The sequence below is a fragment of the Streptomyces sp. NPDC031132 genome (genome assembly GCF_055570595.1).
The window spans coordinates 125,236-315,194 of record NZ_JBVIGX010000008.1; the positions used below are offsets into that span (position 1 = coordinate 125,236).

The window sequence follows — 189,959 nt, forward strand, 5'->3', positions numbered from 1 at the left end:
GGACGATAGAGAATCCAGACCCCCCTCCCCCCCCCCCCCCCCCCCCGTTCCCCCCCCCCCCCCCCCCCCCCCCCCCCCCCACCCCCCCCCCCCCCCCCCCCCCCCCCCCCCCCCCCCCCCCCCTCGGCGCCGTCAGCTGCTGTAGACGCCGACCTCGTGCAGGGAGTACCCCCACTGCGTGCCGCGCCCCGCCCCGTGGACGCGGACGTAGCGGGCGGAGACGCCGGCGAACTGCGCCGTGTCCAGGCCGCCGTCACCGGAAGCCGTGGACCACACCGTCTGCCAGTTCACGTCGTCCGTGGAGACCTCGATCCGGTACGACTTCCCGTACGCGCGCTCCCAGTCGAGGGTGACGCGCTTGACGAGGCCGGGGGATCCGAGGTCGATCCGGAGCCACTGGTCGTCGTTCCAGTCGCTCGCCCAGCGGGTGCTCGTGTTGCCGTCCACGGCCCGGCCGGGCGCATAGCTGACGAACGGGTTCCACTCGGCGGAGCTGGCCGAGGCGGGTGCGCCCGCGGCGAGGTTCACGCCGGCCTTGTGCTGCTCGGAGGCCCCCCAGGTGCGCAGGTAGGACTCGGCGCCCTTGAAGAGGTCGTCCACGACCCCCTGGCCGCCGACGAGCCGGATGTCCTCGATCCAGTCGGGGACCAGGCCGTAGTGCGCGGCGCCGTCGGTGTTCAGGTCCCAGGTGCGCCGCCCGGTGGTCTGCTTGTCGATGACGGAGCCGCCGTCGGTGCTGCGGAACGGGTACTTCACCGGGTTCGGGGTGTCGGCGCCGCGCGGGCCCGGCCAGCCGCCGACCCCGTTCATGTCCGTGCCGTACCCGTAGCCCACGTGGTACTTGTCGCGCAGCGCGTCCGTGCGCGCGGCCTCGGCGCTGAACCCCTCGGCGCCGTTCATGTACTGGGCCGCGAACCCGCCGAGCTTGTAGAGGCGCTCGGTCCAGCCCAGGTCCATCCAGCTGTGCGAGGAGATCACGCCCGGGTAGGACTCGGACTCGAGGATGTCGAAGGCCCGGCCCGCGGCCTTGACGCTCATGTGGTCGACCTCGAGCATCATCTTGCGTTTCATCATGCCGCGCACGGCGTACTCGCCGAGGTCGGTGAGCCCGCGGGTGTTGCACTGCGCGTCGGCCGCGTACGAGGGGACCGACACGCCCGCCGGCAGCTCCTTCTGCGCCGAAGGCGCCGGGGCCAGGCCGATCGGGTTGTCGTGCTGCGGGCCGGTGCACTGCTCGGTCTTCCAGAAGGTGCCGGTCGACAGGAACTGCCCCACGTTGATCGCCGTGCCCAGGGCGCCCCCGTCGAAGCGGACCCCGCACAGGGCGTTGTCGAACTTGTGGCAGAGGAACATGCTGCGGACGCCGATCCGGTGCAGTTCGTCGAGGCCGCGGTCGATGTCCTCCTTGCTGCACTGGGAGATGTCCAGGATCTGCTTGCAGCCGAACGGCTCGGAGGTCTCCACGCCCAGGACCACGGCCAGCTTGCCCTGCTTGATGACGTCGCGGGCCTGCGCGGAGTCCGTGACGATCCGGAACCAGCCCTTGCCCGGGCCGCCGTACATCTTGTCGATGTAGGCCTGCATGTCGTACGTCTTCTGCGCCTCGAGGCGGATGGCGGTCATCTCGTCGCAGCTGCGGTCCTTGAAGAAGTAGACCGAGCAGATCACCCCGTTGGTGACGAGGTCGTTGACGAGTACGCGCTGGCCGCCGCGCCAGGCCCGCTCGATCCAGGCGTAGTAGTTCTGCTGGTGGGTGAGCGAGTCGTGGGCGGGCCAGTCCTTGAACGTCGGCCAGCCGTTGGGGTCGTGCTTGCCGTCCCCGCCCTTGGTGATGAAGTCGAACACCGCGAGGGTGCCGTCGGGGTAGTGCTCCGGGCAGTCCTTGAGCGCCTCGGCGACCCCCTGGTCGGAGAACGCCTTGCCGCAGATGAGCCGGCCGCCGAAGCCCTCGTTGGACATGATGTGGTCGTGGGCGTCGACGAAGCCCCGCACCTGTCCCTGGGCGTCGGTGCCCTTGAAGGGCTCGCCGGTCACGTTGATCTGGGAGTCGGGCACGGGCCGCGCGCCGGGGTTCCACCAGCCGGGATCGCCCTCGGCGGCGGCGCCGGGTGCCGGGCCGAGGGCCATGGCCACCATGGCGAAGAGCAGGGCGAGCAGCGCGAGGGGCCTGCGCCTGGTGCGGGGGGCTCGGGTCATGGTCATCACTCACGTCATCGGGAGGCGGATGGCGCGGTCGAGGACGCAGACCGTCTGAGGGAGCCGGCTGATTGTCATGTCCCGCGCAGGCAGTGTGACGAGAATGGCTACCGGCGGTAACAGAGTCAAGAGTCCGGGACGGATGACCTGATCGAATGTCAGGTGTGGTGCGAGGCGCCCGGGAGGGGATCGGGGATGGCGCAACCCGCCGCGGCCACCGCCCTGGCGGCAGCCGTGCGCGGGCGCCGGAACCCCGGCGCCCGCCACGGATGCGCGGGACTATTCGGCGCCCTCGCCGAGGACCGCCGCGATGCCCTGCGCGAGGCAGGGGATCCGGTGGGCCGGGATCCCCGCGATGTTGATCCGCCCCGCGGTCGTCCCGTAGATCGCGAACCCGCTGCGCAGCCGGAGCATCTGACGCGCGGTGAGCGGCAGCATCGAGAACATGCCCTTCTGCCGCGCCAGCACATCGGCCTGCGCGTCCCAGCCCAGCGCGGACAGCTCGGAGGCCAGACCCTTCCGGTTGTCCTCGATCCGGGTCCGCATCCCGTCCAGCTCCGCGCGCCACAGAGCCCGCAGCCCGTCGTCCTCGAGGATCGCCGTCACCACCGCGGCGCCGTGCTCCGGAGGCATCGAGTAGAGGGTGCGCGCCGCGTTCTGCAGCGCCGTCTCCACGTGCCGCAGCGACTGGCGCGATGAGCCGAGCACGACCGCACAGCCGGTCCTGTCGCTGTAGAGCCCGAAGTTCTTCGAACAGCTGATGGCGACCAGCATCTCCGGCACCCGCTCCGCGAGCAGCCGCGTGGCGGCCAGATCGGCCTCCAGTCCGTCGCCGAGCCCGTGGTACGCGAGGTCCACGAACGGCACCCAGCCGGCCCGCGCGGCCAGCTCGGCCACGGCCTCCCAGTCCTGCGCGGACGGGTCGACCCCGGTGGGGTTGTGGCAGCAGCCCTGGAGCAGGACGACGTCGTCGCGCCGCGCCTCCCCGAGGTCGCGCAGCATGCCCGCCGTGTCGAAGCGGCCCTCGGCATCGACCCAGCCGTACGTCCGCACGGTCAGCCCGGCGGCCTCGAGGATGGGCCGGTGGTTGACGTACGCGGGATCACTGATCCAGACCGTCGTGCCCGGCCGGGTGCGGCAGATGAGATCGGCCAGCAGCCGCAGCGCGCCGCTGCCCGCGACCGTCTGGACGGCCACGGCCCGCTCGGCCGCCGCGCCGGAGCCCAGGACCAGCGACAGCATCGCCCGGTTGAAGCCGGCGTTGCCGGAGAGCCCCCGGTACTCCTTGGACGCGGAGTGCTCCGCCAGGCGTATCTCGGCCTCGCGGACGGCCGCCATGACCGGGGTGCCGCCCGTCTGGTCGCGGTAGACGCCGAGGACGAGGTTCAGCCGCTCGGGCCGCGCGTCGGCGCCGTACGCCTCGGTCAGGTCCCACAGCGGGTCGACGGGCGGCGGCAGGAGGAGCTCAAGCATGGACGGGAACCTCGGGCTCGGGGCGGGTACGGGTACGCGGGCGCCGGTTGGCGAGGGCCACGCCCGCGGTGATGAGGGGGACGCCGACGAGCACGGCCAGGGTCGGCGACTCGTCGAGCAGGGGAATGGCGAGCAGGACCACGGCGACCGGGCTGAGGCTGCCCACGGTGGAGCTGCGCTCCGCGCCGAGGCTGCGGATGGCGAAGGCGTACAGCAGGCCGGCGCACAGGCCGACGCCCAGCCCCTGCACCACCAGGAACAGGGCGATGTCGCTCCCGGCCGCCGAAGCCAGGCCGGTCGGCAGCACCCCGGTCAGGACCAGCAGGGCCATCACCGCGAACGAGGGCAGGCACAGCAGGCCGATCGATCCGACGGGATCGAGGTCCACCTCCTTCAGCCCGACCGTGTACAGGGCCCACAGTCCGCTGGCGACGAGCAGGATCCCGGCGCCGGCCAGCACCTGCGTGTTCAGCGGGACGACGTGGCGCCAGACCAGCGCGACCACGCCGACCGCGATCAGCCCGAGCCCGGCCGCCTGCGTGCCCCGGGGCGCGCCGCGGCCGCCGGCGACCATGAGCGCGGAGACGAACAGCGGGACCATCCCGGGGACGATCGAGCCGACGAACGCCGCCGAGGTCAGGGAGCCGCCGTACATCGCGGCCAGGAAGAACGGCACTCCCGCACCGCAGGCGATCTTGAGCGCGGCGGCCGGGCGCACGGCGGCGATCCGCCGGCGCCGCCGCCACAGTGCGGGCGCCAGGACGAGCAGCGGAACGCCGAAGCGCAGCAGGGCCGCGTCGGCGGGCAGCAGGGAGGAGGCGCTCAGGGCCCGGGCGCTGAGAGCGAAGGCCGCCCAGATCAGCACGGTCACCACCAGGGCCAGGGTGCCCCGGGCCTGCGGGGAGAGCCCGGAGCGGCCTGTGGACCGGGCCGGTGGGGGCGCCGTCGCGGGCGCGGCGTTCGTGGTGACCAAGGGGGTTCCTCCAGCCTCAGGGGGCCGGATCCGGCCATGGAGCAACGCTAGATCCTTTGCCGGGGCAGCCGATTGCCAGTTCTGCCTCCCAGGCATACGTTTGAGGCAGAATCTGCCAAGGAGTGGTGATGGACGCAGTCGATCTGCAGATCGTCCGTGAGTTGCAGGCCGACGGACGGCTGTCCAACCAGGACCTCGCCGACCGGGTCCGGCTGTCCCCTTCGCCCTGCCTGCGCCGGGTGCGGCGCCTGGAGGAGGCCGGCCTGATCCGCGGCTACACGGCCATGGTCGACCAGGTCGCCTTCGGCCTGCCGATCACCGTCTTCGTCCGGATACGCCTTGACCGGCACACGAAGGAGGCGGTCAGGGTCTTCGAGGAGCACGTCGCGGTCATCGAGCACATCCAGGACTGCTACCTGATGGCCGGAAGCAGCGACTACCTGCTCCGCGTGGTCATCGAGAGCCTGGAGGCGTACGAGGCCCTGGTGCGCCACCGGATCCATGCCATCCCCGGCATCGCGTCGATCGAGTCGAGCTTCGCGTTCGGCAGCGTGAAACAGTCCCGGGTCTACCCGAGCCCCACGTGACGCGCGGACGCCGGAGAGGCTGTGGGCCTCTCCGGCGTCCGCGGGGGTGGGGGCGATTTCCTGCCCTCAATTGGCGAGCTTCTGCTTCAGGTTTTCCTTGAGCTGCAGCTTGATGTTCTGCTTGTTCACCTGGCCGCCCGTGCCGGTGCCGTCGCCGCCCACGGCGGTGGCGTCGCCGGTGTTGACCGCGTCGGCGCTGGCGTTGCCGCCGCGGGCGTCGCCGGTGGTGACCTCGCAGCCGCCCTCGCAGTTGCCGACGCCGGAGTTGGCACTGCCGCCGGTGGCGGTTCCGCCGACCGTGGTGTTCTCGGCGTTGGCGTCGCCGCCGGTACCGATGCCGTCGGCGCTGTCGTCCTGGAGGAGGCTGACGGCCTGCTGCGGGGCGGCGACGGGTGCGGCCATGGCGGTCGCCGGCAGTGCGATGCCACCCCCGACCAGCGCGAGGGAAGCTCCGGCCAGAACGATGCGACGGGTCGTGAAAAGCTCGAACATGGTAATTCTCCATTCGGAATAAGAAAGGGCTGGTAAACCGTCTCCGGGAGTTCCCGGTGAGGGCGTACTTCAAATAAACCCGACGGGAGAACACCCGTCACGCCACTCGAACACGTGGCTTGACGCCGAGAGTCGATCTTGGTAGACCGGGCGCTCGGGTGGATCGCTGGATAGAATTTCCGTAGGAAAGAGCGGCCCGTCGCTTCGGCGAGCCGTCGCCAGGTCGGCCGGGTGAGGGTGGTGCCTGATGGGCACGGCATCGGACTTGAGCCTCTATGCGGGCCGCCCCTCCGGCCTGATCGGGAAGCAGATCGCGGGTTACCGCGTCGAGCGGATGATCGGCCGCGGCGGCATGGCCGTCGTCTACTGCGCGCGGGACCTGAACCTGGACCGCATGGTGGCGCTCAAGCTGATCGCCCCGGAACGTGCCCGCGACGAGACGTTCCGGCGCCGCTTCACCCGGGAGTCGCGTGTCGCCGCTTCGATCGACCACCCGCACATCGTGCCGATCTTCGAAGCCGGTGAGACCGACGGCGTCCTGTACCTCGCCATGCGCTACGTCTCCGGCCTGGACCTGCGGGCCATGCTGGACCGGGACGGTCCGCTCCCCGTCGCGACCGCCGTGCGCATCGCGGCGCAGGTGGCCTCGGCCCTCGATGCGGCCCATGAGCACGATCTGGTGCACCGGGACGTCAAGCCCGGCAACATCCTGATCGCCCCGGGCACCGACAGCGACCACCCCGAGCACGTCTATCTCACGGACTTCGGACTGACGAAGAACGCGCGGTCGGCCACCGGAATCACCACCACGGGCGAGTTCCTCGGCACGCTCGGCTACATGGCCCCGGAGCAGATCTCCGGCCGGTCGCTGGACGGCAGGTGCGATCTCTACAGCCTCGCGTGCGTCGTGTACGAGACCCTCGCGGGCGGACCGCCCTTCGAGCGCGACGAGGATGCGGCGCTGCTGTGGGCGCACCAGTACGACCCCCCGCCTCCGCTGACGGAGCGGCGGCCGGGAATGCCGCCCGCCGCCGACGACGTCCTGGCCAAGGCCCTGGCGAAGATCCCCGAGGACCGCTACGACTCCTGCCTGGAATTCGTCGCGGCCCTGCGCGTCGCCACCGCGACCGGTGTCCCCCAGCTCGCCGATCGGCCGCCCGAGGGCGGAACGCAGCGGACCGGACCCGAACCGGAGGATCCGGTGAAGGCACCGGATCCTCCGGCCTGGGCCCGGCCGGTCTTCGCGCGCCCGTCGGGCGCCCTCTAGGTCATTGCGCTCGGTACGAGCGGCTGGCGGTCGGGGGTCACAGCCCCATGGAGATGGCCAGTCGGGTGAGCTCGGCGGTGCTGTTGATGCCCAGCTTGGCGCGGATGCGGCGCAGGTAGGCGTCGACGGTGTGCTTGGAGAGTCCCATGTGGCGGGCCGTCTGCAGGTAGGTGCGGCCGGCGGCGATGTGTCCCAGTGCCTCCTGCTCGCGCGGGGCGAGGGCGGTGGTCTCGGTCTGGGGGGTGGTGAGGGTGAGGCTCATGGGATTTCCCTCCGACGGATCGGATCGGTCATCTCTGCTCGCGCCCTCGGAAGCAGGTGGACATGTAGTCGAATGTCCGGTTTGTCCTGCTTAAAATCCTGCGCCCGCACCTTCACGACGGTGTCCGTCGACTGTCACAGGCGTGTGACAGGGACCGTCTTCCCGTACGTCCGCGCCCGCCCGCACCACCCCGCCGTGCTCGCCGGCCTCAGAACCCGATGAGGGACTGCTCGGCCCAGATGGTCTTGCCGATCGGGGCGTGCCGGGTGCCCCAGCGCTGGGCGAGCTGGGCGACCAGCAGCAGGCCCCGCCCCCCCTCGTCGAAGGTCCGGGCACGCCGCATGTGCGGGGCCGTACTGCTCGTGTCGGAGACCTCGCAGATCAGGGTGCTGTTCTCGTGGATCAGCCGCAGCTGGATGGGCGGCTCGCCGTAGCGGATGGCATTGGTGACCAGCTCGCTGACCAGGAGCTCGGTGACGAACGCGGCCTCCTCGAGCCCCCAAGCCGCCAGCTGGTCGGTGGTGCTGCGGCGGGCCTGGGCGACCACGGCCGGGTCGGGGGACAGGTCCCAGACGACGACCTTGTCGGAATGCAGTGCCCGGGTCCGGGCGACGAGCAGGGCGACGTCGTCATCGGGACGGTGGGTCAGCAGGGCGGTCAGTACGCGGTCGCACACCGTTTCCAGCGTGGTGGCGGGACGGGTGAGGGCCGCGAACATGTTGTCCAGGGCCTCGTCGATGTCGTGCTCACGGGCTTGCAGCAAGCCGTCGGTGTACAGGGCGAGGATGCTGCCCTCGGGAAGCTCGACCTCGACCGTCTCGAAGGGCAGGCCTCCCAGACCCAGCGGCGGGCCGGCCGGGACGTCGAGGAGGTAGACGGAGCCTTCCGGGGAGACCACGGCGGGCGGGGGGTGGCCGGCCCGGGCGACGGTGCAGCGGCAGGTGACCGGGTCGTAGACCACGTACAGGCAGGTGGTGCCGATGCCCCCCGCGGCTTCCCCGACGCCGCCCCCGTCGGCCTCGTCGGCGGACAGGTGGATGATGAGGTCGTCGAGGTGGGTGAGCAGCTCGTCGGGCGGCAGGTCGACGTCGGCCAGGGTACGGACCGCGGTGCGCAGCCGGCCCATGGTGGCGGCGGCGCGGATGCCGTGGCCGACGACATCGCCCACGACCAGCGCCACCCGTGCACCGGACAGCTGGATCACGTCGAACCAGTCGCCGCCCAAGCCGGCCGCGGTACCCGCGGGCAGGTAGCGGGAGGCGATCTCCAGCGCCGCCTGGGTGGGCAGCGTGTGCGGCAGCAGGCTGCGCTGCAGCGTCATCGTGGTGGTGTGCTCCCGGGAGGACCCGCGCGCGTCGTGGATGCTGACGGCCGCCCTGGTCGCGAGCTCCTCGGCCAACCGCAGGTCCTCCGGCAGGAACGGCTCACCGCGCCGGTGACGGCCGAAGACGGCCACGCCGAGCGTGACGCCGCCGGCTCGCAGCGGGACCACCATCACGGAGTGGGTCCCGTACTCGCTGACCCACGCGGCGGCCCTCTCGTCCTCGGCCACCCATTGGGCCAGGACCGGGTCGGTCGGCCCGTACACGGCGCCGCGCCCTGTGGCCAGACACTCGGCGGGCGGCGACAGCGACGGGTAGCTGGTCGCCTCGCCGACCGCGACACGGGACTCCGGGTTTCCTTCGAGGACCGACCGCACAGCGGTACGGCACACGGTGACCGGCCCCGAGGCGGGGCCGGCGGCCGGCTCGTCACCCTGCGGGGGAGGGTCCAGCAGGTCGACGAACGCGAAATCGGCCAGCCGGGGGACGGCCACGTCGGCCACCTCCTGCGCGGTGCGGGCGGTGTCCTGGGCGGTGCCGATGCGGGCGTCCGCAACGTCCGGCACCAGGATCCGCTGCCGGTCGCCCTCGCTCGTGGTCCTCTCGTGCGCGGCCAAGGACACGGCACGCACCCGCCCGTCCGGGTCGCACAACGGGGCGAGCGAGGTCGCCCAGCCGTGCTCCGGGCCGGTGCCCATGGAACGGATGAAGGTGTCCAGGTACTGCGCCTCACCGGTCTCCAGGACGAGGCGCATCCTCGCCTCGGTCTCGTCGCTCACGGGATCGGGCGCGATTTCCGGCAGCCGCAGCCCGCGCATCTCGGCTTCCGTGAGGGACAGCGTGTGCTCCATGCCGGCGTTCGCCCGGACCAGCCGCAGGTCCGCACCGAAGATGGCCAGGAAACAGGGGGACTGGGTGAACGCCCATTCCTTCAGCGGTTCGCCCCAGGGCGTGCCGGGCCCGCTCGGAACGGCGGACACCACGAGCCACCGGGCGGTCGCGTCGGTGGACGTCAGGCGGTGCGCGAGGAGTGCCAGTTCCATCCGCCGGCCGTCCCGGTGGCGCACCGCCACGGTGCCGCTCCACCGCTCCTGGCCGGCCGGGAACCGGGCCGCATCGGCTCCGAGGTCGTCGGCGAGCAGTTCTGCAGCGGGCACCCCCACGACCTCGGACGGGGCGTAGCCCAGCAGCCGACGGGCATCGTCACTCCACTCCGTCACGATGCCCTGCTCGCTGATGGTGGCCGTGGCCGTGTATGCCGACTCGAGGGAGGCGTTCGTTTCCTCCGGCCGCTCACCAGGAAAGCTGGGAAGTTGCTCCATCGCCGCTCATCTCGCCCTCGCTAGTTCCTCTGCCGCAGTCCACGGCAACCCCTGCACGGCCAGGCGCTCCACTGACAAGCATCATCCGGCAGGGCAAGGAGCACCAACGCAGTGCTGCCAAGGGGGGCGCTCAGCCGGCCGGCCCCGAGGAGAGGGCCGCAGGGACGCTCGGTGACGGGGCGGGGTGCGCGAGGACGAGGGCGAGGACCGCATCGCCCGCCTGCCACACCATCGCGCGGCGCCGTCCGCCGAGTACGGGAGGCCGAAGGCCGAGGATCCGGACGCGGCGCGGAGCGTCGCCGAAGATGCCGCTCCGGTCGGCCTTGACCGCGGCTTCCTTCAGCGCCCAGGCGCCTGCCACGACATCAGGCCGGTCCGTACCGATGAGGACGAGCTCCGCCGGGGAGAAGGCGTGGTCCCCGACACGGCGGACCGCGGCCGCCGATTCCGTCCCGCACAGGTCGACCCCGACCGGTTGCGGTGCGAGGGCCGCGGCGACGTACCGGGCGGTGTGGCTGATGGAGAGGTCCAGCGTCGGCACCGGGCTGCCGCCGACGGCGACGTACGGACTGCCGTCGTCCCGCGGAAGGATCTCCACGTCGTCCGCCGCCGCGCCGACGGCTTCGCCGACCAGGCGCTTGGCGAGCACACGGCCGGCCACCCACTCGGCCTGCCGCCACACCGGCAGCGCCTGGACCACGCGCCGTTCGGCCGGTGAGAGGTGGGCCGGGAGGAGCGGTGGGACGGGCGCCGCCCGCCCCGGGCCGGGGCGGTGGGCCACGACGAGCCCGGCTCCGCCCCATCGGTGGACGTGGCCCGGCGTGATGGCCGGGAAGGTGGTGTACATGGCAGCGGGGTCAGGCGGCCACGGCCTGGTCCAGGTTCCGCAGCTCGTACTCCAGCGCGGTCACGGCGTGACGGATCTGGTCGGAGGTGTGGTCACAGGTGACGAAGAAGCGCAGCCGGGCCATTTCCTCGGGTACGGCCGGGTAGAGGATGGGATTGACGCTGATGCCCTGCTGGAACAGGGCCTCGGCGAGCCGCAGGGTCTTCATCGAGTCCCCGACGATGCACGGGACCACCGGGGTGTCCTGACTGTCCCCGACGTCGATGCCCGCATCGCGCGCGAGGCGGACGAACAGCGCGGCGTTCTCCGCAAGCCGCGATACGCGCTGCGGCTCGGCACGCAGCAGCCGCAGGGCGGTCAGCGACGCGGCGGTGTCGGCCGGGGTCATACCGGCGCTGTAGACGAAACCCGGAACGGTGTAGCGCAGGTACTCGACGACCGCGCGGCTCCCGGCGACGTAGCCGCCGCTGCTCGCCAGCGCCTTGGACAGCGTGCCCGACCACAGGTCGACGTCCGAGCGGTCGGTGCCGCAGTACTCGCCGATGCCCCGCCCGGTCGCGCCGATCGTCCCGATGCTGTGCGCCTCGTCGATCATCAGCAGCGCGCCGTGCCGGCGCTTGACCTCGACGAGGGCGGGCAGGTCGGCGATGTCGCCGTCCATGCTGTACACGCCCTCGATGACGACGAGGACCCGCCGGTACTGGTGGCGGACCTGGCCGAGGATGGCGTCGAGGGCGGCTGCGTCGTCGTGCGGGAACGGCCGCCGGGTCGCGCCGGAGAGCTTGCAGCCCTGCAGGATGCTGTCGTGGGCGAGGGAGTCGTGGATGACGAGGTCCCCGGGTCCGACGAGGTGCCCGATCACGGTGACGTTGGTGGCGTGCCCGTTGGCCAGGGTGATCGCGGAATCGCATCCGAGCAGGCCGGCGAGTTCCGTCTCGAGCTCCAGGTGGAGCGGACGGCTGCCGGACAGCAGGCGGCTGGCGGACACCGACGTCCCGCACCGTGCGATCGCCTCCTTGGCCGCCGCGGTCACCTGGGGGTGCGTGGCCATGCCCAGGTAGTTGTAGCTGGAGAACGAGACGAGTTCCCGGCCGTCGACGACGGTCGTGTCCGTGATGCCGCCCTCGTGGACGAGGAAGTACGGATTGGGCAGCCCCGTCCGGGCGAGCGCGGCGAAACGCTCACCGTGGGCGGCGACCTCCGGGAAGCACTCGATGCGCGTCTGCTCCTCGGGCAGCGGGGCGGCAGCCGGTGCAGCCGGTGCAGCCGCGGGCAGGTCGGCGGGCGGCGCGGGCGGGGCTTCGTGGTCCTGGTCGGCGCGCTGTACGGGGGCGGCCGCCGGCGCGGCGTCGGCGGAGCCGCCCGCGATCAGCGCGGCGATCCTCCCGACGGTCGGCCGGTCGGCAGCCGTTTCGTCGAACGTCCACTGCGGCCACTGCCGACGCAGGGAGGTGAACAGATCGGTCAGCATGAGCGAGTCGAAGCCGAGATCGTCGATCAGCAGCCGGTCGTTCCCCAGTTGCCCCACCGGGAACGCACTGATCCGGGCCACGTGCGCGCGCACGGCGTCGGTGACGTCGTCGATGCCCCGGGCCGGCGAAGGCTCTTCGTCGGCGGGGACGGCCGTCGTGGCGGGCACGGGTACGGCCACGGGTACGGGTTCTGCGGTCGCCGGGGCGCTGATCTGTGGCGCGGGGTGCTGCACAGGCAGCGTCCCGGAGAGGCGATCGAGCAGCGTTGCCTGCTGCCGGACCAGCTGGAGCAGTTCGTTCACCGGGTCGTTTCCGGGGTCGTTCACGGAGTCGGTCACGGGGTCGTTGACGGGGGCGTTCACCGAGTTCTCCTGGGGCGGTGCGGGCTGGGGCGGGAGGGTGGCGGCGGGCGTGTCCTGCTGTGCGGCGCGCCGGCCCCGCACCCAGTACGACTGGGTGTCGAGCCCGGCCACCGGCAGATCCAGCAGGCGGCGGGCTTCCCCGGGAACCAGGGCGCGCGGGTCGACCGGGGCGCCCAGGACCGCGAGCCGGGCGAGGGCCCGGACGAAGCCGCGCCCGCCGTCCGGGGCGGCCTCTGCGGCGGGGACGGCGTGGACGTCGTCGTGCCCGGTGAGGTTGCGGCGGACCGAGGTGAGCAGCGAGCTGCCGCCGGTGATCTGGAGGAAGACGCGGGCCCCCTGCTCGTACGCGGTCCGGACGGCATCGCCGAAGCGGACCGGCGCGGAGGCGTGCCGGGACCACAGCTCGCGCAGCCGGTCGCCGTCGGTGCAGACCGCCGCGTCCACGGAGGACACGAACGGCAGGACGGGGCTGCCGAGGGGTCGGTCGGCGAGGTACGCGCCCAAGGCCTCGTCGGCGTCGGCGAACTGCGGGGAGTGGAAGGCCCCCGACACCTCGAGGGGCAGCGTGACGACCCCGGCCTCGGCACACGTGCGCCGCAGGACGGCGAGCCCGCGCAGCGAGCCGCTGACCACGAGCTGCCGCGGCTGGTTGAAGCAGGCGAGCCAGACGTCGTCGATGCCGGCCATGAGCCGGCGGCAGGTCTCCTCGTCGCCCTGTACGGCGAGCATCCCGCCCCGGGAGCCGGTCTCGGCCCGTCGGAGGGCTGCGCCCCGGTGGCCCAGGAGCCGGACGGCGGCCTCGTCGGTGAGGGCTCCGGCCGCCGCGGCCGCGGCGAACTCACCGACGCTGTGGCCCAGGGTGAGGTCCGGCGCGAGGCCGCAGTCGGCGAGGAGGCGGGTGGCGGCGATCTGGACGGTACCGAGCAGCGGCTGGCACACGTCGGTGGCGGCGAGCCGCTGCCTGAGCTCCCGGTCGTCGCCCTCGCCGGCCGAGGCCTCGCCGTACAGCAGCTCGGTGAGGTCGAAGCCGATGTTCCGCCGGGCCACGGCGCCGAGGGCGTCGACCGTGGTCCGGAAGCCGGCGAACCTCTCGTAGAGGTCCTGCATCATGCCCGGCCGCTGACTGCCCTGCCCGGGGAAGAGGAAGGCGATGCGACGCTCGGCGGGCGGCAGGGGAGCGTCGGCGGCGAAGGCGCCGTCGCCGAGGTCGCCCCGGGCGCCGTCGGCGAGCTGCCGGCGGGCCTCGCGCAGCCGCCGGACGAGTTCGTCCGTGTCGGCGGCGACGATCGCGAGCCGGGCGGTCAGCGGCTCACGCGCGCCCAGGGTGTGGGCCACGGCGGCCACCGGCGGGCGGTCCGCCGTGTCGAGTGCGTCGAGAACGTCGCCGATGTGCTGGTCCAGCAGCTCAGGGTTTCCGGCCGAGAGCAGGACGAGCTGGGGTCCGGTGACTTCGGCGGATTCGGCGGGGTGGCCGACGGCAGGTGCGGGCTGCTCCTCCAGAACCACGTGGACGTTCGTGCCACCGAAACCGAACGAGCTGAGGGCGGCGCGCCGCGGGGTGCCCGTGGCCCGAAAGGGCCGTGCGGTGTCGGCGAAGCGCAGGCCCGCGGAGGCGATGCCCAGGTCCGGATGGGGGGTGATCTCCGGCTGCGGCACGATCGTGCGGTGGTGGACGACCAGGGCCGTCTTGATCAGCCCCGCGATGCCCGCCGCGGACAGCGAGTGCCCGATGAGGGCCTTGCCCGCCCCGAGGTAGCACAGCGCGGGGTCGTCGTCGGGGAACTCGGTGCGCAGTCGGCGCAGCGCCTCCACCTCGGCACGGTCACCGATGGCGGTGCCGGTGCCGTGGGCCTCGATGAATCCCACGGACGAGGGGGCGACCCCGGCGTCGTCGTAGGCCCGGCGCATGGCGCGCAGCTGGCCTTCGGGAGTGGGGGTCAGCGGTCCGGGAGACGCGCCGTCGTTGGCCGAGCCGATGCCCTTGATCACCGCGTAGACGCGGTCGCCGTCGGCGAGGGCGTCCGCGAGCGGCCGTATGACGACGGCGCCGGAGCCCTCGCCGAGGACGAACCCGTCGGCCGCCTCGTCGAACGGGCGGCACACGCCGGTCGCGGACAGTGCGCGGAGCTTGGAGAAGCCGACCAGGCTGTCGGGCGTGAGGTTGAGGTACACGCCGCCGACGACGGCGATGCGGCAGGCGCCCCGGCTCAGCTGCGCGATCGCCTGGTCGAGGGCCACCAGTGAGCCGGAGCAGGCGGCGTCGACGGCGAAGCTGGGGCCGCCGAGGTCGAACTGCCGGCTGACCGTGCCCGCCGCCATGTTGAGGAGGCTCCCGGGCAGCGTGAAGCTCTGGACGGTGCCGAGCTGTGCTGCCTGTTCCCTGGCGGCGTCGAGGCCGCCGGGGTGGTCGGCTGCGGGCGACTCGTCGGCCAGGGCGAGGACCCGGAGGGGGGCCGCCATGAGGTCCTTGTAGTCGGACACCGATATGCCGAGGAAGACGCCGGTGTTCTCGCGGTCGAAGTCGCCACGGCCCAGCCCGGCGTCGTCGAGGGCCTCGCGGGCGACGTCGAGCATCAGCCGGTGCTGCGGGTCCATGGCCCGGGCGCGTGCGGGGGGCACTCCGTAGTGCGCTGCGGCGAACTGGTCCACGGCATCCAGGAACGCGACCTGGTCGGTGTACGCGGCATGGGGGGCCGAGGTGTTGTCGGGCTCGTGGAAGGTGCCGTGGTTCCAGCGGTCCGCCGGGACGGCGGAGAACTGGCGTTCCCCACTCAGCAGGAGCTTCCAGTAGGCGCGGATGTCGGGGGCGCCGGGGAAGCGGCAGCCGAGTCCGGTGATGGCGATGTCGGTCATGACGGGTCTTCTTCCATTTCGTGGTGCCCCGGGCGGACGGCGACCAAGGCGGTGGGGACGGGCTCTGCACCGTGGGAGTCAGCGGTGCGAGGTGGTGGGGGCAGGAGGGGCGGCACGGACGGAGGGGCATCCCTGCCGGCCGGGCCCGGCCGGGGAACGGACGCCGGATGCGGCACCTTGCGCCCGAGCGGCCAGGGCGCCCACCAGTTCAGGCCGCCCGCCAGGCGCATGAGCGCCGGCACGAGGACGCCCCGCACGAGCGTGGCGTCGAGGAGGACGCCGAGCCCTGCGCCGATTCCGAAGAACTGCAGGAGCGAGACCTGGGAGGTGCCGAAGCTCAGGAGCGTGAACGCGAGGAGGGAACCGGCGGTCGTGACGATGCCGCCCGTGTGGGCTATGCCCGTGACGATCGAGCCGACGTTGTCCTGCCCGGCCTCGTGAGCCTCCTTGATGCGCGCGAGGACGAACACCTCGTAGTCCACCGAGAGCCCGAAGACGATGCAGAACAGCAGCACCGGCATGGTCGTGCTGAGGGGTCCGGGCGTGAAGTGGAGCAGGTGCTGCAGATGGCCCGTCTGGAAGACCCACACCATCGCGCCGAGTACGGCCGCGAGGCTCAGGGCGTTCAGCGCGATGGCCTTCAGCGGCAGCAGCAGGCTGCGGGTGAAGCCGAGCAGCAGCACGAACGTGGTGAGGGTGATCAGGGAGAGCGCCAGCGGAAGCCGGTCTCCCACGGTGGCCTTGGCGTCGACCAGGACCGCGCTCGGTCCGCCGACGAGGACGTCGGTGCCCGCCGGGGCGGGAGTCGCGCGGACGGCGTGCACGAGCTGCTGGGCTGCGCGCGACTGGGGGTCCGCCTGCGGCACCACGGAGATCCGGGCCGGACCGTCGCCGGCGGGCCTGGCCGCGGATCCGGCAGCGCCGGAGACCGCCGCCCTCGCACCGTGCCGGAAGCTGCCTTCGGGCCCCACGACCTGGGCGACCTGCGGGAGCTCGGACAGCCGGCGGGCGTAGTCCTCACGGGCCGGCGGGGTCGCCTCACCCGTCATGACGACCGTGAGCGCACTCGGGCCGTTCGTGTCGAACGCACCGCGCACCAGGTCCCCGGTCTGACGGCTGGACGAGCTCGGGGGCAGCGCCCGCTCGTCAGGGGTGGCGAAACCGGCGTGCGCGAAGGGTGCGGCGAGCGCCACGAGGAGACCGATCACCGGCAGCGCCGCGATCAGCGGGCGGCGTACGACGATCCGCGCTAGCCCCCGCCAGAAGCGTGACTCCGAGCCGGCGTGGGCCCGGCGGCGCCAGGGCACGGCCCAGGCGTTCACCCGCTTTCCGAGCAGCGCGAGCAGGGCCGGCAACACGGTGACGGCGCTCACCGCGGCGATCGCCACCACGGCGATGCCCGCGTAGGCGAAGGAGCGCAGGAAGTACGGCGGGAACACCAGCAGCGTCGCGAGCGCGGCGGAGACCGTGGCGGCACTGAAGAGGATCGTGTGGCCCGCGGTGCGCACGGTCCGTAGGGCGGCGCTGCGCGGACCGTGTCCGTCGGCCAGCTCCTCGCGGAACCGGGAGACGATCAGCAGCCCGTAGTCGATGCCCAGCCCCAGGCCGAGCGCGGTGGTGAGGTTCAGCGCGAACACGGACACGTCGGTGACGGCGCCGAGCACGCTCAGGACCAGCAGCGTCCCGGCGATGGCCAGTACCCCGATCAGCAGGGGCAGAGCCGCGGCGACCACACTTCCGAACACCAGGACCAGCAGGATCAGGGTTCCCGGCAGGACGACGGCCTCGGCCCGCTTCAGGTCGGACTCGGAGAGGTCCTGGAGCTCGGTGTCGATGAGCGCGGGTCCTCCCACGTGCACCGTGAGGGCCGTCGTGGCGGCCGTCGGGGTGGTCAGCTCCTTGCTCAGCTGCCTGACCCGCGTCCCGAGCTGTTCGCCCTCACCGTCCACGTGCGCGACGAGCATGGCCGCGTGTCCGTCCCGGCTGCGCAGCTCCGCCGCGTTGCCGGTCCAGTACGAGGTCACGGCGCTCACGTGCGGTTCTGTACGGAGGCGTCCGGTCAGGGCCTCGCCCGCACTCCGGGCCGCCGGGGCGTCGACGGAACCGCCGCGGGCCTGCGCGACGACGACCAGATTGGGGGACGCCCCCAGGTGCTCGGCCACCACGCGGGTGGCGCGGCTGGATTCCGATCGCGGATCGTCGTACCCCTGCGTCTTCAGCCGGCCGGTCGCCTCTGCACCGAACACGGCGGACAGCAGGAGGAACACGAGCGCGGCAAAGAGGACGAGCCGTGGTCGGCGGGTCACGAAGACCCCTGTGCGACGGGACATGAATGCTGCCTCCGGTCCGGATGGTGTTTCGCTCCTGCTCGTGAGCAGGACGGTCGATTTCCACCGTGCCGGGAGGAGGGAGGGGGCCATAGCCCCGGCTATTCGTCACTTGACAGGAGCCGCTTCGTACGGGGCCGGGAGAGTTCGCACCGGCATGGCGGCGGCCGCCTTCTAGCAAGATCGGTTCTGGGCGTCAAGTCACGTGTTCGAGTGGCGTGACGCAGGTTCTGCCGTCGGGTTTATTTGGAGTACGCCCTCACCGGGGATCTCCCGGGGACGGTTTACCAGCCTTTTCGCATCCCGAATGGAGAATTCTCATGTCTGAGCGTTTTTGGACCCGTCGTATCTTCCTGGCCGGAGCTTCCGTTGCGCTGGTCGGTGGTGGCATCGCCCTGCCGGCGACCGCCATGGCCGCCCCGACCGCCGCCCCGCAGCAGGCCGTCAACCTGCTCCAGGACGACAGCGCCGACGGAATCGGTACCGGCGGCGACGCCAACGCCGAGAACACGACCGTCGGCGGCGAGGCCGAGGGCGGCGCGGCCTCCACCGGCGTCGGCAACTGCAAGGGCAAGTGCGTGATCACCACGGGCAACGCCCGCGGCGGTGACGCCAGCGCCGATGCCGTCAACACCGGCGACGCCACCGCCGTCGGCGGCGACGGCAAGGGCACCGGTGGGCAGGTGAACAAGCAGAACATCAAGCTGCAGGTCAAGGAGAACCTGAAGGCGAAGCTCGGCAAGTGAGGGCGGACCACCGCCCCGATCACGACGGACGCCGGAGAGGCCCACAGCCTCTCCGGCGTCCGTTTCGTTCTTCTCCGGCTCGTCAGCCGTTGCCGCCCGTGGCCGTCGCGTCACCGGTCACGGCCGTTGCGTTGCCGCTGTTGAGGGCGTCGGCGCTGGCGGCGCCACCCGTCGCGGCACCCGTGGTGATGGTGCACCTGCCGATGCAGGTGCCGACCCCGGAGTTGGCGTTGCCGCCGGTGGCGGTGCCGCCGACCGTGGTGTTCGCGGCACTGGCGTTGCCGCTGACGGCGCTGGCGTCACCCCCCGTGCCCTTGTCGCCGTCACCCATGGCCCGCGTGCCCTGCCCGACCGAGTTCATGGCGTTGTACGTGCCGCTCAGGACCTCACCGCTCACGGCGGTGTTGACGCTGTCCTGGCACAGACCGCTGCACACGTTGAACGCGCCGTCACCCACGGCGGTGTTGGTGCTGGTGCCGCAGAGGCCCACGCACTCGTTGAACGCGCCGGCCCCCACGGTGGTGTTGGCGCTGCCGTCGCACAGCCCCCGGCACACGCCGGAGGAACCGTCGCCCACGGCCGTGTTGGTGCTGTCGTGGCAGATGCCCTCACACACGCCGGAGGTGCCGTTGCCTGCGGCGGTGTTGGTGCTGTCGTGGCAGATCCCCCTGCACACGGACGGTGCGCTGTCCGTTGCGGCAGTGGTGATGCCGGCGTAGCCGTACTGGGGGGATGCCGGTGCGGCCATCGCGGTCGCCGGCAGGGCCACGACGCCGGTCAGTGCCACGGAGGCCGCGGCCAGCACGATACGACGGGTCCAGGAACGCTCGTTCATCGGAATTCTCCGGGATTCTTGTGCGAGGTCTTCGCCTGTGGCCAAGCAGGCGGGCGCTGAGGCTGCCGGTCGGATACGCCCGGTGCTGTGCAGACGCCGGGGATCCCTGGGCTTATGCGTGGTTGACGTTAGCGTGTGGATCATGCCGCGAGCAGGATCTGGCGAAGCGCGGCGTGTTCCCGGCGCTGCTCGCTATCAAGATCGGTTCTCGGCGTCAAGTCACGTGTTCGAGTGGCGTGACGCACGCTCTCCCGCAGGGTTTATTTGAAGTGCGCCCTCACCGGGGAACGCCCCGGAGAAAACGAAGCCGGAACACATCACCGGAATTTTCCGCGGGGCGGAATGCGAACCTTTTTTGATACCGAATGGAGAATTCCCATGTCTGAGCGTTTCTGGACCCGTCGTATCGTTCTGGCCGGAGCTTCCGTGGCGCTGATCGGCGGCGGTGTCGCGTTGCCGGCGACCGCGATGGCCGCGCCGACCGCCGCCCCGCAGCAGGCCGTCACGCTGCCCCAGGACAGCGCGGACGGCATCGGCGTCGGCGGCAACGCCAATGCCGAGAACACGACCGTCGGCGGTACCGCCCGGGGCGGCGGCGCCTATGCCGGCGTCGGCAACTGCGAGGGCGGGTGCACGGTCACCACCGGCGTCGCCCGCGGCGGCAACGCCAGCGCAGACGCCGTCAACACCGGCGACGCCACCGCAGTGGGCGGCAACGGCACCGGCACCGGCGGCACCGTCACCACGCAGGACATCAAGCAGGAGGTCCTGCAGAACCTGAAGGCGAAGCTCGCCCACTGAGGGCCGACAGCCCCCGCAGCCCCACACGCGGACGCCGGAGAGGCCCACAGCCCCTCCGGCGTCCGCATGTCCGGTGGCTCAGCCGCCGTCCTGCATGGTCTCCAGGGCCTCCTTGGCCCGCTTCTCCATCTCCTCCGCGGAGATGTCCGCCACGTGCGTGGCGATGTTCCAGCGGTGGCCGAAGGGGTCTTCGAACTGCCCGGTGCGGTCGCCGTAGAACTCGTCCTTGACCGGCGACACCTCCGTGGCGCCGCGGGAGAGGGCCTCGGCGAAGACGGCGTCGACGTCCTCGACGTACACGTGCAGGGTGACGGGCGTGCCGCCCACCGACTTCGGCGAGCGGAATCCGATCTCCGGGTACTCGTCGGCGAGCATGATGACCGAGTTGCCCAGCTCCAGCTCGGCGTGGCCGATCCTGCCGTCGGGCGCCGGCATCCTCATGCGCTCGGTCGCGCCGAGCACGGACACGTAGAAGTCGATCGCGGCTGCGGCTCGGTCGGTACAGAGGTACGGCGTGACCCGCGGGCGTCCCTCGGGAATGGGTTTGACGGCCACCGGGCTCCCGCCCTTCCGAACAGTGGCGATCACCGCCGACCGCCGTCTGCGACCACTGATATCCCTCTCCCGCAGGCCACGCCCCGGCGCCGCGCGGCACCCCCGCACCGGTTGCCCCGAAGGGGTCAGCGGACCGCGACCACCACGTGGCTGTTGCCGAACTGCCAGACGGTGCCGACGTGCTCGAAGCCCGCCTCGCGCAGCAGTGCGAGGTGGTCGGTGAGCGTCAGGTCGTTGCCCTCGCACCGCGGGTGGGTGCGGCGGTCCCGGGTGGCGAGGAGGGGCGTCAGCTCGGGGTCGGCCCGCACTCCCGACCACCACGACTCCCAGTCCTCGTGCGCCAGGGCCTGCTGGCGCTCGGCGCGCCGCCGGCCGATGTCGACGGCGAGCTCGTGGACCTTGGGGGAGTCCGGTTCCAGATGGTCGCCGTTGACGAGGACCCCGCCGGGCCGGATGCACTCCGCCAGCTCCACGTACGTCCGCCGCAAGGTGTCCTCCCCGAGGTAGTGCAGGGCCGTCGTCGAGACGGCGGCGTCCACCGGGCGGTCCAGCGCGAGCCCGTCGAGCCACCCCGGCTCACCGATCGAGGCCTCGGCGAAGCGCAGGGCCGCCCCGTGGTGCGCCCGCCCGAGTTCCAGCAGCAGCGGATCGGCGTCGACGCCCACGACCTCGGCGGCGGGCATGCGCTCCGCCAGACGGGCGGCCAGCGACCCCGGCCCGCATCCCAGGTCGACGAGGAGGGGAGCCGCGCAGCCGGCCGTCACGCGTTCGACCACGTCGGAGATGACGGTGAACCGCTCCTCGCGGTCGACCGCGTAGCGCTGCTGCTGCCGCTCCCAGCGTTCCACCCACCGGCCGGCCGCGATGGTGTGCACGTCCATGTTTCTGTCCGCTCGTGCCTCTGCCGTTCTCACGGCCTTGAACTCCACATGAAAATCATTGCAGACTGGCGAGGGTGGTGAGCAATGCCTCGATCTCCTCGGCCGTGTTGTACACGTGCAGGCTCACCCGCACCGATCCGTCCTTCACCTCGGTGCCCGCCTGACAGTGTCCGTCGGAACGGACCATGAACCCGTGGCTGTAGAGGATGAACCCGAGATCGCGGGATTCGATCCCGCGGTGCCGGAACGCCACGATGCTCCGCCGCCGTTGGACCTCGGAGCCGGCCGCCAGGCTGGAGCGGCAGCCGAGCACCTCGTACGCGTCCAGCCGACTCAGGCCGTCCGTCAGCCGCGCCGCCAGCGCCACCGTCCACGCCTCGATCCGGTCCGTGCCGGCCGCGTCGAGCCAGTCGAGCGCGGCCGTCAGGCTCGCGATGCCGACGGTGTTCGGGGTGCCGGGCCAGCCGCCCGGACGCAACTCCGGCCCGCGTCGGCCACGGGCCCAGACCGCGCCGGTACCCGGCAGCGCCAGCGCCTTGTGCCCGGAGAACACCACGAAGTCCACGTCGAGTCCGGCGACGGAGAAGGGCAGGTGACCGATGCTCTGCGCGGCGTCGAGGCAGATCGGGACGTCCGGCCCGACCGCCCGGCGGATCCGGTGCACGTTCATGTCGGCGCCGTAGACGTGGTGCACATGGGTGGCCGCGACGAAACGGGTGCGGGGGCCCGTCGAGGCGGTGAGTGCCGCCGGATCGTAGTCGCCGGAGCCGTCCTGGTACGGCAGCTCCCGGACCACGATCCGTACGCCCTGCCGGGCCAGCAGCTCCCGTACCTCCAGCCACGGCGACAGGTTCGCCTCGTGGTCGGCGAACGGGACGACGATCTCGTCCCCGTCGGCGAGCCGGCCCGCCAGCCAGTCCAGGGCGACGGTCCGCAGCCCCTCCGAGGCCCCGCTGGTGAAGTGCACCGAAGACCGGTCCGGCTCGGGATCGCCCAGGAACTCCTTGACCCGGGCGCGGGCCCGCTCCACCGCGGCCGTCGTCGCATTGGCCCAGGGGTACGAGCCGCGGCCCGCGTTGGCGTTGGAGGTGGTGAGGTAGTGCTGCACGGCGTCCAGCACGGCCTGCGGCTTCTGCGCGGTCGCCGCACTGTCCAGGTAGGCCAGCCCCGGGTTCGCCATGATGATCGGGAACTGGGCGCGCAGCGGGCGCTGCCAGGAGCGCAGCTCCTCGAGAGGATCGGTGTCGGCACCGGCCATGTCAGTCACGCACCAGCGGCGCGCCCGCGTCCCGCCACGCGATGATCCCTCCCGCGAGGCTGCGTACGTCGGGATGGCCCATCCGGGTCAGGAGGGCGGCGTAGCGCGCCGACTGTTCGCCGACCGGGCACGCCAGGAGGATCGGCTGCCGCTTGCTGAACGGCAGCCCGCCCCGGACGAGTTCGTCGAAGAGCTCGTCGACGATGTTCACCGATCCGTCGATGTGCAGCGCGGCGTAGGCGAACGAGCTGCGCAGGTCGATCACCAGCGGCCGCTCGGCTGCGAGCCACTTCTGCGCCTCGGCCACCTCGATGACCTGCGCCGCCTGCACCTCGGTGTCGGTCAGCGCGGTCACGGAGTTCCGCGCGGGCGGGCGGCCCAGCAGCTCGGGGCGGCGCTGCTTGACGTAGCCGAGATAGCTCTCCACCCGGTCGCAGACGATGAAGACGGCGCTCCTGCGGTCCGTCTCCGTCAACTCCGCGTCGATCGACCTCAGATGGCGGACCGTTCCCTGGTACGCCGCGCCGCCGGTGGGTCCGGCGAGGATCCCGCAGCGCCGGACCAGGGTGAGCATGCCGTCGATGGCGTCGTCGGCGCTGACCGATTCGATCGTGTCGTACGTGGCCGGGTCGAAGAGGCCGACCTCGTGGACCTCGTCGATGTTGCGGATGCCGGGGATGAAGTCCGACTTCTCGCCCACCAGCCCGATCACCCGTACGGCCGGGTCGTGGGCGCGCAAGGCCCGGGCCACGCCCGTGGAGGAACCCGCCGTGCCGACGCAGGCGAGGAACCAGTCCGGGGCCCGGCCGTCCAGATCCGCCACGATCTCCGGCCCCGTACCCGTCTCGTGCGCGTCGGTGTTCAGCGCGTTGAAGTACTGGTCGGTGTGCAGGTGGGCACTGCCGGACTGGTTCAGCCTCTGGTGGAACAGGGTCAGCGGGTCCTCGGTGTCCGTCGGGTCCAGGCACTCGCTGCGGCCCGGCAGCTCCTCGATCTCGGCGCCCAGCAGCAGGAGCAGGTCCTTGACCTCGGGGATGCGCATCCGGTTGGTGACGCTCTTGAACGGCAGCCCGTGCATGCCCGCGATGACGGCCAGCGCCTTGGCCGTGTTGCCGCTGGACAGCTCGACGACCGTCGCGCCGCGCTCCCGGGCGCCGGCCAGGCCGGACCGGGCCATGTTCCAGGCGGCCCGGTCCTTGACGGAGCCGAAGGGGTTGAGCATCTCGAGCTTCGCGTAGAGGTCGATGTGGCGCAGGCCGTGTACGGCCGGATCGATGCGGACCAGCGGGGTGTTGCCGATGGCCCCGGTGATGCTGTCGTACCTCATGCCCGTCCCCCCGAATCGGTGATCGGCCCGTACTCCTCGATCGGCCAGTACTCCTCGTCCAGACACCAGCGCCAGGCGGCTCCTTCCGGTCCCTCCTGCCGGACGGCCACCTTGCGGGCCACCGGCTGCTGTTGTGCGCGGGTGGCACCGAAGTCCATGCAGTACCCGGCGGTGTTGGCGAAGCCGAGCAGGTCTCCCGGCCGCGGCTGCCGCGGCAGGAACACCGTTCTGCGGGTGATCAGGTCGGCTTCCAGGCAGAGGTTGCCCATGAGGTGGACGCCGACCGGCTCCTGCGGGCCCGCGGGTTCGCCGTCGCGGGGCACGAGCACGGGGTCCACCAGGATGCCGTGGTCCTCCAGGCCGACGTCGTTCGCGTTCATGGCGAGGCGAACGAACGCAGGGCCGGCGTCCCGGTGCCGTACCTCCACGACCCGGGCCAGCGACAGCCCGCACTGGTCGGCGAGGGCCCGGCCCGGCTCCGTGTACAGGTCGTACAGGCTCTCCAGCAGCAGGGTGCCCAGGGGCCGGCCCAGGGTGGGAGCGGGCTGGGACAGGAGCGCGTCGAGGTAGCCGGCGCCGGCGACCGGGCGGTGGGCGGGGTACAGGCTCAGCGCGCCGCGGAGCGTACCGCCCTCGGAGTGCAGACCGTAGCCGTGGCCGCCCCAGGTCAGGGGCGGGCGGCGGCCCATCACGGCGGCCGTGAGCTCGCTCGTGTAGCGGTCCCACTGGGCGGCGCGGGCGAGGTAGCTGACGCCGAAGCCGCCGCCGATGTCGACGGCGCGCGGCTGGAAACCCCGTAATCGCAGGTCGTCCATGGCGCGCAGGCAGCCTTCGAGGGCGATGGCCTTCTCGTCCGGGCTCGTGGTGTCGAGGTGGTAGGCGACGCCGACGGGGTCGAGGGAGTCCCGGTGGCGTTCGAGGAGGTCCAGCAGCGGGCCCAGAGCCTTCACGGACGTACCGAACCGGCTCCTGCGCGACAGCATCCTGGGCCCCGAGGTCTCGAACTCGGAGAGGCGCAGCAGGACCCGCGGGCGCGGCAGGTCGTGGCGCCGGACGAAGGCCGCCAAGGCCTCCAGCTCGCCGGGGCCGTCGGCGTTCACGGTGACCCCCGACCGCGCGGCGAGCCAGAGGAAGGCCGGATCCTTGGGGCCGGTCGCCATGATGCGGCCCGCGGTGAAGCCGTCGCCGAGGGCGTGCCGGAGCTCGCCGAGGGAGGCCACGTCCACGGCGGCGTCCGCGGTGGTGAGCCGCCGGACGAGGGACCGGGAACGGTTGGCCTTGTGGGCGAAGAAGACCTGCCCGCCGAGGCGGTGGCGGCGGTAGACGGTTCGGAAGCCCTCGGCGTTCTCCGCCATCTGGTCGGGCAGGAGGAGGTTGAGGGGTGAGCCGAGGGCGTCCACGAGCATGTGCAGGAAGGGGGCCGAACCGAGCAGCGCGCCGAGCCGTGGTGCCAACCGCGGTTCCAGGTACAGGGGGGCCGTGTCCATCGCAGCTGCTCCTCCCGCGCTCCGACCGTACGTCGATTTGTCTCGCGGCCCTGTTCCTGCCCTTCTGATCGGGTTCGGACGCGCGATGGAGGGAGATGGCCGAAACGCGACGGGCGCGCCGGAGCGCTGAGTCGGCTCAGGCGGCTCAGAGGGCTCAGAGGGCGAGGTACATGAGGATCTCGTCGCGGTCGTCGCCGGGTGCGACCCGCAGACCGCCGGGCCAGCGCCCGATCTCGCGCCAGCCCAGACGGCCGTAGAAATCCTCGAGCCCCAGCCCGGCCCGGACGGCGATGTGCAACTGCTCCAGCCCCATCTCCTGCCGGGCGAGATCGCGGACCCGGTGCATCAGCGCCGTACCGATGCCGCGGCCGCGGAAGTCGGGGTGGGTCATGACGTGGTTGACGGCGCCGCAGTGCGCGACGAGGGGATGCGGGTCACGGCGCAGGACCAGCCAGCCGGCGAGCCTCCCGCCGGCCGTGGCGATCAGCATCCGGGCGCGGCGCGGATCGAGCCGGCGGACGAGCAGGTCCAGCGCCGGGTCGGCCTGGCCGGTGCTCACCGGCGGCATGGGGAGCCCCGGGGGAATGACGGCTCCCCCGGCGTTGATCACCCGTACCCAGCAGTCGACGAGCTGGTCCCGCAGTTCGGCAGTCAGTTCCCGGGGGCGGGTGATCTGCGCGAAGTCGAGTGGTTGCTGCGCGGTCATGGAGCGCAGCTTGCCAGAACGGCGCCCCGGCGCCGGAAACGGGCCTGTCGGCTGCACGGCGTGCGCACCCCGGCTTCCCACTCGAGAGGCCTGAGGTATATGTCCTTTTTTGTGCCGTATTTGCGAGTGAAGCAGAACACTCTCCGCAACGTTTTGCGCATGGATCTCGGGTGTCCGGGCAAGCGGCCGGACTGCTGGTGTAACCGGCAGGGGGATTCGAAAGAAGCGAAAGGCCATACGCAACGTGACCGGAGCACAACAGAGCATCCATGTGGGCGGAGAGTGGCGCGCAGCCCTTTCCGGCGCCACCCGCGAGATCATCGACCCCGTCGACGCGACCCCGTTCGCGGTCGTTGCGGAGGGTGGTGTCCAGGACACCGACGACGCCGTGGCGGCGGCACGAGCCGCGTTCGACGACGGTGCCTGGCCGCGTACGCCGGTCGCCGAGCGGGCCGCCCTGCTGCGGCGGGTCGCCACCCTGCTGCAGCGCGACCGCGAGCGGATCGGCGCCCTGGAGAGCCAGGACGCGGGCAAGACGCTGGAGGAGGGCCGCGTCGACGTCGACTGCGTCCGCGACGCGTTCCTCTACTTCGCCGACCTCGTGGAGAACGAGGACGGCGGACGGGTCGTCGACGCCGGTTCGGACGAGATCCGAAGTGTCGTCGTCCACGAGCCGGTCGGCGTCTGCGCCCTGATCACGCCGTGGAACTACCCGCTGCTCCAGGCCAGCTGGAAGATCGCGCCCGCACTCGCCGCCGGCAACACGTTCGTGATCAAGCCCAGTGAGATCACCCCGCTGACCACGGTCGTGCTCGTCGAACTGCTCCTGGAGGCCGGACTTCCGCTCGGCGCGGCCAACGTCGTCACCGGCCCCGGCGGCACCGTCGGCGCCCGGCTCGCCGAGCACCCCGATGTCGACCTCGTCTCGTTCACGGGCGGTCTCGTCAGCGGTACGAAGGTCGCCAGGGCGGCCGCCGACAGCGTGAAGAAGGTCGCCCTCGAACTGGGCGGCAAGAACCCCAACGTCGTGTTCGCCGACGCATGTTCGACGGCCGAGGGGTTCGACACCGCCGTCGACCAGGCGCTCAACGCCGCCTTCATCCACAGCGGCCAGGTCTGCTCGGCCGGCTCCCGCCTCATCGTCGAGGAGCCGCTGCGCGAGCGTTTCGTCGCGGAGCTCGCCCGCCGGGCCGAACTGATCCGTCTCGGACGCGGCACCGATGCGGGCGTCGAGTGCGGTCCGCTCGTTTCCGCGGCCCAGTTGGCGAGGACCGAGGAGTACGTGGCCTCCGCACTCGCCGAGGGCGCGGTCCTGCGTGCGGGCGGCGAGCAGCCGGCCGGTCCCGGCTACTTCTTCCGGCCCACGGTCCTCGACCGGTGCCACCGCGGCATGCGGGTCGTGCGCGAAGAGGTCTTCGGTCCCGTCCTCACCGTGGAGACCTTCCGTACGGAGGAGGAAGCCGTAGCCCTCGCCAACGACACCGAGTACGGCCTCGCCGGAGCGGTGTGGACCTCCGACGGGGACCGTGCCCGACGGGTCGCCGCCCGGCTGCGCCACGGCACCGTCTGGATCAACGACTTCCACCCCTACCTGCCCCAGGCGGAATGGGGCGGCTTCGGGAAGTCCGGCATCGGCCGCGAACTGGGCCCCGGCGGCTTCGCCGAGTACCGCGAGGCCAAGCACATCTACCAGAACCTCGCCCCGCGCCCCGTGCGCTGGTTCGCGGGCACGACGGCGAAGGACCGGGCATGAACGACCACGACGTGTACGACGACCACGTGTACGACTACGTGGTCGTCGGCGGCGGCACCGCGGGTTCGGTGATCGCCTCCCGGCTGACCGAGGACCCGGACGTCAGCGTCGCCGTCATCGAGGGCGGCCCCAGCGACGTCGGCCGCGACGACGTCCTCACCCTGCGCCGCTGGATGGGCCTGCTCGGCGGCGAACTGGACTACGACTACCCCACCACCGAGCAGCCCCGGGGCAACTCGCACATCCGCCACAGCCGTGCGCGGGTGCTGGGCGGCTGTTCCTCGCACAACACCCTCATCGCGTTCAAGCCCCTTCCCTCCGACTGGGACGAGTGGGCGGAAGCCGGCGCCGAAGGGTGGGACGCGGCAGCCATGGACCCCTACTTCGCCCGGCTGCGCAACAACATCGTCCCCGTCGCCGAGGCGGACAGGAACGCGATCGCGCGCGACTTCGTCGACGCGGCCCAGACCGCGCTCGGTGTACCGCGCGTCGAGGGCTTCAACAAGCGCCCCTTCCACGAGGGCGCCGGGTTCTTCGACCTCGCCTACCACCCGGAGGACAACAAGCGCTCCTCCGCCTCGGTCGCCTACCTGCACCCGTTCCTGGACCGGCCGAACCTGCACATCGCCCTGGAGACCTGGGCGTTCCGGCTGGAGCTGGAGGGCACCCGCGCCACCGGCGTGCACATCCGTACCAAGGAGGGCGCGGAGCACGTCGTACGCGCCCGGCGCGAGGTCCTGGTGTGCGCCGGGGCCGTGGACACCCCGCGCCTGCTGCTGCACTCCGGCATCGGGCCGCGCGCCGACCTGGAGAAGCTCGGCATCCCCGTCGTGCACGACCTGCCGGGCGTCGGGGAGAACCTGCTCGACCACCCCGAGTCGGTCATCGTGTGGGAGACGCACGGTCCGATCCCGGAGAACTCCGCGATGGACTCCGACGCCGGACTGTTCGTCCGCCGGGATCCGCAGGCCGAGGGCCCGGACCTGATGTTCCACTTCTACCAGGTCCCCTTCACCGACAATCCGGAGCGCCTGGGCTACGAACGGCCCGCGCACGGCGTGTCGATGACCCCGAACATCCCCAAGCCGCGCAGCCGCGGACGGCTCTACCTGACGAGCGCCGACCCCGAGGACAAGCCCGCGCTCGACTTCCGGTACTTCACCGACGAGGACGACTACGACGGCAGGACCCTCGTCGACGGGATCCGCATCGCCCGCCGGATCGCGGCGAGCGAACCGCTGGCCGGATGGCTCAAGCGCGAGGTGTGCCCGGGCCCCGAGGTGACCTCCGACGAGGAACTCAGCGCGTACGCACGCCACGTCGCGCACACCGTCTACCACCCGGCCGGCACCTGCCGGATGGGGGCCGTGGACGACGAACTCGCCGTCGTCGCGCCCGATCTGAGGATCCGGGGCCTCGACGGCATCCGGATCGCCGACGCGTCCGTTTTCCCCACCATGACCGCCGTCAACCCCATGATCGGCGTGCTCATGGTCGGCGAGAAATGCGCCGACCTGCTGGGAGGAACCACCCGATGAAAACGCCGAACACTGCGCCGCACACCACCACGAAGACCCCGCCCCAGACATCCGCGGAACCCGTCTTCTCCGTACGCAACCTGTGGAAGGTCTTCGGCCCGAAGGCCGACCGCGTGCCCGCCGACAAGGAGCTCGGGGCCCTCGGCGCCGCCGAGCTGCGCGAGCGCACCGGCTGCACCGCCGCCGTCCGCGACGTCTCCTTCGATGTCCGCAAGGGCGAGGTCTTCGTCGTCATGGGCCTGTCGGGCTCGGGCAAGTCGACGCTCGTCCGCTGCCTCACCCGGCTGATCGAGCCGACCTCGGGCACCCTCTCCATCGACGGCGAGGACGTGCTGTCCATGGACACCGCGCGGCTGCGCGAGCTGCGCCGGCACCGGGCGGCGATGGTCTTCCAGCACTTCGGGCTGCTGCCGCACCGAACGGTGCTCGACAACATCGCCTACGGGCTGGAGATCCAGGGCGTGGGACGCGCCGAACGGCGTGAGCGCGCGGCCGAGTTCGTCACCAAGGTCGGCCTGGACGGCATGGAGCACCGCAGGCCGAGCCAGTTGTCCGGCGGCCAGCAGCAGCGCGTCGGCCTGGCCCGCGCCCTCGCCGTGGACCCCGAAGTCCTGCTGTTCGACGAACCGTTCAGCGCGCTGGACCCGCTCATCCGCCGCGACATGCAGGAAGAGGTCGTACGCCTGCACCGGGAGGAGGGACGCACGATGGTCTTCATCACGCACGACCTGAACGAGGCGCTGAAGCTCGGCGACCGCATCGCGCTGATGCGCGACGGCCGGATCGTGCAGCTCGGCTCGCCGGAGGAGATCGTGGGCGCCCCCGCGGACGACTACGTCAGGGACTTCGTCCGGGACGTGCCGCGCGAGCAGGTGCTGACCGTCCGCTCGGCGATGCGCCCCGTGCTCGCCGCCGACTCCGAGGCCGGCCCCGCGCTCGCCCCGGGTGCCACCGTCCACGAGGCCATCGAGGCGGTCGTCCGTACGGGCGAGAACGCGCGGGTCGTCGAGGACGGCAGGTGCCTCGGTGTGGTCGACCACGCGGGACTCCTCGGTGTCGTCGCCGGGGTACCGGCCGCGACCGGGAAGGCGGTGGCCTGATGTATTCCCATACGACCTGGCCGCCGCCGTGCGGCACGACCGGCGCCGGCCCCGTGCCGGCCGACGCCGGGCGGTGGGGCCGATGACCGCCACTGTCACCCCTGCTCCTTCCGGCTCCGCGACCGCCGGCGACGCCGGGCCCGGTGCGCTGCGCGCGCTCGCGCGCCACCGCGGCCGGCTGATCGGCGCCGGCGCGGTCCTCGCGCTCGTCCTCGGTTCCGTACTGCTGGGCGCCGGAAACTGGCCGGCGTCGCTGTCCGTCGACCTGTCGGGACCGCTCAAGCGCACCAGCGACTGGATCATCGACAACCGCGACGGACACCCCCTCTTCCTCTACTTCCTCGGACACGTCAGCAATGGCGTGGTCGTCTCCGTCCGCGCGGTGTACCTGGTGCTGCTCGCCCTCGGCTGGGCCGGCGTCACCGCCGCCGCCGGGCTGCTGGCCTGGCGCGTCGCGGGAGTCCGGCTCGCGCTGACCTCCGTCGCCGCCTTCGCCGTGTGCGGACTGCTCGGCATGTGGGTGCCCACCATGCAGACGCTCGCCCTGATGGTGGTCGCCGTCGCCGCGTCCGTGCTGCTCGGAGGACTCCTCGGACTGGCTGCCGGCCTGTCGGACCGTATGCACCGGATCCTGCGTCCGGTGCTGGACACGATGCAGGTGCTGCCCGCCTTCGCGTACCTCCTGCCCGTCGTCCTGGTCTTCGGCATCGGCGTGCCCGCCGCCGTCCTCGCGACCGTGGTCTACGCGGCCCCGCCCATGGCCCGCCTGACCGCGCTCGGGCTGCGCGGCGCGGACGCCGGCGTCGTGGAGGCCGCCACCTCCCTCGGCGCCACCGGTCGGCAGCGGCTGCTGACGGCCCGGCTGCCGCTGGCCCGCAAGGAGCTGCTGCTCGGCGTCAACCAGTCGATCATGATGGCGCTCGGCATGGCCGTGATCGCGTCCGTCATCGGCGCGGGCGGTCTCGGCGACCGCGTCTACCAGGCGCTGGCCTCCGTCGACGTCGGCGCCGCGCTCGCCGCCGGCGTGCCGATCGTGCTGCTCGCCATCGTCCTGGACCGCGTCACCGCCGCGGCGGGGGAGCGGATCGGCGCGGCTCCGGCCCGCCGGGCCGGGCTCGGCTGGGCCGTCGCCGCCGTGGTGACCGTCGCCGTCGCCGTCGCGGGCCGCCTGTCCGACCGGCTCGCGTGGCCCGACGCGTGGACGCTGCACATCGCCGAGCCCGTCAACGGGGTGGTCGACTGGATGACCGCCCACCTCTACTCCGGCGTCCCCCTCGTCGGCGGCACCGCCGACTGGGCGGGGCACTTCACCACCTGGGTCCTGAACCCCCTGCGCGACGGACTGCAGTGGCTGCCCTGGTGGGCGGTCCTGCTGACCGTCGGCGCCCTCGCCCTGCTCATCGGCACCTGGCGCACCGCCGCGACCGCCGTCCTGGCGATGGCCGCGATCGGCGTGCTCGGTGTCTGGGACCCGGCGCTCGACACGCTGTCCCAGGTCCTGGCGGCCGTCGCCGTGACGCTGCTGCTCGGCTTCGCCCTCGGGGTCGCCGCGGCCCGCAGCACCCGCCTGGGACGCGCGCTGCGTCCCGTCCTCGACGTCTTCCAGACGATGCCGCAGTTCGTGTACCTGATCCCCGTGGTCGCGCTGTTCGGTGTGGGCCGCGCCCCGGCGGTCGCGGCCGCCGTGGTCTACGCGCTGCCCGCCGTCGTACGGATCACGGCCCAGGGCGTGCGCGCGGTGGAACCGGCCGCTCTGGAGGCCTCGCGCTCGCTGGGCGCGACCGGGCGGCAGCAGCTGTTCCAGGTCCAGCTCCCGCTGGCACGGCCCGCGCTGCTGCTGGCCGTCAACCAGGGCGTGGTGCTGGTCCTCGCCGTCGTCGTCATCGGCGGCCTCGTGGGCGGCGGGGCGCTCGGGTACGACGCGGTCTTCGGTCTCGCCCAGGGCGACCTGGCGACCGGTCTGGTCGCCGGCGCGGCCATCGTCTGCCTCGGCCTGATGCTCGACCGCGTCACCCAGCCCACGGAACGCCGCGACCTCGCCGGAAAGGGGGCCTGACATGGCTCGCACACGCATCGCCGCCCTGGCGGCCGCGGCCGCCGTCACCGTCACGGCCCTCACCGGCTGCGGCGCGGCCGACATGACCCGCCAGGCCTCCCCGTACGCCGACGCGAAGGGCTCCCGCACGGTGACGCTGTCCGTGCAGTCGTGGGTGGGCGCGCAGGCCAACGTCGCCGTCGCCCAGTACCTGCTGGAGCACGAGCTCGGCTACCGGGTGGACACCGTCCAGATCGACGAGGTACCCGCCTGGGACGCGCTCAGCCAGGGCCGGGTGGACGCCATCCTGGAGGACTGGGGCCACCCGGAGCAGGAGAAGCGGTACGTCGACGACAAGGGCACGATCGCGCGGGGCGGCGACCTCGGGGTGACCGGGCACATCGGCTGGTTCGTGCCCACGTACTTCGCCGAGGAGCACCCGGACGTCACCGACTGGAAGAACCTGAACAAGTACGCCGACCAGTTCCGTACCGCGGAGAGCGGCGGCAAGGGCCAGCTGCTGGACGGCTCCCCGTCGTACGTGACGAACGACAAGGCACTCGTGAACAACCTGGGCCTCGACTACCAGGTCGTGTTCGCGGGCTCGGAGGCGGCGCAGATCACGCAGATCAGGCAGTTCGCCAAGGAGAAGAAGCCGTTCCTGAGCTACTGGTACAAGCCCCAGTGGCTGTTCGAGAAGGTCCCGATGACGGAGGTGGAGCTGCCCGCCTACCAGGAGGGCTGCGACGCCGACCCGGAGAAGGTGGCCTGCGCGTACCCGCACACGCCGCTGCAGAAGTTCCTCAACGCCCGCTTCGCGGACGGCGGCGGCGACGCCGCAGCGTTCCTGAAGAAGTTCCGGTGGACGACGGAGATGCAGAACGACGTCGCCCTGATGATCGCGGACCAGAAGCTGTCGCCACAGGAAGCGGCGGGCCGCTGGGTGAAGGAGAACGAGGCCACCTGGCGGGCCTGGCTCCCGTCCTGACGCAGGTGCCCGGAGGGGGGATCCCGGCGATCCCCCCTCCGGGCACCTGCCCCGGCTCCTGAGCTCGCTCCCGGGCTCAGGAGCGGACCGGGGCGAGGACCACGAAGTCGGCGTTCGACGGGTCGAGGCAGACGGCGAGGCGGCCGACGCCCTCCGCGTCCTGCGGCCCCATCTGCACGCTGCCGCCGTTCTCGGTGACCTCGGCGACCGCGGCGTCGCAGTCGGCGACGGCGAAGACGGGGTGCCAGTACGGCCGTCCGCGGGTAAGGGTCAGATTCTCCGCGGGCAGCTGCATGAGGCCGCCGTGCATCCGCTCCTCGGGAAGTCCGGCGGGAGTGACGAGGGTGTACGTGCCCCCGCCGCCGGGCAGATCCGTGTCGCTGAACTGCCAGCCGAAGACGCCGCCGTAGAACTCCTTGGCGGCCGCGGCGTCGCTCGTGTACAGCTCGGTCCAGCACAGTGAGCCCGGCTCGTCCACCAGCTCGGCGCCCTTGTTCGTTCCCGGCTCCCAGACGGCGAACTGTCCCCCCAGCGGGTCGCTGTACTGCGCCATCCGGCCCCAGTCGTCGAGACCCCTCGGAGCCACCCGGACCGTGCCGCCGGCGCGCTCCACCGCCTGGGTGGTGGCGTCCGCGTCGGTGACGCGGTAGTAGACCATCCAGGCCGGGCGTGCGCCCTCCTCGGTGAGCTCGCCGAGCCCGGCGACGACCTTGCCGTCCTTCCGGAACATCCCGCCTTCCCCCTCCTCCCCCTCGCCCATGGACTCGTAGTCCCACCCGAGGACGGCGCCGTAGAAGGCCGCGGCCGTCCGGACGTCGGGGGCGCCGAGGTCGAGCCAACAGGGGGAGCCGGGCGCAAAGTCAGTGGTGATCATGCCCATGCCTTTCGGAGGTCCGGTACGACCTCAGGGTGGCATCGGACACCGGCCGTCGCCCGTCGGCGGGCGTGTCACGGGGCCCTGTCCGACGCTGGTGCGGGATGTTCTCCCCGACGGTCGGCGAGTGTGCGGAGGTGCCCCGGTGGCGGTGAATGACGACAAGCGGGTCCAGCCCGAGCCCGGACCCCGGCCGCCGTGGTGGCCGCCGCCGGGGCCGGCGCGTCCGGAGTTCTGGCGCAGCCCGCTGCGGGGGCCGTGGCTGACGGCCGTGTTCGGGCTCGTCCTGCTGGTCGGGGTCACGCTGCTGTTCGTGACGGGCCTGCTGTCGTACGCGGCGTACAACCCGGACCTGGCGGCGGTCAACGACCAGACGCCGGACAAGGGGTGGCTCGGCTTCTACCTCTTCTCGTGGCCGACCTCGCCCTACTGGCTCTACCGGGTCAACCAGGGCGTCCACGTGGTCCTGGGCGTCGTCCTCGTGCCCGTGCTGCTGGCCAAGCTGTGGTCGGTCATCCCCAAACTGTTCGAGTGGCCGCCCGTGCGGTCGGTGAGCCACGGCATCGAGCGCCTGTCCCTGCTCCTGCTGGTGGGCGGCGCCGGCTTCGAGTTCGTCACCGGCATCCTCAACGTGCAGCTGCACTACATCTTCCCGGGCTCCTTCTACGTCCTGCACTTCTACGGGGCGTGGGTGTTCATCGGCGCCTTCGTGGTGCACGTGGCCTCGCGCCTGCCCCGGGCGGTCCGCTCCGTGAGGCGCGGAAGCGCACCGCCGGAGGCCGGTACCGAGGAGGCGGCCGGGCTGGTCTCGCCCCGCCCGGCGGCGCCGACCATCTCCCGCCGGGGCGCCCTGGGCATGGTCGGGCTGGGGTCCCTGGCGCTGTTCGTGGTGACGGCCGGGCAGAGCGTGGGCGGCTGGTGGCGCCGGACAGCCCTGCTCGCCCCGCACGGCCAGGACCCCGGCTCCGGGCCGAACGGCTTCCAGATCAACAAGACCGCGGCCTCCGTCGGCATCCGGACGAGCGACACCGGCCCCGCCTGGCGGCTGACCGTACGCGGGCCGAACCGCCAGGTGGTCCTCACCCGCGAGGGACTGCTGGCCATGGAGCAGCACGAGGCGGCCCTGCCCATCGCCTGCGTGGAGGGCTGGTCGACCCCCGACCAGCTGTGGAGCGGCGTACGGCTCACCGATCTGGCAGCCCTCGTCGGGCTGGGCACGGACACACCACAGGCTCTGGTGGAATCGGTGCAGCGGGGAGGGCCGTTCAGCTCGGTGGTCCTGAGGGACAACCAGGTACGCGATCCGCGCTCCCTCCTGGCCGTTCGCGTCAACGGGGCCGTGCTGTCCGAGGACCACGGCTACCCGGCCCGCGTGATCGTCCCCGGCGCCCCCGGCGTCCACAACACCAAGTGGGTCACCCGCCTCACCTTCGGAGAGCCGGCATGAGCGCCACGACCGCCTTCCGTCGCCGCTACGGAGCCTCCCCGCTCCACCTGATCCTCGTACTGGCCTCCTTCGCCCTCGCCGCGTACGCCGGTGTGCGCATGCTCCAGGGGGACACCCTGGGCGTGGCGCTGTGGTTCGTCGGGGCGGCGCTCCTCCACGACCTCGTGCTGCTCCCCTTGTACGCGGTGACCGACCGGGCCGTGCAGTTGCTGTTCAGGGGCAGGGCGGGCGCGGGGGACGGGGCGCCGAGGCCGAGCGTCAACCACGTACGGGTCCCGGCCTTCCTCTCGGGGCTTCTGCTGCTCGTCTGGTGGCCGCTGATCCTGCGTCGGGTCGGCCACTACACGGCGGCCACGGGACTTCCGGCCGACGTGTTCCTGGGGCGCTGGCTGCTGATCACCGCTGCCCTTTTCGCGGCCTCGGCGGCGACCTTCCTCGTCCGCAGGTGGCACGCATCGGAGCCCCGACGGCGCGCGGCGCGTGCCGGCTCCAGGTAATGCATATCGCCTTGAATTCTCCTTGAGTCGCTCTCGGAATCAAATCCAGAGATACACCGGCGGCGGGATTGGCGGGCAACTGTCCTGCTAAATTGCCGGATTCATGGACTGTTGTTCGTGACACGCATGAACGAATAGGCGAGGCAAAGGAACTGACTCGGCCTCATGCTCCCGTGACCTCATCGACAGTAAGGGAATTACCGTGCCGGCACACCAGAAGCTCTACCTTCGCCCGTCCGTGGTTCCTCAACCCCTGCTGCACCGCTGGTACGCGTGGCCCTATCTCCTGGCGCCCCACACCGGAGCCCTCAACCTGCGGGACCGTCTGCTGCCCATCGTGGACAGCTACTTGAAGGCACCTCACCTCCACGATGCGGTCATCGCGGACCCGCACCGCTACGGCGCGCCCTTCCTCGACCCCGACGGCGCCACCCTCGACGAAGTCCGGGCGGCGCGCGAGACCATGGTCAAGGAAGGCCAGGCCAAGCTCCAGCTGGCCGACGACATAGCCGAGCTCCGTGCCCTGCTGCGGGAGAAGGCTCTCGGCGGGCCGATGGAGCCCCTCTATCCCCTGGTCCCCGCCTCCCTGCGCGGGCGGGTCGAGCTCGTCTACGACACGGCCCACCGGCCCACCTTCCGCTTCTTCGAAGCGCTGATGTACAGCTCGCCCGCGCAGGAGCGCCACGGTCAGTGCGTGTCTCTCACCGCCGCCGCGCCGAGCGCCCAGCCCTTCGTGTACAGCAGCCCCGTCCTGCCGCGCCCCGACCGCCTGGACATCGATCTGCCCTTCGACTCCCCGGTGTGGGACGAACTGTTCGCGGCGCGCCTCGACCCCGTCGACGTCCCTCAGCTCGCGCAGCGCCTCGGGGTCAGCGATGCCGACCTCCCGGCGTTCACCGCGCTGTTCCACGACGCGCCGCCGCCGCAGCACACCCCGCCCGCGCCCGGAGACGTCCGGGTGCGGTACTTCAACCATGCAACCGTGCTGATCGAGACCGGCACCACGTCCGTCCTCCTCGACCCGCTCATCGGCTACACCGGCGACGGCTACGAGCACTACACGCTCGAAGACCTCCCCCGGCACATCGACGCGGTCGTCATCAGCCACTTCCACTCCGACCACTTCTCGCTGGAGACCCTGCTCCAACTCCGCACCCGCATCGGCACGATCGTCGTTCCCCGCGCCTCCGGCGGATCGCTGCCCGATCCCAGCCTCAAGTCGATGCTCCAGGCCCTCGGCTTCTCCAACGTCCAGGAGCTGGCCGAACTCGAAACGCACCGCGTGGCCGACCAGGTCGACGTCACCGCCCTCCCCTTCGTGGGCGAGCACGCCGACCTCGACATCCGCACCAAGATGGTGCCCCTCGTCCAGGCCGGCGGCCGCAGGTTCCTCTTCGCGACCGACATCACGCCGCTCGAGCCCGCGCTGTTCGACAACATCCCCGGCCTCACCGAGACTCCCCTCGACGCGCTCTTCATCGGCCTCGAGTGCGTCGGAGCCCCGCTGAAGTGGCTGTACGGGCCGATGCTGGAAGGGAAGCTCTCCCGCGAGCACAACACCGGGCGCCGGCTCAAGGGCAGCAACGCCGCCCAGGCCGACGAGCTCGCCCAGCAGCTCAACGCCCGCCACGTCTACGCCTACGCCATGGGCCTCGAACCCTGGCTCAAGCACCTCACCGGGTCCGAGTACGACCCCGAGGCCGAACAGGTACAGCAGGCCGGTGTCCTCACCCGGCTGAGCGCCGAACGCGGCATCACCGCCGAGCTGCTGCGCGACCGGGCCGAGCGCGCCTGGCCGGCCGTCGACCCGGCGAAGCCGTAGGCCCGAGCGGCCGCAGCGGCGACCGGCGCACCGTCCTTGCACTCGAGTGTGAATAGAGGGCGCTTCGATCGGCGGCGGCTACGCTTTTCGAATCGTGAATTGGCAATAATCCGGCAGGGGGCGTTTGTTGATGAACCATGGCGATCCGAAGACCTTGACTTTCCTTTTTGAGGAATGCGCCAGAAGGTTGCCGGATCATACGGCTCTGGAATTCGAAGGTGAATTTTTGAGCTACGGCGAGCTGAATCGCCGGGCCAACAGGCTGGCACACCATCTGCGGGACACCGGCGGAGTCCGTCCCGACGACCGGGTGGCGATCCTGGTCCGGCATCCGCCGGACGTGATCATCGCCATGCTCGCCGTCCTCAAGGCCGGCGGTGCCTACGTCCCCCTGGACCCGGACAACCCGCCCGCGGTGACCCAGCGGATCGTCGAGGCCGTGGCACCCAGGGCCATGGTGATCGAGTCGTCGGCGGCCGCCGGCGCGATGTTCTTCAACGGCGAGCTCTTCGTCCTGGACGTCATGGGCGCCGCCCTCGCCACGCCGGACTCCGACCCCGAGCCGGTGGCCACGCAGTCCGACCTCGCGTACGTGGTGTACACATCGGGGACGACCGGGAACCCCAAGGGCGTGGCCGTCGAACACCGTGCGATCGTCAACACCTTGACGTGGCGCAATTCCTATTACGGGTTCGGTCCGGAAGACGTGACTCTGGCCATTCCGCGGCCGTCTTTCGACAGCGCCGTGGTGGACACCTTCTCCACCCTCACCTCCGGGGCGCGTCTGCTCCTGCCGCGCCGGGACCGCATCACCGACCGGCAGTATCTGACCGGCCTGATGGAGCACCGGGACGTCACCCATTTCCTGATCACCCCCATGCTCTACAAGCGCCTCCTGGAAGGCATGGAAGACCGGCGGGTGAAGTCCCTGCGGTGCGTCACGATCGCCGGTGAACGGTTCACGACGAGTCTGACCCAGGAGCATTTCGAGCGTCTTCCGCAGGTGGACCTGTACAACGAGTACGGACCCTCCGAAAACGCGGTCTGCTCCACTGTCCACCGCCTCGCGGCCTCCGACCAGCGCGTGCTCATGGGCAAGCCGATCGAGCACACCGAGGCGTTCGTCCTCGACGAGGACGGCGAGCCCGTGGTACCGGGCGGAATCGGGGAGCTCCACCTGGCCGGGGCGGGCCTGGCCCGGGGCTACCTGGGCGATCCCGAGCTCACTGCGGAGCGGTTCTTCACGCCCACCTCGTCCCCGGCCGCCGGGAAGCGCGTCTACCGCACCGGGGACATCGTCCGGCTGCACGGCAACGGTGACCTCGAATTCATCGAGCGCCGGGACGGCCAGGTGAAGATCCGGGGCCGCCGCGTCGAGTTGGGCCACGTGGCCCAGGTCCTCTCGCAGGACGCCGCGGTCGGCCACGTCCACCTGCTGCGCCACGCCACGGACTCCGATACGCCGCTCCTGATCGCCTTCGTCCAGGGGCCCACCGCCGAGGACGTCGACCGGCTGCGCGCCGTGGCGCAGGAGAACCTGCCGGAGTACATGGTCCCGTCGGCGATCATCCCGGTCGACTCCGTGCCGCTCACCCGCCACGGCAAGGTCGACGACAAGGCCCTGGTGGCCCTGTACGCGGGCGCCGTCGGCCAGGGCGTGGACGGGCCCGAGCCGGCGACGGAGGTCGAGGCCGCGCTCCTCGAGATCTGGCAGGAGCTGTTCGCGCCGCTGCACATCGGCCTGGACGACGACTTCGTGGACCTCGGCGGCGACTCCCTCAGCGTGATGGACCTGCTCTCCCGTGTGGAGACGCGGATCGGGGTCCAGCTCGAGGTCTCGGACCCCTACACGGACCGGACCGTCCGGAGCCTGGCCCTCAACATCGAGAACCGACAGAACGACAAGGTGGGTACAAAGTGAGCAGGCAAATCGGTACTGACTCCGTGTTCGGCGGTGTCGACTACGACGTGGTCATCGCGGGCGGCGGCCTGGCCGGGCTGTGCCTGGCCAAGCAGCTCAAGGACGCGCAGCCCGAGCTGTCGGTCCTCGTCTGCGAGCGCGAGCGCTCACCGATCCCGCTGTCCGCGCACAAGGTCGGCGAGTCCTCGGTCGAGGTGGGCGCGTACTACTTCCACCACGTCCTGGGCCTGTACGACTACCTGGAGGAGAACCACCTCGAGAAGCTGGGGCTCCGGTACTTCTACGGCGGCGGCTCGGGCCTCCACGAGGAAGCCGAGTTCGGCGTCAACCGCTTCCTCCCGGCGAAGTCCTACCAGCTCAACCGCGGCTCCTTCGAGGAGCACCTGCGCGTGGTGGCGACGGCTGCCGGGGCCGAGCTGACGCAGGGCGTCAAGGTGCTCGACATCGAGCTCGGCGAGCAGGACGCCCCGCACCGGGTGACCTACCAGGCCGTCGACGAAGACGGCGCCCAGCCGACCAGCGTCACCTGCCGATGGGTCGTCGACGCCACGGGCCGGCACCGGCTGCTGCAGCGCAAGCTCGACCTCACCAAGCGGTACCCCAAGCCCCACAACTCGGTCTGGTTCCGGCTCGAGGGCCGGCTCGACACCGACGAGGCGGTCGGCGCCGAGCACTCCGGCTGGCACGACCGCATCACCGAACCGCGCTGGCAGTCGACCAACCACTTCATGTTCGAGGGCGGCTGGGTGTGGGCCATCCCGCTGGCCCCCAACCACACCAGCGTCGGCATCGTCGTGTCCGACGACCTCCACCCGGTCACCAAGTTCAACCGGATCGAGAAGGCCATCGACTTCGTCGCCGAGCGCGTTCCGGGCTTCGACCCCGCCGTCCGCGAGCTGCCGGTCCTCGACTTCCGCGTACTGAAGAACTACAGCCACTCCTCGCAGCAGGTCTTCTCGCAGGACCGCTGGGCGTGCGTCGGCGACGCCGCGGTCTTCGCCGACCCCTACTACTCCGTGGGGTCGAACCTGATCGGCTACGCCAACAGCTTCGTGACCGAGATGGTCGGCCGCGACGTGAAGGAGTCCTTCGACGAGGGCTTCGTGCGGTACGCCAACCGCTGGTTCCTCTCGCTCGCCGAGGGCCTCACCCTGAACATCCAGGGCTCCTACGCCTTCCACGACAACGCCGTGATCATGTCGTTGAAGACGATCTGGGACTACTACGTCGGATGGTCCTTCTCCGACCCGCAGTTCTACGGGAAGACCTTCCTGGACGAGTCGGCGAGCACGACGCTCAGCGCGCTCGGCGCGCACGCGGTGGCGACCCAGGGCACCATCATGAACCTCTTCCAGGCCTGGGCGCGCAACTACCGCGGCGTCTTCGCGTTCGACTACATCGACTACTACGACGACGTGCCCACGCTCGCCCGGCTCTTCGAGCAGAACCTGCCGGGTGACGAGATACCCGCCTTCGGCACGGTGCTCACGAGCGTGCGCGACGGTCTGGACCGCATCGAGGAGCTGGCCCACGTCATCTTCTACCTCGCCCTCGAGGACGCGCTTCCCGAGCACCTCGAAGAGATCCGCTCTCGGGGCTGGCTCAACGTCTCGGCGCTGAGCCTGGACCCGGAACGCTGGGAGCAGGACGGGCTGTTCGCTCCCAAGAGCCGGCCGAGGCTGGACGAGGTCAAGGTGCTGGAAGAGGAGATGCGGGCCCTTTACCGCACCTCGGCGCCCGCCGCACGGTAGACCACCGCCCCCACTCACCCGGGGCGGGCTCCCGGGTGAGTGGGCCAGCACCGCCGGCGGCGCTGCTGGAGGCCCAATCCAGCGCCGCTCGAACGGTATTGCGGGCCGTTCGGTGCTGTCGTAGCGTCAAGTGCATTGAATGCCTGGTACATCGGAGTCGGCCGAGGTGGGCGACCTTCATGTCACCACTGCCGTAGCGGGACCCGAAGAGCCGCCCACCCCCCTCCGCCCCTTGTCCAGCAGCCGGTGCAACCCGACTTGCGTGCGCCGGCCGGAAACCTCCCGAAGGGCTCATCGCGTTGCGTCACTCATCGACATCGGCCGATTCGATCTACCCGCGGCCCCTGGAGGCCTACGGATGGTCCCCTGAGCTCGACGACCACTTCGCCTCAGTTGCCGACGCCTCCTGGGTACCCGGCCGGGTCATCCGGGTCGACCGGGGCCGTTGCGACGTCGTGATCGCCGACGGCGACTCCGAGGTGACCGTCGTCCACGCCGACACCGGCCCGGTCGCGGACCCCGACCCGATGAAGATGCCCTGTACGGGCGACTGGGTGGCGGTCCAGGCCGGCGCGGCCGGCACGTACGTCCAGGCGCTGCTGCCGCGTCGTACGGCGATGGTCCGCTCCAGCGCCTCCCAGCGCTCCGAGGGCCAGGTGCTCGCCGCCAACGTCGACACCATCGGCGTCGTCGTGGCCCTGGACACGGAGCCGGACCTCGGCCGGATCGAGCGGTTCCTCGCCCTCGCCTGGGAGAGCGGAGCGCAGCCGGTGATGGTCCTCACCAAGTCCGACCTCGCGCAGGACGCGGACAGCGTCCGTGAGACGGTCGAGCAGGCCTCGCCGGGGGTGGACGTCCTGGTCGTCAGCGCCACCACCGACGACGGCATGGACGTCCTCGCGGCCGTTCTGACGGGGACGAGCGTCCTGGTCGGACAGTCGGGCGCGGGCAAGTCCACCATCGCCAACGTGCTGATGGGACGCTCCGTGATGGAGACCCAGCAGACCAGGAGCGACGGCAAGGGCCGCCACACCACGACGACCCGCGAGCTGATGCCCCTGCCGGGCGGCGGGGTGCTGATCGACACGCCCGGCATTCGCGGCGTGGGCCTGTACGACGCCTCCGACGGCCTGCAGCAGACGTTCTCGGAGATCGAGCAGCTCGCCGAGGAATGCCGGTTCCGGGACTGCGACCACGTCGCGGAACCCGGCTGTGCCGTGCGCGAGGCCATCGAGGACGGCATGCTGCAGCAGCGCCGCCTGGACAGCTACCACAAGCTGCTCCGCGAGAACCAGTGGATCGCCTCGCGGAGCGATGCCCGCCTGCGCCAGGACCGCCTCAAGGCGCTGAAGACGCAGGGCAAGGAAGGCATGGCCAACATGATCGCGAAGCGCGGCTGACGCGAGGCGACGGCCTGGTCGGAGTGCCGGGCGGCCGAGCTGCGGGCCGCCCGGTGTTCCGACCCGACAAGTGCATGGGCACCCTCTGGTGTCAGCGGTGATCCGCGTACCGGCTCGGCCACGGCCCCGGTGCGCGGTCCGTTCGCGTCCCACCTCGGTGACGGGTGTGCCCGCACGTGCCCGATGCGGTGTTCGAACCCCACGGCGGCTCTCACGCTGCGGGGAACGCCGCTTGGCCAACGGGCAGTTGTCTACATTCGTCCCCGAGCAAGGGAAATTTCCATGACACCCGACTCTGTTGTGCCCGCCACCGTGATCCGCCCCCGACGCACGGGCGCCGCGCAGTCAGCGCGGTCCCACGCCAGGCTCGCGCTGACCGCGGCCGCCGTCGACGGCCTGGCCAAGGTCTCCGGCGGCCGCCCCCTGGAGGAACTGGTCGCCCTCACCGCGGCGACGGCAGTGGTGGTCGGCGCGGCGGAGCACACCGACGAGCCGGTCGTGGCCGTGTCCGGGCCGGCCGGGCCGGTGTTGTCCGGGATCGGGCTTGCCGTACCGGCCACCGTCGGCGATCTGGTCAGGGCCGCCGACGCGGCACTGCGGTCGGCGCCCGTGGTGGCCGACGAGGAGGCAGCGCTCGTCGGCGCGTTGCTGGTCGGCTCGGCGAGGGTCGGTGCCGGACCCGCTGCGCGCGCGTCCCGGCCGGACGTCGTCGAGCTGAGACTGACCGAGCCCGGTGCGGACGGCGTACGCGAACTCGTCGCCGAGGCCGGACCGGATCGCGCCGAGGCGTGGTTCCTGGAGGTCCTGCTGCGGTCGGTGTCCCGTGTCCTGGCCGGATTCGTCGATCCGCACGGCCCCTCGGCCGCGCTGCCGTCGGCCGCAGCCGACGATGCGGCGGCGGCCCTTGCGCTCGGCCGACGCGGCTTCGCACCGCAGGGCGTCATCACGACGCTGACGGCGCCGATCGAGGAGACGGTCCGCGCGCACCCCGACCGTACGGCCGTCGTCGCCGGCGCCGAGACCCTCACGTACCGCGAGTTCTGGCAAGCCGCGCAGGCCGTGGCGGCCCGTCTGCACGCAGCGGGCATCGGACGCGGACACCGGGTGGGTGTGCTCACCGGCAAGACGATCCACGCCGTGCCGGCGATCACCGGCACCCTGCTCGCGGGCGCGGCCTACGTGCCGCTCGACCCGAGGTCACCGGCCGCGAGGCTGGCCGAGATCCTCGACGACGCCGCGTGCGCAGCCGTCCTGGCCGCACCCGACCTGCTCACCGGGCTGCCCGTCGGCCTCACCGCCCCGGTGATCGACATCCAGGCCGCGGTCGCCGGCCCCGCCGCCGAGCCGGGGACCGACCTGCCCGGGCCGCTCCCGGACGACCTCGCGTACGTGGTGTACACCTCGGGCTCGACCGGCCGGCCCAAGGGCGTGGAGATCCGGCACCGTGCCATCGCGAGCTACGTCCACTGGAAGCGGCGCAACCACGGGCTGGACCTCGACACCAGGCTGCTGCAGCTGCCCTCGCTGGCCTTCGACAGCTCGATCGCCGACCTGTTCCCGGTGCTGGCCTCCGGCGGGCGCCTCGTCCTCGCGGACACGCACCAGCTGCTGCCGCGTCAGCTGGCCGAGCTGGCGCAGCAGCACCGCATCACCCACCTCACGAACGTCCCGAGCCTCTACCGGGTCCTGCTGGGCGAACTCCCGCGGGCCGCGGCCTCACTGCGCGCCGTCACGGTCGCCGGCGAGGCCACGACGCCCGATCTGGTGCGCCGCCACCACGAGCTGCTGCCCGGAGTCAGGCTGATCAACGAGTACGGCCCGACGGAGAGCTCGGTGGGCGCGACCGCGTTCGACCACGGCACGGACGCCGGCCCCGGCCTCCCGATCGGGTGGCCCATCGCCAACACCGTCGCCACCGTCACCGGCGCCGACGGCCGGGTCCTGCCGATCGGATTCGTCGGCGAGCTCAGGCTGGCCGGACACGGCCTCGCGGACGGATACCGCAACCGGCCGGAGCTGACGGCGGCCGCTTTCGTGGCCGACGCCGAGGCGCCCGGTGGACGGAGCTACCGCACGGGGGACCTCGTCTGGTGGCGTCCGGACGGAATGCTGGAGTTCACCGGGCGGGCCGACGACCAGGTGAAGATACGCGGCCACCGGGTGGAGCCCGGTGAGGTGGAGAGCGTGCTGGGCCTGCTGCCGGGAGTCCGCCAGGCGGCGGTCGTCGTGGTGAGCGGCCCCGACGGCGCCCCGGCGCTGGCGGCCTGGCTGGAAGCCGTGGACACCACGGTGGAGGAGGTCAGGGCGCGGGCCAATGCCGCGCTGCCGCCCGCGATGGTGCCGACCTCCCTCACGCTGATCGACGAGCTGCCCCGGATGGTGAGCGGCAAGATCGACCGGGGCGCCCTGGTGCGTCTCGCCGAGGCCGGCGCCGCCCCGGCACCGGCATCCGCCCCGTCGCAGACGGGCGCGGGAGGCGACGGGGTCGAGGCGAAGGTCGGGGCGATCTTCGAGGAGGTCCTCGCCTCCGGCCCGATCGATCCCGATGCGGACTTCTTCGACGAGGGCGGGCACAGCCTGCTCGCGATCTCGGTCATCGACGCCATCGAGAAGCAGCTGGGCGTGAGCGTCGACATGGGTGACTTCTTCCTCACCCCCACGGTCCGCGAGGTCTCCGCACTGGTACGGCAGGCCATGCAGGACCAGGAGGCGTAGCCGCGCCGACACCACGCACTGTGCCCGGGGCTGGGGAGCCCCGGGCACAATGCGTGGTGTTCCGGCTGTGCCGGCCGTCGGCTAGCCGATCAGGCGGGAGCCGACGGACCGGCGCATGGCACGGGACTTGCGCAGGTCGTGGGTGACGTTGACGCGCTTGAGCCAGCGGTCCGTGCCGTCGTAGCGCGCCTGGAAGGCGCTGCGGCTGTGCACCACCCGGTGGTTGTTCATGAAGACGCAACTGCCCGCCTCCAGCGTGCAGTCGGTCAGGCCGGCGTCGAGCAGCTCCGCCGCCGCCGCGAAGGCCCGTACGGCCTCGACGTCCTCCTCGGGCGCCGACATGTGCGTCGCGTCGAAGCACAGCAGGGGGTTGGACCGGGAGCCGCTCAGCATGGGCACCAGGCCGAGCCCGTCGATGAGGCGCGCGATGTTCTCGAACACCAGCCGGTCCTCGTCGGTGCGCACCGTGTTGTTCTCCGGCAGGTGCGACTTGTCGGGAACGATGCGGAACCGGCTCTGGAACAGGACGTCGAGGACGTCCTGCGGCAGTACCGAGAAGTCCGCCTCCGCCACGGTCACCGGCACGGCGTCCGGGTTGCGCAGCGCCGACAGGATGATGTAGTCGGCGCGGTAGGGGTGGAAGGCGTCCTCGGTGTGCAGGGTCAGCGGTGTCTTGCTGCCCGTGCCGAGCAGCTCGCGCTCATACTGGCGGATCGGGAACACGTCGTTGACCAGGTGCCCGTCCTGCTGGGTGGCCCAGCCGAACGGTTCGCCGAGCAGCGAACCGTAGAGGAGGACGAGGATCTCCTCGGGCAGTTCGCGGTGGATCCGGGTCTCGTCCTTCCAGTGCGCGGGCGTGGGCCCGATGCGCTCGTCGTCCACGAGATGCCCGTTGACGGAGCAGAAACCGCGTGCCTGGTCGAGGGAGAAGGCACGCAGGAAGCGCCGGACCCGGACGGGCAGCCCGGCGGTGAGCAACGGCAGCTCCTGGAGCAGCCGTTCGTCGTCGGCCGCGAGGTACTGGTCGGCCAGACGCAGAGTCAGTTCGGACACCTGCCGGGCCTCGGCCGCGGTCAGCCGCAGCTCCGTCCCGGTCCGGGGCCTGATGGACGTCGTCATGGTTCATCTCCTCATGGGAAGGGCAACAGGTCGGGTCAGTCGTCGAACCGGAAGCCGCCGAAGGCCCGGTGCGTCGGCGCCGCTTCGGGGCCGGGCTCCGCGGGGTCCCGAAGGAGGCGCGCCACTTCGTCACCGAGCCGCCGGGCCATCCGCTCGGCGGTGTCCGCGGCGTAGCGCGCGGTGTCGTACTGGAGCACCAGGCGCATGCCGTCCACGTGCTCGACGAACTGGAACGACAGCTCGAACATGCCGACGCGCAGGGGTATCGGGCCGCCGCGCAAGGCGATCCCGCCCGGCGGACACGGTCCGGTGTCGATGCGGGGGTACAGGGCCACCCACACGTCGAAGAACGGCATCCGTCCGGGGGACCGCGGCGGAGCGAGCGCCGCCACGAGCGTGTCGAAGGACACCTCGCTGTGGTCCACCGCGTCCACCGTGCGCTGCGCGACCTGCTGGACGAGTTCGTCCGCGGAAGTCCCGTCCCGGACCTCCAACCGCAGCGGGACGGTCGCGACGTGGAAGCCGACCGCGTCGTCCGCACCGAGCCGGGCCCGCCGGTCCACGGGGGTGCCCAGACAGATGTCCGTGCTGCCCGTGATCCCGGCGAGGGTACGGGCGACGGCGGCGGCCAGCGGCACGAACGGGCCCGCGTGGTGCCGCCGGCCCAGCTGCGTCAGCTGCCGCAGCACGTCCGGACCGATCTCCTGCACGGCGATGCCGGTGGCGCTGCCGGCCTGCTCCGTCCGCAGACCGCGCACCGGGAGGGGCAGCGGCGCCGGAGGGGGGAGGAGCACGCGACGCCAGTGGTCGAGCGCGGCCTCCTGACCGCTCGAGCGGTGAGCGGGCCGGTCCTCGGGCGGCAGGACGGCGGCCGGGTCCCCGTAGGCCGCCACGAGTTGCGTGGCGAGGATCTCCAGGCTCCGTCCGTCGCACACGAGGTGGTCGGCGAGCAGCAGGAGCGACCAGCGGGCTTCGTCGCGCAGGAACAGGGTGGTCCGGGTGAGCGGGCCGGTCGACGGGTCGAACGGCATGGCGAGGCGCTCGTCGACCAAGGCGTCGAACCGGGTGTCGCCCGCCTCGTGCCCGCGCAGGTCGACGACCTCCAACGGCGGCACCTCGTCGGTGAGCACCGCCCGCGGTTCGCCCTGGGCCTCGACGAAGACGGTCCGCAGCGCCGGGTGGCTCCGCGCCAGGCCGGCGAGCGCGGCCGCCAGCCTGTCGGCGTCCACGGCACCCTCGCCGTCCAGCAGACAGGGCACGGTGTAGGCCCCGGAGTCGCCTTCCCCGCGCTGCCGTTCGAGCCACAGCCAGCGCGTGGCTTCGGCGACTTCGGCTCCGGGCAGCTCGGTGTCGGGCCGGTCTCGCGCGGGGGCCGGCTCGGCCGGTTCCACGGCGCCGGGGGCGAGGCCGGCCAGCCGGGCCGCGAGCAGTTCGGGCGTGGCGGCGTCGAAGACGTCCCGCACGCGGACCCGCACACCGAAGGCCTCTTCCACGGCCACGGCGAGGGTCAGCGCGGACAGGCTGTGCCCGCCGGCGAGGAAGAAGTCGGTGTCCGGCGTGACGTCGTCCAGTTCAAGTGCCGTGGCGAACAGCTCGCACAGCCGCTGCGTCGGGTCGGGTCCGGTCGTGGTCGCCCCGTCCCCGAGCCTGAGGGCGGTGTCAGAAGTCATAGTGGGTGTCGCTCCATTCAGCGCCGGGTGCGGACGGTTCCGGGGTCGGGGTCGGGGGCGCGGCCGGTGACGGGACGCCGGTGGGCGGTGCCCACTGGCCGGTGGCCAGGCCGCGCAGCACCGCGGCGACGTGATCGGCGTAGCCGCCGGCCTCCGCCTCGTCGAGCAGGTTGTCGTCGTAGGTGAGGTCGAGGTGCAGTGCGTCGCCCTTGACGCGTGCGTACAGCCAGAGGTCACTGGTGGCGGGCAGATCGTCCACCAGCAGGTCCTCGACCACATGGCTCTCGGGGCGCAGGCCCGCGTTCTCCCAGCTCACGCCCAGGTCGAGCAGCAGGCTGCGGCCCGGCGCCGCGCGCAGCGCCAGCCGCTGCGCGAGCTCGTCGAACGGCAGCCGCGCGTGCTCGTACGCCTCGACGAGCCCGCTCTGGACCCGGGGCAGCAGCTCGCCCGCGCTCACCGCGTCGTCCAGCGTGACCCGGAGGGGCACCGCGTTGACCAGATAGCCGATCAGCGCGTCGGCCTCGGGCCGGTGGCGCAGTCCCGCGGCGAAACCGACGACGAGGTCGGTGGCCCGGGTGCGCTGGTGCACGGTGAGGGCGAAAGCGGTGACCACCTGCGCGAACGGGGTCCCGGGGGCATCGCGGAGCACGGCCGCGGGAAGGGACCGGCGGACCAGTCCGGTCCGGCCCCGGCGGCTGCGGCGGCGGGCCGGGTCCACGGGATCGGGCCCTTCCGTGACGCCGCGCAGCCGCTCACGCCAGAACTCCACCTCGCGCTCCGCCTCGGGCCCGGCCAGCCACTCCTGCTCCTCGCGGACCCACTCCTGGTAGGTGTAGGGGAGCCGGGGCAGCCGGGGCGGCCGTCCTGCGACGGCCTGCTCGTACGCGGTGAACAGGTCGCGCAGCAGCACGTCGACGCTCGCGCCGTCGTAGATCAGGTGGTGTGCGGTGACGGTGAGCAGATCACCGCCGACGGGCCCTGCGAGCAGCCGCACTTCGAACAGCGGTGCCTTCTCGAGGGTGAAGCCGACCCGTCGGGCGTCGTGCAGTGCGGCCGCGACCTCCGGCCCCGAGGGGTCCGCGCCGGGCAGGTCCACGACGACCAGCGGTGCGCCGTCCGGCAGTCGGTCCAGCACGGTCAGCTCCGCATCCGTTCCCCGGGGCAGGACCTGCGCGCGCAGCATGTCCTGCCGCTCGACGACGGCCTCGAGGGCGCTGCGCAGCGCGCCGGCATCGATCCGGCGGCCCAGCCGTACGAGGTCGGAGATGATGAAGGTGTCCGAGCCCGCCCACCGCGAGGTCAGCCAGACGCGGCGCTGTGCCCGGGACAGCGGCAGGTAACCGCTGTCCGAGGGCGACCCGGCGACCGGGCCCCGCTCCGCTGCGGCCTTCGCCGACTGCCCTTCCAGCGCCTTGGTGAGCGCGGCCACGCTCGGGAAGTCGAAGACGGTGCGCACCTTGACGTGCAGGGCGTGCGCGATGCGCGCGGCGGCCAGACTGTGGCCGCCCAGCTCGAACAGGTTCGCGTCCGGGTCCGTGACGGGACGCTCCAGAACCTGCGTCCACACGTCGGCGACGTGCTGCTCGGCCGGGGTGAACGGCCGGGCGGCAGCGGGCGATTCCGCGGTGGCCAGGACTTCGTCGGGCGCGGGCAGCGCCCGGCGGTCGAGTTTGCCGCCCGCGGCCACCGGGAGGGCGGGCAGATTCACGAAGGCGGCGGGCATCATGTAGGCGGGCAGCCGCTCCGCGAGGTGCCGGCGGAGCGCCGCCGGGTCCGCGTCCCCGACCACGTAGGCGACCAGCCGCGGTTCGGCGCCGGTGGTCGGGAGCACGGCGGCGTTGCGCAGGCCGGGTGCTTCGGCGAGGACCGCGGCCACCTCGTTCGGCTCGACCCGGTTGCCCCGGATCTTGAGCTGGTCGTCGACCCGGCCCAGGTACTCCAGGCGCCCGTCGGGCAGCCGGCGGGCCAGGTCGCCGGTGCGGTACATGCGCTCCCCGGGGCGTACCCGGCTGGTCACGAATCGGGCCGCGGTCAGCTCCGCGTCGCCGAGGTAGCCGCGGGCCAGGCCCGCTCCGCCGATGCAGATTTCGCCCGGAGCACCCAGCGGCACGAGCAGGCCCCGCTCGTCGAGCAGGTCCACCCACTTGCCGGGCAGCGGCCGGCCGATCGAGGCGTCGCCGGAAGCCGTTGCGGACCGCGTGTCCGGCGTGCCGGGGGTCCCTGTGGTGTCCACCGGATCCAGCGTGGTGACCACGCTGTCCTCGGCCGGGCCGTACTCGTTGAACAGCTCGGCGCCGGGAAGGAGTTCGGCATGCCGGGCGACGAGCGCCCGGGTGACCCGCTCCCCGCCGAGCACGACCTTGCGCACCTCGCGGAACGCCGGACCGACCTCGTCGAGCAGCATCTGGTAGAGACTCGGCACGAGCATCACGTGGCGGACCGGGTGCTGCCGCATGACCGCGGCCACGTCCTCCGGCGTGAGCAGTTGCTCCCGGGTGACGATCACCATGGGCGCGCCGGAACCGAGCGCGCCGAACACGTCGGCGATCCCGGCGTCGGCATGGATCGGATCGACCTGGAGGATCGCCCCACCGGCGCCGAGGCCGTAGTGGTCGATCTGGAACCGGACGGAGTTGACGATGCCGCGGTGCTCCACCATGACGCCCTTGGGGGTTCCGGTGGAGCCGGAGGTGTACACCACGTAGGCGAGGTCGGCGGGGCCGGCGGGGTGGAGCGGTCGTGGCTCGGCCCGGACCGCAGCGGCCTCGGGCGCCTCGCCGACGGTCACCGTGGGCAGGCCTTCGGCGACCGTGGTCTGCGTGAAGTCCGCCGAGGTGACGGCAGCGACCGCGCCGCTGTCGCGGAGCACCCGCGCCAGCCGGGCCGGCGACTGCTGCGGATCGAGGGGGAGGAACGCCGAACCGGTCTTGAGGACGGCGAGCAGCGCGACCGGCATCCACTCGGAGCGCTCGCACAGCACCGCGACCAGGCGGTCGGGGCCGGTCGGCGCCACCGCGGCGATCCGGGCGGCCAGCGCATCGGCCCGGCGGTCCAGTGCGCGGTAGGTCAGGACACGGTCGCCGCAGACGACGGCCGGGTCCTCGGGCGCGCGCCGTACCTGTGCGAGGACGAGGTCCAGGAGGGTGCCGGTGCTCTGTGCGGCAGAGGGGCTCTCCCCGGTACCGAGCGCGATGAGCGCGGCGCGCTGTGCATCGGGCAGCAGGGGGACCGTGCCGACCGGAGCCTCGGGGGCCTTGGCCAGAGCGGTCAGGAGGTGGTCCAGCTGGCCGGCGAGCCGGTGCGCCGTCCCCGCGTCCAGCACGTCCTCGCGGTAGGTGATCGCCACCTCGATCGGACGGTCCGGGCCGGGCTCGCCGAAGCTGAAGACGAGGTCGAACCCCTCCGCTCCGCTGTTCAGACGGATGTGCTCGGCCGCGGGGCCCTCCTCGGTGCCCAGCGGGTCCGTACCGGAGACGGCGGCCTCGACCAGCACGTCGAAGAGCGGATTGCGTCCCGCGATCCGTTCGCGCCCCATGGCCTCCACGAGGTCCTCGAAGGGGTACTCCTCATGGGCGCGGACCTCCCGCGCGTGCGCCGCCACCGCCGCGACCACATCGGTGAAACCGAGTTCCGGCCCGATCGCGGTGCGCAGCGCCACGGTGTTGACGAACAGCCCCACCGAGTCGGCCAGTTCGGGACGGTCACGGCCCGAGACGACCGTGCCGAGCACGATGTCGTCCGCTCCGCTCCAGCGCAGCAGAAGGACACGGACGGCGGCCACCATCGCCGTGAACGAGGTGGTGCCGTGCTGTCGGCACAGGTCTTGCACGGACCGGGTCGTGCCTTCGCCGAGCGTCAGCCGGACCGTGCCCGCCGCCGAGCTGCGCTCCGCCGGCCGCTGGCGGTCGAGCGGCAGGTCGACGCGCGGCGCGCCGTCCAGGGTGCGCCGCCAGAACGCGCTGCTCTGCGCGTCGTCCCCGCGGGCGTGCTGATCGAGCGCGTAGGCACCGTACTGCGTGGGCTCCGGTACCTGTTCCCTGCCGTTCAGGAACCGCTGGAGGTCGCGCAGGATCACCGCGAACGACCAGCCGTCGCAGACGCTGTGATGGACGGACAGCAGGAGCGTGCCGCCGGGGCGCCCGTCCTCGACGAGCCAGTGGGCCCGCAGCAGGGGACCCCCGGCCGGGTCGTAGACGTGGCGCTGCTCCGCATCGGCGATGCGCCGCAGCAGGCCGGCGGCGCCCTCGGCGTCCGACCGGTGGACCTGCAGTGCGGGCCGGGACCGCTCCGGATCCAGCACGATCTGGCGCAGGCCGTCGGGGTCGGTGCGGAACACGGTGCGCAGGGCCTGGTGCCTGCGCACCGTCCGCTCCAGGGCGTCCGCCACGTCGGCCGTCTCGGGGGCCCCGGGCAGCCGGAAGGCTTCCACCATGTTGTACGGGCGCACTTCCCCGCCCTCGTACTGCTCGAGGAACCACATCCGGCGCTGGGCGTTGCTCGCGGGGACGGGGTCCGGGGTCTCGGGCCACGGCGCCCGGGCGGCGGGGTCCGGACGCCCGTCGGCCGCGGCGCGGCGCAGCAGTGCGCCGAGCCCCTGGGGAGTGCGGGCGGCGAACACGTCGCGGACGGTGATCACGCCGCCGCCTGCAGCCGCGCCGAGGCGGCCCGCGAGGACGGCGGCGGTGAGGCTGTGGCCGCCCGCCGCGAAGAGGTCCTCGTCCCCGGCGTGCGGCGCGGTGCCGAGCACGTCGGCCCAGATCCGGGCGGCGGTGCGGTCGGCTTCGTCGTCAGGCTGCCAGACCTGCCCGTCCAGGCTCGCCACACGGGCCAGGATGGCCACGCGGTCGATCTTGCCGTGCAGGGTGACGGGCAGTTCGTCGAGTCGCACGATGCGGCCCGGGACCATGTAGCCGGGCAGGCGCTGCGCCAGCCGGCGGCGCACGTCGGCCGGTTCGAGATTCTGATCCGAGGTGTAGACGGCCACGACGGTGGGCGGTCCCGAGGGGGCGGTGAAGGGGAGGACCGTGCCGGCGACGATGCCCGCGACGGAGCTGAGGGACGCCTCCACCTCGCCGAGCTCGACCCGGTTGCCGTGGATCTGGATCTGGTTGTCCCGGCGGCCCAGGAAGACCAGCTCGCCCCGGTGGTTCCAGCGGCCGAAGTCGCCGGTCCGGAACACCCGGACGCCGGGGTGCGCGGGGAGCTCGCAGAACCGCCCCGGGCCGGTCGGTTCGTCATCGGCGTAGCCACGGGCCACGGCGGGGCCGAGTACGTGGATCTCGCCGGGTATGCCGGGCGGTGCGTGGTCCCCGTGGGGGGTGAGCACCAGCACGCCGAAGCCCTCGGAGGGCCTGCCGACCGGGACGGTGGTCAATTCGGGGAAGGCCGATCCGGGGCAGGTGAAGGTGGTCGCCTCGATGGTGGCCTCGGTGGGCCCGTACAGGTTGCCGAAGGTGCCCACGCGCAGTCGGTCCGCCAGCCGGGGCAGGAGTCCCGCGGGGATCTCGTCGCCGCCCAGCAGACAGATGCGGACGTCTTCGGCGGCCCCTGCGGGCAGTCCTTCGGCCATCACGGCGAGCAGGGAGGGGACACAGTTGATGACGTTCACCCGCAGGCTTCGCGTCGCCGCCCAGAACTCCGCGGGCGAGAGCGTCTGGGGCGAGCCCATGACCACCACGCAGCCGCCCGCGGCGAGCGTCGTGAAGATCTGGTACGTCAGGGCGTCGGAGGTCACCGCCGACAGCAGGGCGCACCGGATCTCCTCGTCGAAACCGAGGAGCCGCCCCGAGGTGAGGGTCTTGTGGGCGAGCTGACGGTGGGTGAGCGCCACCGGGCGGGGGAGGCCGGTCGATCCGGAGGTGAAGAAGAGGATGGCTTCGTCGTCGGGATCCGGTGCGGCCGCCGCCCCGGGGCCGTCTGCGGTGGCCAGCGCCTGCGGGGACACCACGGGGATGGCCACCTGCCCGGGCAGTTCGTCCTCTGCGGAGATGACGCAGACGGCCCCGCTCAGGCGCAGCTGACGGGCGACCCGCTCCGGCGGGTGCGACGGGTCGAGGGGCACCATCGAGGCGCCCGCCCGCAACACCGCCAGTACGGCCAGCACGAGTTCGGGGCTCTTCGGCAGCAGCAGCGCGACCCGGTCGCCCCGCTTCACACCGTGGTCGAGGGTGAGCGACCGCGCGGCCCGCGAGGAGCGCAGCGCCAGCTCCCGGTGGCTCCACGCCACGCCGTGGTCGGACACCGCCTCGCGATCCGGGAAGCGGTTCGCGGCGTCGTCGACGATGCCGGTGAGGGTCGCGTCGGCGAAGTCGGCCACGACGGGCAGGCCCGACCACCGCTCCAGTTCGGCGCGCTGTGCGGGACCGAGGACGTCCAGCTCCGTGACCGGCCGCCGGGGGGAGCGGCCGAGTTCGGCGAGGGCGGCCGCCGTGCAGCGAAGAAGGGCTGCCGCGGCCACCGGCAGCTCGCCGTCCGCCTCGGCGGTCAGCGTCAGCCGGCCGCCGGTGCGGCGCAGGGTCAGGCACAGGCCGACCGGCTGCAGCAGCTTGCCGCCCGCCTCCTCGCACACGACGCCGAGTCGGCCGAGCGCACGGCCCACGGGCACTCCGGCGAGCTGCAGGCGCGAGGCGACGGCCTCCCGGTCGGGCCAGGCGAGGGGCAGGGCGGATTCGAGTTCGGCGTGCAGCGCCATCAGGAAGGCCGAGGCCGGTGCCTCGCGGTCGAGGGGTGCGCAGAGCGCGAGCTCCCGTGGCGCCGCGTCCGTGCCGGTCCCTGCGCCCGCCCCGGGCGGCGCGTCGGGCACGGGCACCAGGATCACGTGCCCGGGTTCCTCGTCGAGCGCAGCCAGCGCGAGCCGGGTGGCCGCGACGGTCAGCAGCAGGAGGCCGGTCGCGTCGCCGCCCGTCAGGGCGTCCAGCCGCTCGGTGACTGCGGGTTCCAGGACGCATTCCGGCGTGTCGCCGTCCGGGGACAGGACATCCAGGAAGGGAACTCCGCGGCCGGCCACCAGCCGGGCGAGCCAGGATTCACTCAGGGCATTGTCACTCGGCATTTTGTACGCTCACCCAATACCTTCGATGGTTCCGACGAACATGATGTCCCCTTAAGATCCTGCGCAAGGGAAATAAGCCTTGTCAATCATGAATCCGATGCCCACGGCCGCCCATTGCCCTCTCTTCCGCCTATCGTTATGATTGCCGATCATCGGAGTCCGGCGCCATGGTGCGCTCATCAACCGACGGGATCTCGCATGCTCAAATCACAAAGGCTCGCCACGCTTCCGATCGATTCCTACGACCTGGCCGAGGAACTTTCGGTCATCGATTCAAACGATGCCGGGGGCGAGTACGACGCATTTTCCTTCGGCCATTGGTCGGCGCATGTCCTCGCGAACTCCGGGGGAAGCGCCCAGGACACGGCCTTCCGTCCCTACGAGGGGCAGCTCGCCCTGACTGAGCTGGGCAAGAAGCTTCCCAACATCATGTCGCTCGTCACCGAAAATTTCCCCCTCGAGAGGCTGCAGTGGGTACGCGTATTCGGCCTCAGTGATGGAATTCTCGCGCCCCATGTAGATTTTCTAGAATTCTCCGAGCCGGGTACGAGGCTTCAGATACCCCTGCGCACGGACGAGGATTCCCTGCATTCCGAGAACGACATCGTCTATCACCTCCGGCGTGGCGAGGTGTGGAAAATCCACACCACGGTTCCGCACTCGGCCCGGAGCGTCTCACGACTCCCCAGGCTGTCCCTCTGCCTTGATTTCTCGGATGCCGAGGCTCCCATTGAAATCAAGAACGCCATCCAGTCGGAGCTGCCCGTACGAATCATTTCGCGTCCGCCGGTCTCGGACGCAGACGTGGCCGAGCTGATGTCCTCCGCGGCCGACATGAACGCAACCGACCTGCGCGCCTCCTTCCGGAAGTTCGCCGCGGTCCACTTCACCCGCCAGGCCGATGCGACGGCGGCGTTCGACTGGTTCGTCGAAGCCGCCGTGCGCACCGGGGACGACGCGCTGGTCGAGAAGGCCGAGGCGTTCCGGACGTACTGCATCGAGAAGCGCGGCTACCGCGAGGCGTTCGCCTGGTGAGGCACCAGGGACAGGGGCTGCGCCCCGTCGCCGGGCAGGGCCTTGCGGTCCAGCTTGCCGTTGGGTGAGACGGGCAGGCCGTCCACCAGCCACCAGCGCACCGGCACCATGTAGTCGGGCAGGACCGCAAGCAGCGCCCGGCGCAGTTCCGCGGCCGGCGGCGGATCACCGGTGAGAGCAGCGTGCAGCTCCACCGCCCCGCCGGCCCGCACCACCGCGAACGCCGCGGCGTCCTTGACCCCGGCGAACTCCGCGAGGCGCGCCTCCACCTCCCGGGGTTCCACGGCATTGCCCCGGATCTTGATCAGGTCGTCGATCCGGCCCAGCAACTGGAGCGTCTCGTCGGCCCGCCACACCCCACGGTCCCGGGTGCGGTACAGCCGGGCGCCCGGCCGGAACGGATCGGGCACGAACGCGGTGCGGCTCAGCTCAGGATCGGTGTACCCCAGGGCCACCCCCGCACCGCCGATGTACACCTCCCCGACCTCCCCGTCGGGCACCGGCACGCCGTGCTCGTCCAGCACGTAGACGTAGGTGTTCCACACCAGTGAACCGACGGGCGGCAGCGGTTCGAGATTGCCGGCCGCCGCGCTCATCGAGTGGCTGGCCACCATGTGGTTCTCGGCCGGCCCGTAGTGGTTGTGCAGGGTGATCTCCGGCCGGCGTGTCAGCAGGGCCTCCAGAGCCTCCGTGACCCGGACCGTCTCGCCCGCGCTGATGATGTGGCGCAGGTCCGCGGCGTGCTCGAAGTTCGTCGGCAGCGTCATGACCACGTCGATGAGCGACTGCGGGAAGTCCACGACCTCGATGCGTTCGTCGATGACGTAGTCGATCAGATCCCGTGGATCGCGCCGTACATGGGGCTCCGGCACGTGGAGGCACCCGCCCGAGGCGAGCGTGTAGAACATCTCCTGCACCGACACGTCGAAGGTCAGCGGTGCCACCTGGAGGACCCGGCGTCCGCGCCCGAGCCCGGAGCCGTCCACCTGCCACGAGATGAAGTTGGCCAGGCAGCGGTGGGTCTGGACGATGCCCTTGGGGTTGCCGGTGGATCCGGAGGAGAAGATGACGTACGCAGGATCCTCCGGCGCCGGCGCGCGGCGGATCGCCGCCGGCGCAGTGCCGCCCGCCGGATCCGGTGCCACCAGACCCGCCAGACCGGTCGCCCGCTTCCCCGAGGCGCCGGTGTCCAACGCCCCCGGATCGGCCAGGACCAGCAGTGCCGCGCTGCTCGCGCGCATGATCTGCGCGATGCGCTCGGGCGGGTACGTCGTGTCCACCGGCAGATACGCGGCCCCGGCCCGCAGCGTGCCCAGCACTGCCGCGGTGAAGTCGGCACCCGCCCGCGCCGCGATGAGCACCGTGTCACCGCGCGCGATGCCGAAGTCCCGCCCGAGCCGGCCCGCAACGGTGTCCGCGAGGCGGTCGAGTTCCGCGTACGACACCTCCCGGCCCGGCTCGCGCACCGCGGGCGCGCCCGGGTGCGCGGCGACCTCGCGGTCGATCAGCTCCAGGACCGAGGACACGCCGGTGTCCCTCACCGGCCCCGCGTGCCCCGGGGGAGGGGACGCCGCGCTCATCGCCGCGCCCCCGGCTGCCCCTCCCAGGACCGGGTGACCGACCCCGGCAGGAACGAGTAGGGGTCCTGCGGGTCGTCGGCGGTCGCCTCGATGGCGATGTGGTGACCGACGCCGAGGTCGCGTGCGAGCTCCTCGAACACCTCGACCATGACGAGGTCCTGGAGCGCCAGGCCCGTCGAGTCGTACACGGTGGTGACGGGGGACAGCTTCCGGTGGGCCTCCGGGTCCAGGAGGATCTCGGCGAGCGAGGGCCCGATCTCCTCGGGGGCGAGCTGCTGGCAGTCGCCCTCGGCCCGCGCCTGCGCCACGTGATCGGGGCAGACGACCGCCTTGCGCAGCAGCTCCAGCGGCAGCTCGGTCTTCCCCGGCATGTCGGAGCCGATGGCGTTGACGTGCACCCAGGGCTTGAGGTTGGTTCCCCGGATGACCGGGCCCGCGTACGGCGCGACCGAGGTGGCGGTGCACAGCACGTCGGCCCGCTCCTCCACCTCCGACAGCGGCGCGATCCGTACGGCCCCGGCAGGCAGCCGGGACCTGGCCGCGAAGGAGTTCTCCGCCCGTACGTCCTCGTCGCACACCAGGATCTCGGAGAAGGAGAAGACGCGCGACAGGGCGTGCAGTTGTGTCACGGCCTGCGCGCCGCAGCCCACGAGACCGAGGACCGCGGAGTCCGGACGCGCCAGCACCCGGCTGGCCAGCGCGGAGGCCGCGCCCGTACGGATGGCGGTGGCGAAGGTCCCGTCGATGACCGTCCGCAGGTGGCCGCTGTCCGCGTCGAAGGCGCACAAGGTGGACAAAATGGTGGGCAGCTGGTTCTTGGCCGGATTGTGCGGGTTGTAGCCGACCATCTTCATGGACACCGTGGCACCGTGCCGGAGGGCGGGCATCCACTCCAGCAGGCCCAGATGGGGTGTCTCGATGAGGAACCCGTCCCTCTGCTTCATCTCCACCGGTGCGTCGTGGCCGGTGGCGAGAACGGTTTCCAAACGGGCGATCGTCAGATCGTAGAGTTGCCCCAGCCCCACCTTCGAGACGATGGTGGCGATGGCTTCGGCGTCGAGTATGCGCGTGCGGTCAGCTTGCAACGGTCTCTCCTGGCGCTCAGTGTTCGGACTGGTCCGAAGAAGGTGAAGGAACAGGGGATTTCGAAGAGGCCGAGGGGCCGCGCCCGTGCCAGGACTCCCACAGTCCGGCGTACGCGCCTCCCGCCGAGACGAGCTCGTCATGAGCCCCCTGCTCGGTGATGCGGCCGGCCTCCATCACGACGACGCGGTCCGCGTCATGGGCGGTGTGCAGCCGGTGGGCGATGGCGATGACGGTGCGCCCGCGCAGCACGCCGGCGAGCGAACGCTCGAGGTCGCGGGCGGCCCGCGGGTCGAGCAGCGAGGTGGCCTCGTCGAGCACCAGGGTGTGCGGATCGGCCAGGACGAGCCGGGCCAGGGCCAGTTGCTGCGCCTGGCCGGGCGATACGGGGTTCTCGTCGGTGCCCAGCTCGGTGTCGAGGCCGTTCGGAAGGGCCTGGACCCACTCCTCGGCGGCCACGGCCGCCAGGGCCGCCGTCACCTGCTCGTCCGTGGCGTCCGGCGCGGCCAGTGCGACGTTCTCGCGCACGGTCCCGAGGAACACGTGGTGTTCCTGCGTGACCAGTGCGACGTGGCGGCGCAGTTCCTCCAACGGCAGTTCGTGGACCGGCACTCCGCCCAGCGTGACCGATCCGGTACGCGGCTCGTGGATCCCCGCGAGGATGCGGCCGAGGGTCGACTTGCCGGCGCCCGAAGGGCCGACGATGGCGATGCGCTCACCGGATCCGACGCTGAGACTGACGTCCTCGATCACGTCGTGACCGGCTCGGTAGGCATAGGCGACGCCTTCCGCGGCCAGCCGGTCGCCTTCGGGCCGCCGGTCGGAGTCGCTCTCCGGGCCGGCCCCGGCCTCGATGCCGATCAGGCGGGCCAGCGAGGCGTCGCCGACCTGCAACTCCTCGAGCCAGCCGAGGAGTTCGTCCAGCGGGTCGATCACGGCCCGGGTGTAGAGGGTCGCGGCGGTCACCTCGCCGAGGCTCACCCAGCCCTCGATGTAGAAGAGGCCGCCGAACAGCAGCGTGGCGGCGACCGGCAGCACGTAGCCGAAGTCCATCAGCGGGAACCAGACGCTGCGCAGGAAGAGCGTGCGCCGCTCCGCGCCGTTCGCCCGCTCGACGTCCTCGTCCGTGCGGCGCAAGCGCGGGCCGGACCGGTGCAGCGACTCCACGGTGCGGGCGCCGGCCACCGTCTCGGAGAGGCCCTGGGCCAGGTCGGAGTAGCCGGCCGCCTCGGCCAGGTAGGCCTCCCGGGCGCGTGCCAGGTACCAGCGGGTCGACCAGACGATGAGCGGGACGGCGATGAGGCACGGCACGACCATGATCGGGCTGGTCACGACCAGTGCCACCAGCGTCAGGACCACCGAGAGGCTCGCCACCAGGATCGACGGCGCACCCATGCGCACGGCGTTGGACAGCGCATCCACGTCGCGGGTGCTGCGGGTCAGCAGATCGCCGGCCCCGGCCTTCTCCACCGTGTGCAGGGGCAGGGTCAGGACCCGCCGTACGAACCCCTCGCGGATGTCGGCCAGGACCAGCTCACCGAGCCGGGCCCCCTGGAGCCGGGCGGTGCGGGTGAACACGCCCTGGAGCAGCAGGAGTCCGGCGATCGACAGCACGGTGAAGTCCACCTGGTCGGTGGTGATGCCCTTCTCCACCTGCCCGACCAGACGGCCCAGCAGGGCGGGCACGACCAGACCGCAGACCGTGGCGAGGACGAACCAGAGCACGGTGCGGGTCAGCAGGCCGGTATGGCTGCGCACGAGGCTCCGTACGTGACGGCGGACCGTCTTCGCGTCGGCTACCGGAAGACTCACTGGGCACTCCTCTGAGGGCGGCTGTCGGAAGGACTGGGGACGGTGACGATCACGTCTCCTCCCGCATGACAACGGCGGCGTACTGGGACGCACCGGTGGCGAGTTCACGGTGTGTGCCGGTCACGACGACCTTGCCGTCCTCCACGAACGCGACCTCGTCGGCCTGGTCGAGCAACAGCGGGCTGTTGCTCACGACCACGGTCGTGAGCTCCGCCCTGGACTTGTGGAGCCGTTCGGCGATCACCGATTCGGTGTGCGCGTCCACGGCACTGGTCGGATCCACCAGGACGAGGACCGGGGGCTGCGCCGCCAGCGCGCGCGCCAGCCGAAGCCGCTGCTGCTGGCCGCCCGAGAAGGTGGAACCCCCTGCGGTGACGACGGTGGCCAGACCGTCGGGCAGGGCCTCGACGATGTCCTCCGCGTTGGCGTCGTGCAGGGCCTGAGCCCGCACCTGGTCCGAGCGCCCGCCCAGATCCTCGGCCAGGACACCGGAGAAGAGGGTGTCCTCGTTGCGGACCACCAGGATGACGTCACGCACCTGCTCCAGCGGCAGCGAGTCCAGCGGTACGCCGCCGACGGTCACCTGACCCGGGGCGTAGCGCCCGAGCCGCTCGGCGATCTCGGCGCCCTCCTCCGGAGTGGAGGCGGCGATCGCGGTCATCAGCCCCGGCCGCACCCGCAGCCCCGATTCCGCGTCGTACAGGTCGGGCGCCTCGGCGAGGTCGGCCCGTGCGATGTCGGAGGTGGCGTCGGGCTCGAGAGCCAGTACGCGTACGACGCGCTGCGCCGCCACGTCGGCGCCGACGAACGACTGCACCGCCGAAGTCGCCGTGCGCATCGGCAACATGAGGAACGCGGCGTACCCGTAGGCTGCGACGAGTTCACCGGCGGAGAGACTGCCGCCGACGGCGAGGCGGGCACCGATCCAGACGACCGCCACCACGAAGATCCCGGGGAGCAGCACCTCGGCGGCGGGCAGCACCGATTCGACCTTCGCCACGTGGACGCCGGCCTCCCGCAGACGCTGCGAGTCCTTGCGGTAGCGCTCGCCGAACGCGGCCTCGCCGCCGATGCCGCGCAGCACGCGCAGACCGGACACGATGTCGCCGGCCCGGTCCGTCAAGTCGCCCTGCAGGTCGCGGTAGCTGCCTATCCGCTTGTGCAGCGGCCTGAGCAGCGGGCCCGTGCCCGCGAGCAGGACGGGGACGCCGATGAGGACGAGCAGGCCGAGGGTGACCGAGGTGGAGAGCAGCACCAGGGCGACGAGCACGACGGTGACCGCGCTGCCGATGCCACGGGCCACGGCCCCCGGCAGGGCGCCGATGCGGGAGATGTCCGCCGTGCCGATGGCCACGACCTCGCCGGTGGAGATCCGCTTGGACAGGGTCGCGCCCAGCCGTGCCGCCTGCGCGGCCACGAGGCGGAACGTCAGGTAGTTGGCCTTGAGGCGGCCGATGGTGTCACAGCGGTGGCGCAGGACGCTGCCGGCGGTGGTCACCAGCGCGAGCCCGATGATGACGCCGGTCCACAGCAGCAGCCGGTCGGTGTCCTTCTCCGTCATGGCGTCGATGGCCCGGCCGATGGCGAAGGGGGTCAGGCCCATGCTGGCCATCCACAGGCAGCCCCACAACACCCCGAGGAACAGTGTGCTCGACTGCCGGCCGATCAGCCATCGAAGATAGCTCCGGGGGGACCGGATATCCGGATCCCCCAGCTCGGGCAGCGGATTGTTGCTTGGCAATGCGAATCCTTCGGGGTTGTCCCGTCCCGGATGGCCGGGGCGGTCGGGGGGACAGGAGGTACTGAGCGGTTCTGCCGTCGGTGGATGCCCGGGAGCGTCGCCGGTCAGCTGTGCGGTGACAGCAGACCGAGGACGAACGCCCTCAGTTCGGCGGTCACGCGGAGGGGATCGGCGAGTGGGTAGAAGTGGTCTCCGGGGAAGGTCCGTACCGTGCCGGTGGCGGAGGACCAGGCGGGCCACCTGCGGATGTGGTCGTCCGTCACGCCTGCATCGTCCTGCCCCCGCCACGCGCCGAGCGGGCAGGGCAGGAGAGCGTCCACGTCGGGTGGCATGTACGAGTCGCAGATGGCGTTGTCGCCGCGCAGGGGCCGTGCCACCGCCGCGGCCAGGCGGCTGTTGGCGCCCACGGCCGCGGGCACGACGCCTTCCGCGACCAGTTCGTCGACGAGCTGCCGGTCGGTCAGCCGGGGCGTGTCGGAGGGCTCGCCCTGGTCGTCCGGGGCCCGGGAGGCCGAGGCGACGAATCCGCCGGGCCACCGGCCGTGCTCCCGGCCCAGGACGCGGGCGAGCTCGTACCCGACCAGGGCGCCCATGCTGTGGCCGTACACGAAGTAGGGCCGGTCGAGCCGGGCGGCGACGGCCGGTGCCAGCTCGTCGAGCACCTCCGCCATTCCGGTCGCGGGCTCCTCGCGCCACCGGTTCTCGCGGCCCGGCAGCTGTACGGCCAGCAGGGCGATGTCGGGGCCGAGCAGTTCCTGCCAGGTGCGGAACTGGAAGGCGCCGGAACCCGCGTGGGGCAGGCACACGAGGAGCGCCTTCGCGGTGCGCGGCGGCTCCCACTCCAGGAGGGGCCCCGGCTTCACGGCCGCCCCCGCCTGTCGTCGGCCGGCGCGCGGAGCACCGCGGGCAGCACCGGTTCGGCAGTGGCCGGGCTAAGACGTACCTGTGAATGGGGCACTTCTGAATGGAGGCACACTGTTTCCCCTGTCAGTCGAAGGTGGCGTTCAGCGGTCGCGAACGGTCCGTACTCGGCGACCGGAATTGACTTCAACGGTGGAGACGGTACGAGAAGTCGGGGCGCGGTCGTCATGTAGTGCTCCTCGAGTGAGACTCGACTCGAAAATGCACAGCCCCGCCTCTTCGCCAACATTCCTATCACGGAGTGGACTTGGGATGTCAACCGACAAGTAACGCACCCTCCTCCACCCGACGATTTATATCGTGAGCCCGGTCGAGTTTGCCTTGAGCTCCGCTTCTGACCGGCTGGAAGTGAATTGGAAGAACATGCGTCGCCGTATCGGCCCGTGATTCACTGGCGAGGAATTTACGGGTAAGAGGTCAGTCGACCTGGAGCCTTGTCGGCGAGGGTGTTTCGACGTAACGAGGCGTACCTCTGGCCGGTCGGCGTGCAAGGAGACCCCGATGCCGCTGAAGCAGGTGTCCAGAACCCCGCCCCTGACGGGGGTGTGGGATGAACGCGTGAAGGCGTCGTGGCGATACAGCGCAACGGGGCCGAGGGGGTGTGTGCATGGCGCAGGAAAAGCGTGGCGTAGCCGTGGTCTCGGGTGCATCATCCGGATTCGGCAGGAGAATTGCACAGGTGTTGAGCCTGCGGGGCTACTCCGTGGTGGCTCTGGCCCGTAGAGCGGACCGTCTGAAGCTCCTGGCGGAAGAGGACTCCACGGGCGCGATTCTTCCGGTGGTCGCCGATGTCCGTGACCGGGAAGGGCTGGCCCGGGCCCTCGACGAGCTGCCTCCGGAATTCCGTGACATCTCGGTCCTCGTCAACAACGCAGGCCTCTCAAGAGGGTTCGAGCCCTTTCAGTCGGGCAGTGGCGATTCCTGGCGCGAAATGATCGACACGAATATCACCGGTCTGCTGAACCTCAGCGGCCTGGTGCTCCCCCGGCTCGTCTCCCGCGGGTCCGGACACGTGGTCAACATTGGCTCGATCGCGGCGAGTTACCCGTACATGGGCGGGAACGTCTACGCCGCCACCAAGGCGTTCGTCCACCAGCTGTCGCTGAACATGCGCGTCGACCTCCAGGGAACGGGCGTCAGGGTGAGCTGTGTGGCGCCGGGCATGGCGAAGACCGAGTTCGCCAAAGTCCGCTACGACGGCGACGAAGGGCGGGCCGACGCGCTCTACCAGGGAATCGAGCCGCTCACCCCCGACGACGTGGCCGAGGCGGTGGACTGGTGCCTGTCCCAGCCCGCCCGCGTCAACGTCAACCTGATCGAACTGATGTCGGTCGAGCAGCACTTCGGGCTCGGCGTCGCCGGCAGCCCGACCGCCCGGCCGGGTGGTGCGGAGGGTGCGTGAGTCCGTGCAGACCGCCTCCCGGCGCGTGACCGCGCCGGACGTGCTCGTTGCAAGGCCCGCGCGCCCCGAAGACGCGGAGCAGATCGCGCTGCTCTCCGCCCCGTTCGTCGAGCAGGGCCTGCTGGTCGCCCGCCCGCTGGCCGAACTGGCCGAAATGTCCCAGGGCTTCGTGGTCGCCTGCGAAGGAGACCGACTGGTCGGCTGCGCCGGGGTGGCCCCCTCCGGGAGCAGCCTGCTCGTCTACAACCTGTGCATTGCGGTCGACTGGCAGGGCAGGGGAATCGGCCGGCATCTGGTCGGTATCGCCGAGACCATCGGCAGAGACCTGGGTTACAGCTCTCTGCTCGCCCTGACCCGGTACAGCGGGGAGTGGTTCGGGAAGCTGGGGTTCTCGGAAGTCCCGGCGAGCGAGACCCGTGACGAATGGCGCACCCTCTTCCGTCCGGGCCGAAGATCCAGCCTCTACCAGTTGAGACTCACCTCCGAGCAGTCGGAGACCGAAGCACGCCCATGTGCCGACTCAAGCGGACCAAGGAGTGACACAGTTGATAATCTGCGGGTTGAAACTCACGCATGACGGTGCCGTCGCCCTGCTCGACGACGACCGTCTCGTGTTCAGCGTCGAGATGGAGAAGCTGGCGAACGGGCTGCGCTACAGCACCGTTGCCGACTTCAGCCTGATCCCCGGCGTCCTCGCCGACTTCGGCTACAAGCCGGAAGACGTCGACGAGTGGGTCGTCGACGGCTGGGACGGAGACGTCTCCGGAACAGTGGCCCTCCTCGACCAGGGGGCGCCCACGGAAATCGTGGTCGGTCCCTACCGGGAGTCGGCGGCATGCCCGGCGCTCGATTCGCCCAGCGTCTCGGGCACGTTCCCGATGGACGGCCAGACCTACCCGTACACCAGTTTCCCGCACGCGGCGGGACACGTGGCGAGCGCTTACGTGTCCAGTCCCTTCGCCCAGCGGGGCGAAGGCTCCTTCGTCCTGGTCTGGGACGGCGGACTCTTCCCCCGCCTCTACTGGGCGGACCCGCGCGGCGGCGTGGAGAACCTGGGCGAACTCTTCCCCCTCCTCGGCCATGCGTACGCCATCGCGGGACACCACTTCGGGCCCTTCCGCAAGACCGTCCAGTCACCCACGGTCGACGACCTCTCCGTCGCCGGCAAACTCATGGCGTACATCGCGCTGGGCCAGGTCGACGAGAACGTCGTCACGGTCCTGCGGGAGGAATTCCACCGCGTCTTCGAGAGCGACGAGCCGGCCGCCGTGGAGTACCGCGCGAAGGTCGGCGGGTACGGCAGTCTCTTCGAGCCGTCCGTGCCCCCCGTGCACGAGTTCTTCTCCGCGGTCCGCGCCCGGGTGTCGGAGAACGGGACCAGCGACGAGGACGTCCTGGCGAGCGTCCACGCCTTCTTCGAGGACCTCCTCGTCGAACGGATCACCGCCAAGGTCCGCGCCGCCAAGGGCGAAGGTCCTTGGAACCTGTGCTTCGCCGGCGGCTGCGCCCTCAACATCAAGTGGAACAGTGCGCTGCGCGAGGCGCCGGACTTCCGCGACGTGTGGGTCCCGCCGTTCCCCAACGACTCGGGTTCCGCCATCGGTGCGGCCGTTCTGGGCCGGGCGCAGCGCGACGGCCTGGCACCGCTCGCGTGGAACCCCCGGCTGGGTCCGGCGCTGACGCCGTCACCCGAGCTGCCCGCAGGCTGGTCGGCGTCGGCATGCGCTCCGGAGGAGCTCGCCGCGATCCTCCACGAGTCCGGAGAGCCCGTGGTGGTCCTGCACGGACGGGCCGAACTGGGCCCGCGCGCACTCGGCGGCCGCAGCATCCTGGCGGCCCCGGTCAGCGCGTCGATGAAGGACGAGCTGAACCGGGTGAAGGACCGAGAGCCCTACCGGCCCGTCGCCCCCATCTGTCTCGAGGCCGACGCACCGGGGATCTTCGCTCCCGGCACGCCGGACCCGCACATGCTCTTCGACCACGAGGTACGGGCGGAGTGGGTGGACCGCATCCCCGCCGTCATCCACCTCGACGGCACCGCGCGGCTCCAGACGGTCGGCCCGGACGACGACGACCTGCTCTTCGCCGTACTGTCCGCCTATCAGCGGCTCAGCGGCGTCCCGGTGCTGTGCAACACCAGCGCCAACCTCAACGGGCACGGCTTCTTCCCCGACGTGGCTTCGGCCGCCGAGTGGGGCATGGTCGCCCGGATCTGGAGCGACGGGACGCTGTACCAGCGGACCGACGGCTGAGCCGGCGCGCGACACCGGAGCCACGCCCCGACCTGGCCGGGCCTGATCCGAAAGACACCCCCTAGGCCCGGGGCGCGCGACGCAGGAGCAGGGTGACGAAGCCGAGCGTGCCCCGGTAGCCGTGGAGCCAGGCCCTGCGGTGTCCGGCCGCGGCCTCGAGGGCCTGGCCGTGGTCGGGGTGCTCCGGATGGTCGAGGGCCCAGCGGGAGAGCGATCCGGTCCAGGACCACTCGTAGTCGTCCCACTCCTGGAGGGTGCTGACGTGCCCGTGGAGCGGCACCCAGCCGTCGGCGGTGATCCGGTCGACCGTCGTCGCCAGATCGTCGTAGTCGCCGACGGCGAAACCGGCGTCGAGGGTCTTGCGGCCTGGTTCGCGTTCCCAGAAGCACTCGCCGAGGAGGACGCTTCCTCCTGGGGCGAGGTGGCCGTCGACGGCCTTCAGGGTGGGGAAGAGGCCGCCGAAGGCGTGTGTGGCGCCGATGCTGAGGACCAGGCCGTACCGGTGCGGCGAGGTGAACTCCGCGGCGTCCTGGGCGTGGAAGGCGATCCGGCCGCCGAGCCCCGCTTCGTCGACGGCGCGACCGGCGGCGGCGATGGCCTCTGCGTCGTTGTCGACGCCGTCGGCACGGAGGTCCGGGCGAGCGGCTTGTGCGCGCATCAGCCAGGTGCCCGATCCGCACCCGAGGTCGAGCAGCCGGGCGTCACTGCTCGGCAGGGCTCGGTCGAGGAGCCTGCGTACGGACCCGTCGCTCAGCGGGGCGGCGATGGGGTGGTCGGTGTGGGCGATGGAGCTGATCTGTCGGCGATCCATGACGGCATCCTGCCTCCCCGCACGCCCCGCGAATCCCCCCGACGGCGTCGGCGGAGCGGCGGCGTGCCTAGGTCCCGGGGTGCGGCCCGACGGCCTGTCGGTAGGCCACGTGGCCACCCAGCGCACCGCTCACGGCGACGGCCGCCAGCCCGCCCCACGACCACAGCGTGCCCCGTGTACGGCTGCCGCCGAGCCGGGCCGCCAGCGAGGCGCCGTAGCAGCCCACCGCAGCCACGTTGCTGAGGGCGTGGACCAGTCCGACCCGGGCCTGGGCCGGGGGCAGGTCCGCCCAGTCCGCCCAGCCCGCGATCGCCGCCGGGGCGACTCCGGCCAGCCCGACGGCGGTGAGGACCGTGGCCGCGCGCTGCGACCCCGGTACGGCGTCCAGTACGGCGGCCGACATCCAGCATCCGATCGGCAGCTGCACCAGCACGGGGTGCACCGGGTGCCCCAGAGGCCGGCCGCGCAGCAGGTCACGCAAGCCGCCCAGCGGGACCGAGCGGATTCCGCGCTGGAGGACCCTGATCGCCGGATCGGCGGCCGTCGTGCGTTCGAGCCGGTCGAGGGCCGTCAGCCACCATGTCGATGCGGTGTCGAGTGCCGTCGCCGGTCCCGTCATCGCCGAATCGTCGTGTTCGTGTGAGTTCATGCTCGACGCCTACCCGGTGTCGCGCCCACCTCCACGGGTGCGGCACGAATCAGAGCTCGATGGGTCACGGGGGACGGGCAGAAGGCGGACGGAGTCCGCCTGCTCGAGCCGTCCGTTGCGTGGGCCGGCCCCTCGACGGCGACGCACCGTTCCTGTCCCGCTGACCGAGCCCCGAACCGGGGCGGAGGAGTCGGCGACGTGCCCGCGAGGAGTGAGCGCACGGGCCGCGGGTAGCCGCCGAGTACACCGTCCTTGTGCCTGCGCGCCGGGCCGGCCCCGGTGCCTTTGCCAGGCAAAAGGGCGGCTTCGAGGAGGTGCACGCCATGTCCGCATCGAACCCGGCTTCCGAGCCCGACCCGCGCCGGCGGATCCCGCCCGGCGCTCGCGAGGGGAGTGGCGGTGTCCCGCCGGGCGAAACCCCGGCCGGGGAGTCGAGCACCGGCTCCGGGGCAGGTCCGTACAGGCCCCTGTCACGCGGCTGGGGCAAGGGGCCCCTCGTGGTGATCTGCCTGGTCGCCCTGCTCTGCGCCTTGTTCTTCCTCGCCTACGCCGTCGTCCTGAACCTCTGAGCCTCGGCAGTTTGGGGAGAAGATCCACCATGTCACCGGAAACCGAGGCCCACGGGACGCCCTCCGCAGCCGCGGACGGGACGGCCTGCCGACTGCTGCTGATACGTCATGCGAAGGCGGTGCCCAAAGGGCGCACGGACGACTTCGAGCGGGAGCTGAGCGCTCGCGGGCGCGCCGACGCGGCCGAGACGGGCCGGTGGCTGGAGCAGTCCTCGTTCACGGCCGAGCTGGTGCTGTGCTCGCCGTCCCGGAGGACGCGCCAGACGTGGCAGCTCGTCGAGCCGGCGCTGAGCAGCCGGCCGCCGACCGTGTACGACGAGCGGCTCTACAAGACGGCTCCGGACGAGTTGCTGGCCACGCTGGCCGACCGCGGCCCGGGCCTCGGTGTCCTCGCCGTCGTCGGCCACAATCCCGGTCTCCGCGAACTGGCCTCGGCCCTGTGCGGCAGCGGTCCGTCGGAGCTGCTGGAACGCCTGAGGTCGGGGTTTCCCACCTCGGGCGTCGTCGTGGTGGACTTCGCCGGCGGATGGGAGGGGCTGGCCCCGGGCGGGGGCACCCTGACGGCCTTCTGGCCCGCGGACGGCTCCCTGCGTGACGTCACGGCCTAGAAGGGGCTGTCGGTGGTCATGCCCCGACCATCCGGACGGCCCGGACACGTCGTGATCATGCGTCCTCGAGCCGGACCGCCAGCAGGCAGGTGTCGTCCTCGTGGTCCTCGGGCGCATGAGCGGCCATGATGCGGTCGAGGGCCTCCCGCGCGCCGAGCCCGGCACAGGTCAGCAGCACCGAGCGGAGGGCCTCGATGCCCTGGGTGATGTCCTCACCACGGCGCTCGACCATGCCGTCCGTGTAGAGCAGCAGGAGGTCGCCGGGCGCCAGGAGGAAGCTGCTGGTTCCGTAGGCGTGGCCGGGCAGCAACCCGAACAGGGGCCCCCGGTGCCCAATGTCGAGCGCCGAGGCCAGCCCCTCGCGCAGGAGCAGGGGGCGGGGTGGCCGGCGCACGCCCACCGAAGGTGGCGGTTCCCGTCGATGTGGCCGATGATCCCGGTTGCCGTCTCGGCGACGGGGTCGGCACACAGGAGTTCGTTGAGCCACGTGGTCAGCTGCCCGGCGTCGGCGCCGGGCGTGTGCGCGAGGCCGGCCAGGGCGTGCCGTTGCTGCGCCATCCGGGCGACGGCGCTCAGGCCGTGGCCGCAGGCGTCACCGATGGCGAGCAGGATCCGCCCGTCGGGGAGCAGGCGGCACTTGTACCAGTCGCCGCCGACGGCTTCCGACTCCGCGGGCAGGTACGCGGCCGCCACGGAGAGCCCGAGCTGGGCGAGTTCCGCCGAGTGCGTGGGCAGCAGGGCCTCCCGCAGGGCGGTGGCCACCCGCCGTTCGGCCGCCGCCTCTTCTCGCAGCTGTTCGGTCTGGCGCCGGGTCGCCGCGAGCCGCTGGCGGCTGCGTACCTGGGCGGTCAGGTCGCGCGCGATCAGGTGCAGCGCCCAGGGCAGACCGTCCCGGGCGATGACGGGGTGTCCCACCAGATGGAGGGTGCGGACCTCCCCGAGCACGCTGAAGCGGATCTCGGTCCCCGGCGGTTCCTCCCCGTCGAGCAGCGCGGTCAGCATCTTGGCGAACCGGGGCACGTCGTCCAGGAGCACGTCGTCACACAGCTCCACCAGCGACAGCGCGCGTCCGGTGTCGGTACGGAAGATCGCGTGCAGGCCCTCGGACCAGGTCGTTGTGCCGGACAGCAGGTCCCAGGTGCCCCAGCCCATGGAGGCGATGTACTGGGCGTCGAGCGAGAGCAGCTCCGTGCGGTTGCGGGCCGGGCGCCACGTGGCCAGCACCTTGTCCCCGCAGGACGCCGCGTCGTACAGCAGCTGGGTGCGGTGCAGGCCGTCGCTGCGCTGTTCGGTGTAGTCGACGGCGTACGCCCGCAGCGCCCGGCCGCTGTCCAGCACGTCGGCCAGGGCGCCGATCAGCCCTCCGGCGGCCGCCCCGGGCTGGACCTCCAGCAGCCGCCGGCCGATCTGCCGGTCCGGGGCGTCGAGCCACTGGGCGGAGCGCACGTGGTTGCCGGCCCTGACCATGAAGTCCACCGTCACCCCGTCCGTGTCCCGCACGGGCACCAGCAGCGCCGCCGACACCGGGATCGCGGGCAGTGTCGCGCAGACGCACGCCCACGGATCGTGCTCCCCGGCCTCCTCGCCGCACGCGTGCCCCGGCCCCTCGCTCCCACCGCACGGGCAGGGCTCCTGCCCGCCGGGCTCCGGGCCGGCCTGCGGCCCCTCGTCCAGACGGACGCCCGCGTCCTGCCGGGCGGCGGTGCGCAGGGCCGTCATCTCGCGCGTGATGACCTGCTTGAGCGTGTCGGGATCCTGCGGGATCAGGGGCGTCATCAGTCCTCACCTGCTCGGGTGGCAAGCGTGGCCGCCCGCGAGGACAGCCGGGGATCGCGCGTCGGGCGGCACGGGACGCGGACCGGGACGAGGCCGGGTTGCGCTCCGATCTCGGCCCGGACCAGCTCCTGCCGGAACCGCAGGTACAAGATCTCACGGCCCCGGTCGGGCAGCTCCCCGAGATCCACGGCGGCCCGGCCGCGGTCCACAGCCGGTCATCTCGCCGCCCCGCTTTCCGTTCGATCCTCCGAAGATCGATGGCGGGCCGTGTGCACCGTCCCGCCGGGGGCAGTCGCAGCGTGTCGACCATGGCTGTGGCCCGCCGGCGCGGGCCGTTCTCGATCCCGGAGGTCTCCGTTGTCCACTACGGCTGTGAACTCGGGCGCCCTGCCCGTCGGACTGATCGCCCTTCCGGGTGTCTACCGGCCGCAGGCGGACACGGAACTCCTGGCGGAGGCGCTCGCCCAAGAGGATCTCGGCCCGAGCTCGGAGGTGCTGGAGATCGGCACGGGCACGGGCGGACTGGCCCTGCAGGCCGCCCTCACTGGCGCGCGCGTCACGGCGGTCGACGTCTCGTGGCTCGCTGTGGTCACCGCTCGCCTGAACGCGCTGCGCCGCAGGCTCCCCGTCCGCGTCGTCCGAGGCGACTTCGCCGGGCGCACCGCCGATCGCCGCTACGACCTGGTCGTATCGAACCCGCCGTACGTCCCGGCCCCCGGCAGCCGACTGCCGCCGCGCGGGCCGCAGCGGGCCTGGGACGGCGGCCCCGACGGGCGCACCGTCATCGACCGGATCTGCGCGAGGGCACCCCGCCTCCTGCGGCCCGGTGGCGTTCTGCTCATGGTGCACTCGGGCATGTGCGGGGCCGGGGAGACCGTCCGCCGGCTGGCCGGAGAGGGGCTGGCGGCCGAGGTGACGGCCAGGGCGTCCGTGCCGTGGGGGCCCGTCCTGCGCTCGCGGCGCGGCTGGCTGGAGCGGCAAGGGCTGGCGGCCGACGCCGAGGAGTGGGAAGAGCTGGTGGTGATCCGTGCCCAGTACCTCTGATACCTCTGACAGCGGCCCCGCCACCACGCCGTGCCAGGTCTCCGCCCAGGAGCCCGCCCGCCGGGTGTCGGTGGATCCTCAGGGCCCGGTCCTGGTCGAGGGCCCCGTCGAGATTGTCCTGCCCGACGGTACGGTCGCCCGCTCGGACCGCTTCATGGTCGCGGTGTGCACCTGCCGCCGCAGCCGCACGTACCCCTGGTGCGACACCAGCCACCGCCGACGCGAGCGAGCCGCCTCGCCACCCGACGACAGGAACGTGTCATGACCGCTCCCGGCCGCCTCTCGACGGCGCCCGCCCCCCGAACCAGCGCCGGAGCGAGCACCCGGCCCCGACTCGTCGAAGGGCGGGGTGAGCTGTCCGGGTGCGTCACGCAGGCCCTGCGGTCGGGCGGCCCCCCGTCGTACGCCACCGGGTCCGTAGGGAGGGCCGACCCCTACGGGGACGACCTCCAGCTCGCCCTCTGTCTCCTGTACGAGCTGCACTACCGCGGCTTCGACGGCGTGGACGACGGACGCGAATGGGATCCGGACCTCCTGCGGTTGCGCCAGGCGATGGAGAACCGCTTCCTCCACGCCCTGCGCACCGACCTGTCCCACGTTCCCCGATCGGTCGACGAGGCGTTCGCCCCGCTGCTCGTCGAGCCCGTCGACCTCTCCGGCAGCCTCAGCCACCACCTCGAAACCGACGGCGAACTCTGGCAGCTGCGGGAGTACGCGGCCCTGCGCTCCCTCTACCACCTCAAGGAGGCCGACCCGCACGCCTGGGTCATCCCCCGCCTCACCGGACGCGCCAAGGCCGCCATGGTCGCCATCGAGTACGACGAGTTCGGCGCCGGTCGCGCCGACCGCGTCCACGCCCAGCTCTTCGCGGACCTCATGACCGACCTCGGCCTGGACCCGGCGTACGGCCGCTACCTGGACCGCGCCCCCGCGCCGCTGCTCGCGACCGTGAACCTGATGTCCCTCTTCGGGCTGCACCGGGCGCTGCGCGGCGCCCTCGTCGGCCACTTCGCCTGTGTGGAGGTCACCTCGTCACCCGGGTCGAGGCGGCTGGCCAAGGCCATGCGGCGCTGCGGAGCCGGACCTGCCGCCGAGCACTTCTACGCCGAACACGTGGAAGCCGACGCCGTTCACGAGCAGGTCGTACGCCACGAGGTCATCGGAGGCCTGCTCGCCGACGAGCCGGACCTCGAGGCGGACATCGCCTTCGGGTGCGCCGCGACCGTCCTGCTGGAGGACCGCCTCGCCCGCCACATCCGCGAGAACTGGGACCACGGCCGCAGCGCGCTGCGCAGGCCGTTGCCGCCGCACGAGTGACGGGGAGGGGAGCGGAGCACCGCGTGCCGGCCGGGCATGTGCCGTGCGGGTGTCCGCCGAACGGAGTGGCCGGGCCGCCGTCCTGTGTGGGGGCGGGCCGGCCGGGTAGCCGACGGACATGTCCTCACTGAAGACGACCCTCGCCCCCTGGACCGACAGCACCCTCCCCCTCCTGACCCGCGGCTACGCCTGGCTGCCCGACCGGATGCGGGCCACGCACGGCGGGCCGGTCCGCACCCGGCTGCTCGGCCGGCCGGCGATCGCGCTGCACGGCCCGGCGGCCATCGGCTTCTTCTACGACGAACAGCACATCAGCCGCGCCTCGGCCCTCCCCGGACCCGTCCTCGACACGCTCTTCGGGCAGGGCGCCGTGCACACCCTGGACGGCGACGCCCACCGCGCCCGCAAGGCCATGTTCCTCGCGCTCCTCAAGGACGGAGCGCGAGTGGCCGCTCTGACCGACCACGTGGCCCTCCGATGGATCGAGGCGGTGACCGACTGGAACGGCGGCCGGCGCGTCGTGCTCTTCGACGAGGCCGCGTTGATCCTCGCCCGCGCCGTCTGCGCGTGGACGGGAATCCGGATCTCCGACGAGGCCGCCCGCCAGATGGCCGAGGACTGCACGGCCATGGTCGACGGTTTCGCCGCGCTCGGCTCCCGGCACTGGCGCGCCCGCGCCGCCCGCACCCGCCAGGAGGACGCCCTTGCCGCCCTGGTCCGCGCCGCCCGTGAGGGCGACGAGCCGGCGGACGACAGCACCGCGTTCGAGGCCGTGGTCTGGCACCGGGACACCGAGGGGAGCCTCCTCGACCCGCACACGGCGGCCGTCGAGCTGCTCAACATCATCCGGCCCACCGTGGCCATCGCCTGGTTCGCCGCCTTCGCCGCGCACGCCCTGCACCGCTGGCCGGGTCACCGGGAGCTGCTCCGCAAGGATGCCGACGGGCAGTACGCGCGGGCGTTCGCCCACGAGGTGCGGCGCTTCTACCCCTTCGCCCCGTTCGTCGGCGGCCTCGCCGCGACCGACCTGACCTGGCAGGGCGAAACCATCGCGAAGGACACCCTGGTCCTGCTCGACCTGTACGGGCACCACCACGACCCGGAACTGTGGGACGACCCGTACCGCTTCGACCCGCAGCGCTTCGCCGGACGAGAACCCGGCGCCGACGAGCTGGTCCCGCAAGGCGGCGGGGACCCGGCCCACGGCCACCGCTGCCCCGGCGAGGACATCACCGTCGCCGTGCTGGCCACGCTGGCGGCGGAACTCGCCGCCCTCGACTTCCACGTCCCCGAACAGGACCTGTCGATCCCGCTGTCCCGGATCCCCACCCGCCCGCGCAGCGGATTCGTCCTCACCTTCGGCGCTCAGCCGTAGGCATCCCGGCCCGGGACGTTCCCGTGCCGGGGTGGTGGCCAGGGCCGGAGGGCGGGCCTCCCAGGGGTGTGGGCGAAAGCTCTGCCGGCTCCTCGTCCGCTTCGAGGAGGGTCTCGGCGGCGCCGACGATCAGCGGGTCGGGCCGGCCGACGGCCGCCTCGTCCTTGCTGGCGTAGTCCAGGTGGCACAGCAGGCTGCGCATCGCCTCCAGTCGCCCGCGCCGTTTGTCGTTGGTCTTGACCACGGTCCACGGTGCGTGGTCGGTGTCGGTGGCACGGAACATCTCCACCTTGGCGATGGTGTAGGCGTCCCACAGGTCCAGGGACGCCACGTCGGTGGTGGAGAGCTTCCACTGGCGTACCGGGTCGACCTGGCGGATCGCGAAGCGGGTGCGCTGTTCGGCGCGGGAGACCGAGAACCAGAACTTGATGAGCAGGATGCCGTCCTCGACGAGCATCGCTTCGAAGGCCGGACACTGGTGGAGGAAACGCCGGCACTCCGCCTCGGTGCAGAAGCCCATGACCTTCTCGACGCCGGCGCGGTTGTACCAGGAGCGGTCGAAGAAGACGATCTCCCCGCGATCGGGCAGGTGCGCCACGTAGCGCTGGAAGTACCACTGGCCGACTTCCCGCTCGGTCGGCTTGTCCAGGGCCACGATGCGTGCGCCACGTGGGTTGAGCCGCTCGGTGAAACGCCGGATGGTGCCGCCTTTGCCGGCCGCGTCGCGGCCCTCGCAGATCACCACCACACGGGCCCCGGTGTCCTTGACCCAGCGCTGGAGCTTCAGCAGCTCGATCTGCAGGATCCGCTTCGTCCGCTCGTACTCCGCCCGCCGGATCTTCCGGTCGTAGGGGTAGTTCTCCCGCCACGTCCGGATCGGCGCTCCGGATCCGTCCAGCAACACCGGCTGCTCCGGCCGGGTCGCGTCCACGCTCAGACCCGCGAGCAGCACGTCCTCGGGCTGCGACCCGCGCTGTTCCTCGTTCATGCCCTACGTGTACCCCGCACACGGCAGTGATGCCCCGAACGGTGAACGGAGCGCGAAGACCGCTCGGCCGCTACCGGGGCCAGTCGTCCTCCTCGTCGGACCGGTCGGTCTTGTCCCGCTTGAGGACACGTGCGGTCCGGGTCCTGTGTTCGTTGGCCCGGCCCACCCGTTCCGCGTCGGCCGGCGGCTGTGCACCGGTGCCCGTGCGGGAGGGAACTCCGGGCGTTCGCCCGTGCTCGTCCGCGGTGCCGCCTTCGTGCTGCATACGGGGCCGCCGTACCGCCGGCCCGTCGTCGTCCTCGCTCGCGCCACCCATGGGCGCACCTCCTCCGTGCCCGCTCGTCGAGCTCCACGGCCAGCGCCCCGTTGCGGGGCCGGACGCCGTTCTGCCGTACGCCTACCCGGTCATCCCCGGATGAGACACCCGCGGGCGCGCGGACACCTTCACACCGGTGCTCGCGGCATGCCAAGGGCTCTCGCGGGGAGCTCCGCCGTACGCTCGCGAGATGACCGGCAACGAGATCAAACTGAAGGCCATCGCGGCACTCACGGGTGTGCGGGGCGGTATCGGAACGGACTACGTCTCCTCGCTGCTCGGTGAGGTGACGCCCTCGGAGTTCCTCGTGCCCGCCGGAGCTGATGCGGCAGAGGTCGGATTCGCCATGCTGGATCAACTGTCCGGCCCGCTCAGCGACCTGATCAGCGGTTTCGTGCTGGCCTTCGAGGCGGTCGCGGACGCGTTCGACGAGGTGGAGTCGGGGACCTCTTCGCAGGAGATCCTGCAGGAGCTCGCCCTGCACCTCGCGAGTGAATCCGACTGATCCGGCTTCCTCTTCGGCCTCGGCGCATCCCGCGCCGCGCCCCGCGGCCGTTCGTGGAGACCGCTCATCCGTCGGTGACTATCGGGGAGGGCACCGGCGTCGAGGCAGTGGTCATGGGGGCCGGAGCCGGGCCGATGCGGCGGGCGACCAGGGTGATGCGGGCGGCGCCGCTCTTGAACAGCGGCTGCTTGGAAGCCGGGTCCCAGGTGGTGGGGGTGAGCTCGTTGGCGGCCCGGTGGTGGCCGGTCCCGTGGGGGGCGTCCCAGTAGCCGTAGTGGAAGGGGAGGAACAGGACGCCCTCGCGGATGCCCGTGATGCGCGCCCTGGCACGGACGGTCCCGCGACGCGTGGCCACCTCTGCGAGATCGCCTTCCTCGATGCCGGCGGCCGCCGCGTCGGCCGGGGAGACTTCGATCCACATGTCGGGCGCCGCGGAGCGCAGTTCGGGTACGCGGCCGGTACGCGTGCGGGTGTGGAACTGGTACAGGGTGCGGCCGGTGGTGAGCCACAGGGGGTAGTCGGTATCGGGCTGTTCGGGCGGTGGTACGTACGGGGCGGTGCGCAGGACCGCCTTGCCGTCCGGGTTCAGGGCCCGGTAGGCGTCCTCGTCCCGGGGCGTGCCCGTGAGGAGGTCGCGCCCGTAGCTCTCGCAGTCCTCGGGGCGGGCGCGGAAGTCGCCCCGGGTGTAGAGGCGCTCGGTGCCGTCGGGGTGTTCGGCGGTGCAGGGCCACTGGATCCCGCCGCGCTCGCGCAGCAGGGCGTAGCTCAGACCGCTGTAGTCGCAGAGGCGGCCGCGGCTGCATTCCTTCCACGCTTCGAAGACTTCTTCGGGGTCTCGCCAGGGCGCGAGCGGTGCACCCGATCCGTCGCGCAGGTCCATCCGGCGGGCGAAGTCCAGGAAGACGTCGAGATCGGGGCGGGCCTCGCCGGGCGGGTCGACCGCTTTGAGGGAGAGGTGGACGGTGCGGTCGGCGTTGGTGAAGGTGCCGGTCTTCTCACCCCACCCGGCGGCGGGCAGCACCACGTCCGCGAACTCGGTCGTCTCCGTCGGGAAGAGGTCCTGGACGACGAGGAAGAGCCCGTCCTGCCTCAGTACGGCGCGGATGCGGTCCAGCTCGGGCAGGGAGACGGCGGGGTTGGTGCCGGAAACCCACAGCATGCGGAGCGAGCCTTCTTCGGCGAGGCGGATCATCTGCATGAGGTGGGTGGGCGGGCCGTCGTGCGGAATGCGGTCGGGAGGGACGTTCCAGATCCTCGCGAGTTCCTCGATGTGGCGCGGGTTCGCCCAGTTGCGGAATCCGGGCAGGTCTCCGTCGGCTCCGCATTCGCGGGTGTTCTGCGCGGTGGGCTGGCCGTTCATCTGCAGGACGCCGCAGCCGGGCCGCCCGAGCATGCCGCGGATCAGGTGCAGGTTGTTGACCTGCACGGCGGCTGCGGTGGCCTGGTGGGACTGGTAGAAGCCCTGGAGGACGGTGGAGAGCAGCCGTCCGGCCTGTCCGAGGAGGCGGGCCGAGGTACGGATCTGCTCGGCCGGTATCCCGGTGGCCTCGGCAGCGGCCTCGGCCGGGAACCCGGCCACCTGCCGTTCGAGGCCGTCGTAGCCCGCGACGTGGGCTTCGATGTATTCCGGATCGGTCCAGCCGCCCGCGATCACCTCGTGGAGAAGACCGTTCATCAGCGCCAGGTTGGTGCCGGGCCTCGGCTGCAGATGGATCGTGGCCGCTTCGGACACCGGGCCCGGCCGCGGGTCCACGCACAACAGGACCGGCGGCTCGGGCCCGGCGAGACGGTCCAGGACCCGGCTCCAGAGCACGCCCTGGGTCTCGGCCATGTTGTGCCCGAACAGCGCGATGGTGTCGGCGTGGTCGACGTCGCCGTACGAGCCCGGCTGCCCGTCGCAGCCGAACGACTCCTTGAGCGCCTCGCCGGCGGTGGCCGTGCACAGCCGGGTGTTCCCGTCGAGGTGCTTGGTCCCCAGACCACCGCGCGCTACGAGCGCCAGCGCGTAGTACTCCTCCAGGAACAGCTGCCCGCTGGTGTAGAAGCCGATCGAGGCGGGGCCGGGCCCGTCCAGGAGCGCGCGGGTACGCTCGGTCACCCGCGCCATTGCGGTGTCCCAGTCGGTCTCCCGCAATTCCCCTCCCACCCGGACCAGCGGCCGGGTCAGGCGGTCAGGCGAGGCGATGGCCTGCCAGCCGTACAGGTCCTTGGGGTCGAGGCGCCCGCGGTTGACCCGGTCGCCGGCCACCCCCCGGACACCGACCAGCCGGCCGTCCCTGACGGCCAGCTCCATCGCGTCCCCGTTGGAGTGCAGGTTCGAGGCCGTCGGCACCCACCGGTCGACACGCACGGCGCCGTGGCCGTCGCCGCCTGCGGCGAGGTACGAGTCGACGCGTACGGGCCAGGGCTCCCCACTGCCGTAGGGGGATCGGCGGCCCCAGGGCTCGGCGATGCGGTCGACAGCAGGCTGGGATTCTTCGGCCATGGTCGGCGCCTGCCCGGTTCCCGGGCGGCCATGCCCTGGCGGCCGCTGGTGTAGATCGCCCCTGTTGCTCACCTGATCAACCATTTCTGACCGGATCGCCTGGTAATGCGTATTGCCATGGGTGAGGGGTAGGCGGTGAACGGGCCCTTATCGCCCATGCGCCGAGTGGGGTGGAGGTGAGAGGAATGGGTGCAGGCAAGAAGGTCAAGAACGTGGCCAAGGCCACCAAGGGGAAGGTGAAGGAGTCCACGGGCAAGGCCGTGGGGAACGAAAGCCTCGAGATGAAGGGGCGCGGTGAGCAGACGCTGGGTGACGCCAAGCAGACCGTTCAGAAGGCGAAGGACACGCTCAAGCATTGACGAGTGCCGAAGCGAGGATCGATCGATTCTGAGGGTGAGCGGGATCGAGGGCCGGCCGGAGATGATCCGCCGGCCCTCACGCGCGTCTGACGGCTGCCCGCGGGAGCTTGGCTGCAGCTCACGAGGCGTTGCGCCGTCGGCGACGGCGAGGCGGGGAAGTTTCGTACTCCTCCTCGCCCTCCTCAGCGCCCTCTTCCTCCTCCTCGCCCTCTTCCTCGTCCGGTTCCTCCTCCGGCTCTTCCTCGGCTTCGTCCTCGTCCTCGCCCTCGTAGTCCCCGTTCCCTTCTTCCTGGCCTTGGTCCTCTTCCTCGTCCGCGTACTCTTCGTCCTCTTCCTCGGCCCCGTTCTCCGCGGCCCCGTTCTCCTCGTCCTCGTCCTCGTACTCGTCCTGGTCCTGGTCCGCGCCCTCGGCTTGCTCTTCCTCGAGGGCTTCCTCGTGGGTCTGGACGACTTCGCCGTCGCGGATTTCGCCACGCCAGCCTTCGGGTTCGTCGGTGCTGAGCATGGTGAAGCGCAGGAAGTGCTTCAGGTCCAGGCGCAGGCGGCGGCCTTGGGCGCGCCACAGGTTGCCGGTCTTTTCGAACAGGCCGGACGGGTGGTATTCGACGACGATGACGATGCGGGTCAGTGACGGGGCGAGCTCATGGAAGGTGACGCAGCCACGGGTGGTGCCCTTGGCTCCTTCTGAGGTCCACACGATGCGGTCGTCGGGTACCTGTTCCTGGACGGTCGCCTTCCAGCTGCGCGTGGAGGGCCCGACCTTGACCTTCCAGTCGCTGCTGGTCTCATCGTCGCGGGAGACGTCGCGGACGCCCTTGGCGAAGCTGCTGAAGTTCTCGTACTGCGTCCAGTGGTCGTAGACGGTGCGCAGGGGGAGGCCGACGTCGATCGCCTCGACGATGTTGACGACCTTGCCGCCGCCGCTCTTGCGGCCACGTCCCTTGCCGAAGGCTTGGGAAAGGGTGTCGGTCACCTTGTCCTTGATGTTTCCGAGTTGCTGGCCGGCCACGGCCTTCAGGGGGGAATCTCCCTGCATGAGGCGGCCGCCGATGCCGGCGATGTCGGAGAGCGAGCCGCCGTTGTCGGCGACGTCGAAGAGCTGGTCGGTGAGGTCGGAGACCTTGTCGGTGGCCTTGTCGGCCAGCTGGTCCGCCTGCGCGGCAAGATAACCGGTCAGTTCTTTCAGCAGCAGGTCCATCCCGGAGGCGGACTCTTGTGCGCTGGAGCGGTCTGAGGTTGCCATGGCCTACCTCCGCGTGGACGGCTTGCGGGCCGCGGTCTTCTTGGCGGCCCTCTTGCGTGCCGGACTGCGGCTGGTGGTCTTCTTGGCGGCGGGCGTGCGTGCCGCGCCCTGACCGGTGGCCCTCTTGCGCGGGGCGCTGCCGGCCTTCTTCGCCGCGGTCTTCCTGGCGGGCGTGGCCTTCGATGCGGGCCTGCCACTGGAGGTCTTCTTCGCCGCCGTCTTCTTGGCGGGCGTGGCGGGCGTGGCCTTCTTCGCCGCCGTCTTCCTGGCGGGGGCCGCCTTCTTCGCCGTTGTCTTCTTCGCGGGGGCCGCCTTCTTCGCTGGTGCGGCCTTCTTGGCGGGCGCCGTCTTCCGGGCGGGTGCGGCCTTCCTCGCCGGGGCGGCCTTCTTGGCGGCCCTCGGCCGCTGCCTGGCCTCCCGGGCGGGTTCGGCGCTCTTGCCGCCTCGCGCTGCGGGCCGCCGTCGGCGCGGTGGCGCCGGCTCCTCTTCCTCCTCCTCTTCCTCTTCCGCCTCCGGCTCTTCCTCCGCTTCTTCCTCGGGCTCGCCCTCTTCTTCCTCTTCGGCTTCCTCCTCGGGTTCCTCCTCGCCCTCCTCTTCCTCTTCCTCCTCTTCCGCTTCGGGCTCGGCGTAGCCCTCTTCGTCCTCGTCTTCTTCCGCGTAGCCCTCGGCTTCCTCGTCCTCGTAGGGCTCCTCGCCCTCGTCCTCGCCCTGGTCTTCGCGGGAGCCGCTGCGGGTGAGTTCGAGAGTGCGCTCATGGAGGGAGTCGGCGAGGTCGGCGAGTTTGCGGTTGGCCGCGGTGGCCAGCGCCTGCCGGCCGGCGTCCAGGGCCTCGCCGCGCAGCTGCTCGCCGAGATCCGCGAACTGCGGCATCTCCTTGAGCCGTGAGGCGCCTTCCTTGAGCAGCTGCCCGGGCTCGAGCCCGAAGCGGCGGCCGGCGAGGTAGGTCGCCATGGTGAACGCCAGGCGGCCCTTCTTCGCCCGGCCGAGTACGTAGCCCCCAGCCACAGCGGCTGCGAGTGCGATCTTGGTCGTGTCGTCCATGATCATCCCTTACCAGGGCGCTCCAGAAACTTCTCGGTGCTCTCGCGGGCAGCGCATCGTGGCATCGCGCTGCCGGCCGGCGAAGTGCGGTCCTGCGCGGGCGGTCTTTCTCAAGCTCCTGCCCCAGCTGCGAGACTTATGCACAGATTTAGTGACATTCTAGTTTCTGTGAGGCCGTCTCCCCAAGGGAGTGACGTATGGCCGCAGCGGAACCTGCACGCCCCCGGCGGGGCTCTTCGCGTGCTGCCGGTGAGGGCGAACAGCAGGACAGGCAGCCGTCCAGGCGTACCGCGTCCCGGCGCCGTTCCGGCGTGCCGGGCGCCGCGGCGGCGATGCGCGCAGCGGCCGAGCAGCTCGCTGAACTCCTGGGCCGGTTCCCCGACTCCGTCTCGTCGCTGAAGCCGACCGACGACGGCTGGGAGGCGCAGGTGGAGGTGGTGGAGCTGGAACGCATCCCGGACACGACCAGCGTGATGGCCAGCTACCGGGTCTCGCTGGACGAGGAGGGCGAGCTGATCTCCTACGAACGCACCCGCCGCTACACCCGCGGCATGATCGACCGGCCGACCTGAGAAGCAGGCCCCGCCGGGGGAAGGAGGCGCCATGACCATGGTGCCGCAGGGCGGAAGCCCCGTTGCCAGAGGGCAGGGAGGCGGCACGAGCAGCCTCTACGACGTCCTGGAGCTCATCCTCGACCGGGGTCTGGTCATCGACGTCTTCGTCCGCGTGTCCTTGGTGGGCATCGAGCTCATCAAGATCGACGCGAGGATCGTGGTGGCCAGCGTCGACACCTATCTCCGCTTCGCCGAGGCCTGCAACCGCCTCGATCTCGAAGCGGGCCGCAAGGCCCCCGCGCAGCTGCCCGACGTCATGAGCAACATGCTTGAGGGCGGTGCCAGAGGGAAGACGAAAGGAGCCCTGAGCGGGGCCGTCGAAGCAGTGAGCGACTCGCTGACCGGCAAATCCTCCAAGTCGAGGGAGCCGGAAGCAGAAGATGACGAAGAGGAAGAGGAAGAGGCACCCAGGCGACGCCGCCCCGCCCGGCGCCCCGTACGCCGGGAGAAGGAGTAACCGATGCCGCTCTACGTGTACTCGATCACCGCGAAGGACCACCCCCGCCGCCTGGACGGCATCGACGGCGTCGGCTCCGAGCCCGCCCCGCTGCGCACGGTCACAGCCGGGCCGCTGTGCGCGGTGGTCAGCGACATCGCCGAGGAGATCCGCCCCAAACGGCGCGATCTGGCCGCCCACCAGGAGGTGCAGGAGCGGCTGATGGCCGACGGGGTGGTCCTGCCGCTGCAGTTCGGCTACATCGCCCCCGACGACCTCGCGGTCTCGCAGGCCCTCGAGACCAACGCCGAGGGCTACCTCAGCACTCTCGAACGCCTCGAGGGCTGCGCCGAGTACCACGTGCGGGCGACGCAGGCCGATGAGGCACCGCTGCTGCAGCAGATCCTCGAGGACGTGCCCGAGGCCAGGGACCTCAACGACCGCATCCGCGGCGGAGACACGGACCCCGGCCTGCCCCTGAGCCTGGGCGAACTGGTCGCAGGCGAGGTGCGGGCACGGCAGGAGACCCTGGCGGCCGGCCTGACCGAGGCCCTCGTTCCCTTCTCCCGCGACCACCGTGCCCGCACGGCGTCGGGAAGCGACTTCCTCAACCTCTCCCTCCTCGTGCCCGACGCGTACACGCAGGACTTCCGCACCGCGCAGGCCAACCTGACCCGCGAGATCGGCAGCGGCATCGACCTGCGGTTCTCCGGCCCCCTGCCCCCCTACAGCTTCGTCTGACAGCCACCTCGCACCCCCGACCCGAGGGGAGGAAGACCATGGGACTCCTGACCCAACTGCTGACGCTCCCCCTCGCGCCGGTCCGCGCCGTCACCTGGGTCGCCCAGCGCGTCGTCGACAAGGCCGAAGAGGAGTACTACGACCCCGCCCCGGTCTGGCGCGCACTCGGAGAACTGGAGCAGCAGCTGCTCCGCGGAGAGATCGACCAGGAGACCTTCGACCGGAGGGAAGACGAACTCATCGACCGGCTGCAGGAAATCGCCGAGTACCAGCAGCAGCTGCCCTGAGCTGAGGCAGGAGCGCCACCGTGACCGAACCCCTGCCCGGCCGACCCGGAGCCTTCTCCTCCCGCGCGCCGATGCCGTACGGGCAGACCTCCTCGTCCAGCCTCGCCGACATCCTCGAGCGGGTCCTGGACAAGGGCATCGTCATCGCCGGCGACATCCGCATCAACCTCCTCGACATCGAGCTGTTGACCATCAAACTCCGCATCCTGGTCGCCTCCGTGGACAAGGCCAAGGAGATGGGCATCGACTGGTGGGAGCACGACCCGTCGCTGTCCAGCCGGCATACGGGCAGCCCTCTGGAACAGGAAAACCGCCGCCTGCGCGCCGAGCTGGAAGCCCTCCGCGGCCAGATCGGAGCGGCAGAGCCCGAAGAGGCGGAAGAGGCAGAAGAGGCCCCGGGCGAAGAACCCGGCGGCCGGCCGACCAGGCGGCGACGGGGGAGCCAGCAGTGAACGCACCCGACACCCTCACGTACGTCTACGCCGTCACCCGCCCCACGGGCCCCCTGGGCGAGGCCCTCGCCGGCCTGCACGGCATCGGCCAGGCGCCCGTCCGGCTCCTGCTCCCCACCGTTCCCACCGCCCCCGACCCCGGCGGACTCGCCTTCGCCGCCGGCGAGGTACCCGAACGGGACTTCAACGAGAGCGCCCTCAAGGATCACTTCGAGGACCTGCAATGGCTCGAATACGTGGCCCGCACCCACCACGACGTCGTGCAGGCCATCGCCGCCCACGCGCCGGTCCTGCCCCTGCGCATGGCCACCGTCTACCAGGACGACACCCGGGCCCGCCAGGCCCTCACCGCCCAACACCACGCCTTCAGCCGGCTCCTCGACCAGCTCCACGCGCATACCGAATACGGAGTGAAGATCTACCTCACACCCCCCACCACTGCCGACGTCCCGCCCGGCGACGGCGCCGCAGCCACACCCGCCGCTCCCACCAGTCCGGGCAAGGCGTACCTGCACGCCCGCCGTGCCCAGCACCACGCCCGCGAAGCCGTCTACCAGCAGGCCCAGCAGGCCGCCGACGCCATCGAAGCCGTCGCCGCCCGCCACACCACCCGCCGCGTACGCCACGCCCCCCAGAGCGGCGCGCTCACCGGACCGCAGGAAAACGTCCTCAACGACGCCTACCTCGTCCCCGACGACCAAGCCGAGCCGTTCCGGAGCGCCATCGCCGACGCCGCCCGCAACTTCCCCGACCTGCGCATCGAGGTCACCGGCCCGTGGGCCCCGTACTCCTTCGCCGTATCCGACCCCGAGGGCCCCGCCGAAGCCCGAGAGCCGCCACCATGACCCTCACGGAACACGGCGAACCCCTGCCCGGCCGCCAAGTCGCCCTCGTCGACCTCCTCGACCGGCTCCTCAGCGGCGGGGTCGTCCTGACCGGCGACATCGTCCTGTCCATCGCCGACATCGACCTCGTCCGCATCTCACTGCGCGCCCTGATCGTCTCCGTCAGCTCCGAGATCACGCCCGCCCGGGCGCAGGACGGCGGCCGAAGTGAGCCATGAAGAGCCCGCGCGCCCAGACCGCCGCGGCCTTCAAGACGTCGGCGACAGCCTGACGCATGCCTTCCGCCTCATCCAGGCACCGCCCACACCACACGACCAGCCCGCGCGCCCCGCCCGGCACCTCAACACCGACCCCGACACCGTCGGAGAAGACCTGCTCAAACTCGTCCTCACCCTCATCGAGCTCCTGCGCCAGCTCATCGAACGCCAGGCCTTGCGCCGCGTCGACGCCGGCGACCTCACCGACGAACAGGAAGAAGAACTCGGCGCGACCCTCCTCGCCCTCCACGACAGCCTCGCCGACCTGTGCGCCGAACACGGCTACGCCCTCGAAGACGTCAACCTCGACCTCGGCCCCCTCGGCCCGCTGCTCCCACCCCGGGACTGACACTCCGCGCCTGACACCCCGGGCCCGCACCCGCCGGCCCGGGTTTCGCCGCTCCACGTGGGTAAGAGGGCAGTGACGTGAGAAACGAGGAGCAATGAGCACCACGGAGAAAATGAAAGCGGCGGCCGAGCAGGTCATCGGCCGGGCGGTGAAGAAGACGGCACACGCTTTGGGAAACAAGACCACGGAAGCCAAAGGCGCCGCCCTGGAGGCACGTGGGAAGGCCAGGCACCTGAAGGAAAAGGGAAAGGACACATTCAAGATGTGAGAAAGCACGGCGATCCCTCGCGAGCGATAGGGTGTAACACGCGAGGAGGTGGCTGACATGAGTGATGCAGCTGCGACGACGACCCCCCGCGAGCGATACCGCCAGCAGGTGCGGGCCGAAATCAAGGCACGGGCGTGGGAACAGATCGCCACCGCCGGAACGTCAGCACTCTCCCTCAACGGCATCGCCAAACACATGGGCTTGAGCGGCGCCGCGCTCTACCGGTACTTCACAGGTCGCGACGAACTGCTCACCGAACTGGTCCGGGACGCCTACCAGAGCCTGGTGGCCACCCTGCGGGCTGCGGCGGCCCGGAAGGACTGCGATCTCGCGGCTCTGGCGCACGCCCTGCGCGGGTGGGCCCTCGACGATCCACAGCGGTACTTCCTCGTCCTCGGCCCCCCGGTACCCGGCTATCGCGGCCCCGCCGACGTCACCGCCATGGCGTCGGAAGCCGTGGGCATCGTCCTCGATGCCTGCGCCGCGGTACCCGTGGACGGAGGGCTTCCCGCGTCGGCCTCGGCCCTGCGCTCGGCCGTCTGCTTCTGGACCCGGCTGCACGGTGTGCTCTCGTTGGAGCTCGGCGGGCACTTCGCCGCCATGGGCCTCGATCCGGCAGTGCTCTACGAGGCCGAGCTGGAACTGCTGTCGGCCCGCTGAAAGGCCCGCACCTCCCTGCGCCCGCGAGAGGCAGACATGGCAGACATGGCAGGCACGGCAGACCACGCAGGGCCTGTGAGCGGGGCAACCCTGTACGACGCGACGTACTACCAGGGGAACGCCGTCACGGTGCGCCCCGACACGTGGGACGAGGGTCAGGATGCGGTCGTGTATTCACTCGCCCACCTCGGACTCGGCCGATTGGGCTCCTTGAAGGCGCCGGTCGAGCTCGCCGCCCCCGACAACCCGTTCCGCCAGGACATCCGCTCGGTCACGCACGTCACCGTGTGGGCGTCCAGGCCGGGTACCCGGAGGCCCACCACCGAGGAGCAGGGCACGACCTGGCAGCAGTACAGCGCCGACACCGCCGATCTCGGCACGTGGGCCGAGAAGACCAGGTACGTGCGGGTCTGGAGAGACGCGACCGGCGGAGCACCCGACGCGCACCCCCAGGCGGCAGACGGCCCCCCGCTCCCGCTCTTGATCGTGGAGTAGCCGAGCCCGTCGGGCGCGGGAAGGATCTGGTCGCGGCAGGCGGCGAAGACTGGTACGAGGTCTGGCGGGCCGAGAGGTTCGCTCCGGGCTCAGGGACCGGGGCGTCCCCGGCTCGGGTCCTCCTCCGGGGTCTGCCAGGAGCCGCTGCGCGGCTGGGGGGTGGGGCCGACCGGGGCCCGGCGGCGGGCGGCGCGGCGGCTGCCCCACCAGAAGGCGGCGACCAGCAGCGCGGCGACCGCCACGCCGACGAGGATCAGCAGCAGGGACGGGGTTCCTTCGGCGGAGAGCACGGTTGCGAGGTTCATGGCCGGCGCCTACCCGTGCATTCGGAGGGGAACCGAATAATTTCCTGCGCATGCCAGGGATACGACAGGGCAGACGGCCTGTCGGAGGTGGATAACGATGGTTCCCCTGTTGCTCGTTCTTCTGCTCGTCCTGGTCCTTTTCGGCGCGGGATTCGCGCTCGAGATCCTGTGGTGGGTCGCGATCGCCGTCCTGGTGTTGTGGCTGATCGGTTTCGTGGCCCGGCCGGCGGGCGGTGGCGGACGCTGGTACCGCTGGTAGCTCGCGCTCGGCGTTTCCGCGCACGAAAGCCCGCTTTCTCTTAGGGCGCCGCCGGGATTCCCGCCCCGGCGGCGCCCTCCTGCGTCGGCCTTCCCAACAGGCAGCTCACTTCGATTTTCTAGAAGAGGCCAAGCGCCTTGGGGGAGTAGCTGACCAAAACGTTCTTCGTCTGCTGGTAGTGGTCCAGCATCATCCTGTGGGTCTCCCGGCCGATGCCCGACTGCTTGTAGCCGCCGAAGGCGGCGTGCGCCGGGTAGGCGTGGTAGCAGTTCGTCCAGACGCGGCCCGCCTGGATCGCGCGGCCCGCCCGGTACGCGGTGTTGATGTCGCGGGTCCAGACGCCGGCGCCCAGGCCGTACGCCGTGTCGTTGGCGATGCGGACGGCGTCGTCGAAGTCCTGGAAGGACGTCACCGACACGACCGGGCCGAAGATCTCCTCCTGGAAGATCCGCATCCGGTTGTCGCCCTCGAAGATGGTCGGCTCCACGTAGAAACCGCCCGCCAGGTCGCCGCCGTGGTCGATCCGCTCGCCACCGGTGAGGATCTTCGCGCCTTCCTGCCGGCCGATCTCCACGTACGAGAGGACCTTGCGCAGCTGCTCCTCGGAGGCCTGTGCGCCGATCATCGTGTCCGTGTCCAACGGGTGCCCGGGCAGGATCAGTTCGGTGCGCGCGACCGCCGCGTCGAGGAAGTCCCCGTACCGGCCCCGCTCGATCAGGGCGCGGGAGGGGCTCGTGCACACTTCGCCCTGGTTCAGGGCGAACATCGTGAACCCTTCCAGGGCCTTGTCGCGCAGGTCGTCGTCCGTGGTCCAGATGTCGTCGAAGAAGAGGTTCGGGCTCTTGCCGCCGAGTTCGAGGGTGACCGGCTTGAGGTGCTCCGCCGCGTACTGCATGATCAGCCGCCCCGTGGACGTCTCCCCGGTGAACGCGATCTTCGCCACGCGCGGGCTGGACGCCAGCGGCTTGCCCGCCTCCTCGCCGAAGCCGTTGACGATGTTCACCACGCCCGGCGGCAGCAGGTCCGCCACGAGGCTCAGCCAGTAGTGCACCGAGGCCGGGGTCTGCTCGGCCGGCTTCAGCACCACCGTGTTCCCGGCCGCCAGCGCCGGGGCCAGCTTCCACACCGCCATCAGGATCGGGAAGTTCCACGGGATGATCTGCCCGACCACGCCCAGCGGCTCGTGGAAGTGGTAGGCGACGGTGTCGTCGTCGAGCTGGCTCAGCGTGCCCTCCTGCGCGCGCAGCGCGCCCGCGAAATAGCGGAACTGGTCGATGGCCAGCGGCATGTCGGCGGCCAGGGTCTCCCGGACCGGCTTGCCGTTCTCCCAGGTCTCGGCGACCGCCAGGGCCTCCAGGTTCTGCTCCATCCGGTCCGCGATGCGCAGCAGGATCGAGGACCGGTCGGAGACCGGGGTGCGGCCCCAGGCGGGCGCGGCCGCGTGCGCCGCATCGAGGGCCCGCTCCACGTCCTCGGCCGTGCCGCGCGCGACCTCGGTGAACGGCAGGCCGTTGACGGGAGAGGGATTGGCGAAGTACCCGCCGAGGGCGGGCTCGACGTACTCGCCTCCGATGAAGTGGCCGTAGCGGGACGCGTACGACATGAGCGCGCCTTCGGTACCGGGCGCAGCGTAACGGGCCATGGTGTCCTCCCCTTGGCGGGCGCCGGCCGCCGTCGGACAGCGCTCGGGAGGAGGCTAGGAGCGGGCAGGTTGCGGATAGGTTGCACGGCCCGGGCGTCCCGACTCGCGCCGGACGGGCCGCGGTGGGGGGCCGGGTGCCGGTACGGGGGCGGGTGCGGTGGCAGGGCCGGGTGCCCCGGTGCCGAGCTCGCTGTCGAGCGTCCGTACGCGGGCCAGTGCGGCGGGGCGTCCCTCCGGCGGCAGGGTCGCGGCCAGCGCCCGCCACACGGCCGGATCATCCGCGCCCCAAGGGGCGCACACCCAGTCGGTCAGCAGCCCCACGTCCGCCCGGGCGATCACGGCGGCCCGTGCCTGGTCCTCGATCCGGCGCCGCAGCCGGACGATGCCCGGTGCGGTCGAACCGGGGAGCAGTGGGCCCGCGTAGTGGTGGAGCGCCGCCGACACGGCGCCGGCCGCCAGGTGGCGGGTCACGACGCTGAAGTCCGCCTCCAGCGGCGCCGCCGTCCGGTAGGGCCGCGAGAGCGGGGCGCGGTCCCCCAGCAGCCCGCGCAGCCGTGACATTTCGGCGCGCAAGGTCACCGGTGACACCGACTCGTCCTCGTACAGCGCGATCGCCAGCTCCTCGCCCGACAGCCCCTCGGGGTGGTGCGCGAGGAGCGCCATGATCTCGCTGTGCCGCCGCCCCAGGCGGATCCTCACGCCGTCCCCGCCGACCAGCAGTGCCTCGTCCCGGCCGAGGGCGCCGAGGGTGTCCCCGGCGGGTTGCGGGAACGGGTCCAGCAGCGCCAGCTGGGCCTCCGCGGCCCGGGCCACGGCCTGCACGAAGGCGAGGGAGTGCGGATGGGCCAGGCCGTCGCCCCCGGTGACGTCCACCGCGCCGAGCACCCGGCCGGTACGGGGGTCGCGCACCGGAGCCGCCGCACACGTCCAGGGGTGGACCCGACGGCTGAAGTGCTCGGCCCCGAAGACCTGGACCGGCTCCCCGACGGCGACCGCCGTACCGGGCGCGTTGGTCCCCATCGCCGTCTCGGCCCAGCGCGCGCCCGGTACGAAGCCGAGCCCCTCCGCCCGGCGCAGCGTGGCCGCCTCGCCCTCCACCCACAGCAGGCTGCCCCGCGCGTCGCACACCGCCAGCAGATGGGCCCCGTGCGCCGCGAAGGCCCCCACGAGGTCCCGGAACACCGGCATCACCCGGGCCAGCGGGTGCTGCGCACGGTACGACCGCAGCTCCGCGTCCGCCAGGTCCACCCGGGGCGTGCACTCCGGGCCGACCCGGGCCCGGGCGCAGCGCCGCCAGGAGTTCGCGATCACCGCCCGGACCGGAGCCTCGACCCGCCCGTCCAGCGTGAACGCGGTGTGCGCCCGCCGCAGTACGCGCTTCCGCTCGGCGGGATCGGCCCCGCCCGGCAGCGCCACCGACGGATCGTCCATGTCACCCTCCCGTGGGACCGCGCTACCCGGAGCGCCCATCGTCGACCCGGCCCCGAGCCCCGACAAGCACTCCGTCGGCCACGCGCCGCCAAAACGCCGCCAGGCGGAGCCTGGGCGGCCGGAGCTTCCGAAGGGGCGAGCGGGGGCCGTAAGAACGGGTCCTGCCCGTGGGAGGGGCCGGGAACGCGCGGTCGACGCGGCGCGTTGAGGGGGTAGTGGTCGACGACAGGTGGAGGTGTCCGCAGATGTCCAAGCGCGGCAAGGTCGCGGTTGCCGGAGTCGCGGCAGCCATCGTGTTGTTCTGGACGGTCGGGTTCTGGGCAGGGCTGCTGGTCCTGATCGGGGTGCCGGCGGCCGCCTATCTGCTGCTGGACTCCTCCCAGCGGCGTCGTCTGCGGGGCATATCCAGGAAGCAGCTCGGCCGCTGAGCGGGCTCGGCCGCGCGGGCCGGCTACCACCCGTACGCGGGGCCGGCCCAACGCCCGGGGCTTGGGCGGCCCGCCCGGGCCCTCGCCCCGTCGCGGCGGGTTCGGGTCAGTAGTAGTCCCGCATGAGCGTCGTGGCCCAGTCCGGCTGGCGGAGGTCTCCGCGCGGGCCGAATTCGGCCAGGTACGGCTTCAGGTCGAGCACCGGGGTGCCGTCCACCGCGTCCAGGCCCTCCACGTGCACGTCCAGGCCGTCCACCTTCAGGATCCGGCACCGGGAGACACCCAGCCGGTTCGGCCTGTTCTTGCCGCGCTGGGCGAAGATGCCGACCAGCGGCCAGTCCGGGTTGCCCCGGGGATGCCGCGCGCCCGTCTCGATCTTCTCCACCGGGACGCGGTCGAAGTGGTAGACCACCTCGAGGTGCGAGAACTCCGCCAGCCCGTACAGGGCCTCCGGGCCGAACCGTCCGGCGTCCAGGCGGATCACGGCCGTCTCGCGCCCCCAGTCGTCGTCGACGACCTCAGCGCGGCCGCCCACCACCACGGCCACCGGCTCCGACTCCACCAGCACAGCGTCTCCCTCGGGTTCAGACCGGGCGTACCGCGATGCGGTCCAGTGCCGCCAGCAGCTCCGGCAGTTTCGGCAGACCGAGATCGGGATCCCCGTCGCGGGGGACCGCGAGCACCTCGCTCGCCTCGTCGTCCAGCAGTACGAACGCCGCGTCGTCGGTCCGGGCCACCAGCGACCACCCGGGCCCGTCCACCCGCAGGGTCCGCGCCCCCTCGCCCGCGAAGGAGGACCGCACCCGTCCGGGCGGTGGCGGGCTCTGCGTGTACTCCAGGGCTTCCTTCAGCGCCCGCGCGAGCCCGGGGTGCGCCGCGGCCGCCGCCCCGCCGTCCGTGGCGACGCGCTCGCGCCAGTCGGACCACTCCCGGGCGATCTGGTCCGCGCCCATGCGCCGCTGCACCGCTCCCCACGCCTCGGCGGAGGGCGGTGCCAGCGGCACCCGTCCGGTGCCGTCGGCGCCCTGCTCCGGGTCGTGCGGATCCGGGATCCCCGGCGTCGCCACCGACAGGTCCAGCGGCCAGCCCGCCAGCGAGACCACGATCGTCCGCTCGTCCGGCGACAGGTCGTACTCCATGCCGCAGTCCCAGGAAGCGATCGCCATGGCCACGAGCGAGACGTCGTCCACGACGACGGTCCAGCGCGCGCCCTCCTCGTCCTGGCCGAGCACCAGCCCGTACCCCCGCGCCACCGGCTTCACGCCCAGCAGTGCGCAGGCCTCCGGGAAATCGTCGCCCAGGATGCTCGGGAACTGCGCAGGGGTCAGCAGCACGGCGGTCAGCACGTAGAGCGAACCGCCCTCCTCCTCGTCGGACACGTGGCCTCCCCGTCGCTCTCTCGTCGGCGCACCCTAACCAGCCGGTAACCCCCGCGTCGAGAGCCTGCGGGCGACGATTTCCAAGCCCGCTACCTGCACGTAGAGTTGGGACCCCGCCACAGAAAGGGACACCCGGTGCAGCGTTACGACCGGCTGAGGGAGATCCTCCGTCTCGACCCCGACAAGGACTTCCTGGCCATCTACCGGCTCACCGCCACGTACGAGTTCCCCTGGGACTTCACCCGCGCGCTGGAGCTCGCCCTCTTCCGCACCTACGCCGTGCCCGGCATCGGCCGCCTGCTGGCCGAGACCGCCGAGTTCACCGACCGCCCGCAGAAACGCTACGACGACACCGCGCTGCTCCTCGATGCCGTCGTGGAGCACGGATTCGAGAGCGAGACCGCGCGCACCGCGATCCGCCGCGTCAACCAGATGCACCGCGCCTACGACATCGGCAACGAGGACATGCGCTACGTCCTGTGCACTTTCGTGGTGATTCCGGTGCGCTGGCTGGACGCGTACGGCTGGCGCCCGATGACCCACCACGAGCGCCGGGCCAGCGCGAACTACTACGCCGAGCTCGGCCGATACATGGGCATCACGGACATCCCGGGCTCCTACGAGGAGTTCGAGGAGACCCTGAACGCCTACGAGGAGGCCCACTTCGGCTGGGACGAGGGTGGCCGCAAGGTCGCCGACTCCACCATCGGCCTGATGGCCTCCTGGTACCCGGCGCCGCTCGCCCCCGCCGTGCGCGCACTGAGCCTCTCGCTCCTCGACGAGCCGCTCCTGTCCGCCTTCCGCTACGAGAGCCCCCGCCCGCAGGTCAAGGCGCTGTTCCGGGGCGCACTGAAGCTGCGCGGCCGCGCCGTCCGGCTGCTGCCGCCGCGCAAGGCCCCGCACTACGCCCGCCAGAACCCGGAGATCAAGGGCTACCCCCACGGCTACGACGTGGGCGAGCTCGGGACGTTTCCCGTGCCCGGCTCGGGGGGATGCCCCGTGCCGCATCCCCGCCGGCCGGCCGGGGCCGAGGCCCAGCCTCCGGCGTGATCCGGGGCACCTCCCCGGACCCCGGGCGAGGTGCCGACGTACGCATGGTGTGTGAGGGGTGTGCGGGTCAGGCGCGGCGCACCGCGAGCGCCAGGAAGCGGGCGTCCTCGTCGGCGTACGAGGTCATGTCCCAGCCCGAACCGGCCAGCAGCGGGCCGAGGTTGCGCTCGGCCCGCAGGTCGTCCGGCGTCAGCTCGCGTCCCTGCCGCGCCGCGAGGGCCGCTCGCCCGATCGGGTGGAACAGCGCGAGCCGGCCGCCGGGGCGCACGACGCGGGCGAGCTCGCGCAGGTTCGCCTCCGGGTCGGGCAGGTGCGCGATCAGCCCGGCGGCGAAGACGGCGTCGAGCACTCCGTCGCGCAGCGGCAGCCGGGCCACGTCCGCGAGCAGCAGAGTGCCCACCGCGCCCCGGCCGGCCTGCCGCGCGGCGGCCAGCATCTGCGGGGTGAGGTCCGCGCCGAGCACCGTGCCGGCCCGGCCGACGGCGGCGCGCAGCGCCGGCAGCGCCCGCCCGGTCCCGCAGCCCGCGTCGAGCACGCGGTCCCCGGAGCGCAGGCCGAACTCGGCCACGGCGGTCGTGAACGCGGGCCCGTCATCCGGGAACTTCCGGTCCCAGTCGGCGGCGCGTACCCCGAAGAACTCCTGCACGTGCGTGTGGTCTTCGCTCATGTGGACATGATCCCCCACGGGCTCGTCCCGGGGTGCGGGCTGCCTGTGCGGGGCATGCGGTGCGTGCGCTGCGTGCGGTGCGTGCGCAAGGTGGCACGTGGCGTGATCGAAGATGAACGTAGCTCTGTCATATTCCAGCAGTTCCAGCTGCTTTCGAAATGCGCCCCTTGTTCGTGCCCTCACCCGGACTAGCGTCCCGGGGCCATGGGACACCTCGACCACGCGGCCTATGGCTGGCTGACACCCGTACTGTCATATGTGATGGCATCCATCGGCGCCGCCCTCGGGCTGCGCTGCACCGTCCGCGCACTCGCCGCGACGACCGGATCCTCCCGCCGCAACTGGCTCCTCACCGCGGCCTCCGCCATCGGCACCGGCATCTGGACGATGCACTTCGTCGCGATGCTCGGCTTCAACGTCACCGGCACCGAGATCCACTACAACGTGCCCCTGACCATCCTCAGCCTGCTCGTCGCCATGATCGTCGTCGGCGCCGGCGTCTTCGTCGTCGGCTACGGAGGGGACCGCGGCCGCGCCCTGGTCCTCGGTGGGCTCACCACCGGCCTCGGCGTCGCCAGCATGCACTACCTCGGCATGGCCGCCCTGCGCCTGCACGGCAGCATCTCGTACGACCCGCTCGCGGTCGGGCTCTCGGTCGCCATCGCCGTCGTCGCGGCCACCGCCGCGCTGTGGGCCGCGCTCAACATCAAGGCGCCGGCCGCCGTCGCCGTCGCCTCGCTCGTCATGGGCGCCGCCGTCAGCAGCATGCACTACACCGGGATGATGGCGGTCGCCGTCCGCGTCGTCCCCTCGGACCACGCCCTGCCGGGCGCCACCGCGATGCAGTTCATCTTCCCGCTCGCCGTCGGGCTCGGCTCGTACCTCTTCATCACCTCCGCGTTCGTCGCGCTCTCCCCGACCGCCGACGAGCGTGCCGCCTCCGCCTCGGCCGCCCGGCACATGGGCGGGCAGACGCCCGGGCCGGCGGCGGCCCGCTGAACCACTGACCCGGGCGGCCTGATCGGCCCGCCCGCCCCCCCCCCCCCGACTCGCCCCCCCCGGACCGCACCCCGAACGAGGAGCCCATGCGCACACCCCGCAGACCACCGGAAGCAGCGGCGCCGCAGCTGCCCGCGCCCCCGGCGCGCGGCCGCCGGGCCCACGCCGGACCGCCCGCCGAGGAGCCGGCGGCGCAGCAGGACCGGCGGACCGGCCTTCCCGGCCCGGCGGCCGTCGCAGCCGTCGGCGGATCGCGCCGGCTGCGGCTGCGCCCCGCCACCGTCCGAGCGAAGATCGTGTCGCTCCTGATGGTCCCCGTCGTCTCGCTGCTCGCCCTCTGGGGCTTCGCGACCGTCAGCACCGCCCAGGACATCGCCCGGCTCAGCCGCGTCCAGCGGGTCGACGAGCAGATACGCACCCCCGTCGCCGCCGCCGTCACCGAGCTCCAGGCCGAACGCCGCGCCGCCGTCCGCCACCTGGCCGACCCCGCCGCCGACCAGGGCGCCGCCCTGGAACAGCAGTCGCGGCGCACCGACGCCGCCGTCGCGCGGCTGCGGCTCGGCGACCGGCACACCGTCGCCGAGTCCGGTGACCACCGCACCGAAGTCGTCGTCCGCGTCGAGGCCTTCGTGGCCGCGTCGGAGGGGCTCGCCTCCACCCGCAAGGACGTCGCGGACCGGCGCGCGACCCCGGAAGCGGCGTACGAGACGTACACCCGCGTGGTGGACAGCGCCCTGTCCGTCGGCGGCGCCCTCTCCGGCGGTCAGAAGGCCGAACTCGGCCCCGACGCGCGCGTCCTGCTCGAATTCGCACGCGCCGGGGAACTCCTCTCCCGTGAGGACGCGCTGATCGCCGCGCCCGGCCCGCGCACCGCCGAAACGCTTCGGCGCCTCACCGGCCTCGTCGAGACCCGCCGCGCCCTCACCGCGAGTTCCGCCGACGACCTGCCCGCCGCCCAGCAGGCCGCCTGGCAGTCGGTGGCCAAGAGCGCCGCGTACGCCGAACTGACCGCTGCCGAGGACCGGGCGCTCGCCGCGGGGGCGACGACGGGCACCGGGACGGCCGGTGGGTCACCCGGCGGTTCGGCCAAGGACGCGGCCCGCGGTGCGCCGGCCGGCTGGGACGCGGCGTACACGAGCATCAGCACCTCCATGCGCGAGATCGAAACCACCGCGCACGCCGCAGCCGCCGACCGCACCGACCCCCTCGCCCAGGCCGGGCTCAGCCCCGCCGGCGCCGCCGTACTGCTGGGCCTCGCCGCCGTGGCCGCCTCCCTCGTCATCTCCGTGCGCATCGGCCGCGCCCTCGTCGTGGAACTCGTCTCGCTGCGCAACACCGCCCTGGAGATCGCCCACCGCAAGCTCCCCCACGCGATGGACCGGCTGCGGGCCGGCCAGGACATCGACGTCGACGCCGAGACCCCGCCGCCACCGCCCGCCGACGACGAGATCACCCAGGTCGGCGAGGCGCTGGCCACCGTCCACCGGGCGGCCCTCAGCGCGGCCGTCGAACGCGCCGAGCTCGCCAGCGGGGTGAGCGGCGTCTTCGTCAACCTCGCCCGCCGCAGCCAGGTCCTGGTGCACAAGCAGCTCACCCTGCTCGACTCGATGGAGCGGCGCGCCGACGACCCCGGCGAACTCGGCGACCTCTTCCGCCTCGACCACCTCACGACGCGGATGCGCCGGCACGCCGAGAGCCTGATCATCCTGTCGGGCGCCGCCCCCGGGCGCGCCTGGCGGATGCCGGTCCCACTGACCAACGTCGTACGGGCCGCCGTCTCCGAGATCGAGGACTACCCGCGCGTCGAGGTCCGCCAGCTGGCCGAGGCAGCCGTGATCGGCGGCGCCGTCGCCGACCTCACGCACCTGCTGGCCGAACTCATCGAGAACGCAGCCCAGTTCTCCCCGCCCCACACCAAGGTCCGTGTCAGCGGCGAGCCGGTCGGCGCCGGATACGTCCTGGAGGTCGAGGACCGCGGGCTCGGCATGGGCCGCGAGACCCTCCACGAGGCCAACCGGCGCATCGAGCAGTCCGAGGCCCTCGACCTGTTCGACAGCGACCGGCTCGGGCTGTTCGTGGTCAGCCGCCTCTCGGCCCGGCACGGTGTACGGGTGCACCTGCGCACGTCACCGTACGGGGGCACCACCGCCGTCGTGCTCCTGCCCAACTCCCTGCTCCAGGGCGCGATCGAGACGGGCTCCGCGCCGGCAGCGGTCGCGGACCGGGACCCGTTGCTCGAGGCCTCGACGGAACCGGAGCAGCCGGCACCGCAGCCGCCCGCGATGACCGTCGTACGGGAGGACGCCCGCCGCTCGGCGGTACGGGAGGACGGGCGCGGCATCCCGCTCCCGGACCGCGGCCCCGTACGGGAGGAGCCGCGCCCGGCCCCGGTGGCCTCGCTGCGGCCGCGGAGTCCCGCGGGTGCGGTCGCCCGTACGCAGGCCGCACCGGTACCGGCGGCGGCTTCGGATTCCGCTTCGGCACCGGGCCCTGGGCCCGCGCCCGCCCCGCGGCTCGCCGGAGGCTCCGCCTCCGTGCCCGACGCCCCGGTCACCGAACTGCCGCGCCGCGTGCGCCAGGCCAGCCTGGTCCCGCAGCTGCGCGAGACCCCCGCTCCGAAGGTCCCGGCCGGGGCGCGCCCGCCCGAGGACCCGCCGGGGCGCAGCCCGGAGCAGGCCCGGGACCGGATGGCGGCCTACCGGGCCGGCTGGGTCCGCGGGGCCCAGGAGAACGCCGCCCACGCAGGCAGTGAAGGAGAAGTGTGATGATCGAGCACCAGAGATTCGACCTCGACGGCGTCCGCAGGTCCGGCGAACTGGACTGGCTGCTGGACGACCTCGTGGTCCGGGTCCGCGAGGTCCGCCATGCCGTGGTCCTGTCCAACGACGGCCTGGCGGTGGGCGCGTCCAGTGCGCTCAGCCGGGAGGACGCGGAGCACCTGGCCGCCGTGGCCTCCGGATTCCACAGTCTGGCGAAGGGCGCGGGCCGGCACTTCCACGCCGGGGGCGTGCGCCAGACGATGGTGGAGATGGACGAGGGCTTCCTCTTCGTCGCGGCCGCCGGGGACGGTTCCTGCCTGGCCGTCCTCAGCGCGGCGAGCGCCGACATCGGGCTGATCGCCTACGAGATGGCCCGGCTCGTGAAGCGGGTCGGGGAGCACCTGTACACCCCGTCCCGGTTCGCGGCGCGGCCGCCGGCCGCAGGCTGAGAGCGGCGGTCCGGTACATGAACGGCCAGTGGTACGACGCCGACGCGGGCCCGCTCGTCCGTCCGTACGCCATGACCGGCGGGCGTACGAAGCCGGGACCGCACGGGGTCCGGTTCGACCTGATCGCGCTGGTCGTCATAGACAACGAGGGCGCTGCGGGCGCCGATGCGGCGGCCGAGTCGCTGCTGGGCCCCGAACACCGGGCACTGCTCGGGCTCTGCCGGTCCGAGACCCAGTCGGTGGCGGAGCTCGCGGCGGACGCGGACCTGCCCGTGGGCGTGGTGCGGGTGCTGCTCGGGGACCTGTTGGAGGGCGGGCACGTCAAGGTCAGCCGGCCGGTGCCGCCCGCCCGGCTGCCGGACGAGCGGATTCTGCGGGAAGTCATCGAGGGATTGCGAGCGCTGTGATGGGACAACACCACGACGGACCCGGCGGACCGGCCCCGGTGCCCGGCCCGGACCAGGATCCGGAGGCCGACGGGGAACTGGCCGCTCTCGCGCTGAAGATACTCGTGGCGGGCGGGTTCGGGGTCGGCAAGACCACGCTGGTCGGTGCGGTCAGCGAGATCCGGCCGCTGCGGACGGAGGAGCTGCTCAGCGAGGCGGGCGAACTGGTCGACGACACGGGCGGGGTGGCCCAGAAGACGACCACGACCGTGGCCATGGACTTCGGGCGGATCACCATCCGGTCCGGACTGTCGCTCTACCTGTTCGGGACACCGGGGCAGGACCGGTTCTGGTTCCTGTGGGACGAGCTGTCGCAGGGCGCTCTGGGAGCCGTGGTGCTCGCGGACACCCGTCGGCTGGAGGACTGCTTCCCGGCGGTGGACTACTTCGAGCACCGGCGCATCCCGTTCGTGGTGGCCGTCAACTGCTTCACGGACGCGCGGCGGTACGGGGCGCACGAGGTCTCGCGGGCACTGGACCTGGAGTCGGGGACGCCGGTGGTGCTGTGCGATGCGCGGGACAAGGATTCGGGGAAGGAGGTGCTGATCAGGCTGGTCGAGTATGCCGGGCGGGTGCACACCGCCCGGCTGCTCGACTCGGTGGAGCCGCAGGCCGATTCCGTGTGAGGCGGGCCTGCGGTGGCGGGCGGTGCCCGCCTCAGTGGGTCACGCCGGCAACGGTGATCACTTTGTCGATGGTGACGCGGACGAGGAGTTCGCCGGGGACGGCGTTGCGGCGGCCGAAGGCCTGGGCGCTCTCCTCTCCCATGTAACGGGCGCTGATCCGCGTCGCCCAGGGGAGCATCTCCTCCAAGTCCTCGCTGATATCGGCGCGTCCTTGGAGGACGACGTAGGAGAACGGCGGACGGTCGTCGTCCACGCAGAGCGCGACCCGCCCGTCGCGGAGGAGGTTGCGGCCCTTGACCGTGGCCTTGCCGGTGTTGAACACGAAGGAATCACCGTCGAGAACGAACCAGATGGGTGCGATGTGCGGACTGCCGTCCTCGCGGACGGTGGACAGCTTTCCGGTGCGGGTCCCGTACGAGACGAATGCCCGCCATTCCTCTTGAGTCATCTTCTTCGCCATGGGGACATCCTCCTTGCCCGAAAGGCGCTGGTGGGGAAGGCTGGCGTGGACTTACTACGAGGGGTGGGGCGCGGCCACGCCGGCGGCGTCGACGGGGAGGGGCTCGAAATGGCACTGGACAAGCAGCTGGACTGGCTGCTCGACGACCTGACGCGCAGGGTCCAGCAGGTCAGGCATGCGGTGGTGCTGTCCAACGACGGCCTGGTGACGGGTGCGAGCGCGGGGCTGGCGCGGGAGGACGCGGAGCACCTGGCTGCGGTGGCGGCGGGGCTGCAGAGCCTGGCGAAGGGGTCGGGCCGACATTTCCGGGCCGGCGAGGTACGGCAGACGATGGTCGAGTACGACGACGGCGTGCTGTTCGTCATGGCGGCGGGCGCGGGGAGTTCGCTGTGCGTGCTCAGCGCCGCCGAGGCCGACATCGGTCAGGTCGCGTACGAGATGACGCTGCTGGTCAACCGGGTGGGTGAACACCTGGGGGTGGCGGAGCGGCGGATCACCGGGGGCTGATGCCTTCCGGTTTCCGGAGTTATCCACAGGCCTCGCGGGGTGTCGTAGCGCTGGGTTACGGTCTTCACACAGAGTAATCATCACTCGTGGGGGAGGACCGTCATGAAGGTCGCGACGCAGTCGGGGCACGTGTTGCCGGATGCAGGGGCGCAGGCCCTGCCGGATGTACGGGCGCACGGGCCGGCGGTGTTACGGGCGGACGGGCCGGCGGTGGTACGGGCGCACGGCCCCCTGGCGGCGCGGGCGGACGTGCCGGCGGACGCCTCGGTGGGCGGTGCCCGGGCAGCCGAGGAGCTGAGGCTGACCCGGACCGAGTTCGCGCGGGCCGTCCAGCTGGGCATCGTACGGGCCGGTCCGCCGGCGCCGGGCGGGGCCGTACGGTACACGCGGGCCGAGCTCGAGCGGATCCGGTCGGCCGATGGGTTCCCGGACGCGCTGCGCGAGCGGGTCGAGACCGTGGCCGGAGCCGAGGCCGCGGGCGGGGTGCTGGGGATCAGCCCCGGCCGGTTCACCCGGCTCGCGCGCTGCGGACACCTCACCCCGATCGGCTACCGGATCAACCGCTACCGGGTGGTGGTGTGGCTCTATCTGGCCGCGGAGCTGCGGGAGTTCGCCGTCCGGGAGGAGGCGGGGATGCTGCGCGGGAGCGCGCCCCCGGCCGACCGGGAACTGATGGCGGCCAAGGCGGATCTGCGGCCGCGGAAGTGGCGGGGGCGGCATGTGGGGCTGCTGCTGAGACGAACCGCCGACCCCTGGGAGCGGGCTGCTGTCCTTGCCTCCGTACTCCCAGACGACGAGCTGCTGGAGGCCGTGCCCGACCCGGCGGAGCGCCTCCTGCTCGCCGCACTCGCCCCGCCCCCGCCGTACGGGCACCCGCAGATCCCGGCCGCGGCGGCCGTGGCGCTCCGGCTGTTACGGGCGGAGCCGCCGGACGAGATCCACTGGTACCGCACCAGCCTGGACTTCGCGCTGACCGGGGCGCGCGGTCAGTCGAAGTCGACGGGGGAGAGGGGGCCGACGTAGACCCAGGCCCCGGCCTCGCGGGTGAAGGCGCTGTGCTCGTGCAGGGAACCGGCGTGCCGGCCCTCGCGGTAGTACGCCCGGAACTCCACCGAACCCTCCGTCTCGAACATCCCGCCGCGCTCGGCGGCGAGGATCTCGAGGCGCTCCCAGCGCTGGTCGGGATCCAGGTCGAGCCGGGCGGGCCGGGTGCTCGAGTGCCAGGAGCGCATCAGATAGGCGGTGTCGCCGACGGCGAACGCACTGAAGCGGGAGCGCATCAGCAGCTCGGCGGTGGGCGCCTGCTGCGCACCGGAGTGGAAGCGGCCGCAGCAGTCCGGGTAGGCGGCGGGCAGCCCGCAGGGGCAGGGGAGGGCCGGGGTGGGCATGGGTGTGCTCAGCTCTTCGGGGACGGGGCGGACTACTGGGGGGACACGGGCGGCTTGGCCGCGTTCTCGGCGTACGGGCGGAAGAGGCCTTCCTGGACCACGGAGACCAGCAGCCTGCCCTCCACGTCGTAGATACGGCCGCGGGCCAGGCCCCGGCCGCCGTGCGCGATCGGTGATTCCTGGTCGTACAGGAACCACTCGTCCGCACGGAACGGCCGGTGGAACCACATGGCGTGGTCCAGCGAGGCCATGTCGAACCCGCGCATGCCCCACAGGGGTTCCACGGGGATGCGCACGGCGTCGAGGAGGGTCATGTCACTGGCGTAGGTGAGGGCGCAGGTGTGTACCAGCGGGTCGTCGCCCAGCGGGCCGACCGCGCGCATCCACACCGCGCTGCGCGGATCGGCGTCCTTGAGCTCCTCGGGAGTCCAGCGGAGCCGGTCCGTGTACCGGATGTCGAACGGCTGGCGGCGGGCCATCCGCTCCAGCGCCTCGGGCAGCGCGCCCAAGTGCTCGCGGATCTCGTCCGCGACCTTCGGGAGCGTGTCCGGGTGGGGGAAGTCGAGTCGGGGAGGCAGCTGGTGCTCGATGCTGCCCTCCTCCGGATGATGGAAGGAGGCGGTGAGATTGAAGATCGTCTTGCCCTGCTGGACCGCGGTGACGCGGCGCGTGGTGAAGGACCGCCCGTCGCGCACCCGCTCCACCTGGTACACGATCGGCACGCCCGGGATGCCCGGGCGCAGGAAGTACGCGTGCAGCGAGTGGACCGGGCGGTCGCTCTCGGTGGTGCGGCCGGCGGCCACCAGCGCCTGGCCGGCGACCTGCCCGCCGAAGACCCGCTGGAGGGACTCCTGCGGGCTGGCGCCGCGGAAGATGTTGACCTCGATCTGCTCCAGGTCGAGCAGATCGACCAGTCTCTCGGCCGGGTTCGTCATCAGGGGTTCTCCACTCTCGGGTCCGGGCGGAGCCGGCGGGACTCCGGCGTCGCCGGGGCCGGTCGCTGTCGGGGGTCGGTCAGAGCGCGCCGAGCTCACCGACCGAGGTCAGCCGGATGATCGCACGGCCTTCCTCGTCGGAGGCCGCGAGGTCGACCTCGGCGCTGATGCCCCAGCCATGGTCCCCGTTGGGGTCCGCGAAGGTCTGGCGGACGCGCCACAGGCCGTGCGCCGCGTCCTCCTCGATCTGGAGCAGCTTCGGGCCGCGCGCGTCGGGACCCGTGCCCAGGTCGTCGTACTCGTCCCAGTACGCGTCCATGGCCTCGCCCCAGGCGTCCGCGTCCCAGCCGGCCTCGCCGTCCAGCTCGCCCAGCTGGTCGACGTGGTCCAGCGCGGCGAGCTCGACGCGGCGGAACATGGCGTTGCGGACCAGGACGCGGAAGGCGCGCGCGTTCGCGGTGACCGGCTTGACCTGGTCGGCCTTCTCCTGGGCCTGCTCCGCCGTCTCCACCTCCGGGTTCGCCAGCTGCTCCCACTCGTCGAGCAGGCTGGAGTCGACCTGGCGGACGAGCTCGCCCAGCCAGGCGATGAGGTCCTGGAGGTCCTCGGACTTGAGGTCGTCGGGGATGGTGTGGTCCAGCGCCTTGTACGCGCTCGCCAGGTAGCGCAGCACGATGCCCTCGGTGCGGGCGAGCTCGTAGAAGGAGGTGAACTCGGTGAAGGTCATCGCGCGCTCGTACATGTCGCGGATGATCGACTTCGGGGAGACGGGATGGTCGCCGACCCACGGGTGGCTCTTGCGGTACACGTCGTAGGCGTGGAAGAGGAGCTCTTCGAGCGGCTTGGGATAGGTGACGTCCTGGAGACGCTCCATCCGCTCCTCGTACTCGATCCCGTCGGCCTTCATCGCGCCCACGGCGATGCCGCGCTCCTTGTTCTGCTGGGCCGCCAGGATCTGGCGCGGGTCGTCCAGCGTGGACTCGACGACGGAGACCATGTCCAGCGCGTAGGAAGGGGACTCGGGGTCCAGCAGGTCGAAGGAGGCCAGCGCGAAGGTGGACAGCGGCTGGTTGAGCGCGAAGTCCTGCTGGAGGTCGACGGTGAGCCGGATGGTGCGGCCCTCCGCGTCCGGGGTGTCGAGCTTCTCGACCACGCCGCCGTCCAGCAGCGAGCGGTAGATCGCGATGGCCCGGCGGATGTGCCGCAGCTGGGCCTTGCGCGGCTCGTGGTTGTCCTCGAGGAGGTGGCGCATCGCCTGGAAGGCATCGCCCGGACGGGCGATGACCGACAGCAGCATGATGTTGGTGACCTTGAAGCGGGAGGTGAGCGGCTCCGGGTCCGCGGCGATGAGCTTCTCGAAGGTGGTGTCCGACCAGGCGACGAAGCCCTCGGGAGCCTTCTTGCGCACCACCTTGCGGCGCTTCTTCGGGTCGTCGCCCGCCTTCGCGAGGGCCTTCTCGTTCTCGATGACGTGCTCGGGCGCCTGGGCGACCACATAGCCCGCCGTGTCGAAGCCGGCCCGGCCCGCGCGGCCGGCGATCTGGTGGAACTCGCGGGCGCGCAGCGTGCGGACCCGGTTGCCGTCGTACTTGGTGAGCGCGGTGAACAGCACCGTACGGATGGGCACGTTGACGCCGACGCCGAGGGTGTCGGTACCGCAGATGACCTTCAGCAGGCCGGCCTGGGCGAGCTTCTCGACCAGGCGCCGGTACTTGGGCAGCATGCCGGCGTGGTGGACGCCGATGCCGTGCCGGACGTAGCGGGAGAGGTTCTGCCCGAACTTGGTGGTGAAGCGGAAGTTGCCGATCAGGTCGGCGATCTTGTCCTTCTCCTCGCGGGTGCACATGTTGATGCTCATCAGCGACTGCGCCCGCTCGACGGCCTGGGCCTGCGTGAAGTGCACGATGTACACCGGGGCCTGCCGGGTCTCCAGCAACTCGGTGATCGTGTCGGTGATCGGCGTGGTGACGTACTCGTAGGACAGCGGGACGGGCCGGCTCGCGGAGCGGACCACCGAGGTCGGCCGACCGGTGCGCCGGGTCAGGTCCTCCTCGAACCGCTTCACGTCGCCGAGGGTCGCCGACATGAGGATGAACTGGGCCTGCGGGAGCTCCAGCAGCGGGATCTGCCAGGCCCAGCCGCGGTCCGGCTCGGCATAGAAGTGGAACTCGTCCATGACGACCTGGCCGATGTCGGCGTACTTGCCGTCACGCAGGGCGATGGAGGCCAGCACCTCGGCGGTGCAGCAGATCACCGGGGCGTCCGCGTTCACGGAGGCGTCGCCGGTCAGCATGCCTACGTTCTCGGTGCCGAAGAGCTTGCACAGGTCGAAGAACTTCTCCGACACCAGCGCCTTGATGGGGGCGGTGTAGAAGGTCACCTTGTCCTGGGCGAGGGCGGTGAAGTGCGCGCCCGCCGCGACGAGGCTCTTGCCGGAGCCGGTCGGGGTGGACAAGATCACGTTCGCCCCCGAGACGACCTCGATCAGCGCCTCCTCCTGTGCCGGGTACAGGGTGATGCCCTGATCCTCCGCCCACGAGGAGAAAGCCTCGAAGAGGGCGTCGGGGTCGGCGTTCGGCGGGAGCTGATCAATGAGGGTCACACCCCCCATCTTGCCTGGCTTCCTGCCGGAAGAGGGAACCGGCGGATGCGGCGAAGATCACCGACGGTACGCTGTGCCGTTGACCGGGCCCGAACGAAACCGTCAACAGGGCCCGACCACCACATGACTGGGGCGGGGAACGACCATGATGGGTCCGGCGCACTCACTGTCCGGGGCGGCAGCCTGGCTGGGGGTGGGAGCGGGGGGGGGGGGGGGCGGGCACCCGACACCCCGGCCGGTTCTCGTCGTCGGCGCGCTCATCTGCGCAGGCGCCGCCCTCGCCCCCGACCTGGACCACAAGTCGGCGACGATCTCGCGCGCCTTCGGCCCGCTCTCCCGGGGCCTGTGCGAGGTGGTCGACAAGATCTCCTACGCCGTCTACAAGGCGACCCGCGCCCCGAAGGACGCCCGCCGCACCGGCGGTCACCGCACCCTGACGCACACCTGGCTGTGGGCCGTCCTGATCGGCGCCGGCTCCTCCGCGCTCGCGGCCACCACCGACCGCTGGGGCGTGCTCGTCCTGCTCTTCGTCCACCTGGTCCTGGCCGTCGAGGGCCTGCTGTGGCGGGCCGCCCGGATGTCCAGCGACGTCCTCGTCTGGCTGCTGGGCGCGACCAGCGCCTGGATCCTGGCCGGAGTCCTCGACCAGCCGGGCAACGGCGCCGGGTGGCTGTTCACCGGTCCCGGCCAGGAATACCTCTGGCTCGGCCTGCCGATCCTGCTCGGCGCCCTGGTCCACGACATCGGCGACGCGCTGACCGTCTCCGGCTGCCCCATCCTGTGGCCCCTCCCGATCGCCGGGAAGCGCTGGTACCCCATCGGCCCGCCCAAGGGGCTGCGCTTCCGGGCAGGCAGCTGGGTGGAGCTCAAGGTCCTCATGCCCGTGTTCATGCTGCTCGGCGGCATGGGCGGAGCCTCCGCCCTCGGCTTCATCTAGTCCGTCGGGCACGGCAAGGGCCCCGCTCCCCCGCGTCAGCGGGGGAGCGGAGCCCCGTACGACGGGCGGTGCGGGCCGGTCAGCCGTGCCAGGAGCGCCACAGGGCCGCGTAGGCGCCGTCCGCCGCGACCAGCTCGTCGTGCGAGCCCAGTTCGCTGATCCGGCCGCCCTCGACCACCGCGATCACGTCCGCGTCGTGCGCGGTGTGCAGCCGGTGGGCGATGGCGATGACCGTACGGCCGTCCAGCACCCGGGCCAGCGAACGCTCCAGATGCCGGGCGGCCCGCGGGTCCAACAGCGAGGTGGCCTCGTCCAGGACCAGCGTGTGCGGGTCCGCCAGCACCAGCCGCGCCAGCGCGATCTGCTGCGCCTGCGCCGGGGTCAGCGCCGTACCGCCCGAACCCACCTCGGTGTCCAGACCGGTCTCCAGCGCCCGGGCCCAGCCGTGCGCGTCCACCGCCTCGAGCGCCGCCCACAGCTCGGCGTCGGCCGCCTCGGTGCGCGCCAGCCGGAGGTTGTCCCGCAGCGAGCCCACGAACACGTGGTGCTCCTGATTGACCAGCGCCACCTGCTCGCGCACCCGCTCCGCGGGCATCCGCGAAAGCTGCGCCCCGCCGAGGGTCACCTCGCCGGTCCGCGGCGCGTAGATGCCCGCCAGCAGCCGGCCCAGCGTGGACTTGCCCGCCCCGGAGGGGCCGACCAGCGCCATCCGGGTACCCGGCGGCACGGACATGGACACCTGGTGCAGCACGTCCACGCCCTCCCGGTAGCCGAAGTGCACCTCGTCGGCCCGGACGTCCCGCCCCGCCGGGGAGACGGCGGCGTCGCCCGCGTCCGGCTCGATCTCCCGCACGCCCACCAGGCGGGCGAGGGAGACCTGGGCGACCTGCAGCTCGTCGTACCAGCGCAGGATCAGGCCGATCGGGTCGACCATCATCTGGGCCAGCAGCGCGCCCGTGGTCAGCTGCCCGACCGACATCCAGCCCTGCAGCACGCAGTAGCCGCCGATCATCAGCACGGAGCCGAGAATCGTCACGAAGGTGACGTTGACGACCGGGAAGAGGACCGTCCGCAGGAACAGCGTGTACCGCTCCCAGGCCGTCCACTCCTTGATCCGCCGCTCCGACAGCGCGATCCGGCCCGGTCCGAGGCGGTGCGCCTCGACCGTGCGTCCGGCGTCCACCGTCTCGGTGAGCACCGCCGAGACCGCCGCGTACCCGGCGGCCTCCGACCGGTACGCCGAGGGCGCCCGCTTGAAGTACCAGCGGCAGCCGGTCACCAGCACCGGCAGCGCCACCAGCGCGGCCAGGGCCAGCGGCGGTGCGGTCACGGTGAGCGCCCCGAAGAGCAGCCCGGCCCAGACCACACCGATCGCCAGCTGCGGAACGGCCTCGCGCATCGCGTTCGCCAGCCGGTCGATGTCGGTGGTGATCCGCGACAGCAGGTCACCGGTGCCGGCCCGCTCCAGCACGCCCGGCGGCAGGCCCACGGACCGCACCAGGAAGTCCTCGCGCAGATCGGCCAGCATCTCCTCGCCGAGCATCGCGCCGCGCAGCCGGACCAGCCGGACGAAGAACGTCTGGACCACGAGGGCCAGCGCGAACAGCAGGGCCACGCGCCCCAGATGGAGCTCGCGCGCCCCCGCCGCCAGCTGGTCCACGACCCGGCCCAGCAGGTACGGGCCGACCATGGAGGCGATCACCGCGACCGCGTTGACCGTCACCAGCACCACGAAGGCCCGCCGGTGCCGCCGGAACAGGCCGCGCACATAGCCCCGTACGGTCGCCGTCGTGCCCACGGGCAGGGTGGCGGCCGATTCGGGGGCCGCCGGATCGTATTGCGGCGGCGCCAGGCCGATCATGCGGATTCCTCGATCTCTGTCAGTGCTTTTTCCAGCTGGGCTTCTTCCAGCCGGGTCAGTTCCACCCGGGCCACCCGCTGCTCCTCGTCGGTCTCGCGGGTGACGACCGCCCGGTAGAGCGGTTCGCCGTGCAGCAGTTCGCGGTGCGTACCGGTCGCCGCGACCGCGCCCTCGTGGATCAGGACCACCCGGTCGGCACGGTCCAGGAGCAGCGGCGAGGAGGCCAGTACCACCGTCGTGCGCCCGGCGCGCAGAGCGCGGATCCCGTCCGCGATCCGCGCCTCGGTGTGCGAGTCGACCGCCGAGGTCGGCTCGTCCAGCACCAGCACCTCCGGGTCGGTGGCCAGGGACCGCGCCAGCGCGAGCCGTTGGCGCTGCCCGCCGGACAGGGACCGGCCGCGTTCGGTGATCCGTGCGTCCATCGGGTCGTCCACCCCGTCCGGCGCCGACTGCAGCAGCGCGTCCAGGACGTCCCCGCACTGGGCGGCGGCGAGCGCCTCCCCGGGCTCGACCGCTCCGGACGCCGGTACGGCGAACAGCTCGCGCAGGGTTCCGGACAGCAGCACCGGGTCCTTGTCCTGTACGAGGACCAGTGTGCGCGCGGTGTCCAGCGCGAGCTCGTCCAGTGCGACCCCGCCCAGCAGCACCGAGCCCCGGTCGGCAGCCGGTCCGTCGTCCGCCGGATGACCGCCGAGGCGCTCGGCGAGGCGGCCTGCCAGGTCCGGGTCGCCGCAGACCACGGCGGTGAACCGGCCCGCCGGTGCCAGCAGTCCGGTCGCGGGGTCGTACAGGTCCCCGCCGGGAGCCGGAGCCTGGGCAGTCCCGGCGTCCGGCGCCGCCGGCTCCGGGGCGTCCGTACGCGTCAGCGACAGCACCCGGGCGGCCCGCTGGGCGGAGGGCCGGGAGAAGGAGTACGCCATGGCGATCTCCTCGAAGTGCCGCAGCGGGTAGAGCATCGTCGCCACCGCGCTGAAAGCGGCGACGAGTTCACCGACCGCCAGCCGGCCGTCCAGTACGAGCACCGAGCCGTACCAGACCACGGTGATCAGCAGCGCGCCCGGCAGCAGCACCTGGATCGCGGAGATCAGCGCCCACATCCGGGCGCTGCGCACGGCCGCCTTGCGGACCTCCTGCGAAGCCTCGCGGTAGCGGCCGAGGAACAGCTCCTCGCCGCCGATGCCGCGCAGCACCCGCAGGCCGGCCACGGTGTCGGAGGCCAGTTCGGTGGCCTTGCCGGCCTTCTCGCGCTGGATGTCGGCGCGTTGGGTGGCGCGCGGCAGCAGCGGCAGCACGGACAGGGCGAGCACCGGGACGCCGATCGCGACGACCACGCCGATCGACGGCGCGTAGAACAGCAGGCCGACGCAGATGGCGACGACGGAGAAGGCGGCGGCGAGGAAGCGGGAGACCGCCTCGACGAACCAGCCGATCTTCTCCACGTCGCCCGTGGAGACCGAGACGACTTCGCCCGCCGCGACCCGCCGGGTCAGGGCGGAGCCCAGCTCGGCGGTCTTGCGGGCGAGCAGCTGCTGCACGCGCGCGGCGGCGGTGATCCAGTTGGTGACGGCGGTCCGGTGGAGCATCGCGTCGCCGACCGAGATGGCGACGCCGATCAGCACCAGCAGCGCGCCGACCAGCAACAGCCCGGTGCCGTCGCGCCGTACGACCGCGTCGACGCCCAGGCCCACCGCGTACGGCAGCCCGGCGACGCCGCAGAAGTGCAGCAGTCCCCAGCACAGGCTCCTGACCTGTCCGCCGAGTTGGCCCCGCCCCAACCACACCAGGAAGCGCGGGCCGGATCGAGCATCGGGTACCCCGGGGTCCGGATACGGAAGATCGCTGATCTGCATGACGCCTCATGACTGGTCGAGTGGTTCAAACCGTGCAAGGTTCGCCTTCCGGACCAGCCCCGGGCAATCGATTTTGCGTTGGCCAAGGCCTTACGCGGCGGGTCGTGCGGCGCTCTTGCGGCCCGCCCGGCCGAGTGTCGCCACGTCAAGGACGGGTGGCCCGCTCCAGTTGCAGCAGCGCCGAGTAGTAGCTGCGGCCGGTGGCCCGGTCCATGCCCACCTCGCACATCCGGCTCGCCGACAGATGCGCGTCGTACGCGCGCGACGTCACCTCCGCCGCCTCGCGCTGCGTCGCCGAGGCCGTCAGCTCCGGATGCAGCATGCCCCGGTCGCCCGCGAAGGCACAGCAGCCCGCGTCGTCCGGAACCACCACCTCGGCCGCGCACGCCCCGGCCACCGCCCGCAGCTGCGCTTCGTCGCCCAAGTGCCGCATCGAGCAGGTGGGATGGAGCACCGCCGAGCCCACCGTGCGCAGGATCTCCAGGTGGGGGAGCAGCTCGTCCGCCGCCCACACGACCGAGTCGACGACCGTGAGCTCCGCGTGCAGCGCCCGGTTGTCGTCCGTCAGGAACGGGACCACCTCGTGCGCGATGCCCAGCGTGCACGAGGACGCGTCGACCACCAGCGGCAGCCGACCGCCGGCGGTCCAGCCCCAGGCGGCCTCGACGATCCGGTTGGCCATCACCCGGTTCCCGGCCTCGTAGCCCTTGGAGTGCCAGATCGTCGCGCAGCAGGTGCCCGCGACGTCACCCGGGATCCACACCGGCTTTCCGGCCCGCTCCGACACCGCCACCACGGCCTCGGGCAGGGAGGGGCCGGGCCGGCCCTCGGGCCCGCCGAAGATCCGGTTCACACAGGCCGGGTAGTACACGGCCGCCGCGCCCACCCGCGTGGTCCCGGGCAGCTTCCGTGCGGCCGCGCCGGGGATCTGCGGCAGCCACTGCGGGACGAGGTCGGGGCGTACGGTCCTGCGCGCGGCCCCGGTGAGCGCCTCCAGCAGCCTGTTCCCCACCCGGTCGGTGATCTTGTGGGCGGCGGCCACGGCCAGCCGGGCGGCGCCCTCCACGGCCTTGAACCGCGTCGCGGCGAGCGCGGCGGCCCGCTCCTCGCGCGGGCCGTGCCGCCGGCGGCGGAAGTCCCGCATCAGGGCGCCCGTGTCGATGCCGACGGGGCAGGCCAGCTTGCAGGTGGAGTCGCCCGCGCAGGTGTCCACGGCGTCGTGGCCGTAGGCCTCGAGCAGCCCGTCCAGCACGCGGGAGCCCGGCTGCTGGCGCACCATCTCCCGGCGCAGCACGATCCGTTGCCGGGGCGTGGTCGTCAGGTCCTCGCTCGGACAGGTCGGTTCGCAGAAACCGCACTCGATGCACGGATCGACCACCGCCTCCACCTGCGGAATCGTCTTCAGCCCGCGCAGATGGGCTTGCGGGTCGCGGTCGAGGAGGATGCGCGGCGCGAGCAGTCCGTCCGGATCGACGACCCGTTTCGTCCGCCACATCAGCCCGGTCGCCCGGGCCCCCCACTCCAGCTCCAGGAAGGGTGCCATGTTGCGGCCCGTGGAGTGCTCGGCCTTCAGCGAGCCGTCGAACCGCTCCACCGCCAGCCGGCAGAACGCGTCCATGAAGGCCGCGTACCGCTCGACGTCGGCGGCCTTCGCGGCGTCGAACGCGAGCAGGAAGTGCAGGTTGCCGTGGGCCGCGTGGCCGGCGACGGCCGCGTCGAAACCGTGCTCCGCCTGGAGCGCGAGGAGCGCCTCGCAGGCCTCGGCCAGCCGGGACGGCGGCACCGCGAAGTCCTCGGTGATCAGGGTGGTACCGGAGGCGCGGGCCCCGCCGACGGCGGTGACGAAGGCCTTGCGGGCCTTCCAGTAGCCGTTGATCGTCCCCGCGTCCCGGGTGAACGTGTTGGTGACCGAGGCCACCGGAGCGACCAGGTCCAGCCCGGTGAGCACCTCGGCGGCCCGGCGCTCGTACTCCGCGCGGCCCGCCTCGTCCGGAGCGCGGAACTCGACCAGCAGGGCGGTGGTGTCCTTCGGCAGGCCGGCCCAGTCGGCGGGGACGCCCTCGACGCTGACCGAGGCGCGCAGCGTGTTGCCGTCCATCACCTCGACGGCGAGGGCGCCCGCCTCGTTGAAGAGCGGTACGGCGGCGGCCGCCGCGGGCAGCGAGGGAAAGAAGAGCAGGGCGCTGGTGAGCTCGCGCTCCAGCGGCACGGTGTCGAAGACGACTTCGGCGATGAAGCCGAGCGTGCCCTCCGAGCCGACCATCAGCCCCCGCAGGATCTCGACGGGCGTGGCGCCGTCCAGGTACGCGTCGAGGCGGTAGCCGGTGGTGTTCTTGATCTCGTACTTGGCCCTGATCCGGGCGACGAGCTCCGGATCGGCCTCGATCTCCTGCTTGATCTCCAGCAGCCCGCGGCACAGCGCCGGTTCGGCTCGCGCCAGCTCCTCGTCGGCCAGCGGATCGGCGGTGTCCACGACGGTGCCGCCGGGCAGCACGAAGGTGAGGGAGGAGAGCGTGCGGTACGAGTTCCGCGTGGTGCCCGCCGTCATGCCGGACGCGTTGTTGGCGACGACTCCGCCGACGGTGCAGGCGATGGCGCTCGCCGGGTCCGGGCCGAGGATGCGCCCGTGTCGGGCGAGCGCGGCGTTGGCCCGCGCCACGGTGGTGCCGGGCCGGATCCGGGCCCGGCGGCCGTCCTCCAGCACCTCGGTGCCGGCCCAGTGGCGGCGTACGTCGACCAGGATGTCCTCGCCCTGGGCCTGACCGTTCAGCGAGGTCCCGGCGGCGCGGAAGACGACCTCGCGCCCGCGGCCGTGGGCGTACGAGAGGACCGCGGAGACGTCGTCGACGTCCTCGGCGATCACCACCACCTGCGGCACGAACCGGTACGGCGAGGCGTCGGAGGCGTAGCGGACCAGGTCGGAGACCTTCCACAGCACCTTCTCGGCGCCGAGCAGCTCCGTCAGCTCGGTGCGCAGCGGCTCCGGGGTGCCGGCGGCGTGGTGCTCCGGGACCCGGTCGGGGGCGGGGCCGCTGATGCTGCGCGGGCGCAGGGCCCCGGGCCTCGGTTCCAGCAGCGGCATGCGCGACCCCTTGCCTACTCGTTCGGCCTAGTCGCGGGGACCCGTTCCCGGCCCTCGGGGCGGCCTTCTCAGCAGCGGCGCTCCATCGGGGCGTCCGTCAGAGCGTTCAGCAGGCCGCCGAGCACTTCGCGCTGCCCGGCGGTCAACGGAGCCAGGATCTCCTCTGCCGCGTCGGTTCGCGCGTTCCGCAGCCGGCGCAGCGTGGCGCGGCCCGTGTCGGTGAGCTCGATCCTTATGACGCGCCGGTTCGCCGGGTCGGGCGCGCGGCGCACGCATTCGGCGGCCTCCAGGCCGTCCACCAGCGTGGTCACGGCGCGGGGCACGACTTCCAGACGGGCGGCGAGGTCTGCCATCCGGGGCGGCTCGTCGCCGTCGTAGTGCGAGACGAGGCGCAGCAGCCGGCTCTGGGCGGGGGTGATGCCGAGAGGTTCCAGGTGGCGCTTCTGGATCCGGTGCAGCCGGCGGGTCAACCGCAGCAGCTGTTCGGCGAGGACGCCGTCTGTGCTGTCGGTTTCGGAAGCGGTGCTCATACTGGGAACAGTACCAGGACCAGATTCATTGTGAGTATAGGTAACAATGAGCTATGCTCATGCGAGTCTCGTCAGAAGGAGGCCCATGCGCCCCGAAGAACCGAAGTGGACCCCATCGAAAGAAGCCCTGGACCCCAGCCGCCCCGCCCCAGAGGAGCAGCCGCGTGAGCTGCGCCGGATCGTGGGCCTGTTCCGCCCCTACCGCGGCCGCCTGGCCGTCGTGGGGCTGCTCGTCTGCGCCTCCTCGCTGGTCGGAGTGGCCTCGCCGTTCCTGCTGAAGGAGATCCTGGACGTCGCCATCCCCGAGGGGCGTACCGGGCTGCTCAGCCTGCTCGCGCTCGGCATGATCCTCACCGCCGTCGTCACCAGCGTGTTCGGCGTGCTCCAGACCCTGATCTCCACCACCGTCGGCCAGCGCGTCATGCACGACCTGCGCACCGCCGTGTACGCCCAGCTCCAGCGGATGCCGCTGGCCTTCTTCACCCGCACCCGGACCGGTGAGGTGCAGTCCCGCATAGCCAACGACATCGGCGGCATGCAGGCCACCGTCACCTCCACCGCGACCTCGCTCGTCTCCAACCTGACGGCCGTGATCGCCTCCGTCGTCGCGATGCTCGCGCTCGACTGGCGGCTCACCCTCGTCTCGCTGCTCCTGCTGCCGGTGTTCGTGTGGATCAGCCGGCGGGTCGGCCGCGAGCGCAAGAGGATCACGCTCCAGCGGCAGAAGCAGATGGCCGCCATGGCCGCCACGGTCACCGAGTCCTTGTCGGTGAGCGGCATCCTGCTCGGCCGCACGATGGGCCGCGCCGACTCGCTGACCCAGTCCTTCTCCGACGAGTCCGAGAAGCTCGTCGGCCTCGAGGTGCGCTCCAGCATGGCCGGGCGCTGGCGCATGTCCACCATCGGCATCGTCATGGCCGCGATGCCCGCGCTCATCTACTGGGCCGCCGGGATAGCCCTGCAGTCGGGCGCCCCCTCGCTCTCGGTGGGCACCCTCGTCGCCTTCGTCACGCTCCAGCAGGGGCTGTTCCGGCCCGCCGTGAGCCTGCTGTCGACCGGCGTGCAGATCCAGACCTCGCTCGCCCTGTTCGGCCGGATCTTCGAATACCTCGACCTGCCGGTGGACATCACCGAGCGCGCCGACGCGGTGCGCCTGGACCGGGCCCGGGGTGAGGTCCGGCTGGAGGACGTGCACTTCGCGTACGACGCCAAGCACGGGTCCACGCTGACGGGGATCGACATCACCGTCCCGGCCGGCGGCTCGCTCGCCGTGGTCGGCCCCACCGGCTCGGGCAAGAGCACCCTGAGCTACCTCGTGCCCCGGCTCTACGACGTGACCGGCGGCCGGGTCGCCCTCGACGGCGTGGACGTGCGCGACCTCGACTTCGACTCGCTGGCCCGCTCCATAGGCGTGGTCTCCCAGGAGACCTACCTCTTCCACGCCTCGGTCGCGGACAACCTGCGCTTCGCCAAGCCGGACGCCACCGACGAGGAGATCGCCGAGGCGGCCCGCGCTGCCCAGATCCACGACCACATCGAGTCCCTGCCCGACGGGTACGACACCCTGGTCGGCGAGCGCGGCTACCGCTTCTCCGGAGGCGAGAAGCAGCGCCTCGCCATCGCCCGCACCATCCTGCGCGACCCGCCGGTGCTGATCCTCGACGAGGCCACCAGCGCTCTCGACACCCGCACCGAGCATGCCGTGCAGCGGGCCATCGACAACCTGTCCCAAGGCCGCACCACGATCACCATCGCGCACCGGCTCTCCACCGTCCGCGACGCCGACCAGATCGTCGTCCTGGACAAGGGCCGTATCACCGAGCGCGGTACGCACGAGGAGCTGCTGGAGGCGGACGGCCGGTACGCCGCCCTGGTCCGCCGGGACCGGGAAGCCGCGCTCACCCCGGAGGCGGCCGCGGCCCGAGTGGTTCGGGAAGCGCCGGCGGCCAAGGCGGCCAGGTCGGCGGAGTCGGCCGGGTCGGCCGAGGGGGCCGCGCAGCCCACTCCGGTAAACGTGTGATCGTATGACGAATGTGCAGGCGTGATGCCCGACATGTGACGCTTCGCGGGTTAGCGTGCCCGCATGCGTCATGAGTACCAGCCGCCACGGCGTCGTTCCCGGCTCACCCGCCGGGGCCGTCTGGCGCTCCTCCTCGGCATGCTGCTCGCCCTCGGTGCGGCCGCCCTCTTTCCGCTGCTGCGGAGCGGGGAAGCCCCCGAGAAGCCGCGCCAGTTGACCATTCCCGAGGGCTGGCGCGCACCCCAGGTGTACGCCGCGATCGACCGCGAGCTGAAGCTCCCGGCAGGTTCCGCCAAGGCTGCGGCCTCCACGGCCGGACTGGCCCTGCCCGCAGAGGCGAAAGGCAATCCGGAGGGCTTCCTCTTCCCGGCGACCTACCCGGTGACCTCGAAGTCCACGCCGGCCACCCTGCTCGCGTACATGGTGCAGACGGCCAACCGGAAGCTCGCGACCAAGGCCGTCGCCGACGGCGCCAAGGCGCACGGGATGACCCCTTATCAGACGGCCACCCTCGCCAGCATCATCGAGGCGGAAGCCGAGTCCCGCGCCGACCAGCGCAAGGTCGCCCGGGTGGTGCACAACCGGCTGGCCCGGTCGATGCCGCTCCAGATGGACTCCACCATCAACTACGCACTGGGCCGCAACACGGTGGACACCACGCTCAGCGAGACCCGGATCGACAGCCCCTTCAACACCTACGAGCGCCAAGGGCTCCCGCCGACGCCGATCGACAGCCCGGGCGTGGAGGCGATGGCGGCGGCCGTCGCGCCGACGCCCGGCGACTGGCTGTTCTTCGTCACCGTGAAACCGGGGGACACCCGCTTCTCGGCGACGTACGAGGAGCACAAGAAGCACGTCGCGGAGTTCAACCGGATCCGGGCCACTGCCGGCGCCGGCGCGGGTGCGGGCAGCACTGGGGGCGCCGGGCGGGCCCGGGCGGGCTCCCGCGCCGACCAGGCCGACTAGGGCCTGTCTTTCGGATCGTGCCGGGCTAGCGGGAGCCGACGGAGACCGGTTCGCGGGCGCCGCCGGTGTCATCGGCGCCCCGCGCCAGCAGGCGGCGGATCTCGCGGACCGCTGCGCCGCCGGCGCGGTTGGCGCCGATCGTCGACGCCGAGGGGCCGTAGCCGACCAGGTGGATCCGCTCGTCGCGGACCGCGCGGGTGCCCTCGACCCGGATGCCGCCGCCGGGCTCGCGCAGGTGCAGCGGAGCCAGGTGGTCGATGGCGGCCCGGAACCCGGTGGCCCACAGGATCACATCGGCCTCCACCTGCCGCCCGTCCGCCCAGGCGACGCCCGTCTCCGTGATCCGGTCGAACACGGGCCGCCGGTCCAGCACCCCCGAGGCCAGCCCGGCCCGGACGGCCTCGTTCAGCGGGAGCCCGGTCACGCTGACCACGCTCTGCGGGGGCAGCCCCTGACGTACCCGCTCGTCGACCAACGCCACTGCGGCCCGGCCCTCGGCCTCGCCGAAGCTCCCGTCGCGGAACACCGGGGGCCGGCGGGTCACCCAGGTGGTCTGCGCCGCCACCTCGGCGATCTCCAGCAGGTGCTGCACCGCCGAGGTGCCGCCGCCCACCACGATCACCCCGGCCCCGGCGAACTCCTGCGGCCCCGGGTAGTTCGCGGTGTGCAGCTGGCGGCCCCGGAAGGTCTCCTGGCCCGGGTAGCGCGGCCAGAACGGCCGGTCCCAGGTCCCCGTCGCGTTGATCAGGGCCCGCGCGGACCAGGTCCCGGCCGAGGACTCCACGTGCAGCCGCCCGTCGGCCCCGTCCCGTACGGCCGTGACGTCCACGGGCCGCCGTACGCGCAGCCCGAACCGGTCCTCGTACGCGCCGAAGTACTCCGCGATCACGGCCGAGGACGGCCGCAGCGGATCGGCGTCGGTGAGCTCCATGCCGGGCAGGGCGTGCATCCCGTGCACCTTGCCGTACGTCAGCGAGGGCCAGCGGAACTGCCAGGCGCCGCCGGGCTGCGGTGCGTGGTCGAGCACGACGTGGTCGATCCCGGCCCGCGCCAGGTGGTACGCGCTGGACAGCCCCGCCTGCCCGGCACCCACGACCACCACGTCGACGTCCGCCGCACCCCGCATGATTTCGTTCACGGTTCTACCAACTCGGGGATGCGGCGGGATCTTCCCGGCCGGTCAGGAGTCGGCCGGGGTGGCGGGACGGCGGCGGGAGGAGAGCCAGGTGTAGGCCGCGTCCGCCTGGAACTCCGCCTGGCCGGAGCGGAAGAGGAGGCCGGCCGTTGCGAAGGCCGGGTCGTCGGCGGTGGCGGTCACGTAGGGGACGGCCATGCAGTCCATGCCGGCCGCATGCGCGGCCTCCGCGCCCGGCGCGGCGTCCTCGAGGACCACGCAGTCGGCCGGGTCGGCGCCGAGGCGGCGGGCCGCCTCGAGGAACACGTCGGGAGCGGGCTTCCCGTGCGCCACCTCCTCGGCGGAGACCGTGGTGGTCAGCAGCGCGTCCAGGCCCGTCCCGGCCAGCACGGCGTCGATCGCCTCGCGCGAGGAACCTGAGGCCACCGCCATCGGGACACCCTCCGCGGACAGCCGCTCCACCAGCTTCCGCATCTCGGGGAAGACCTCGGTCCCGGTCCGGGCCAGCTCCAGGTAGGCGGCGTTCTGCTCGGCCAGCAGCTGTTCCACCGGCGCCTGGATCCCGTAACGGTCCCTGAGGATCTGCAGCGTCTCCAGGGTGCCGATGCCGATGAAGCGGGAGTGCTGCTCCCAGGTGAAATCCGGGACGCCGTGCCGGGCCAGGGTGCGCCGCCCGGACTCGTAGTAGTTCGGCTCGCTGTCCACGAGGGTGCCGTCGAGATCGAATATGACGGAAATCATCCGCTCTGCCCGTCCTGCCCGTCGTGTACCTGTCCCGGCCATCCTGTCAGGGTTTGCGCGCCGCCCTTCCCGCGGACTCCACCAGCGGCAGCAGCCGGTGCGCGACGCGCTCGCGCAGGGCCACCTCCGTACGGGTGCGGACCACACCCGGGAGCCGGATCAGCTGCTGGATCACGTCCTCCAGGTGCGCGTTGTCCCGGGCCGCCACCCGGGTCAGCAGGTCCCCGCCGCCGGTGATCGAAAAGGCCTCGATGATCTCGGGTACGGCGGCCAGCGCCTCGCCGACCTCGTCCAGATGCCCCTGGGTGACCTCGATGTGCACGAAGGCCAGTACGGGATGCCCGAGCGCCGCGGGGGAGAGCACGGGGCCGGTCCCGGTGATCACCCCGGTGCGCTCCAGCCGGTCCAGCCGGGCCTGCAGGGTGCCGCGCGCGACCCCGAGGAGCCGGGCGTACTCGCGGACGCTGGTGCGCGGCTGCTCGATCAGCAGGCGCAGGATCCGGGTGTCGAGCTCGTCCACCGCCATGCCGCGACTGTACCAATGGCCCAGTGGAGTGACCTCTCGTCGCGGTGCATCCGCAGGCACCGCTCCGCGGGAATCCCCTAAGGGAGTGCCGGCGGCTGCGGACCTGCACGTACGAGGAGCGGAGACAGCGATGACGACCACCACCGGTCTGCACTGCCTGGTCACCGGCGCCACCGGCTACATCGGCGGCCGTCTGGTGCCCGAGCTGCTCGACGCAGGGCACCGCGTCCGCTGCCTGGCCCGGTCCCCCGAGAAGCTGCGCGACCACCCCTGGGCCGGGCGCACGGAGGTCGTCCGCGGCGACGCCACCGACGCCGGATCCGTCGCCTCGGCCCTGCGCGGCATCGACGTCGCCTACTACCTCGTCCACGCGCTCGGCGCCGGATCCGGATTCGAGGACCGCGACCGCACCGCCGCCCGCGTCTTCGCCGAAGAGGCCCGCGCGGCCGGCGTCCGCCGCATCGTCTACCTGGGCGGGCTCACCCCCGCCGGGATCCCGGTCCGCGACCTGTCCCCGCACCTGCGCTCCCGCGCCGAGGTCGGCGAGATCCTCCTCGCCTCCGGCGTGCCGGCCACCGTCCTGCGCGCCGCCGTCATCATCGGCTCCGGCTCGGCCTCCTTCGAAATGCTGCGCTACCTGACCGAACGGCTGCCGGTCATGGTCACGCCCAGCTGGGTCGGCACCCGCGTCCAGCCCGTCGCCGTCCGCGACGTCCTGCGCTACCTCGTCGGCAGCGCCGCCATGCCGCCCGAGGTGAACCGCGCCTTCGACATCGGCGGCCCCGACGTGGTCACGTACGAGGAGATGATGCGCCGCTACGCAGTCGTGGCGCAGCTGCCGCCGCGGTTCATCCTGCGCGTCCCGATGCTGACGCCCCGGCTGTCCAGCCAGTGGATCGGCCTGGTCACCCCCGTACCGCCCGCGCTGGCCAAGCCGCTCGCCGAATCCCTGCGCCACGAGGTGGTGTGCGCCGAACACGACATCGCGCGGTACGTCCCCGATCCGCCGGGCGCCCCGATCGGCCTCGACCAGGCCGTGTCCCTGGCCCTCCAGCGGGTGCGCGAGGCGAAGGTGACCACCCGCTGGTCCTCCGCCGGGGTGCCGGGCGCCCCCAGCGACCCCCTGCCCACCGATCCCGACTGGGCGGGCGGCAGCCTCTACACCGACGAGCGGGAGCGCGCGGTCGACGCCTCGCCCGCCGCGCTGTGGCAGGTGATGGAGGGCATCGGAGGGGAGAACGGCTGGTACTCCTTCCCGCCCGCCTGGGCCGTACGGGGCTGGCTGGACCGGCTCGTCGGCGGGGTCGGCATCCGGCGCGGCCGCCGTGACGCGGCCCGGCTGCGCGTGGGGGACTCCCTGGACTTCTGGCGGGTGGAGGAGATCGAACCGGGCCGCCTGCTGCGCCTGCGCGCCGAAATGCGCTTGCCCGGCCTCGCCTGGCTGGAGCTCCGCGCGGACCCGCCCCCCGCTGCGGAACCGGGAACCGGCGCCGTGCCGGGGCGCGGGGCCACGTACCGGCAGCGGGCGCTGTTCCATCCGCACGGGTTGCTCGGGCACCTCTACTGGTGGAGCGTGTCGCCCTTCCACGCCGTCGTGTTCGGCGGCATGGCCCGCAACATCACCCGCACGGCCCGCCGCCTGGACGAAGAGGCCGCCGCATCCGACGAGGCCGCCGCATCTGACGAGGCCGCCGCATCCGGCGGGGCCCCGTCGGCCGAAGCAGGGGATGACGAGCGTCCCCCCGGCCCCGATGCAGAGCGAGAGAGCACATGAACGTCGCGGTGGTCCTGTACACCTCCGACCTGCGCCTGCACGACCATCCGCCGCTGCGCGCCGCCCTCTCCTCCTGCGACCGGGTGGTTCCGCTCTTCGTCCGCGACCGGGCCGTCGACGCGGCCGGCTTCGCCGCCCCCAACCGGCTCGCCTTCCTCGCCGACTGCCTGGCCGACCTCGACGCCGGACTGCGTGAGCGCGGCGGCCGCCTGGTGCTGCGTTCCGGCGACGCCGTCGCCGAGGTCTGCGCCCTCGTCCACGAGTGCGACGCCGACGAGGTCCACATGGCCGCCGGGGTCAGCGGCTACGCCCACGCCCGCGAGGAGCGGCTGCGCGCCGCCCTCGAAGCCGAGGGCGTTCGGCTCTACGTGCACGAGGCGGTCGTCACGGCCGCCGCCCCCGGCGCCGTGCTCCCCGCCGGCTCCGACCACTTCGCCGTCTTCACCCCGTACTTCCGCCGCTGGACCGAGCTGCCGCCCCGCGCCGTCGCCCCCGCCCCGCGCTCCGTCCGCGTGCCCGACGGCATCGGCTCCGACCCGCTGCCCCGGCGCCCGGACGTCACCGGCGTCTCCCCTGGGCTCGCCCGCGGCGGCGAGCGCGAGGCCCGCGACCTCCTCAGGCGCTGGCTGCGCGCAGGCCTCTCCCGCTACGAGGGGGCCCACGACGACCTGGCCGGCGACGCCACGTCCCGGCTCTCCCCGCACTTCCACTTCGGCACCCTCTCGCCCACCGAGGCCGTCCACCGGGCCCGCGCCGCCGCCGTCGGCCCCGGCGCCGAGGCCTTCGTCCGGCAGATCTGCTGGCGCGACTTCCACCACCAGGTGCTCGCCGCCCGCCCCGAGACCGCCGTACGGGACTACCGCGACCGCCGGGACCACTGGCGCACCGGGGCGGCCGCCGAGGAGGAGACCGAGGCCTGGAAGGAGGGCCGCACCGGCTACCCGGTGGTCGACGCGGCCATGCGCCAGCTCCGCCACGAGGGCTGGATGCACAACCGGGGCCGGCTGCTCACCGCCAGCTTCCTCACCAAGACCCTGTACGTGGACTGGCGGATCGGGGCCCGGTACTTCCTGGACCTCCTCGTGGACGGGGACCTCGCCAACAACCAGCTCAACTGGCAGTGGGTGGCCGGGACGGGCACCGACACCCGGCCCAACCGCGTCCTCAACCCGGTCCGCCAGGGCCTGCGTTACGACCCCACGGGGCGCTACGTGCACCGCTGGGTGCCGGAGCTGGCCGGGCTGGACGCCCCGCAGGTGCACGAACCCTGGCGGCTGGCCCCGCCCGAACGGGCCCGCTACGCCTACCCGGACCGGATCGTGGAACTCGCCGACGGGCTCGACCGGTTCCGGCGCGGACGGGGGGCCGCGTGAGCGTCCGGCGCGAGCCCCGGAGCCCTATCGTGAGCGGGTGGACCGCGTGCCCCAGACACCACCCCAGCCCCAGCCCCGGCCCGCCGCCGCGCTGAGCACCGGCGCGGTCGCCCGCCGCCTCGGGGTCTCGCCGACCACGCTGCGCTCCTGGGAGCGCCGGTACGCGATCGGTCCGGCCCGCCGCGAGGCCGGCCGGCACCGCCGCTGGACCCCGCGGGACATCGCACGGCTGGAGCTGATGTGCCGGCTCACCGCCGACGGGGTCCCGCCGGCCGAGGCGGCCCGGGCAGCCCTCGGCGGCGCTGCCGGCGAGCGCCGAGACGCGGCAACGGCACCGGCGCCGACCCCCGGCGGGACGGGCGCCCTCCCGCTCGGGGCGGTCCGCCCGGAGTGCCGGGGGCTCTCGCGGGCCGCCGTACGCCTGGACGCGCCGACCGTCGCCGAACTGCTGGAGGCGGCCCTGGCCGAGCACGGCCTGGTCACCGCCTGGGAGGAGGTCATCGCGCCGACCCTGCACGCCGTGGGCCGCAAATGGGCCACCGCCGGGGAGCGTTACGTAGAGGTGGAACACCTGCTGTCCTGGCAGGTCTCCGCGGCGCTGCACCGGATCCGGCCCGCCCCCGAGCCGCCCCGGACCCCGCCCGTACTCCTCGCCTGCGTCCCCGGCGAGCAACACAGCCTGGCCATCGAGGCCCTGACCGCCGTCCTCGGCCAACAGGCCGTGCCCGTCCGGATGTTCGGGGCCGCCCTGCCCGCCGAGGCCCTGCACGACGCCGTGCGGCGCACCGGCCCGCGGGCCGTCGTCCTGTGGGCGCAGTCCCGTACGACCGCCGACCCGTCCCTGGCCCGGTCGGTGGCCGGCATCGAGTGGGGCCTGCGCGGTGCCCGCAGCCGCCCCGCGCTGCTCCTCGCCGGACCCGGCTGGAGCCCGGACGCGCCGTCCCGGCCCCCGCGCACCGAGAGGCTGTACGGGCTGCGCTCGGGCCTCGCGGTCATCGAGTCGCTCGCGCCACCGCGGGCAGCGACCGGCGCAGCTGGTGCAGAGCCCTTCGCATATGGCTCTTGACGGTGCCCAGCGGCAGCCCGGTGCGGTCCGCGATCTGCGTCTGGGTCAGGTCCGCGTAGAACGCGAGGCGCAGCACCCGCTGCTGCTCGAACGGCAGCCTGGTCAGCTCGCCGAGGACCAGTACCCGGTCCAGGACCTGCTCCGACTCCTGCCGCGGCAGGCTTCCGGGGCGGTCGGCCGCACCGGGGGCGGCTCGTGCGGCGGCCGCGGCGGCCCGGGCCCGCCGGGTCCGCGCCTCCAGCGCGTCGGCCACCTTGTGCCGGGTGATGCCGGTGATCCAGGCGCCGAGCCCGCCGGGCCCGGGCCGATAGCTGCGCCGACCGTGCCACGCGGCGAGGAACACCTGCTGGGTGACGTCCTCGGCCTCCCGCTCGTCGCCCAGGCACCGGCGGGCGAGCGAGTGGACCAGAGGCCGCCAGCGCCGGTAGACCGCCTCCATGCAGCGCTCGTCGCCGGCTGCAAAACCCGCTGCGATGCGCTCCTCGCGTTCGCTGTCGTCCATGCCCCGAGCCTCGCCACCACGCACCGAGCGGACCACTCGCAGCGTTTGCGCATCGATTCGGCGCCACCACGGCCGGCACCGGCGCGCCCGGCGGCGCCGGCGGCCCGGATGCCCCGGCGCCGACATGCCGGAGGGCTTAAGGTCCGAAGAATGAGCGACCTGCTGCTGGTGAGACACGGCGAGACGGAATGGAGCGCCACGGGGCGGCACACCGGGCGGACCGACGTACCGTTGACCGCCACCGGCGTCGAGGAGGCCATCTCGCTGGCCCCCTACTTCCGCGACAGGCACTTCGCCCTGGTGCTGACCAGCCCGCTGCGCCGGGCCGTCGCCACGGCCGAACTCGCCGGACTGAGCGGCGGCGTCACCGACCCCGACCTGTGCGAATGGGACTACGGCGGGTACGAGGGCGTCACCACGGCCGAGATCCGGCGGACCCGGCCGGATTGGTCCCTGTGGACCGACGGCGTCCCGCCCGGCGACGCCGAACACCCCGGCGAGAACGCCGCCGAGGTCGGCGCCCGCGCGGACCGCGCCCTAACCCGGGCGGCCGCGGTCCTCGCCGAGGACCGCGGCGACGCCGTCCTCGTCGCCCACGGGCACTTCCTGCGCGTCCTCACCGCCCGGTACCTGGGCCTGCCCCCGCAGGACGGCCGGCTCTTCCTGCTGCGCACCGGCACGGTCAGCATCCTGTCCACCGAACACGGCCTCCCGGTGATCGCGGGCTGGAACACCCACCCCTGAGTTCCCGTCCCCAGGTCCCGCGGCCGTCCACGTGGGATTCTGAAACCGTGCGAGCCCTTGGGGAACTCGAACGGGACCTCCGGACGGGCACCGGCCCCCTGCCGGCGGCCGCCCGCCGGGCCGTCCGGACGACGCTCGCCGCCTGCGGCGGCTTCTACCTGTTCCTGTACGGACTCGACCGGCCCGTCAGCGCCACCTACGCCCTCTTCGGCGCCGTCTCCCTGGCCGGCCTCTCCCGGATCCCGGGCACGGGACGGCAGCGGGCCGCCGTGATGCTCAGGCTGCTGCCGGTGGTCTGTGTCCTGGTGACCCTGGGCACCTTCCTCGCCGTCCGGACCTGGAGCGCCGTCCTCGGCATGGCCGTCATCGGCTTCTGCGTGGCCTTCTCGGCGGCGGCAGGCCCCCGGCCGGCGGGCGCCGCCGCCGGGCTGCAACTGCTGTACATCCTGCCCAGCTTCCCGCCGTACGCCCCGCACACCCTCGACGAACGGCTCGCCGGCGCCCTCACCGGCCTCCTCCTGCTGATCCTGGCCGAGGCATGGGTGCTGCCCGACCCGCGGGTGCCGACGTACGCCGAGCGGGCCGCGGGTTCCGTGGCCGAGGCGGCCCGCTGCGCCGCCGCCCTGGAACGGCCGCCCTACCTCCTGACCGGCTCTGCTTCCGACCGGGCCCGGACGGCCGCCGAGGCACTGCGGTCCTCCCGGGTCCCGGAGGCGGAACGCCCCGCCGGGCCGGGCCTGCGCGAGCGGGCCCTGGCCCACACCGGACTGGCCGCACGCACCCTGCTCTCCCGGCTCCGCAACCTGCCCCCACCGCCGGCCGGACGGGAGCCGAAACAGGCCGGACTCGACCTGCTGGGCGCGGTCCGCGCATCGGCGACCGGAACCTCCACACTGCTGCGCGACGGACGGCGGCCCGGCGTGGACTCGACGGAACTGCTCCGCCTGCGCGCACGGAACGCGCGCACCCCCGCGGACCTGCCCGAGTCCCGCCGCCGGCAGGCCGCTCTCCTGGAGGTCGCGGACGCCGCGGTGGCGCTGCGCACGGCGGCGGAGATCGCCGTGGAGGGGAGGGGCGCGCACCCGGAGGGCGACGCGGCGGACCGGTTCTGGTACGTCCGGCTGAACACCGTGCAGCTGTGGTGGCACCGGATCGCCGCACACACCGGGCCGCGGTCCGTGCACTTCCAGAACGCCGTACGGATCGCGCTGGCCCTCGCGGTGGCCCGTACGGTGGCCGGACTCGACTCCCTCCCGCACGGTTTCTGGGCGATGCTCGCGGTCATCAGCCTCACCCGGACCACCGCCGTGCAGACCCGCGGAACCGTGCGCACCGCGCTGATCGGCACCTGCCTGGGCGCGCTCGCCGCCGGTACGGTGCTCGCCCTGACCGGCGGGGAGACCCTGGTGTACGCGATCGTGCTCCCGCCGCTGATGCTGTTCACGTTCACCATCGGGCCCGTGCGGGGCGTGGGCTGGGCGCAGGCGCTGTTCACACTGGTCGTCGCCGTCGTCTTCGCCCAGCTGTCCGCGGTCACCTGGCAGCTGGCCGAGGTGCGCTTCCTCGACGTGACCATCGGGAGCGCGATCGGAATCGTGTGCGGGATCCTGGCCTGGCCGCGCGGGGCCCAAGACGAACTCGGCCGGGCGGTGGCCGGGCTGCTGCGCGCCTGCGCGGACGACGTCGAGTCGACCACCGCCGTCGCCACGGCGCCCCGGGGGCTCACGCAGGCCCCGCAGGACGCGGAGCACCGGGTCCGGATCACGCTGGTCATGGCCGAGTCCGCATACGCCCAGTACCAGAGCGAGACGCAGCGCCCGGCCGGGCCGGGCCCGGACTGGCAGGCCACGGTGATGACCGGGCACCACGTGCTCTGGGGCGCCGGGAGGGTCCTGGGCAGCGTGGACGGGACGCCGCTCGCCCGCAGCGAGGCGGCGAAGCTCGGGGACTACGCCGCCCGTGTGGCGGCCGGACTGCGCCGGGCGGCGGTGGTGGCCGACGCCCCGCACAAGACCCGTGACCCCCGTTCGGGCGGGACCCGTTCGGGCGGGACGGCCCCGCCGGGCGATCCCGGGGCCGCGGGATCCGGAGTGCCGGCCATGCCCGCGTCCGCCGAGGCGGCGCCGCCCGACGCGGGGCCCGTCTACTTCGCCACGACGGCCTGGCTCGACTCGCTGGCGGCGGACCTCCGGATCATCGAGTCGGGCCGCGCCGCGGCGGCACCCCACGGCCCGGTGTGATCCCGAGGTCCGCCGTTTCCCGGCCGCGCGCCCGGGCAGGAACTCCACGGCGTCCGGGACCGGACGGACGGCGGGAAGCGCGAACCGAGGATGGGGGCGAGGGGCGCCGATGAGTGGTGGCAAGTCCGCGGCGGAGGTCTTCGACGAGGTCGGCGCACGGTACGAGGAGGTGTTCGGGCAGGTTCCCGGGCAGCTCGCCGCACTGGACTGGCTCACCGCCCGCCTCGCCCCCGGTGCCCGTGTGCTGGACGTCGGCAGCGGTACGGGCCGGCCGGCCGCCGAGGCGCTCGCCCGGGCGGGCTGCGCGGTGACCGGCATCGACGTCTCGGCGCACATGGTCGACCTCGCGCGTTCCCGCGTACCGCAGGCCCGCTTCGAACAGGCCGACGTCCGGACGTACGCGGCCGCGGCGGGCGGCTTCGACGCGGTGTGCTCCTTCTTCCCGCTGCTGGTGATGTCCCAGGAGGAGGTGGCGGCGGCGCTGGAGCGGATGGCTTCGTGGGTGGCGCCCGGCGGGTACTTCGTGATGGCCACCGTGCCGGGCGACATCAGCGATCTCGACATCGTGTGGATGGGGCACGAAGTCACTGTCAGCAGCCTGTCCACGGCGGAGCACCTGCGGCTGCTGGGCGCGGCCGGGCTGGAGGTGCTGGAACACCACACCGCGCTGTTCCGGCCCGAGGCGCAGGCGGAGGCCGAGGGCGCAGGGGCCGCCGGAGCCGCCGAAGCGGTCGAGCCCGAGGAGCACCTCTTCTGCTACGCCCGCCGCCCCGCCTGAGCCCCTGCTGGTCCGTTGGCCGGAGGTGGCCGAACCGTGGGCCACAGCATTGGGCCAATGGCCCAGTGATCCGGTGCCGAGTTGAGCCAGTGGGCCCTCGGATGCTTATCTGTGCTGTATCCATGTACTTACGGCGCCGCGCAGCGCCGGGCGGCAACGAGGCCGGTCCGGAGCGCGGTGCCTTCGTCGTGCCCGCCTGCCGCCCACCACCCCCGGGCCGCCGCCGGGACGGCGCGCACCACTCGAGGGGGGCGGCACACCGCCGTGAAGAGGATGTTCGTTGCTCCGGATCCGGGGCGCCTGAGGCTGAAGAACTCGCTGCGGGCCGTGCTCGGCGTCGTGCTCGCCGTCGCCGTGGCCGAGGTGTGCGGCCTCTCCCTCACCGCCTCCATCACCGGAGGGCTGGCAGCCCTGCTCACCCTGTTCACCGTGCTCGACCCGACCGTGCGGGCCCAGCGCGTCACCAGCGCCCTGCTCCCCGTCGCCGGCTTCCCCGTCCTCGCGCTGGCCACCACCCTGCACGGGGTGCCGCTCGCCCGGGACGCCGCCTTCCTCGCGGTCGTGTTCGCCGGGGTCTACGCCCGCCGCTGGGGGCCGCGCGGGCACGCCCTCGGGATCTTCGGCTTCATGATGTTCTTCGTCACCCAGTTCCTGCACGCCGTCCCCGGCCAGCTGCCCGAGCTGTACGCCGCCGTCGGGCTGGCGCTGCTCTGCGCCGGCGTGGTGCGGTTCCTGCTGTGGCCCATCGAGCGGCGCACCCCGCCGCCCGCCGCCCCGCCCGGCCTGCCCGGCGCCGGCCTGGCCCGGCCGACCACGCGGCAGGCCTTCCAGGCCACCGCCGCCTGCGCGTTCGCGCTCGGCATCGGCCAGGCGCTCTCCGACGACCGCTGGTACTGGGCCGTCGGCACCGCCTGGTGGATCTTCGTCAACACCGCCTCCCGGGGCGAGACCCTCGTCCGCGGGTTCCGTCGGGTCCTCGGCACGGTCGTCGGCATCGCCGCCGGGCTGCTGATCGCCGTACCGCTGCACGGCGCGCCCGCGCCGACCGCCGCACTGGTCGCCGTGTGCGTCTTCGGGATCTTCTACACCGCGGCGCCCTCGTACTCCTGGATGATGTTCTTCGTCACCGTCATGGCCGGGCTGCTCTACGGACTCCTCGGCGTCCTGCACCCCGGGCTGCTCGTGCTGCGCTTCCAGGAGACCGCGATCGGCGCGCTGGGCGCCGCCCTCGCCGTGGTGCTCGTCCTCCCCGTGACCACCCACGCCGCCAACGACGCCTGGATCCAGCGCGCCCTGCACTGCGTACGGGCCTCCACCGCGGCCTCCCTCGACCGGCTCGCCGGGGACCCGGACGCCGATCCCGCCCCGCACGCGGCCGAACTCGAACTGCTGCTGGGCCGCGTACGGATGGCCCTCGCCCCCCTCGTCCACCCGCTGAGCCCGCTGCGCGCCCGCAAGGCCCGGGCCCGGCAGGTCCTCGGGCTGCTCGACGACTGCGCCCGGGAGGTGCGCGGCCTGGTGGCCGTCGCCGCCGATCCGCAGGCCTCGCACGACGCCCGACTGGCCGCGGCCTGCTGGCGGGTGGAGGCGGCCGTGGAGGCGCTGACCACTCCGCGGACCACGACGGAACCCGCTGTTCCCAGCCACCCCCGGCCCGCCGCCGCGGAACCGGCCCTCGCGCACCTGCACGGCCTGGAGCACGCCCTCGTGGCCCTCCACGCCCCGCTGCGCACCGACCCGCGCGCGCCCCTCGTCATCAGCGCCTGACCCGGCCCCCGTGCCTGATCTGCGAGGTCAGGGCTCTGACGACGGCGGATCCTACGCCCTGTCAGCCCTGCCCCGCAGGGCAATGGCCCGAAGATCACTCGGTGGAGTGTTCCGGACGTGCGTGCCGTATGCCGCTGACCTGCGGCATGTACAACGGGTGATTGTTGATTGCACATTCATCCGGCACGTACAGGGTGGATCTGGTCGGACAGGGGGTAACCGCCCGGGATGGAAATACTTCAACAGCGCTCGACCACAGCCCAAGTGTGGGAAGCAGCCGAGGAGTTCGTCCGACTCTTCCACCGGGAGAATCCGCAGGCCGGTGATCCGAGGGCCCGGCTCGCGGCCGTGCGGGCCGAGCTCGCGGAAACCGGAACCTACCGGCACACCCCGCAGGAGCTCGTCCACGGGGCCCGCGTCGCCTGGCGCAACAGTAACCGCTGCATAGGCAGGCTGTACTGGAACTCGCTGCGCGTGCGCGACCGCCGCGACCTCACCGCCGCCGAGGACATCGCAGCCGAGTGCTTCGAGCACCTGCGTGACGCGACCAACGGGGGCCGGGTCAGGCCCACCATCACCGTCTTCGCCCCGGACGCCCCGGACCGCCCCGGCCCGCTGATCTGGAGCGAGCAGCTCGTCCGGTACGCCGGCTACGGCGACCACCACTCCGTCACCGTGGGCGATGCCCGCAACGCGCCCCTCACCAGTGCGCTGCTCGCCCTCGGCTGGGCCGGGGGCGCCGGCACCCCTTTCGACCTGCTGCCGCTGGTGGTCCAGGGCGTCGACGACAAGCCCCGCTGGTTCGACACCCCCGCGGACGCCGTGCTGGAGGTCCCGATCGCGCATCCCGACGACGCGGGCTGGGCCGACTGGGGGCTGCGCTGGCACGCCGTACCCGCCATCTCCAACATGTGCCTGGAGATCGGCGGCCTCCACTACCCGGCCGCGCCCTTCAACGGCTGGTACATGGGAACCGAGATCGGCGCCCGCAACCTCGCGGACACCGACCGGTACAACCTCCTTCCCGCCGTCGCCCGGCGCCTGGGCCTGGACACCTCCAGCGACCGCTCGCTCTGGAAGGACCGCGCGCTCGTCGAGCTCAACCGGGCCGTGCTGGACTCCTTCGACCGGGCGGGCGTCACCATCGCGGACCACCACACCGAGTCGCGGCGCTTCCTCAATCACATAGAGCGGGAGGAGCGCAAGGGGCGCGAGGTGGGCGCCGACTGGTCCTGGATCGTGCCCCCGATCTCGGGTTCCGCGACCCCGGTCTTCCACCGCACGTACGACGACCGGCCGAGCTCGACGGCGTACGTGCACCACCCCGGCGCACAGGAACGCGCCCGAGGGCGAGATCTGGTCTAGACCTTCTGTTACCGTCGGCTCCGCACGGATCGATCCGGAACGGTGGAGAGGGGCATCCCGTGGGCGAAGCGGACGGTACGGAGGGCGCGTACGAAAACGCCCGGATCGGCGGACACCGCGTCCACATCGGCTCGTTCACCTCGGGAGGCGGCCGCGGCATCACCACCGCGGCCGTGGACCCCGCGACCGGTGCACTGACCCTGCTCTCCGCCACCGATGCGGTCGCGGACCCCTCGTACCTCGCCGTCGACCGGGCCACCGGCGTGCTGTACGCCGTGAGCGAGACCGAGCAGGGTGCGGTCGCCGCCTTCCGGCCCACCCCCGACGGCCTCACCGCCTTCGGCCCGGCCGTCCGCGTCGGCGGCTCCGGGCCGACCCACCTCAGCGTGGCCGGGCGCCGGCTGCTGACCGCCAACTACACCTCCGGCAGCGTCAGCAGCCTCCCGCTCGCCGCGGACGGCACCCTGTCCGGGCCCGCCTCGATCCTCGCCCACCAGGGCTCCGGCCCCGACGCGAGCCGCCAGGAACGGCCGCACGCCCACCAGATGCTGCCCGATCCGAGCGGCCGCTGGGTGCTCAGCGTGGACCTCGGCACCGATTCGGTCCGGGTCTGCGCACCGGACCCGGCCACCGGGGCGCTGCACCTGCACGGCGAGACCGCGCTGCGCGCCGGGACGGGCCCGCGCCACCTCGCCTTCCACCCGGCCGGCGAGGTGGTCTACGTCCTGCACGAGCTGGAGCCGCAGCTGACCGTCTGCCGCTGGAACCCGGTCTCCGGGCAACTGGAACCGGTCGGCGAGGTTCCGGTCGCCTCTGCGGGCGCTCCAGGGGGCGTACGGGCCCATCCCTCGGCGGTGGTGGCCTCGCCCGACGGCCGGTTCGTCTGGGCCGCCGTCCGCGGCGCCGACACGATCGCCACCTTCTCCCTCGCCGACGGGGCCGGGAAACCGCGGCTCACGGGCAGCGTGGACTGCGGCGGCAGCTGGCCGCGGGACCTCGCCGCCGACCCTTCGGGGCGCCGGCTGTACGCGGCCAACGAGCGCTCCGGGGACGTCACGTGGTTCGACGTCGACCCGCTGACCGGGCAGCCGCGCCGGGCCGGCTCGGTGGCGGTGCCGGCCGCCACCTGCGTGGTCTTCGCCTGACCCGCCACGCGCGTGTGCACGGCCGAGGGCCCGTGCCCCGGGAAGAATCCCGGGGCACGGGCCCCCGTACGAGCGGTCCGGACAAGGATCAGTGGGCAGCGGCGCCCTGGGGGAGGCCGAGCGCCGCGGAGTACTGGGTGACGACGAGCTTGCCGAGCGCCGAGTAGGCACCGAGCACCTCGGAGGCCGCGCAGTCGGCCTCCTTGCACGCCGTGTCCAGCAGTCCCTCGGCTGCCTCCGGGCCGATCAGGTAGGGGGCGAGCGCGAGCTGCGTGGAGCCCTCGCTGCGCAGCTGCTCGGCGACCGCGGCCACCGAACCCTCCTGGTCGAGCGCGGCGGCCTTGACGGGCACCGCGAGGCGGGCGGCCAGCAGCATGCCGGTGACCCCGGCGACCTGGACGGCCTCCGCGCCGCCGGTGGTCGCCACGATGATGCCGTCGGCGGCGGTGGTGACGGTGAACAGCCGGGCGCGGTCGGCGCGGGCCAGGCCCGCCTCGGAGAGCCGTACGTGCAGGCCTTCGGCGAGCAGCGGGTGCGGGCCGAGCACCTCGGCCAGCTCGGCGGCGGCCGAGGAGTCCATGACGGCCTGGCGCATCCGGCGCAGCAGGTCGGCGTCGGGGCCGGCCAGCAGCGGGACGACCACGGCGTCCGGGCCGGTCGGCGCGGGTACCTCGTGGCCGGCGGCGCGGGCGAACTCCGCGCGCGCGACGCGCTCGGCCGCGACCGCGGTCAGCACGCCGGCGAGGGCCGGGAACTCGGAGCCCCCGGCGTCATCGCCCTCGAGGAAGCCGATGCGGACGTCCAGGCCCGGCAGCTCGGAGCGGCCGATGCTGATGATCTCTTCCGCCAGCCCCCGCGAGGCGGCCGAAGGGGCACCGGGCACGGCGAGCACCAGCGCGGGCGCGCCCTCGGGCGCCACCGCGGGCTCGGGTCGGCGGTGCCGTCCGGCAGGGCGGGGTCGCGGCATTCGTACGGGCAGGCCATTTGCGGGCCCAGTGGGGGAGCTCATGGCGCCGCATGCTACTGGCTTATCGGAACCGAGTGTTCGGGCAGGGCCTTATCCGGCGGCTTCTGTCCGTATTTATCCGTTGAATGTCGTATACCGTTCAACCGAATGATCAACTGGCGGAGGGGAGCCGCCAGTCCACCGGCTGTGCTCCCTGACGGACCAGCAGGTCGTTCGTCCGGCTGAACGGCCGCGATCCGAAGAACCCGTTCGCCGCGGACATGGGGGAGGGGTGGACGGACTCCACGGCCGGCAACTCGCCCAGCAGCGGCCGCAGATTGCGGGCGTCCCGGCCCCACAGCACCGACACGAGTGGCTTGCCGCGCGCGGCCAGCGCCCGGATGGCCTGCTCGGTGACGGCCTCCCAGCCCTTGCCCCGATGGCCGCCGGTCTTGCGCGGGGCGGTGGTCAGCGCGCGGTTCAGCAGCAGCACCCCCTGCCGGGTCCACGGGGTGAGGTCCCCGTTCGCCGGCCGGGGCATGCCGAGGTCCGCGTACAGCTCGCGGAAGATGTTGTCCAGGCTGGGCGGCCACGGGCTGACGTCGGGCGCGACCGAGAAGGACAGGCCCATCGCGTGCCCCGGGGTGGGGTACGGGTCCTGGCCGACGATCAGCACCTTCACCTCTTCGAAGGGCTGCTGGAAGGCGCGCAGTACGTTCGCCCCGGCCGGCAGGTACGTCCTCCCCGCCGCGATCTCGGAGCGGAGGAAGTCGCCCATCGCGGCGATCTGCGCCGCCACCGGCTCCAGAGCCCGGGCCCAGCCCGGCTCGACGATCTCGTTCAACGGTCGTGCTGCCACAGGGAGTCACTCTACTGGCCGATTCAGTGAGCCAGCACCGCCGCCCGTACGCACAGCACGTCCGGCAGGTGCTCGGCCAGCAGCTGCCAGCTGTCCCCGTCGTCGTGGCTGGCGTACAGCTCGCCGTTGCGGTTGCCGAAGTAGACCCCTGCCGGGTCCGCGTCGTCCGTGCACAGGGCGTCCCGCAGCACCGTCCCGTAGTGGTCGCCGGCCGGCAGCCCGCGCGTGAGCGGCTCCCAGCTGGCGCCCGCGTCCCGGGTGCGGAAGACCCGGCACCGGTGCTCCGCCGGGACCCGGTCGGAGTCGGCGTTGAGCGGGAAGACGTACGCGGTGTCCGGCCGGTGCGGGTGCGCGGCCACCGCGAAGCCGAAGTCGGAGGGCAGGCCGCCGCCGATGTCGGTCCACCGGGCCCCGGCGTCGTCGCTGCGGTACACGCCCCAGTGGTTCTGCAGGTACAGCCGCTTCCGGTTCCCGGCGTCCTGGGCGACCTTGTGCACGCACTGGCCGAACTCCGGATGCGGATCCGGCAGGAACACCGCCGAGACCCCCTCGTTGGACGGGGTCCAGCCGGCGCCGCCGTCCAGGGTGCGGAACACCCCGGCGGTGGAGACCGCCACCGTCACCGCGTCGGGGTCGGACGGGTCCGTCAGTACGGTGTGCAGGCCCTCTCCGCCGCCGCCCGGCACCCAGCTCCCCCGGCTCGGGTGCTCCCACAGCGGGCGGACCAGCTCGAAGGACTTCCCGCGGTCCGTCGAGCGGAACAGGGCGGCCGGTTCCGTCCCCGCGTAGACCACGTCCGGCGCCTCGGGGCCGGCCGGATGCAGCTGCCAGACCCGCTCCAGCGAGGCGCCGGTGTCCTTCGGGAACTTCACGGCGGGCTCCGCAGGCTCCTGCCAGCTCGCGCCCAAATCGTCGGAGGTGAACACGGACGGCCCCCAGTGCGAGCTGTCCCCGCCGACGAGCAGCCGGGGCACCGGCCCTCGCCGGTCGACCGCGACGGCATAGACGGCCTGGGCGTTGAAATGGGGCCCGTCGAGCTCCCAGGGGCCGCCGCCCCGCCTGCGGCCGATGAAGAGGCCCTTGCGCGTCCCCGCGAGCAGGAGCACCTCGGACATGGTCGACACCTCCGGACTTCGCCGTCCCGGTCGTCGTGCTGAACTTCTTTCCAGCCAGTCTGCACCCGCCCGCCGACAGCGGCCGGGCAGCCGCTCCGCTGAGCTGACCAGCCGGTCGCCATCGATCAACAGGCGTATTCAAAGGGTGGCTACTTGATCGTAGGAGTCCGAAAGGGGTTGACTTCCACCTCTGCCACCGCACGAGAGGCACTACGTGGCCACCGAGCACCTTTCGCCGCTCGACCTCGCCTTCTGGCGGATCGAATCCGCCACCCACCCCATGCACCTCGGCGCCCTCGCGGTCTTCGAAGCCGCCCCGCAGGACCCCGGCCCTGGTCCCGGCCCCGGTCCTGACGCCGCGGTCCGCGCCGCCGCGCTGCTCACCGCCCGCTGCGCCGCCGTCCCCGGCCTGCGCCGCCGCATCCACGACGTGCTGCTGCCGTTCGGCGCGGCCGCCTGGTCGTCCGACGCGGACTTCGATCCGGCCCGGCACGTGTTCCTCGTCCGCACCGGCGACCCGCAGGCCGCCGCCGGGCCCCTCATGGCGCGGCCGCTGGACCGGAGCCGGCCGCCGTGGGAGGCGCACGTCCTGGCCGGGCCCGACCCGGGCTCCTTCGCGGTGCTCTTCAAGTTCCACCACGCCCTCGCCGACGGGCTCGGCGCCCTCGCGCTGGCGGCCATGCTCTTCGACGAGGGCCCGCCCGTACGGGGTCCCGCGCGCCCGGCCCCCGTACCGCAGCCCGGCGGCTCCGCCCTGCGCAGCCTCCCCGGGGTCCTGGCCGCCCGGGTCCAGGACGTCGGCCAGGCCCTGGAGATCGGCGCGTCCGTCGCCCGCGCCGGACTGCCGCTCGGCGTCCCGGCCGCCCTGACGGCCGTCCCGGCGCAGACCGGCACCCGCGCGGTGGCGGGCCTCGCGCTCGACCTCGACGACGTCAACCGCATCCGGAAGGTCGCCGGAGGCACCGTCAACGACGTCCTGATCGCCATGGTCGCGGGCGCCCTGCGGCGCTGGCTGGTGGGCCGCGGCGACCCCGAGCCGGAGGGTCCCGGGCCGCGCGCCCTGATACCGGTCTCCCGTCGCCGGCGGGGCGGTGCGCAGTACGGCAACCGGCTCTCCGGCTACCTGCTCCGGCTTCCCCTCGCCGAGCCGGACCCGCTGCTGCGCCTGCACCGGGTGCGGACCGGCATGGACCGCAACAAGGAGGCCGGACCCGCGCGCGGCGCCGGGGCCGTCGCGCTGCTGGCCGACCACGTCCACCCGCTCGGGCACCGCCTCGGCGGCCCGCTGGTGGCGCAGGCGGCCCGGCTGCTCTTCGACATCCTGGTCACCAGCGTCCCGCTGCCCAGCTTCACCTTCTCCCTCGGCGGCAGCCGGGTCCGGGAGGTCTATCCGCTCGCCCCGCTCGCCCGCGGGCACGCACTCGCGGTCGCGGTCTCCACGTACAAGGGCACGGTCCACTACGGCCTGGTCGCCGATGCGGCGGCGGTGCCGGACCTGGCCGCCCTGGCGGAGGCGCTGCACGCGGAGCTCGACGAGCTTGTACGAGAGGTCTCGTAGTACGAGAAGTTTCGTAGTACGGTGACGTTCGTACAAGCCGTCGATCACCGGCGTGCCCCCGGCCACATCCGGAGAGTCCTTCATGAGTGCTGCCCCGCTCGCCCCCGCGACCCCTGCCGCCGGCGTTCCCGCCGCCTTCGCCGCCCTCTTCGCACCCCTCGCCCTGCGCTCGGTCACCGTCCCGAACCGGGTGTGGATGGCGCCGATGTGCCAGCACGTCGCCGAAGCCTCCGGCCCGAACGCGGGCGTGGCCCACGCCTGGCACTTCGCGCACTACGCCGCCCGCGCGGTGGGCGGCACCGGCCTCATCCTCCAGGAGGCCACCGCCGTGTCCCCGGAGGGCCGGATCTCCCCGTACGACCTCGGCATCTGGAACGACACCCAAGTCGAGGCGCTGCGCCCGATCACCGCGTTCATCAAGGCCCAGGGCGCCGTCCCGGGCCTCCAGATCGCCCACGCCGGCCGCAAGGCCTCGACCGGCCGCCCCTGGGAAGGCGGCGGCTACGTCGCCCCCGGGGCGGACGGGTGGCTGCCGAGCGCGCCGAGCCCGGTGCCGTTCGCCGAGGGCGACCCCGTCCCGCACGAGCTGACGACCGCCGAGATCCACGAGATCACCGGCCAGTTCGCGGCCGCCGCGCGGCGCGCGCTGGCCGCCGGCTACGAGGTCGTCGAGATCCACGGCGCCCACGGCTACCTCATCGGCCAGTTCCTCTCGGGCGAGAGCAACCGGCGCACCGACGCGTACGGCGGCTCCTTCGAGAACCGGACGCGCTTCGCCCTCGAAGTCGTCGACGCCGTACGGGCGGTGTGGCCCGAGGAGCTGCCGCTGTTCTTCCGGGTCTCCGCCACCGACTGGCTGGAGGAGTCCGGCTGGACCCCGCAGGACACGGTCCGGCTGGCCGGGCTGCTCGAGGAGCACGGGGTGGACCTGGTGGACGTGTCCACCGGCGGGATGGCCCCGAGGGCGAACATCCCCGTGGGCCCGGGCTACCAGGTGCCGTTCGCCGCCGAGGTCAAGGCACGGACCGGCCTCCCGGTGGCCGCCGTCGGGCTGATCACCGAGCCCGAGCAGGCCGGCAACATCCTGGCCGACGGACAGGCGGACGCGGTCCTGCTGGGCCGCGAGCTGCTGCGGGACCCGTACTGGGCCCGCCGCGCAGCCGCCGAACTCGGCGCCGGGGTCCGGGTGCCCACCCCGTACCACCGCGCCTGGTAGATCAACTCGGCCGGGGGCGCGGTCGGCCGGTGTACTACGGTGTTTCTCGTACCACACACGGGAGCGGGGCGAACGGAGCAGCAGACGTGACGGATACGGCCACCACCCGTACGCTCGCCCATCCCGAGCCTGCGGAGATCCGGCTCGAGGCGGTGCTGCACGCGCTGTCGGACCCGATGCGGCTGTCGATCGTGCGGGACCTCGCGGTCACGCCGGACGAGCTGGCGTGCTCGTACTTCGTCCTCCCGGTCACCAAGTCGACGACCACGCACCACTTCCGCGTCCTGCGGGAGGCCGGCGTGATCCGCCAGACCTACCGCGGGACGGCGAAGATGAACGCCCTGCGCCGGGCCGAGCTGGAGGGCCTGTTCCCGGGGCTCCTCGACAGCGTGCTCACCGCGGCCGCCGCGGACGAGGCACGCCGGGCGGGCACCCCGTAGGGGCGCCGCACAGTCGGGCCAGGCTGGACCTTGCGGGCACCCCTAGCTGCCAGTCGCCGCGCCCAGCAGGCCCGTCCAGTCCGGGATCTTGACCGAGCGGCGGCCCAGCGAGCGCCCGAGGTCGGCCTCCGCCGCCTCGATCGCGAGCCAGCCCGGCCACTCCACGGGGTGCAGCCCCGCCGCCCGCAGCGCGTCCAGCGGGTCGCCCGGCAGCTCGCGCCGGGCCAGTGCCCCCGCGTCCTGGAGCAGCGAGGAGGCCGTCTCCTTGGCGCAGGGCCGGTTGGTACCGATCACCCCGGTCGGGCCGCGCTTGATCCAGCCCGCCACGTACTCGCCGACCGAGGCCCGGCCCGCGCGCATCACCCGGCCCGCGGCGTGCGGGACCGTGGCCTTCGCGGTGTCGAACGGCAGGCCGGGCAGCGGAACGCCCTGGTACCCCACCGAGCGCAGCACCAACTGCGCCTCGATGTCCTCGTACACGCCCGTCCCGGCGACCCCGCCGCGGCCGTCCGGGGCGGTCCGCTCGAAGCGCATCCCGGTGACCCGGCCTTCGGGGCCGCCCAGTACCTCCACCGGGCGCAGGTAGAACCGCAGCGAGATCCGGCGCCGGGCGTCACCCGGGTCCTGCTCGGCCCAGCCGCGCAGCGCCTCGAGGTTGCGCCGGGCCACCGCGGGCAGCGCGGCGGCCGCGTCCTGGTCGGCGTAGGCGGGGTCGAGCGCCAGCTCGGCGGGGTCCACGACCGCGGCCACACCCGGCAGCGTGCCCAGCTCCCGCAGTTCCTTGGTGGTGAACTTGCCCTGCGAGGGCCCGCGTCGGGCCACCATCGAGACCGACTTCACCCCGCTGCCGGCGAGTGCGCCGAGGGCCGGCTGCGGCATGTCGGTCGGGGCCAGCTCCGGCTCGCCCCTGGCCAGCATCCGCGTCACGTCCACGGCGACGTTGCCCGCCCCGACGACCACCGCCGAGCCCACCCCGGGCAGGTCGAAGGCCTCGCCCTCCGCGTCCGGGTGCCCGCTGTACCAGGCCACGAAGGCCGTCGCGGAATGCACCCCGGCCAGCTCCTCGCCGGGGATCCCGAGCATCCGGTCGCGGGCGGCGCCCACGCAGTACACCACCGCGTGGTACAGCTCCAGCAGTCGATCGGTGGTCAGCAGCGGCCCGCCGACCTCGACGTTGCCGAGGAAGCGGATCCGCTCGTCCTCCAGCACGGTGCGCAGGCTGCCCTGCAGCGATTTGATCTTCTCGTGGTCGGGGGCCACCCCGTAGCGCACCAGCCCGTACGGCGCGGGCAGGCGGTCCAGCACGTCGACGCGGATGCCCGGCACCTCACGCTGCTGTACGAGTGTCTGAGCGGCGTAGACCCCGCTGGGGCCCGAACCGACGACGGCGACACGAAGCACGGCGGAGCTCCTCCCGCAGGTGTTCCCAGCATGCCACCGGGCCCGGCGGCCGTCAGCCCATCGCGCGCATCCGGTGGATCTCGGCGGTCTGCGTGGCCACCACTTCGGTGGCCATTTCCTCCACCGCCCCGTTGTTTCCGGCGGCCAGGGCCTCGGCCGCCATCTTCACCGCGCCCTCGTGGTGGGCGGTCATCAGGGTGAGGAAGAGCCGGTCGAAGTCGGCGCCCTTCGCCTCGGTGAGCTGTTTCAGCTGCTGCTCGGTCGCCATGCCCGGCATCGCGCCGTGGTCGTGGCCGGCCGGGGCCCCGCCGGGAGCCGGGTAGTGGGCCGACCAGCGCTCCATCGCGCGGATTTCGGGCTGCTGGGCGGCCGAGATGCGCTCGGCGAGGCGCTTGACCCCGTCCGCCGAGGCCCGTTCCGGGGCCAGTGCGCTCATGGTGAGCGCCTGCCGGTGGTGTTCGATCATGTGCTGCACGTACGCCCGGTCCGCCGCGTTGGGCTTGTCGTCGGGCTGTCGCCCGGCAGCTTCCCCGGGGGAGAGGGTGCGGGCCTTCTCGCCCGGCCTGCCGGGGGCGATGACCTGCGCACCGCCTTGCTCCGCCGCTCCCCGGCCGTCGTCGCTCCGGCAGCCGGCCAGGGCGAGCAGGAGGCCCGTGGCCACGACCGCCCCGGTGGTTCGACCGAGTAAGCCCTTTGCCATGTCCATGGTAAGGAACATACTGCCGGGGTCCTGGTTCCGTTCCCACCACGAGCGGAATCGATCGGACTCCCATGGGAGGGCACAGTGACCTCGAAGCACACCACCAGAGTGCGGCACAGGAGTCTGGGGGCGGCCGTGGCCGCGGCCGGGCTGCTCGCCACGCTGTTCGCGGCCGGTCCCGCGGCCGCCACCCCCGATCCGGGGGACTTATCGCCCGGCGCCTCGACGCAGAGTGCGGATCCGGCCGCGGGCCGCGAACTCGCCCCCGGGGAGATCCCCGGCCAGGACGAGATCGTGCACAGCGCCAACGTCAGGCACCTGACCAACATCCCGAGCACGTATCCGGGCGTCATCAACACCGACCTGGCCTTCCAGGGCAGATACGCCTACGCCGGCAACTACAACGGCTTCACGATCTACGACATCGCCGACCCCAAGGCCCCGAAGGCCGTCAGCCAGGTGCTCTGCCCCGGCGGCCAGAACGACGTCTCCGTCCAGGGGGACCTGCTCTTCCTCTCCACCGACTCCTCGCGCAGCGACGACTCCTGCAACAGCGTCTCGCAGCCCGCGACGGAGAAGTCCTCGTGGGAGGGCATCAAGATCTTCGACATCAAGGACAAGAAGAACCCCAAGTACATCAAGTCCGTCGAGACCAACTGCGGCTCCCACACCCACACACTGGTGCCGGGCGAGCGCGACATCTACCTCTACGTCGCCTCGTACTCCCCGAACGAGGCGTTCCCGGACTGTCAGCCTCCGCACGACGGAATCTCCGTGATCAAGGTCCCGAAGAAGAACCCGACGCAGGCGGCGGTCGTCGCCTTCCCCGTCCTCTTCCCGGACGGCGGCAACCCGGGCGGGCCCACCAACCCCGGCGTCACCAAGACCACCGGCTGCCACGACATCACCGTGCTGCCGTCGAAGAAGCTGGCCGCCGGGGCCTGCATGGGCGACGGCATCCTCTTCGACATCAGCAAGCCCGAGCAGCCGCGGGTCATCGACCGGGTGCAGGACAACGTGAACTTCGCGTTCTGGCACTCGGCGACCTTCAACGAGAAGGCCGACAAGGTGGTGTTCACCGACGAGCTCGGCGGCGGTGGCGGCCCCACCTGCAACGAGGCCACGGGCCCGAACCGCGGCGCCGACGGCATCTACGACATCACCGGCCGCGGCGACCAGCGCAAGCTCGTCTTCCGCAGCTACTTCAAGATCCCGCGCATGCAGGCCGACACCGAGAACTGCGTGGCCCACAACGGCTCGCTGATCCCGGTCGGCGGCGGCCGCGACATCATGGTCCAGGCCTGGTACCAGGGCGGCGTCTCGGTGTGGGACTTCACCGACTCCGCCCGGCCCAAGGAGATCGGCTACTTCGAGCGCGGCCCGCTCACCACCGACCAGCTCGGCCTCGGCGGGTCCTGGTCGGCGTACTACTACAACGGCCACATCTACTCGAACGACATCGCCAAGGGCCTCGACGTGCTGCGGATCGACGACTGGCGCACCGAGGGCGCGAAGTGGGTGCGGATGGACCGGCTCAACGTGCAGAGCCAGCCCGAGTACCACTGACCGCCGACGATGTCAGCCCGTTGAGGGAAATATTCCGCCGGGCGGTCCGCCGTCCGGCGGGACCCCGAGCTCCCAGTCCAGCCCGTACCGCTGGAACAGCTCCGCCCGCAGCCGCGCCAGCGGCATCGGAGCCCCCGGCAGCAGGACCGCGACCACCGCGCCCATCAGCAGGGCCCGCAGCAGCGGGTAGTCGGTGTCCACGTCCGCCGAGCCGTACCGCGTGACCGTGTCCCGGAGCAGCTCCGCCAGCCGCTGCTGCTCCGGGCACTGTACGAACCCCTCGGCCTGGAGGATGCCCGCCATGTGGGTCCGCATCAGCAGCGGCTCGTCCCGGGCGAGCCCGAGGACCGCGTCGACGGCGCGGGCGAGCCGCTCGCGGCCGTCGTCGCTGCGCGGCTCCCGCTCCAGGGCCGCGTCCAGCGTGCGGTGCATCAGCCGGTGCACCGCCGACTGCAGCAGCTGCCGCTTGCCCGGAAAGTAGTACGAGACCAGGCCGCGGGCCGTGCCCGCCCGGTCGGCGATGTCGCCGAGCGTCGTGGCCTCGTAGCCGCGCTCGGCGACGAGTTCGACCGTGGCCTGGAGCAGCCGCTCCCGGGAACGTCTGCGCAATTCTTCATTGACCGATGCGCTGCGCGGGGACATGCTTACTCCTGCGTTGACTGGCTCCCAGCCAATATACTCAGCGCACGGGGGTCACCTGCTCTGGGTGACGCGGGGGATCACCCAGAGCAGGGACTTCCACACCTCGGGGAAACGACGGATTCCGGCCTGTCCACCCGGGCGGGCGGAATCAGGCCGCGGGATCGGACCCGGCCGGATCACCGGATCAGGCGAGTGCGCTCAGACCCGGCATCAGGGCCACCACCAGCGGGACCGCCGGGACCAGTGTGGCCAGTGCGGTCAGGCGCAGCCGGCGGCCCGCCGACAGCCGGGGCGCCGCCGACAGCAGCCGCCGCACCCGCTCGGACACGTGCGGCTGCGGACTCGGACAGGGCCCGAACACCCCCCGGTCCTCGTTGAGTCCGACCAGCGCCAGCGCGATCGTCAGCCTCCCGTACCGCCGCGAGGCCACGTCGTCGGCAGCCAGTTCGACGAGCCGGTGCATCTCCGCCTCGAACGCCGCGAAGACCGGGACCTGCGGGAACCCGCCCGCCAGCGCCCGCGAGCAGTGCAGCAGCCAGTCGTGCCGGGCCTCCGCGTGACCCTGCTCGTGCGCCAGTACGGCATCCAGCTGGCTTCCCTTGAGCCGCCCGAGCGCGCCCGTGGTCACCACCAACTGCGGGGCCGCACCCGGCAGCCACCACGCGTCGGGCCGCGTTCCCTCCAGTACGACGAGCCGCGCCCCGGCCGGGTCCTCCCCGGGCATCAGCGGCGCCCGTACGAGCAGCTCGGCGCCCCGCGCCCGCCGCCGGGCCCGGGCCCGCAGCACCTCCCGGGTCAGCAGGGCCCCGGTCCACAGCCCGCAGCCCGCCAGCGCCAGCGCGGTGCCCGCGGCCCACGGGCCGCCGGTCGGACCCAGCGCGTACGCGTCGACCACCCCGTGCGGCGCCGCCGCGAAGAGCCGGCCCCGGACCGCCAGCCAGGCGGCGGCCGCGCTCAGCACCATCGACAGGGCGAAGCACAGGAGCACCGCGCCCACCACGCACTGCCACACCCACAGGGCGACGACGGGCTCACGGTCGGGCCATTGCGCCCGGGCCAGCAGACGGGGGGCGAGCACAGCGGTCAGGGCGCCGAGCAACAGGAGTGCGGCGGGGACCATCATGCCCGCCAGCCTATGAGCGCGGGGCTACCTGCGGGTACGGGCTTTCGGCATTGGTGACGCAGGACACGTTTGTCCCCCGGACCCGAGGGCGTCACAGGCTCAGCAGCATCGCCAACATCCCCATCCCCATGGCCAGTCGGCAGGCCCGCGTCAGCTCCGTGGCCACCGCCTGCGGCCCGCCCGGGACCGGCTGCCCACCCCCGCCGGCCGTCACCAGCCGCGCCCCGCCGAGCAGCACGTACCCCGCGAAGTACAGCAGCAGCGCCCCGGTGACCAGCGGCAGGCCCCCGCCGTGCCCGTGCCCGTGCTCGTCGGCCATCGTCAGCGCCATGTACGCCATGGCCAGCGAGCCGACCAGGTGGTGCGCGTGGTGCACCCCGCCCCGCAGCAGCCACAGGGCGTGCAGCACGGCCCCGCAGAACACGGCCAGCAGGATCCCGTGCCCCCACGGTCCGATGCCCGACGGCACGGCCATCACCGCCATCCCGAACCCCATCAGCGCCTCGCCCGCAGCCCCGCCGCGCGCCTCCCGGCCCGATCTGCGCACCCGCCGCAGGCAGTACGCACCGCTCACGGCGCACAACAGGACGAGCAGCCAGGCGGGGAGGGAAGCGGGAAGGGACAGCGCGGGACCGTGCACGGCGGAAACCCCCGGTTCGTCGGCGTCACCGGAAGAGATGCCCCGGCCCGGACACCCGCACGCCGCCCCGGGTTAGGCTCTGCGTGCCGCACCGGGCATGTCATATGCCGCTGAGCTGAACGGAGCCCCCGATGTCGACCGCCCACTCCACCGCCCTGAACTTCCGCAGTGCCGTAGAGGCGGACGTACCGGACCTGGTGGTGCTCGTCGAGTCGGCCTACCGCGGGGACGCCAGCCGCGCCGGCTGGACCACCGAGGCGGACTACCTGGACGGGCAGCGCACCGATCCCGACGGGGTCCGCGCGATCATCGAGTCCGCCGACGGCGTCCTGCTCGTCGTGGAGCGCGCCGGCGAGCTCGTCGCCTGCTGCCAGCTCGAACACCGTGGCGACCACGCCTACTTCGGGATGTTCGCGGTCCGCCCGGGGCTGCAGGGCGGCGGCCTCGGCAAGGAGATCCTCGCCGAGGCGGAGCGCCGCGCCCGCGACACCTGGGGCGCCAGGGAGATGCGGATGACGGTGGTGAACGTACGGGAAGAGCTCATCGCCTACTACGTGCGCCGCGGCTACCGGCGCACCGGCGAGCTGAGCCCCTTCCCGTACGGCGACGAGCGCTTCGGCGTCCCGCTCCGCGACGACCTGGCCTTCGAGCTGCTGGTCAAGCCGCTGTAGCGCGGAGCGGGGAACCGGGAGCCCGGGGCCGGGCGCGGCCGTCAGGCCAGGAACCGGCCCGTGCTGCGGATCTCCGGGAAGTCGGTGCCCGCGCCGTCCAGTTCCAGTGCCCGGGCCAGCCGCAACTGCTGCAGGGTGTTGACCGTCCAGCCGGTCACCCGCAGCCCCGCCGCGTGGACCGCCTCCACCGTGTCCAGGGTGAGTTCGCGGATGTTCAGGGCGACCGTCGCCGCGCCCACGGCCAGCGCCCGGTCCACGACGGTCCTGCGCTGCCCCGCGTGGTCGTCCGCGTACAGGCTGCTCCGCACCCCCGGCACCAGCCGGGCCGTCTCGGCGAGCACCTCGTCGTGGAAGGAGGCGACCTCCACCCGCGCGATCAGGTCGTGGCGCAGGACCAGCTCGGCCAGCGCGGCTGCGGCGGCCCGGTCCTGGACCGACACCTGGAGCGGGGTCCGGACCGCGTCCAGGACCTCCTCGAGGACCGGCACGTGCTCGCCCTGGCCGGCGTCCAGCTCGCGCAGTGCGGCCAGGGTCAGATCGGCTACGGCCCCGGCGCCGTCGGTGGTCCGGTCCACCTCGGCGTCGTGCAGGACGACGAGCACGCCGTCCTTGCTCAGCTGCACGTCCAGCGCGATGACGTCCATCCCGGAACGCTCCGCGCGGACGAACGACCGCAGGGTGTTCTCAGGCTCGACACCCATGACCCCGCGGTGACCGATGGTGAGGAAAGTCAAGGTTCTCTCGCTTCCGTCGACGGCGGCTCCCCGCGCGGTCGCGGTGTCCCTACCGGCCGCGCGGTGAGGACGCATGCTAGTGCGCCGGGGATGCGATGAGACCGCCCGTGCAGCGCCCGGAACGGGCCCGCAGGCCGGTTCCCGCCAGGGCTGTACGCCGCCGCGGGCCCCGGGGCGGCCCTGCCGCGTCACCCGGGCGTGGGCGCGTCCCCGCCGCCTTGACGATCCCGGTCCGCGGCTCCGCTCCGGGCCCCCGCCTCGTCCCCCGACAGCTCGGCGAGATCCGCCAACAGGGCCTCGCCCAGCTCCAGTTCGGCCAGGTGCTGCCGCTCGCTCCAGCGCAGCGCGAGCGCCGGGAAGGCCCACTCCGGCACCTCGCCCGCCTGCTCCATCGCCTCCCGTACCGCGGCCAGTTCGCCCCGGGTGCGCTCCAGATGGTCGCCGACCATCGCGCGCAGCCGCTCCGGCTCGGCGAGGTGGCCGAGCCAGACCCGCAGCAGCAGCCCGTGCTTGAGCACCGGGGGCCCGGCCTCCTCGGTGTCCGAGGCCCAGCCGGCGAGGGCCTCGCGGCCGGCGTCGGTGATGGCGTAGCGCCGCTTGGCCCGGGCCTCCTCGGGGCCCGAGCGCGCGGAGGCCGCGTACCCCAGCTCCTCGAGCCGGCGCAGCTCGGCGTAGATCTGGCTGATGGCCGGGGACCAGTAGAAGAAGCGCAGCGAGGAGTCCGCCCACTTCTTCAGCTCGTACCCGGTGCGCTCCCCGGGGAAGGACAGCAGCCCGAGCACGGCCCATGCGGTCGGCGGAAGGTCTTGCTTCTTCGACGTATGACTACTAGTCATATTCCGAATTGAAGTGTGGCCGGGCACGGGACGCAACCCTGGAGGCATCGTGAAATTCTCCGTGATCTTCGAAGCTCAGCTCGCCGATCCGACCGTGGAACGAGAGCACCAGGTCATCCACGACTGCGTGGAGCAGGCCGTGCTCGCCGAGCAGATGGGATTCGACCGGATCTGGGCCGTCGAGCACCACTCGCTGAAGTGGTACGCACACATGTCCGCCCCGGAAATCTTCCTGACCTGGGTCGCGGCCCGGACGCACACCATACGCATCGGCCACGGGGTCGTCTGCATGCCCTTCAACTTCAACCACCCGGTCCGGGTCGCCGAGCGGGCCGCCATGCTCGACCTGCTCTCCGGCGGTCGGGTCGACCTGGGCGCGGGGCGCGGCGGCACCGAACAGGAGACCTCGCTGTGCGGGGTCGACAGGGAGCGCACCGCCCAGGAGGTCGAGGAGGCGCTGCGGATCATCGGCAAGGCCTGGCAGGAGGAGGAGCTGGAGTACCACGGCGAGCTGATCGACATCGCCCCGCACCCGATCCTGCCCCGGCCGCGGCAGACCCCGCATCCGCCGCTGTTCCTGGCGTGCAGCCGCGCCGAGACCCTCGTACAGGCCGCGGAGCTGGGCGTCGGGGCCCTGGTGATGGGATTCGCCGGACCGGAGTCCATCGCCGGGATGCGGGCCGTGTACGACGGGGCGGTCGCCGGCCGGGACGGCGCCCGCTTCGTCTCCACCGCCGTCAACGACCACTTCTCGGTGCTCTGCCCGACCATCGTGCTGGACGACCCGGCCGAGGCGCGCCGGATCGGCATCCGGGGCCAGCGGTTCTTCGCCCAGTCCATCGGCCACTGGTACGGGGGGACGGGCATTCCGGACGAAGCCGTGGTCGCGGGCGCCGACGAGGCGGCGGAGATGCACAGGGCGGCCGAGCAGGTGGTGGCCCGGCTGCACGAGCAGGACATCCCGGTGCGGCCCACGTCGACGGCCACGTTCCGCGCCGACCACGCGTACGGGGGCGCCGACGACGCCATCGCGTACGTGCAGCGGCTCAGGGAGGCGGGGGCGGACGAGATCATGTGCCTGATCCAGATGGGCACGGTGCCGCAGGAGGCCTGTCTGGAGACCCTGCGGCAGTGGGGCGAAAGGGTCATCCCGCACTTCCGTGGCGCGTGAACGGCACCGCCTGAGCATGCACCTGCCCGGTGGGTGACGCACGTCACCCACCGGACGGGCGCGGGCTGCCCGCCGGGCGGGGCAGGCGCGAACGTCGGTACGCGAAAGGGGCGAAGCCGTCGCTCGGCGGATGGACGGCGGGAAGAATTGCGGCGTCGATGGGGGTCTCGCAGGATAATTTCCCGAGCAACCACTTGAGCAGGAGAGGTCCGCACCCATACGCTGTGTTGACGCGAGGTTCTCCTGTGGAGGAAGTGACATGACGGAAATTCTTGTGCCGGGTTCTGGTGGTGCGGTGATAACCGCCGGTGCGCGGGTGGTCGACCACCCGGCGTGGCCCGAGCTCAAGGCCGCCGTGGAGGAGATCCGCCCCTGGCAGTCCAAGGACGGCTCCATCGACTTCGAGGCCGTGGACGTCCCCACCCCGGCCGACGTCGAGGCCGCCGTCGAGCGGGCGATCGACGCCGTGGAGACGCTGTCGCCGCTGCTGCCGCACGCCACCTCGTACCACCGCGCGCTCGTCTCCGACCTGCGCAAGTGGGTCGCGGACGGTTTCAAGGTGCCGGACTTCCTGGACTCCCTGCTGGCCTTCCACCCGGCCGCCCAGCGCGCCGACGGGCTCCAGCACCTGGTCGTCTTCCCCATGTACACGCAGAACGGCAACCTCGACCGCAACTTCGAGGCCGTCGTCCTGAAGATGGTGTGGCCCGAGTGGCTCTCCGAGCTGGAGCGCACCCGGTACGACAACCCGCTGTTCCTCGGCATCACCTTCGAGGACTTCACCCCGGGCTACGACACCCACTCCGCCGTGCTCTTCCCGGAGACCATCGCCGTCCGCGAGGCCCCCGAGCGCTTCACCTGGGGCGGCATCTTCTGCGACCGCGAGGCGGCCCGCTACCGCAAGGTCACCGAGGCCGCCGTCGACATCCTGGGCATCGAGCTGCCCGAGGACATCGCCCGCATGGTCGAGGACCAGGAGCGCTGCGAGAAGGCCTTCGTCCTGTGGGACATGGTCCACGACCGCACCCACAGCCACGGCGACCTGCCGTTCGACCCCTTCATGATCAAGCAGCGCCAGCCGTTCTGGATGTACGGCCTGGAGGAGCTGCGCTGCGACCTCACCGCCTTCAAGGAGGCCGTGAAGCTGGAGTCCGAGGGCAACGAGCACGGCCGTGACGTGCAGTACGCCGTCCTGTTCGACCGGATGTTCCGCTTCCCGGTGTCGGGCGACCGCAACCGCAACTACGACGGCCTCGGCGGCCAGCTGCTCTTCGCGTACCTCCACAAGCACGACGTCGTGCGCTGGACGGACAACAAGCTGAAGATCGACTGGATGCGCGCCCCGCAGGTCACCAACCAGCTGTGCGCCGAGATCGAGGACCTCTACCGGGCCGGCATCGACCGCCCGAAGCTCGTCCACTGGTTCAAGGCGTACGAGCTCGTCTCCACCTACCTCGCCCCGCACCCGGGCTCCAAGTGGGCCAAGGGCCCCGACGCCCTCGACCTGACGCAGCCGCCGCGCAAGCTCGTCGACGACGTGCTTCCCGACGAGTTTCCGCTGAGCATGTTCTATGAGGCGCTCGCCAAGAAGCTCAAGGGAGTGATCGCCTCCACGAAGGGCATCACTGCAGTGAACGCCGATTCGGCCGAGCGGGTCGCCGCGTGAGCGCTCGCGCACAGGAGGCTGCACAGATGAACAGCGCTGGGAAGACCGGGAACGGCAAGCTGCACGGGGCTGTCGTCGCGGTGGCCGGGGCCGGCGGCCCCGCCGGCCACGCCGCACTGCTCCGCCTCGCCGAGGCGGGTGCCGTGGTCGTGGCGGCCGACGCCGACCCGACGCGTCTCGCGGAATCCGTGGACGCGGCCCGCTACGCACACGGCGGCGCCACCGTCACAGGTGACACCGTCGACCTGCTCGACCTGGAGGCCACCAAGGCCTGGGCCGACCGGACCGAGAAGGAGTTCGGCCGCGTGGACGGGCTCGTCCACCTCGTGGGCGGCTGGCGCGGCAGCACCACCTTCACCGACACGGACCTCGCGGACTGGGACTTCCTGGAGAAGCTCCTGATCCGCACCGTCCAGCACACGTCGCTCGCCTTCCACGACGCGCTGCTGCGCAGTGACCGGGGCCGCTACGTCCTCGTCAGCCAGTCCGGCGCGCACAAGCCGGTCGCCAACAATGCCGCGTACAACGCGGGCAAGGCGGCCGCCGAGGCCTGGACGCTCTCCCTCGCCGATTCCTTCCGCAAGGCGGGGGGCGAGGAGGGGCCGGGCGCCGCGGCTGCGATCCTGGTGATCAAGGCACTGGTGCACGACGCCATGCGCGCCGAGCGCCCCAATGCGAAGTTCGCGGGCTTCACCGACGTCAAGGAGCTGGCCGAGGCCATCGCCGGCGTGTGGGAGCGGCCCGCCATCGATGTGAACGGACAGCGTCTGTGGCTCACTCCGCAACCGTGAAGACCGATGCCCGCCGCCACCACGATCCGGCGGTACGCGGTTTCGCGAGCGACAACTACGCGGGGGTCCATCCAGAGATCCTGGAGGCCCTTGCCCTGGCCAACGGCGGCCACCAGGTCGCCTATGGCGAGGACGAGTACACCGAGAACCTGCAGAAGATCATCCGCAGCCACTTCGGCCCGTACGCGGAGGCGTTCCCGGTCTTCAACGGCACCGGCGCGAACGTCACGGCCCTCCAGGCCCTGACGGACCGCTGGGGTGCGGTGATCTGTGCCGAGACGGCACACATCAACGTCGACGAGGGCGGCGCCCCGGAGCGGATGGCCGGGCTCAAGCTGCTCACCGTCCCGACCCCGGACGGCAAGCTCACCCCCGAGCTCATCGACCGGCAGGCCTGGGGCTGGGACGACGAGCACCGGGCGATGCCGCAGGTCGTCTCGATCACCCAGAACACCGAGCTGGGCACGGTGTACACGCCGGACGAGATCCGGGCGATCTGCGAGCACGCGCACGGCCACGGCATGAAGGTCCACCTCGACGGGGCCCGGATAGCCAACGCCGCGGCCTCGCTCGACGTGCCGATGCGCACGTTCACCAACACGGTGGGCGTGGACGTGCTGTCGTACGGCGGCACCAAGAACGGCATGATGTTCGGCGAAGCCGTGGTGGTCGTCAACCCGGACGCGGTCCGGCAGATGAAGCACATCCGCAAGATGTCGATGCAGCTCGCGTCCAAGATGCGGTTCGTGTCGGTACAGCTGGAGGCCCTGCTCGCCAAGGACCTGTGGCTGCGCAACGCGCAGCACGCCAATGCGATGGCGCAGCGGCTGGCAGCGGGCGTGCGCGAGACCGACGGGGTGGAGATCCTCTACCCGGTGCAGGCCAACGCGGTGTTCGCGAAGCTGCCGCACGAGGTGTCGCGGCGGCTGCAGAAGCGCTACCGCTTCTACTTCTGGGACGAGGTCGCCGGGCACGTGCGCTGGATGTGCGGCTTCGACACCCAGGAGGAAGACGTGGACGGCTTCCTCCAGGCGCTCAAGGAGGAGCTCGCCCGTTAAGGGCGTCGGCTCCCTTCGATGACTGAATAGATATACCCCCGACTGCAAATCCATTGATCTGCGGTCGGGGGTATGCCTATGCTCCGAGCCATGCAGCTGATCCCGCAAAACCCAGACAGTCACGCCTATGTGGCGGCGGACGAGGTCATCGACCACGACCACCCGCTCGTCCGGGAAACCGCCGACGCCCTCTGGAGCGCCACCGGCGACGCATACTCATACGCCAAGGTCGCCTTCGAGTTCGTCCGCGACACCATCCCGCACTCCGCCGACTCCGGGGACCTGCGCGTCTCCTGGCGCGCCTCCGACGTACTGGGCACGCGCAACGGCATCTGCTACGCCAAGTCCCATGCGCTGGTCGCCCTGTTGCGGGCCCGGGGCATCCCGGCCGGCCTCTGCTACCAGCGGCTCGCCGACGACGACGGCTCGAACCCCCTCGTCCACGGGCTGATCGCCCTCCGGCTGCCCGGCGCCGCGGAGTGGGCCCGCCAGGACCCCCGCGGCAACAAGCCGGGCGTGGACGCCCAGTTCGCCCTGGACGCCGAGCAACTCGCCTTCCCCGTACGCCCCGAGCTCGGCGAGGTCGACTACCCCGAGCTGTACGCCACCCCGCACCCGGCCGCGCTCAAGGCCCTCCGGGAGTCCGCCGACCGGCCGGAGCTGTGGCGGAACCTCCCGACGGCGCTGTAGTCCCCGCCCCGCCGGCCGCTGCCGGGGCCGACCGCGCCACCAGTGCGTGCAGCAGTGCCGCCGCCAGGATCAGTACGGAGATCCCGGCCAGCAGCGCCTGCGGCGGCGCGGCCGCGGCGAAGCCCACGAGCGCGGCGCCGACCGACGCTGCGGTCAGCTTGAGCCCCGCCCCGAGGGTGAACACCTGGGTCCGCACGGCGTCGGGCGCGTACTGCGAGCGGATCCGGAGGGTGGCCGTCAGCAGCGGCCCGTCGCACACCCCGGCGGCAGTGAACAGCACCGCCGCGAGGGTGACGGACGGGGCGAACGCGGCCGCCGCCAGGGCGGCCCCGGTGCCCGCCATCGCCCAGCGCGCCAGCCGCCCCGGCTCCACCACCGTGATCCGGCCCAGCGTCAGGGAGCCCCCCAGCGCGCCCACCGCGAAGGCCGTCATCAGCACGCCCCCGGCGCCCGGGCTGCCGAGTCGCGAGGCCAGCAGTACCGAGGTGGTGGTGAGCGTGCCGATGCCGACGAAGGCCAGCGTCGTGGCCGAGGTGATCGCCCGCAGCTCCCGGATCCGCCACAGGGCCGCCAGCCCGGCCCCCAGGCCGGCCGGGGCAGGGCTCGGCCGGCCCACGGACCCGCCGTTCTCCGCCGGGGCCGGCTGCCCTGTTCCGTACGGGAGGGTCGCGGCCAGCGCCGCCGCAAGCGCACCGGCCAGCGCGAGGGCGGCCATCGCGGGCGCGGCCGAGCCCAGCGCGGCGGCCAGGCCCACCACCGCCGGGGCGGTGACCGCGGCGGCGTTGTACGTGGACGCGTCCCACGCGTACGCCCGGTCCCGCGCGGCGCCGGCCGGGACCAGGCCGGCGACCAGGCTGGACATCCCGCCCGTCACCATCGGCCCGCAGCTGCCGCCCAGCAGCGCCACCGCGAGCACCAGCGGCGCCGGGGCCCGCCCCAGCAGCACGGACAGCGCCGCCACCGCGCAGGTGAACCCGGCCAGCGCGCCCACGTGGAAGAGCCTCGGCCGGCGGGTCCGGGAAGCGGCCACCCCGGCGAGCGGAGCCGCCAGGATGTGCGGAGCCAGCCAGGCGGTCAGGACGAAGGCCCCGTGCGCGGCGCTCCCGGTGCGCTCGAGGGCGAGCAGGACCACTGCGAGGCTCATGCCCTCCGAGGCGAACCGCGCGGCCAGCGCGGCGGCCAGGTACCGCCCGAACCCGTGCATCCCCGGACCCCCCTGAGGTGTGTAACGTGATAGCGGAACAAGACGTTACGTCATACGGGTGTAGAGCGAAAGGATCCGGAGATGACCGACTCCGCGCAGGGGTTCTCGGTCGGCCGGCGGCTGATCGATCTCGCCGAGGCGGTGCGCGTGGACCCCGAACTGCCGCGCGCCGAGCTGGCGGTGCTCCTCGCGCGGCACGGGGAGCACCCCGGCGATCTCACCGAGGAGGCCTTCACGGAGGACTGCGCGGCCGAACTGCGGGCCGCCGCCCGGCGGATGGGGGCGGTGCTCGCCGAGACCGACGAGGACCGCGCCGCCGAGGCCCTCAACGCGCTCTTCGCGCTGCACGGCACCCGGCCCCGGCTGACCCGGCACGACGGCCACCCCTGGCACCTGCACGTGGACCGGGGGGAGCAGGCCGGTTGGGGCGAGTGGTTCCTGGCCTCCGGGGCCCTGGCGCTCTCCCAACTGCTCACCGAGTACGGGCGGATCACGTGGGGTGCCTGCGCCGCCGAGGGCTGCGGGCGGTTCTTCCTCGGCGCCGGGCCGGGCAGCGCCCGCCGCTACTGCTCCACCGCCTGCGCCACGCGCGCGCGGGTCGCCGCGCACCGCAGGCGCAAGCGCGCCGAGGCGGCCGGGGAGGAGTAGTCGGCCCCGGCGGGTGGAAGCAATAGGAAAGTTTCCTGTCGGATAACGTTGTCAACTTGGCATGCCCATGGGTACTTTCGGCGGCAGGAATTCCCCGTTCCCCCCACCTCCGACCGGAAGGCGCTTCATGCGTTACGGAGTCCCCGCCGGGCTGGCCGCCCTCGCCCTCGGCTTAACCGCGGCCCTGACCCTCACCCCCACCGCCCACGCCGGCCCCCCACGGCCGGCTCCCGCCGCCGCTGTGGCCCCCGCGCAGTTCGCCCACCCCGGGGTCCTCAACAGCCGGGCCCAGCTGGACTTCGTGCGCGCGAAGGTCCAGGCGGGGCAGCAGCCGTGGAAGTCCGCGTTCGACGCCATGCTCGCGAGCCCGTACGGCTCGCAGTCGCGCACGCCCAAGCCGCGCGCCGTCGTCGAGTGCGGCTCGTACTCGAACCCGGACATCGGCTGTTCCGACGAGCGCGAGGACGCCATCGCGGCGTACAGCGACGCACTCGCCTGGTACATCACCCGCGACGCGAAGTACGCGAAGAAGTCGATCGAGCTGATGGACGCCTGGTCCGCCAAGATCAAGGACCACACCAACAGCAACGCCCCGCTGCAGAGCGGCTGGGCGGGATCCACCTGGCCGCGCGCCGCCGAGATCATCAAGCACACGTACACCGGCGGATGGCCGAACCAGGGGCGGTTCGCCACCATGCTGCGCGACGTCTACCTGCCCGAGGTCGCGGGCGGCAAGCCGAACAGCAACGGCAACTGGGAACTGATCATGATGGACGCCGCCGTCGGCATCTCCGTCCACCTCGACGACCGCGCGAGCTACGACAAGGCCATGGCCATCTACCTGGGCCGCGTCCCCGCGTACTTCTACCTGGCCTCCGACGGGCCGCAGCCGAAGTACCCGCCGCGCTCGAGCATCGACACCAAGAGCGAGCTGGTCGACTACTGGCACGGCCAGAGCACGTTCGTGGACGGCCTCGCGCAGGAGACCTGCCGGGACTTCGGCCACACCGGCATGGGGATCGCCGCGACCATGCACGTCGCCGAGACCTCGCGGATCCAGGGCCGCGACCTCTACCCGGAGTTCAAGGACCGCTTCCGGCACGCGCTCGGCTTCCACGCCGCGTACGAGCTCGGCGCGCCGGTGCCCTCCTGGCTGTGCGGCGGGAGCCTGACCAAGGGCATCGGACCGGCGACCGAGGTCGGCTACAACGCCCTGCACACGCGGCTGGGCATCGGCATGGAGAACACGCGCAAGCTCACCGAAGGACGGCGCCCCGCGGGCACCGAGAACCACTTCGAGGCATGGGAGACGCTGACCCACGCCGAGAACCCCAACTGACGGGCGGGCACACTGCTCGGCAGGGGCACACCACTGCGGCCCCGCCGTGAACAGCGGGGCCGCACGATCACCCGACCCGGTGGTGCGGGATCAGCCCGCTTCCTTGACCTGCGCGGCCGTCGGCGCCGTGCCGCCCAGGTGCGCCGGCAGCCACCAGGAGTCCTCGGGGCCCTTGGGGGCGGCCGGGTAGGCGCGCTGCGCCGCATCCAGCAGCTCCTGCACCCGCTCGCGCAGGCGGCGGGTGATCGCCCCGGCGTACTGGTCGCTCGGCGCCTCGATGGGCTCGCCCACGCGCATCGTCACCGGGATGTGGCTGCGCTTGAGGTTCTTCGGGCGGCCCTTGGTCCACAGCCGCTGGGTGCCCCACAGCGCCACCGGGATCAGCGGGACGCCGGCCTCCTGGGCCATGCGCGCGGCACCGGACTTGAAGCTCTTGAGCGTGAACGACTGGGAGATCGTCGCTTCCGGGAACACGCCGATGATCTCGCCGGCGCGCAGCGAGTCGAGGGCGTGCTGGTAGGCCGTCTCACCCTGCTTGCGGTCCACCGGGATGTGCTTCATCGCGCGCATCAGCGGTCCGGACACCTTGTGGCGGAACACCGACTCCTTCGCCATGAAGCGGACCAGGCGCTTCTGCGGCCGCGCGGTCAGGCCGGCGAAGATGAAGTCGAGGTAGCCGATGTGGTTCGACACGAGAACCGCCCCGCCCTTGCGCGGGATGTTCTCCGTGCCCTTCATGTCGATGCGGATGTCCAGCGCCCGGAACAGGGTGTGGGCGGCGCCGATCACCGGAGGGTAGACGAGCTCAGCCATGAGGGGGAGACCCCGCTTTCTGCCTGGGGAGGTACTCCCGGCCGGAAGTTACGGCTGCGTAGGTACGCGGCCCTTGGGGATCGTGCCCCATACGAGGGCTGCTGGCCAGCCCACACGTCTGTGCCCGAGGAGATTATCGTCACGCCGGGAATGCGGCGCGTGTCCGGGGCGCTCGGATCACCGTACGAACGCATTCAATGATGCAGGAACGAGGTCCGCGGGTGACGGCGGGTGTGGTGCGGCTGGGCGCAGCGGAACTGGGTGCGGAGCCCGGGGTGCGGGCCAGCCTGGTGCAGTTCTCCAGTGCGTTCTGCCAGCCCTGCCGGGCCACGCGGCGGATCCTCGCCGAGGTGGCGGAGCTGGTCGAGGGGGTCGCGCACATCGAGATCGACGCCGAAGCCCATCTCGAACTGGTGCGTGCCCTGGGCATCGAGAAGACGCCGACCGTGCTCGTCCTGGACTCCGCGGGCCGGATCGTACGGCGCGCGGCGGGGATGCCCCGCAAGGCGGACGTGATCGCCGCGCTGGGTGCCGCGGTATGACCGGCGCGCCGGTACGCACGCCCGCACGCAGCGTGACGCGCCTCGCATCTGACCCGTGCGGCTTGACTGTGTACACGAGAGATCGCCAGGCTGGCCGCATGCGGTATGAACTCCTGCTTTACGGGCGGGTCCACGTGGACCTCGTCCGCTACGCGAGCGCGCGTTGTCGGAGCCACTGAACGACCCCGGCCTCCGACCCGATCCGACCGCGCCCGTGCCCGCCGCCTGTGCGGCAGAAGGAAGCTCCTCCATGACAGCCCCGCCGGCAATCCCGACGGCCCAGTCCGCACGATTCGACGCCGCCCAGCCGGGCTCGCCCGACCTGCTCCGCTCCGTCTTCCGCCGGCACGCCGCGGGAGTGGCCGTGATCACCGCCGCCGCCGACGGCGGCCGGCCGGTCGGGTTCACCGCGACCTCGCTCAACTCCGTCTCGGCCGATCCGCCGCTGCTGTCCTTCACGATCGCCACCGGGTCGTCCAGCTGGCCCGCGATACGCGACTCCGAGCACCTCGGCGTCCACATACTCGGCGAGCACCAGACGGAGCTGGCGGGCCTGTTCGCCCGCAGCGGAGCCGACCGGTTCGGGCCGGCCACGGGTTGGGCCCCGGGCCCGCACGGGGTTCCGCTGCTGGACGGCGTACTGGCGTGGCTGGTGTGCCGCGTCGTGGCGCGGGTACCGGCCGGGGCGCACCGGGTGATCATCGCGGAGGCCGTGGCCGGGGACCCGGCCGGGGAGGGCCGCCCCCTGCTGTACCACCAGGGTCGCTTCAACGCGTTGCGCGACTGAATCGTCCCTGCTGGGGCGGGTCTGGGTGGCGTTGGACAGATCACAGTTCACCGGCCTTGCCACCGTGGGGGAGCCACGGTGTACTGACGAGTAACATTCCCATCGGAGCGCGGGCCGCCCCGACCGGGATCCGCCCGACAAGGCGCCTATGCTGCCTGCACAAGGCGGTATCAGAAAAAAGACGATGCGGTAGGAGAGCCGGCGTGAGCCTGAGGATCGTTGTCTGTGTGAAGTACGTGCCCGACGCCACCGGCGACCGGCACTTCGCCGATGACCTGACGGTCGACCGCGACGACGTCGACGGTCTGCTGTCGGAGCTCGACGAGTACGCCGTCGAGCAGGCGCTGCAGATCGCCGAAGAGGCCGACGACGCCGAGATCACCGTCCTGACGGTGGGCCCCGAGGATGCCAAGGACGCGCTGCGCAAGGCGCTGTCCATGGGTGCCGACAAGGCCATCCACGTCGAGGACGACGACCTGCACGGCACCGACGTCATGGGTACCTCGCTGGTGCTCGCCAAGGCGATCGAGAAGGCCGGCTACGACCTGGTCATCACCGGCATGGCCTCGACCGACGGCACCATGGGCGTGCTCCCGGCGATCCTGGCCGAGCGCCTGGGCGTCCCGCAGGTCACCCTGCTCTCCGAGGTCAAGGTCGAGGACGGCACCGTGACCGGCCGCCGCGACGGCGACTCCGCGAGCGAGCAGCTGGAGGCCTCCCTCCCGGCGCTCGTCTCCGTGACGGACCAGTCGGGCGAGGCCCGCTACCCCTCCTTCAAGGGCATCATGGCCGCCAAGAAGAAGCCGGTCGAGTCCTGGGACCTGGAGGAGCTCGAGATCGAGTCCGACGAGGTCGGCCTCGAGGGCTCCTGGACCGCGGTCGACTCCGCGGCGCAGCGCCCGGCCCGTACCGCCGGCACGATCGTCAAGGACGAGGGCGAGGGCGGCAAGGCGCTGGCCGAGTTCCTGGCCGGCCAGAAGTTCATCTGAGAACTTCGGCCACCCCCTCATAGCCCCCAGACACTTCGCAATAGCAGGAGAGCAGTCCCATGGCTGAAGTTCTCGTCTACGTCGACCACGTGGACGGCGCCGTCCGCAAGCCCACCCTCGAGCTGCTGACGCTGGCCCGCCGCATCGGCGAGCCCGTCGCCGTCGCCCTCGGCGCCGGTGCCGCCGACACCGCCGCCGTGCTCGCCGAGCACGGTGCCGTCAAGGTCCTCACCGCCGACGCCCCCGAGTTCGCCGACTACCTCGTCGTACCGAAGGTGGACGCGCTGCAGGCCGCGTACGACGCCGTCTCCCCGGCCGCCGTGCTCGTCCCGTCCTCCGCCGAGGGCAAGGAGATCGCCGCGCGCCTGGCCGTCCGCATCGGCTCCGGCATCATCACCGACGCCGTCGACCTGGAGGCGGGTGACGAGGGTCCGGTCGCGACGCAGTCCGCGTTCGCCGCGTCCTTCACCACCAAGTCCCGTGTCTCCAAGGGCACCCCGGTCATCACCGTCAAGCCGAACTCGGCTGCGGTCGAGGCCGCCCCGGCCGCCGGCGCCGTCGAGGCCCTCGCCGTCACCTTCGGCGCCCTCGCCACCGGCACCAAGGTCGTCTCCCGCACCCCGCGCGAGTCGACCGGCCGCCCCGAGCTGACCGAGGCCGCGATCGTGGTCTCCGGCGGCCGCGGCGTCAACGGTGCCGAGAACTTCCACATCATCGAGGAGCTCGCGGACTCCCTCGGTGCCGCCGTCGGCGCCTCGCGCGCCGCCGTCGACGCCGGCTGGTACCCGCACTCCAACCAGGTCGGCCAGACCGGCAAGTCGGTCTCCCCGCAGCTGTACATCGCCTCCGGCATCTCGGGCGCGATCCAGCACCGGGCCGGCATGCAGACCTCGAAGACCATCGTGGCCATCAACAAGGACGCCGAGGCCCCGATCTTCGACCTGGTCGACTACGGCGTGGTCGGCGACCTCTTCGCGGTCGTCCCGCAGCTGACCGAGGAGATCAAGGCGCGCAAGGGCTGACCTGCGCTTCTCTTCCTCGCCTGACTTTTGGCTGACCTTCTCGGGGCCGTGTGGTGTTTCTCACCGCACGGCCCCGAGTCGTTTGCCCCTGTCGGCGGAGGGACCATTGACTGGGCGGAACCCCGACACTAAATTCTGCTATGCGGATCTAAGCTTCCGTGAAGCGGAAAAGAGGAGAGTGCACGATGGGTCAGCAGGAGAAGGTGGCGACGAGCCTCGCAGGCGCGGTCAGCGAGGGCATCAGCGCCTCCCTCGCGCCGGTGGACGCGGAGCTCGCGCGCCACTACCCGGGCGACCCCGGCACCCGCCAGCCCATCCACACCGTCTACGTGCCCGGTGACGTCTTCGCCGCCGACACCATCCGCTCCTGGGGCGACCAGGCCCTCGCGGCCCTCGACGAGCACGCCCCGGACGCCGCGACCTTCGCCAAGGTGCTCGGCATCAGCGACGAACTGGCCGTACCCGTCTACGACCGCGTCCGCGCCAAGCTGGCCTCCGAGCCCGTCGAGGACCTCCGCGTCGACTTCGAGGACGGCTTCGGCGTCCGCTCCGACGAGGAGGAGGACCAAGCGGCCGCCCGCGCCGCCCGCCTCGTCTCCGAAGCCTTCGCCAACGGCACGAACGCCCCGTACATGGGCATCCGCATGAAGTGCATGGAGTCCAACGTCCGCGACCGCGGCATCCGCACCACCGACATCTTCCTGTCCGGGCTGCTGGAGCACGGCGGCCTCCCCGACGGGCTGGTCCTGACCCTCCCCAAGGTCACGTACGCCGAGCAGGTCAGCGCCTTCGTCAAGCTCCTGGAGGCCTTCGAGACCGCCCGCGGCCTGCGCCCGGGCCGGATCGGCTTCGAGATCCAGATCGAGACCAGCCAGTCGATCGTCGCCTCCGACGGCACCGCGACCGTGGCCCGGATGATCGAGGCCTCGAAGGGCCGCGCCACCGGCCTGCACTACGGCACCTTCGACTACAGCGCCTGCGTCGGGGTCTCCGCCGCCTACCAGTCGAGTGACCACCCGGCCGCCGACCACGCCAAGGCGATCATGCAGGTCGCGGCCGCCGGCACCGGCGTACGCGTCTCCGACGGCTCGACGAACGTCCTGCCGATCGGCACCACCGAGCACGTCCACGAGGCCTGGAAGCTGCACTACGGCCTCACCCGCCGGGCCCTGGCCCGCGCCTACTACCAGGGCTGGGACATGCACCCGGGCCACCTCCCGACCCGCTACGCGGCGGTCTTCACCTTCTACCGCGAGGGCCTCGAGACGGCTGCCGCGCGCCTCAAGGCGTACGTCGCGAAGATCGAGGGCGACGTGATGGACGAGCCCGCCACGGCCAAGGCCCTGGCCGGCTACCTCGTCCGCGGCCTGGACTGCGGCGCGGTGGGCGCGGACGAGGTCACGGCCCTGACGGGCCTGACCCGCGCCGAACTGGACGCCTTCGCCATCCCCCGCCGCTCGGCGACCCTGACGGCGACGGCCTGATCGGTTTCGCAGTCGAGGAGGCCCGGCCGGGACGTCCCGGCCGGGCCTCGCGGCGTTCTACGGCCCCCGCGTCTCACGGCCTGCGGACCAGCCAGAGCCGGACGGCTCCGTCGTCGCACGCGGCGGCCAGCAGGCTGCCGTCCGGGGAGAAGGCCGCCGAGGTGGCCCCGGCCCTGCTGCCGTCCAAGAGGCGGCTGACGAGCAGGCCGTTCGCCGGGTTCCACAACCGCAGGACGCCGTCGTCGTATGGGGCGGCCAGCAGGCTGCCGTCGGGGGAGAAGGCCGCCGAGGTGGCCCCGGCCCTGATTCGCTTGCCGTCGTCCAGGAGGTGGCCGGCGAGCCGGCCGTCCTGGTTCCACAGCTGCAGCGCGCCCTCGTCGCCCACGGTGGCCAGGACGAGGCCGAGCCGTGTGCCACCGGACGCGAACGCGGCCCCTGGCCGTACCGCGCCCGGCCGGTCGGGGAAAGGTGCGCAGGCGGGGGCGCCGCTCTGGACGTCCCACACGGTCACCCGCTCGCCGACGACGCCGAGCAGCCCGCCGTCCGGAGAGAACAGCACCTCGGTGCCGTGGACCGGATCGCCCGGATCGAAAGGGCCGCCCCGCTGCGTGAAGGTCGCGGCGTCGTGCACGGTCACGGTGCCGTGGATGCTGGTGAGCGCGACCAGTCGGCCGTCCGGCGAGTACGCCATGTGCCCGACCATCGACACCCGGGAACGGTCCGCCGGTCCGATCGGCGGCGTCAGGCCGTGCGACGCCCAGATCCCCGGAGGGCTGCCGGTCTCGTCGAAATCCACGCCCCAGGCCGGCATTCCGGTCGGCGCTCTCAGGTCGGCGATCTGCCGCCGGCTGACCGGGTCCCACACCAGCAGCCGGTCCCCGTCGCTCACCGCGACGATCAGCGAGCCGTCCGGCGAGAACCGTACCCGGTCCAGCGCCGCGCCCACGGCAGGCTGCGGTACGTCGGGCAACAGCACCCCGGGGAGTCGAACGACGGCGTGCTCGCGCAGGGTGGCCGCCAGCGCCGCCGCACCGCCCGACAGCGGGACGGACGCGGGCTCCGGTTCCGGACGTGCGCGGTGCAGCAGTACGGTCCGGTCGTCGCCGGCGGTGGCGAGCACGTTTCCGTCGGGGGAGAAGGCCACCGCGTTGACCGCGAGGGTGTGGCCGTCGAGGGGCTGCCCGACCGGCGCGCCCGTCGCGGTGTCCCACAGCCGGACGGTCCGGTCGTCCCCGGCGGTCGCGAGCAACCGCCCGTCGTGGGAGAAGGCCACCGCGTTGACGGCGCCTTCGTGCCCGACGAGTTCCGGGCCGTACGGCCGGCCGCCGGCGGTGCTCCACAACCGTGCCGTGGCGTCGTGGCTGCCGGTGGCCAGCAGCCGTCCGTCCGGCGTGTAGGCCAGCGCTTCGACGTTGTCGGAATGGCCGGTCATGACCGGCCCGACGGGCAGGCCGGTGGCCGTGTCCCACTGCCGTACGGAGGCGAACCCGTCGGTGACCGCGAGCAGCCGGCCGTCCGGCGAGAGGGCGAGGGCCTCCGAGAGCCCTCCGCAGTCCGTCAGGGGCGGCCCCACCGGGCTGTCGGAGTCCAGGTCCCGTACCCGTACCTCGTCGCCCTCGCGGATGAGGCCGAACAGCCGTCCGTCTGCGACGAATCCCAGCCCGCCGAGATCCCGGCCGGACCTGGGCCGGGGGCTGCGCAGCGTGTTCCACGACACCGGGTCCCACAGATCCACTGAGCCGTTGTCCCGGTGCGCGACGATCCGGTCGCCGGCGGGGGCGAACGCGACATGGAGGACGGGGGTGGCGGACTCCCAGTAGCCGTTGGCCACCACGACCTCCGCCCGGCCGTCGCGGACGCTCCACAACCGGACCGTACCGTCGTTGCCCGCCGAGGCGAGGGTCCGGCCGTCGGGAGAGAAGGCCAGGTGCCACACCAGGCGGGTGTGCCCGACGAGCCGGTACGCGATCCGGAACTCTCCCGCGGTTGCGGCGCCCGTCATCCCGGTCGCGTCCGGTGCGGGGGCCGGGACCTGTTCGGGCGCCGTACCCGGCACCGCCGGCGGGGACGGATCCGGCCGGGCCGGGGCCGCGGTGTGGCCGCGGCGGCCGTGGCCCGGGTCGAGAGCGGCCAGGTCCCGCCAACGCCGCCGCCAGACCTCCAACTCGGGAGCGCCGTGCGGAGGTACGGGCTGCTCCCGGCCGAAGGTGTCGTAGGAGTACAGGATCCGCACCAGGCCCATGAACCGATCCAGCCGCAGCACTCGCTCACCGCGGAACGCGTCGCTCTGGGTGGCCACCGGGAGGCGGATCCCGGTCCGGGACCTCTGCGCACGTGCGGCGATCTCGCGGTACGAGCGTTTGCCGCGGTCGATCCGCAGCTGACGCAAGTCCGCCGCGAATGCGGCGAGTTCATCCTTGAATGCGGGCGCACTTTCCATCAGGGCCCACGATAGAGCGGTACGGCAGGGCTCCGCCGGACAATCCCGAACAGCTCGGAACGGCGTGGCCGGCCCCTGGCGTCCGGTCCCGTTCGGCAGTGGTACGGGTTCGTTCGGCCCGTGCCGCACGGTGGCCCCCGGCGCGTTGCAATCGGTGCATGACCACACCGCAGCACCCCTTGCCGCAAGACCCCGTCCATCAGCCCGCCGAGCCGCGGTTCCCCGAGCCCCGGTCCGCCGAGCCCCCGCTGCTGACGCTGCACGCCGCCGTCGTGCTGGTCGCCGCCGTGCTCATCGGCCTCGCCGCCGGCGTGCTGAGCCATCTCGGAGGGGTGCCCGGCGCGTTGGCCGTGCTCGGGGGACTCGGGGCGGGTGGCGCGGCCGTGCCGGTGCTGCGTGGCCTCATCCGCTGACCGGGGGGAGTTCGCCCGAGCCGCGGGGGATCAGGCGGGTCGGGAGTTCGATGCGGGCCGGGGGGAGGGCGGCGCCGGCGAGGCGCTGGAACAGTCGGTCGGTGGCCACCCGGCCCAGGGCCGCCGCGTCCTGGGCGACCACCGTCACCCCGGGGCGCAGCAGGTCGGCCAGCTCGAAGTCGTCGAAGCCGACCAGGGCCACCGGCAGCCGGTGTTCGGCCAGGACCCGGACCACCGTCACCGTCACCCGGTTGTTCCCCGCGAAGACCGCGGTGACGGGGTCGGGGCCCGCCAGCATCGCCCGGGCCGCGGCCGCGACGCGTTCCGGGGTCGTCGGGCCGAGGGAGACCCAAGACTCGGCCACCGGCAGGCCCGCGTCCGCCATCGCAGCGCGGTAGCCCCGCAGACGCTCCGCCGCCGTGTGGATGTGCGGCTGGTCCCCGATGAAGCCGATCCGGCGGTGGCCGCCCCCGATCAGGTGCGCCACCCCCTCGCGGGCGCCGCCGAAGCTGTCCGACAGCACCACGTCCGCGTCGATCCGGCCCGCCGGGCGGTCCACGAACACCGTCGCCACACCCGCCCGGATCTCCGGCTCCAGGTAGCGGTGGTCGTCCCCGGCCGGAATCACGATCAGCCCGTCCACCCGGCGCGCGCACAACGCCAGGGCCAACTCCCGCTCCCGGTCGGGGTCCTCGGCGCTCGACCCGTTGATGAGCAGCGCCCCGTGGGCCCGGGCCACCTCCTCCACGGCACGGTTCAGCGGCCCGTAGAAGGGGTCCGCGAGGTCCTCCAAAACCAGTCCCACGGTGGCCGTACGTCCCTTGCGCAGCACGCGTGCGCTGTCGTTGCGACGGAACCCGAGCGCCTCGATGGCCTCCTGGACCCGCCGCACCGTGTCCGGGGTGACCCCCGCCTCGCCGTTGACCACCCGCGACACCGTCTTCAGGCCCACGCCCGCGCGGGCCGCCACGTCCTTCATGGTCGGCCGGTTGCCGTAGCGGGGGTCGGACGGGCGGCGGGTCTGCGGCACGGGACGGAATCCTCCGGAAGTGGCGGGTACGGCTCTGACCTTGAGGATAAGCACTGGACCGAGGAGCGGGTTTCCGTGGCAGGGTGATGCGGGCAAGCCACTGGGGGCTCCGGACGAGCCATGGGGAGAGGGGTAGACGTGATTGTCTGGATCAACGGCACATTCAGCGCCGGGAAGACCAGCACGGCCCGCGAACTGACCGGGATCCTGCCCGACAGCACCCTGTACGACCCGGAGCTCGTCGGGGACGCACTACGCCAACTGCTGCCGCGCAAACGGCTCGCGGAGGTCTCCGACTACCAGGACCTGCCGAGCTGGCGGCGCCTGGTGGTGGACACGGCCGCGGCGATGCTCGCGGAGCTGGGCGGGGTGCTGGTCGTGCCGATGACCTTGCTGCGGCAGGAGTACCGGGACGAGATCTTCGGCGGGCTCGCGGCGCGCCGGATACCGGTGCGGCATGTGCTGCTCGCCCCGGAGGAAACGATCCTGCGGGAGCGGATCGCGACGCGGGAGGAGCCGGGCGACCCGGCCGACGTGGACGTACGGGTCCGGCAGTGGGCGTACGACCACATACCCGCCTACCAGCAGGCGCTGGCCGGCTGGCTCGCGGCGGACGCGCACGTCATCGACAACGGGGCCCTGACCGTACGCGAGACGGCGGAGCGGATCGCCGAAGCCGTACGCACGGACGCGGCCCGGGTCTGCGACATCGTGCAGACGCCGGAGCCGACGCGGGAGACGGTGGCGGCGGGGGTGCTGCTCTTCGACGACGAGGACCGGGTGCTGCTCGTCGATCCGACGTACAAGCCGGGCTGGGAGTTCCCCGGCGGGGTCGTGGAGGCGGGCGAGGCGCCGGGGTGCGCGGGGGTGCGGGAGGTCGCGGAGGAACTGGGTCTGACGCTGGGCGCCGTACCGGGGCTGCTGGTCGTGGACTGGGAGCCGCCGATGCCTCCGGCGTACGGCGGGCTGCGGCTGCTGTTCGACGGGGGCCGCCTCTCGGCTGCCGCCGCGGCCGGGCTCCGGCTGCCGGGCCCGGAGCTGCGGGCCTGGCGGTTCGTGACGGAGGAGGAGGCCGCGGGGTTGCTGCCACCGGTGCGGTACGAGCGGCTGCGGTGGGCCCTGCGGGCCCGGGAGCGGGGCCGCCCGTTGTACCTGGAGGCCGGCCGCCCCACGCCGTAGCCCGCGCAGCCCCTGCCGACCTACGACCGGTCGGCGCCCGGCCGCGGCGGCCGCACGGCACTGCCGCCGCGGGACGGGGCGTCCTCCCCGGGCCGCCCTTCTGCTGTTTCACCGGGCTCCGCCCGGACCTGCTGCCGAGCTGCCACCGGGTCCCACGGGACTCGGGCCGCCGGCCCCTCGAACGCCGGGGCCGGGAGCTTCGCTCCTGGCCCCTCCTCCGGGCAAGGCCGGGGAGAAGCAGCCGGGCCGGCGCCGGCAGGGGCGCCGTGCCGGGAGCGGCCCGGCAGCGATGGCCGCGTCCGACAGCGGCAGCCGCGTCCGGGAGCGGCCCCGCAGCGGTGGCCGCGGCGGGCGGCGGTGGCTCCGCCAGGGACGGGGCTACGGGAGGACCGGTTCCGACTCCGTGGCGGTGAGGAGGGTGGCCGCCGTGTCCTCGGTCAGCGGGTCGCCGTGGCCGAAGCAGGCCACCGACGGGGACAGCGCCGCGAGGCGGCGGAAGGAGGCCTGTGCCTCGTCCCGGTCCACGTTGAAGACGCCCAGCATCACCTGGCCCACCCCCGCGATGCAGTCGCCCGCGAACAGCACGCCGTGGCGCGGCAGGTGGATGCCGATGCTGCCCGGCGTGTGGCCCGGGGCGTGGACCACCACCGCGCCGTCGCCGAACGGGAGCACCTCGCCGTCCTCGACCTCGCGGTCGACCCGCGTGGGCGGCGCCTCGGGGACCGTCAGGCCGTGCTCGTACAGCGGGATCTCCCAGTCCAGCAGGACCGGCTCCGGCACCGGGAGCTCGCCCCGGATCACCGGGGCCTCCAGCCGGTGCGCCACCACCTCCGCGCCCCAGCGGGCCGCGAGTTCGTCCGCGGCGCCGATGTGGTCGCGGTGGCAGTGCGTCAGGACGATCCGCTCCAGTCGCTCCGGACCCGGCCCGAGGGAGCGGACGGCCCCCTCGATCGCCGCCGCGGATCCGGCGTGGCCGGAGTCGATCAGGGTCAGGGCTTCGCCGTCGCGCCACAGGTACGCCTGGCCGATCGGGAAGCGGAGCATGTGGAGCCGCTGCGGGATTACTTCTACGAGGTCCATGCTCCGAACGTACGTGCGCCGACTCCGCCCCCGGCAGGCCTTTCACCGGGAGCGGAGTTCGCCCGTAGCGCAGGTCAGCCGCGCTTGGAATCCGCGTAGTTGACCAGGAACAGCGCCTCCGCGACCGAGAGGCGCTCCAGCTCCTCCGGGGAGACGCTCTCGTTCACCGCGTGGATCTGCGCCTCCGGCTCGCTCAGCCCGATCAGCAGCATCTCCGCCTCCGGGTAGAGCGTGGTCAGCGTGTTGCACAGCGGAATCGATCCGCCCATGCCCGCGACCTGCATCTCCTGGCCCGGGTACGCCACCTGCATGGCCGCCGCCATCGACGCGTACGCCGGGCTGCTCGTGTCCGCCTGGAACGGCTGGCCCTGGCCCACGACCTCGAGTTCGAGGCGCGCCTGCCACGGCGTGTGCGCCACCAGGTGCGCCTCCAGCAGCTTGATGGCCTCGGCCGTGTCCACGCCCGGCGGCACGCGCAGGCTGATCAGCGCGCCGGCGCTCGCGTGCACCGAGGGGGTGGCGCCGACCACCGGCGGGCAGTCGATGCCGAGCACGGTGACGGCCGGGCGGGCCCACAGCCGGTCCGCGATCGTGCCCTCGCCGATCAGCTCGACCCCGTCCAGCACCCTCGCGTCGGCGCGGAAGTCCGCCTCCGGGTACTGCAGGCCCTCCCAGACCGCGTCCGAGGCCAGGCCGTCCACCGTGGTGGAACCGTCCGCGGCGCGCAACGAGTCCAGCAGCCGGATCAGCGCCGCCAGCGCGTCGGGGGCGACGCCGCCGAACATGCCGGAGTGCAGGTTGCCGCCGAGGGTGTCGATCTTCACCTTGATCAGGGTCATGCCGCGCAGGGTGGCCGTCACCGTCGGCAGGCCGAGCCGGAAGTTGCCCGCGTCGCCGATGACGATCGTGTCGGCGGTCAGCAGCTCCGGGTGCGCCTCTGCGTACTGCTGGAGACCGCCGGTGCCCTGCTCCTCCGAGCCCTCGACGATCACCTTCACGCTCACCGGCACACCGCCGTTGGCCTTCAGCGCGCGCAGCGCCAGCAGGTGCATGATGAACCCGCCCTTGCAGTCCGCGGCGCCGCGCCCGTACCAGCGGCCGTCGCGCTCGGTCAGCTCGAAGGCGGGGGAAATCCAGGCGGCGTCGTCCAGCGGAGGCTGCACGTCGTAGTGCGCGTACAGGAGAACGGTCGGCGCGCCCTCGGGGCCGGGCAGGAAGCCGTACACCGACTGGGTGCCGTCCGGGGTGTCCAGGAGCGACACGTTCTGGAAGCCCTCGGCGCGCAGCGCGTCGGCCACCCAGTTCGCGGCGCCCTCGCTCTCGCTCTGGGGGAACTGTGCCCAGTCCGCCACCGACTGGAAGGCCACCAGCTCGGTCAGCTCCTGCTTGGCGCGGGGCATCAGCGAGGCGATGGTCTCGGCGATCGGATTCTGCGACATGGGCACGCTCCTCTTGGGTGCGACGTTGTATACGTGTACGCCGTCCGCATCCGCGTCGTGGGCGTATGCGGGGTACGTCGAAAGACAGTCCCGATCCTCGCACAGCAGGACGGGGCGGTCTCGCGCCGTAGGATTTGCCTGCATCGGAGCAACCGCATGATCAGGAGCAGCAGCACATCGTGAGCAGCGACGACAGCACCGTCGGGGGACCCGACTCAGCAGCAGGGCAGGCCGCTCAGGGGGCGGGGGACGGGATGGCCGGGAGCGCCGGGGGAACCGGCGAGGTGTGGGACGTGGTCGTGGTCGGGGCCGGACCGGCCGGCGCCTCGGCCGCGTTCGCGGCGGCGACGGCCGGGCGGCGCGTACTGCTGCTGGAGAAGGCCGAGCTGCCCCGGTACAAGACCTGCGGCGGCGGGATCATCGGCCCTTCGCGCGATGCCCTCCCGCCCGGTTTCGTCCTGCCGCTCAAGGACCGCATCCACGCGGTCACCTTCTCGCTGAACGGGAAGCTGACCCGGACCCGCCGTTCGCGGCAGATGCTGTTCGGGCTCGTCAACCGGCCCGAGTTCGACGCCGCGCTGGTCACCGAGGCCGAGAAGGCCGGCGCCACCGTCCGTACGGGTACGGCCGTCGCGCGCGTCGAGCAGCACGGGGCGGCGGTGCCCGACCGGCGCACGGTCGCCGTGGTGCTCGCCGACGGGGAGACCGTCCTGGCGCGCGCGGTGGTCGGCGCCGACGGCAGTGCGAGCCGGATCGGCGCGCACGTCGGGGTCGAGATGGACCAGGTGGACCTCGGCCTGGAGGCGGAGATCCCGGTCCCGGAGACGGTCGCCGAGGACTGGAAGGGCCGGGTCCTCCTCGACTGGGGCCCGCTGCCCGGCAGTTACGGCTGGGTCTTCCCCAAGGGCGACACCCTCACCGTCGGGGTCATCTCGGCGAAGGGCGACGGCGCCGCGACCAAGCGGTACCTGGAGGACTTCATCGCCCGCCTCGGACTCGCCGGCTTCGAACCCGCCGTCTCCTCCGGACACCTGACCCGCTGCCGCAAGCCCGAGTCGCCGCTTTCGCGCGGCCGTGTCCTGGTCGCGGGGGACGCGGCCGGGCTGCTGGAGCCGTGGACCCGGGAGGGCATCTCCTTCGCGCTGCGCTCGGGCCGCCTGGCCGGGGAGTGGGCCGTGAAGATCTCCGAGGCGCAGGACGCGGTGGACGCGCGCCGCCAGGCCCTCAACTACGCGTTCGCGGTCAAGGCCGGGCTGGGCGTGGAGATGAGCGTCGGCAGGCGGATGCTGACCGCCTTCGAGGCCCGGCCGGGTCTGATGCACGCGGCGATCACCGGCTTCCGCCCGGCGTGGCGGGCGTTCGCCCGGATCACCCGAGGTGCGACGACGCTGCCCGACCTGGTGCGGACGTACCCGATGGCCCGCAAGGCGCTGCACGCCCTGGACGGCCGGCAGGCGCGGAACCGGGCACAGGGTTCGGAGCAGGCCTAGAGTTCCGGGCCCGTGGCCAGGTCGTGAGGGCAGGCCCGACGGCGGGGTCCGGGCCGGGGGCCCGGGCCTCTTGCGGGCCGGTGTGTGGACGAGGGTGGCGGTCTTGCCGGGGGTGCGGGCAAGGCCGCCGCTGCTTTTGGTGCCGGGTGCCGGGTGCCGGGTGCCGGGTGGTGCGGGGTGCGCCCTGCCCGTCAGTTCGACATCGTGAGCCGGAAGACCGGGTGGTCGCCGGCCGCCGCCTGGAGCTCGGCATCGGTGGACTGCGCGGTCACGCCCTGGAAGAACCGGCCGACCTCCCAGCCCCACTTCACCAGGTAGGCGCGCAGGACGGCTGCCTTCTGCACCGGGTCGGTGAGCTCGGTGACCGTGAACGTGCGCACCTTGCGGCCCACGCGGAGCTCGCCGCCGCCCGCCACCCGCATGTTGCGGACCCACTGGGAGTGGCCGCGCGCCGACACCAGGTACTGCTCGCCCTCGTACGTGTGCGGGTTGACCGGGATCCGCTGCATCTCGCCGGACTTGCGGCCGCGCACCGACAGCTCGGCGGTGCCGGCCAGGCTGATGCCGAAGCGGGCCAGCTTCCCGAAGAGGGAGTTGAAGCGGGTTTCGAGCGCGCCGGCCTGGACGTAGTACGGGGTGGGCCTGCTGCTCATGGCTGCCTCCGGGGCACTTGAGAGAGCGGTGCTCTCGCTTGAGATCAGTGTGCACGGATCGCTGCACCAAAGCAAGAGCACTGCTCTTGAAATGGATCGGCGATCCCGTTTTTGGGCACTGCTCTGACTTCGTGGCACACTGCTCGCATGAGTACCGTGCGCGGGGCCCGGGAGCGGGCCCGTATCGAGGTCACCGCCGCCATCAAGGACGAGGCGCGCCGCATGCTGGCGGCCGAGGGCGCCGCCAACCTCTCGCTGCGCGCCGTGGCCCGCGAGCTGGGCATGGTCTCGTCGGCCCTCTACCGCTACTTCCCCAGCCGCGACGAGCTCCTCACCGCGCTCATCGTCGACGCCTACGACAGCATCGGCGCCGCCGCCGAGCAGGCCGGCGCCCGCACCCTCGCCTCCGGCGCCCCGCCCCGCGAGCGCTGGATCGCCGTCTGCGAGGCCGTCCGTACCTGGGCGCTGGACCACCCGCACGAGTACTCCCTCATCTACGGCTCCCCGGTCCCCGGCTACAACGCCCCCATGGACACCGTCGGCCCCGCCTCCCGCGTCGGCAACACCCTCATCGGCGTCGTCCGCGCCGCCCACGCCGGCCGCGGACTCGCCCTCCCGCCGCTGCCGCCCGCCCTGCGACCCGAGGCCGTCCGGATGACCGCGGACTTCGCCGAAGGGCTGCCGCCCGAGGTCACCGCCGCCCTGGTCGCCGCCTGGGCGCAGCTGGTCGGCCTCATCTCCTTCGAGCTGTTCGGCCAGTTCAACCGGGTCGTCGAGGACCGCGACACCTTCTTCACGCACGCCGCGGGCCAACTGGCCCACGGGGTCGGGCTGCCCGCCGTATGACCGCGACTCACATGATGAGGTGACAGATCGCTTGTCTGTTCCTCGTATCAATGCGAGTGGTTCGGCCTTCACCGATCGGGCGCCGGTCTAGTGTGCGTCGGGTCGTGCTCCTGCCCCCGTCCCTCGCCGGAGGAACAGCCATGGCCCGCGCCGTGAAGGCCCTGTACGCCGTCCTGATCACTTCCTTACTGGCCGCCCCGGCGCCCGCCGTGACCGCCTCGGCCGGCACGGGCGACGTGGCCTCGGCGGAGGACGCCGCCCCGGCCCCCAGACCCCGGATAGCCGGCGTGCGGGGCCTGGAGATCGCCGTCCCCGCGTACGCGTGGGCCGGCGACCCCATGCTCGGCGACCTCGTCGCCACCACCCCCGCCGCCTCCGTGGTCGTCCTCAACCCCGGCAACGGGGACGCCCCCTTCGACGCGCCCTGGCAGGCCCGCGCCGACGCGCTGCGGGCCGGGACCACCGCCACCGGCGAGAAGGCCAAGGTCCTCGGCTACGTCCACACCGACCACGGCAACCGCGACATCGCCGCCGTAAAGGCCTCCGTCGACAACTACCTCAAGACCCGCGACGGCCGCCTGCACGTGGACGGCATCTTCTTCGACGTGGTCAGTCGCGACTGCGGCCCCGACAACGCCACCCGCGACCACTACGCGCAGCTGCGCGCGTACGTGCAGGACACGATGAACGCCGCCGACCCCACCGCGGCGGACCTGGTGGTCGACAACCCCGGCACCGCCATCGCCGACTGCTACCTGGAGCCGGGCCACCGCACCGCGGACGTCTTCGTCACCTTCGAGGACACCTACGGCGCGTACACGGGAGGCGGCTGGCTCGGCGGGAACGTCTTCGGCGCGTCGGGCGGCTACCGCCCCGGCACGGAACTCGACCCGGCCGGGACCGCGTTCTGGCACCTCGTCCACGCCGTCCCGGACACCGGGGCCATGCGCACCACCCTCCGTACGGCCTTCGACCGCGGCGCGGGCTACGCGTACGCGACCGGCACGCTCATGCCGAACCCGTGGGACGAATCGCCGAGTTGGAAGTTCCGCAGCCAGACCGCGTACGCCGCCACCGTGGGCTGAGCGCGTCGCCCGCGGCCCAGGGGTGGACTTTCGGCAGTGCTGCGGGCCGGGGGCGATTCCGTAGGGTCGCGGGCGTGCGAGCAAAGATCGACGGATTCCCCTGGCCCCACCCGTTCCGGCGGCGGCTCTGGCCGTCGCGACCGTGGCCGCGGCGGCCGCCGCCGCGGGCACGGGCAGCGGAGGGTGGCTGATACCCGAGGCGGGCTGCGCGTTCCTCGCCGGCGGGCGCCCGGGGCGGGCACGGAGTACGGCGCTGGCGCTGGCCGCGGTGGTCGCGGCCGCCGTCGTGGCCGTGGCGCTCGTACCGGCCTGGCTCGTGTGGGTGAGCCGGTTCACGGGCCTGGTGGCGGCGGGCGTGGTGCCGTGGTGCGCGGGCCGGTTCCTGCGCCAGTACCGGCAGCTGGTACGGGCCGGGTGGGAGCGGGCCGTCCAGCTCGAACGGGAGCAGGACCTGCTCGCGGAACGGGCCCGGCTGCGCGAGCGGACCCGGATCGCCCAGGACATGCACGACCTCCTCGGCCATGAGCTGAGCCTGCTCGCCCTGTCGGCGGGTGCACTGCAACTGGCTCCCGGCCTGCCGGACGAGCACCGGGCCGCCGCACGGGACGTCCGGGCCCGCGCGGGCGCGGCCGTGGACCGGCTCGGCGAGGTGATCGGCGTCCTGCGCGAGGAGGCGGAGGCCGGGCCGACAGAGCTCGAGGACCTGGTGGCCCGTGCCGTCGGGGCCGGGCTGGACGCACGGCTCCGGCTGGAGGGCGACGCAACACCCGGGCAGGTGCCGCCGATCGTGGAGCGGGCGGTCCACCGGGTGGTCCGGGAAGCGCTGACGAACGTGGCCAAGCACGCCCCCGACCACCGGGCGACCGTCGTGGTCCGCCACGCGAAGGCCCGCACGGAGGTCCGCGTGACCCACGCGCCGCCGCCGGATCCGGCGCCGGGCCCCGGGACCGGAACGGGGGTCGCCCGTGCAGCCGGGACGCCGTCGCCGGAAGGGGACGACCGGCTCGGGCTCGCCGGGCTGGGGGAGCGGGTCCGGGCGGTCGGCGGAACCTTCGCCGCCGGGCCCGAAGGCGGCGGCTTCGGGATCCGGGCCACGCTCCCGCACCGGCTGCCGGCCGCCGCCCCCGAGCACCGGCAGGTGCGGGGGAGGCTCGGCCGGAGCGCCTCCGTGGCCGTCCTCGTGCCGCTGTTCACGGTGGCCGCGCTGGTCACCGGCGTACGGGTGTGGGAAACGGTGACGGCCCGCCAGTCGGTGCTCGCCCCCGAGGACCACGCCCGCCTCCAGCGCCGGCCCCGCCCAGGACGGCCTGGCCGCCGCGCCCCCGGCCAGCACCCGGTACCCGGCCGCCGAAGCCCCGCCGGTGACGCGCACCGCCCCGGCCGCGCCGAGGCCGCCGCCGGGCGCCAGCCAGAGCAGGGCACCGGCTCCTGCCGCAGCCGCCGCGCCCGCCATCACGGCCCGCCGGCCCCATGCGTACCGCCTGAGTATGTCCATGGCGCCGACGGTAGGAGTCCCGCAGGCCGGCCATCCCCGCCGAACGGCGGGCCGCACCCCCGACGATCGTCGGGGGTGCGCCGCCCGCCCGGCCGTGATCCGAGCAGGGCCCGCACGCGGCGGTCATCGCCCGCCGTTCTCCGGGCGGCGGGCGAAGCGCCACAGGACGTGGGTGACCCGGAACACGAACACCACCGCGGCCAGCACCCCGCCCGTCAAGGTCAGGACGGCATCGGTGGTGGGGGAGACGTCGAAGACCATGGCGGGGCCGTACACCGCGCCGAACATGAGGGCGGCCGCGAAGCACCCGCTGACGAAGGCGTAGCCGATCTCTATCGTGATCGCGTCGCGGTCCGCCTGCGTCCGTCGCCCCATGCACGCAGTGTCACAGCTCGTACCGTACGGTCACAAGAGTGGCGCAGACTCCGGTCAGCCGATGCCGGCCGTCTCCGCCCACTGCCGCGCCAGCGACTCGTCCCCGGTCACCCCCGGGCCCAGCAGCGGGAGCCGGTTCCACAGCGCCGCGTACAGCCACGACGCCTCGCCGGTCACCTCGCAGTCCGCCGGGTCGCCCGTGTCGCCCGACACCGTACGGGGCGGCTCCGGCGACAGGTGCACGGTCCACACCGCGCCCGTGTCGGCGGCGCGGATCCGCAGCACCCGCGGCTCCTCGGTCCGCATCCGGCTGCGCGGCCGCGCATGGAATCCGGTCAGCAGCTCGTCGACCCCGTCCTCGGCGAACTCCGGTGCCGGCGGTGCGGAGACCACGCCGAGCGCCGACTCCGCGTCCATCCGGTGCACGGCCGTCTCGTGCGCCTGCCGGCGCGCCCAGAACGCCAGCGGCGAGGGCGCGGCCGTCGGCAGGAAGGTCCAGCACTGCACATCGGCGGGAGCCTCGGTCAGCGTCCGGACCAGGGCCTCGTGCGCCTCCCGGTACCAGGCCAGCAGCTCGGAGCCGACCAGCTCGGGGGCGTCCGGGAACGGGCCCGGCTCCACGACGGCGTCCCTGACGTACCCGGCGGCCCACCGGTGCACCGCACCCGTGTGCCTCAGCAGATCGGAAACCCGCCACCCCGGACACGTGGGCACCGGGGCGTCCGTACCCGCCCGTTCGGCCGTGTCGGCGAGCAACTCGCCTTCCCGCGCAAGGGTCTCCACATACTCTGTGATCTTCATGCGGGCAGTCTCCCACCGACCGGTGACAATGGAGCCATGGACGGGGAACCCGCGGAACTCTTCCCGCGCGAGCGGACCGAGATCGCCCCCGGCGCCGTGCACGTGCCCGACTGGCTCGCGCCCGAGCGCCAGCGGGAGCTGCTCGAGGCCTGCCGCGCCTGGGCGCGCCCGCCCGCCGGGCTGCGCACCGTACGGACACCCGGCGGCGGGACGATGACCGCTCGCCAGGTGTGCCTCGGACTGCACTGGTACCCGTACGGGTACGCCCGCACCGCGGTGGACGGCGACGGGGCCCCGGTCAAGCCGATGCCCGGCTGGCTCGCGGAGCTGGGGCGCGAGGCGGTGACCGCGGCGTACGGTCGGCCGACGCCGGTCGGGACCGGGGGCGGGAGCGGGGCAGGAATCGGAATCGGAACCGGAACCGGAATCGGAATCGGAACCGGCGAGGCGTACGACATCGCGCTGATCAACTTCTACGACGGCGACTCCCGCATGGGCATGCACCGCGACGCCGAGGAGAAGTCCGGGGCACCGGTCGTCTCCCTGAGCCTCGGCGATACGTGCGTCTTCCGCTTCGGCAACACCGCCTCCCGCGGGCGCCCGTACCAGGACGTGCCGCTGCGCAGCGGCGATCTGTTCGTCTTCGGCGGGCCGTCCCGGCTGGCCTATCACGGGGTGCCGAAGGTCCTGCCCGGCACGGCCCCGCCCTGGTTGGGGCTGACCGGGCGGCTCAACATCACCCTCCGGGTCGGCGGGCTGGGGACACCCCCCGACTGACCGCGGCGCCGGGCACGCCGCCGATCATGCGAGGATCGCTGTCATGAACGGCAACGGGGCCCCGCCGCGGGTGGGGGAGAGGACCAAGCTGGAGCGGGGCCGCGGCGCCCTCGGCCCTGCGCTGGAGCTCGTCCACACGGGCCGGGCCCCGACCCGCGCCGTCCTGACGGCCGAGCTCGGGGTCACCCGCGCCACCGCCGGGGCCGTCGCCGCCGAGCTGGAGGCGCTCGGCCTGATCCGCGTGGACTCCCGCCCGGGCGGCGCAGGCGGCACCCAGGGCCGCCCCTCGCACCGGCTCTCCATCGACGAGAACGGCCCCGTGGCGCTGGCCGCCCAGGTGCACCCTGACGGGTTCCGGGCCGCACTGGTCGGCCTCGGCGGCCGGATCGTGGCCACCGCCCCGGGCAAGGTCACCGTCTCCGCGGACCCGGCGCAGGTGCTGGGCGCCGTCGTCGAGGCGGGCGCGGCCCTCCTCGCCGAGACCGGCCGCCGCTGCATCGGTGCGGGCCTCGCGGTCCCGTCGGCGGTCGCGGAGCCGGACGGTACGGCGCTCAACCCCCTGCACCTGGCCTGGCCGGCCGGATCTCCCGTTCGGGCCGTGTTCGCGCAGTGCGTGAAGGCGGCCGGGATCGACGGCCCGGCGCTGACCGGGAACGACGTCAACCTGGCCGCGCTCGCCGAGCACCGGCACGGCGCGGGCCGCAGCGCCCAGCACCTGCTGTGCGTGGCCACGGGCCACCGCGGGGTGGGCGGCGCGCTGGTGCTGGACGGCCGCCTGCACAGCGGGAGTTCGGGCCTGGCCCTCGAGGTCGGCCACCTCACCGTGAACCCGGAGGGGCGGCCCTGCCACTGCGGCGGCCGCGGCTGCCTGGACGTCGAGGCGGACCCGCTGGCCTTCCTGACCGCGGCGGGCCGCACCCCCGGCCCGGAGGTGTCGCTGCTCCAGCAGGCCCGCGACCTGCTGCGCGAGGAGTACGCGGAGCCGGCGGTCCGGGCGGCCGCCGAAGAGCTCATCGACCGGCTGGGCCTCGGCCTCGCGGGGCTCGTGAACATCCTGAACCCGGACCGGATCATCCTGGGCGGCCTGCACCGGGAGCTGCTCCACGCGGACCCGGAGCGGCTGCGCGCGGTGGTCGCGGACCGCAGCCTGTGGGGGCGCAGCGGGGGAGTACCGATCCTGCCGTGCACCCTGGACCACAACAGCCTGGTCGGGGCGGCGGAACTGGCCTGGCAGCCGGTGCTGGACGACCCGCTGGGGACCCTGGGGGCCGCGGCTTAGCGGACACCCCTACGGCGTCCCGGCCGGGCGGCTCGCCGCCGGGTCGGCGAGCGGCCCGCCGACGCCCTGGCAGCGCTGGTGCTGCCGTGGCGCGGGACGGGGCGGCGGAACCCTCACCCGGGCCTGGCGCCGACCGACGCCGCCACCGGCATGACCGTCGGGACGGCGCCCGGGTCCACGGCGACGACCACCGCCGGCACGGGCTCTCGTACGGGCTTGGATCCGTTTCCGATCGGACGCTGCTGCGCCGATGCCGCCGGGGCGGCGCGGAGCGAGAACCACACCACCTTGCCCGGGCCGTCGGCCTGGTTCCGTGCGCCCCAGGCCTCGCTGACCGCCGCGACCAGCGCGAGCCCGCGCCCGCAGGTCTCCAGGGCGTCCGCGGCCGCCTCCCGCAGGACGGGAAGCCGCGGATCGCTGTCGTACACCGAGACCGTGAGCCGCCCCAGCCGCAGCTCGATCTCGACCGTGCACGTCTTGTCCGGCTGCGCATGGCGGTGGACGTTGCTGAGCAGTTCCGTCACGCCGAGCGCAGCCCGGTCTATGAGCGGATCGAGCTGCCAGTGGCGCAGTTGCGCTGAAACGATCCTTCGGATCTGCCCGATCCGGGACGGCAAGGCCTGCAGTTCCACGACGCAGTGCCTGCGGGAATGACTGATCACGGCTGCGACTCCCCGACATGAGTGTTACGGGTGCTGCACCCTCAGTAATGCTCCACCAGGGTCACCCACGGTGCCCGTGTATGCAACCGAACGCGATCGAAAGCGATCCGCATAGATACCCAAAGGGACTGTTTGCGCAGGTGAGGGAGGTACATTGCGAAAGCAGGGGGCGAAGAAACGCACGAAGGAGCAAGGCGCATGAGCACCACCCGTACCTCCGGTACGACGGCTACGACGATCGACGTCGACCGTAGCGACGCGGACTACCGCGCCTGGCTGAAGGAAGCCGTCCGCAAGGTCCAGGCCGACGCCAACCGCTCCGCCGACACCCACCTGCTGCGCTTCCCGCTCCCCGAGGAATGGGGCATCGACCTCTACCTCAAGGACGAGTCCACGCACCCGACGGGCTCCCTCAAGCACCGCCTCGCGCGCTCGCTGTTCCTCTACGCGCTCTGCAACGGCTGGATCCGCCCCGGCCGGCCGGTCATCGAGGCCTCGTCCGGCTCGACGGCCGTCTCGGAGGCGTACTTCGCCAAGCTCATCGGCGTTCCGTTCATCGCCGTCATGCCCCGCACGACGAGCCCGGAGAAGTGCCGCCTCATCGAATTCCACGGCGGGGAATGCCACTTCGTGGACGACTCGATGAAGATGTACGAGGAGTCGGCGGAGCTCGCCGCCCGAACGGGCGGCCACTACATGGACCAGTTCACGTATGCGGAACGGGCGACGGACTGGCGCGGCAACAACAACATTGCAGAATCGATGTACCAGCAGCTGCGGTTGGAGCGTTACCCCGAGCCCGCGTGGATCGTGGCGACCGCAGGCACCGGCGGCACCTCCGCGACCATCGCGCGCTACGTGCACTACATGCAGCACGACACCCGCGTCTGCGTCCCGGACCCGGAGAACTCCTGCTTCTTCGACGGCTGGACCAACAACGACCCGCACGCGAGCAGCGATTGCGGCTCGCGCATCGAGGGCATCGGCCGGCCGCGGATGGAGCCGAGCTTCGTGCCGGGCGCCATCGACCGGATGATGAAGGTGCCGGACGCGGCGAGCGTCGCCGCGTGCCGGGCGCTGGAACAGGCCATCGGGCGCAAGGCGGGCGGCTCGACGGGGACCGGCGTGTGGAGCGCGCTGAAGATCATCTCCGAGATGGTGGCCGAGGGGCGTACGGGCAGCGTGGTCACACTGCTGTGCGACCCGGGCGACCGCTACCTGGACAAGTACTACTCGGACGAGTGGCTGGCCTCGCAGGGCCTGGACATCGCCCCGTACACGGAGACGCTCGAGACCCTGTTGGCCACGGGCGTCTGGCGCGAGCCGACGGCCTGACCGGCGGGGGTGGCCCGGCGCCCGCGCCGGCGGCGCGGCGTGCTCCACCGGCGCGCCGTGCTCGAGCGGTGCGTCACGCGCCGCCGGTCGGGCGGTGCGACGACAGGCGGGCGTCCAGGGCCCGGACCGCCGAGCGGAACGAGTGGCCCAGGCCCGGACGTGCACCGGTGAGGGCGAGCCGGAAGAGCGCCGGGCCGTCGGCGGCGAAGGTCCAGCGGACCAGGGTGCCGGAGCCCGACTCGGCGGGGCCGAGCCGCCACTCCTCCAACAGGGCCCGGACCCCGGGGGCGTTGGTCTCGTCGACCCGGTACGCGTAGCGCCGTTCCGGATCCGCCGCCATGATCGTCTCCTGGAAACGGGTCCCGCCCACCAGCCGAACCTCCCGGCCCGCACCCCCGTGGGTCGGCCGGGCCAGGGTCACTGCCTTGAACCACCGCGGCCAGCCCTCGACCTCCTCGGCCAGCGCGCGGTACACGGCCTCGGGCGTCGCCGTCGTACGCGCGGCGAAGCTCAGGCGGACCGGGGCGTCCTCGATGAAGTCCAGCCCCACCGGGCGGAGTCGGCGTGCCATGAGGTGCCTCCTGGGGGCGTGCACTGGAACGTGCGTGCGGGTGTGGTGCGCGTACCATAGCTGGCGCCCCGTCAGATGTCCGCTGCGGCCCGTCTCCGCGGCCGCTCGGCGGCAGGCCCGGTCCGGAGGATCGCCCGGAAGGGGGCCTAGGCACGGGGCGTGCTGCGCGGGATGCTGGAGGTGCGCTGATCCCGCCCCGCTAGCGGAGGCCGCCGTGCCGGACACCCCCAAGCCCCCGCATCCCCTGGCCCTCGAACTCCTCACACCCCCACGGCCCCTGGCCCTCGAACTCCGCGTGCACGGAGTCCACGGCGCACCTCCCGACGAGCTGCTCGGCGACCCGCGCACCGTCCGTATCACCGGGGACGCGACGGCCGCCGTGTTCCGCCGCGCCGCGGACGCCGACGCCGAGGACCACCCCGAGTGGTACGCCGGCCGGCCCGTGGTAGAGGCCTACTGCTGGTCCCGGCTCACCTCCGGCAACGGCGCCCGCGCCCTGTGGCTGCTGCTCCTGCCCTTCATGGTGGTCAACCTCGCCCACTGGGCCCGGCCGGCCGCGCCCGCCACCGGTCCGGCGCCGCGCGCGGTGCGGACGTACGGCGTCCTCGTACGGGTCCTCGCCCTCAGCCTCACCCTGCTGCTGATCGCGGCCGCCTGCGAGGTCTCGCTCGACCTCCTCGCCTGGCAGTGCGCGGGCTCCACCCACTGCACCGGCTCCCGTTCCTGGCTCGGGTTCCTCGAACCCGGCGGCTGGTGGGGCCAGCCCGGGCGGCGGCTCGTCCTCGGCGCGCTGGTCCCGGCCGCGCTGACCGGGCTGCTGTGGTTCCTGTCGAACCGCACGTGGAGCGCGTACGAGTCCCAACCGCCGCCCGCGGGCACCGCAGTCCCCCCGGTCGCCGCCGGCAGTGCGCCCGCCCTCGGCCGGCCCGGATTCTGGTACGGGCGGCGCATCGTGGCCCGGCTGCGCGCCGCACACACCGCCGCCGGGCTGCTCACCGTCGCGGCCGCCGTCGCCGTACCCGCCGCCCGCTACGACCGCCGCGCCGGCACCCCCGTGCTCGACGCCCTCGGCTGGGCCGTGGAGGTGCTGCTCGCGGCCGGGGCCGTCGCCGTCGCCTGGGTCGTCTGCCGGCGCGGCCGCACCGAGGTCCGCGCCGACCACCGCCTCGACCGGGCCGCCGTCACCCTGCTGCCCGGCTCCGCCCTCGCGCTGCTCGCCGCCGCCCTGCTGTACGCCGGCTGGTCGCGCCCCGGGTGGACCTCCGCCGGGCGGCTCCCCGGCGACTTCGCCTTCGGCGCGCTCATGCTCGGCCAGGGCTGCTGCGTCCTGCTCCTCGCCGCCGTCGCCGTCCGCCTGTACCGGCTGGCCCCCGACCCGGCGACCGCCCTGTACGGCCTCGGCGGCCCCGCCATCGCCATGCTCGGCTGCGCCCTCGGCGGGGTCATGTCCGGCGGCGTCGCCCAGCGGGTCGCCGACTGGCTGGACGCAGCGGGAGCCCCCGGACCGGCCGGGGCCCCGCCGCCCGCGCCGCCCGTGCTGCTGTCCTGGCAGGCCGCCGTACTGCCCCCGCTGCTCCTCGTACTGGCCCTGGTCGCCGCCTGGTTCGCCGTACGCGGGATCCGCGCCCGGCGCAGGATCGCCGCCGGGGTGGCCGCCGAATACCCGGGGGAGCCGCCCGACGAGGACCGAAGCCGCCGGATCGCCGGGGTCCGGGCCGCCGCCGCGCTCACCGACTCCGCGCCCTGGTTCGTGGCCGCCGTCTCCGGGATCACCCTGCTGCTCGGCGCGGGCGCCCTCGCCGGAGCCTGGATCAGCGGCCGGGTCCCGGGCGAGGCCGCCCGCGGCGCCCACCCGCTGCTGGAGACCGCCGCCCGCGCCGCGCAGGACGCCGGTTCCTGGCTGATCGGCCTCGGCTTCGTCCTGTTCGTCACCTGGGGCCGCCGCGCCTACCGGGACCCCGCCGCCCGCCGCACCATCGGCGTGCTGTGGGACGTCGGCACCTTCTGGCCGCGCGCCGCCCACCCGTTCGCACCGCCCTGCTACGCCGAGCGCGCCGTCCCCGACCTGACCTGGCGGATGACCGGCTGGACCGGCCGTACCGGCGGCCGCCTGGTGATCTCCGGTCACTCCCAGGGCAGCGTCCTCGCGGCGGCCGCCGTCTGGCAACTGCCACCGCAGGTCCGCCGCCGGGTCGCCCTGCTCACGTACGGCTCCCCGCTCCGGCGGCTCTACGGACGCTGGTTCCCGGCCTACTTCGGCCCCGGCCCGCTCCGCGCGCTGCACGGCGACGTCGACTGCTGGCGCAACCTCTGGCGCGCCACCGACCCCATCGGCGGCCCGGTCCTCGCCGCCGCCCGCGACACCCCGGGCCCGGACGGTCCGGCGGTCCCGGCACGCCCGGCCGCTCCGGCCGACTCCGTGGACCGGGGCCCGCTCGCCGATCCGCTCGCCTACGGGCGCAGCGCCCGCCACCCGCTGCCCGCGCCGATCCTCGGCCACTTCGACTACCAGGCCGATCCCGCCTTCGCCGCCGAACGCGACGCCCTCCTCGCCCGGTTGGCGGGACCCGCCCGCCGCGCCCGCCGCGCCCGGCCGACCGCACCGGCAGCGCCCACCGCGGGGGGCGACACCCCGGCCGCACCCGCCACACCAGCCGTGCCGGCCCCCAGGGTCAGCAAGGAGCCGGCAGCGCCGGCAGAGCCGGAAGATCCTCCGGAAACAGCAGGGTGAGCTCGTCCGTGCCCGGATCCGACAGCTGCGCCACCCGGCCCGCATGCCGCTCCACCATCGACTCGAAGGTCTGCCGGGCCGTACGGCCGTTGCCGAACGCCGGGCCCTTCGGCAGCTCCGTGAAGTACGCGAGCAGCGCCTTGGTGGTGCCCTCGCCGAGCCGGTACTCGTGCTCCTCCGCCTGCTGCTCCACGATCCGCAGCAGCTCCTGCGGCCCGTAGTCGCCGAAGGTGATGGTCCGGGAGAACCGCGAGGCCACACCCGGGTTGACGGTCAGGAAGCGGTCCATCTCCGCCGTGTACCCGGCGACGATCACCACGACCGCGTCCCGGTGGTCCTCCATCAGCTTCACGAGGGTGTCGATCGCCTCGCGCCCGAAGTCCCGGCCCGAGTCCTCCGGCGCCAGCGCGTACGCCTCGTCGATGAACAGCACCCCGCCGCGCGCCCGCTCGAAGGCCTCCTGCGTACGGATCGCCGTGGAGCCGATGTGCTCGCCGACCAGGTCCACGCGGGACACCTCGACCAGGTGCCCGCGCTCCAGGACCCCGAGGGAGGCGAGGATCTCCCCGTACAGCCGGGCCACCGTCGTCTTGCCGGTGCCGGGGGAGCCGGTGAACACCAGATGGCGGCGCACCGAGGCGGCCTTGAGGCCCGCCTGCCGCCGCCGCCGGCCCACCTCGATCATGTCGGTGAGCGCCCGCACCTCGCGCTTGACGCTCTCCAGGCCCACCAGCGCGTCGAGCTGGCCCAGCACCTCGCCGGAGCCGCGCGCCGCCGCCGACCCCCGGTCCGCCTCCTCCACCGGGCGCGGAGCGGGCAGCTGCGCCGCCTGCACGGCAGGACTCTGGACCGCGCCGACCGTACGGTTGCCCGCGCGCTCACCGGTGAGAGCCCCGGCTGCGGCCGACTGGGCGGCGAGCCGCGACCCGGACTCGTCGCTCGTGCACTCCTCGGCGAGCGGGCCGTCCTCCGAGAACTCGTAACCCCCGCGCGCGCAGCGCTCGGTGTGGCAGCGCGTCAGCGTGGTGCGGCAGCCGTCGATGATGTGGAAGCCGAAGCCGGAGCTGCCCGTCACCCGGCAGGAATCGAAGCTTCCGCGCCCGCCCGCCGACACGTAGAACCCCGCCTCGGACGGGGAGCTCACCGTGCACCGCTCCAGCGCGGGATCGGCGCCCTTGGTGACGATCACCCCCGTCTGGACCGCGTCGATCGTGCAGTTGGCGAGGCTGCCGCCGCTGCCGTGGTCGCGGAACCAGGCCCCGGTCGCCGCCTCCCGGATCCGGCAGTCGTCGACCTGAGCGGTCGCCCCGTCACTCACCGAGACGGCCGTGTTGCGCACCTGGGACAGGTCGCTGTCCACGACGTCGGCACGCGAGCCCCGGTCCAGCACGAACACCGCGTCCGGCACGTCGTGCACCCGGCACGAGTGCAGCGACGCGGTGGCCCCGTCGCTGATCCACACCGCCGGATAGTCGCCCGTGCTGTCGTGGATCTCGCAGGACTCGGCATCCACCCGGGTACCCGGATCCCACACCGACAGACCGTTGCGGCCGAACCGGCGGACGGTGGTGCGGCTCAGCGTCAACACCGAACGGGAGCGCAGGTCCACCGCGTTCTCCGGGATGTCGTGGATGTCGCAGCCGGCGAGGGTGAGCACCGCGTCCGTGTCGAGGGTGACCCCGTCCGTCGAGGTGCGGTGCACCGCGCAGTCGGTGAGCCGGGCCGCCGCGCGCGCGGCGATCTGCACACCGGTGCCCTTGATCTCGTACACCTCGCAGCCCAGCGCCTCCAGGCCCGAACCCTCGCCGGTGACCGCGATGCCCGCGCCCGACGCATGGTGGATCCGGCAGCGCTCCAGACGCGGATGCCCGCCGCCGCGGACCGAGACTCCCGCCTGCCCGGCGGCCACCACCTCGCACTCCTCGAACACCCCGCCGCCACCGTCCAGTACGGCGATCCCGACGCCCGTCGGATTCTCCACCGTGCACCGCCGCACCATGGGGCGGGCCCCGCCGCGCACCTCGATGCCGGCCGCCGACCGGGTGCTCACCCGCAGATCGGTGAGCTCGGGGGAGCCCTCCTCGACGAGCAGGGCGGGCGCCGCCCGGTCCTGCCCCTCCAGGTGCAGGTCCTGGACCACGGCCGAGGCGCGCACCGTCAGCGCGACCCCGTCGAGCGGGGCGATCCGCACCGACCCCACCGAGCCCTCCGGACCGCGCAGGGTGACGGCATGGTCGAGCACCAGGTTCTCCCGGTAGGTCCCGGCGGCGATGGACAGCACGTCCCCGTCACCCGCGACGGCGAGCGCGGCGGCCAGCGTCGGATACTCACCGGAGCGGCGCCGCCACCGCGAAGACCCGCCGTGCGTCACCTGGACCGTGCCCTGTGCCATGGTGCTGTCGTGCCCCCGCCCTCGTACTCGCGCTGTCGAAGCGACTGAGACCGCCGCTGCCGCCCACCACCGTGGCGGTGACCGACTCCGGCCGCTCCACCGTAGCGCGCGCGGAGCCGGTGAGATGCCAGGTCAGCTGCCCGCGCCCGCCCGGCCCCAGTCCGGTCCCGCCGCCGCCCAGGCGCGGTCCAGACGGATGTACCGCCGATGCATGAGCCTTCGTACGACGAGCCGGCGGACCGTCTCGACCAGCGCGGCCATGCCGAGAGCGGCGGCCAGGCCCACCACCGCCGCGTGGGCACTCGCCGAGGACGCGTCGAGGGGACGCCCCACGAGCCGGCCCTGCGTATCGGTCCATATCCGGAACCGGTCCCCGGACTGCGGCGGTTCCTCCGCGGCCGGCACCGTGCCTTGGTGTCTGCTGCCGTCGGGCGCCGTCCACGACGCCACGATCTGCGTGCGCTGCGGGGACTGCTGCTGCGCCGACGGATCGGCGTTCGCCCCTGCGCCCGCGGCCGGCTCGGCGGCCGGCCGGACCACCACCGCCGGGACGAGGTACCGCTCCTGCCGCTGTTCGCGCGCGGCCCGCTGCAGCGTGCCGTCCACCTCCAAGCCCGCGACCGTGCCGAAGGCCGGAGCCACCAGCAGGACGCACACCAGAGCGGCGAACGCCACCCACGCCTCGAAGAGATCCGTCGGCCTGCGCAGAGGATTGCGCCGCCAACGCCACACACCCATGGCTGTCCACACGGTCCGGCACCCCCTTGCCTCCGTCTGCCTGCGGTCCAAGCCTCCCGCATGCCCCGGCAACGCGCATTCCGGGACGCGCGGCAGTCGTGTCACCCGATCCGGTACACGAAGTCACGGAAGCCGAAGCCGAACTCCCGCACCTTCCCGCCACACCTGTCGAATGCACCAACGGCCCGCCCACGGTGCTTGGTTCCAGCGTTCCCCCAGAGCCCCTCGAAGGTGTCATTCCGAAGGGTTGCCGCACGCTCACTCCAAGACGCGGACCTCGTCGCCCACCCGCACCGTGCCCACCCGCACCGGAACCAGCTGCCGCCCGAAGGCCAGCGACTTGCCGATCCGCCGATGCCGGGCCAGCGTCTTGAGCGGCTCCTTGCCGCGCTCCGCCGTCGCCTGGTCGGTGGTCGTGACGATGCACCGCCCGCACTCCCGGACCCCGCGGAAGACGGCGTCGCCGATCGCGATGCGCCGCCATCCGTCCTCCGCCCACGCCTCGGCGCCGGCGACCACCACACTCGGACGGAAGCGGTCCATCGGCAGCGGACCCTCCTCGGGATGGTCCCCCTGCGCGATCAGCGAGTTGAGCGCGTCCAGCGACGCGAGGGTCACGAGCAGCACCGGATAGCCGTCGGCGAGGCTCACCGTCTCGCCCGGCAGCGCGTACTCCGGGTCGACGGGCCGCCGCACGGCAGGGTCGTCCATGTGCACCAGCCGCGCCGGCACCCCCAGGTAGGCGCTGAACCAGTCGGCAGCGGCGCTCGCGGCGAGCACGGTCTCGACCTTCTTGCCGAACAGCACCACCGGCTCCAGCGGACCCGGCTCCGGCACCTGTACGACCAGCTCGGCCATACCCGGCGCCGACAGCGCGACGGCGCCGCCCTCCAGCGGACGCGCCGCGGCCAACGCCAGCCGGGGCTGCTGGCGTTGGGTGATGACCGTTCCCTCGGTGTCGACGGGCGCCCACCGCCGGTCCCCGGACAGACCCCAGGGCTCCACGACCACCTCGTCGGGAGCTGTCCCCGCTACCGACTTGACGGGATGGACGTGGAGCGCCTGGACATACAAATTCGCCATGGGAGCATCCTGCCAGGAGCTCCCACGCACGCCCCGGCGAGTGCCGGCGGGCCCGTCAGTAGCCACGCCCCTGGTACGGGCGGCCGTACGGGTCCTCGTACGAGGCGGCCGGGACCGGAGCCGGAACCGGAACCTGCATCGGGCGCGGTGCGGCCGGACGCATCGCCTCGTACCCGGTGCCCGTGGCCACCGGTCGCGGCTGCTGCTGCGCCTGCTGCATGTAGCCCGCGCGGGCCACGGCGGGCTGCTGCTGCGGGATGTACGGAGCCGGCGCGTTCTGCAGCGGCATCGGCGCGGGCGCCGCCTGCTGCTGGTACGGGTACCCGTACGCAGGAGCTTGCTGCTGCTGGGGCATGGCCGGGGGCAGCGCGGGCATGGACGAGGCGAGGGCCGGGAGGTACCCACCGCTCGAATAGCCGGCGCTCGGGGAGTCGTACGCGGCCGGAACGCGGATCGGGGCGATCTGCGGGGTGCCGCGTTCGGCGACGAGGGAGTCGTAGATGGGGGTGTCCGGGAAGGAGGGCGCGGAGTAGTAACCGCCGCCATAAGTGGAGCGGGGGGAGGTCATGGGACCTAAGTTAAGCCCACGACTTCACCGGGTCCATAGCGAGGTGTGACGAACGCCGCCCTGACCTGCATATTCCCAGGTCAGAGCCACACCCTTCACTTCTCGTTCATGTGCACGTTTCGCCACTTCCGCCCCGGGTTGTTCCTACTCGTACTCACCGGTTGGGTGTTGCACCGACTTGTTGCTGACGCAGCGTCACAATTCGGTGACCTGGGATGACATCGGTACGGACGGCAGTTCGCCGTTTCAGGCATCACTCGGGCGGGCATAGGTACGGCCCTTCCACGCCGCTCCACGGCCCCGGTAGTGCTGGACGGCCGAGTCGACGGTCATCAGGAGGTACAGGAGGGCCGTGAGTGGAAGCAGCGGAGCCAGCACGGCCGGCTGGCGGTAGTAGCGCAGCATCGGCAGATAGGTGCCGGCCATCAGGAGCCAGGCGAGGGCGCCGGCCCACGCGGTGGCGACCTGCCCGGTGGCCAGACCCGCGAGGAAGGCCGCCGGGGGGACGAGGTAGACGAGCGCGAGCCCGGCCACCGTCCCGGCCAGCAGCAGCGGCCGGTGGCGCAGTTGCGCGTACGCACTGCGCGAGATCATCCGCCACAGGTCCGCGAGCGCGGGGTACGGGCGCACGCTGTCCACCCGCTCCGCGAGCCCCAGCCAGATCCGGCCGCCCGAGCGCCGCACGGCACGGGCGAGGGAGACGTCGTCGATGACGGCCTGGCGGATCGACTCCGGCACGCCCGCCCGTACGGCGGCCTCGGTGCGCAGCAGGACGCAGCCGCCGGCCGCGGCGGCGGTCCGGCCGGCCGGGCGGTTGATCCGGCGGAAGGGGTAGAGCTGGGCGAAGAAGTAGACGAAGGCCGGTACGACCAGCCGCTCCCAGAGGCTGACCACGCGGAGGCGGGCCATCAGCGAGACGAGGTCGAGCTCGGCGGTCGTCGCGGCCGCGACCAGCTCGCGCAGGCTGTCGGGCTCGTGCGCGATGTCGGCGTCGGTGAGGAGCAGGTACTCGGGTTCGGTGGCATGGGCGGTCCGGGCGAGCGCGATGCCGTGCCGCAGCGCCCACAGCTTCCCGGTCCAGCCGGGTTCCGGCTCGCCGGGGGAGACCACGGTGAGGGGCAGCCCGGGCTGCTCCCGGGCCAGCCGCAGGGCGAGGGCGCCGGTGCCGTCGGTACTCCCGTCGTCGACCAGGATGACCTCGGCTTCGCCGGGATAGTCCTGGGCGAGGAGCGAGGGCAGGCTGCAGGGCAGCACCCCGGCCTCGTCCCGGGCCGGGACGACGATGGCGACGGAGGGCCAGCGGGCGGGGGCACTGCGCGGCGGGAGCCGCACGTCGGTCCGCCAGAACATGCCCTGGGCGAACGTGAGCCAGATCCAGACGACGAGGGATGCGCAGGCGGCGCAGAGAAGGCCCATGCGGGCAGTGTGCCGAACCCCGCGGGACGTGTCCCGCATTCGGGCGGGGCGGGGGTGGCGGGGGCGCTGCGCGGGGGGTCGGGGGTTGGAGGCTGGGCGGGGTGCGGGGGTGGGGCTGCGTGCTTGGCGTCGGGGGAGCGAATCGGGGGGTGTGGGCGGCGGGGGCTGTGTACCCGGTGTCGGGAGGGTCGGTCGGGGGGCCAGGGGCGGGGTCCGTGTACTCGGGGTCGGGAGTGTCTGGCGGGATGTCGGGGGCGGGGTCCGCGTACTCGGCGTCGGTGTGTGTCCGGGGGCGTCCCGTCAGTCCACTGTCCTTCCGGTGCGGTCCGGGCCGTCAAGGGCGCTCCT

General features: G+C 72.7%; 163 protein-coding genes and 2 pseudogenes. 88 read left to right on the forward strand and 77 right to left on the reverse strand.

Translation table 11 applies throughout. The features are described 5' to 3' along the window. Nucleotides 1-132: 132 nt before the first annotated feature. The 3 genes from ACZ49B_RS14660 to ACZ49B_RS14670 all read right to left on the reverse strand — a co-directional run bounded on the left by ACZ49B_RS14660 (nt 133) and on the right by ACZ49B_RS14670 (nt 4,642). Nucleotides 133-2,136, reverse strand: coding sequence for a galactose-binding domain-containing protein (locus ACZ49B_RS14660; RefSeq protein ID WP_468305573.1), 2,004 nt, complete (start codon nt 2,134-2,136; stop codon nt 133-135). A 339-nt stretch (nt 2,137-2,475) separates the two neighbouring features. Further along, nucleotides 2,476-3,669, reverse strand: a complete 1,194-nt coding sequence (locus ACZ49B_RS14665) for an amino acid aminotransferase (protein WP_468305175.1) — start codon at nt 3,667-3,669, stop codon at nt 2,476-2,478. Further along, entirely contained in the window at nt 3,662-4,642 is a 981-nt protein-coding gene (locus ACZ49B_RS14670) for an EamA family transporter (RefSeq protein WP_468305177.1), read from the reverse strand. The genes ACZ49B_RS14665 and ACZ49B_RS14670 overlap by 8 nt, the downstream gene beginning before the upstream one ends. Nucleotides 4,643-4,770: 128 nt before the next feature. Here ACZ49B_RS14670 and ACZ49B_RS14675 point away from each other — a divergent pair, with 128 nt between their 5' ends. Next, nucleotides 4,771-5,229 carry an Lrp/AsnC family transcriptional regulator gene (locus ACZ49B_RS14675; protein WP_468305179.1) on the forward strand — a complete coding sequence of 153 codons (459 nt, stop codon included), beginning with the start codon at nt 4,771-4,773 and terminating at the stop codon, nt 5,227-5,229. A 66-nt stretch (nt 5,230-5,295) separates the two neighbouring features. On the opposite strand, the gene ACZ49B_RS14680 is transcribed toward ACZ49B_RS14675, so the two are convergent. Continuing rightward, nucleotides 5,296-5,721, reverse strand: coding sequence for a hypothetical protein (locus ACZ49B_RS14680; protein WP_468305182.1), 426 nt, complete (start codon nt 5,719-5,721; stop codon nt 5,296-5,298). Nucleotides 5,722-5,968: 247 nt separating this feature from the next. Here ACZ49B_RS14680 and ACZ49B_RS14685 point away from each other — a divergent pair, with 247 nt between their 5' ends. Continuing rightward, nucleotides 5,969-6,988, forward strand: coding sequence for a serine/threonine-protein kinase (locus tag ACZ49B_RS14685; RefSeq protein WP_468305184.1), 1,020 nt, complete (start codon nt 5,969-5,971; stop codon nt 6,986-6,988). 37 nt (nt 6,989-7,025) lie between these two features. Here ACZ49B_RS14685 and ACZ49B_RS14690 read toward each other — a convergent pair whose 3' ends face one another. The 5 genes from ACZ49B_RS14690 to ACZ49B_RS14710 all read right to left on the reverse strand — a co-directional run bounded on the left by ACZ49B_RS14690 (nt 7,026) and on the right by ACZ49B_RS14710 (nt 17,734). Continuing rightward, complete coding sequence (locus ACZ49B_RS14690) at nt 7,026-7,250, reverse strand: response regulator transcription factor (RefSeq protein WP_468305187.1); 225 nt, start codon at nt 7,248-7,250, stop codon at nt 7,026-7,028. A gap of 208 nt (nt 7,251-7,458) precedes the next feature. Continuing rightward, nucleotides 7,459-9,894: a SpoIIE family protein phosphatase gene (locus ACZ49B_RS14695; RefSeq protein ID WP_468305190.1), complete on the reverse strand. Its 2,436-nt coding sequence runs from the start codon at nt 9,892-9,894 to the stop codon at nt 7,459-7,461. A 130-nt stretch (nt 9,895-10,024) separates the two neighbouring features. Continuing rightward, on the reverse strand, nt 10,025-10,741 hold the full coding sequence (locus ACZ49B_RS14700) for a 4'-phosphopantetheinyl transferase family protein (RefSeq protein WP_468305193.1): 717 nt from the start codon (nt 10,739-10,741) through the stop codon (nt 10,025-10,027). A gap of 10 nt (nt 10,742-10,751) precedes the next feature. After that, on the reverse strand, nt 10,752-15,428 hold the full coding sequence (locus tag ACZ49B_RS14705; protein WP_468305196.1) for a type I polyketide synthase: 4,677 nt from the start codon (nt 15,426-15,428) through the stop codon (nt 10,752-10,754). Beyond that, complete coding sequence (locus ACZ49B_RS14710) at nt 15,425-17,734, reverse strand: MMPL family transporter (RefSeq protein WP_468305199.1); 2,310 nt, start codon at nt 17,732-17,734, stop codon at nt 15,425-15,427. Before ACZ49B_RS14710 ends, ACZ49B_RS14705 begins: the two co-directional genes overlap by 4 nt. Nucleotides 17,735-18,075: 341 nt before the next feature. Here ACZ49B_RS14710 and ACZ49B_RS14715 point away from each other — a divergent pair, with 341 nt between their 5' ends. Continuing rightward, nucleotides 18,076-18,501 carry a hypothetical protein gene (locus ACZ49B_RS14715; protein ID WP_468305202.1) on the forward strand — a complete coding sequence of 142 codons (426 nt, stop codon included), beginning with the start codon at nt 18,076-18,078 and terminating at the stop codon, nt 18,499-18,501. Between the two features lie 82 nt (nt 18,502-18,583). Here ACZ49B_RS14715 and ACZ49B_RS14720 read toward each other — a convergent pair whose 3' ends face one another. Next, nucleotides 18,584-19,336 carry a hypothetical protein gene (locus tag ACZ49B_RS14720; RefSeq protein WP_468305204.1) on the reverse strand — a complete coding sequence of 251 codons (753 nt, stop codon included), beginning with the start codon at nt 19,334-19,336 and terminating at the stop codon, nt 18,584-18,586. Between the two features lie 378 nt (nt 19,337-19,714). Here ACZ49B_RS14720 and ACZ49B_RS14725 point away from each other — a divergent pair, with 378 nt between their 5' ends. Further along, nucleotides 19,715-20,137 (forward strand): hypothetical protein, encoded by a 423-nt coding sequence (locus ACZ49B_RS14725; protein ID WP_266669324.1) that lies wholly within the window; start codon nt 19,715-19,717, stop codon nt 20,135-20,137. Nucleotides 20,138-20,215: 78 nt separating this feature from the next. Here the strand turns inward: ACZ49B_RS14725 and ACZ49B_RS14730 are convergent, their stop codons facing one another. From ACZ49B_RS14730 to ACZ49B_RS14755, 6 genes are all read right to left on the reverse strand, one after another. Next, nucleotides 20,216-20,692, reverse strand: coding sequence for a VOC family protein (locus tag ACZ49B_RS14730; RefSeq protein WP_468305207.1), 477 nt, complete (start codon nt 20,690-20,692; stop codon nt 20,216-20,218). A gap of 125 nt (nt 20,693-20,817) precedes the next feature. Beyond that, on the reverse strand, nt 20,818-21,573 hold the full coding sequence (locus tag ACZ49B_RS14735; protein ID WP_468305210.1) for a class I SAM-dependent methyltransferase: 756 nt from the start codon (nt 21,571-21,573) through the stop codon (nt 20,818-20,820). Between the two features lie 55 nt (nt 21,574-21,628). Further along, complete coding sequence (locus ACZ49B_RS14740) at nt 21,629-22,831, reverse strand: aminotransferase class V-fold PLP-dependent enzyme (protein WP_468305213.1); 1,203 nt, start codon at nt 22,829-22,831, stop codon at nt 21,629-21,631. 1 nt (nt 22,832) lies between these two features. Further along, the gene (locus ACZ49B_RS14745; protein WP_468305217.1) at nt 22,833-24,158 is read right to left on the reverse strand and encodes a pyridoxal-phosphate dependent enzyme; all 1,326 of its coding nucleotides are present in this window, start codon (nt 24,156-24,158) and stop codon (nt 22,833-22,835) included. Next, entirely contained in the window at nt 24,155-25,645 is a 1,491-nt protein-coding gene (locus tag ACZ49B_RS14750) for a Y4yA family PLP-dependent enzyme (protein WP_468305220.1), read from the reverse strand. Before ACZ49B_RS14750 ends, ACZ49B_RS14745 begins: the two co-directional genes overlap by 4 nt. A gap of 154 nt (nt 25,646-25,799) precedes the next feature. Next, nucleotides 25,800-26,351 carry a GNAT family N-acetyltransferase gene (locus tag ACZ49B_RS14755; protein ID WP_468305222.1) on the reverse strand — a complete coding sequence of 184 codons (552 nt, stop codon included), beginning with the start codon at nt 26,349-26,351 and terminating at the stop codon, nt 25,800-25,802. A gap of 244 nt (nt 26,352-26,595) precedes the next feature. Here ACZ49B_RS14755 and ACZ49B_RS14760 point away from each other — a divergent pair, with 244 nt between their 5' ends. From ACZ49B_RS14760 to ACZ49B_RS14780, 5 genes are all read left to right on the forward strand, one after another. Further along, nucleotides 26,596-28,104, forward strand: coding sequence for an aldehyde dehydrogenase family protein (locus tag ACZ49B_RS14760; RefSeq protein WP_468305225.1), 1,509 nt, complete (start codon nt 26,596-26,598; stop codon nt 28,102-28,104). Further along, on the forward strand, nt 28,101-29,642 hold the full coding sequence (locus ACZ49B_RS14765) for a GMC family oxidoreductase (RefSeq protein WP_468305228.1): 1,542 nt from the start codon (nt 28,101-28,103) through the stop codon (nt 29,640-29,642). Before ACZ49B_RS14760 ends, ACZ49B_RS14765 begins: the two co-directional genes overlap by 4 nt. After that, entirely contained in the window at nt 29,639-30,742 is a 1,104-nt protein-coding gene (locus tag ACZ49B_RS14770) for a quaternary amine ABC transporter ATP-binding protein (protein ID WP_468305231.1), read from the forward strand. The genes ACZ49B_RS14765 and ACZ49B_RS14770 overlap by 4 nt, the downstream gene beginning before the upstream one ends. An 82-nt stretch (nt 30,743-30,824) precedes the next feature. After that, nucleotides 30,825-32,798 carry an ABC transporter permease gene (locus tag ACZ49B_RS14775; RefSeq protein WP_468305234.1) on the forward strand — a complete coding sequence of 658 codons (1,974 nt, stop codon included), beginning with the start codon at nt 30,825-30,827 and terminating at the stop codon, nt 32,796-32,798. Nucleotide 32,799: 1 nt separating this feature from the next. Beyond that, nucleotides 32,800-33,765 carry an ABC transporter substrate-binding protein gene (locus tag ACZ49B_RS14780; RefSeq protein ID WP_468305237.1) on the forward strand — a complete coding sequence of 322 codons (966 nt, stop codon included), beginning with the start codon at nt 32,800-32,802 and terminating at the stop codon, nt 33,763-33,765. Between the two features lie 76 nt (nt 33,766-33,841). Here the strand turns inward: ACZ49B_RS14780 and ACZ49B_RS14785 are convergent, their stop codons facing one another. Further along, nucleotides 33,842-34,639, reverse strand: a complete 798-nt coding sequence (locus tag ACZ49B_RS14785; RefSeq protein ID WP_468305240.1) for a VOC family protein — start codon at nt 34,637-34,639, stop codon at nt 33,842-33,844. Between the two features lie 145 nt (nt 34,640-34,784). On the opposite strand from ACZ49B_RS14785, the gene ACZ49B_RS14790 reads away from it, so the two are divergent. From ACZ49B_RS14790 to ACZ49B_RS14820, 7 genes are all read left to right on the forward strand, one after another. Beyond that, nucleotides 34,785-36,086 carry a molybdopterin-dependent oxidoreductase gene (locus tag ACZ49B_RS14790; RefSeq protein WP_468305243.1) on the forward strand — a complete coding sequence of 434 codons (1,302 nt, stop codon included), beginning with the start codon at nt 34,785-34,787 and terminating at the stop codon, nt 36,084-36,086. Further along, on the forward strand, nt 36,083-36,583 hold the full coding sequence (locus ACZ49B_RS14795; protein ID WP_468305245.1) for a hypothetical protein: 501 nt from the start codon (nt 36,083-36,085) through the stop codon (nt 36,581-36,583). The genes ACZ49B_RS14790 and ACZ49B_RS14795 overlap by 4 nt, the downstream gene beginning before the upstream one ends. 202 nt (nt 36,584-36,785) lie before the next feature. Next, nucleotides 36,786-38,405 carry an MBL fold metallo-hydrolase gene (locus ACZ49B_RS14800; protein WP_468305248.1) on the forward strand — a complete coding sequence of 540 codons (1,620 nt, stop codon included), beginning with the start codon at nt 36,786-36,788 and terminating at the stop codon, nt 38,403-38,405. Between the two features lie 130 nt (nt 38,406-38,535). After that, nucleotides 38,536-40,326: a non-ribosomal peptide synthetase gene (locus ACZ49B_RS14805; protein ID WP_468305251.1), complete on the forward strand. Its 1,791-nt coding sequence runs from the start codon at nt 38,536-38,538 to the stop codon at nt 40,324-40,326. Continuing rightward, a complete protein-coding gene (locus tag ACZ49B_RS14810; RefSeq protein WP_468305254.1) occupies nt 40,323-42,077 on the forward strand; it encodes an NAD(P)/FAD-dependent oxidoreductase in 1,755 nt (584 codons plus the stop codon). Before ACZ49B_RS14805 ends, ACZ49B_RS14810 begins: the two co-directional genes overlap by 4 nt. Nucleotides 42,078-42,376: 299 nt before the next feature. Further along, nucleotides 42,377-43,477: a ribosome small subunit-dependent GTPase A gene (rsgA, locus tag ACZ49B_RS14815; protein WP_468305257.1), complete on the forward strand. Its 1,101-nt coding sequence runs from the start codon at nt 42,377-42,379 to the stop codon at nt 43,475-43,477. Between the two features lie 282 nt (nt 43,478-43,759). Continuing rightward, the gene (locus ACZ49B_RS14820) at nt 43,760-46,192 is read left to right on the forward strand and encodes a non-ribosomal peptide synthetase (protein WP_468305260.1); all 2,433 of its coding nucleotides are present in this window, start codon (nt 43,760-43,762) and stop codon (nt 46,190-46,192) included. 81 nt (nt 46,193-46,273) lie between these two features. Here the strand turns inward: ACZ49B_RS14820 and gntD are convergent, their stop codons facing one another. From gntD to ACZ49B_RS14835, 3 genes are read right to left on the reverse strand one after another with little or no spacing between them, the layout of a single operon-like run. Next, nucleotides 46,274-47,311 carry a guanitoxin biosynthesis L-enduracididine beta-hydroxylase GntD gene (gene gntD, locus ACZ49B_RS14825; protein ID WP_468305263.1) on the reverse strand — a complete coding sequence of 346 codons (1,038 nt, stop codon included), beginning with the start codon at nt 47,309-47,311 and terminating at the stop codon, nt 46,274-46,276. 35 nt (nt 47,312-47,346) lie between these two features. Continuing rightward, nucleotides 47,347-48,981, reverse strand: a complete 1,635-nt coding sequence (locus ACZ49B_RS14830) for a condensation domain-containing protein (RefSeq protein ID WP_468305266.1) — start codon at nt 48,979-48,981, stop codon at nt 47,347-47,349. Beyond that, the gene (locus tag ACZ49B_RS14835; RefSeq protein ID WP_468305269.1) at nt 48,971-56,032 is read right to left on the reverse strand and encodes an amino acid adenylation domain-containing protein; all 7,062 of its coding nucleotides are present in this window, start codon (nt 56,030-56,032) and stop codon (nt 48,971-48,973) included. The genes ACZ49B_RS14830 and ACZ49B_RS14835 overlap by 11 nt, the downstream gene beginning before the upstream one ends. Before the next feature lie 198 nt (nt 56,033-56,230). On the opposite strand from ACZ49B_RS14835, the gene ACZ49B_RS14840 reads away from it, so the two are divergent. After that, entirely contained in the window at nt 56,231-57,067 is an 837-nt protein-coding gene (locus ACZ49B_RS14840; RefSeq protein ID WP_468305272.1) for a putative nonproteinogenic amino acid hydroxylase, read from the forward strand. Here the strand turns inward: ACZ49B_RS14840 and ACZ49B_RS14845 are convergent. From ACZ49B_RS14845 to ACZ49B_RS14865, 5 genes are all read right to left on the reverse strand, one after another. Beyond that, nucleotides 57,043-58,593: an amino acid adenylation domain-containing protein gene (locus ACZ49B_RS14845; protein WP_468305275.1), complete on the reverse strand. Its 1,551-nt coding sequence runs from the start codon at nt 58,591-58,593 to the stop codon at nt 57,043-57,045. The two genes, ACZ49B_RS14840 and ACZ49B_RS14845, sit on opposite strands and share 25 nt — an antisense overlap. 50 nt (nt 58,594-58,643) lie before the next feature. After that, entirely contained in the window at nt 58,644-59,732 is a 1,089-nt protein-coding gene (locus tag ACZ49B_RS14850) for an ornithine cyclodeaminase family protein (RefSeq protein WP_468305278.1), read from the reverse strand. Between the two features lie 16 nt (nt 59,733-59,748). Continuing rightward, complete coding sequence (locus ACZ49B_RS14855; RefSeq protein WP_468305281.1) at nt 59,749-61,542, reverse strand: ABC transporter ATP-binding protein; 1,794 nt, start codon at nt 61,540-61,542, stop codon at nt 59,749-59,751. Nucleotides 61,543-61,591: 49 nt separating this feature from the next. Further along, on the reverse strand, nt 61,592-63,283 hold the full coding sequence (locus ACZ49B_RS14860) for an ABC transporter transmembrane domain-containing protein (RefSeq protein WP_468305284.1): 1,692 nt from the start codon (nt 63,281-63,283) through the stop codon (nt 61,592-61,594). A gap of 104 nt (nt 63,284-63,387) precedes the next feature. Continuing rightward, on the reverse strand, nt 63,388-64,146 hold the full coding sequence (locus ACZ49B_RS14865; protein WP_468305286.1) for a thioesterase II family protein: 759 nt from the start codon (nt 64,144-64,146) through the stop codon (nt 63,388-63,390). Between the two features lie 665 nt (nt 64,147-64,811). Between ACZ49B_RS14865 and ACZ49B_RS14870 the strand changes: the two genes are divergently transcribed. From ACZ49B_RS14870 to ACZ49B_RS14880, 3 genes are read left to right on the forward strand one after another with little or no spacing between them, the layout of a single operon-like run. Continuing rightward, on the forward strand, nt 64,812-65,606 hold the full coding sequence (locus ACZ49B_RS14870; RefSeq protein WP_468305575.1) for an SDR family NAD(P)-dependent oxidoreductase: 795 nt from the start codon (nt 64,812-64,814) through the stop codon (nt 65,604-65,606). A gap of 4 nt (nt 65,607-65,610) precedes the next feature. Then, a complete protein-coding gene (locus ACZ49B_RS14875) occupies nt 65,611-66,183 on the forward strand; it encodes a GNAT family N-acetyltransferase (protein WP_468305289.1) in 573 nt (190 codons plus the stop codon). Continuing rightward, entirely contained in the window at nt 66,167-67,858 is a 1,692-nt protein-coding gene (locus ACZ49B_RS14880) for a carbamoyltransferase N-terminal domain-containing protein (RefSeq protein ID WP_468305291.1), read from the forward strand. The genes ACZ49B_RS14875 and ACZ49B_RS14880 overlap by 17 nt, the downstream gene beginning before the upstream one ends. A 61-nt stretch (nt 67,859-67,919) precedes the next feature. Here ACZ49B_RS14880 and ACZ49B_RS14885 read toward each other — a convergent pair whose 3' ends face one another. Continuing rightward, the gene (locus ACZ49B_RS14885) at nt 67,920-68,669 is read right to left on the reverse strand and encodes an SAM-dependent methyltransferase (RefSeq protein WP_468305294.1); all 750 of its coding nucleotides are present in this window, start codon (nt 68,667-68,669) and stop codon (nt 67,920-67,922) included. A gap of 67 nt (nt 68,670-68,736) precedes the next feature. Then, nucleotides 68,737-69,318, reverse strand: coding sequence for a DUF2231 domain-containing protein (locus tag ACZ49B_RS14890; protein ID WP_468305296.1), 582 nt, complete (start codon nt 69,316-69,318; stop codon nt 68,737-68,739). A 323-nt stretch (nt 69,319-69,641) separates the two neighbouring features. Between ACZ49B_RS14890 and ACZ49B_RS14895 the strand changes: the two genes are divergently transcribed. Next, entirely contained in the window at nt 69,642-69,887 is a 246-nt protein-coding gene (locus ACZ49B_RS14895; protein ID WP_468305299.1) for a DUF6480 family protein, read from the forward strand. 29 nt (nt 69,888-69,916) lie between these two features. Continuing rightward, nucleotides 69,917-70,495: a SixA phosphatase family protein gene (locus tag ACZ49B_RS14900; RefSeq protein WP_468305301.1), complete on the forward strand. Its 579-nt coding sequence runs from the start codon at nt 69,917-69,919 to the stop codon at nt 70,493-70,495. A 55-nt stretch (nt 70,496-70,550) separates the two neighbouring features. On the opposite strand, the pseudogene ACZ49B_RS14905 reads toward ACZ49B_RS14900, so the two are convergent. Then, nucleotides 70,551-72,271, reverse strand: a pseudogene (locus tag ACZ49B_RS14905) (PP2C family protein-serine/threonine phosphatase). 372 nt (nt 72,272-72,643) lie between these two features. On the opposite strand from ACZ49B_RS14905, the gene ACZ49B_RS14910 reads away from it, so the two are divergent. The 4 genes from ACZ49B_RS14910 (at nt 72,644) to ACZ49B_RS14925 (ending at nt 76,007) form a co-directional block, all read left to right on the forward strand. Then, the gene (locus ACZ49B_RS14910; protein ID WP_468305304.1) at nt 72,644-73,315 is read left to right on the forward strand and encodes a HemK2/MTQ2 family protein methyltransferase; all 672 of its coding nucleotides are present in this window, start codon (nt 72,644-72,646) and stop codon (nt 73,313-73,315) included. After that, on the forward strand, nt 73,299-73,580 hold the full coding sequence (locus ACZ49B_RS14915) for a CDGSH iron-sulfur domain-containing protein (RefSeq protein ID WP_468305307.1): 282 nt from the start codon (nt 73,299-73,301) through the stop codon (nt 73,578-73,580). The genes ACZ49B_RS14910 and ACZ49B_RS14915 overlap by 17 nt, the downstream gene beginning before the upstream one ends. Beyond that, entirely contained in the window at nt 73,577-74,632 is a 1,056-nt protein-coding gene (locus tag ACZ49B_RS14920; protein ID WP_468305310.1) for an iron-containing redox enzyme family protein, read from the forward strand. The genes ACZ49B_RS14915 and ACZ49B_RS14920 overlap by 4 nt, the downstream gene beginning before the upstream one ends. Before the next feature lie 118 nt (nt 74,633-74,750). Next, nucleotides 74,751-76,007 carry a cytochrome P450 gene (locus ACZ49B_RS14925; protein ID WP_468305313.1) on the forward strand — a complete coding sequence of 419 codons (1,257 nt, stop codon included), beginning with the start codon at nt 74,751-74,753 and terminating at the stop codon, nt 76,005-76,007. On the opposite strand, the gene ppk2 is transcribed toward ACZ49B_RS14925, so the two are convergent. Both ppk2 and ACZ49B_RS14935 read right to left on the reverse strand, forming a co-directional pair. Next, nucleotides 75,985-76,995: a polyphosphate kinase 2 gene (ppk2, locus tag ACZ49B_RS14930; protein WP_468305316.1), complete on the reverse strand. Its 1,011-nt coding sequence runs from the start codon at nt 76,993-76,995 to the stop codon at nt 75,985-75,987. The two genes, ACZ49B_RS14925 and ppk2, sit on opposite strands and share 23 nt — an antisense overlap. A 70-nt stretch (nt 76,996-77,065) precedes the next feature. Next, nucleotides 77,066-77,311 (reverse strand): hypothetical protein, encoded by a 246-nt coding sequence (locus ACZ49B_RS14935; RefSeq protein ID WP_468305317.1) that lies wholly within the window; start codon nt 77,309-77,311, stop codon nt 77,066-77,068. 190 nt (nt 77,312-77,501) lie between these two features. On the opposite strand from ACZ49B_RS14935, the gene ACZ49B_RS14940 reads away from it, so the two are divergent. Beyond that, a complete protein-coding gene (locus tag ACZ49B_RS14940) occupies nt 77,502-77,816 on the forward strand; it encodes a hypothetical protein (protein WP_468305320.1) in 315 nt (104 codons plus the stop codon). Between the two features lie 64 nt (nt 77,817-77,880). Here the strand turns inward: ACZ49B_RS14940 and ACZ49B_RS14945 are convergent, their stop codons facing one another. Continuing rightward, nucleotides 77,881-80,301, reverse strand: coding sequence for a molybdopterin oxidoreductase family protein (locus ACZ49B_RS14945; protein ID WP_468305323.1), 2,421 nt, complete (start codon nt 80,299-80,301; stop codon nt 77,881-77,883). Between the two features lie 185 nt (nt 80,302-80,486). On the opposite strand from ACZ49B_RS14945, the gene ACZ49B_RS14950 reads away from it, so the two are divergent. Continuing rightward, a complete protein-coding gene (locus ACZ49B_RS14950) occupies nt 80,487-80,660 on the forward strand; it encodes a CsbD family protein (protein WP_468305326.1) in 174 nt (57 codons plus the stop codon). A gap of 118 nt (nt 80,661-80,778) precedes the next feature. Here ACZ49B_RS14950 and ACZ49B_RS14955 read toward each other — a convergent pair whose 3' ends face one another. Both ACZ49B_RS14955 and ACZ49B_RS14960 read right to left on the reverse strand, forming a co-directional pair. Next, entirely contained in the window at nt 80,779-81,903 is a 1,125-nt protein-coding gene (locus ACZ49B_RS14955; RefSeq protein WP_468305328.1) for an SRPBCC family protein, read from the reverse strand. A 3-nt stretch (nt 81,904-81,906) separates the two neighbouring features. Next, complete coding sequence (locus ACZ49B_RS14960; protein WP_468305330.1) at nt 81,907-82,944, reverse strand: histone protein; 1,038 nt, start codon at nt 82,942-82,944, stop codon at nt 81,907-81,909. A 197-nt stretch (nt 82,945-83,141) separates the two neighbouring features. Here ACZ49B_RS14960 and ACZ49B_RS14965 point away from each other — a divergent pair, with 197 nt between their 5' ends. From ACZ49B_RS14965 to ACZ49B_RS15015, 11 genes are all read left to right on the forward strand, one after another. Next, entirely contained in the window at nt 83,142-83,516 is a 375-nt protein-coding gene (locus ACZ49B_RS14965) for a gas vesicle protein GvpO (RefSeq protein ID WP_468305333.1), read from the forward strand. 31 nt (nt 83,517-83,547) lie between these two features. Beyond that, nucleotides 83,548-84,015, forward strand: a complete 468-nt coding sequence (locus tag ACZ49B_RS14970; protein ID WP_468305336.1) for a gas vesicle structural protein GvpA — start codon at nt 83,548-83,550, stop codon at nt 84,013-84,015. Between the two features lie 3 nt (nt 84,016-84,018). Then, the gene (locus ACZ49B_RS14975) at nt 84,019-84,735 is read left to right on the forward strand and encodes a GvpL/GvpF family gas vesicle protein (protein ID WP_468305338.1); all 717 of its coding nucleotides are present in this window, start codon (nt 84,019-84,021) and stop codon (nt 84,733-84,735) included. 38 nt (nt 84,736-84,773) lie between these two features. After that, nucleotides 84,774-85,022 carry a gas vesicle protein GvpG gene (locus ACZ49B_RS14980; protein WP_468305341.1) on the forward strand — a complete coding sequence of 83 codons (249 nt, stop codon included), beginning with the start codon at nt 84,774-84,776 and terminating at the stop codon, nt 85,020-85,022. A gap of 71 nt (nt 85,023-85,093) precedes the next feature. Next, the gene (locus tag ACZ49B_RS14985; protein ID WP_468305577.1) at nt 85,094-85,474 is read left to right on the forward strand and encodes a gas vesicle protein; all 381 of its coding nucleotides are present in this window, start codon (nt 85,094-85,096) and stop codon (nt 85,472-85,474) included. After that, entirely contained in the window at nt 85,471-86,319 is an 849-nt protein-coding gene (locus ACZ49B_RS14990; RefSeq protein WP_468305344.1) for a GvpL/GvpF family gas vesicle protein, read from the forward strand. The genes ACZ49B_RS14985 and ACZ49B_RS14990 overlap by 4 nt, the downstream gene beginning before the upstream one ends. Next, nucleotides 86,316-86,537, forward strand: coding sequence for a gas vesicle protein (locus ACZ49B_RS14995; protein ID WP_468305346.1), 222 nt, complete (start codon nt 86,316-86,318; stop codon nt 86,535-86,537). The genes ACZ49B_RS14990 and ACZ49B_RS14995 overlap by 4 nt, the downstream gene beginning before the upstream one ends. Next, nucleotides 86,527-86,925: a gas vesicle protein K gene (locus ACZ49B_RS15000; protein WP_468305349.1), complete on the forward strand. Its 399-nt coding sequence runs from the start codon at nt 86,527-86,529 to the stop codon at nt 86,923-86,925. The genes ACZ49B_RS14995 and ACZ49B_RS15000 overlap by 11 nt, the downstream gene beginning before the upstream one ends. Nucleotides 86,926-87,019: 94 nt before the next feature. Continuing rightward, a complete protein-coding gene (locus tag ACZ49B_RS15005) occupies nt 87,020-87,193 on the forward strand; it encodes a CsbD family protein (protein ID WP_468305352.1) in 174 nt (57 codons plus the stop codon). 57 nt (nt 87,194-87,250) lie between these two features. Next, nucleotides 87,251-87,853, forward strand: a complete 603-nt coding sequence (locus tag ACZ49B_RS15010; protein ID WP_468305355.1) for a TetR/AcrR family transcriptional regulator — start codon at nt 87,251-87,253, stop codon at nt 87,851-87,853. 75 nt (nt 87,854-87,928) lie between these two features. Further along, nucleotides 87,929-88,348, forward strand: coding sequence for a hypothetical protein (locus tag ACZ49B_RS15015; protein ID WP_468305358.1), 420 nt, complete (start codon nt 87,929-87,931; stop codon nt 88,346-88,348). An 89-nt stretch (nt 88,349-88,437) separates the two neighbouring features. Here the strand turns inward: ACZ49B_RS15015 and ACZ49B_RS15020 are convergent, their stop codons facing one another. Beyond that, nucleotides 88,438-88,653 (reverse strand): DUF6479 family protein, encoded by a 216-nt coding sequence (locus ACZ49B_RS15020; RefSeq protein ID WP_468305360.1) that lies wholly within the window; start codon nt 88,651-88,653, stop codon nt 88,438-88,440. 97 nt (nt 88,654-88,750) lie between these two features. On the opposite strand from ACZ49B_RS15020, the gene ACZ49B_RS15025 reads away from it, so the two are divergent. After that, complete coding sequence (locus tag ACZ49B_RS15025) at nt 88,751-88,912, forward strand: hydrophobic protein (RefSeq protein WP_468305363.1); 162 nt, start codon at nt 88,751-88,753, stop codon at nt 88,910-88,912. A 118-nt stretch (nt 88,913-89,030) separates the two neighbouring features. Here ACZ49B_RS15025 and exaC read toward each other — a convergent pair whose 3' ends face one another. Both exaC and ACZ49B_RS15035 read right to left on the reverse strand, forming a co-directional pair. Continuing rightward, nucleotides 89,031-90,554 carry an acetaldehyde dehydrogenase ExaC gene (gene exaC / locus ACZ49B_RS15030; RefSeq protein ID WP_468305365.1) on the reverse strand — a complete coding sequence of 508 codons (1,524 nt, stop codon included), beginning with the start codon at nt 90,552-90,554 and terminating at the stop codon, nt 89,031-89,033. Between the two features lie 54 nt (nt 90,555-90,608). Next, nucleotides 90,609-91,985 (reverse strand): GAF domain-containing protein, encoded by a 1,377-nt coding sequence (locus ACZ49B_RS15035; RefSeq protein ID WP_468305367.1) that lies wholly within the window; start codon nt 91,983-91,985, stop codon nt 90,609-90,611. A 245-nt stretch (nt 91,986-92,230) separates the two neighbouring features. Here ACZ49B_RS15035 and ACZ49B_RS15040 point away from each other — a divergent pair, with 245 nt between their 5' ends. Then, nucleotides 92,231-92,413: a hypothetical protein gene (locus ACZ49B_RS15040; RefSeq protein ID WP_030158088.1), complete on the forward strand. Its 183-nt coding sequence runs from the start codon at nt 92,231-92,233 to the stop codon at nt 92,411-92,413. Between the two features lie 106 nt (nt 92,414-92,519). Here the strand turns inward: ACZ49B_RS15040 and ACZ49B_RS15045 are convergent, their stop codons facing one another. Beyond that, nucleotides 92,520-92,975: an SAM-dependent methyltransferase gene (locus tag ACZ49B_RS15045; RefSeq protein ID WP_468305580.1), complete on the reverse strand. Its 456-nt coding sequence runs from the start codon at nt 92,973-92,975 to the stop codon at nt 92,520-92,522. Between the two features lie 22 nt (nt 92,976-92,997). After that, complete coding sequence (locus ACZ49B_RS15050; protein WP_468305369.1) at nt 92,998-93,792, reverse strand: hypothetical protein; 795 nt, start codon at nt 93,790-93,792, stop codon at nt 92,998-93,000. Nucleotides 93,793-93,927: 135 nt separating this feature from the next. Between ACZ49B_RS15050 and ACZ49B_RS15055 the strand changes: the two genes are divergently transcribed. Further along, nucleotides 93,928-94,842 (forward strand): oxygenase MpaB family protein, encoded by a 915-nt coding sequence (locus ACZ49B_RS15055; protein ID WP_468305372.1) that lies wholly within the window; start codon nt 93,928-93,930, stop codon nt 94,840-94,842. 67 nt (nt 94,843-94,909) lie between these two features. On the opposite strand, the gene ACZ49B_RS15060 is transcribed toward ACZ49B_RS15055, so the two are convergent. After that, on the reverse strand, nt 94,910-95,509 hold the full coding sequence (locus tag ACZ49B_RS15060) for a class I SAM-dependent methyltransferase (RefSeq protein WP_468305375.1): 600 nt from the start codon (nt 95,507-95,509) through the stop codon (nt 94,910-94,912). A gap of 204 nt (nt 95,510-95,713) precedes the next feature. On the opposite strand from ACZ49B_RS15060, the gene ACZ49B_RS15065 reads away from it, so the two are divergent. The 5 genes from ACZ49B_RS15065 (at nt 95,714) to ACZ49B_RS15085 (ending at nt 100,788) form a co-directional block, all read left to right on the forward strand. Then, entirely contained in the window at nt 95,714-96,508 is a 795-nt protein-coding gene (locus ACZ49B_RS15065; protein WP_468305377.1) for an MHYT domain-containing protein, read from the forward strand. 86 nt (nt 96,509-96,594) lie between these two features. Next, entirely contained in the window at nt 96,595-99,273 is a 2,679-nt protein-coding gene (locus ACZ49B_RS15070; protein WP_468305380.1) for a sensor histidine kinase, read from the forward strand. Further along, nucleotides 99,273-99,716: a roadblock/LC7 domain-containing protein gene (locus ACZ49B_RS15075; protein WP_468305383.1), complete on the forward strand. Its 444-nt coding sequence runs from the start codon at nt 99,273-99,275 to the stop codon at nt 99,714-99,716. The genes ACZ49B_RS15070 and ACZ49B_RS15075 overlap by 1 nt, the downstream gene beginning before the upstream one ends. A 17-nt stretch (nt 99,717-99,733) precedes the next feature. Next, complete coding sequence (locus ACZ49B_RS15080) at nt 99,734-100,123, forward strand: DUF742 domain-containing protein (protein WP_468305386.1); 390 nt, start codon at nt 99,734-99,736, stop codon at nt 100,121-100,123. Next, nucleotides 100,120-100,788 carry a GTP-binding protein gene (locus ACZ49B_RS15085; RefSeq protein WP_468305389.1) on the forward strand — a complete coding sequence of 223 codons (669 nt, stop codon included), beginning with the start codon at nt 100,120-100,122 and terminating at the stop codon, nt 100,786-100,788. The genes ACZ49B_RS15080 and ACZ49B_RS15085 overlap by 4 nt, the downstream gene beginning before the upstream one ends. Before the next feature lie 31 nt (nt 100,789-100,819). Here the strand turns inward: ACZ49B_RS15085 and ACZ49B_RS15090 are convergent, their stop codons facing one another. Beyond that, nucleotides 100,820-101,248, reverse strand: coding sequence for a PPOX class F420-dependent oxidoreductase (locus ACZ49B_RS15090; protein WP_468305391.1), 429 nt, complete (start codon nt 101,246-101,248; stop codon nt 100,820-100,822). A 108-nt stretch (nt 101,249-101,356) separates the two neighbouring features. On the opposite strand from ACZ49B_RS15090, the gene ACZ49B_RS15095 reads away from it, so the two are divergent. After that, a complete protein-coding gene (locus tag ACZ49B_RS15095; RefSeq protein ID WP_030296771.1) occupies nt 101,357-101,755 on the forward strand; it encodes a roadblock/LC7 domain-containing protein in 399 nt (132 codons plus the stop codon). Between the two features lie 102 nt (nt 101,756-101,857). Beyond that, on the forward strand, nt 101,858-102,778 hold the full coding sequence (locus tag ACZ49B_RS15100; protein ID WP_468305393.1) for a DUF6397 family protein: 921 nt from the start codon (nt 101,858-101,860) through the stop codon (nt 102,776-102,778). Here the strand turns inward: ACZ49B_RS15100 and ACZ49B_RS15105 are convergent. The 3 genes from ACZ49B_RS15105 to ACZ49B_RS15115 all read right to left on the reverse strand — a co-directional run bounded on the left by ACZ49B_RS15105 (nt 102,742) and on the right by ACZ49B_RS15115 (nt 106,680). Beyond that, the gene (locus ACZ49B_RS15105) at nt 102,742-103,143 is read right to left on the reverse strand and encodes a YchJ family protein (protein ID WP_468305395.1); all 402 of its coding nucleotides are present in this window, start codon (nt 103,141-103,143) and stop codon (nt 102,742-102,744) included. The two genes, ACZ49B_RS15100 and ACZ49B_RS15105, sit on opposite strands and share 37 nt — an antisense overlap. A gap of 32 nt (nt 103,144-103,175) precedes the next feature. Continuing rightward, nucleotides 103,176-104,078: an acyl-CoA thioesterase gene (locus ACZ49B_RS15110; RefSeq protein ID WP_132758806.1), complete on the reverse strand. Its 903-nt coding sequence runs from the start codon at nt 104,076-104,078 to the stop codon at nt 103,176-103,178. A gap of 79 nt (nt 104,079-104,157) precedes the next feature. Next, nucleotides 104,158-106,680, reverse strand: coding sequence for a DEAD/DEAH box helicase (locus ACZ49B_RS15115; RefSeq protein WP_468305398.1), 2,523 nt, complete (start codon nt 106,678-106,680; stop codon nt 104,158-104,160). Between the two features lie 145 nt (nt 106,681-106,825). On the opposite strand from ACZ49B_RS15115, the gene ACZ49B_RS15120 reads away from it, so the two are divergent. Continuing rightward, nucleotides 106,826-107,617, forward strand: a complete 792-nt coding sequence (locus tag ACZ49B_RS15120; RefSeq protein WP_468305400.1) for a metal-dependent hydrolase — start codon at nt 106,826-106,828, stop codon at nt 107,615-107,617. A 79-nt stretch (nt 107,618-107,696) separates the two neighbouring features. Here the strand turns inward: ACZ49B_RS15120 and ACZ49B_RS15125 are convergent, their stop codons facing one another. The 4 genes from ACZ49B_RS15125 to ACZ49B_RS15140 all read right to left on the reverse strand — a co-directional run bounded on the left by ACZ49B_RS15125 (nt 107,697) and on the right by ACZ49B_RS15140 (nt 114,940). Continuing rightward, nucleotides 107,697-109,478 (reverse strand): ABC transporter ATP-binding protein, encoded by a 1,782-nt coding sequence (locus ACZ49B_RS15125; protein WP_468305403.1) that lies wholly within the window; start codon nt 109,476-109,478, stop codon nt 107,697-107,699. Continuing rightward, the gene (locus ACZ49B_RS15130; RefSeq protein ID WP_468305405.1) at nt 109,475-111,328 is read right to left on the reverse strand and encodes an ABC transporter ATP-binding protein; all 1,854 of its coding nucleotides are present in this window, start codon (nt 111,326-111,328) and stop codon (nt 109,475-109,477) included. Before ACZ49B_RS15130 ends, ACZ49B_RS15125 begins: the two co-directional genes overlap by 4 nt. A gap of 145 nt (nt 111,329-111,473) precedes the next feature. After that, nucleotides 111,474-114,410, reverse strand: a complete 2,937-nt coding sequence (locus ACZ49B_RS15135) for an FAD-binding and (Fe-S)-binding domain-containing protein (RefSeq protein WP_468305408.1) — start codon at nt 114,408-114,410, stop codon at nt 111,474-111,476. 68 nt (nt 114,411-114,478) lie between these two features. After that, on the reverse strand, nt 114,479-114,940 hold the full coding sequence (locus ACZ49B_RS15140; RefSeq protein WP_266631687.1) for a MarR family winged helix-turn-helix transcriptional regulator: 462 nt from the start codon (nt 114,938-114,940) through the stop codon (nt 114,479-114,481). Between the two features lie 85 nt (nt 114,941-115,025). Here ACZ49B_RS15140 and ACZ49B_RS15145 point away from each other — a divergent pair, with 85 nt between their 5' ends. Beyond that, on the forward strand, nt 115,026-116,960 hold the full coding sequence (locus ACZ49B_RS15145) for an ABC transporter ATP-binding protein (protein ID WP_468305410.1): 1,935 nt from the start codon (nt 115,026-115,028) through the stop codon (nt 116,958-116,960). A gap of 63 nt (nt 116,961-117,023) precedes the next feature. Then, on the forward strand, nt 117,024-117,926 hold the full coding sequence (gene mltG, locus ACZ49B_RS15150; protein WP_468305413.1) for an endolytic transglycosylase MltG: 903 nt from the start codon (nt 117,024-117,026) through the stop codon (nt 117,924-117,926). Between the two features lie 25 nt (nt 117,927-117,951). Here mltG and ACZ49B_RS15155 read toward each other — a convergent pair whose 3' ends face one another. The 3 genes from ACZ49B_RS15155 to ACZ49B_RS15165 are packed head-to-tail and all read right to left on the reverse strand — an operon-like array spanning nt 117,952 to nt 120,328. Beyond that, entirely contained in the window at nt 117,952-119,052 is a 1,101-nt protein-coding gene (locus ACZ49B_RS15155; RefSeq protein ID WP_468305582.1) for an FAD-dependent oxidoreductase, read from the reverse strand. Between the two features lie 54 nt (nt 119,053-119,106). After that, nucleotides 119,107-119,802 carry an HAD family hydrolase gene (locus ACZ49B_RS15160; RefSeq protein ID WP_468305415.1) on the reverse strand — a complete coding sequence of 232 codons (696 nt, stop codon included), beginning with the start codon at nt 119,800-119,802 and terminating at the stop codon, nt 119,107-119,109. Between the two features lie 46 nt (nt 119,803-119,848). Then, nucleotides 119,849-120,328 (reverse strand): Lrp/AsnC family transcriptional regulator, encoded by a 480-nt coding sequence (locus ACZ49B_RS15165; RefSeq protein WP_468305418.1) that lies wholly within the window; start codon nt 120,326-120,328, stop codon nt 119,849-119,851. 130 nt (nt 120,329-120,458) lie between these two features. Between ACZ49B_RS15165 and ACZ49B_RS15170 the strand changes: the two genes are divergently transcribed. From ACZ49B_RS15170 to ACZ49B_RS15180, 3 genes are read left to right on the forward strand one after another with little or no spacing between them, the layout of a single operon-like run. Further along, on the forward strand, nt 120,459-122,102 hold the full coding sequence (locus tag ACZ49B_RS15170; RefSeq protein WP_468305420.1) for an SDR family oxidoreductase: 1,644 nt from the start codon (nt 120,459-120,461) through the stop codon (nt 122,100-122,102). Then, nucleotides 122,099-123,475 (forward strand): cryptochrome/photolyase family protein, encoded by a 1,377-nt coding sequence (locus ACZ49B_RS15175; RefSeq protein WP_468305423.1) that lies wholly within the window; start codon nt 122,099-122,101, stop codon nt 123,473-123,475. Before ACZ49B_RS15170 ends, ACZ49B_RS15175 begins: the two co-directional genes overlap by 4 nt. Nucleotides 123,476-123,512: 37 nt before the next feature. Further along, a complete protein-coding gene (locus tag ACZ49B_RS15180; RefSeq protein WP_468305425.1) occupies nt 123,513-124,541 on the forward strand; it encodes a MerR family transcriptional regulator in 1,029 nt (342 codons plus the stop codon). On the opposite strand, the gene ACZ49B_RS15185 is transcribed toward ACZ49B_RS15180, so the two are convergent. Continuing rightward, the gene (locus ACZ49B_RS15185; protein ID WP_468305428.1) at nt 124,468-125,043 is read right to left on the reverse strand and encodes an RNA polymerase sigma factor; all 576 of its coding nucleotides are present in this window, start codon (nt 125,041-125,043) and stop codon (nt 124,468-124,470) included. The two genes, ACZ49B_RS15180 and ACZ49B_RS15185, sit on opposite strands and share 74 nt — an antisense overlap. Nucleotides 125,044-125,193: 150 nt before the next feature. Between ACZ49B_RS15185 and ACZ49B_RS15190 the strand changes: the two genes are divergently transcribed. The 6 genes from ACZ49B_RS15190 to ACZ49B_RS15215 all read left to right on the forward strand — a co-directional run bounded on the left by ACZ49B_RS15190 (nt 125,194) and on the right by ACZ49B_RS15215 (nt 133,082). Continuing rightward, a complete protein-coding gene (locus ACZ49B_RS15190) occupies nt 125,194-125,787 on the forward strand; it encodes a histidine phosphatase family protein (protein ID WP_468305430.1) in 594 nt (197 codons plus the stop codon). Between the two features lie 47 nt (nt 125,788-125,834). Further along, on the forward strand, nt 125,835-128,027 hold the full coding sequence (locus ACZ49B_RS15195) for an FUSC family protein (RefSeq protein ID WP_468305433.1): 2,193 nt from the start codon (nt 125,835-125,837) through the stop codon (nt 128,025-128,027). Nucleotides 128,028-128,136: 109 nt separating this feature from the next. Beyond that, nucleotides 128,137-128,805: a class I SAM-dependent methyltransferase gene (locus ACZ49B_RS15200; protein ID WP_468305435.1), complete on the forward strand. Its 669-nt coding sequence runs from the start codon at nt 128,137-128,139 to the stop codon at nt 128,803-128,805. A gap of 273 nt (nt 128,806-129,078) precedes the next feature. Beyond that, the gene (locus ACZ49B_RS15205) at nt 129,079-130,572 is read left to right on the forward strand and encodes an FUSC family protein (protein WP_468305438.1); all 1,494 of its coding nucleotides are present in this window, start codon (nt 129,079-129,081) and stop codon (nt 130,570-130,572) included. A 228-nt stretch (nt 130,573-130,800) separates the two neighbouring features. Beyond that, nucleotides 130,801-131,937 (forward strand): nitric oxide synthase oxygenase, encoded by a 1,137-nt coding sequence (locus ACZ49B_RS15210; protein WP_468305440.1) that lies wholly within the window; start codon nt 130,801-130,803, stop codon nt 131,935-131,937. A 59-nt stretch (nt 131,938-131,996) separates the two neighbouring features. Beyond that, nucleotides 131,997-133,082: a lactonase family protein gene (locus tag ACZ49B_RS15215; protein WP_468305442.1), complete on the forward strand. Its 1,086-nt coding sequence runs from the start codon at nt 131,997-131,999 to the stop codon at nt 133,080-133,082. Between the two features lie 88 nt (nt 133,083-133,170). Here the strand turns inward: ACZ49B_RS15215 and ACZ49B_RS15220 are convergent, their stop codons facing one another. The 3 genes from ACZ49B_RS15220 to ACZ49B_RS15230 form a co-directional block, all read right to left on the reverse strand. Continuing rightward, nucleotides 133,171-134,091, reverse strand: coding sequence for a sirohydrochlorin chelatase (locus ACZ49B_RS15220; protein ID WP_468305444.1), 921 nt, complete (start codon nt 134,089-134,091; stop codon nt 133,171-133,173). A gap of 109 nt (nt 134,092-134,200) precedes the next feature. Then, entirely contained in the window at nt 134,201-134,887 is a 687-nt protein-coding gene (locus ACZ49B_RS15225; protein WP_468305446.1) for a uracil-DNA glycosylase, read from the reverse strand. 23 nt (nt 134,888-134,910) lie between these two features. Next, nucleotides 134,911-136,002: a WD40/YVTN/BNR-like repeat-containing protein gene (locus tag ACZ49B_RS15230; RefSeq protein ID WP_468305447.1), complete on the reverse strand. Its 1,092-nt coding sequence runs from the start codon at nt 136,000-136,002 to the stop codon at nt 134,911-134,913. Between the two features lie 214 nt (nt 136,003-136,216). On the opposite strand from ACZ49B_RS15230, the gene ACZ49B_RS15235 reads away from it, so the two are divergent. The 3 genes from ACZ49B_RS15235 (at nt 136,217) to ACZ49B_RS15245 (ending at nt 139,216) form a co-directional block, all read left to right on the forward strand. Beyond that, a complete protein-coding gene (locus ACZ49B_RS15235; protein ID WP_468305450.1) occupies nt 136,217-137,560 on the forward strand; it encodes a wax ester/triacylglycerol synthase family O-acyltransferase in 1,344 nt (447 codons plus the stop codon). 82 nt (nt 137,561-137,642) lie between these two features. Beyond that, a complete protein-coding gene (locus ACZ49B_RS15240; RefSeq protein WP_468305452.1) occupies nt 137,643-138,776 on the forward strand; it encodes an NADH:flavin oxidoreductase/NADH oxidase in 1,134 nt (377 codons plus the stop codon). Between the two features lie 86 nt (nt 138,777-138,862). Further along, entirely contained in the window at nt 138,863-139,216 is a 354-nt protein-coding gene (locus ACZ49B_RS15245) for an ArsR/SmtB family transcription factor (protein WP_468305455.1), read from the forward strand. A gap of 42 nt (nt 139,217-139,258) precedes the next feature. On the opposite strand, the gene ACZ49B_RS15250 is transcribed toward ACZ49B_RS15245, so the two are convergent. Then, the gene (locus tag ACZ49B_RS15250) at nt 139,259-140,617 is read right to left on the reverse strand and encodes an FAD-dependent oxidoreductase (RefSeq protein ID WP_468305458.1); all 1,359 of its coding nucleotides are present in this window, start codon (nt 140,615-140,617) and stop codon (nt 139,259-139,261) included. Between the two features lie 52 nt (nt 140,618-140,669). Beyond that, nucleotides 140,670-141,323, reverse strand: a complete 654-nt coding sequence (locus tag ACZ49B_RS15255; protein WP_468305460.1) for a DUF305 domain-containing protein — start codon at nt 141,321-141,323, stop codon at nt 140,670-140,672. A 78-nt stretch (nt 141,324-141,401) separates the two neighbouring features. Between ACZ49B_RS15255 and ACZ49B_RS15260 the strand changes: the two genes are divergently transcribed. Beyond that, nucleotides 141,402-142,883, forward strand: a complete 1,482-nt coding sequence (locus ACZ49B_RS15260; protein WP_468305462.1) for an LVIVD repeat-containing protein — start codon at nt 141,402-141,404, stop codon at nt 142,881-142,883. Nucleotides 142,884-142,895: 12 nt separating this feature from the next. On the opposite strand, the gene ACZ49B_RS15265 is transcribed toward ACZ49B_RS15260, so the two are convergent. The 3 genes from ACZ49B_RS15265 to ACZ49B_RS15275 form a co-directional block, all read right to left on the reverse strand. Then, nucleotides 142,896-143,525, reverse strand: a complete 630-nt coding sequence (locus tag ACZ49B_RS15265; RefSeq protein ID WP_468305465.1) for a TetR/AcrR family transcriptional regulator — start codon at nt 143,523-143,525, stop codon at nt 142,896-142,898. Between the two features lie 184 nt (nt 143,526-143,709). Continuing rightward, nucleotides 143,710-144,648, reverse strand: a complete 939-nt coding sequence (locus ACZ49B_RS15270) for a M56 family metallopeptidase (protein ID WP_468305468.1) — start codon at nt 144,646-144,648, stop codon at nt 143,710-143,712. 91 nt (nt 144,649-144,739) lie between these two features. After that, nucleotides 144,740-145,288, reverse strand: a complete 549-nt coding sequence (locus ACZ49B_RS15275) for a DUF5134 domain-containing protein (protein ID WP_468305470.1) — start codon at nt 145,286-145,288, stop codon at nt 144,740-144,742. A 131-nt stretch (nt 145,289-145,419) separates the two neighbouring features. Here ACZ49B_RS15275 and ACZ49B_RS15280 point away from each other — a divergent pair, with 131 nt between their 5' ends. Next, nucleotides 145,420-145,959 (forward strand): GNAT family N-acetyltransferase, encoded by a 540-nt coding sequence (locus ACZ49B_RS15280; protein ID WP_468305473.1) that lies wholly within the window; start codon nt 145,420-145,422, stop codon nt 145,957-145,959. A 41-nt stretch (nt 145,960-146,000) separates the two neighbouring features. Here the strand turns inward: ACZ49B_RS15280 and ACZ49B_RS15285 are convergent, their stop codons facing one another. Beyond that, nucleotides 146,001-146,693 carry a glycerophosphodiester phosphodiesterase gene (locus ACZ49B_RS15285; RefSeq protein WP_468305476.1) on the reverse strand — a complete coding sequence of 231 codons (693 nt, stop codon included), beginning with the start codon at nt 146,691-146,693 and terminating at the stop codon, nt 146,001-146,003. Nucleotides 146,694-146,881: 188 nt separating this feature from the next. Continuing rightward, the gene (locus tag ACZ49B_RS15290; protein ID WP_468305479.1) at nt 146,882-147,529 is read right to left on the reverse strand and encodes a PadR family transcriptional regulator; all 648 of its coding nucleotides are present in this window, start codon (nt 147,527-147,529) and stop codon (nt 146,882-146,884) included. A 49-nt stretch (nt 147,530-147,578) separates the two neighbouring features. On the opposite strand from ACZ49B_RS15290, the gene ACZ49B_RS15295 reads away from it, so the two are divergent. From ACZ49B_RS15295 to ACZ49B_RS15315, 5 genes are all read left to right on the forward strand, one after another. Then, nucleotides 147,579-148,700, forward strand: coding sequence for an LLM class flavin-dependent oxidoreductase (locus ACZ49B_RS15295; protein ID WP_468305482.1), 1,122 nt, complete (start codon nt 147,579-147,581; stop codon nt 148,698-148,700). Nucleotides 148,701-148,959: 259 nt separating this feature from the next. Then, the gene (locus ACZ49B_RS15300; RefSeq protein WP_468305484.1) at nt 148,960-150,366 is read left to right on the forward strand and encodes a DUF6421 family protein; all 1,407 of its coding nucleotides are present in this window, start codon (nt 148,960-148,962) and stop codon (nt 150,364-150,366) included. Nucleotides 150,367-150,392: 26 nt separating this feature from the next. Beyond that, a complete protein-coding gene (locus ACZ49B_RS15305) occupies nt 150,393-151,157 on the forward strand; it encodes an SDR family NAD(P)-dependent oxidoreductase (RefSeq protein ID WP_468305487.1) in 765 nt (254 codons plus the stop codon). Further along, the gene (locus ACZ49B_RS15310; RefSeq protein WP_468305584.1) at nt 151,154-152,215 is read left to right on the forward strand and encodes a threonine aldolase family protein; all 1,062 of its coding nucleotides are present in this window, start codon (nt 151,154-151,156) and stop codon (nt 152,213-152,215) included. The genes ACZ49B_RS15305 and ACZ49B_RS15310 overlap by 4 nt, the downstream gene beginning before the upstream one ends. A 90-nt stretch (nt 152,216-152,305) precedes the next feature. Next, nucleotides 152,306-152,905 (forward strand): transglutaminase-like domain-containing protein, encoded by a 600-nt coding sequence (locus ACZ49B_RS15315; RefSeq protein ID WP_468305490.1) that lies wholly within the window; start codon nt 152,306-152,308, stop codon nt 152,903-152,905. On the opposite strand, the gene ACZ49B_RS15320 is transcribed toward ACZ49B_RS15315, so the two are convergent. Next, a complete protein-coding gene (locus ACZ49B_RS15320; protein ID WP_468305492.1) occupies nt 152,841-154,109 on the reverse strand; it encodes an MFS transporter in 1,269 nt (422 codons plus the stop codon). The two genes, ACZ49B_RS15315 and ACZ49B_RS15320, sit on opposite strands and share 65 nt — an antisense overlap. A gap of 81 nt (nt 154,110-154,190) precedes the next feature. Here ACZ49B_RS15320 and ACZ49B_RS15325 point away from each other — a divergent pair, with 81 nt between their 5' ends. Both ACZ49B_RS15325 and ACZ49B_RS15330 read left to right on the forward strand, forming a co-directional pair. Then, entirely contained in the window at nt 154,191-154,757 is a 567-nt protein-coding gene (locus ACZ49B_RS15325; protein ID WP_468305495.1) for a CGNR zinc finger domain-containing protein, read from the forward strand. 127 nt (nt 154,758-154,884) lie between these two features. Further along, nucleotides 154,885-156,096, forward strand: a complete 1,212-nt coding sequence (locus tag ACZ49B_RS15330; protein WP_468305498.1) for an alginate lyase family protein — start codon at nt 154,885-154,887, stop codon at nt 156,094-156,096. A gap of 90 nt (nt 156,097-156,186) precedes the next feature. On the opposite strand, the gene ACZ49B_RS15335 is transcribed toward ACZ49B_RS15330, so the two are convergent. Next, a complete protein-coding gene (locus ACZ49B_RS15335; RefSeq protein ID WP_389411277.1) occupies nt 156,187-156,909 on the reverse strand; it encodes a lysophospholipid acyltransferase family protein in 723 nt (240 codons plus the stop codon). 200 nt (nt 156,910-157,109) lie between these two features. Here ACZ49B_RS15335 and ACZ49B_RS15340 point away from each other — a divergent pair, with 200 nt between their 5' ends. The 5 genes from ACZ49B_RS15340 to ACZ49B_RS15360 all read left to right on the forward strand — a co-directional run bounded on the left by ACZ49B_RS15340 (nt 157,110) and on the right by ACZ49B_RS15360 (nt 161,733). Beyond that, nucleotides 157,110-157,451 carry a thioredoxin family protein gene (locus ACZ49B_RS15340; protein ID WP_468305586.1) on the forward strand — a complete coding sequence of 114 codons (342 nt, stop codon included), beginning with the start codon at nt 157,110-157,112 and terminating at the stop codon, nt 157,449-157,451. A 250-nt stretch (nt 157,452-157,701) separates the two neighbouring features. Continuing rightward, entirely contained in the window at nt 157,702-158,238 is a 537-nt protein-coding gene (locus ACZ49B_RS15345; RefSeq protein WP_468305500.1) for a flavin reductase family protein, read from the forward strand. 203 nt (nt 158,239-158,441) lie between these two features. Further along, complete coding sequence (locus ACZ49B_RS15350) at nt 158,442-159,227, forward strand: electron transfer flavoprotein subunit beta/FixA family protein (RefSeq protein ID WP_030296680.1); 786 nt, start codon at nt 158,442-158,444, stop codon at nt 159,225-159,227. A gap of 59 nt (nt 159,228-159,286) precedes the next feature. Beyond that, nucleotides 159,287-160,249 (forward strand): electron transfer flavoprotein subunit alpha/FixB family protein, encoded by a 963-nt coding sequence (locus ACZ49B_RS15355; protein ID WP_468305503.1) that lies wholly within the window; start codon nt 159,287-159,289, stop codon nt 160,247-160,249. A 185-nt stretch (nt 160,250-160,434) separates the two neighbouring features. Beyond that, a complete protein-coding gene (locus ACZ49B_RS15360) occupies nt 160,435-161,733 on the forward strand; it encodes a DUF6986 family protein (RefSeq protein ID WP_468305505.1) in 1,299 nt (432 codons plus the stop codon). A 73-nt stretch (nt 161,734-161,806) separates the two neighbouring features. Here ACZ49B_RS15360 and ACZ49B_RS15365 read toward each other — a convergent pair whose 3' ends face one another. Further along, entirely contained in the window at nt 161,807-164,173 is a 2,367-nt protein-coding gene (locus tag ACZ49B_RS15365; protein WP_468305508.1) for a hypothetical protein, read from the reverse strand. A 158-nt stretch (nt 164,174-164,331) separates the two neighbouring features. Between ACZ49B_RS15365 and ACZ49B_RS15370 the strand changes: the two genes are divergently transcribed. Then, the gene (locus ACZ49B_RS15370) at nt 164,332-164,586 is read left to right on the forward strand and encodes a hypothetical protein (protein WP_468305509.1); all 255 of its coding nucleotides are present in this window, start codon (nt 164,332-164,334) and stop codon (nt 164,584-164,586) included. On the opposite strand, the gene ACZ49B_RS15375 is transcribed toward ACZ49B_RS15370, so the two are convergent. Further along, the gene (locus ACZ49B_RS15375) at nt 164,576-165,565 is read right to left on the reverse strand and encodes a LacI family DNA-binding transcriptional regulator (RefSeq protein ID WP_468305587.1); all 990 of its coding nucleotides are present in this window, start codon (nt 165,563-165,565) and stop codon (nt 164,576-164,578) included. The genes ACZ49B_RS15370 and ACZ49B_RS15375 overlap by 11 nt on opposite strands. A 171-nt stretch (nt 165,566-165,736) precedes the next feature. Between ACZ49B_RS15375 and ACZ49B_RS15380 the strand changes: the two genes are divergently transcribed. Beyond that, nucleotides 165,737-166,795, forward strand: a complete 1,059-nt coding sequence (locus ACZ49B_RS15380) for an NUDIX hydrolase (RefSeq protein ID WP_468305511.1) — start codon at nt 165,737-165,739, stop codon at nt 166,793-166,795. Nucleotides 166,796-167,173: 378 nt separating this feature from the next. On the opposite strand, the gene ACZ49B_RS15385 is transcribed toward ACZ49B_RS15380, so the two are convergent. Together ACZ49B_RS15385 and ACZ49B_RS15390 are read right to left on the reverse strand one after the other, a co-directional pair. Then, nucleotides 167,174-167,875, reverse strand: coding sequence for an MBL fold metallo-hydrolase (locus ACZ49B_RS15385; RefSeq protein WP_468305513.1), 702 nt, complete (start codon nt 167,873-167,875; stop codon nt 167,174-167,176). A gap of 74 nt (nt 167,876-167,949) precedes the next feature. Next, nucleotides 167,950-169,314, reverse strand: coding sequence for a M20/M25/M40 family metallo-hydrolase (locus tag ACZ49B_RS15390; protein WP_468305516.1), 1,365 nt, complete (start codon nt 169,312-169,314; stop codon nt 167,950-167,952). A 254-nt stretch (nt 169,315-169,568) separates the two neighbouring features. Between ACZ49B_RS15390 and ACZ49B_RS15395 the strand changes: the two genes are divergently transcribed. Next, entirely contained in the window at nt 169,569-170,804 is a 1,236-nt protein-coding gene (locus ACZ49B_RS15395; RefSeq protein WP_468305588.1) for a geranylgeranyl reductase family protein, read from the forward strand. A gap of 191 nt (nt 170,805-170,995) precedes the next feature. Here ACZ49B_RS15395 and ACZ49B_RS15400 read toward each other — a convergent pair whose 3' ends face one another. Beyond that, nucleotides 170,996-171,457 (reverse strand): nitroreductase/quinone reductase family protein, encoded by a 462-nt coding sequence (locus tag ACZ49B_RS15400; protein ID WP_468305518.1) that lies wholly within the window; start codon nt 171,455-171,457, stop codon nt 170,996-170,998. Between the two features lie 147 nt (nt 171,458-171,604). Here ACZ49B_RS15400 and ACZ49B_RS15405 point away from each other — a divergent pair, with 147 nt between their 5' ends. From ACZ49B_RS15405 to ACZ49B_RS15415, 3 genes and pseudogenes are all read left to right on the forward strand, one after another. Then, nucleotides 171,605-172,303, forward strand: a complete 699-nt coding sequence (locus ACZ49B_RS15405; protein ID WP_468305521.1) for a TetR/AcrR family transcriptional regulator — start codon at nt 171,605-171,607, stop codon at nt 172,301-172,303. A gap of 140 nt (nt 172,304-172,443) precedes the next feature. Continuing rightward, nucleotides 172,444-173,388, forward strand: a complete 945-nt coding sequence (locus tag ACZ49B_RS15410; protein ID WP_468305523.1) for a spherulation-specific family 4 protein — start codon at nt 172,444-172,446, stop codon at nt 173,386-173,388. 502 nt (nt 173,389-173,890) lie between these two features. After that, nucleotides 173,891-174,004, forward strand: a pseudogene (locus ACZ49B_RS15415) (hypothetical protein); the annotation flags it as partial. Between the two features lie 1,002 nt (nt 174,005-175,006). Here the strand turns inward: ACZ49B_RS15415 and ACZ49B_RS15420 are convergent. Beyond that, the gene (locus ACZ49B_RS15420; RefSeq protein ID WP_468305526.1) at nt 175,007-175,258 is read right to left on the reverse strand and encodes a DUF6332 family protein; all 252 of its coding nucleotides are present in this window, start codon (nt 175,256-175,258) and stop codon (nt 175,007-175,009) included. Nucleotides 175,259-175,312: 54 nt separating this feature from the next. After that, complete coding sequence (locus ACZ49B_RS15425; protein ID WP_468305528.1) at nt 175,313-176,059, reverse strand: maleylpyruvate isomerase family mycothiol-dependent enzyme; 747 nt, start codon at nt 176,057-176,059, stop codon at nt 175,313-175,315. Nucleotides 176,060-176,095: 36 nt separating this feature from the next. Here ACZ49B_RS15425 and ACZ49B_RS15430 point away from each other — a divergent pair, with 36 nt between their 5' ends. Together ACZ49B_RS15430 and ACZ49B_RS15435 are read left to right on the forward strand one after the other, a co-directional pair. Then, entirely contained in the window at nt 176,096-176,836 is a 741-nt protein-coding gene (locus tag ACZ49B_RS15430; RefSeq protein ID WP_468305590.1) for an alpha-ketoglutarate-dependent dioxygenase AlkB family protein, read from the forward strand. Between the two features lie 43 nt (nt 176,837-176,879). Next, entirely contained in the window at nt 176,880-178,115 is a 1,236-nt protein-coding gene (locus ACZ49B_RS15435) for an ROK family protein (protein WP_030296652.1), read from the forward strand. Between the two features lie 113 nt (nt 178,116-178,228). Here ACZ49B_RS15435 and ACZ49B_RS15440 read toward each other — a convergent pair whose 3' ends face one another. Continuing rightward, the gene (locus ACZ49B_RS15440) at nt 178,229-178,777 is read right to left on the reverse strand and encodes an ATP-binding protein (protein WP_468305531.1); all 549 of its coding nucleotides are present in this window, start codon (nt 178,775-178,777) and stop codon (nt 178,229-178,231) included. 198 nt (nt 178,778-178,975) lie between these two features. On the opposite strand from ACZ49B_RS15440, the gene cds1 reads away from it, so the two are divergent. Beyond that, entirely contained in the window at nt 178,976-180,112 is a 1,137-nt protein-coding gene (gene cds1 / locus ACZ49B_RS15445) for an L-cysteine desulfhydrase Cds1 (protein WP_468305534.1), read from the forward strand. Between the two features lie 73 nt (nt 180,113-180,185). On the opposite strand, the gene ACZ49B_RS15450 is transcribed toward cds1, so the two are convergent. After that, entirely contained in the window at nt 180,186-180,683 is a 498-nt protein-coding gene (locus ACZ49B_RS15450) for an SRPBCC family protein (RefSeq protein ID WP_468305536.1), read from the reverse strand. A gap of 244 nt (nt 180,684-180,927) precedes the next feature. On the opposite strand from ACZ49B_RS15450, the gene ACZ49B_RS15455 reads away from it, so the two are divergent. After that, nucleotides 180,928-183,414, forward strand: coding sequence for a hypothetical protein (locus ACZ49B_RS15455; RefSeq protein ID WP_468305592.1), 2,487 nt, complete (start codon nt 180,928-180,930; stop codon nt 183,412-183,414). Here ACZ49B_RS15455 and ACZ49B_RS15460 read toward each other — a convergent pair. The 5 genes from ACZ49B_RS15460 to ACZ49B_RS15480 all read right to left on the reverse strand — a co-directional run bounded on the left by ACZ49B_RS15460 (nt 183,356) and on the right by ACZ49B_RS15480 (nt 189,611). After that, on the reverse strand, nt 183,356-185,806 hold the full coding sequence (locus ACZ49B_RS15460) for a right-handed parallel beta-helix repeat-containing protein (RefSeq protein ID WP_468305539.1): 2,451 nt from the start codon (nt 185,804-185,806) through the stop codon (nt 183,356-183,358). The genes ACZ49B_RS15455 and ACZ49B_RS15460 overlap by 59 nt on opposite strands. A gap of 132 nt (nt 185,807-185,938) precedes the next feature. Continuing rightward, nucleotides 185,939-186,544 (reverse strand): Rv1733c family protein, encoded by a 606-nt coding sequence (locus tag ACZ49B_RS15465; protein WP_468305541.1) that lies wholly within the window; start codon nt 186,542-186,544, stop codon nt 185,939-185,941. Between the two features lie 258 nt (nt 186,545-186,802). Beyond that, nucleotides 186,803-187,627 carry an MOSC domain-containing protein gene (locus tag ACZ49B_RS15470; RefSeq protein WP_468305544.1) on the reverse strand — a complete coding sequence of 275 codons (825 nt, stop codon included), beginning with the start codon at nt 187,625-187,627 and terminating at the stop codon, nt 186,803-186,805. A gap of 55 nt (nt 187,628-187,682) precedes the next feature. Further along, a complete protein-coding gene (locus ACZ49B_RS15475; RefSeq protein ID WP_468305547.1) occupies nt 187,683-188,195 on the reverse strand; it encodes a DUF6643 family protein in 513 nt (170 codons plus the stop codon). A gap of 246 nt (nt 188,196-188,441) precedes the next feature. After that, complete coding sequence (locus tag ACZ49B_RS15480) at nt 188,442-189,611, reverse strand: glycosyltransferase (protein WP_468305550.1); 1,170 nt, start codon at nt 189,609-189,611, stop codon at nt 188,442-188,444. Nucleotides 189,612-189,959 lie beyond the last annotated feature (348 nt).

What these genes read in the sequence shown, in the direction of transcription:
- ACZ49B_RS14660 (WP_468305573.1), bottom strand. Translation starts at nt 2,136, where the DNA reads ATGGTGGCCATGGCCCTCGGCCCGGCACCCGGCGCCGCCGCCGAGGGC.
- ACZ49B_RS14665 (WP_468305175.1), bottom strand. Translation starts at nt 3,669, where the DNA reads ATGCTTGAGCTCCTCCTGCCGCCGCCCGTCGACCCGCTGTGGGACCTG.
- ACZ49B_RS14675 (WP_468305179.1), top strand. Translation starts at nt 4,771, where the DNA reads ATGGACGCAGTCGATCTGCAGATCGTCCGTGAGTTGCAGGCCGACGGA.
- ACZ49B_RS14680 (WP_468305182.1), bottom strand. Translation starts at nt 5,721, where the DNA reads ATGTTCGAGCTTTTCACGACCCGTCGCATCGTTCTGGCCGGAGCTTCC.
- ACZ49B_RS14685 (WP_468305184.1), top strand. Translation starts at nt 5,969, where the DNA reads ATGGGCACGGCATCGGACTTGAGCCTCTATGCGGGCCGCCCCTCCGGC.
- ACZ49B_RS14690 (WP_468305187.1), bottom strand. Translation starts at nt 7,250, where the DNA reads ATGAGCCTCACCCTCACCACCCCCCAGACCGAGACCACCGCCCTCGCC.
- ACZ49B_RS14695 (WP_468305190.1), bottom strand. Translation starts at nt 9,894, where the DNA reads ATGGAGCAACTTCCCAGCTTTCCTGGTGAGCGGCCGGAGGAAACGAAC.
- ACZ49B_RS14700 (WP_468305193.1), bottom strand. Translation starts at nt 10,741, where the DNA reads ATGTACACCACCTTCCCGGCCATCACGCCGGGCCACGTCCACCGATGG.
- ACZ49B_RS14705 (WP_468305196.1), bottom strand. Translation starts at nt 15,428, where the DNA reads ATGACCGACATCGCCATCACCGGACTCGGCTGCCGCTTCCCCGGCGCC.
- ACZ49B_RS14715 (WP_468305202.1), top strand. Translation starts at nt 18,076, where the DNA reads ATGTCTGAGCGTTTTTGGACCCGTCGTATCTTCCTGGCCGGAGCTTCC.
- ACZ49B_RS14720 (WP_468305204.1), bottom strand. Translation starts at nt 19,336, where the DNA reads ATGAACGAGCGTTCCTGGACCCGTCGTATCGTGCTGGCCGCGGCCTCC.
- ACZ49B_RS14725 (WP_266669324.1), top strand. Translation starts at nt 19,715, where the DNA reads ATGTCTGAGCGTTTCTGGACCCGTCGTATCGTTCTGGCCGGAGCTTCC.
- ACZ49B_RS14735 (WP_468305210.1), bottom strand. Translation starts at nt 21,573, where the DNA reads ATGGACGTGCACACCATCGCGGCCGGCCGGTGGGTGGAACGCTGGGAG.
- ACZ49B_RS14740 (WP_468305213.1), bottom strand. Translation starts at nt 22,831, where the DNA reads ATGGCCGGTGCCGACACCGATCCTCTCGAGGAGCTGCGCTCCTGGCAG.
- ACZ49B_RS14745 (WP_468305217.1), bottom strand. Translation starts at nt 24,158, where the DNA reads ATGAGGTACGACAGCATCACCGGGGCCATCGGCAACACCCCGCTGGTC.
- ACZ49B_RS14750 (WP_468305220.1), bottom strand. Translation starts at nt 25,645, where the DNA reads ATGGACACGGCCCCCCTGTACCTGGAACCGCGGTTGGCACCACGGCTC.
- ACZ49B_RS14755 (WP_468305222.1), bottom strand. Translation starts at nt 26,351, where the DNA reads ATGACCGCGCAGCAACCACTCGACTTCGCGCAGATCACCCGCCCCCGG.
- ACZ49B_RS14765 (WP_468305228.1), top strand. Translation starts at nt 28,101, where the DNA reads ATGAACGACCACGACGTGTACGACGACCACGTGTACGACTACGTGGTC.
- ACZ49B_RS14770 (WP_468305231.1), top strand. Translation starts at nt 29,639, where the DNA reads ATGAAAACGCCGAACACTGCGCCGCACACCACCACGAAGACCCCGCCC.
- ACZ49B_RS14775 (WP_468305234.1), top strand. Translation starts at nt 30,825, where the DNA reads ATGACCGCCACTGTCACCCCTGCTCCTTCCGGCTCCGCGACCGCCGGC.
- ACZ49B_RS14780 (WP_468305237.1), top strand. Translation starts at nt 32,800, where the DNA reads ATGGCTCGCACACGCATCGCCGCCCTGGCGGCCGCGGCCGCCGTCACC.
- ACZ49B_RS14785 (WP_468305240.1), bottom strand. Translation starts at nt 34,639, where the DNA reads ATGATCACCACTGACTTTGCGCCCGGCTCCCCCTGTTGGCTCGACCTC.
- ACZ49B_RS14795 (WP_468305245.1), top strand. Translation starts at nt 36,083, where the DNA reads ATGAGCGCCACGACCGCCTTCCGTCGCCGCTACGGAGCCTCCCCGCTC.
- ACZ49B_RS14805 (WP_468305251.1), top strand. Translation starts at nt 38,536, where the DNA reads ATGAACCATGGCGATCCGAAGACCTTGACTTTCCTTTTTGAGGAATGC.
- ACZ49B_RS14820 (WP_468305260.1), top strand. Translation starts at nt 43,760, where the DNA reads ATGACACCCGACTCTGTTGTGCCCGCCACCGTGATCCGCCCCCGACGC.
- gntD (WP_468305263.1), bottom strand. Translation starts at nt 47,311, where the DNA reads ATGACGACGTCCATCAGGCCCCGGACCGGGACGGAGCTGCGGCTGACC.
- ACZ49B_RS14830 (WP_468305266.1), bottom strand. Translation starts at nt 48,981, where the DNA reads ATGACTTCTGACACCGCCCTCAGGCTCGGGGACGGGGCGACCACGACC.
- ACZ49B_RS14835 (WP_468305269.1), bottom strand. Translation starts at nt 56,032, where the DNA reads ATGCCGAGTGACAATGCCCTGAGTGAATCCTGGCTCGCCCGGCTGGTG.
- ACZ49B_RS14840 (WP_468305272.1), top strand. Translation starts at nt 56,231, where the DNA reads ATGCTCAAATCACAAAGGCTCGCCACGCTTCCGATCGATTCCTACGAC.
- ACZ49B_RS14870 (WP_468305575.1), top strand. Translation starts at nt 64,812, where the DNA reads ATGGCGCAGGAAAAGCGTGGCGTAGCCGTGGTCTCGGGTGCATCATCC.
- ACZ49B_RS14885 (WP_468305294.1), bottom strand. Translation starts at nt 68,669, where the DNA reads ATGGATCGCCGACAGATCAGCTCCATCGCCCACACCGACCACCCCATC.
- ACZ49B_RS14890 (WP_468305296.1), bottom strand. Translation starts at nt 69,318, where the DNA reads ATGAACTCACACGAACACGACGATTCGGCGATGACGGGACCGGCGACG.
- ACZ49B_RS14895 (WP_468305299.1), top strand. Translation starts at nt 69,642, where the DNA reads ATGTCCGCATCGAACCCGGCTTCCGAGCCCGACCCGCGCCGGCGGATC.
- ACZ49B_RS14900 (WP_468305301.1), top strand. Translation starts at nt 69,917, where the DNA reads ATGTCACCGGAAACCGAGGCCCACGGGACGCCCTCCGCAGCCGCGGAC.
- ACZ49B_RS14920 (WP_468305310.1), top strand. Translation starts at nt 73,577, where the DNA reads ATGACCGCTCCCGGCCGCCTCTCGACGGCGCCCGCCCCCCGAACCAGC.
- ACZ49B_RS14925 (WP_468305313.1), top strand. Translation starts at nt 74,751, where the DNA reads ATGTCCTCACTGAAGACGACCCTCGCCCCCTGGACCGACAGCACCCTC.
- ppk2 (WP_468305316.1), bottom strand. Translation starts at nt 76,995, where the DNA reads ATGAACGAGGAACAGCGCGGGTCGCAGCCCGAGGACGTGCTGCTCGCG.
- ACZ49B_RS14935 (WP_468305317.1), bottom strand. Translation starts at nt 77,311, where the DNA reads ATGGGTGGCGCGAGCGAGGACGACGACGGGCCGGCGGTACGGCGGCCC.
- ACZ49B_RS14940 (WP_468305320.1), top strand. Translation starts at nt 77,502, where the DNA reads ATGACCGGCAACGAGATCAAACTGAAGGCCATCGCGGCACTCACGGGT.
- ACZ49B_RS14945 (WP_468305323.1), bottom strand. Translation starts at nt 80,301, where the DNA reads ATGGCCGAAGAATCCCAGCCTGCTGTCGACCGCATCGCCGAGCCCTGG.
- ACZ49B_RS14950 (WP_468305326.1), top strand. Translation starts at nt 80,487, where the DNA reads ATGGGTGCAGGCAAGAAGGTCAAGAACGTGGCCAAGGCCACCAAGGGG.
- ACZ49B_RS14955 (WP_468305328.1), bottom strand. Translation starts at nt 81,903, where the DNA reads ATGGCAACCTCAGACCGCTCCAGCGCACAAGAGTCCGCCTCCGGGATG.
- ACZ49B_RS14960 (WP_468305330.1), bottom strand. Translation starts at nt 82,944, where the DNA reads ATGGACGACACGACCAAGATCGCACTCGCAGCCGCTGTGGCTGGGGGC.
- ACZ49B_RS14965 (WP_468305333.1), top strand. Translation starts at nt 83,142, where the DNA reads ATGGCCGCAGCGGAACCTGCACGCCCCCGGCGGGGCTCTTCGCGTGCT.
- ACZ49B_RS14970 (WP_468305336.1), top strand. Translation starts at nt 83,548, where the DNA reads ATGACCATGGTGCCGCAGGGCGGAAGCCCCGTTGCCAGAGGGCAGGGA.
- ACZ49B_RS14975 (WP_468305338.1), top strand. Translation starts at nt 84,019, where the DNA reads ATGCCGCTCTACGTGTACTCGATCACCGCGAAGGACCACCCCCGCCGC.
- ACZ49B_RS14980 (WP_468305341.1), top strand. Translation starts at nt 84,774, where the DNA reads ATGGGACTCCTGACCCAACTGCTGACGCTCCCCCTCGCGCCGGTCCGC.
- ACZ49B_RS14985 (WP_468305577.1), top strand. Translation starts at nt 85,094, where the DNA reads ATGCCGTACGGGCAGACCTCCTCGTCCAGCCTCGCCGACATCCTCGAG.
- ACZ49B_RS14995 (WP_468305346.1), top strand. Translation starts at nt 86,316, where the DNA reads ATGACCCTCACGGAACACGGCGAACCCCTGCCCGGCCGCCAAGTCGCC.
- ACZ49B_RS15005 (WP_468305352.1), top strand. Translation starts at nt 87,020, where the DNA reads ATGAGCACCACGGAGAAAATGAAAGCGGCGGCCGAGCAGGTCATCGGC.
- ACZ49B_RS15010 (WP_468305355.1), top strand. Translation starts at nt 87,251, where the DNA reads ATGAGTGATGCAGCTGCGACGACGACCCCCCGCGAGCGATACCGCCAG.
- ACZ49B_RS15020 (WP_468305360.1), bottom strand. Translation starts at nt 88,653, where the DNA reads ATGAACCTCGCAACCGTGCTCTCCGCCGAAGGAACCCCGTCCCTGCTG.
- ACZ49B_RS15025 (WP_468305363.1), top strand. Translation starts at nt 88,751, where the DNA reads ATGGTTCCCCTGTTGCTCGTTCTTCTGCTCGTCCTGGTCCTTTTCGGC.
- exaC (WP_468305365.1), bottom strand. Translation starts at nt 90,554, where the DNA reads ATGGCCCGTTACGCTGCGCCCGGTACCGAAGGCGCGCTCATGTCGTAC.
- ACZ49B_RS15035 (WP_468305367.1), bottom strand. Translation starts at nt 91,985, where the DNA reads ATGGACGATCCGTCGGTGGCGCTGCCGGGCGGGGCCGATCCCGCCGAG.
- ACZ49B_RS15040 (WP_030158088.1), top strand. Translation starts at nt 92,231, where the DNA reads ATGTCCAAGCGCGGCAAGGTCGCGGTTGCCGGAGTCGCGGCAGCCATC.
- ACZ49B_RS15060 (WP_468305375.1), bottom strand. Translation starts at nt 95,509, where the DNA reads ATGAGCGAAGACCACACGCACGTGCAGGAGTTCTTCGGGGTACGCGCC.
- ACZ49B_RS15065 (WP_468305377.1), top strand. Translation starts at nt 95,714, where the DNA reads ATGGGACACCTCGACCACGCGGCCTATGGCTGGCTGACACCCGTACTG.
- ACZ49B_RS15070 (WP_468305380.1), top strand. Translation starts at nt 96,595, where the DNA reads ATGCGCACACCCCGCAGACCACCGGAAGCAGCGGCGCCGCAGCTGCCC.
- ACZ49B_RS15075 (WP_468305383.1), top strand. Translation starts at nt 99,273, where the DNA reads ATGATCGAGCACCAGAGATTCGACCTCGACGGCGTCCGCAGGTCCGGC.
- ACZ49B_RS15080 (WP_468305386.1), top strand. Translation starts at nt 99,734, where the DNA reads ATGAACGGCCAGTGGTACGACGCCGACGCGGGCCCGCTCGTCCGTCCG.
- ACZ49B_RS15090 (WP_468305391.1), bottom strand. Translation starts at nt 101,248, where the DNA reads ATGGCGAAGAAGATGACTCAAGAGGAATGGCGGGCATTCGTCTCGTAC.
- ACZ49B_RS15095 (WP_030296771.1), top strand. Translation starts at nt 101,357, where the DNA reads ATGGCACTGGACAAGCAGCTGGACTGGCTGCTCGACGACCTGACGCGC.
- ACZ49B_RS15100 (WP_468305393.1), top strand. Translation starts at nt 101,858, where the DNA reads ATGAAGGTCGCGACGCAGTCGGGGCACGTGTTGCCGGATGCAGGGGCG.
- ACZ49B_RS15105 (WP_468305395.1), bottom strand. Translation starts at nt 103,143, where the DNA reads ATGCCCACCCCGGCCCTCCCCTGCCCCTGCGGGCTGCCCGCCGCCTAC.
- ACZ49B_RS15110 (WP_132758806.1), bottom strand. Translation starts at nt 104,078, where the DNA reads ATGACGAACCCGGCCGAGAGACTGGTCGATCTGCTCGACCTGGAGCAG.
- ACZ49B_RS15120 (WP_468305400.1), top strand. Translation starts at nt 106,826, where the DNA reads ATGATGGGTCCGGCGCACTCACTGTCCGGGGCGGCAGCCTGGCTGGGG.
- ACZ49B_RS15125 (WP_468305403.1), bottom strand. Translation starts at nt 109,478, where the DNA reads ATGATCGGCCTGGCGCCGCCGCAATACGATCCGGCGGCCCCCGAATCG.
- ACZ49B_RS15130 (WP_468305405.1), bottom strand. Translation starts at nt 111,328, where the DNA reads ATGCAGATCAGCGATCTTCCGTATCCGGACCCCGGGGTACCCGATGCT.
- ACZ49B_RS15135 (WP_468305408.1), bottom strand. Translation starts at nt 114,410, where the DNA reads ATGCCGCTGCTGGAACCGAGGCCCGGGGCCCTGCGCCCGCGCAGCATC.
- ACZ49B_RS15140 (WP_266631687.1), bottom strand. Translation starts at nt 114,940, where the DNA reads ATGAGCACCGCTTCCGAAACCGACAGCACAGACGGCGTCCTCGCCGAA.
- ACZ49B_RS15145 (WP_468305410.1), top strand. Translation starts at nt 115,026, where the DNA reads ATGCGCCCCGAAGAACCGAAGTGGACCCCATCGAAAGAAGCCCTGGAC.
- mltG (WP_468305413.1), top strand. Translation starts at nt 117,024, where the DNA reads ATGCGTCATGAGTACCAGCCGCCACGGCGTCGTTCCCGGCTCACCCGC.
- ACZ49B_RS15155 (WP_468305582.1), bottom strand. Translation starts at nt 119,052, where the DNA reads ATGCGGGGTGCGGCGGACGTCGACGTGGTGGTCGTGGGTGCCGGGCAG.
- ACZ49B_RS15160 (WP_468305415.1), bottom strand. Translation starts at nt 119,802, where the DNA reads ATGATTTCCGTCATATTCGATCTCGACGGCACCCTCGTGGACAGCGAG.
- ACZ49B_RS15165 (WP_468305418.1), bottom strand. Translation starts at nt 120,328, where the DNA reads ATGGCGGTGGACGAGCTCGACACCCGGATCCTGCGCCTGCTGATCGAG.
- ACZ49B_RS15170 (WP_468305420.1), top strand. Translation starts at nt 120,459, where the DNA reads ATGACGACCACCACCGGTCTGCACTGCCTGGTCACCGGCGCCACCGGC.
- ACZ49B_RS15175 (WP_468305423.1), top strand. Translation starts at nt 122,099, where the DNA reads ATGAACGTCGCGGTGGTCCTGTACACCTCCGACCTGCGCCTGCACGAC.
- ACZ49B_RS15185 (WP_468305428.1), bottom strand. Translation starts at nt 125,043, where the DNA reads ATGGACGACAGCGAACGCGAGGAGCGCATCGCAGCGGGTTTTGCAGCC.
- ACZ49B_RS15190 (WP_468305430.1), top strand. Translation starts at nt 125,194, where the DNA reads ATGAGCGACCTGCTGCTGGTGAGACACGGCGAGACGGAATGGAGCGCC.
- ACZ49B_RS15200 (WP_468305435.1), top strand. Translation starts at nt 128,137, where the DNA reads ATGAGTGGTGGCAAGTCCGCGGCGGAGGTCTTCGACGAGGTCGGCGCA.
- ACZ49B_RS15205 (WP_468305438.1), top strand. Translation starts at nt 129,079, where the DNA reads ATGTTCGTTGCTCCGGATCCGGGGCGCCTGAGGCTGAAGAACTCGCTG.
- ACZ49B_RS15210 (WP_468305440.1), top strand. Translation starts at nt 130,801, where the DNA reads ATGGAAATACTTCAACAGCGCTCGACCACAGCCCAAGTGTGGGAAGCA.
- ACZ49B_RS15220 (WP_468305444.1), bottom strand. Translation starts at nt 134,091, where the DNA reads ATGAGCTCCCCCACTGGGCCCGCAAATGGCCTGCCCGTACGAATGCCG.
- ACZ49B_RS15230 (WP_468305447.1), bottom strand. Translation starts at nt 136,002, where the DNA reads ATGTCCGAGGTGCTCCTGCTCGCGGGGACGCGCAAGGGCCTCTTCATC.
- ACZ49B_RS15240 (WP_468305452.1), top strand. Translation starts at nt 137,643, where the DNA reads ATGAGTGCTGCCCCGCTCGCCCCCGCGACCCCTGCCGCCGGCGTTCCC.
- ACZ49B_RS15255 (WP_468305460.1), bottom strand. Translation starts at nt 141,323, where the DNA reads ATGGACATGGCAAAGGGCTTACTCGGTCGAACCACCGGGGCGGTCGTG.
- ACZ49B_RS15265 (WP_468305465.1), bottom strand. Translation starts at nt 143,525, where the DNA reads ATGTCCCCGCGCAGCGCATCGGTCAATGAAGAATTGCGCAGACGTTCC.
- ACZ49B_RS15270 (WP_468305468.1), bottom strand. Translation starts at nt 144,648, where the DNA reads ATGATGGTCCCCGCCGCACTCCTGTTGCTCGGCGCCCTGACCGCTGTG.
- ACZ49B_RS15280 (WP_468305473.1), top strand. Translation starts at nt 145,420, where the DNA reads ATGTCGACCGCCCACTCCACCGCCCTGAACTTCCGCAGTGCCGTAGAG.
- ACZ49B_RS15290 (WP_468305479.1), bottom strand. Translation starts at nt 147,529, where the DNA reads ATGACTAGTAGTCATACGTCGAAGAAGCAAGACCTTCCGCCGACCGCA.
- ACZ49B_RS15300 (WP_468305484.1), top strand. Translation starts at nt 148,960, where the DNA reads ATGACGGAAATTCTTGTGCCGGGTTCTGGTGGTGCGGTGATAACCGCC.
- ACZ49B_RS15305 (WP_468305487.1), top strand. Translation starts at nt 150,393, where the DNA reads ATGAACAGCGCTGGGAAGACCGGGAACGGCAAGCTGCACGGGGCTGTC.
- ACZ49B_RS15315 (WP_468305490.1), top strand. Translation starts at nt 152,306, where the DNA reads ATGCAGCTGATCCCGCAAAACCCAGACAGTCACGCCTATGTGGCGGCG.
- ACZ49B_RS15320 (WP_468305492.1), bottom strand. Translation starts at nt 154,109, where the DNA reads ATGCACGGGTTCGGGCGGTACCTGGCCGCCGCGCTGGCCGCGCGGTTC.
- ACZ49B_RS15325 (WP_468305495.1), top strand. Translation starts at nt 154,191, where the DNA reads ATGACCGACTCCGCGCAGGGGTTCTCGGTCGGCCGGCGGCTGATCGAT.
- ACZ49B_RS15330 (WP_468305498.1), top strand. Translation starts at nt 154,885, where the DNA reads ATGCGTTACGGAGTCCCCGCCGGGCTGGCCGCCCTCGCCCTCGGCTTA.
- ACZ49B_RS15335 (WP_389411277.1), bottom strand. Translation starts at nt 156,909, where the DNA reads ATGGCTGAGCTCGTCTACCCTCCGGTGATCGGCGCCGCCCACACCCTG.
- ACZ49B_RS15340 (WP_468305586.1), top strand. Translation starts at nt 157,110, where the DNA reads ATGCAGGAACGAGGTCCGCGGGTGACGGCGGGTGTGGTGCGGCTGGGC.
- ACZ49B_RS15345 (WP_468305500.1), top strand. Translation starts at nt 157,702, where the DNA reads ATGACAGCCCCGCCGGCAATCCCGACGGCCCAGTCCGCACGATTCGAC.
- ACZ49B_RS15355 (WP_468305503.1), top strand. Translation starts at nt 159,287, where the DNA reads ATGGCTGAAGTTCTCGTCTACGTCGACCACGTGGACGGCGCCGTCCGC.
- ACZ49B_RS15360 (WP_468305505.1), top strand. Translation starts at nt 160,435, where the DNA reads ATGGGTCAGCAGGAGAAGGTGGCGACGAGCCTCGCAGGCGCGGTCAGC.
- ACZ49B_RS15365 (WP_468305508.1), bottom strand. Translation starts at nt 164,173, where the DNA reads ATGGAAAGTGCGCCCGCATTCAAGGATGAACTCGCCGCATTCGCGGCG.
- ACZ49B_RS15370 (WP_468305509.1), top strand. Translation starts at nt 164,332, where the DNA reads ATGACCACACCGCAGCACCCCTTGCCGCAAGACCCCGTCCATCAGCCC.
- ACZ49B_RS15375 (WP_468305587.1), bottom strand. Translation starts at nt 165,565, where the DNA reads ATGAAGGACGTGGCGGCCCGCGCGGGCGTGGGCCTGAAGACGGTGTCG.
- ACZ49B_RS15380 (WP_468305511.1), top strand. Translation starts at nt 165,737, where the DNA reads ATGGGGAGAGGGGTAGACGTGATTGTCTGGATCAACGGCACATTCAGC.
- ACZ49B_RS15385 (WP_468305513.1), bottom strand. Translation starts at nt 167,875, where the DNA reads ATGGACCTCGTAGAAGTAATCCCGCAGCGGCTCCACATGCTCCGCTTC.
- ACZ49B_RS15390 (WP_468305516.1), bottom strand. Translation starts at nt 169,314, where the DNA reads ATGTCGCAGAATCCGATCGCCGAGACCATCGCCTCGCTGATGCCCCGC.
- ACZ49B_RS15395 (WP_468305588.1), top strand. Translation starts at nt 169,569, where the DNA reads ATGGCCGGGAGCGCCGGGGGAACCGGCGAGGTGTGGGACGTGGTCGTG.
- ACZ49B_RS15400 (WP_468305518.1), bottom strand. Translation starts at nt 171,457, where the DNA reads ATGAGCAGCAGGCCCACCCCGTACTACGTCCAGGCCGGCGCGCTCGAA.
- ACZ49B_RS15405 (WP_468305521.1), top strand. Translation starts at nt 171,605, where the DNA reads ATGAGTACCGTGCGCGGGGCCCGGGAGCGGGCCCGTATCGAGGTCACC.
- ACZ49B_RS15410 (WP_468305523.1), top strand. Translation starts at nt 172,444, where the DNA reads ATGGCCCGCGCCGTGAAGGCCCTGTACGCCGTCCTGATCACTTCCTTA.
- ACZ49B_RS15420 (WP_468305526.1), bottom strand. Translation starts at nt 175,258, where the DNA reads ATGGGGCGACGGACGCAGGCGGACCGCGACGCGATCACGATAGAGATC.
- ACZ49B_RS15425 (WP_468305528.1), bottom strand. Translation starts at nt 176,059, where the DNA reads ATGAAGATCACAGAGTATGTGGAGACCCTTGCGCGGGAAGGCGAGTTG.
- ACZ49B_RS15430 (WP_468305590.1), top strand. Translation starts at nt 176,096, where the DNA reads ATGGACGGGGAACCCGCGGAACTCTTCCCGCGCGAGCGGACCGAGATC.
- ACZ49B_RS15435 (WP_030296652.1), top strand. Translation starts at nt 176,880, where the DNA reads ATGAACGGCAACGGGGCCCCGCCGCGGGTGGGGGAGAGGACCAAGCTG.
- cds1 (WP_468305534.1), top strand. Translation starts at nt 178,976, where the DNA reads ATGAGCACCACCCGTACCTCCGGTACGACGGCTACGACGATCGACGTC.
- ACZ49B_RS15450 (WP_468305536.1), bottom strand. Translation starts at nt 180,683, where the DNA reads ATGGCACGCCGACTCCGCCCGGTGGGGCTGGACTTCATCGAGGACGCC.
- ACZ49B_RS15460 (WP_468305539.1), bottom strand. Translation starts at nt 185,806, where the DNA reads ATGGCACAGGGCACGGTCCAGGTGACGCACGGCGGGTCTTCGCGGTGG.
- ACZ49B_RS15465 (WP_468305541.1), bottom strand. Translation starts at nt 186,544, where the DNA reads ATGGGTGTGTGGCGTTGGCGGCGCAATCCTCTGCGCAGGCCGACGGAT.
- ACZ49B_RS15470 (WP_468305544.1), bottom strand. Translation starts at nt 187,627, where the DNA reads ATGGCGAATTTGTATGTCCAGGCGCTCCACGTCCATCCCGTCAAGTCG.
- ACZ49B_RS15475 (WP_468305547.1), bottom strand. Translation starts at nt 188,195, where the DNA reads ATGACCTCCCCCCGCTCCACTTATGGCGGCGGTTACTACTCCGCGCCC.
- ACZ49B_RS15480 (WP_468305550.1), bottom strand. Translation starts at nt 189,611, where the DNA reads ATGGGCCTTCTCTGCGCCGCCTGCGCATCCCTCGTCGTCTGGATCTGG.